Annotated in this window: 170 protein-coding genes, 4 tRNA genes, 3 pseudogenes and 1 riboswitch; of the genes and pseudogenes, 50 read left to right on the top strand and 127 right to left on the bottom strand. The window is 46.2% G+C overall.

Features of this window, described 5'->3' with window-relative positions; translation table 11 throughout:
• Positions 1-158 precede the first annotated feature (158 nt).
• From CR164_RS13225 to CR164_RS08710, 26 genes are all read right to left on the bottom strand, one after another.
• Complete coding sequence (locus tag CR164_RS13225; protein ID WP_239994521.1) at positions 159-248, bottom strand: helix-turn-helix domain-containing protein; 90 nt, start codon at positions 246-248, stop codon at positions 159-161.
• Between the two features lie 83 nt (positions 249-331).
• Positions 332-814 (bottom strand): type II toxin-antitoxin system VapC family toxin, encoded by a 483-nt coding sequence (locus CR164_RS08835; protein ID WP_110023597.1) that lies wholly within the window; start codon positions 812-814, stop codon positions 332-334.
• A gap of 101 nt (positions 815-915) precedes the next feature.
• Positions 916-1,875 (bottom strand): restriction endonuclease, encoded by a 960-nt coding sequence (locus CR164_RS08830; protein WP_110023595.1) that lies wholly within the window; start codon positions 1,873-1,875, stop codon positions 916-918.
• Between the two features lie 190 nt (positions 1,876-2,065).
• Complete coding sequence (locus tag CR164_RS08825) at positions 2,066-2,455, bottom strand: recombinase family protein (protein ID WP_239994518.1); 390 nt, start codon at positions 2,453-2,455, stop codon at positions 2,066-2,068.
• Between the two features lie 235 nt (positions 2,456-2,690).
• Positions 2,691-2,933 carry a hypothetical protein gene (locus CR164_RS13220; RefSeq protein WP_239994517.1) on the bottom strand — a complete coding sequence of 81 codons (243 nt, stop codon included), beginning with the start codon at positions 2,931-2,933 and terminating at the stop codon, positions 2,691-2,693.
• 177 nt (positions 2,934-3,110) lie between these two features.
• Positions 3,111-4,124, bottom strand: a complete 1,014-nt coding sequence (locus CR164_RS08810; RefSeq protein ID WP_110023593.1) for an NAD-dependent epimerase/dehydratase family protein — start codon at positions 4,122-4,124, stop codon at positions 3,111-3,113.
• 553 nt (positions 4,125-4,677) lie between these two features.
• On the bottom strand, positions 4,678-5,958 hold the full coding sequence (locus CR164_RS08805) for a hypothetical protein (protein ID WP_110023591.1): 1,281 nt from the start codon (positions 5,956-5,958) through the stop codon (positions 4,678-4,680).
• Positions 5,959-6,012: 54 nt separating this feature from the next.
• Positions 6,013-6,276, bottom strand: a complete 264-nt coding sequence (locus tag CR164_RS08800; protein ID WP_110023589.1) for a Nif11-like leader peptide family natural product precursor — start codon at positions 6,274-6,276, stop codon at positions 6,013-6,015.
• Positions 6,277-6,385: 109 nt separating this feature from the next.
• The gene (locus CR164_RS08795) at positions 6,386-7,249 is read right to left on the bottom strand and encodes a glycosyltransferase family 2 protein (RefSeq protein ID WP_110023587.1); all 864 of its coding nucleotides are present in this window, start codon (positions 7,247-7,249) and stop codon (positions 6,386-6,388) included.
• 114 nt (positions 7,250-7,363) lie between these two features.
• Entirely contained in the window at positions 7,364-8,650 is a 1,287-nt protein-coding gene (locus tag CR164_RS08790) for a pentapeptide repeat-containing protein (protein WP_110023586.1), read from the bottom strand.
• Between the two features lie 9 nt (positions 8,651-8,659).
• On the bottom strand, positions 8,660-9,916 hold the full coding sequence (locus CR164_RS08785; RefSeq protein ID WP_110023584.1) for a hypothetical protein: 1,257 nt from the start codon (positions 9,914-9,916) through the stop codon (positions 8,660-8,662).
• A gap of 10 nt (positions 9,917-9,926) precedes the next feature.
• Positions 9,927-10,331 carry a DoxX-like family protein gene (locus CR164_RS08780; protein WP_110023633.1) on the bottom strand — a complete coding sequence of 135 codons (405 nt, stop codon included), beginning with the start codon at positions 10,329-10,331 and terminating at the stop codon, positions 9,927-9,929.
• Between the two features lie 149 nt (positions 10,332-10,480).
• Complete coding sequence (locus CR164_RS08775) at positions 10,481-11,227, bottom strand: phosphate signaling complex PhoU family protein (protein ID WP_110023582.1); 747 nt, start codon at positions 11,225-11,227, stop codon at positions 10,481-10,483.
• 252 nt (positions 11,228-11,479) lie between these two features.
• Complete coding sequence (gene phoU, locus CR164_RS08770) at positions 11,480-12,166, bottom strand: phosphate signaling complex protein PhoU (protein ID WP_110023580.1); 687 nt, start codon at positions 12,164-12,166, stop codon at positions 11,480-11,482.
• A 19-nt stretch (positions 12,167-12,185) separates the two neighbouring features.
• Positions 12,186-13,046, bottom strand: coding sequence for a phosphate ABC transporter ATP-binding protein PstB (pstB, locus tag CR164_RS08765; protein ID WP_110023579.1), 861 nt, complete (start codon positions 13,044-13,046; stop codon positions 12,186-12,188).
• A gap of 6 nt (positions 13,047-13,052) precedes the next feature.
• The gene (gene pstA / locus CR164_RS08760; protein ID WP_110023577.1) at positions 13,053-14,402 is read right to left on the bottom strand and encodes a phosphate ABC transporter permease PstA; all 1,350 of its coding nucleotides are present in this window, start codon (positions 14,400-14,402) and stop codon (positions 13,053-13,055) included.
• A gap of 29 nt (positions 14,403-14,431) precedes the next feature.
• Positions 14,432-15,595 (bottom strand): PstC family ABC transporter permease, encoded by a 1,164-nt coding sequence (locus CR164_RS08755; RefSeq protein ID WP_110023575.1) that lies wholly within the window; start codon positions 15,593-15,595, stop codon positions 14,432-14,434.
• 136 nt (positions 15,596-15,731) lie between these two features.
• Positions 15,732-17,051, bottom strand: a complete 1,320-nt coding sequence (pstA, locus tag CR164_RS08750) for a phosphate ABC transporter permease PstA (RefSeq protein ID WP_110023573.1) — start codon at positions 17,049-17,051, stop codon at positions 15,732-15,734.
• Positions 17,044-18,438 (bottom strand): phosphate ABC transporter permease subunit PstC, encoded by a 1,395-nt coding sequence (gene pstC / locus CR164_RS08745; RefSeq protein WP_110023632.1) that lies wholly within the window; start codon positions 18,436-18,438, stop codon positions 17,044-17,046. The genes pstA (CR164_RS08750) and pstC overlap by 8 nt, the downstream gene beginning before the upstream one ends.
• Positions 18,439-18,459: 21 nt before the next feature.
• On the bottom strand, positions 18,460-19,278 hold the full coding sequence (gene pstB / locus CR164_RS08740) for a phosphate ABC transporter ATP-binding protein PstB (protein ID WP_420820805.1): 819 nt from the start codon (positions 19,276-19,278) through the stop codon (positions 18,460-18,462).
• Between the two features lie 187 nt (positions 19,279-19,465).
• Complete coding sequence (locus CR164_RS08735; RefSeq protein ID WP_110023630.1) at positions 19,466-20,599, bottom strand: PstS family phosphate ABC transporter substrate-binding protein; 1,134 nt, start codon at positions 20,597-20,599, stop codon at positions 19,466-19,468.
• Positions 20,600-20,822: 223 nt separating this feature from the next.
• Positions 20,823-21,641, bottom strand: a complete 819-nt coding sequence (locus CR164_RS08730; protein WP_110023629.1) for a phosphate ABC transporter substrate-binding protein — start codon at positions 21,639-21,641, stop codon at positions 20,823-20,825.
• A gap of 173 nt (positions 21,642-21,814) precedes the next feature.
• Positions 21,815-22,927: a putative porin gene (locus CR164_RS08725; protein ID WP_110023571.1), complete on the bottom strand. Its 1,113-nt coding sequence runs from the start codon at positions 22,925-22,927 to the stop codon at positions 21,815-21,817.
• A gap of 159 nt (positions 22,928-23,086) precedes the next feature.
• The gene (locus tag CR164_RS08720) at positions 23,087-23,338 is read right to left on the bottom strand and encodes a UDP-N-acetylmuramate dehydrogenase (RefSeq protein ID WP_110023570.1); all 252 of its coding nucleotides are present in this window, start codon (positions 23,336-23,338) and stop codon (positions 23,087-23,089) included.
• A gap of 40 nt (positions 23,339-23,378) precedes the next feature.
• Positions 23,379-24,038 (bottom strand): GNAT family N-acetyltransferase, encoded by a 660-nt coding sequence (locus CR164_RS08715; RefSeq protein ID WP_110023568.1) that lies wholly within the window; start codon positions 24,036-24,038, stop codon positions 23,379-23,381.
• Positions 24,019-24,894 carry a lysophospholipid acyltransferase family protein gene (locus CR164_RS08710; protein ID WP_110023567.1) on the bottom strand — a complete coding sequence of 292 codons (876 nt, stop codon included), beginning with the start codon at positions 24,892-24,894 and terminating at the stop codon, positions 24,019-24,021. Before CR164_RS08710 ends, CR164_RS08715 begins: the two co-directional genes overlap by 20 nt.
• Positions 24,895-25,076: 182 nt before the next feature.
• On the opposite strand from CR164_RS08710, the gene CR164_RS08705 reads away from it, so the two are divergent.
• Genes CR164_RS08705 through CR164_RS08695 form a run of 3 tightly spaced genes read left to right on the top strand, consistent with a single transcriptional unit; the run spans position 25,077 to position 27,934 of the window.
• The gene (locus CR164_RS08705) at positions 25,077-26,534 is read left to right on the top strand and encodes an SLC13 family permease (protein WP_110023564.1); all 1,458 of its coding nucleotides are present in this window, start codon (positions 25,077-25,079) and stop codon (positions 26,532-26,534) included.
• Positions 26,535-26,594: 60 nt separating this feature from the next.
• Entirely contained in the window at positions 26,595-27,254 is a 660-nt protein-coding gene (locus CR164_RS08700) for a class I SAM-dependent DNA methyltransferase (RefSeq protein ID WP_110023562.1), read from the top strand.
• The gene (locus CR164_RS08695; protein WP_110023561.1) at positions 27,251-27,934 is read left to right on the top strand and encodes an HAD family hydrolase; all 684 of its coding nucleotides are present in this window, start codon (positions 27,251-27,253) and stop codon (positions 27,932-27,934) included. The genes CR164_RS08700 and CR164_RS08695 overlap by 4 nt, the downstream gene beginning before the upstream one ends.
• Here CR164_RS08695 and CR164_RS08690 read toward each other — a convergent pair.
• The gene (locus CR164_RS08690) at positions 27,931-28,740 is read right to left on the bottom strand and encodes a phosphatase PAP2 family protein (protein WP_239994514.1); all 810 of its coding nucleotides are present in this window, start codon (positions 28,738-28,740) and stop codon (positions 27,931-27,933) included. The two genes, CR164_RS08695 and CR164_RS08690, sit on opposite strands and share 4 nt — an antisense overlap.
• A gap of 320 nt (positions 28,741-29,060) precedes the next feature.
• On the opposite strand from CR164_RS08690, the gene CR164_RS08685 reads away from it, so the two are divergent.
• Entirely contained in the window at positions 29,061-30,251 is a 1,191-nt protein-coding gene (locus CR164_RS08685) for a Pycsar system effector family protein (RefSeq protein WP_110023559.1), read from the top strand.
• A gap of 94 nt (positions 30,252-30,345) precedes the next feature.
• On the opposite strand, the gene CR164_RS08680 is transcribed toward CR164_RS08685, so the two are convergent.
• The 6 genes from CR164_RS08680 to CR164_RS08655 form a co-directional block, all read right to left on the bottom strand.
• Positions 30,346-31,434 (bottom strand): adenylate/guanylate cyclase domain-containing protein, encoded by a 1,089-nt coding sequence (locus CR164_RS08680; protein WP_110023557.1) that lies wholly within the window; start codon positions 31,432-31,434, stop codon positions 30,346-30,348.
• Positions 31,435-31,570: 136 nt separating this feature from the next.
• Positions 31,571-34,315 carry a BamA/TamA family outer membrane protein gene (locus tag CR164_RS08675; protein WP_110023556.1) on the bottom strand — a complete coding sequence of 915 codons (2,745 nt, stop codon included), beginning with the start codon at positions 34,313-34,315 and terminating at the stop codon, positions 31,571-31,573.
• Between the two features lie 106 nt (positions 34,316-34,421).
• Positions 34,422-35,261, bottom strand: coding sequence for an SdiA-regulated domain-containing protein (locus tag CR164_RS08670; protein WP_161953507.1), 840 nt, complete (start codon positions 35,259-35,261; stop codon positions 34,422-34,424).
• A gap of 271 nt (positions 35,262-35,532) precedes the next feature.
• Entirely contained in the window at positions 35,533-36,612 is a 1,080-nt protein-coding gene (locus tag CR164_RS08665; RefSeq protein ID WP_110023553.1) for a metallophosphoesterase, read from the bottom strand.
• Positions 36,613-36,642: 30 nt separating this feature from the next.
• A complete protein-coding gene (locus CR164_RS08660; RefSeq protein WP_110023552.1) occupies positions 36,643-37,344 on the bottom strand; it encodes a PHP domain-containing protein in 702 nt (233 codons plus the stop codon).
• Between the two features lie 163 nt (positions 37,345-37,507).
• Positions 37,508-40,285, bottom strand: a complete 2,778-nt coding sequence (locus tag CR164_RS08655) for a DUF748 domain-containing protein (RefSeq protein WP_110023551.1) — start codon at positions 40,283-40,285, stop codon at positions 37,508-37,510.
• 122 nt (positions 40,286-40,407) lie between these two features.
• Between CR164_RS08655 and trmH the strand changes: the two genes are divergently transcribed.
• The 3 genes from trmH (at position 40,408) to CR164_RS08640 (ending at position 42,546) form a co-directional block, all read left to right on the top strand.
• A complete protein-coding gene (gene trmH, locus CR164_RS08650; RefSeq protein WP_110023549.1) occupies positions 40,408-41,061 on the top strand; it encodes a tRNA (guanosine(18)-2'-O)-methyltransferase TrmH in 654 nt (217 codons plus the stop codon).
• A 278-nt stretch (positions 41,062-41,339) separates the two neighbouring features.
• Positions 41,340-41,546: a hypothetical protein gene (locus CR164_RS13320; protein WP_322113774.1), complete on the top strand. Its 207-nt coding sequence runs from the start codon at positions 41,340-41,342 to the stop codon at positions 41,544-41,546.
• A 127-nt stretch (positions 41,547-41,673) separates the two neighbouring features.
• Complete coding sequence (locus tag CR164_RS08640) at positions 41,674-42,546, top strand: NHL repeat-containing protein (RefSeq protein ID WP_146204155.1); 873 nt, start codon at positions 41,674-41,676, stop codon at positions 42,544-42,546.
• A gap of 49 nt (positions 42,547-42,595) precedes the next feature.
• Here CR164_RS08640 and CR164_RS08635 read toward each other — a convergent pair whose 3' ends face one another.
• Positions 42,596-42,814: a hypothetical protein gene (locus tag CR164_RS08635; protein ID WP_110023546.1), complete on the bottom strand. Its 219-nt coding sequence runs from the start codon at positions 42,812-42,814 to the stop codon at positions 42,596-42,598.
• A gap of 280 nt (positions 42,815-43,094) precedes the next feature.
• Here CR164_RS08635 and CR164_RS13360 point away from each other — a divergent pair.
• Together CR164_RS13360 and CR164_RS08630 are read left to right on the top strand one after the other, a co-directional pair.
• A pseudogene (locus CR164_RS13360) lies at positions 43,095-43,403 on the top strand (response regulator); the annotation flags it as partial.
• 204 nt (positions 43,404-43,607) lie between these two features.
• The gene (locus tag CR164_RS08630) at positions 43,608-44,600 is read left to right on the top strand and encodes a sigma-54 interaction domain-containing protein (protein ID WP_416145753.1); all 993 of its coding nucleotides are present in this window, start codon (positions 43,608-43,610) and stop codon (positions 44,598-44,600) included.
• Positions 44,601-44,615: 15 nt separating this feature from the next.
• On the opposite strand, the gene trxB is transcribed toward CR164_RS08630, so the two are convergent.
• The 5 genes from trxB to CR164_RS08605 form a co-directional block, all read right to left on the bottom strand.
• A complete protein-coding gene (gene trxB, locus CR164_RS08625; protein WP_110023542.1) occupies positions 44,616-45,554 on the bottom strand; it encodes a thioredoxin-disulfide reductase in 939 nt (312 codons plus the stop codon).
• A gap of 157 nt (positions 45,555-45,711) precedes the next feature.
• Entirely contained in the window at positions 45,712-46,041 is a 330-nt protein-coding gene (gene trxA / locus CR164_RS08620) for a thioredoxin (RefSeq protein ID WP_110023540.1), read from the bottom strand.
• A 95-nt stretch (positions 46,042-46,136) separates the two neighbouring features.
• A complete protein-coding gene (locus CR164_RS08615) occupies positions 46,137-49,700 on the bottom strand; it encodes a DNA polymerase III subunit alpha (protein WP_110023626.1) in 3,564 nt (1,187 codons plus the stop codon).
• Between the two features lie 118 nt (positions 49,701-49,818).
• Complete coding sequence (locus CR164_RS08610; RefSeq protein ID WP_110023538.1) at positions 49,819-50,907, bottom strand: glycosyltransferase family 4 protein; 1,089 nt, start codon at positions 50,905-50,907, stop codon at positions 49,819-49,821.
• On the bottom strand, positions 50,867-53,296 hold the full coding sequence (locus CR164_RS08605; protein WP_110023536.1) for a glycoside hydrolase family 65 protein: 2,430 nt from the start codon (positions 53,294-53,296) through the stop codon (positions 50,867-50,869). The genes CR164_RS08610 and CR164_RS08605 overlap by 41 nt, the downstream gene beginning before the upstream one ends.
• Before the next feature lie 448 nt (positions 53,297-53,744).
• Between CR164_RS08605 and CR164_RS08600 the strand changes: the two genes are divergently transcribed.
• On the top strand, positions 53,745-54,947 hold the full coding sequence (locus CR164_RS08600) for a leucine-rich repeat domain-containing protein (RefSeq protein ID WP_110023534.1): 1,203 nt from the start codon (positions 53,745-53,747) through the stop codon (positions 54,945-54,947).
• A gap of 230 nt (positions 54,948-55,177) precedes the next feature.
• On the opposite strand, the gene CR164_RS08595 is transcribed toward CR164_RS08600, so the two are convergent.
• The 4 genes from CR164_RS08595 to CR164_RS08580 all read right to left on the bottom strand — a co-directional run bounded on the left by CR164_RS08595 (position 55,178) and on the right by CR164_RS08580 (position 59,509).
• The gene (locus CR164_RS08595) at positions 55,178-56,731 is read right to left on the bottom strand and encodes a sodium ion-translocating decarboxylase subunit beta (protein WP_110023533.1); all 1,554 of its coding nucleotides are present in this window, start codon (positions 56,729-56,731) and stop codon (positions 55,178-55,180) included.
• Positions 56,732-56,825: 94 nt separating this feature from the next.
• Complete coding sequence (locus CR164_RS08590; RefSeq protein ID WP_110023531.1) at positions 56,826-58,649, bottom strand: biotin/lipoyl-containing protein; 1,824 nt, start codon at positions 58,647-58,649, stop codon at positions 56,826-56,828.
• Positions 58,650-58,706: 57 nt separating this feature from the next.
• On the bottom strand, positions 58,707-58,982 hold the full coding sequence (locus CR164_RS08585) for an OadG family protein (RefSeq protein ID WP_110023529.1): 276 nt from the start codon (positions 58,980-58,982) through the stop codon (positions 58,707-58,709).
• Between the two features lie 59 nt (positions 58,983-59,041).
• The gene (locus CR164_RS08580; protein ID WP_110023527.1) at positions 59,042-59,509 is read right to left on the bottom strand and encodes a universal stress protein; all 468 of its coding nucleotides are present in this window, start codon (positions 59,507-59,509) and stop codon (positions 59,042-59,044) included.
• Between the two features lie 185 nt (positions 59,510-59,694).
• Between CR164_RS08580 and CR164_RS08575 the strand changes: the two genes are divergently transcribed.
• Positions 59,695-61,293 carry a bifunctional aminoglycoside phosphotransferase/ATP-binding protein gene (locus CR164_RS08575; RefSeq protein WP_239994513.1) on the top strand — a complete coding sequence of 533 codons (1,599 nt, stop codon included), beginning with the start codon at positions 59,695-59,697 and terminating at the stop codon, positions 61,291-61,293.
• Here the strand turns inward: CR164_RS08575 and CR164_RS08570 are convergent.
• From CR164_RS08570 to CR164_RS08560, 3 genes are all read right to left on the bottom strand, one after another.
• Positions 61,290-62,165 (bottom strand): VIT1/CCC1 transporter family protein, encoded by an 876-nt coding sequence (locus CR164_RS08570; protein ID WP_110023525.1) that lies wholly within the window; start codon positions 62,163-62,165, stop codon positions 61,290-61,292. The two genes, CR164_RS08575 and CR164_RS08570, sit on opposite strands and share 4 nt — an antisense overlap.
• Before the next feature lie 38 nt (positions 62,166-62,203).
• On the bottom strand, positions 62,204-64,090 hold the full coding sequence (gene htpG, locus CR164_RS08565; protein ID WP_110023524.1) for a molecular chaperone HtpG: 1,887 nt from the start codon (positions 64,088-64,090) through the stop codon (positions 62,204-62,206).
• A 172-nt stretch (positions 64,091-64,262) separates the two neighbouring features.
• A complete protein-coding gene (locus CR164_RS08560) occupies positions 64,263-64,781 on the bottom strand; it encodes a KdsC family phosphatase (RefSeq protein WP_110023522.1) in 519 nt (172 codons plus the stop codon).
• A gap of 417 nt (positions 64,782-65,198) precedes the next feature.
• Between CR164_RS08560 and modD the strand changes: the two genes are divergently transcribed.
• Positions 65,199-66,047, top strand: coding sequence for a ModD protein (modD, locus tag CR164_RS08555; protein ID WP_110023520.1), 849 nt, complete (start codon positions 65,199-65,201; stop codon positions 66,045-66,047).
• Between the two features lie 138 nt (positions 66,048-66,185).
• Here the strand turns inward: modD and CR164_RS08550 are convergent, their stop codons facing one another.
• Both CR164_RS08550 and CR164_RS08545 read right to left on the bottom strand, forming a co-directional pair.
• Positions 66,186-66,938, bottom strand: a complete 753-nt coding sequence (locus CR164_RS08550) for an anaerobic ribonucleoside-triphosphate reductase activating protein (protein ID WP_110023519.1) — start codon at positions 66,936-66,938, stop codon at positions 66,186-66,188.
• Positions 66,935-69,139, bottom strand: coding sequence for a ribonucleoside triphosphate reductase (locus CR164_RS08545; RefSeq protein ID WP_110023518.1), 2,205 nt, complete (start codon positions 69,137-69,139; stop codon positions 66,935-66,937). The genes CR164_RS08550 and CR164_RS08545 overlap by 4 nt, the downstream gene beginning before the upstream one ends.
• Before the next feature lie 170 nt (positions 69,140-69,309).
• Positions 69,310-69,497, bottom strand: a riboswitch (cobalamin riboswitch).
• Positions 69,498-69,846: 349 nt separating this feature from the next.
• Between CR164_RS08545 and serC (CR164_RS08540) the strand changes: the two genes are divergently transcribed.
• A complete protein-coding gene (serC, locus tag CR164_RS08540) occupies positions 69,847-70,908 on the top strand; it encodes a 3-phosphoserine/phosphohydroxythreonine transaminase (RefSeq protein ID WP_110023516.1) in 1,062 nt (353 codons plus the stop codon).
• Between the two features lie 145 nt (positions 70,909-71,053).
• Here serC (CR164_RS08540) and CR164_RS08535 read toward each other — a convergent pair whose 3' ends face one another.
• The 5 genes from CR164_RS08535 to pgm all read right to left on the bottom strand — a co-directional run bounded on the left by CR164_RS08535 (position 71,054) and on the right by pgm (position 78,035).
• The gene (locus tag CR164_RS08535; RefSeq protein WP_110023515.1) at positions 71,054-72,769 is read right to left on the bottom strand and encodes an ATP-grasp domain-containing protein; all 1,716 of its coding nucleotides are present in this window, start codon (positions 72,767-72,769) and stop codon (positions 71,054-71,056) included.
• Positions 72,770-72,793: 24 nt separating this feature from the next.
• Entirely contained in the window at positions 72,794-73,675 is an 882-nt protein-coding gene (locus CR164_RS08530) for an ADP-polyphosphate phosphotransferase (protein WP_110023513.1), read from the bottom strand.
• 400 nt (positions 73,676-74,075) lie between these two features.
• Positions 74,076-75,467, bottom strand: coding sequence for a class II fumarate hydratase (gene fumC, locus CR164_RS08525; RefSeq protein ID WP_110023512.1), 1,392 nt, complete (start codon positions 75,465-75,467; stop codon positions 74,076-74,078).
• Between the two features lie 82 nt (positions 75,468-75,549).
• Positions 75,550-76,119, bottom strand: a complete 570-nt coding sequence (locus CR164_RS08520; protein ID WP_110023510.1) for an inorganic diphosphatase — start codon at positions 76,117-76,119, stop codon at positions 75,550-75,552.
• A gap of 263 nt (positions 76,120-76,382) precedes the next feature.
• Entirely contained in the window at positions 76,383-78,035 is a 1,653-nt protein-coding gene (gene pgm, locus CR164_RS08515; RefSeq protein ID WP_110023509.1) for a phosphoglucomutase (alpha-D-glucose-1,6-bisphosphate-dependent), read from the bottom strand.
• A gap of 287 nt (positions 78,036-78,322) precedes the next feature.
• Between pgm and CR164_RS08510 the strand changes: the two genes are divergently transcribed.
• From CR164_RS08510 to cfa, 4 genes are all read left to right on the top strand, one after another.
• Positions 78,323-79,918 carry a peptide chain release factor 3 gene (locus tag CR164_RS08510; RefSeq protein WP_110023507.1) on the top strand — a complete coding sequence of 532 codons (1,596 nt, stop codon included), beginning with the start codon at positions 78,323-78,325 and terminating at the stop codon, positions 79,916-79,918.
• A 95-nt stretch (positions 79,919-80,013) separates the two neighbouring features.
• Positions 80,014-81,690 (top strand): SulP family inorganic anion transporter, encoded by a 1,677-nt coding sequence (locus tag CR164_RS08505; protein ID WP_110023506.1) that lies wholly within the window; start codon positions 80,014-80,016, stop codon positions 81,688-81,690.
• 80 nt (positions 81,691-81,770) lie between these two features.
• Entirely contained in the window at positions 81,771-82,730 is a 960-nt protein-coding gene (locus CR164_RS08500; protein WP_110023505.1) for an aldo/keto reductase, read from the top strand.
• 47 nt (positions 82,731-82,777) lie between these two features.
• Positions 82,778-83,917, top strand: a complete 1,140-nt coding sequence (gene cfa / locus CR164_RS08495) for a cyclopropane fatty acyl phospholipid synthase (RefSeq protein ID WP_110023504.1) — start codon at positions 82,778-82,780, stop codon at positions 83,915-83,917.
• 57 nt (positions 83,918-83,974) lie between these two features.
• On the opposite strand, the gene CR164_RS08490 is transcribed toward cfa, so the two are convergent.
• The 5 genes from CR164_RS08490 to CR164_RS08470 all read right to left on the bottom strand — a co-directional run bounded on the left by CR164_RS08490 (position 83,975) and on the right by CR164_RS08470 (position 88,696).
• Positions 83,975-84,520, bottom strand: a complete 546-nt coding sequence (locus CR164_RS08490) for a hypothetical protein (RefSeq protein WP_110023502.1) — start codon at positions 84,518-84,520, stop codon at positions 83,975-83,977.
• 162 nt (positions 84,521-84,682) lie between these two features.
• Complete coding sequence (locus tag CR164_RS08485; protein WP_338053118.1) at positions 84,683-85,714, bottom strand: transposase; 1,032 nt, start codon at positions 85,712-85,714, stop codon at positions 84,683-84,685.
• Positions 85,715-85,861: 147 nt separating this feature from the next.
• Positions 85,862-86,701, bottom strand: coding sequence for a tol-pal system YbgF family protein (locus CR164_RS08480; protein ID WP_110023500.1), 840 nt, complete (start codon positions 86,699-86,701; stop codon positions 85,862-85,864).
• A 251-nt stretch (positions 86,702-86,952) separates the two neighbouring features.
• A complete protein-coding gene (locus CR164_RS08475) occupies positions 86,953-88,020 on the bottom strand; it encodes a type I restriction endonuclease (RefSeq protein WP_110023498.1) in 1,068 nt (355 codons plus the stop codon).
• Between the two features lie 184 nt (positions 88,021-88,204).
• Positions 88,205-88,696, bottom strand: a complete 492-nt coding sequence (locus CR164_RS08470; RefSeq protein ID WP_146204154.1) for a hypothetical protein — start codon at positions 88,694-88,696, stop codon at positions 88,205-88,207.
• 304 nt (positions 88,697-89,000) lie between these two features.
• Between CR164_RS08470 and CR164_RS08465 the strand changes: the two genes are divergently transcribed.
• The gene (locus CR164_RS08465) at positions 89,001-89,777 is read left to right on the top strand and encodes a hypothetical protein (protein WP_110023496.1); all 777 of its coding nucleotides are present in this window, start codon (positions 89,001-89,003) and stop codon (positions 89,775-89,777) included.
• An 80-nt stretch (positions 89,778-89,857) separates the two neighbouring features.
• Here the strand turns inward: CR164_RS08465 and CR164_RS13355 are convergent.
• The 8 genes and pseudogenes from CR164_RS13355 to CR164_RS08425 form a co-directional block, all read right to left on the bottom strand.
• Positions 89,858-89,908, bottom strand: a pseudogene (locus tag CR164_RS13355) (DUF4113 domain-containing protein); the annotation flags it as partial.
• A 16-nt stretch (positions 89,909-89,924) separates the two neighbouring features.
• A complete protein-coding gene (locus CR164_RS08455) occupies positions 89,925-91,127 on the bottom strand; it encodes a tyrosine-type recombinase/integrase (RefSeq protein ID WP_110023494.1) in 1,203 nt (400 codons plus the stop codon).
• A gap of 196 nt (positions 91,128-91,323) precedes the next feature.
• Positions 91,324-91,396: transfer RNA gene (locus tag CR164_RS08450), tRNA-Pro, on the bottom strand.
• A 20-nt stretch (positions 91,397-91,416) separates the two neighbouring features.
• Positions 91,417-91,489 (bottom strand) — tRNA-Arg (locus CR164_RS08445).
• A 125-nt stretch (positions 91,490-91,614) separates the two neighbouring features.
• Positions 91,615-92,994, bottom strand: coding sequence for an FAD-dependent oxidoreductase (locus CR164_RS08440; protein ID WP_110023624.1), 1,380 nt, complete (start codon positions 92,992-92,994; stop codon positions 91,615-91,617).
• A gap of 69 nt (positions 92,995-93,063) precedes the next feature.
• Entirely contained in the window at positions 93,064-93,678 is a 615-nt protein-coding gene (gene recR / locus CR164_RS08435) for a recombination mediator RecR (protein WP_110023493.1), read from the bottom strand.
• Between the two features lie 9 nt (positions 93,679-93,687).
• On the bottom strand, positions 93,688-94,023 hold the full coding sequence (locus tag CR164_RS08430; protein WP_110023492.1) for a YbaB/EbfC family nucleoid-associated protein: 336 nt from the start codon (positions 94,021-94,023) through the stop codon (positions 93,688-93,690).
• 119 nt (positions 94,024-94,142) lie between these two features.
• Positions 94,143-95,126 carry a transketolase family protein gene (locus tag CR164_RS08425; RefSeq protein WP_110023491.1) on the bottom strand — a complete coding sequence of 328 codons (984 nt, stop codon included), beginning with the start codon at positions 95,124-95,126 and terminating at the stop codon, positions 94,143-94,145.
• A gap of 70 nt (positions 95,127-95,196) precedes the next feature.
• Between CR164_RS08425 and rsmA the strand changes: the two genes are divergently transcribed.
• A complete protein-coding gene (rsmA, locus tag CR164_RS08420; RefSeq protein ID WP_110023490.1) occupies positions 95,197-95,988 on the top strand; it encodes a 16S rRNA (adenine(1518)-N(6)/adenine(1519)-N(6))-dimethyltransferase RsmA in 792 nt (263 codons plus the stop codon).
• Here the strand turns inward: rsmA and CR164_RS08415 are convergent.
• The gene (locus CR164_RS08415) at positions 95,953-97,221 is read right to left on the bottom strand and encodes a metallophosphoesterase family protein (protein WP_110023489.1); all 1,269 of its coding nucleotides are present in this window, start codon (positions 97,219-97,221) and stop codon (positions 95,953-95,955) included. The two genes, rsmA and CR164_RS08415, sit on opposite strands and share 36 nt — an antisense overlap.
• Before the next feature lie 270 nt (positions 97,222-97,491).
• Here CR164_RS08415 and CR164_RS08410 point away from each other — a divergent pair, with 270 nt between their 5' ends.
• The 6 genes and pseudogenes from CR164_RS08410 to meaB all read left to right on the top strand — a co-directional run bounded on the left by CR164_RS08410 (position 97,492) and on the right by meaB (position 106,107).
• Entirely contained in the window at positions 97,492-99,387 is a 1,896-nt protein-coding gene (locus CR164_RS08410; protein WP_110023488.1) for a propionyl-CoA synthetase, read from the top strand.
• Between the two features lie 111 nt (positions 99,388-99,498).
• The gene (gene mce / locus CR164_RS08405; RefSeq protein ID WP_110023485.1) at positions 99,499-99,909 is read left to right on the top strand and encodes a methylmalonyl-CoA epimerase; all 411 of its coding nucleotides are present in this window, start codon (positions 99,499-99,501) and stop codon (positions 99,907-99,909) included.
• 6 nt (positions 99,910-99,915) lie between these two features.
• Positions 99,916-101,700 carry a carboxyl transferase domain-containing protein gene (locus CR164_RS08400; RefSeq protein WP_110023483.1) on the top strand — a complete coding sequence of 595 codons (1,785 nt, stop codon included), beginning with the start codon at positions 99,916-99,918 and terminating at the stop codon, positions 101,698-101,700.
• 71 nt (positions 101,701-101,771) lie between these two features.
• Positions 101,772-102,899, top strand: a pseudogene (locus CR164_RS13215) (methylmalonyl-CoA mutase family protein); the annotation flags it as partial.
• Positions 102,900-102,959: 60 nt separating this feature from the next.
• Positions 102,960-105,092, top strand: coding sequence for a methylmalonyl-CoA mutase (scpA, locus tag CR164_RS13210; protein ID WP_275068358.1), 2,133 nt, complete (start codon positions 102,960-102,962; stop codon positions 105,090-105,092).
• A gap of 10 nt (positions 105,093-105,102) precedes the next feature.
• On the top strand, positions 105,103-106,107 hold the full coding sequence (gene meaB, locus CR164_RS08390) for a methylmalonyl Co-A mutase-associated GTPase MeaB (protein WP_110023480.1): 1,005 nt from the start codon (positions 105,103-105,105) through the stop codon (positions 106,105-106,107).
• Here the strand turns inward: meaB and CR164_RS08385 are convergent.
• From CR164_RS08385 to CR164_RS08375, 3 genes are read right to left on the bottom strand one after another with little or no spacing between them, the layout of a single operon-like run.
• Positions 106,088-106,549: a universal stress protein gene (locus tag CR164_RS08385; RefSeq protein ID WP_110023478.1), complete on the bottom strand. Its 462-nt coding sequence runs from the start codon at positions 106,547-106,549 to the stop codon at positions 106,088-106,090. The two genes, meaB and CR164_RS08385, sit on opposite strands and share 20 nt — an antisense overlap.
• Before the next feature lie 45 nt (positions 106,550-106,594).
• Positions 106,595-107,350 carry a slipin family protein gene (locus tag CR164_RS08380; protein ID WP_110023477.1) on the bottom strand — a complete coding sequence of 252 codons (756 nt, stop codon included), beginning with the start codon at positions 107,348-107,350 and terminating at the stop codon, positions 106,595-106,597.
• Entirely contained in the window at positions 107,350-108,660 is a 1,311-nt protein-coding gene (locus tag CR164_RS08375; RefSeq protein WP_239994512.1) for an NfeD family protein, read from the bottom strand. The genes CR164_RS08380 and CR164_RS08375 overlap by 1 nt, the downstream gene beginning before the upstream one ends.
• Before the next feature lie 244 nt (positions 108,661-108,904).
• Here CR164_RS08375 and CR164_RS08370 point away from each other — a divergent pair, with 244 nt between their 5' ends.
• Together CR164_RS08370 and CR164_RS08365 are read left to right on the top strand one after the other, a co-directional pair.
• A complete protein-coding gene (locus CR164_RS08370) occupies positions 108,905-109,723 on the top strand; it encodes an SDR family NAD(P)-dependent oxidoreductase (protein WP_110023473.1) in 819 nt (272 codons plus the stop codon).
• A 125-nt stretch (positions 109,724-109,848) separates the two neighbouring features.
• A complete protein-coding gene (locus tag CR164_RS08365; RefSeq protein ID WP_110023472.1) occupies positions 109,849-110,541 on the top strand; it encodes a zinc metallopeptidase in 693 nt (230 codons plus the stop codon).
• 464 nt (positions 110,542-111,005) lie between these two features.
• Here CR164_RS08365 and CR164_RS08360 read toward each other — a convergent pair whose 3' ends face one another.
• Positions 111,006-111,380 carry a hypothetical protein gene (locus CR164_RS08360; protein ID WP_146204153.1) on the bottom strand — a complete coding sequence of 125 codons (375 nt, stop codon included), beginning with the start codon at positions 111,378-111,380 and terminating at the stop codon, positions 111,006-111,008.
• A gap of 287 nt (positions 111,381-111,667) precedes the next feature.
• Positions 111,668-113,128, bottom strand: coding sequence for an aminoacyl-histidine dipeptidase (locus CR164_RS08350; protein WP_110023468.1), 1,461 nt, complete (start codon positions 113,126-113,128; stop codon positions 111,668-111,670).
• 165 nt (positions 113,129-113,293) lie between these two features.
• Here CR164_RS08350 and CR164_RS08345 point away from each other — a divergent pair, with 165 nt between their 5' ends.
• Positions 113,294-113,521: a hypothetical protein gene (locus CR164_RS08345; protein ID WP_110023467.1), complete on the top strand. Its 228-nt coding sequence runs from the start codon at positions 113,294-113,296 to the stop codon at positions 113,519-113,521.
• 89 nt (positions 113,522-113,610) lie between these two features.
• Here the strand turns inward: CR164_RS08345 and CR164_RS08340 are convergent, their stop codons facing one another.
• The 4 genes from CR164_RS08340 to CR164_RS08325 all read right to left on the bottom strand — a co-directional run bounded on the left by CR164_RS08340 (position 113,611) and on the right by CR164_RS08325 (position 116,224).
• Positions 113,611-114,174, bottom strand: coding sequence for a cell wall hydrolase (locus CR164_RS08340; RefSeq protein WP_110023466.1), 564 nt, complete (start codon positions 114,172-114,174; stop codon positions 113,611-113,613).
• A gap of 156 nt (positions 114,175-114,330) precedes the next feature.
• The gene (locus CR164_RS08335) at positions 114,331-114,846 is read right to left on the bottom strand and encodes a GNAT family N-acetyltransferase (protein ID WP_110023623.1); all 516 of its coding nucleotides are present in this window, start codon (positions 114,844-114,846) and stop codon (positions 114,331-114,333) included.
• Between the two features lie 71 nt (positions 114,847-114,917).
• The gene (locus CR164_RS08330) at positions 114,918-115,433 is read right to left on the bottom strand and encodes a DinB family protein (protein ID WP_110023465.1); all 516 of its coding nucleotides are present in this window, start codon (positions 115,431-115,433) and stop codon (positions 114,918-114,920) included.
• A gap of 146 nt (positions 115,434-115,579) precedes the next feature.
• Entirely contained in the window at positions 115,580-116,224 is a 645-nt protein-coding gene (locus CR164_RS08325) for an HAD family hydrolase (RefSeq protein ID WP_110023464.1), read from the bottom strand.
• A 298-nt stretch (positions 116,225-116,522) separates the two neighbouring features.
• Here CR164_RS08325 and CR164_RS08320 point away from each other — a divergent pair, with 298 nt between their 5' ends.
• Positions 116,523-116,945, top strand: a complete 423-nt coding sequence (locus CR164_RS08320; protein ID WP_110023622.1) for a hypothetical protein — start codon at positions 116,523-116,525, stop codon at positions 116,943-116,945.
• Between the two features lie 12 nt (positions 116,946-116,957).
• On the opposite strand, the gene CR164_RS08315 is transcribed toward CR164_RS08320, so the two are convergent.
• Both CR164_RS08315 and CR164_RS13100 read right to left on the bottom strand, forming a co-directional pair.
• The gene (locus tag CR164_RS08315; protein ID WP_110023463.1) at positions 116,958-117,593 is read right to left on the bottom strand and encodes a 3'-5' exonuclease; all 636 of its coding nucleotides are present in this window, start codon (positions 117,591-117,593) and stop codon (positions 116,958-116,960) included.
• 957 nt (positions 117,594-118,550) lie between these two features.
• Positions 118,551-118,715 carry a hypothetical protein gene (locus CR164_RS13100; RefSeq protein ID WP_167392940.1) on the bottom strand — a complete coding sequence of 55 codons (165 nt, stop codon included), beginning with the start codon at positions 118,713-118,715 and terminating at the stop codon, positions 118,551-118,553.
• 575 nt (positions 118,716-119,290) lie between these two features.
• On the opposite strand from CR164_RS13100, the gene CR164_RS08295 reads away from it, so the two are divergent.
• From CR164_RS08295 to CR164_RS08275, 5 genes are all read left to right on the top strand, one after another.
• Entirely contained in the window at positions 119,291-120,688 is a 1,398-nt protein-coding gene (locus tag CR164_RS08295) for an SAM-dependent methyltransferase (RefSeq protein WP_110023459.1), read from the top strand.
• 5 nt (positions 120,689-120,693) lie between these two features.
• Complete coding sequence (locus tag CR164_RS08290) at positions 120,694-123,171, top strand: ATP-binding response regulator (RefSeq protein ID WP_110023458.1); 2,478 nt, start codon at positions 120,694-120,696, stop codon at positions 123,169-123,171.
• 274 nt (positions 123,172-123,445) lie between these two features.
• Positions 123,446-123,826 carry a hypothetical protein gene (locus CR164_RS08285; RefSeq protein WP_110023457.1) on the top strand — a complete coding sequence of 127 codons (381 nt, stop codon included), beginning with the start codon at positions 123,446-123,448 and terminating at the stop codon, positions 123,824-123,826.
• A 335-nt stretch (positions 123,827-124,161) separates the two neighbouring features.
• A complete protein-coding gene (locus tag CR164_RS08280; protein WP_110023456.1) occupies positions 124,162-124,749 on the top strand; it encodes a fibrobacter succinogenes major paralogous domain-containing protein in 588 nt (195 codons plus the stop codon).
• A 114-nt stretch (positions 124,750-124,863) separates the two neighbouring features.
• The gene (locus CR164_RS08275) at positions 124,864-125,295 is read left to right on the top strand and encodes a PPC domain-containing DNA-binding protein (RefSeq protein ID WP_110023455.1); all 432 of its coding nucleotides are present in this window, start codon (positions 124,864-124,866) and stop codon (positions 125,293-125,295) included.
• A 16-nt stretch (positions 125,296-125,311) separates the two neighbouring features.
• Here CR164_RS08275 and CR164_RS08270 read toward each other — a convergent pair whose 3' ends face one another.
• Positions 125,312-126,052: a fibrobacter succinogenes major paralogous domain-containing protein gene (locus CR164_RS08270; RefSeq protein ID WP_110023454.1), complete on the bottom strand. Its 741-nt coding sequence runs from the start codon at positions 126,050-126,052 to the stop codon at positions 125,312-125,314.
• A 141-nt stretch (positions 126,053-126,193) separates the two neighbouring features.
• Here CR164_RS08270 and CR164_RS08265 point away from each other — a divergent pair, with 141 nt between their 5' ends.
• Complete coding sequence (locus CR164_RS08265; RefSeq protein WP_110023453.1) at positions 126,194-126,373, top strand: helix-turn-helix domain-containing protein; 180 nt, start codon at positions 126,194-126,196, stop codon at positions 126,371-126,373.
• 85 nt (positions 126,374-126,458) lie between these two features.
• Here CR164_RS08265 and CR164_RS08260 read toward each other — a convergent pair whose 3' ends face one another.
• A complete protein-coding gene (locus CR164_RS08260) occupies positions 126,459-126,740 on the bottom strand; it encodes a hypothetical protein (RefSeq protein ID WP_110023452.1) in 282 nt (93 codons plus the stop codon).
• A gap of 71 nt (positions 126,741-126,811) precedes the next feature.
• Positions 126,812-127,414: a class I SAM-dependent methyltransferase gene (locus CR164_RS08255; protein WP_110023451.1), complete on the bottom strand. Its 603-nt coding sequence runs from the start codon at positions 127,412-127,414 to the stop codon at positions 126,812-126,814.
• A 488-nt stretch (positions 127,415-127,902) separates the two neighbouring features.
• On the opposite strand from CR164_RS08255, the gene serC (CR164_RS08250) reads away from it, so the two are divergent.
• The 3 genes from serC (CR164_RS08250) to yrfG are packed head-to-tail and all read left to right on the top strand — an operon-like array spanning position 127,903 to position 130,866.
• Positions 127,903-128,985 carry a 3-phosphoserine/phosphohydroxythreonine transaminase gene (gene serC, locus CR164_RS08250; protein WP_110023450.1) on the top strand — a complete coding sequence of 361 codons (1,083 nt, stop codon included), beginning with the start codon at positions 127,903-127,905 and terminating at the stop codon, positions 128,983-128,985.
• Between the two features lie 12 nt (positions 128,986-128,997).
• Positions 128,998-130,161, top strand: coding sequence for a phosphoglycerate dehydrogenase (locus CR164_RS08245; protein ID WP_110023449.1), 1,164 nt, complete (start codon positions 128,998-129,000; stop codon positions 130,159-130,161).
• A 45-nt stretch (positions 130,162-130,206) separates the two neighbouring features.
• The gene (gene yrfG, locus CR164_RS08240; RefSeq protein ID WP_110023621.1) at positions 130,207-130,866 is read left to right on the top strand and encodes a GMP/IMP nucleotidase; all 660 of its coding nucleotides are present in this window, start codon (positions 130,207-130,209) and stop codon (positions 130,864-130,866) included.
• A 60-nt stretch (positions 130,867-130,926) separates the two neighbouring features.
• Here the strand turns inward: yrfG and CR164_RS08235 are convergent, their stop codons facing one another.
• The 14 genes from CR164_RS08235 to CR164_RS08175 all read right to left on the bottom strand — a co-directional run bounded on the left by CR164_RS08235 (position 130,927) and on the right by CR164_RS08175 (position 140,997).
• Complete coding sequence (locus tag CR164_RS08235; protein WP_110023448.1) at positions 130,927-131,439, bottom strand: GNAT family N-acetyltransferase; 513 nt, start codon at positions 131,437-131,439, stop codon at positions 130,927-130,929.
• Between the two features lies 1 nt (position 131,440).
• Positions 131,441-131,896, bottom strand: coding sequence for a tRNA (N6-threonylcarbamoyladenosine(37)-N6)-methyltransferase TrmO (gene tsaA, locus CR164_RS08230; RefSeq protein WP_110023447.1), 456 nt, complete (start codon positions 131,894-131,896; stop codon positions 131,441-131,443).
• A 100-nt stretch (positions 131,897-131,996) separates the two neighbouring features.
• A complete protein-coding gene (locus tag CR164_RS08225) occupies positions 131,997-132,674 on the bottom strand; it encodes a sulfite exporter TauE/SafE family protein (protein WP_110023446.1) in 678 nt (225 codons plus the stop codon).
• Positions 132,674-132,874, bottom strand: a complete 201-nt coding sequence (gene ccoS, locus CR164_RS08220) for a cbb3-type cytochrome oxidase assembly protein CcoS (RefSeq protein ID WP_110023445.1) — start codon at positions 132,872-132,874, stop codon at positions 132,674-132,676. Before ccoS ends, CR164_RS08225 begins: the two co-directional genes overlap by 1 nt.
• 100 nt (positions 132,875-132,974) lie before the next feature.
• A complete protein-coding gene (locus CR164_RS08215; protein WP_110023444.1) occupies positions 132,975-135,398 on the bottom strand; it encodes a heavy metal translocating P-type ATPase in 2,424 nt (807 codons plus the stop codon).
• Positions 135,385-135,828, bottom strand: coding sequence for a hypothetical protein (locus CR164_RS08210; protein WP_110023443.1), 444 nt, complete (start codon positions 135,826-135,828; stop codon positions 135,385-135,387). Before CR164_RS08210 ends, CR164_RS08215 begins: the two co-directional genes overlap by 14 nt.
• Positions 135,807-136,244, bottom strand: a complete 438-nt coding sequence (locus CR164_RS08205; protein WP_110023442.1) for a FixH family protein — start codon at positions 136,242-136,244, stop codon at positions 135,807-135,809. Before CR164_RS08205 ends, CR164_RS08210 begins: the two co-directional genes overlap by 22 nt.
• A 223-nt stretch (positions 136,245-136,467) precedes the next feature.
• A complete protein-coding gene (locus CR164_RS08200; protein ID WP_110023441.1) occupies positions 136,468-137,058 on the bottom strand; it encodes a methyltransferase family protein in 591 nt (196 codons plus the stop codon).
• Positions 137,059-137,174: 116 nt separating this feature from the next.
• On the bottom strand, positions 137,175-137,972 hold the full coding sequence (locus CR164_RS08195; RefSeq protein WP_239994510.1) for a 4Fe-4S binding protein: 798 nt from the start codon (positions 137,970-137,972) through the stop codon (positions 137,175-137,177).
• 33 nt (positions 137,973-138,005) lie between these two features.
• On the bottom strand, positions 138,006-138,221 hold the full coding sequence (locus tag CR164_RS13205; RefSeq protein ID WP_239994509.1) for a 4Fe-4S binding protein: 216 nt from the start codon (positions 138,219-138,221) through the stop codon (positions 138,006-138,008).
• Positions 138,222-138,287: 66 nt separating this feature from the next.
• Positions 138,288-138,752: a c-type cytochrome gene (locus CR164_RS08190; RefSeq protein WP_110023440.1), complete on the bottom strand. Its 465-nt coding sequence runs from the start codon at positions 138,750-138,752 to the stop codon at positions 138,288-138,290.
• A 20-nt stretch (positions 138,753-138,772) separates the two neighbouring features.
• The gene (locus CR164_RS08185; protein WP_110023439.1) at positions 138,773-138,922 is read right to left on the bottom strand and encodes a cbb3-type cytochrome c oxidase subunit 3; all 150 of its coding nucleotides are present in this window, start codon (positions 138,920-138,922) and stop codon (positions 138,773-138,775) included.
• On the bottom strand, positions 138,919-139,590 hold the full coding sequence (gene ccoO / locus CR164_RS08180) for a cytochrome-c oxidase, cbb3-type subunit II (protein ID WP_110023438.1): 672 nt from the start codon (positions 139,588-139,590) through the stop codon (positions 138,919-138,921). The genes CR164_RS08185 and ccoO overlap by 4 nt, the downstream gene beginning before the upstream one ends.
• Complete coding sequence (locus CR164_RS08175) at positions 139,591-140,997, bottom strand: cbb3-type cytochrome c oxidase subunit I (protein WP_110023437.1); 1,407 nt, start codon at positions 140,995-140,997, stop codon at positions 139,591-139,593. It abuts the gene before it with no gap.
• A 149-nt stretch (positions 140,998-141,146) separates the two neighbouring features.
• On the opposite strand from CR164_RS08175, the gene CR164_RS08170 reads away from it, so the two are divergent.
• Positions 141,147-141,653 carry an SRPBCC family protein gene (locus tag CR164_RS08170; protein WP_110023620.1) on the top strand — a complete coding sequence of 169 codons (507 nt, stop codon included), beginning with the start codon at positions 141,147-141,149 and terminating at the stop codon, positions 141,651-141,653.
• On the opposite strand, the gene trxA (CR164_RS08165) is transcribed toward CR164_RS08170, so the two are convergent.
• Positions 141,634-141,945: a thioredoxin gene (gene trxA / locus CR164_RS08165; protein ID WP_110023436.1), complete on the bottom strand. Its 312-nt coding sequence runs from the start codon at positions 141,943-141,945 to the stop codon at positions 141,634-141,636. The genes CR164_RS08170 and trxA (CR164_RS08165) overlap by 20 nt on opposite strands.
• 451 nt (positions 141,946-142,396) lie before the next feature.
• Here trxA (CR164_RS08165) and CR164_RS08160 point away from each other — a divergent pair, with 451 nt between their 5' ends.
• Positions 142,397-142,846 (top strand): 6-carboxytetrahydropterin synthase, encoded by a 450-nt coding sequence (locus CR164_RS08160; protein ID WP_110023619.1) that lies wholly within the window; start codon positions 142,397-142,399, stop codon positions 142,844-142,846.
• On the top strand, positions 142,806-143,477 hold the full coding sequence (gene folE, locus CR164_RS08155; RefSeq protein ID WP_110023435.1) for a GTP cyclohydrolase I FolE: 672 nt from the start codon (positions 142,806-142,808) through the stop codon (positions 143,475-143,477). Before CR164_RS08160 ends, folE begins: the two co-directional genes overlap by 41 nt.
• Here folE and CR164_RS08150 read toward each other — a convergent pair.
• From CR164_RS08150 to CR164_RS08135, 4 genes are all read right to left on the bottom strand, one after another.
• Positions 143,467-143,937, bottom strand: a complete 471-nt coding sequence (locus tag CR164_RS08150) for a HyaD/HybD family hydrogenase maturation endopeptidase (protein ID WP_110023434.1) — start codon at positions 143,935-143,937, stop codon at positions 143,467-143,469. The two genes, folE and CR164_RS08150, sit on opposite strands and share 11 nt — an antisense overlap.
• A 195-nt stretch (positions 143,938-144,132) precedes the next feature.
• Positions 144,133-144,822, bottom strand: coding sequence for a Ni/Fe-hydrogenase, b-type cytochrome subunit (gene cybH, locus CR164_RS08145; protein ID WP_110023433.1), 690 nt, complete (start codon positions 144,820-144,822; stop codon positions 144,133-144,135).
• A 12-nt stretch (positions 144,823-144,834) separates the two neighbouring features.
• Positions 144,835-146,553, bottom strand: coding sequence for a nickel-dependent hydrogenase large subunit (locus CR164_RS08140; protein ID WP_110023432.1), 1,719 nt, complete (start codon positions 146,551-146,553; stop codon positions 144,835-144,837).
• A gap of 60 nt (positions 146,554-146,613) precedes the next feature.
• Positions 146,614-147,702 (bottom strand): hydrogenase small subunit, encoded by a 1,089-nt coding sequence (locus CR164_RS08135; protein ID WP_110023431.1) that lies wholly within the window; start codon positions 147,700-147,702, stop codon positions 146,614-146,616.
• A gap of 522 nt (positions 147,703-148,224) precedes the next feature.
• On the opposite strand from CR164_RS08135, the gene CR164_RS08130 reads away from it, so the two are divergent.
• Positions 148,225-149,628: a nicotinate-nucleotide adenylyltransferase gene (locus CR164_RS08130; RefSeq protein WP_110023430.1), complete on the top strand. Its 1,404-nt coding sequence runs from the start codon at positions 148,225-148,227 to the stop codon at positions 149,626-149,628.
• A 113-nt stretch (positions 149,629-149,741) separates the two neighbouring features.
• Here CR164_RS08130 and CR164_RS08125 read toward each other — a convergent pair whose 3' ends face one another.
• From CR164_RS08125 to CR164_RS08055, 15 genes are all read right to left on the bottom strand, one after another.
• Positions 149,742-151,277, bottom strand: coding sequence for an NADH-quinone oxidoreductase subunit N (locus CR164_RS08125; RefSeq protein ID WP_110023429.1), 1,536 nt, complete (start codon positions 151,275-151,277; stop codon positions 149,742-149,744).
• A gap of 84 nt (positions 151,278-151,361) precedes the next feature.
• The gene (locus CR164_RS08120; RefSeq protein WP_110023428.1) at positions 151,362-152,999 is read right to left on the bottom strand and encodes a complex I subunit 4 family protein; all 1,638 of its coding nucleotides are present in this window, start codon (positions 152,997-152,999) and stop codon (positions 151,362-151,364) included.
• 53 nt (positions 153,000-153,052) lie between these two features.
• On the bottom strand, positions 153,053-155,401 hold the full coding sequence (nuoL, locus tag CR164_RS08115; RefSeq protein WP_110023427.1) for an NADH-quinone oxidoreductase subunit L: 2,349 nt from the start codon (positions 155,399-155,401) through the stop codon (positions 153,053-153,055).
• Between the two features lie 52 nt (positions 155,402-155,453).
• A complete protein-coding gene (gene nuoK, locus CR164_RS08110; RefSeq protein WP_110023426.1) occupies positions 155,454-155,771 on the bottom strand; it encodes an NADH-quinone oxidoreductase subunit NuoK in 318 nt (105 codons plus the stop codon).
• A gap of 6 nt (positions 155,772-155,777) precedes the next feature.
• A complete protein-coding gene (locus CR164_RS08105) occupies positions 155,778-156,302 on the bottom strand; it encodes an NADH-quinone oxidoreductase subunit J family protein (protein WP_110023425.1) in 525 nt (174 codons plus the stop codon).
• A 32-nt stretch (positions 156,303-156,334) separates the two neighbouring features.
• A complete protein-coding gene (locus CR164_RS08100) occupies positions 156,335-156,964 on the bottom strand; it encodes a 4Fe-4S binding protein (protein WP_110023424.1) in 630 nt (209 codons plus the stop codon).
• Between the two features lie 15 nt (positions 156,965-156,979).
• Positions 156,980-158,098, bottom strand: coding sequence for an NADH-quinone oxidoreductase subunit NuoH (gene nuoH, locus CR164_RS08095; RefSeq protein ID WP_161953506.1), 1,119 nt, complete (start codon positions 158,096-158,098; stop codon positions 156,980-156,982).
• A complete protein-coding gene (locus CR164_RS08090) occupies positions 158,095-159,297 on the bottom strand; it encodes an NADH-quinone oxidoreductase subunit D (RefSeq protein WP_110023423.1) in 1,203 nt (400 codons plus the stop codon). The genes nuoH and CR164_RS08090 overlap by 4 nt, the downstream gene beginning before the upstream one ends.
• 39 nt (positions 159,298-159,336) lie before the next feature.
• Positions 159,337-159,864, bottom strand: coding sequence for an NADH-quinone oxidoreductase subunit C (locus CR164_RS08085; RefSeq protein WP_110023422.1), 528 nt, complete (start codon positions 159,862-159,864; stop codon positions 159,337-159,339).
• A 23-nt stretch (positions 159,865-159,887) separates the two neighbouring features.
• Complete coding sequence (locus tag CR164_RS08080) at positions 159,888-160,460, bottom strand: NADH-quinone oxidoreductase subunit B (RefSeq protein ID WP_110023421.1); 573 nt, start codon at positions 160,458-160,460, stop codon at positions 159,888-159,890.
• A gap of 37 nt (positions 160,461-160,497) precedes the next feature.
• The gene (locus CR164_RS08075; protein WP_110023420.1) at positions 160,498-160,920 is read right to left on the bottom strand and encodes an NADH-quinone oxidoreductase subunit A; all 423 of its coding nucleotides are present in this window, start codon (positions 160,918-160,920) and stop codon (positions 160,498-160,500) included.
• Between the two features lie 202 nt (positions 160,921-161,122).
• Entirely contained in the window at positions 161,123-161,362 is a 240-nt protein-coding gene (locus tag CR164_RS08070; protein WP_146204152.1) for a hypothetical protein, read from the bottom strand.
• 1 nt (position 161,363) lies between these two features.
• Positions 161,364-161,963, bottom strand: a complete 600-nt coding sequence (locus CR164_RS08065; protein WP_110023418.1) for a tetratricopeptide repeat protein — start codon at positions 161,961-161,963, stop codon at positions 161,364-161,366.
• Positions 161,950-163,020, bottom strand: a complete 1,071-nt coding sequence (locus tag CR164_RS08060) for a ferrochelatase (RefSeq protein WP_110023417.1) — start codon at positions 163,018-163,020, stop codon at positions 161,950-161,952. Before CR164_RS08060 ends, CR164_RS08065 begins: the two co-directional genes overlap by 14 nt.
• Positions 163,017-163,604: a phosphatase PAP2 family protein gene (locus CR164_RS08055; RefSeq protein ID WP_110023617.1), complete on the bottom strand. Its 588-nt coding sequence runs from the start codon at positions 163,602-163,604 to the stop codon at positions 163,017-163,019. The genes CR164_RS08060 and CR164_RS08055 overlap by 4 nt, the downstream gene beginning before the upstream one ends.
• A 107-nt stretch (positions 163,605-163,711) precedes the next feature.
• Between CR164_RS08055 and CR164_RS08050 the strand changes: the two genes are divergently transcribed.
• From CR164_RS08050 to CR164_RS08030, 5 genes are all read left to right on the top strand, one after another.
• A tRNA-Leu gene (locus CR164_RS08050) sits at positions 163,712-163,793 on the top strand.
• Positions 163,794-163,848: 55 nt separating this feature from the next.
• Positions 163,849-163,933 (top strand) — tRNA-Leu (locus tag CR164_RS08045).
• A gap of 33 nt (positions 163,934-163,966) precedes the next feature.
• Entirely contained in the window at positions 163,967-164,488 is a 522-nt protein-coding gene (locus CR164_RS08040) for an HIT family protein (protein WP_110023416.1), read from the top strand.
• Positions 164,489-164,494: 6 nt separating this feature from the next.
• A complete protein-coding gene (locus CR164_RS08035; protein ID WP_110023415.1) occupies positions 164,495-165,430 on the top strand; it encodes a class I SAM-dependent methyltransferase in 936 nt (311 codons plus the stop codon).
• A gap of 170 nt (positions 165,431-165,600) precedes the next feature.
• Positions 165,601-166,488: a hypothetical protein gene (locus CR164_RS08030; protein ID WP_110023414.1), complete on the top strand. Its 888-nt coding sequence runs from the start codon at positions 165,601-165,603 to the stop codon at positions 166,486-166,488.
• An 11-nt stretch (positions 166,489-166,499) separates the two neighbouring features.
• Here CR164_RS08030 and CR164_RS08025 read toward each other — a convergent pair whose 3' ends face one another.
• Complete coding sequence (locus CR164_RS08025) at positions 166,500-166,769, bottom strand: TolC family protein (protein ID WP_239994508.1); 270 nt, start codon at positions 166,767-166,769, stop codon at positions 166,500-166,502.
• 371 nt (positions 166,770-167,140) lie between these two features.
• Between CR164_RS08025 and CR164_RS08020 the strand changes: the two genes are divergently transcribed.
• Positions 167,141-169,840, top strand: a complete 2,700-nt coding sequence (locus CR164_RS08020) for a cation-transporting P-type ATPase (RefSeq protein WP_110023412.1) — start codon at positions 167,141-167,143, stop codon at positions 169,838-169,840.
• A gap of 69 nt (positions 169,841-169,909) precedes the next feature.
• On the opposite strand, the gene CR164_RS08015 is transcribed toward CR164_RS08020, so the two are convergent.
• From CR164_RS08015 to CR164_RS07965, 10 genes are all read right to left on the bottom strand, one after another.
• Positions 169,910-171,301: a TolC family protein gene (locus tag CR164_RS08015; protein ID WP_110023616.1), complete on the bottom strand. Its 1,392-nt coding sequence runs from the start codon at positions 171,299-171,301 to the stop codon at positions 169,910-169,912.
• Between the two features lie 71 nt (positions 171,302-171,372).
• Positions 171,373-172,701 carry a replication-associated recombination protein A gene (locus tag CR164_RS08010; protein ID WP_110023411.1) on the bottom strand — a complete coding sequence of 443 codons (1,329 nt, stop codon included), beginning with the start codon at positions 172,699-172,701 and terminating at the stop codon, positions 171,373-171,375.
• Positions 172,701-173,357, bottom strand: coding sequence for a riboflavin synthase (locus CR164_RS08005; RefSeq protein ID WP_110023410.1), 657 nt, complete (start codon positions 173,355-173,357; stop codon positions 172,701-172,703). The genes CR164_RS08010 and CR164_RS08005 overlap by 1 nt, the downstream gene beginning before the upstream one ends.
• A 137-nt stretch (positions 173,358-173,494) precedes the next feature.
• A complete protein-coding gene (gene nadA, locus CR164_RS08000; RefSeq protein ID WP_146204151.1) occupies positions 173,495-174,454 on the bottom strand; it encodes a quinolinate synthase NadA in 960 nt (319 codons plus the stop codon).
• Positions 174,455-174,474: 20 nt separating this feature from the next.
• Positions 174,475-174,975 (bottom strand): thiol peroxidase, encoded by a 501-nt coding sequence (gene tpx / locus CR164_RS07995; protein ID WP_110023408.1) that lies wholly within the window; start codon positions 174,973-174,975, stop codon positions 174,475-174,477.
• Between the two features lie 199 nt (positions 174,976-175,174).
• Positions 175,175-175,990 carry an ABC transporter ATP-binding protein gene (locus CR164_RS07990; RefSeq protein ID WP_239994507.1) on the bottom strand — a complete coding sequence of 272 codons (816 nt, stop codon included), beginning with the start codon at positions 175,988-175,990 and terminating at the stop codon, positions 175,175-175,177.
• 37 nt (positions 175,991-176,027) lie between these two features.
• Positions 176,028-176,444 carry a DoxX family protein gene (locus CR164_RS07985; protein WP_110023407.1) on the bottom strand — a complete coding sequence of 139 codons (417 nt, stop codon included), beginning with the start codon at positions 176,442-176,444 and terminating at the stop codon, positions 176,028-176,030.
• Between the two features lie 203 nt (positions 176,445-176,647).
• Positions 176,648-177,661 carry a porin gene (locus CR164_RS07975; RefSeq protein WP_110023405.1) on the bottom strand — a complete coding sequence of 338 codons (1,014 nt, stop codon included), beginning with the start codon at positions 177,659-177,661 and terminating at the stop codon, positions 176,648-176,650.
• A 282-nt stretch (positions 177,662-177,943) separates the two neighbouring features.
• The gene (ribD, locus tag CR164_RS07970) at positions 177,944-179,062 is read right to left on the bottom strand and encodes a bifunctional diaminohydroxyphosphoribosylaminopyrimidine deaminase/5-amino-6-(5-phosphoribosylamino)uracil reductase RibD (protein WP_110023404.1); all 1,119 of its coding nucleotides are present in this window, start codon (positions 179,060-179,062) and stop codon (positions 177,944-177,946) included.
• Between the two features lie 18 nt (positions 179,063-179,080).
• A complete protein-coding gene (locus CR164_RS07965) occupies positions 179,081-179,605 on the bottom strand; it encodes a deoxycytidylate deaminase (RefSeq protein ID WP_110023613.1) in 525 nt (174 codons plus the stop codon).
• Positions 179,606-179,769: 164 nt separating this feature from the next.
• Here CR164_RS07965 and CR164_RS07960 point away from each other — a divergent pair, with 164 nt between their 5' ends.
• Positions 179,770-181,410: an NFACT RNA binding domain-containing protein gene (locus tag CR164_RS07960; protein ID WP_110023403.1), complete on the top strand. Its 1,641-nt coding sequence runs from the start codon at positions 179,770-179,772 to the stop codon at positions 181,408-181,410.
• A 48-nt stretch (positions 181,411-181,458) separates the two neighbouring features.
• On the top strand, positions 181,459-181,863 hold the full coding sequence (locus tag CR164_RS07955; protein ID WP_110023402.1) for an acyl-CoA thioesterase: 405 nt from the start codon (positions 181,459-181,461) through the stop codon (positions 181,861-181,863).
• On the opposite strand, the gene CR164_RS07950 is transcribed toward CR164_RS07955, so the two are convergent.
• Complete coding sequence (locus CR164_RS07950; protein WP_110023401.1) at positions 181,844-183,169, bottom strand: LptF/LptG family permease; 1,326 nt, start codon at positions 183,167-183,169, stop codon at positions 181,844-181,846. The genes CR164_RS07955 and CR164_RS07950 overlap by 20 nt on opposite strands.
• Positions 183,170-183,537 lie beyond the last annotated feature (368 nt).

Raw genomic sequence — 183,537 nt, 5'->3', positions numbered from 1 at the left:
AATCAGCTTTCCATTAAATTCCAGGGAAGAGTACCTTTATGAAGAATGGCTGTTTACACAGTTTTCTGAACAGACCCTTCAGTGTTCCACACAGCACAACAATACCCACCGCTCGAAATCTGATTTTTTCCTCCTGCCCAAAACAGTTGGAGCACTTCTCAAACCTCCAAATACCTATAATACGTGGCCCTCGATATTCCCAGGGTCTTGCAGATTTCTCCGACGCTGATAGTGTGGTTCTGACTCATCTTCTTGGCCACCAAACTTGAAGTAAGCGCCGCAGTAGCGGGTCGGCTGTAGTTTTTTTGTTGGGCGCAGTCTGTCGTTACCATCATATGCGGAAGATACCTCGGTAGTTTGCAGATTGCATGCTTTCATTGAGATCGATAACTGCTACTGTATCTGAAATGTGATCTTTGAATGCTTTATCTAGAGTAACCAAATATGCATTTTCTATTGCAGCGATGCTGGCAAAAACTAAGTCAGCACCTCGAAGCATATTGAAACCTAGTTCAGAGTGCAATTCATGGCTTTTATAAATTAATGATTGATCGACATCATAAAGCATCGAGTTTTCATCCATTAAATAAAATTCACGTAGAATGGTTTTTCCATCTCGATGCATTCGTGAAACTGTCGCTGATACCTCAAAGACTGCCAAACTTGGAAAAATGTTTAGGTAAGGGCCAGGTATCCAGCCATCTGACAAGTCTTTGATCAAGCTATGTCCTGGCGAATAGCCTTTACTATCAGGTTCTTTGATATTGATTATCGCAGATGTATCCCAGACAAATTTCTTTAGTTGATCAGCCATTCTTATTACTTGCCTGTAGTTTTACGCTACAACGCCAGTCGTAACCGGCGCATTTGTAGTGAGCGCAGCGAACGAAAAAAGCGTCCGAGTTAACGGCCTTGTTAGCCTTCATAGCCCAAGCCTCCCAGGTACGATGGAATCATGCCAAGGGATTTTACTCGCTCTAATTCTGTGTTTGTGAGATGACGAGACACATGTGGAAACACTTGAATAAGAAACTCTTTCAGGTTTTCAAAAGCTTCATCCGAATAGATCACTCCAGCTCGCTGTTCATTCATGATGCTCATAACCCATTTAATAAATATTGTGGGCATCATGACATCAGATATATCTTCCCACTTATCTATCAAGTTGCTGTTATTTTTCCTTGTATAAGCAGAAAGTTCGGAATCACAATGCCCTCTGCACGTCCAGAATACGTGATCAAAGTGCTCTTTTTCATTTTCATAATCAGTTCGTATTCTCGACCAAAGCGTTATTACACCCTTATCTTCTTGATCGAAAAGCTCCTTTTCGCATACCTTACATTTCAAGCTTGGCTTTTCGACGAATATTTTTGCAGGTTGTGGATTTTCTGTTTTCCATTCAGAGAGCGATACAGGAAAATACCTTTCGGCTATTTCAAGACCCTTGGCCGAGTAAAGCAACTGGCCTTCTATTTTTTCTCGATCGAAGACTTGATACTCGATCTTACCTTTCATTCCCTCAAGATTTGTTGATAGTCCTGTGCTAGCGAGAGTTGAATAGAAGCCAAGAAAACCCTGGCAGTCATGTGCCTCGACTCTATCCCGAATATTGGCATCGTCAGCCGGTGAAACGGAATTTCCACTAAACGCCTTGTGCTTGCAGCTTACAAGCCATCTGATGATGGTTTCGCCACCTACGCCATTGCGCTTTTCTTCAACAATTAAATCAACTCCACTATCAGCGCCTCTGTCTGGATCAGTGATGATCTTGTAACCCATGAACGATAGAAAATCGCGAGCGAACAGTTCGAACGTATCTTGCCTTCCGCTTGCTTTGTGAGCTTCAGGTATCTCTTTGAAATCCAAAACAGCCAATTTTATGCTCCGTTTTCTTTCGAGGCTAACATTAATTATTATCTGTACTCAGAATATCTAACCACTTACCAACAATATACCGCAAAAACACCTTAATTCATTATCAAACAAGCACATCCAAACTATCCTTGGGTAGGTTTTGATGCCTGTTATCCTCCTAATGCGACAACCGCATAAATCTCGATCAGCATTATTCATGGATCTCCAAATACCTATAATACGTGGCCCTCGATATCCCCAGGGTCTTGCAGATCTCCCCGACGCTGATAGTGTGGTTCTGACTCATCTTTTTCACCATCCGCACGTTCTCATCGTCCGGAGAAATCTTCGGCCTGTCGACATTTTTCCCTCTTGCCCGTGCAGCCTTCAATCCGGTCTGTGTGCGTTCCTGAATCAACCGGAGTTCGAACTGCGTCAAGGTTGCAGAGATATTGAATACCATTCCGCCAAATGCTGTTGTGGTATCGATGCCGCCGTCCGAGATCGAGCGGAATCCTACTCCCCTTTCCTTGAGTTCTTCAACGATTTCGATGAGGTGTTTGAGGGATCGACCGAGCCGGTCCAGCCGCCAGATAACCAAGGTATCGGCTGTGCTGTTCTTTCATGCAGTCAGTGAGCCTCTGACGATCGGCTTTTGCGCCGCTTGCCTTGTCGATGAATATCAGTTTTTTCGGTATGCCCCCCTGCTCGAGCGCATCGAGCTGCAAACCGAGTCCCTACCCGTTCGTCGAAACCCGTGCGTAAACCAATACGGGGTGATTGTGCCAGCTCATGGAATTTCCTGTCAATGGAATCAATAAAAGCGCCAACCCGGCTCAGCTGTTTTCAGCGATATAACTCCATATTTTGGCAAGATCATCGAAAACGAGAGGGCGGCTCCTGACTATAGGCATGGCATTCTCCGACTGTTTTCCTACGTTCTTTTGCGACAGGCTTCCTTTACCTCGTCTGGATTCCAGACCGTTGCCGGACCACTTTTCAATACCGGCGCGAATCTCTTTCCGCAGCAGATCAAGCTTTGCTTTTCGAATCGAATCTCGCTCATCTATGAGCCGCAACGCTTCCCGGATGACTTCACTTGCAAGGTATACAACCCTGAACTGACTTTTTCACGTACCATCTTTTCAAGCAGCGGGGTCAAATTGACATTCATTGACATGATGTTCTCCTTGTATTCGTAAACGGAAAAATTGTCAATTTATGATAATTATTGTCAAGAGTGCTTCATGTAAGCCTTAGAGGTTACGCAATAATTCATCTTCCTTTTCATAGTCAAACAAGGAAAACGGGTATGCCGCAAGCACGGGAAGTTCACTTTTCCAGTCAACAAGATCAAGGTCACTCATAAGCCAGTCTATCGTCGGCTTGATTAAATCTCCGTACTCGCCAATTGGCGAATACGCGTTTGATACCACGCATATCATATCACGTTTCAAACCCCACGGATTTGCTCCGACCGATGGAGGATATTCGTCAACCACAGGTAAGCCGATAATCTCGGCATAAACGCCTGCTGCCGACATAATAGCTTCACCGATTTCACGAGTTGTCGGTGCCTGCGGGTCAACAACATTCATAGTGGACGGTGTTGCGGATTCTATCGCTGCAGCAACCGCCTGCGCAATGTGTTTGACAGAAGTTGTATGAAAACGTGTCTTGCCTTCATAGGCCAGCGGAATTTGCTTTCTCCCATCAAGCAGTCGCTTCACAAAGAACCATTCTCGTGCGTGTTTGCTGTGCGGTCCATAAATCGCACACGGCCTTAGAATCGTTGATTTTTCCGCTGCGCCTGATAGAAGGCGCAGCTCCATGGCGACTTTTCTGGTAGAGTATGTTGCAGGTCCCGGCTCAACAATACGATGATCGATATTCAGTGGTCCTCCAAAGTCTGGAAATCCAAAGTCAGATGCTTCATCGAGGGTTCTTCCTTGATCATCCATATAGACGCTGGCGGATGAGATCACACAGATACGACCCACCAAATCTTGCAATTCGACAAGCTGATTCGAGTCGCTCTCGTCGAAGCTTAAACAGTCAAGCAATAAATCAACACCGGGAGAAATCGCTTCACGCATACGTTGCGTATCGTGACGATCAACAGTTACGTACCTAATCCGATCATTATTAATCGGTTCACTCGGCACCTTGCGACCACTTGATATTACGTTCCACCCCAAGGTTAAAAATTTCAGGGCTACCGCACGTCCAATCTGCCCGCCACCGCCAATAATAAAAATACGATTGCTCATCTAACATCACATCTGCTATAGATTTGCTCACTGAATACGTCTCTATCGATTCTCCAACGAACTCAAAAGTATGTTCAGACAGTTAAACGAGAGTTTCTGTGCTTATGAGCAATAACCCGGACCGCGGTACACACTTTTTCCGCATAAGATTTTTATAGAAAAACCCGGAAATATATACTTCATAGATTTCAACCGACTATACCAGGAACCGGTTCGAGTGAAAAACTATAAGAACTGTTCACCTTGCTCAGTAGGTCAAACTACCGAACGCTGCTCTGCTTCACCACTCAGCATTGAACACCGGCACTGCTTGTTCCAGCCTGTTGTTAAGACGATTTTTCCTGGACACCACAGCACTTATAACCACGCCGGCCACTCATGTTGAGCCTGATGTTTTAACTTCATGCCGACGCCCATCATTGAAAGTCAGAATCATTCCAATGCTCATAAAGTCATACAAACTTGCAAGAAAAATGGATTCCCGGACTTGGTCCGGGAATGCATGAAGATGAGGTGGTTTCTGAACGCTCACTACTGGCTCCAGCACCCAGCGTTACTTTTTCCCTTTCTTCGCTTCCAAGGGAGGGCATCCGCCGTGTGAGCTATAATCGATGTACTTTCCATCGGCAAACGGCACCATATTTATCTTGCCGTATGGGTTTTCACGGTTGAGCCATTTGATGAAGTCGCTGTGAATCCATTTTTTAAAGTCACCCTGGAATCCCTGACCATCGGGATACATGGCGATGAACTGCTTGAACAGCTCATTGGTAAATGCAGCTTCCTGCCCACCCGCTTTCCAGGTTTTCGTACCTTCCTTACACAAACCGGAGTCTACATCGGCAAGACTGCACAAGTCGCTTTCTTTGGTGAGGTAACCGCAGTGACTGCCTTTTTCCACATTTGCAACGACAGCCCATGAGTTACTGCCTTCTGGCGCAAGCTGTGAAAATTCAGTTGTTTCATCGGGATTCGGTGACCATGCAGGAGGTACGGAATCTTTCAGACAGGCGCTGTCGCATTCCCCGATAATCATGAGTATGGGTAACTCTCTTTCTGCCAGAACCTTGCGGTAATCGGCCATGCCCGGCCCGATCAGCGGCACCTTCTGGTCCACCGGTGAAAGCTGAACGAGACCGACAGGATTCGCCCTCTCTTCTGGGGCCCATTCGGACATGCGCTCCGAATATTTCGGCAAAAACTCCCGATCATAAATCACCGGGTCAAAAGGCCGACACGTATCTTCGCCTATCTTCCGCATGGTTTCAAACCCTGTAGCCGGAACCTGAGCATGTGCGCCCCCAACCGAATGGCCGGCGAAGATCACGTTGTTCGAGCGCATGAAACGGGCCTTCTCAATGTCATCAGGCTTGTAGAGAGCGGTGTTTCTGTATTTCTTTTCGGCCTTGTAAAACTCGTCGGTCACGCCGTACTTGATGAGATAGGAGGCCGCAGCGTAAGCCTCTTGGCCGACCCTCGGATTTCCCCCAAAATCGGTCCAGGGAACACCCTGCATCTGCATATGCGTAGAGGTGACATACGCCATCGCCCAGTTCTTTTCGACAAGGGCATTGGAGTAGTTATAATAGTAAGACGGATGTACACCGAAAAGAGGCGTATCGTTGAGAAACGATCCGATAATTTTTTTCGGATAGTACAGAAGATCGACACCGATAAGAAAACCGTGGTTGAACATCACAAGCCCGTTGGCTTGACGATCACGGGGATAAAAAATTTCGATCGCCACCTCAACAAACTGGGGTATCGAATGGTCATACTGAATCCAGATATGGACATGGTCAAAACAGTAGTTGTTGATGCAGATTGGTTTCATATCCGAGGGAGTTAATCAGGTTGATGGTGACTTTTTTTTCAAGAATGTCGTCGGCTAATGCCAGAGGCCTCCTCCGCACTTTCGGCCCTTGTACGGCCTGCCACTCTCTTCCATATCGCAAAACCAGCCCGGTATCTGACCCAGAACTCCTGCCGGCAATGAGCTTTTTGCCTCTTCGAGTTCTTTTTCATTGAACTCAAAACCGGCCTGTGAAACAAGCTCAGACCGGACTTTTGCAAGTTCGCTGATCAACGAGTGGCGAAAAGCGTCATCCGATGTAATTTTTTCCAAAAACTCTTTTGCTGATTGTACTGACATAACCACACAATAGTAATGTTGTTGAGAAGTGTATTTCCTTTTTAATATCCGCAATATTTACATCTCATGCCAGTACTGAGGGGCAAAAACAGCAGGGGTAGTTATCGTATCAACTGAAAAAACCACCTTCTTCCTGAGCAGTGCCGGCAAACAGCTTGAACCCTACGGTGCTGGTCATCGAATGAACGGCACAATTGATTTTTCCGATGAACATATCCAGATCGGTTACTTCGAACATTTTTTCAGATGCCGTCTGCTCCATGAACTCTATGAACTGATGATAACGCATATCTCCAATCCTCGATGACCATGACTCATCGGAAATCCTGAACGCACAGAGCGACTCGTCGATCATGTAAAGATCACCGAGTCTGAGCAGTTGCATCCAGAACTCAAGATCGATGGTATAAGGAACCCTTGCACTATAACCATGTGTATACGGCAAGAGGGATGAAGGATAAAGACCGCAGGCAGGCTCTCCCAGAATATTTGTTCCCATCCGGATGAGTTTTCTGGTAATATCGACAGCTTTGTGCCGGCCTTTGTCAACCAGATTTATTTTCTTGATCAGTGATTTGCCCTCCGGATCGATAATTGTTCGTTGACTGCAGACAAGGCTTATACCTGAACAAGGGTTTTTTTCGAAAACCGCAACCTGCTTTTCCAGGCAATCCGGATAAAGAACATCATCTCCGCATACGAGCTTGACATACTTGCCCCTGACCTCATTTATAGACCGGTTCCAGTTTCCCTCTGGACCGAGATTCCTTTCATTTTTAAAAACCCGCAGCCGGGGATCTTTGAAAGAAGCAGCTATCTCATATGATCCATCCGTTGAATTGTCGTCATAAATCAGCAGTTCAAAATTCGTATATGTTTGATCGAGAATCGATTCAATTGTTTGCCTGATGAATCTCTCATTGTTATACATAGGAATGGTAACCGTCACCAGCGGCTCGCCTCTTCTTTTCATATCTCTCACAAGTTTTCATTTCTCCCGGATCGCAGGCTTTTTCTCATATGCGATATCGTAAAAAGATAACCGGAAATATCAGCGTTCACAGTTGGAAAAAACTGGAGCGTATTCTCAATCTCCGAGCCGGTAAAGCGCTCCGGACTTCCTTGCCCATTCGGGAGTTGCTTTCTTGCCAGTCCCCAGAACGGTTTGAGCATCGACTATCGCACCTTCCCACATAGTCCAGCTCAGGTTCGCTCTCCAGAGATACGCTCCCCGAAGATCAGCCCCCCGAAGATCGGCATTCGTAAGATCAGCTTCGCGAAGATTGGCCCCCCTCAAATTCGCCCCTCTCATATCTGCTTCGACAAGATCCGTACGCTTCAACAAGGCCCCACTCAGGTCCGCGTTTCGCAAATCCGCTCCATCAAGCATTTTTCTGCTTAACGTTGCCTCAGCAAGACGTATCGGCTTTTCCGGGCTCTCTTTTCTCATTTTGTTCCACCGGGAAACATTGTCGACCAAAAGCTCCCGCTGATGCACATCATACATGAGTGTTTCAACTTTGTCACGTGTAACACCAAAACGAATCTTCTGCTGAACAGGATTTATCGGCCAGCTTTTTTCAAGATACACCGTTGCCGTGTCCGGATCGCTTTTTAGCGTTTCTTCTTTTTCCGCCAACATCTTTTCAGCACTCTTTTGCTGCCCAGCAGCTTCTTTTTCGACTGCGATGGCCCCTGCTGAATTGTCATGTTCGGCTATCGTCAACGAGGCACCTTTTTTCTCGGCCCACGCCTGATCGGCAAAGCTTCCGGTTTCCACGATGGTAACAGGCGTCACAACAGCTCCTTCAAGATTAGCTCCATCAAGAACTGCCCGCCATAAATAAGCACCATCAAGGTTCGCTCCCCCAAGATCAGCCATTCTGAGGTTCGCAGCACGCAAATCGGTTCCCCTGAGACTCGCATCCCTCAACAAACTGCCGGCAAGATCTGCCTGGCGCAGAACAGCTCCGTCCAGGACAACCCCTCTCATATCCGCCCCATCGAGGCCGGCTTCCTCCAGATCCGCATCGCGTAAGGAAGCGTCACGAAGAAGGGCTTCATAGAGCAAGGTGTTTTTGAAAACCGCGTTGTCAAGAACCGCTCCGCGAAGATCGGCTTCACTGAGATCCGAGCCATCCAGAAGCGCTCCTGTCAGGTTCATATGACTAAAATCAATACCTTTGAGGTTTTTGCCTTTCATGTTTGCTCCGCTCAGGTCAAAACGGGTTTCCGGCTCCCTGACCCTCATGGCATTCCAGCTCTTGACTCCTTGCTGTAAAACACTGTAATGTTCACTGTCATAAGAAAACCCTGAAACAGGGAGCAATGACATACAGCACAAAAAGACCCAGACAATACAAAAATGTTTCATGGATGTTTGTTAACGGCCTTTGAAGGCCTTTCCAAGGTTTATTCTTGAATAATATACCGCGAACCCGAAAACAACACCAGCAAACGCTAAAAGAGAATTGCTTTCCATATAGAAAGCGAGTAAAACAGATGTAGCGGAAACAAGAGCTACTGTCAGTTGACGGAAAGCCCGGGAAAGAGTTGCTGTATCGAGAATCTGTGAAAGAGCTTTTTCGGAACGCAACAGATCAAGCGAGTTCGACTTTACAATAGCAGGGACAACGATATAGATCATTCCTGTAAACGAAAAGGATATCCATCCCAACAGTGCAGCATGTGTATGTGAGTGATAAATCCACATTCTCTCCTCCGCTATAGGTGGCACAGCGCCGAACCATCTGAAAAAATAGATATTCAGAATACCGTAAGCACTCGCAGCCAGAAGCATCGCAAGGCCTGAAAGTAAAAAAGCAAGTGCCGGATGCTGAAATTGCGTAGAAAAGAAACGGTATAGGTAACGGCCAAAACCTATCAAAAGCACCAAGACACCGAACATGAGAGCATGACTTACAAGCATCATACCGAGATAGTTGCCCATGAGGATTGCAATGAGAAATACCAAAACACCGCCAACGAAAATGTATGACCAGATACTGAAAAGATTTCTGATCAATTCCTTGCCGGATGAACGGCGCCAAACATAGGTATAGAGAAACCCCATGACACTAATGCTCAAAGGAAACGAAGAACCCAGAAAATAGGTTGACTGGGTCACAAAAAAAGGAACGATGCCTGACTCAGGAAATGCTTCTTTGACTCCCAAAGCAAAAAGCCCGAGGTTGGCAACAAACAAAAAAAGCACATCAAAAATATAGTATCGAACAGATACCTCATGCCAGATCTTTGCTATAGAAAGGGTTGTAAAAATTTCCTTCGCGGCAATGGTGACGATGAAAAGCAGAAACAGACCGACAAAAGCCTTAAGAAGCGGCCATTTCAAGTACACTGCCAGAAAAATCAAAAACAGGGAAAACAGCACACCGTAGATGTAACGCATCTGCTTCTCAGGATCGACCTCAAGCTCCGGATAGACTGCAGAAATCAAATAACGGTTAAGAATAAGAATCGCAAGATTACCGAAACCTATAAAAAAAACATAAGGATGAACCGTATTGAGAAAAGTGCTTTCCGTCCATGCACCGGCAGCACCAAGAAAGGCAGCAAAGGCAATGATGAAAACAGATGCCGAAAGGTATATCCTTACAATCGTAGCTGGTTCAATGGCCATCCTGTTTTTATCAACGCTCTGCACGATAGTTGTTTTTTCTGAGTTCATCGTAAGCTATCAGGGACATACCGATAAGAGATACATTGAGAATCAACGGATTGAACGGCAATGTAAAAAGTTCAGGCTGAAAAACGGCAACGTAGATCAGAAGAACGGCTAAAGCTAAAATATTCAGCAGGAAGACCCAACTGCGGGAGGTAAACAGAAGAAGAAATCCGAACAACACCTCGCCGTATCCCATCCAGATCACCATTGTACAGGCCAGTTCATGAACTTTGACAATATGCTCTAAAAGCTCTATCTCTCCGGGACTTTGACAGATAATCTTGGGCACCATCCCCTGGTATATCCACGAAAAAGCCAGGACCAGACGGGCTGTAACAAGGACAGGGAAATTCTCTTTAAACCGGTTCATGGTCAAAAAATATGCGTGATAGAGCGATGAAGGAAGATAAGGAAAACCCGCGGAATCATGTTGGGGAAAAGGAGAATAAACGAAATATGAAGCTTGTGCAGATCCGGGTGTAACCGGATCTGGCGATGATATTGAGGTTTTTATTTGCCTTACAAAAGCATGCGGGATATATCGCACGATATATCTGCCGACATTTTCACATGTTCGACAACAGAGAGAATCCCTGTGGAATTTGTGATGTTCTGGTCAGTCACTTCAGCGCTGAGTTTTGTAACCGCCTTTTCGTAAATCTCATCGATCTCTTTCATCATATCGAGAGTTTCGGAAGCGTGCTTACTGTTTCCACTGGCAAAAGCTTCAACGGCTTTTTTGATCATCTCGGCTGTTATATCTCCCATAGGCTTGAGATCATACTCGTCTTTGTGCAGAACTTCGACGTTTGCCAACTGGATATACTCGGTCTTGTCCGCAATATTCAGCGCATATTGACCGATAACTTCCAGTTTCTGCATAATTTCACGAGCCGTATCGACCACTTTCTTGTTTTCTTCACCAAGATCCTGGAAACAACTGTAAGCCAAACAAAGATACTCCACCTCAAACTTACCTTTCTGAATATACTCCTTGTCAAACTCGAACGCCGATTGTGCAAGATCGCTGTTTTTCTTGGTCGATGCACGGATAACGAGCATCAGATTGTTCTCGACATTTGAGGAAAGTTTTGTCAGCTTCTGCTTCAGTGTCTCAAGCTGCTCATGAACCGGACCTTCGGGTTTTGTCGCAAGTCTGAACTTGACCGGATCGATCTTGATTGTAAAAGCATCTGGACGGGCAACTTTTTCTATTCCCTTTTTTGCGCCACCACCCTCGGCACTTTTTTTCCCGAAAAGTTTCATTGTTTCAGTGTAAGCTAAGCTGTTTGTAAAGAGATAACGAAACTACTCCAGAACCTCTGCTGAAGAAACGGTTTCTGACCACATCAATCTCCAGGAGCAATTTCATCGGACAACACAACATGAATGTATCGAGCATAAGTTGAAAGCTCAATCCAAGTGGTGACAATTTAGTTGAGTAAAAGGGTCAATTGCAAGAAAAAAATAAAACCCGACACCAAAGATCAAGATGATGCCGGGCTCTGAATACCAAGTCTAATCTTTCAAAGACTGGATAAGCTTTTCGAAGGAACTTTCAGTATGACGGATAATCTCGCCAGTGATGAGATAGAGAACTTCTCTTGCAATTCTGGTTGCATGATCACCGATTCTTTCAATGTATCGTGAAATGCTCATCGCGACGATATACTGTGTAGCATCGGCCTCCGCATGCCGTATTTCTGCAGATACCTTTTTAAATACTGCCCGATGGATTGCATCGAGCTTTTCATCCATATCACAAACCTCTTCGGCAAGCTGGCGGTCCTTGTTGACAAAAGCCTGTATAGACTTCTGAACCATCTCTTTTGCCAGGTCTCCCATCTTTTCAAAATGAAAATCTCTGAGAAACGCCTGATCGATTTCAGGGACTCTTTCGGAAATATGCACGGCCAGATCGCCGATTCTTTCAAGATCCGTATTGATCTTCAGGATAGTGATGATAGTTCTCAGATCCCTTGCCACCGGCTGTTGAAGCGCCAGAAAAACAAGACATTGTTCTTCGAGCCTGACTTCCGAGGCATCGATTTCACCATCAGCAAGCTTAATATGATCCCCCCCTTCCAGGTCGCTGCTCAACAAAGCCGCCATCGCTCCCGAAAAGTTTTTCAGAACCTTGTCGGAAAGGATAACCAAAGAGTTGGATAAATCCTTTATGTGCTCGTGAACGGGTCTGTCCGCCATAAGAGTTATTTTTTTGTGTTCAGCTGAACCTTCCGGTGATGTAATCCTCGGTCACCTGATCTCTTGGATTGGTAAAAAGCTGTTTGGTCGGGGCATATTCTACAAGATCACCTTCATAATAAAACATGGTGTAATCGGAGACACGCGACGCCTGTTGCATGTTATGAGTCACGATAAGTATAGTATAACTGCCCCGTAATTCCTCGATAAGATCTTCTATTTTAGCCGTTGCCTTGGGGTCCAGAGCCGATGTAGGTTCATCGAGCAAAAGTATTTCCGGCTCAACCGCAAGGGTACGGGCAACACATAAACGCTGCTGCTGACCTCCGCTCAACCCGAGAGCGTTCCTGTCGAGACGATCCTTCACTTCATCCCACAAAGCCGCTTTACGAAGGCTTTTCTCAACGACTTCCTCGAGCATTTTTTTATCTTTCACGCCATGAAGTCGAGGTCCGTAAGCGATGTTGTCAAAAATTGACTTCGGAAAAGGATTCGGTTTCTGGAAAACCATTCCGATTTTCTTCCTGAGCTGGACTTCATCGGTATACCTGCCATACACATCCTCGCCGTCAAACATAAGCGTTCCGGTTGTATAACAGGAAGGGATGAGATCGTTCATACGGTTTATTGCACGTAAAAACGTGCTCTTTCCACAACCGCTGGGCCCGATAATAGCAGTGACGTACTTCGATAGAATATCGGCATTGACCTTTTTTACCGCCTCAAAGTTCCCGTAGAAAATCGAGAAATTCTTTGCACTGACATGAGGCTTTCCTCCATCCTTGACCCTCTCTCTTTCAGGAGGAAGAAAAATTTCCCGGTTCGCTCCACTTTTGGCTGCGACCTTGTTTACCTCTCTTTCTTCTGCGGTCATCTGCATTACTTTTTAACCTTTTAATTTTTGAGAAATCCGGGCTCTCAGCAATATAGCCGATAAATTCAGCAAAAGCACGATCGATATGAGCGCAAGCACCATGCCATACTGTACATGGCGAATCTCATTGGCTGCCTCATGTTCACTGGCAAGATTATAAATGTTCCATGAAAGGGCCGGCGTAGGTGAATTGAACACATCGCCAAGCCCTATTGTCGCGCCGACACTGACCGCTGCAGTGAAAATTATCGGAGCGGTTTCTCCTGCTGCACGTCCAAGGCTGATGATGCCTCCGGTTATGATCCCGGGTAAAGCCGCAGGCAGGATAACGGTTACAATAGTTCTCCACTTCGTCGAACCAAGTCCAAGAGATGCTTCCTTATAGGTTTTCGGTACCGCCAGAATCGCCTCTTCAGCAGCTCTGATAATTGTCGGTAGAATCATAATCGCAAGTGTCAGTGAACCTGCAAGAACACTTTTCGACTCGGAAACTTTCATGGTATTGATAAAAAACGCAAGGCCGAAAAGACCGAAAACAATGCTCGGAACACCGGCGAGTGTACTGTTGGCACTGCGAAGAATACTGGTAAAAAAGTTATCCTTGGCATATTCCGTAAAATATATCGCAGCGATCACCCCAAGAGGAAAGGCAAACAGCATTGCACCGACCGCAAGGAAAAAAGTACCTTGAATCTCAGCCCAGATCCCCCCGAAAATATGAGCATCGAGCGAACGTTCGGTAATGAACCCCCAGTAAAAGGTCTGTTCGGGAAGGAGCATTTTCTCGAGGTTGTTTTCCATGTAAGGAAACAGATCGGCTAATGCTGTCCCGGCAAATTCATCAGCTCTGGGCACAAAATACTGTGTTGCCATCTTTGTGGGATCCGAGTAATCCCATTTCGTGACAAACATGAGATCGTGCAGAGCCTCCTCGGCTTTTTCCCAGCGTGTAGCTCCATACTGGTAACGCAGCAGAATAGGCTCCATATCCCCCGGAAGCGGGCCGAGAAGATGAGCGAGGATCTTTCTGACGCTTGTATACTGAGAGGTGTACTCTTTTTTCTTTTCACCTGGCTCCATACCCTCCATTTCGGCCTCGAATGCCTCGATGATACTGAAGGCCTTGTTTCTGTAAGAATCGGTTTCGGTTATTTGTTGCTGAAGAACATCCGGATTTCCTTTTCGGAACTCGTTGTACTGCAATTTTCTATGCTCGATCGTGCCCTTGAAAAATATCGCCCCGGCACCTTTGGAAAAAATCGGTACAATCACGACCAACAAAGCAATAGCCATTAACAGTATCGATGTAACACCGACGGCTGTAAACGATCGGTCAAGTATTTTTCTGGTTCCGAGATCCATGAGTTCAATGATAGTTGAGTGATAGTGGCCTACTCACCGGCAAGAATCTTCCTCTGCCGAACAACAATTCGCTCGCTGACAAGGTTACTGATAAAACTGAAAACAAGAAGCAGAAGCCCCATTGCAAAAAGAACATGGTACCGGGCAGATCCTGTAACCTGATCCGCCTCCCCCATATCACCGGCAATGGTCGCCGTCAGGGTTCGTATCGAATCAAGATAATTATACCAGGGATCGGGAATATGCGAAGAGTTACCCGATGCCATCCATACAACCATGGTTTCGCCTATGGCACGCATGATACCGAGGATAACCGCCGCGAGAATACCGCTGCTGGCGGCCGGCAGCACCGTTTTCACTATAGTTTCCGCTCTCGTTGCCCCGAGTGCATAACTGCCTTCTCTCAACTCTCGGCCGACCGCCTGCAGGGAATCCTCAGAAACACTGACTATAGTCGGCAATGCCATGAAACTGAGAATCAGAGAAACATTGAGAGCATTTGTTCCACTGAGAATCTGGATTGCATTAAGCGTCTTTCCCACCCAGTAGAGAAAGATAACCGCTATTATGCCCAGCACTGCTGTCACTATGAACCGCACTGTTTCGCGTTTCGACCCGCCTTTGTCCCCTGAAGTCAACAGATCGGAAACAACGATGACAGCAAGAATCACAAAAGGACCGGCAATAAGCCACCATGCCCACATCAATATCGGACCACCGTAATTCTGAAGAAGAGGAGCAAAAATAACAAGCGCGAAAAAGCCATAAGCAACTGAAGGAATCGCTGCGAGCATTTCAATGACCGGCTTGGCATACTGCCTTATTGAAAAAGGCAGAACATCACTCAGACATATAGCTGCAGATATTCCAAGAGGTACGGCAATAAGTGCAGACCCGATGGTCACCATACCACTACCATAGATAATGGCCAGAGCTCCGAACTCCCCGGGCTCATCAGCCGGATACCAGCTGGTGCTGGTAAAAAATTCTACAAATCCCCGTTGTTGAAAGAAAGGAATGGCGTCAACGGCGACGAAGTAAAAAATGAAGAGAACGACGATAGCGACAAATGATGCCACTACCAGCAGAAAACCTTCCCCGAAAAACCTTGCGATTCTTTGTCTGCGAAGTTTTTCAGGAGTGAGCACAAAAGCATCTGATTTTTTCCCGCCATCCACTGTCACTTCAGCCATACAAAACGTGTCTTGAATCTGAAAAAAGATAATTGAAAGGCATACGAAAATTGTACTGTAATGTATACTCTCATGTTGGAGCTGACAATGCCCGTCATGTTACAAATCTGTTACATCTGATACTACAGCACCGCTATCACCAACGCTTTTCGAAGCGCTTTCTCATGATGACCGCTACGGCGTTCATCACTATCAAAAAAGCAAGTAAAACCATGATGGCGGCTGATGTTCGCTCGAGAAAAGCCCTTTCAGGACTGTCAGCCCAAAGATATATCTGTACAGGCATGACAGCTGCAGGATCGGTAAAACCAACGGGGATGTCAACGATAAAAGCAACCATACCGATCATCAGCAACGGTGCGGTTTCACCCAACGCCTGCGCCATTCCGATTATAGTGCCGGTCAGCATTCCCGGAAGTGCAAGAGGCAACACATGGTTCGAAACCATCTGCATTTTCGAAGAACCAACACCCAAAGCAGCCTCACGAATTGACGGGGGAACAGCCTTGAGCGCTGCCCTGCTGGCAATAATAATTGTCGGCAACGTCATCAGCATGAGAACCAACCCACCCACAAGAGAGGTGGACCTTGGCATGCCGAAAAAGTTAAGAAAAACAGCAAGACCGAGTAATCCGAAAACAATCGACGGCACGGCTGCCAGATTGTTGATATTGACTTCGATAAAATCCGTTGCAAGGTTTTTCGGAGCGAACTCCTCGAGGTAGACAGCCGCAGCGATCCCTATAGGGAAAGAAAGCGCCAGAGTAACGAGCAATGTAAAAAAAGAGCCTTTTACCGCCCCCCAGATTCCAGCCAGTTCAGGCTCTCTCGAATCTCCGGCTGTAAAAAAAGTGACATTGAACTTTTTTTCAATTCTTTCCTGATCGACCAGTTTGTCTATCCACTCAAGCTGCCTGTCGTCAAGACGTCTTTCGCTTTCCGGAAGCTCCCTTTTACTATGCCCTTTTACAAGCATATCCACATCATCATCAGCCGGGACCCAGAGAGATATCGTTTTGCCGACAAGTTCCGGATTTTTCAAAACTGCTTCGCGAAGCTGAAAAGCAGCTCCTGAACTGAACAGGGCATAAAGCTCACGTTTACTTTTCCGATCCCGGACCTCAGGATAAAGCTTGGTGATCGATTGTTTGATAATTCCCTGAAAGTTCGACTTCCTGAGATTTTCCCGATCGAGCATCGTTGTGTCAAGGACTACGTCGAGCTTGATGTAGGTCTGAAAAAAAGCACTGTAACCATTGGAGACTATACTCGTTAACAGAACACTGAGAAATACTATGCTGAGGATGATAGAAAACAAACCGTAGAGCTTGAAACGCTTTTCTTTTCTGTATCGTTGCGCCAGCCTTCTGTTAACGATATCGATTGTTCGTTCCTTTTGTTGGTAAAAATGGCCCCCATCGCCTGCAACCGGCTGCTGTTTCCTCTGGCTACTCATATCTCTCCCGATATTTTCTCACTACCGTCAAGGCAACGATATTCAACAAAAGCGTTCCAATGAATAGCACCAGCCCGAGTGCGAATGCAGCAAGAGTTTTTGGACTGTCGAATTCCTGATCTCCCACCAGCAACGTAACGATCTGAACCGTCACGGTCGTTACAGCTTGTAGAGGATTGGCCGTAAGGTTAGCCGAAAGACCCGCCGCCATGACAACGATCATGGTTTCACCGATCGCCCGTGATACCGCCAACAAAATCCCTCCGACGATACCCGGCAGTGCCGCTGGAATCAGTACATGTTTGATGGTTTCCGATCTGGTTGCCCCCACACTGTAAGCTCCATCCCTGAGGGACTGGGGAACCGCATTTATGACATCATCTGACAGTGAAGAAACAAACGGAATAATCATGATTCCCATTACCAGTCCGGCCGCCAGGGCACTTTCCGAAGAAACATCGAGCCCCATTTGCGAACCGACCGTCCGAATGGCAGGAGCAACGACCAGAGCTGCAAAAAAGCCATAGACAACAGTAGGAACACCTGCAAGTATTTCCAGAAGGGGTTTTACAACAGCCCTGATTTTTTTCTCGGCATACTCAGACAGAAAAATAGCGGACAGTAAGCCGACCGGAACGGCGACCATCATGGCAATTGCGGAAATAAGCAATGTCCCTGCAAAAACGGGTACGGCTCCGAATGCGCCCGAAGAACCAACCTGTTCCTCCCTGATTGCCATTTGTGGACTCCATTCGAGACCGAACAAAAAATCCGTAACCGGCACATGACGAAAGAAACGAATGGCTTCATACAGCACAGAAAGCACAATGCCTACCGTTGTGAAAATCGCAATGGTGGAACAAACAATCAAAAGCGATTTAATGACGATCTCAACCTGATTCCTGGCCCGGAGCCCTGGTGTTATACGTCGATAGACAAACAGCATACCTGCTATAGCAACCACAACCACAAGCACACTTGTAATCATGGTGCCAATACCCTGCAACTCCAGGAAATGTGTCGCGGCATTCCTCATCTCGGGAGTTATCTCACCGGAAACGATGTTCCCACTCGCCAAATTCCGAACATCTTGCACAAACAGCATGAGACGCTCTTGGGGAAGCTGCTGCAATGCAAGTGGAAGATCCGCGATTACGAGAGCGGTGACAATACGTTGCTCAAAAATCAGCCAGAGTAAAAAAAGGAAAAAGGCCGGTAGACAGCACCACAATGCGGTTAAAATCCCATAGTAATTCGAACGCGAATGCAGTTTATGTTGCCCTCCCGCTGTTCTCGCCACAGCGGATGCTTTTTTTCGACCAAGATAAAATCCTGCAACCGACAACGCCAGCAATGTCAGAAGCAGCAGGAGAATTGGTGAGATCATAAACATTGCTCGATTGATTCCTCAGCCGTATCGACCGGTAATATAGTCTTCGGTCAACTGATGGGACGGCTTGGTAAAAACAGCCCCGGTTGCACCCACTTCTATCAGGTCGCCAAGATGAAAAAACGCTGTACGTTGCGAGACCCGTGACGCCTGCTGCATGGAATGCGTTACGATCACAATGGTGTACTGTTTTCGCAACTCATCAATGAGGTCCTCGATTTTTGCAGTTGCTATTGGATCGAGCGCAGAACAGGGTTCATCCATGAGAATAACTTCCGGACTGACGGCAATTGCACGGGCGATACAAAGACGCTGCTGTTGCCCTCCGGACAAGCCTGTACCCGGCTGGTCAAGTCGATCCTTGACCTCATCCCATAGACCGGCCTTGTGCAAAGAGGTTTCGACAATCTCATCCGCATCGGCTTTCGACTCTACAAGCCCATGAATTTTAGGAGCCCAACTGACGTTCTCGTAGATTGACTTTGGAAAAGGGTTCGGTTTCTGGAACACCATACCTATCTGTGCCCTGAGAGGCACGACATCAACGGAGGAATCATAGATATTCGAACTGTCGAAAAAAATCTGACCGCTCACACGACAACTCTCGATGGTATCGTTCATCCGGTTCAAGCAGCGCAAAAAGGTTGATTTCCCACATCCTGACGGACCAATCATCGCAAGCACTTCGTTCGACCCGATATCGATCGATACATTTCGAATTGCTTGCTTGTCATCATAATAGACATTGACATTTCGACAAACCATTCGTGGATTGGGAACATTGATGTTTCCAACTGTTTTACGGCTGTCCCTTGGAGCAAGAATACGTTTTTCCATGCTCTTTTTTTTCAGTACATCTTGCATATCCGACAAACTATATATCTACCTTCACCACCATAAAAGTTGTTTCTCATCGGGGAAAAAGCAACCTGAAAATATCGCAACGGCCAGAATATTTTCGGCCGGCAGTTTATCTGCCGGCCATGAAAAAAAGTGATACGCAACTGCTCCTGTCACTGGCGAACTACAATTCGTCACAGGAAATTGGAGTGAGTTCCGCTGCAACTTTCGCATATGCCTCTCTCTCCTCCTGAGGCATAGGAATCAAACCTTTTTCAGTAAGATACCCTTCATCGCCCCATGCCTTCTCGGATGTAAACTCCTCGAGGTATTCACCGACTCCCGGAATCGTCCCTACATGCGCTTTTTTGACATAGAAAAACAGGGGACGTGAAAGAGGGTATGAGCCATCGGCAATAGCACTAAAAGCAGGTTGAACGCCGTCGATAAAAGTACCCTGAATTTTGTCGCTGTTCTGATCAAGGAAGCTGAACCCGAAAATACCCAGAGCGTCGGCATTGGCGTCGAGCTTCTGAACGATCAGGTTATCGTTTTCACCAGCCTCGATATACGCACCATCTTCCCTGAGAGTATGGCTGATTTTCTTGAACTTGTCCTTGTCTTCTTTTTTGAGCGCTTTTATCCATCCGAACTCCTTAGCCCCCGCTTCCATAGCTAACTCCACGAAAGCATCACGAGTTCCCGAAGTAGGAGGTGGGCCGAGCACTTCGATTTTTATTTCCGGAAGATCCGGGTTTACCTCTTTCCACGTTGTGTATGGATTGGCAACAAGTTCACCCTCCGTACCACCGGGAGCAGGAACTTCTTTTGCAAGAGCGAGAAAGATATCCTTGCGACTCAACATGAATGGCATGGCTTTTTTCGAGTTTGCCATAACGATACCGTCATAGCCGATCTTTATCTCAACAACTTCTGCTACGCCGTTTTCAGCACATTTCTCGCATTCGGATTTCTTGATCCTGCGGGAAGCGTTGGTAATATCCGGATGTTCCACCCCTACCCCGGCCGAAAACAGTTTGAATCCACCGCCAGAACCGGTCGACTCGATTTTAGGAGTTTTAAAATCCGTTGTTTTGCCAAACCGCTCGGCCACAACCGTTGCAAAAGGATACACGGTCGAGGAACCGACAATACTGATATAGTCACGTGCGGACTGTGCACCTTCGCTTGCCTGGTCAGTCTTACGGACAACCTCCTCTTCCTTGCCGGACTGATCCGCTTTGGGACCGCAACTGATCACCGACAAAGAACCTGCCAGCAACAGCAAAAACGCTGCCAAAGAAACAGTTTTCTTCATTTCCATCCCCTTGATTGTTTTATTTGAAATAGAGAATAACAGCAAGAACGTACCATGATTGGTATGTTGTAGTAGTTACAATTTGATCTTCATTTATCTATTCTTGTCAATAATTGTTGACAAAGTTGTAACACAACTGTATCAAACACAATAAAAAAAGCCACCCCCAACCAAGAGGTGGCTTTTACTGTCAGAAAAACCGCCATCAATCCATTTACTGGCATTAATAGCGATTAACGTAACCAAGTTCGCTGATCATACGTTTGCCATCATCGGTTTTCGGCAGATCGATAAATTCCTTGACAACGCCTGCAGGCTGGCCATTTGTATACATGAACAAAGGACGTGCAACCGGGTAGGAACCGTTTTTAACGGTTTCCTCACTTGGCTCGACACCATTTACAATAAGAGGCTTGACCGAGTCATCGACAAAACCAAGGCCGATGAAGCCAATAGCGGCAGGAGTTGATGCGACACGGCTTTTAACAGCACCATTGCTGGCCTGAGTTTCAGCACGCTTTGTAACAGGATTGCCTTTACCGACAACAAGTTTCCTGAAAGAATCCTGAGTACCGCTGTTTGACTCGCGCTGGATAACAACGATTTTTGCATTTGGCCCCCCAACTTTGCTCCAGTTGGTAACTTTGCCGGTGTAAATATCACGGATCTGCTCGATTTTCAGTGCAGCGACATAGTTGCTCGGATGCACAACAACCGACAGTCCGTCGAGAGCGACAACATGTTCTACAGGGTCGATTCCCTTTGCTTTTGCAGCATTAGCTTCTTTTTCTTTCATCGGACGGGACATGTTGGCGATATCACAGGCGCCATTGATGAGACTTTTGGCGCCGTTACCGCTGCCTGACTCACTGACGGTAACCTGAACTCCCGTGTTTTTCGTAAAATAAGCCGCAAAAGATTTAGCGATCGGGCCGACTGTTGTTGAACCGTCCATGACAATAGCATCCTTGGCCTGAACAGGTCCGGCTGCGGCAAAACAGAAAACCGCAACAAGCATCAGCATTTTTTTCATCTTGTTCATCATCTTCTTTCTTAATTATGAAATTTAAAAAATAGAAAAGCTTTGCAGTCTCTCCCAAAAATCACCGCTTCTCCCGTTCAAAGGAGAAGCGGTAACGGTAGCAAGCGTGAGCCTTGCAACTCACCCAACGAAGAAAGAACAGCAACACAAATCAAGGTACAATTGTTCGTATATCAGAACTTAACAACCATGTCAGCCTGCAGAATGTGAACATCCTCTTCACTGTCGATCCCCTTTTCATGGCCGAGATACTTCAGACCGAGAGTCATGTTCTGAACAAGGTGATATTTAGCACCAACCTCGAAACCCTGGCCGTCGGTACCACCGCCAAAGCGATCGGAATCAGTATAAGCCCCAAGAACGGCATCTTTTTCAAGATAGGTATAGTTGGCATCGACCTCCCACTGACCGACTTTTTTTGCTTTACCCAACTTGAAGCCGACAAGATAACCCTTGTCATCTTCATCCACGTCATCTGCAACGTTCATAACGTACTGGCCATAAGCCTTCCAAGGAAGACCACCGCTGAATTTCCCCCCGACATCACCAAAGATCTCGAGAATATCATAGTCGTACTCATAGACACCGTTACCGGAATTACCATAGAAGCTGTCAGCCCAATCGCCTAAAACACCTTCACCCATACCAACGATGTTGACATAATCATAGTAACTTGCCCCAAGCATGAAACCGAGATCCCCGGCCTGACCTGTATAAGCGAGCTGAGCTGCCCAGAAATATGGATCTTCTTCATCAAATGGTTTACCCGTCTTGATCTCGTCGATGAAGTAATATCCTGCTACGGCATTCAAACCCTGGCGCTGTTTCTTGCCGTCCTTGCCGAAATGGAAAGTCATACCTTCGAGCGTCAGATCACTGTCCCAGACAAGGTCGTTAACACGGATAAGCGTCTGCTTGACTTCTCTTTTACCGAAGATGAAGTTTGCTTCACCATCGAGGAACATCGGATGATAGTCGATGAACGCCTGGTTAAGCCTTATATCTTTCGGAGCGAATCCGTCACCGAGCGTCTGGTTGCGTGAAACCGGATCATCGGAACCGGATGAAAGCTGGACTCCTGCGCTCAGTTCCTCGTTGATCCAAGGAAATACACCGATACGAACACGGAGACGATGACGGTCCCTGCTATTGTCTTCGTCTTTGGATTCGTCCAGCTTCGACTCGTAACGATAACGAATGTCACCTTTCCAGTTCCAATCAACTGCATGAGCGGTGCTCCATCCCGAAACGAGCAGAAAAGCAAAAAGCGCAATAAATTTTTTCATAATAAAACAGATTATGTTTTCTGGTTTTGCTTACAATGAACATGGGCATTTGCTGCTTTTGCCCTCGTCGGGGGATAATCTACAACTCATTATGTTAAGGAACTGTTACAGGTATGAAACGATATTGTTACAAAGCTTTTGTCTGCAAAATCCGGCATGTCAATCTGTTACGATAACAACACCATGATATCGTTCGTCAGGAAAAATCACTCTACCTTTCTTGTTGATTACGACATAAGGAAAACGGGACTTCCTGAGTAGTTGAAGAACTTTTGCGAGATCCTTTTTCCCTGCAGGTTTGACCAGAATATCGGCAACGCCTTCAACCTTTTTGATATCGTGTTTCGCCATATCTTCCTGGACAAAAATCTCTCCTTTGATCGCGTCCCTCAGTTCCTCAAGTTTCAACATAGATCACCTCGCTTTTAACCTAAAAACCCTGAAGAGTTGTTTACATTCGCGGTCCGGCTGCGGCGAGCTTTCGATCGAGAATTCCCCGTATGCCCTCGGTAAGCTCACCGTACACCCTGCTCCGGCTGTTGCGAATCCTGCGATATACCTTTACGATGTCAAGAGTGAGGATGATACGGGTAGAACTGCAGTTCAGATCGCCAAACAGGTGCTTACCGATAACTTCGAATCCAAGAACCCTTGTATGAAAATTAAGAGGAGAGTTGGGCTCTCCCTCGAATACATCCGTAATAAAATGAGTATAGTCTCTTTCAATGACCTCTTTTGTAGCCGTGCGCATCAGGCGGAGAGCAATTCTCGGGTTTTTTCGAAACTCGCTCTTGATCATAAAACGGCCGATTTCCACATAACGGCCCTCCTGTTTCATTTTTTCGATATTGACGCCGGGAAGCAATCTGACATCATACTCCCGAGGAAGTTCGAGAGGTGGATCATACATTAATCTCAGGACCCCTGCCGGTCGATCATCGACTTTCGCAAGAAACCATGAGTAGGTATCCGTTTCTTCGAGGGTTTTGGGCAATTGCCCCTGTGCCTTACTGATCCACTTTTTTTCCTTTTTGAACACCTGTTCAATAATTTCAACAGCATCTCTGCGTGCTTCATTGGACAACACCCTTTCAACCGTTATACAGGACATATGACCTCCTTGATGGTATGGTTGTTATTTTTTGAATCACCTTTGCTGTATTTCGCGATTTTACTGCAAGTGTCGAAAAAGGGTATTCCTTACCGCACAATCCAGCTATTACAGACATCACCCTGTTTGTCACAGCACGGGCAAGCATATGCTGCTCATTGTCTGTAGTAAATGATGAAAAGTCAGAATTACCCGCCTGGTGGTAAGCCTTCGCAAGGTCATCAAAACGTAAAGGTTCACCTATGTTGAGCGAAATCCTGCCTAACGAGCGAACTTTTTTTTTCTTTCCCCCGGATACACAATTGATTCCTACCGGAACGACAGGAGCTTCCGACCGAAGAGCAATATGCCCAATGCCCGGCTTTGCCTTAAGAAGCCTGAAAGGATCTTTATTTCGTTTTCCTTCGGGAAAGATACCGACACGTTTGCCATCCTTGAGTTTTTCACAGCAAAGGGAAACAACATCAACAGGACGCCCCGCATTAGGTCTTTTTGATTCGAGAAACTTGAGGGTAGAGCGCTTGTGATAGACGTAAACCGGGTCCATCCGCTCGAAAATCTGCTCTATCAATGGTATTTTTCCATACATCCAGTCAACAACAAAGCTGATCTTCTGTCCACCGCTGTGATAAACAAGAAAAGTCGGAACCAGGATCGATTCAATCGAGTTGTTGTGGTTGAACGCAAAAATCACAGGCTCACGCCTATCCCTGATATATTCAAGGCCTTGTGCGCGAACAAAAAGAAGAGTCGGAATCATGAAAAACCTCAACAACATTGATTCGACCGGTTTCAGAAACGGGAGCTTGCCGAAGAGATTTTCGCGCAAATAGCTCATTCTGAAAAAGCTTTTCATGAAGGATCCCTTTTATTGTAGTTACATAAAGAGATACTCAAAAGAATGTTGCCGAATGGTTACGGTTTGGTAAATATTGTGTAAACTCGTGACATTAGCGCTTTGGCAGGTCCCCCGAGCCATACATTGAAGTGCAAGCGTCAGAAAGCCATCACCGAACTTATCCCCAAGACCGTTTTCACATGAGTTGGTTACAAAACATAATTGTCCTGATAATCGGTTTTTTACTCTCCCAGATACTGATTGCGGCCAGAACCCATGTCAGACTCATCACTTATTTTCTCGATCACTCCCGCACGACAACAGGCGGACTTTTGACGGCAACCCTTTTTCTTTCCTACAGTTTATCGATCTTCTTTTCTAACACGGTCGTCGTTCTTGCCTTGCTGCCGGTAGTGCGAAAACTGATGGCTATTTTCGGAAACGTGAAAAATCACAAGACACTTGCAGCTCTCTTCTACTGTGCATTGATCTTCGGCGCAAATACAGGAGGCATGGCCTCACTGACCGGGAGCCCGCTGAACGTTGCCGCAGTGAGCTTCGCAAATTTTCAAGCGTTACCCGGTGCGGAACATGTCACTTTTTTTTCTTGGCTAATGGTCGGCGTCCCGGCTTCGTTCATGCTCATCCTTGCCGGAAGATGGCTTATCCTGGCGCATACCCCTTCAGACCTTGAACCATCGGTTTTACCGACACCGCACAGGATGGGTTCTCTCTTGCCGAAAAAACCGCTCATCTTTTTTTTCAGCAACATCACGTTCACCTTCCTTCTCAGCGCGGCCCAGTTTCTTTTCAAACCAGATCCTCTGGTCGCAGGAATGAATATCGTTGACCTTTCGTTTCTCGGATACCTTGGAACCATTCTTTTTTTTGCATTCATCTTTCCCCGCAAAGCCCGAACGCCAAGAAATGTTCTGAAAAATCTTACGTTTCTATTCCTGTTTCTCATGGCGTTTCCCCTTATCTTTGTCAGCAAAACACTGGAGCAGCTCGAAAAAAGACTCGGAGTTCCATTAGGGAACGCTTATACCACGCTTGACAACTTTCTGCTGCGGACGCTCAATTTTTTCTGGAAACCCCTTTTTGGGGAAAACTTCAAGTCTCTCTCCATACACAACTTCAATTCTGTACTATCGATCAATCGGATTATGCTTGAAATCCCCTGGTTCGGCATTCTTCTGATGAGCATTACAGCTGTACTACTGCTATTAATCATATCAGTCGGAGACAATCCAGCAACTCAGGATATAGACGGCTGGCTTTTTACCGTGCTAAAAAAATTCATTGCCTGGGCAACCTCTTTTTCCAACAGTCCGGCCATCCTCTATGCCCTTACTGCCGTGTCAACGATATTTGTTACAGAAATATTCAACAATACCACTGTTCTGCTTGTCGTCACCCCGGCGATAGTCGCCATGCAACCGCTCTTTCAATCTGAACAGCTCCTTTTGCTTTTGCTTGTCACGGTTGCTGCTTCAGGAGCATTTATGAGCCCCGTCGCTACCCCTGTCAACGCTCTCGCATTCGGTGGACTCGAAAAAGTCTCCATCAAGACATTACTTCGACTCGGTTTTTTCATGAACCTCATTGCTGCCTTTCTCATAACCACCAACTTTTTGATACTCTTATATTTTCTGTAACGGGATTTTTTTAATTACCTTCCTTTGCTATACTGATGTATAAGAGGAAAAAGATCTCTTTTGAAACAAAGCCCAGACAATCGCCCCCATTTCAATGCCGCTGCTGAAACATGGGATGCAAACCCACGGAGGGTAAACCTCGCCCGGCAAGTAGCGCAATCGATGAAAAAACAGCTCCCTTTTCAGACAGACTGGAATGCTTTGGAAATAGGATGTGGAACCGGGCTCCTGACCTGCCCTGTTTCTTCCATGATAGCATCTTTGACCGCCCTCGACACGTCGGAAAAGATGATCGATGAACTGAACAAAAAAATCTGCAAGCAACGGACGTCCAATATACAACCGGTCGTTTCCGATATCTTTTCCTTTCCTCACATACCTGAACAGACAAAAAAGTATCACCTCATTTTCAGCAGTATGACTTTTCATCATATCGAAAACGTCGATGGGGCACTACAAAAACTTTTTTCACTACTGCTTCCGGGTGGTTATCTGGCAATTGCCGATCTTGATGAAGAAGACGGCTACTTTCACAACGACAGCAATGAAAAGGTCCATCATGGGTTCAGAAGAAATCTGTTTCAAAAACAGTTGTTACAGCAAGGATTTACAGACATTTCTTTTTCAACTGCGGCAAAACTGACAAAAACCAACCGTGCAAACATCGAAAAAACGTATACCGTTTTTCTGGCCACTGCACGAAAGAGCACAGAGCAATGAACTTCAAAGCAGTTATTTTCGACCTCGACGGCACACTTCTCGACTCACTTAAGGACCTGGCAGACACGCTTAACTACGTTCTTGGCGACAACGGTTATCCAACACACGACATAGACCAGTTCCGCTACCTTGTCGGGTACGGCATGAACGAACTGGTCCGAAGAGCGCTTCCACCCGATCTGCAAAATCAGCGGGAACTTCTCGAAAGACTCATGCAGGAAATGCTGGCACGTTATGCAGTAACCTGGAAAAACAATACCCGGCCGTATCCCGGTATTGACGAGTTACTTGACTGGCTGGATACCACTTCGATAAAAAAGGGGGTGCTCTCCAACAAATCGGACAAATTCACGAAGCTATGTGTCGAAACCCTGCTCTCCCGGTGGAAATTCGATTGCGTCACAGGGCACCACCCAGGAATCAACCACAAACCGGACCCGCAAGGAGCTCTTTTGATGGCGAAGGAAATGAAAATCGACCCGGCAGAGATTCTTTATGTAGGAGACAGTAACGTAGACATGCTGACGGCGAATGCAGCCGGAATGCTTCCTTTGGGGGTACTCTGGGGCTTCAGAACAAAAGAAGAATTACTCGAAAGCGGTGCAAAATTGTTAGTCGAAAAACCTCAGGCAATAATCAGCATACTTTCTGCAAACAATACGCAAAGTATTACACCCTAAAAACTCAGTGAGAAGTGCACAAGCTCGACCGGGCGCTCGTTCAAGGACTCCAAACCGCCCTTTTTTCGTCTGGCTTCCTCTTCATTGATCATTTTTCCTACGGCGAGCCCAACAGCTGTACCTATTGCAGCCCCGATTATGGTATCGGAAAGCCAATGTTTGTCGTCATATATCCGGTCCAGCACAGTAATACCCGACAAAGCATAAAGACCGGTGGTTGCCCAAGGCCTATCGATTCTTCTGCTCAATGCTGATGAGATTGCAAATGCAGCAGTTGTATGACCCGAAGGAAAAGACCATCTGCTGTTTTCTTTTTCAAACCAGTTGAACTGTTTGTTTCCTTCAAAAAGATACGGTCTCGATCGACCTGTAACCGCTTTAAGAATACCCGTAATAAGGAGAGAAAATGTATGAGCTTCAAGTACGGCCCGCCCTGTGTAGCGAACCCATTCATCTTCACTGACAATACCGGCAACATAGAGAGTCGATCCCAGATAGTAACCTGTAGATAATTTCCCATAGTAATCACCGACAGAAACCAAATCATCCATAAAGCCAGAACGATTGTCGAGCATATACTCCCGAACAGGATCATCGACCCACAGCACGGCTGCAGTCGCTGTACCTGCAACCGCAAAAACCGTCATCCAGTCACTGCCATCAAAATGTGCAGGGGAAGAAAAGATACTCCTGAAATCATGAGCGAAACGAGCTACATCATCTTCCAGGATATCACCTGTCGAACGGTTTCCAGCTTCTGCTGACGGTATCCCATGAAAAAACAATGAACACAGCAAAAAAAACATTACCGTAAGACACCTGAAAAGCTTAGACAAATTGTCCATAACATTCATTACAGTCCTTATAACAAAAAATCCCTTTGATTTTATGCAAAAGGAGTTCCTAAATTATTATACAGGTACTTCTTTAAACTGCCATGATCGAATACACTTTCAGGATGGGGTGGAGGCTGTTGCATAGAGAACAAAGAAACCAGGTTCCTGAGAAAAAGGGCAAGAATTTCGATTCCATCAGGTCAGTACAAAAAAAGGAATCATGTTGCTGAACCCAAAGTTCATAGAGAAAAAACACACCATACTGTCAACAGTACTGTTAATATAGCGTAATGACTGTCAATAACACACTCCTTGAAAAAGTATCAGCCTATGTTTCACAGCGTTTCGCAGAAAGTGGGAAGCATAACACAGGCGTTTATCACGATCTGACACATACTAAAGAAACCGTTGCTTTCGGACGGGAAATTGCGGAAGGTACAGGCCTGTCCGAACAATCCGTGCTTCTTGTCTTGCTTGCATGTTGGTTTCATGATATCGGCTACATAGACTCCCCGATCGAACACGAAGAAAAAAGTGCAGAAATTGCCGAACGGTTTCTTGTCGAGGAAGGTATTGACAAAGAAACGATAGAGATCATCAAAGGTTGCATTCATGCGACAAAAATCCCACAATCTCCCCGGAACCAGCTTCAGCAGATTGTATGTGATGCCGACCTATCAAATTTGGGTTCGGATAACTATAAGAAGAAAAGCGAGCTTTTGAGAATTGAACTCGAAAACAACAGAGGCTTGCCCTTTTCAGATAGCGAATGGCTTCAGCTCAGTATCGATTTTTTTCTCCAACACAGCTTTTTCACCGCATTGGCTCAAGAAAAATTCAATGGCAAAAAAGAGGAAAACCTTGTTTTGCTGAAACATGAGCTACAGAAAGAACAACTCCGAAAGCAGCAAAGAAAAGAAACGAAAAAAAAGAACAAGGAAAATGCAACCAAAAACCGGGGTGTCGAGCGAAACATGGAGGTGTATTACCGAACATCTTCCAGAAATCATGTGAGCTTCAGCGCTATCGTGGATCAGAAAGCAAACATTATGATTCAGACAAACTCGCTCATTTTTTCCATTATCATTTCACTTCTTGTTCGAAAACTCGATCAACTTCCCGACCTTATCATACCGACGTTTCTGATGCTTTTCACCTGCGTTGCAACAATTATCACATCCGTGCTCGCCACACGCCCGAAAGTAACACGCCATGAAACAACCATAGAAGATATCAAGAACAGAAAAGCGAACCTGTTGTTCTTCGGATCATTCGTCAATCTCGACATCGATCAATACGAATGGGGAGTCAAAGAGATGCTGAAGGATAAACCGTACTATATTGCCAACATGATACGAGATACCTATTATCTTGGGAAGGTCCTCGATAAAAAATACAAGTATCTCAAACTATCCTATGAAATTTTCATGGTTGGCCTGATTATTTCGATCAGCCTTTATGCTTACGCATTCACCAACTGAACGCACGCGAAACAGCGTTTATCATCGGTTGTACACAACGATACAAACAAATGGCGCACGACATGAAGCACCCATAAACGTATGCTGCAACGGTTCATTCCATCTCGCTGATGGTATAGAGCGCAACTTGTGACATTCTGCCCTTAAGAGAAATGATTCCTTTAAAACGTGTAGCAAATTTTTTCAACTGCTTTGCAGGAAAAAGAAAAAGCAGCTCTTCCGACAAGAGAATCTGCTCACCCATTTCAACGCACTCCTCCTGAATCCTTGCCGCTGTATTGACCGTATCTCCGTGAAAAACAATTTCCCTCTTTTCCACCCCGACCTCACCAGCCATTACTTTGCCGGCATGTAACCCGGCTTTCAAATGCGGAACATGCTGATAGCGCATCTCATATTCTCCGGCTCGTTTTTCAATACGTTTCAGGATATCAAAAAAGCAGCGAATACAGTTCAGTCGCTTCGTGCCATCCTGAATATTCCAGGTGATAACGACACTGTCACCAACATACTGATAGACTTCACCACCATATGTGGTAATCGGTTCGGCTATATCATTAAAAACATCATAAAGAAGGTTGTGATAACGTTCATGTCCCATGCTTTCAGCAAGAGCAGTTGAACTGTACAAATCAAGAAACATGAAAACCCTTTCCTCCTCATGAGGGGTATGATATCTTCCCACGACAACATTCCAGAAATTTTTTTCCCCAACCCTCTGAACAACAAGCCGGAAAGAGTTGATCACAATACCGACTATAGTCAGGAACAAAACCAGGACAAAAAACTCCCCGAAAAAAAACGTTCTGAGATATCTTTCAGAAGAAAAAACACCTGCGTTACCCGGTAATCGGTATTCATCCCAAACCACGAAAAACAGCAGCACCATCAAAGCGATGATGACATAGAATACTGTCCTGACAAAAAGCGTCAGAAGAAAATTGAGGTTACTGGTGATCCTCGAAAGAAAAAAAACATCCGATACAGCAACAGCTGCCCCAATAACAAATCCAACAGTGGTAAAAAAGACGAAAACAAAGGAATAATTTGGGTATACAAACTCTTCGTAGGTACAGCTCAAGGCTTTAAAAAAAGCCAGATAAATATAGAGCGCCATCATGAAACCGAAGATAATCCGCCCTATACTCTTCAAATTTCGGGATATCTTCAGAGGAGTTCGCATAATAAAAAAGTCGCGTAGTTGGCCAACTCGAGTACAGAGCCCAAAACAAACGTCCCCCCTGAGGAATTCCTCAGGAGGGAATACGAATCAAAAAAACAAATTAGAACTATAACAAACCAATTGCCAGGAGAATTACTCAGAAACTGAATCCGGTTCTAACGTATATGCCAATATCATCGGTTAGCCTTGCACTGTCAACACCTCTGCCAACGGCAATGCTCAAGGCATAGCGCGGTTCGATGAAACCGAACCAAAGTCCTCCACCATACCCTGTATGCCATCTGTCGGAATCTTCGCCATCGTAAAAAACCCGGCCCGTTTCGATAAATGCGAGAGGGCCGAACATAACGGGGACAAAAAACTTGAACGTAGCAAGGTAGAACCTGAACTCAGAATTGGCATAGAGAGACGCATCCCCTGCAAAACGTTGTTTGTCATAGCCACGAATCGATTCCGAACCTCCGATATACGCAGCCTCATAGAACGGAAAATCTCCCCAGATCTTCTCTCCGCCCGCCCGCAAAACAAGCCTTGAATAAGGCAATGAAGGCAAGGGGAGATAAGCGGTCCCTTCAGCCTTGACTTTCCAAAATGAGTTACTGTTTCCAAAAAGCTCCGGATAGTACGCACCTTCAATGTCCAGCACCATACCACTCAAAGCTGCCGTAGCACAAAAGGTCCTTCCACGAGCAAGCCGCCCTAGCTGATTTGTGGGTGAAAGCATGATTCCCTTACCGCAGTCACGGTTATCATAGCGAAACCCAGCAATAATACTGCCGACAAAATCTTCATCGATACCATAAGGAGCCATGGTTTCCAGCTGTGAACCGGGTTCAACCTCGAGATCGACGAATTTTGCTTCCAAACCGGTCCTGAACTGAAAATCGGAGTTGGCCGGAAACTGCAGTGTCGGGCGTATCCAGGTCAATTGCTGCTTTATCTCGAAATCATCTTCGTCGTACAGAGATGTATCAAAAGACGATTCGTTTCCGAAACCATAAAAATTGATAACGTCAAGCTCGGTTGTTCCAATTTCGAGAAGCAACTCCGTACCGTCAATAAACGAACGAAAATCACCTCTGTATTCAAGCTTGTAACGAAACTCGGAGCCGGGATCATATGCAATACCACCGCTCAGTTCCATATTGTAATTATAAGGGTCCTTGCGAAAGCCATAATCCTCGAGAACAACCCCCCATCCAAGAAAAGCACCATATTCCGGAGCGTAATCCAATCTGAGATTTGCAATAGATGCATCCAGTTCACGACCATAATCTCTGGCTTTGAAACCATACTTCGCGCGCTCATCGATCGGGTCCTCGATCCTGCTGTTGTCAACAACCGTATATTTACCTTCGCCGAAGTCAGTTTCCGATCCCCGGTCATAAAGATAGTTCCCGGCCCTTGTGCTGAAACCGCCGGCTGAAGCTGTCACCCTGTCAATGATTTTGTCTTTTCCTTTTCCACCTATAATCCGAACATCTATATCCTCCGCGAGGATACCGTCGATAACAGCATAATCGTTTCCACCTTCCAGATATAATCTTATTTCAGCAGTGTGCCGCGGATCGAATACTCTTGCATAAAAAGGAACAGCATCCCGCGATGCCAAATCATCCTGCATTCTGTAAATCTTCACGGCGACAGTACCGTCACCGTTACGTTCTATCTTCGCAAATTCCGGTTTGTCGCTGGCATAAATATCAACATCTTCAGCATAAATTCGGTACAACTCATCCGAGGCCTCGACCAGAAGATCACGCCTCGTTTTAAGATCATGCAGAATCTTCTCTCCCTCTTCTGCATACATGGCAGGCGGCATCTGACGCACAGCGTCGTTTATAAGCTCATCCGTTAAAAGAGTCTGCAATTCGTTTGTCACCTCTTTCCACCGAACCCTGGACAAACCGGGAAAAATGCGACGATCGAGAGGGCGACCTGACCAGGAAAGAAAGTAAACCTCATCGAGGTCATCACCGAACCCTTCTATGTGTGGAATAACCTGGGTTACTACCCAGGAAAACACACCATCTTGACGTGAAAAGGCATTATCGCGGTCTTTAGGTACAGGGCGCCAAACAACTTCTCCTTTTTCCCTGAAACCCGCCCATCGCCACTGACCGGCATGCCTGTCCCAGTCACCGATAAAAAGATCGATAAGACGGGCTCTGAGGTAGGCCTCTGCATCCACCCTGTTCCGGTTATCCTTCTGGAGCGCCTCGAACATGGTATCGGTCTTGACAACCTTGTCCGCTCCTGCAAACGCATTTACCGGCCCGTCATTTTCATCGGGATGCTCTTCAATCGTACCGAGAAGACCTGCAAACTCTTCGTAATACTTCCCGAGATGCTCACGGTCATAAGGCATAACGACAAACCTGGCAGGCGCATGCAGAACTCCGGCCGCATCGAGTAAAGGCGAAATAACAGCAACGCTTGCTGGGTTTGAAGAGCTCACCTGATCCTGAACAACAGCTGAAACCACAGTGCCGCGCAACTTTTCAGGCATCCCTCTTGTCGGATCCTTGTCAACAGTCCTGAAACGATATTGTTTTCCATCAGAACCCCGGAAACGGAGACTGATTGTCTGAAAGCCACCTCCTTTTTTGTAAGGTTTCAGTCCCCCGGCAAAGCTTTGTAAATCAAGAACATCAACATCCATCGGAGATGTCCAGAGCGAACGCCAGTGATCACCAAAAAGCATACGATGTAAGGAGCTTGCCCTGTAGTGTTCTCCTGGAACAACCTGTACTCTTTTTTGGTCGCCGATAATAGACTTGGGAATCTTTTGAGGTTGGGCAATGCCAATCGAAAATGAGCATAATGAGGTCGAGGCAATAACCAACCCCGTTACGATATATTTTTTCAAAAAAAATCTCATAACGTTCCCGATATTGAAAGTCTTTCCCTGACCTGCCAAAAATCATGAAATGAATATAAGAGCAACAAATATACAGGTTTCGTGACAAAAAACCTTTCAAAGCAACTTACTGCAAAGATGAGCGCTGTTTTCGTATCGAATACTTAAGCAAAGTTGCATTTCCTCCAACCCCTTCATTACTGATCAGCATCTCATTATCGGCAGTAAAAGCGAGTCCTTCCGGTTGAGCGTGATCTTTTGACGGAAGACGGGCAACATCGATAATCTTCCCTTGGGGATCAATTTCTACAAGAAGCTTTCCTCTTGCCGCCAGGACAAAAAATGTCCCTGACTGAGGATGACGTTCTATAGCCGAAGGTTTGAATTTTTTCTTCGCACTCTTTTTTTTCAAAAACTTGCTGTCAATAAGAAACCTCGGGGTTTTGTCAAGTGACATGCTTTCCAGTGAAAATGAATAAACCGGCTTCTGCTTAAGTTTTGATTTTTCTTTGTCAAGGACCAACTGCTGCAATGAAAACTCTTTCGGGTATTCTTTACAGGCAAGCAACAATGCATCTGACTCCGGATCATAGCAAAGTCCTTCGACGTCGTAGAGATCGTTCAGAAATGTTTCATGCCTGACAGCCTCCACCTTTTCTCCATCATTTCCCTCTCGAAACTCGTAAATCACCCCGGCACTGGAAACCATATAAAACCGTTTGCCCAAAACTGCAATGTCCTCAAAGTCTTCCATGACAAGCTCCCGGCCAAACCAGCGTTTCTCAAAGATTGAAAAACGCTTGATAATTTTACCACTTTTCATGTCAAGCTGATAAACCGTCCCTTTTTCATCATCATGAGCAAACAATCGATTATCATCCGTCACGGCAATTCCTGAAATTTCTTTCAGTACGGGAGCGAGTTTCAGATGATTTTCCGGACTACCGAGATCATACCTCGAAAGCATGGACTCCTCTGCAAACAAAGAGTCATAAAAAAACACAGAAAAGGAAATGCATAAAAACAAAAAGAACTGCAAGCGCTTCATGTATGGTATATATATCATAGTTAGCAGACAAGTCAAGCAATCAGTCTGCGGAATTAAGTGTTTAATTTAGCGAATGATATTTTCGATAGAGCATCTTTTCTCTTCAGTCACTTTCCGGCTTGACCTTTAAAACAGTTACTTTGATTTTATAGAACGAAACCTGGGGGCTCTTGCGAATATCATAGTAAAATCACGCCAACAGATGCAAACGGGAAAAAACATAATCAAGGTGATCTTCATTCAACACAATCCTGTAATAACTTGTTCCATCAAGTCGTATCGGACGGCTGTCACGATCACTTAAAAATTTCCGGCTCTGTTTACCGTTATACCAGTAAACAAGGCGTATCTTTTCGTGGTCTATCTCCAGTGCGGTGATTCCCCTCTTGCCAATAGCGCACCCTGAATTAAAAACACTGGGTATAGTCAGGTTATTGTATACCCCGCTACGCAAACCGATTTTTTTCCCCTGCTCGTAACAGGCAGCGAGCTCTTCCTTGAGAGTCGATATTTTATCTTGTATTATCTCCCTTTCTTGCTTTTGTGCTGCAGGAAACGCACGGCAAAGCTCTTCAATCCGATAGTTGAGATAATCAACCTTGGAAAGCGATTCAAAAAGAGGGCGATGTGTATGACCGATAACCGAAACAATTTTCGCGTTATTGGAAAAATCATAGATCGATTTTTCAATTGCGAAACGGCGACGGCTATTATAAGCAATTGAAAAATTCCTGATACCGAACGGTTTTGCTACGTAGCGTAAAAACCAGACTATCGAACGGCTGACAACCGGATATGTCTCCCAGAGGAAAACCGATGCTTGGTGACCGTGAAAAACCAGAATGTTCTCTTGACGATAGGACAGTTTCAGTGATTCCAGCAGAAAAGGCGCCAACAGGTAATCTTTTTCATCCTGAAGCGAAGCATCGTGGTTCCCAATGGTTCTTAAAAAAAAGCCTGTTTCGTTAAAACGAAGAAAAAGTTGATAAATATGCCGCCATTGAGCAACGATATCATCGAGAGGAAACTTAAAAAGTTCTTCAATATCACCATTGAGAATAAGGCTGTACTTTTCCGGAAGGTAATACTTGCTCATAACAGCATCGACAAGAGCAGCATTGTGCCTGAACTCGTCACGTCTCCCCCCGTTGCCCATATGCAAATCGCTCAGGATCAGAATCCTCGATTCCCCGTCAAGATCGATATTTTTTGACCTTTCCAGCAGACGTTCGAGATGCGGATGCTTGTCATTGTTGTTAAGCAGCTTCATACCCTGCCCGCCCCGCCTGAAAACGGCAGATCATTTGATTTTTCCGCCTCTGTAAAGAAAAAGAGATACTCTGTCATTGTTTCTTATTGCCTCCTTGACCGCCTCGATGTTTTTTTCACATCTCAGCAGCGTTTTCCAGGAAAGCAAATGTCGTTCTTCGTGAAAATCTGAATTAGCGATATAATTAAACTTTTTCAAACCAACAACATTAAAGAGATCATCACGGTTCGCAACCTCCCAGGCATCGAACATTGTCGCAAGCCTTTCGTGGTTTTTCCAAAGATGTACCGAAGGATCTTCACCCGAATGATTTCTCACGTAGGGATGACACGCAACGGAAATACCCTGCTGCGCTCTTGTTTTCTCAATGATGGTATCGACATCGAGATCCGGAGATATATAGTCCTTGACATCGAGCGCAAGAATGTGATAACGGGATGTATTGTTTGTTATTTCAATCCCCGGAATCAACAGCATGGCATACTTCTCCCAGGCCCTCCTGGCCGCCGCCCATAAGGCCTGCTGATAACCGGAAAAACCCTCTCTACTGACAGCACGGAGTTCGGCCTCTCTTTTTCCGCTTTTTATGATACTTTTGCTGTCGAGCACATGGTCTGTAATCGCGATAACGTCAAATCCAGCCGTCCCATATAACTCGACGACCCTGTCGAGGGAACATTGGCCGTCACTCCACGTTGTGTGAATATGAAAATCACAGTAAAGCCATTGCATTGCATTCCCTCTGCACGTTATTAACCAATAAAAGCCTCACTTGTCAAGCAAAAATGTAAGGAATAAACTTCTGCATGATAACGGCAACCTTGTGAACTTCCTGAAAACTGTCTTCATGAAAAACGCTTGCGGTCTTTCGAGCGTTCTTCTGAAATATCATGGTTCATTGGAACAGCTCAATGATACTCTTTTTTCCCTCAACGCTGTCAACACCGATGTTTACCCCTATTGTGTCGCCCGGCTCATCACTACCGCCACTCTTTTCTGTACTGTCTGCGGTAATACTTGTGCCACGAGCCGTCTCTTGTCCATGGGGCATTTTCTTTGAAGGAGCAAAAATGTTTTCAATAAATGAAGGTAACGTACCTTCTTCTTTTTCCGGCGTGTCGGCTGTATCTTTCCGAGCCCCCTTCCTGTTGAAAAGAATGTCGCCTGCTGTTTTTTCCAGAATATCCGCAACATTCCCGCTGTCTCCAACAGCGATATCTCCCTCCTGCTCTGGCAGAAACCTGCCACGAAGCTCATCAGCGATTGTCTGCCGCATACGCTCCTTCAAACGCGCTGCAATACGTTTGGACGTTTTTCCCAGATCAAGCTCTATTTCAGGCTCTTTAACCGACCCCTTCAACACAGCATCGACAACGACCGTATCCGGAAGGGAGATTTCCATACTTTCCGACGGAAGTTTCTCAAGCAAACCGGCGATGGTTTTCGATCCTGCTTTTCCAATATATTTCCTGGGAATTTCAAGCCCTATTTTCCAGTCAAGACTTTTATCAAAGCCGGTAACGCCTGAAGCGTGTAACCTGATATCATTGACCCTGAAAGAAAATGGCGCTGTCTCTACAAACCCTTTGTCGATGGCAAAATCAACCGCAGTCTCCGGAATTCTAAGGGTATCGAGAGCATCGACGTCAAGAAGCAGTGCCAGTTTACGGATCGGTGGAAAATCTTCGACAAGCAATCCCTTCGTTTCCACCCTGCCCTTGCCTGAAATCGATTCAGGAACAGGCTTCAGATCATCATCCAAATGCGAACGCATTGTGAGCTTGGCCGAGACATCACCTTTCGCATATTCGGCCACAGGAGCCACCTTTTCGAGTAATTCCAGTGATTCATAGGAACGCACGATATTCATTTCGGTCGCACTAATGCTGAAATCCGTGTCCGTTTTTCCCCCTTTCGTATTGTAAAACCCATTGATAGAAACCTTTCCCCCAAGAGTCTCTGCATTGATGTCGTTGAAATCAAGCTTTTCTTCCTCGAGAACGATTGATCCATTTACACCCTCGAACAGCATGTCATCGAACCTTACACGGTCAAAAGTTCCATTGATTTTCATGGATAAATTGTCAGGAAGCATTACAGCCATTTTCTCTTCTTGCAGATTGCGAAACTCATCGAGCTGCACAAAAGTTGAACGAACATCTGCAGTTCCCGTTAGTTTTCCTTTTTTCATGATATATGCGATATAATTCTCCAGCCTGCCATTTGCGGCAAAGTCACTTTTCCCGGTTTTCATGCGCAGCTCGACAAGGTCCAGATAACCGGGCGAAAGGTTGAGTTGTGCCGATGATATCGCAACATCAGGAGTAAACTTTTCGGATGCGATGGTAATGCCTTTTGCTGTAACCGATCCATAAGCTTCAGCCGCTCCTGATCCCGAAACGCCTGCATTAAAAGCTGAAAGCCTCCCTTTAACAACGATATCTGATCGTATATCGCCGGTAAGGTCCATATCTTTGATCCGAAAAATCCGTTGAACATCGGCAAGATCGATCGAACCATCGATAGCCATATCGAAAAAAGGGTCGGAAAATGGTGTACTCACACCGAGCGTCATGATAACAGGCCGACCGTTTACTTTCAGGTTGAACTCAGGAACAAAGAGAACAGTTTTATCAGCACTGCCGCCCGGGTTTTCTATACCTCCCTTGAAATCAACCTCTTCGACCCTTATCGGAACGTCTTTATAGCCGAAATTGCCATTGCTTACCTCCAAATCCAGCCTGAAGGCAGGCAGCTGATTATCTTTATAAAGCCCCTTCACATGACCTGACAGAGAAATAACACCTTCGGCATCAATTTTTTCATAGTTACGCTCATAAACCACCGGCACGAGAGAAAGAAACTCTTTCAGAGTCGCTTTTTCGGCTTTGAAATCAAGATCTGTGTCGATAGCGTTTTCGAACAGAGAAACCGCCCCGCTGAACATAAGACCGAGATCATTGAGCACCAAACGGTTATCTTTGAGTATGAACTTTTTCTTTTCAAGATCAGCAACAATTTCCGCACCGAACGAAGCTTTGACATCCTGTAACCGAGATACACCTCCGACAGCCACACTAAGACTCTTTACAGTATTGTTTGTTACCAATGTCGATAAACCGCTGCTTAACCGCCCTTTCATTTCATGATTCAAACCATCGACAAGCACACTGTTTCCATTGGCTCCGTCATAGAATGCTATGATTCCGTCTTTTATCTTGAAATCGCGTAAAGAAAAAGCGAAATCGGCTGTATTCTGAGCATCTTGTCGTGCAGCAGCTTGTGAAAAAATATCCCAATTGTTGTTGCCGGCACCATCCATCTCGACAGTTATCTTTGGCCTTTCAATTCTCAGTGAATGAACCTTGAGTTCTCCTGAAAAAACCGACAATGGATCGAAAGCAACGGAAAAGCGGTCTGCTGTCCCCAACGTATCACTGCTTTCAGCACTCTTCGTCGTAACCTGCAGATCATGAAAAGTGATGCTTACTCCAGGAAAAGCCCTGAAAAGAGATATATCCGCTCCCCGGTAATCGACCTTTGCTTCTAAAAAGTTGTTCAGGACCTCTTTGGTGAAATCGCTCAGACGAGGTTTCAGAACCTGAAGAAAAACGGAAATTAACCCTGCAAACAAAACCAGCAATACCAGAAAAAACTTGAGAAACTTCCTCATCTTGGTAAGATTAAACGGGTTGCAGCTTTTATTTCAAAAAAAGTAAATTTAAGGTTACAATCTTTTCTGACGGCAAACAATCCTGGTCGAAAACAGAAAAAATCAAAAAACCCAAGCTACCATTGATCAGTCCTGAACGCTTTTTCAAAATCAAAAAGCTCCTTTCTCTAAGACAGCCTGACCTGACGGTCCTTATGGATAATGTGAACAAACCTCACAACTTATCTGCAATTATAAGAAGCTGTGATGCTGTTGGCATCGAAACCATACACGCAGTGTCAAACAGCGATGTCATACAAAACCGTCAGAAAGCGGCAAGAGGCTCAAATAAGTGGGTGAACCTTGTTTTGCATGAAAATATAGAGACCGCCTATCAAACCCTTAGAAGTCAAAAGATGCAAATCCTTGTTGCTCATTATAATGAGGAAGCGGTCAATTTCAGAGCTATCGACTTCGCAAAACCGACTGCGATTGTCATGGGAGCGGAACTCTTCGGACCTTCTGAAAGTGCAACATCGCAGGCTGACCATTTCATTTATGTTCCCATGCAAGGCATGGTTGAATCACTCAATGTCTCTGTAGCTGCTGCTGTCATCCTCTTCGAGGCTCAGCGCCAGAGAGTTCAAGCCGGATTTTACAGCAATCCAAGACTTCCAGTTGAATATATGAAAAAGCGTCTCTTTGAACTTTCCTACCCTGCTATCAGTAAAAAAATGGCCCGGTTGGGCCGTCCTTATCCTGAACTCGACAGCGACGGGAAGATCATTCAGACCTGACCTTTTCCGAAGACAGTTAACCGAAGTGTAACAATCGCGCCTCGCAAGCAAAGGGAAATCTTTGTATATAAAAGAAAAAGAGTTCGTTTACCCGCCCGGCAACTTTTTCCACTGTGCTTATGTCGCAGCATGAAGTAAAACCCTACCGTATAGTCATAGAATGGACAAACAGCCAAGATTTTTTCTTTTCATGTGACTATAAAGTTACTCACGATAGCACAAACGAAACAGAAGTAAAACCCCTGTACACCCACTGGTTCCCGCACGTTACAAGAGCAATGGGAAACGTTCTGAAAAAGCTGAGAAGGGAACATATCACCTTTCCCCTTTTTCTTATTTCTCTTGCATTTGAGCACCGCCATCTTCTTCGAGAAATCGATGAGCTGCTTCGGGCACTGCATGCTCATCTCGGCAATCAACAAGGTCCGGGGAGTTATCGCTGTTTTATCTGCGGCGAGAGAAAACAAACGGTTACGGAATGCTGAAATGGACCGTATCTCAGAGTAAAGCTTGTTTCCGGTCCCTGTTTGTAATATTTTTTCGAAGTTTGCCGATACAATCGATCCCGAACTCAGATTATATGGTTTCCCTCATCCTCTTGTAACGAACGCGATGCAACTGATAGCCACGCTGCTTTTCTCCATACTCATCAGCCTTGCTGTATCAGGATGCAGCAACAAGGAAAACAGTTACCTCTCTCTTTCCCTCACCCCTGTCGGTCATGTTGAAAAAAGCGCCGGTCTTGAAATCTCCGGCCTGGCAAAAAGTCCGAATCAGAAGGAGGTATACTGGGCAGTAAATGATTCCGGAAACCCGGCGGCAATTGTGCCGATCAACGCCCAGGGCAAGGTAGTTTCCGCATCGGGTCAAAGTATCCCGATCCCTGGTGCTCGAAACAGAGACTGGGAAGCCTTGGCGATAGACCATTCGGGAAAACTTTATATCTGCGATGTAGGCAATAACTACAGCCGAAGAAAAGAGCTGCAAATTTATACGATACCTGAACCACATCTCACCAGCAGTGTCTCAGAAAAAGCAGAACTGATTCGTGTACGCTATCCCGATCAGGAGCACTCTTCTCCCGACAGACTGATCTATGATTGCGAAGCCGCTTTCATCTTTAAAAAGAAACTCCACTTGCTTACCAAAAGGCTGTTTGATGCCTCAACGACCCTCTACCGCCTTGACAGGAAAGAAAAAAATACAGTGAATGACCTGACTCTTGTAACCTCTTTCCCAATAGAGGGCTATGTTACGGCTGCCGATATATCGGATGATGAACAAATCCTGGCTGTGCTCACCTACAAATCACTTTGGATTTTTTACGATTTTCCGGATGATGATTTTTTTTCAGGCAGAAAACTAAAAGTGGAGCTGAAAGGTGCAGGACAGATAGAATCTATTGTTTTCACCGACAATGAAAACTTACTTCTGGTCAATGAAACAAAAAATCAACTGTTTACAATCACATTGAATATCAAATAAGCATCCCTTCAGTATGTTATCCTGATATCCTGATTCGCAGCCCTGCGCCCTAATGCCCTGTTCCCGCCATGATACCTGCAATCACTTCAGCGCCTTTTTCAAGAACCTCAATGTCTTCATGCAATGCATCAAGAAGTTCTTCTACCCGCCTGTGATCATCAGGAACCAAACCAGAAAAAGAATTTTCATCTGACTGTATCTTATCAATGAGTTTCTGTAATACATCAAGCTTACTATGAATCTCCTCTATTTTTTCAATAGGCAACATGGTTATCTCCGGTTATTTGCAATTATGAAAAAACCTTTTACAACCATGAGGCAAATATCATACCAAACCTTCCACCTATATATTCAGCCCGTTATTGTTGCTTTGAAGCATAAAGAAATGAAGTCAAGCGCCCCATAACAACACAACTGTTCCATAACCGCACACACCCAAATGAGACAGTAAAAAGCCTACCTTCTGTACCATAAGCAGCCATAACAGACTTTCACCAGGTTTGCTTCACTCTAACCTGTATGATATATTTCACATAGCAACGAAAATCATGTTTATTCTCCCCCCAATGAATACAAAAAGAGAAAAAAACAATGTCTTGATTGCTGACGACAGCGCGGTAATGCGAACGCTGATCAGTCATGTCATCACCAAGCTCGGCTATAACGCTCTTACAGCCAATGATGGAGATGCCTGTATTCACACCCTGAATTCAGAAAAAGTCGATCTTTTACTCCTTGATTTGAGCATGCCCGGTAAGAACGGAATGGAGGTGCTCTCATACCTTAAAGCAAACGACATGGTTCTGCCTGTTATTATGATAACTGCTGACGATGACATCAGTCAGGCGGTTCAGTGCATTAAAATGGGAGCTTATGAATATCTCACCAAACCGGTAAAAAACGATCGACTTGAAATAACGGTCAGTAACGCCCTTTCCGAATCAAGCCTGAAAAAAAAGGTCCAGCTTCTGGAAAAAGAGCTGAAACAGCAAAACATTTTCAGACGTATTTATGGAGAAAGCCCCGCCTTGAAAAGATGCATCGAACAGGCAATGCAGGTGATGGAAACCGAGGTTAACGTCTTGGTAATCGGGGAGAGCGGAACGGGAAAAGAACTCTTTGCCCAAGCCATTCATAGCGGAAGCAAAAGGAAAAACGGCCCTTTTGTAACCATAAACTGTGCTGCGATCTCCAATGAGCTTGCCGATAGCCTGCTTTTCGGACATGTCAAGGGCTCTTTTACAGGCGCAAACAGCGACCATACAGGATTCTTCGAACAGGCAGATGGAGGTACAATTCTTCTCGACGAAATCGGTGATATGAGCCTTGACATCCAGGCCAAAGTTCTTCGGGTACTCCAGGAAAGAAAAATCAGAAGGGTTGGGGAAAAAAAAGAAAGAAGCGTCGATTTCCGGCTCATCTCAGCAACGCACAAAGATTTTTCCGATGCCATAAAAAATAAAACCTTCCGTGCCGATCTGTATTACCGGCTTGAAGAGTATCCTCTTCTCATCCCCCCTCTCAGGGAACGCAGAGAAGATATTCCGCTTCTGGCGAATCATTTTCTTGATAGCTTCTGTACAGCAAACAATATTGACCCAATCTCATTCAGCGCCTCTGTCCTCGAAAACCTTTCGATGTATGACTGGCCGGGCAATATTCGCGAACTTCAGAATATCGTTCGGAGAGCAGCCATAAATCGCAGTGGCGATGAAATAACGTCGATCCCTTTTCTCCCTCAAACTCATATGCAAGAAGCAGCTGCTCTATCACCTTCGGATCAATCACATATCGATAAACCTGCTCCCCCCGAGCCGAAAGAACAAAAAGCTCCTGACATCCCCCCGGCAGAAACAACAGCTCCCGAACAGGGCAAAGCACTGTTGCTGAAAAATGCCGAACTTCAGACAATTCTCAAAGCTTACGAGCTGGCAGGCGGGAACCAGACAAGAACCGCTGAAATACTTGGAATAAGCCGTTCCTCCCTGTACCGTAAGTTGAAAAAATTCGGGATAGAGAAAAACCTTTCGTTATCGGTAACGAAAGGTTTATAACACGATTAGAAATTTTTACCGTATTGATTCCAGATACTTTTCGGCATCCAGTGCCGCCATACAGCCACTCCCGGCAGCTGTTATTGCCTGACGATACGTATAATCCTGCACGTCACCACAGGCAAAAACACCTGGAACGTTTGTTTCAGTAGATGTTTTTGCGGTTTCGATATAGCCATACTCGTCAATATCGAGCTGACGCTCGAAAATTTTGGAGTTTGGAGAATGACCTATCGCCACAAAAACTCCATCGCAGGGATGTTCTTTCAACACTCCTGTTTTGAGGTTTTTCAGCCTTATACCGGTAACTTTCTGTCCGTCACCAAGAATCTCATCAACAACCTGGTTCAGTTCCAGACTGATTTTTGGATTCTTTTCTACTCTTAAACTCATGATTCTCGATGCGCGGAACTCCTCTCTTCTGTGGACAACAGTTACCTTTGCGGCAAAACGAGTCAGGAAAAACGCCTCTTCCATCGCAGTGTCCCCGCCTCCGATAACATAAACCTGACTATCTTTGAAGAAAAAACCATCACATGTCGCACATGCAGATACACCTCTTCCCCGATATTTTTCCTCAGAAGGCAATCCCAGCCATTTCGCGTTTGCTCCTGTTGCAATAATCAGCGTCCTGGTAAGAATCTCCCGATCCCCATCTTCAAGATAGATACAGAAAGGACTCCTGGACAAATCAACCTCACTGATGCTGCCTTGAATAAACTCCGCCCCGAATCTTGTTGCCTGCTCACGAAACCGTCCCATCATCTCCGGCCCCCGTATCCCTTCTGGAAACCCAGGGTAATTCTCAATATCAGATGTAATCATAAGCTGTCCACCAGGCTGCCCACCATCGACCACCAAGGGATTGAGATTAGCTCTGCTGGCATATATAGCTGCGGTAAGGCCGGCAGGACCTGTTCCAATAATCACGACGTCTCGAGTTTCTTTCTCCATTTTCCTGCGTAAATTATTTTTTTTGAAACAATATAGAGATTATGAGAGAAAAGCTGCTGACTGCTAATCTTTACAAGAGAACAGCAGTCAGCAGCTTTTTCATGAGTAGCGCCGACGCGATAAAACAGGATCATGCGATCCGGTTTTCAGTACACAATCAGGCAATTTGAGCGTTGATTTTCTCGGCAATCATGTTTTTCGGCATAGCCCCGACCATTTGGTCGACAACTTCACCATTCTTGAAAATCAACATGGTAGGAATGCTTCTGATACCATATTGTGCAGCGGTATTAGGATTTTCGTCAACGTTGAGCTTGGATATAACAGCCTTGCCCTCAAACTCACCTGCAAGTTCTTCGATAACAGGACCGAGCATCTGGCAAGGGCCACACCATGCCGCCCAAAAATCAACAAGGGCTACCTTGTCTGAATCAAGAATCTCGGATTTAAAATTCTGGTCCGTAGCCGTCAGATATTGTCCACTCATTGTATAAACGTTTTAAGGGTGATTATAGAAAAAACTCAGACTTCATAGCAATACAACTAAACAGTGATGAAAGTAATAAAAAATACCTATTAAAGCTACCCGGCAATCTTAACATTATCAGGGCCGAGAATATTTTCAAGCTCACCGAGTGTTTTTTCATCGGCATCAATAGGGCTTCTCCTCGCAAATACACGCAACAGTTCAATATTTTCAGCTGCCTGAACCTTGACTTCGAAATCAACTGCAGTTCCGCCTTTATGCTCCTCCAAAACCTTTTTCACTCTTTCCAGCTTTTCCAGTTCACTTGGATCATCGGCATCGATTTTTAAAATGACTTTATCGATACAGGTTTCGCGTACTTGTTTTATCGGAACAACCTCCCTGACAAGCAGCTTCAGCATGCCTCCACTGACTTCAGCCTCTACAATCAGCATTAAAACCTCCTCGGGTTTGAGAAGATGGCGGTATTGTTCATAAACACTTGCAAAAACGGTAAAATCAGCTTTCCCGGTAAAGTCTTCGATGCTACCGAAAAGCATCTGTTTACCTTTTCTGTCCTGATGATGACGTACCGACACAACGACACCGATAACTTTGTACTGTCTTGCCTGTTGTACACTCCTGGTGTTGAGAGGAAGATTTGCAAAAGCGTCCCAGTCTCGACGATACGGTTCCAGAGGATGACGGCTCAGATAAAAACCGACAAGTTTTTTCTCCGCCTGCAACCGCTCACTTTCCGGCATCGGTTGTGCAGCATCCATGTCAGGGTACAGCGAATCATGAAGCGCCTCGTTGGATTCATCACTGAAAAATCCACACTGGCCAAGCGTCACCGACTTGTTTTGAAGTTGACCGAAGCGGATCGCCTTGTCAATATTGGCAAGCAGTTTCGCCCTATCCTGATCAAGATCATCGAGAGCACCGGCCAAAATGAGGCATTCAAGCGCCTTTCTGTTCATAACACGCAAATCAACCGATGCGGTCAGATCAAAAAGGTTGATAAAGTTTTTTTTCCTTAGCAACCTTGCAGAAACAACCGCTCGAGCGGCATTACCAACTTGCTTTATAGCATTCAAACCGACGCGTATCATCGCCTTTTCATCGGCCACTTCAATGGCAAACAAGGCATCGCTCTTATTCACCGATGGGGGCAACACAGGAATATTGAACCCTTTAGCTTCATCGGTCAGGTGCTTCATTCTTGCTGCATCACCAATTTCACTGTTCAAAATGGCCGTCATGAACTCAGCCGGATAATGCGCCTTCAAATATCCTGTCCAGTAAGCGAGAACACCATAAGCCGCCGAGTGGCTTTTATTGAAACCATATCCGGCAAATTCCGCCATAAGATCAAAAATCCTGTTGGCAAGCTTGTCATGAACGCCCTGTTTAACAGCACCCTCGACAAAGTCCGCCTTGAATTTCTGCATGATCTCCGGCTTCTTTTTACCCATTGCCTTGCGGAGATTATCCGCTTTTGCCAGAGAAAAACCACCCATGACCTGTGAGATCTGCATGACCTGTTCCTGGTACACAATCACCCCATACGTCTCTTTGAGAAAATCCTCAAGCATTGGATGCATGTAGTCTATCGGCTCACGATTATGTTTCCGGTCGACAAACAGATCGACTGCATTTCGCTTCTCATCGATTTTGGCATTGAGAGCCCCCGGCCGATACAGCGCACTCATGGCTATGATATCACCAATCTGCGTCGGCTGAAGTTTTGTCATGTAATTCTGCATACCCTGGGATTCAAACTGGAAAATCCCAGCCATTTTACCTTCCTGAAAAATCCTGAAAGTCTTTCTGTCGTCCATAGGAACCTTTTCCAGATCGACAGAAACGCCATGTCTTTTTCTGATCAGATGAAGTGTTTCATCAATGACTGCAAGGGTTTCAAGTCCTAAATAGTCGATTTTGAGCAGCCCTGCGTTTTCAATCCAGTTTTTGTCAAACTGCGTCACAACCTGTTTATCATCACTACCTGACTTCGCCGCTCCACGCTCAAGCTCGTCCTGTTTCATCTCATCGGCATATTTGCGCTCTTCCGTCTCGATTTTGTTGGAGACATACAGAGGCACCTGCTCGTCAAGTCTGCCGTTGGTAATGACAACCGCACCAGCATGCATCGAAACGTTCCTCGCCCTCCCTTCAAGAGCTTGGGCGTAGTCCATTAAGTTGGCATTTCTTGAAGAACTTTTGACTGAATCTTTGAGCTCACCGACGTCATCGATCGCCTTCTTCAAGGTTATTCCAGGCTTTCCCGGCACAAGTTTGGCTAACCGGTCAACAACGGTAAGCGGTACTTCGAGTACACGTCCGGCATCTCGAATTGCAGCTCTTGCTCCGAGCGTACCGATCGCAACGACTTTTGCGACACTTTCTTCACCATATTTCTCAACGGTATATTCGAGAACCTTTTGCTTGCCGACCGGCGTAAAATCAATATCGATATCCGGCATCGATCCTCTTTCCGGATTGAGAAAACGTTCAAAAAGCAACTTGTAACGTAAAGGGTCGATGCTTGTAATACCCGTCAGATAGGCGACGATGCTTCCGGCTGCAGACCCTCTTCCCGGTCCGACAGAATATCCCATACGGCGTGACGCAGCAATAAGGTCGCTGACTATCAGGAAGTAGGAGCTGAACCCCATACTGGAAATAGTTTCCAGTTCTTTTTCAATCCGCTCGTTGACCATTTTTTCTGAAAGGCCCTGAGATTCAGGATCAGCGTACTTTTCCTTTGCACCTTCATATGTCAAATGTCTCAGATACTGTACCTCATCGTCAAATCCTGCAGGTAGGGGAAAATGAGGAAGCTTCGGCTCTTCTTTTCGAAAGCGATATGTACACTTTTCCGCAATGCTGACCGTATTTGAGAGTTCACCGTGAGCATCATCGAACAGATCGGCCATCTCTTTTGAAGATCTGAAATAGTTTTCATTGCTCGGTAGACACTGGAGCTGATTGCTGGATAACTTTTCCTTGGTTCTAATAGCGACCATAGCCCGGTAACGATCGGCATCTTTTCTTTCGAGATAATGAACATTATTGGTAGCGACCAGCTTTACACCGTTCTCTTCGGCAAGCCGAATCGTATCGGCATTGAGCTTTTCATCGAATGAAGTATGGTGGCGCTGCAACTCGAGGAAAAAATCTTCACCGTATATATCCTTGTAGAAAGTCGTAAACGAAGTTGCCTCTTCGAAGTTACCAGCCAGCAGCGCTCTACCGATACGACCGGCATAGTAGGCAGAGAGGCAAATCAATCCATCACAGGCATCCGCAAGCCAATTACTGTCAACATGTGGCATGCCGTTGATAAAGCCCTCACGAGCTGCTTTCGAGAGTAAAACACAAAGGTTTCTGTAACCTTCCTCATTCTTCACCAGCAATATCAATGAAGGGGAAGAAAAGCTCTTGCCGTTATGATATGCATCTCGCTCGAGAAGATATATTTCGCTCCCTATAATCAGTCTGACACCAGCCTCATCTGCAAGGCTGAAAAGCTCAGGCATATTGAAGGTTGCAGCATAATCGGTGACCGCAACAGTATGCATTGCACTCTTTTGGCAAGCCGCAAAAAGTTCATGCGGGAAAATCGGACTGCTTTGCATGGAAAAATGAGTATGCGTATGCAAATGCACAAAATCCATTTCGGTCATCAGTTTTACACAGAAATTAGCCGCCCCGAAAAAAACCTCTTTCTCAACAAAACACTACAGCAAGCGGCTCCTTTACAGGCACTGCAGTATAACATTTTCAAATTATTTATCAACCAGACGAAACCACTCTCCGAGAGAGGGGAAGAACTCTTTGCCGTGTTCGATGTTGGTGCAAACGGTAATAAATTCTTTCATAACCATCAACCATTAATTTATGGCTGAAACGTTTTTCAAAATCATTTCTACAGGCTTTTCTTTTGATTTTTTCTATACCGTACACTGCTTGCTTGAAATCATCTTCCGTGCTGCAAACATATCCTGTCTTACCGTGTTTTATGATTTCAGGCGATGAACCACAGCGCCTTACTATAACCGGAGTGCCGCACGCAAGAGCTTCTATCATAACAAGTCCGAAGGGTTCCGGCCAATTTATTGTGTTGAGCAACGCTTTGGCATTTTTCAAAAGCTTTATTTTTTCACCCTCCATAACCTCGCCAACGTATTCAATGAGAGGATCGTCCAGCATGGGCCTGATATATTCGTTGAAATAATCCGTTTCCAACGGATCGACTTTCGCGGCAATTTTCAGACGAATACCGCAAGCCTTCGCAAGACGAATTGCCTGATCAGGTGCTTTTTCAGGAGAAAAACGTCCCAGATAAAGAAAGTAATCAGATGGCGATTCATTGAAAGGAAAACATTTTGGAGGATAACCATGGTATACCGTTCCTGCCCAATTGACGTTTGGTACCGGAAAACGCTGAGCATTGCTGATAGAAACGTAATTCAAGTCCGTGTATATCTGTAACATTCTGACAAGGACAGGCATATCGAGGCGGCCATGCAGCGTAAGCACTGTTGGAGTCACGGAGGTTGCCGCAAACGGGAAAGTAAAGAAATCCACATGCGAATGAATGATGTCAAACTCATGGCTTTTCTCATGGTATACATGTGCAAGTTCAAGCAAGGAGCTGACAACATTTGCAGCTTGCTTTCCATCGAGCCGCAGTCCCCGTTCAACCAGTGAATAAAGTTTCGCCGATGTCCGGGAGTCACCGGAGGCAAAAAGAGTAACGTCATGTCCCCGCTCGACCAGCTCTTCGGTAAGGGAATAGACAACTCTTTCAGTTCCACCATATTTGACTGGCGGAACACTTTCAATCAACGGCGCTATTTGCGCAATGCGAAGGGGTTTCATCACATCCTCCAGATTTTACACACAGAATCGGGTCATAGTTGAACGTGTATAGCTTGTTTGTAGAAATAGTAAAGCACCTACCCCAAAATGTACACGGCACCGGAATCTCGACATCGGCTTCAATAAACACCGAAACATTATCATGACATATTTCAAGTCGGATGACACGATCCCTCCAGTGAACTTTGAATAACAGGCGTCTCCACCTTTTCGGCAACCAGGGTCTCAGCACAATCCGGTCCGACTTGAGTGTCAACCCACCGAAACCTCTTACAACTGTTTGCCATGTACCGCCTACTGCAGCTCCATGAATTCCCAGCTCGGTATTGCCGTGCAAATCTTCCAAATCGACCAATGCTGTCCTCATGAAATACCGATATGCATGCTGCCGGTTTCCAACAGCAAGCCCGACCATCGCGTGGGAACAATGACTGAGGGATGATTTGTGCAACGCTCTTTTTTCGTAGAAGTCGTAATTGACCCGCTTGACTTCGTCACTGAAAGCATGAGGAAAAAGCAAAAACATCATCAGCACATCCGCCTGCTTTATCAATCGTGTCTTGTTGATATTTCGATAGGTAATCCCCTGGGGAAGTACCGGCCCGCCCTTGCGGTCGTGACGCGTTATCACATAATCTTTCAGGTCGAAATAACCATCGAACTGCTCGATGAGTCCGGAACAACAATCGATGTTGAATTTAAGCCTGTCACTGATATCCATCCACTGACTGACCTCTGTTTGCTGCAGATTGAGTTGCCTGCACAATGCTGAAAACTCCTCAATGTCACGGCGGCCAAAATATTCGAACAGGATTGCGGCAAGCCTTAAATGCCATTTCACAAGGAAGTTGGTATAAACATTGTTATCCACATGCTCATGAAATTCGTCTGGACCGATAACTGTCTTGATTTCAAATACTTCACCTGATGCAACAACACGACTCGCCCAGAAGCGAGCAGTTTGAAAGACCATTTCAAGAGCATAATCAAGCAAAAAATCTTCATCCCCTGTTACCCTGAAGTACTGCTCTACAGCATAAATGACATCCGATACGATATGATCCTCTTCTGCACCGGTATAGATGAGGCGTATTGTTCTTTCAAGTTTCGATGCAAACCTTGGGGTGACATCTTCTCCGGTCGTAGCGGTTTCCCAGCCGTATTTCGCCCCCTTGTAACCGGCACGCTCTGCATTCGTTATCGCCCCGGGCAGCGTTTCATAACGGTACATGAGCATGTTTTTCGCTATGTCGGGAAAATTGTAAAGATAGAATGGAAAAATAAAGATTTCGGTATCCCAGAAAACATGCCCGAGATATCCTTCCGAACTGAGAAATTTCGCCCCTATACTCCCTCTCTGCCTCGGACCGTTTATCAGAAGCTGATACATGTTATAACGTATGGCCTGCTGCGCACTACGGTCCCCGTCTATGACGATATCGGCCTGCTGCCAAGACTTTTCCCAAAGTTTGATATGACTGGCGATTTCCCTGTAAGCACCGTTACGAAGATAGGATTTCAAGCCACAGATAGTCCCGTTGAACATCCGCTCTTCGGGAATCTCCCTGCTTGTATAGACCACCGCATATTTCTCAAACTCATAGGAAAAACCTTTTTTCACATCCAATATCATCTCACTGGTAAACTTCTCTCCGTAGATTCTTGGCTCCCATGTGACAGAAGTTCCTCCTTGATCGACCATTCGCCATGATGCTGCATTGGAAATACGGATCCCGTGCTCTCTTGTTTTCATTTCCAGATACATAAGATCGCGTCCGCGTTCGATACGTTCGAGGTGAAGGTGCTTGAGTTGTTCCCCGGGGAAAAAACCACGGTTAAGAACGTCCCCATTCAGGCCGCTTAGTACCCGGATCTTACCTGAAAAGTTTTCCGGCACAATCTTGACCCTCATATACCCCCAGTGTACCTTGTGCAAAAAAACAAGCTTTGTTGTCGCAAACGTTACAATTTTACCGTTGGGGAGACGGAACCTTGATTTCCGATGGAGGATCCCTTTTCTCATGTCGAGCATCTGCTCGTGACGGATCACCTTGCAATCCGGCAGGGAGACTTTCAATCCATCGATCCACAACGAAACATCGGTCCAAACAGGACATTTGACCAACTCCTCAACGTCCGCTTCGGACCCGTCATATATTCCATTGATATACATTCCCCTGTAACTGCCGGGCGGCAGTTCTTCCAGGCTACCTCTGATGTTGAGATAACCGTTACCGATTGTCATCAACGTTTCGTTGACCTGTAACCGTTTGGGACGGCTGCTGTACCCGCTTCTTCGTAAAAGCCACCGCTTCGGTGAAAGGTCGAGCAGCGAAACAGGATCTTCCCTAAAACGGTTATCACGAACATCGTCGCTTTGCGTGTTCATAAGTTCTCCAGATGCTCAAGTCTGAAAAAAATACCGGTAACCGCATGTTTTAACGGGGGATATTGCCACTAAAGAAGCGAAAAGTATACAACTGGAAGCATGAAACTTTCCGTTCTTTCCGTGTTTAGTTATAACAAAGATACATTACCTCATCGTTCCCATAGTCAACTCCGGTTTTTGTACCTTTTTCATATCGCTCCGAGAAACAAAGCAACGGATAAAAAACATTTTCAATCATCATATCCCGGCACCTTCGAAATACAAACCGAAATATCCCGGCAAACCGGGAAACGAGCATTCCGACTCCAACAGGTTGGAACCTGCAATACAATTTGGGAACATGACAAATTAATAGAGTCGCCCTGACCATATGGTTCATTCATTTTTTTCTTATAATTAGGGCTGAGTGTAACTGATTTGCTTTACAACTTTAACATCTACCCAGACTTTGAAACAGCATATATACAACAACTGCCCTGTCTGCAACTACCCGTTGACCGAACAAAGCGCTGTCTGTCCACGGTGCGGTAACGATATTCTTCAGGACATTTCATCCCTTGACGAGCAATCACAGGAAAAACACCTCAAAATTCTCGAGGAAAAAAAGGCGGATTGGTACACCCGATGCGTGGTCGACAAACTGAATTGCTGCGAAATGCAGACACCGACACCAAGTAATGATGAAGACTTTACCTGCCATGTCACTGCAGAAAGAGGAGGAAAACTGATCGATGCACCTGTTTTTTCACTACCTCGAAAACAGCTTCTCCAGGATCGTTCAAAACGGCAGGAATGGTGGAACAAACTGAACGCCGACTGGAAAGAAGTGGTAAAAGCAACGCTCAAGCTATCCGATAATCCCTCTGACCAGGAGTTGCTTGAGTTTTTCAATGTCACACATCTAAGGTGTGACAACCGTAGAGTGCACAGTCTTGCGCCATTACGCGTTTTGGAAAAATTGCAACAGTTGCGCTGTGACGAATCACCGATTGAAAGCCTCGAACCGCTGAAAGATCTCAGAGCATTACAGCGACTTTATGCATTCGACTGCGACTTTTCCTCACTAGAACCTCTCAGTGACGTGACAAGTCTCAAACTGCTTTGGATATCCAGCACAGAGGTAAGTAGTCTCGATCCTATTGAAAATCTCGTCAACCTTGAAGAACTTTACTGTTCAGAAACACCGGTAAGCGATCTTTCACCGATTTCCGGATTGACCGAATTGGAAAAAATCAGCTGTTACAAAACCAACGTTTCTTCAATCAAGCCTCTTGAGAAACTTGAAAATCTTATAGAACTCGGTTTCAACAATACGCGCATCGAGGATCTCTCACCACTCAGCGACTTGGAAAATCTTGAATATATCCGTTTTAGCCGAACCGCTATCGACACTCTCGAACCCCTATCCGGGCTTATAAATCTCAGAGAACTGAGTTTCAATCAAACCTTGATAAATTCACTGGACCCTCTTGCAGGACTACCGGAACTTGAAGAAATTTCTTTCGCAAACACAGGAGTCACTTCGATCGAACCTCTGATGCATCTCGAGCATCTTGAGAAAATAGAGTTGTCAGCAGGTCAGATTGTCAGCGAAGAACTTGAACAGTTCCTCGAACTCCATCCCGACTGTGAAATCATATTGAAGAAATGAACAAGGGCAAGCTTTGGTTATGGCACCCAGTCCCACTAACGTCATGCCAGATTAACCTTGAACCTCCGGAAAAGACCTGTGAAATAATTGTTTTGGATTTCACGGGTCAGGCCCGAAAATGACAAGAAAAAAGGGATCAGATCCGAGCATAATTACTAACGATCACCTGACCAAAATACGAGAGGCTGCCCTTTTGTGACAGCCTCTTTTTGATAATGCCGGATATCCCTCTACAGAAAGACCGAAAGCAGAATTCCTGCAGCAACCGCAGAACCGATTACACCGGCGACATTGGGCCCCATTGCGTGCATAAGAAGAAAATTGTGTGGGTCGGATTCGAGCCCCACCCTGTTTGAAACCCGAGCAGCCATGGGTACGGCAGAAACCCCTGCCGAACCGATCAGAGGATTGATTTTCTGCTTAAGAAAGATGTTCATGAACTTGGCCATAATCACTCCGGAAGATGTGCCGAAAGAAAAAGCGATAAGACCGAGCACGATGATGCCGAGCGTTTCAAGGTTCAGAAACTTTTCGGCAGAGAGCTTGCTGCCCACTCCGAGTCCGAGAAAAATTGTCACGATGTTGATCAAGGCATTCTGGGTCGTGTCACTCAAACGATCTACGACACCGCACTCCTTCATAAGGTTACCGAACATGAGAAAACCGATAAGGGGAGCTGCGGAAGGCAGAAGCAATGCACAGAGAATAATGACGATAACCGGAAAAAGAATCTTTTCGCGTTTCGATACATAGCGGAGTTGGCTCATCTTGATCGCACGTTCAGCTTCACTGGTAAACAGCTTCATGATAGGAGGCTGTATAATCGGCACCAGCGCCATATAGGAGTATGCCGCCACGGCAATACTACCGAGAAGTTGTGGACTGAGCCTCGATGCAAGAAAAATAGACGTCGGACCGTCCGCTCCTCCGATGATACCTATTGAAGCTGCATCCTTCATTGAAAACTCGATACCGGGAACATACTGGGAAAGCAGAAGTGCGCCAATCAACGTCGAAAAAATACCGAACTGTGCAGCTGCTCCAAGAAGGGCAGTCTTGGGATTGGCAATCATCGGACCGAAATCAGTCATTGCTCCCACGCCCATAAAAATAATCAACGGAAATACACCGGTCTCGATGCCTACATCGTACACATAACGCAGAACTCCACCCTCATCATTGATGTAGGCCAGCGGTATGTTTGAAAGAACCGCTCCCATACCGATAGGAATAAGCAGCAAAGGCTCAAATCCTTTGGCAATCCCCAGGTAAATGAGCAGAGCACCTACACTGATCATCAACAAACGACCAAAACCCTCCGTCCAGTTCAGGCTGTTATCGTTGATCAATGCATAAATACCCGTACTTTCTACAAGATTTCCGAAAACCTTCCCTATTGACAAGCCTTCAGTGGTGCTTTCCGATCCCTTTGCACTGACAAGTAATGGCTGTTTTTCGATCCTGAGCAGCTCCGTCCCTTGAGGGATATGAGTATACTTGGAATAAAGCTCAGGGTGGATATAGATCAAACGTCCGGTTACACCTGAAGATACCGTTATTTTGTTGTGCTCTTTATCGGCAAACAGTCCAAGAAAATCACCAACATGAACCTCGTCCCCTACCCGAAAAGTACGGCTGTCTTTGACAGGCACCTTGACAAGTTCGAGCTCCATCGGAGCTTGAAGCGTCACAACTCCCGCCTCGTTTTCGGTAAAGAAATCTTCAGCACGAGCCGTTGTGCCGAAAAAAACTATCGACAGCAGCACAAGAATGAACGTACGCATAAATTTTTTCGATAAACCGTTAAACAGTTAAGAATCATGGTCTTTGCCTGCCTCCCGAAAAGAGACAGGCGTTTTCACGTTATCAGCTCTCCACTTATGCGATAAACATGAGCGAATCACCTGTAGCGACCGTATCACCAGGGGACACTTCAATGGAAACAACAGTACCGGATTTTGGCGCTTTAACCGGAGACTCCATCTTCATAGCCTCGATGATAAGAACATCGTCACCTTCATTGACGCTCTCTCCGACTTCGACTTCGATTGCAACGACGTTTCCAGGCATTGCAGCTTCAACCGGAACGCCCTCCTTGGCAGGCTCCGTTGAAACCGGGGCTGCTGCAGGGGTAACAGCCTGAACAGCTCCGCTCCCCTCCGCAACCGTCACATTATATGCCTTTCCATCAACGGTAACCGTATAGTTGCCCGAAGAAGAAGACAACTTCGGAGGTGACAGTTCACCCTTTGCAGAAGCCTTCGGTGCCTGCTTGGCCGCAGCTTCAGCCTCGACATCCTTTTTATATCGAATCCCGAGCGGTGCATCACCTTTGAGAAACGCAATTCCTTTCGCTCCACAGGTTGCCGAAATGAAAATATTCTCATCGGTTACAGGAAGACCTTCTTTCTCGAGAATCTTCTTGTTGTACCCGATACCGAGTTCGGGATTTCGGTCATTTATATCATGAACATCTTCGGTCGTCGGCTCGAGCTCGAGCTGTTCCGATGCAAGCTTTACAATTTCCGGGTCAGGCTCGGCCGGTGTCTTCCCGAAATAGCCAAGCACCATTTTACCATAGCTTTCAGTGATTTTTTTCCATTTCCCTTGTACGGTATTGGCGAAAGCCTGCTGGAAATAAAACTGTGAAACAGGTGTTACCGAAGATCCAAAACCTCCTTTGGCAACGACTTCACGCATGTTCCTGATAACCTCGGGGAAAAGGTGTAGCGAATTGTTATCGCGCATCATCTGCGTATTTGCAGTCAATGCCCCACCCGGCATGGGAGAAAACGGGATCAGAGGATTGACCTCCGTCGCTTCAGGAGGCATATAATATTTATCCATCTGGTCGATAAACATCGCCTCAACCTCTATGATCTTCTCATGGTCGATATCCAGAGTGTAATCGGTTCCGCGAAGACGGTGCCACATTGTCAAAAGATCGACTTCAGCCGTACCTCCGCTCACCGGAGCCATGGACAGATCAATAATATCTGCGCCGGCCTCGATTGCCGCGAAGTTACAGGCAACCCCCATCCCGGCAGTATCGTGAGTGTGAAACTGAATAACCGTCTCCGGTGGAAGTATTTTCCGAGCTCCCTTTATAGAGTCGAAAACTATTCTTGGAGTTGTCGTTCCAGAAGCATCCTTGAATGCAACACTGTCGAACGGTATCCCGGCATCGAGAATTTCCTTGAGTCTGTCGAGGTAAAACTGCGGTGTATGACAGTATTCCTCACTCAGGCCGGGCGGGAGCCCCATTAAAGCGATAACAACCTGGTGTTTCACGCCCGCATTATGAATACACTGGCCCGAATAAGCAAGATTACGAACATCCATCAACGCATCGAAATTCCGAATGGTTGTGATCCCGTGTTTTTTGAACATTTTAGCATGAAGATCGATGATATCACGTGACTGTGAAACCAATCCCACAACGTTTGCCCCTCTAGAAAGAGTTTGAAGATTGATATCCGGCCCAACAACCTTTCTGGCAGCATCCATCATATCAAATGCATCTTCCTGGCAATAAAAATACAAGCTCTGGAAACGGGCACCTCCCCCGATCTCAAAGTTATCTGTACCTGCATCAACAGCTGCCTGAAGCACCGGCAGAAAATCATCGGTTTTTACCCTTGCCCCGTAACAGGACTGAAACCCGTCACGAAAGGACACATCCATAAACTTTATCTTTTTCATGAGCCTTTCTTTTCGTGATTCGTAATAATTATTGGTTAGAAAGTAATCGACACGATGTCACCGGTTTCTGTGAGCATGAACCGCTGCAGAAATTACTGCCGTAATTCTGCCAGGATCTTCTCCCCCTGCTGTAACAGGAGCTGGACCGGGTATCTTTTTTGAATTCTTTTTCTTTCTTTTTGCAGCCTCTGCCTTAAGCAACTGCTGTTCTTCCTGGAAAGCATGATCCTTGAGAAGCCAAGAGAGCCCTGATATCAAAACATTCAAAAGAAGCAGGAAAAGAAAAACCACAACCATTCCCACAACCATCAGAATTAAGCCATCGGTAACCATAAAAATGTGAGGTGTTGATTTTAAGGAGATTATTGCTCAGTGAGAGAAACGATTCATGTTCAAGAGTAATCTTGTACCGCTTTATCGGCGGCATTCTGCTTAACCAGCAAAACCGGAATGTCGAGAGCATGAAACACGGCTTCAGCGACGCTGCCCATCAGAATACGGGTCAGACCGCTTCTACCATGGGAACCCATAATCAGAAGATCTGCCCCCCAAGTATTACTCTGTTCAATAATTTCATCATAAGGATTTCCTCTGAGGATGAGAATATCGGCTGAAAGCCCTTTTTTCTTTTCCTCCATCAAGAGCCTTCTGAACTCTTCGGAAACCACCTCTGTCTTACCGCCCTTTTTCGAGACTCCGTAACTGTAAGCTGTTTTTTCAGCTATGTTTTCAGGTTGCATGATATGAAGAAAACGCACATGAGCACCGACTTTCCTGCCAAGCTCGATTGCATAACGAACTGCTTTATCCGAAGTTTTCGAATAATCGGTAGGGCATAGAATTTTAGACAACTGTATCATGCAGGCTGGATCTTTTTTGTTTTGTTTGCAAACTTGCGCAACAATGAACTATTTCTTTTATCCCTTTTTCTCACGGCCATTAAAGCACAGTTTGTTATTTTAATAAACCTTGAATCTACAATAATTTTTATGATTAAACCAGCTGTTATCCGGCTGAGTCACGAAAAAGAAACACTTGCTGGCATATGCCTGAAAGAGGCCCCAACAAGCATATGATTACCATCGAGCATGCTCTCCGAAGCCCTGCAGCTTATCCTCATCCGGTTGAAGATATTGCTATCGTCGAAACACATATTTCCCTTGTTTTTCTGACAGGCACATATGCTTATAAAATCAAAAAAGCCGTCAACCTCGGATTTCTGGATTTTTCCACGCTTGAAAAACGGAAACACTTCTGCAGTGAAGAACTCAGACGCAACAAAAGGCTGTGCCGCGACATATATCTCGATGTGGTTCCTATCATACAACAAGCCGGCACGGTTACAGTCGGCGGAAAAGGCAGAATTATCGACTATGCAGTAAAAATGATACAGTTCGACCGTGAACTTGAACTGGACACCCTTCTCAAACAGGATAAAATCACAAACAGGCAGATAGCACAGATAAGCCGAATCGTCGCTGCATTCCACGATTCGACTCCCGTCGCCGGACCCGATACCCCTTATGGCCGTCCCGATATTCTCATCAAACCGATACATGACAATTTTATCGAAGCCGAACGTCTGAACAAGGATCAACAGGAACAAAAGCTGCTTGACAAACTGAAACAATGGACAGAAGCCGAATACAAGCGACTCACGCCGCAGTTCGTCTCCCGGAAATCCAAAGGAGCGATAAGAGAGTGCCATGGTGACATGCATACCGGAAATATGGTACTCTGGAAAGGGAGGGTAATGATTTTCGACTGTATCGAATTCAATCCGTTTCTCAGCACGATCGATGTTTTCAGTGAAATAGCGTTTTTGGTCATGGACCTGGAGCACAGCAACCATCAGGAACATGCATCGAGCTTTCTCAACGGCTACCTTTCACTGACCGGAGATTACAACGGGCTTGCTCTTTTAAGATTCTACAAAACTTACAGGGCGATGGTGCGAGCAAAAGTAACTGCCATACGCCATCTTCAGGAAAAAAATCACCGGGAAAAAGAAAAAACACTTGCCGAACACCGATCCTATATTTCGACAGCACTTTCCTATATCTCACCTGCACCTTTTGGACTGATCCTTACCTGCGGAGTTTCCGGAAGCGGCAAAACCACCGTTGCAAAGAAACTTGTATCACGGATACCAGCCATACATGTCCGTTCGGATATTGAAAGAAAAAGACTTTTCGGACTCAAACCCCTCGAAAAAAGCGACCCGGAAAAAAACAAGGCGATGTACTCAGCTCAAAGCTCGAAGCGAACATATGCGAGACTACACAGCATAGCCGGAACATGTCTGGAGAACAATTACCCGGTTATCATCGATGCAACGTTTCTGTATGAAGATGAAAGGAAACGTTTCATCAGTTTAGGAGAACAAAACAATGTTCCCGTTGTCATCCTTCATTGCCATGCCCCTGAAAAACTTCTCGAAAAGCGAATCGGTAACCGACAGTCTGCAGGCAACGATCCGTCGGAAGCTGATAACACCGTACTCAAGCAACAGATCAGGCGCTTTTTGCCATTATCAGCCTCGGAACAGCATATAACAGTCACCATCGACACGTCATCCCCCTCATCGATAGAGGCTGGCATTGCAGAAACAATGCGTCGAATACAGGGGAAAAATGCAGGTTAGCTTTCCACTCCAAAAACCGCCCTTACTACCATACCGGCAAGAAAACTCAGTACCGTTACACCGGAACTGAGCGCAACCATCTCCATGAACCTGCTCTTAAACGGCAGATCCTTTGCAACCGAAACATAAAAGTTAAAGAAGGCGATAATACAGATGGACACCACGAATGCGGTACCGAGAGCGATATAAAGAGAGGAAACGACAAAAAAAGGCGTGATGAGCAGAATGACCGTTGCGATATAAGCCATTCCTGTGTAGAATGCCGCTTTCATGGGGTTTTTCGTTCCCGGTTCGGCTTTTGTTGAAAGATACTCCGAAGCAGCCATGGACAATGCAGCCGCAAAACCGGTAATGATCCCGGTGAGAGCGACAAAACGTGAATTTTGGAGAGCGAATGTCAAACCGGCCAATACGCCCATAAGCTCGACCAGAGCATCATTGAGCCCAAGAACAACCGACCCCGTATATTTGAGGCGATCTTCATCGAGAAGCGCAATAAGCGCCTGCTCATGCTCCTCTTCATCACTGATAATGCCTTGTAACTCCGTGAAAGAAGTAGGTAAACTGCCATAGATATCGCCCGCATTTTTTTCGGCTTTCTCCATTAGCTTTACGCCGAAAGTCAAACCTAAAAGGGAACTGACCATGGTAAAAAACCAGATTCTCATCGTACTTGGCTTTACCTCCTGCCGGGTATACCCCTTCAAAACATTGTAATGACGAAGTTCATCGTCTGCGATCTGGGCAAGTACCCGCCTGTTTTTCACGCCGCTCACGTTTGAGGCGAGACGTTTGTAAATATAATGCTCGGTCAGCTCGCTTTTCTGAAGAGCAAGAATTTGAGAAGGTTTGACTTCTTTTAAGTTTTTCACTTTGCTGGATTTATTGTCGCCTATGTTGAAAAAGCAGTTCAGGCTTTTGCCTGTTTCGTAGCCGCTTCGATGATATCATTCATTCTCGAAACAAACTCTGCGGTACGTTCCAGATTGCCCTCGAGCAACAGAGCTCCTTCATAAAGCTGATTCATGGTTGTACGAATAATCGGATCGTTTTCGTTGAGCATACAAAGACCCGCCAGGTTTTTAATAACCGCATGGGAAGGGTTTATCTCCAGCACCTTTTTCCCCGACGCTTCCGATTGCTTCATCATTCTCAGCATTTTTTCGATCTGAGGATCCATTGCATCTTTTCCGGAAACCAGCGTGACCGGAGAATTAACCAGGCGATGAGACTCGATCACATCTTCCACCTTGTCTCCAAGAGCTTCCTTGAAAATCTTGAGAACGGGCTCGATCATGTTTTTACTGAGAGCCTCCTTTTCCTCATCTTCTCCGGCTTTGAAGTCGATATCTGCTTTTTCGATGGATTTGAGAGGTTTTTTGTCATACTCGTTAATCGAAGGAATGACAAAAACATCGACCGGATCCACCAGAAGCAGCACCTCAATTCCTTTTTTACGAAAATATTCCAGATTCGGGTTTGACAACATCTGCTGCCGGTTATCACCCGACAGATAATAGATCTCCTTTTGGTCCTCAACCATGCGATCGACATACTCCCGAAGGGTTACAAATTCCCCCTCTTCGGTCGTAGTACTCTCGAACCGAAGAAGCTCGATAAGCTTATCGCGATTGGTAAAGTCCGTATTGAGTCCGATCTTGACCACCGGACCGAATGCCTTGTAAAACTGACGGAACTTTTCCTTGTGATCCTGTGCGAGAGACTCGAACCAACCAATGATCTTGGTGGTAAGGATCTGACGGATTTTCGCCATGACCGGGCTGTTCTGAACAACTTCACGCGATACGTTCAGCGGAAGATCTTCGGTCTCTACAACACCCTTTACAAAACGAAGGTACTCGGGGAGCAGATCTTTGCACTCATGCTGGATCATAACCTTTCTGACATAAAGCTGCGGTCCATGATTCTCGAGAGCTCCCTGCTGGTAAAGCATATCCATCGGTGCTTCTTTGGGAAGAAAGAGCAATGCCTTGAAATTAACAACCCCTTCCAGAGAAAGATGGAGATAATCCAACGGCTCCTGATAGTCAACCGAGATAAACTTGTAGAACTCATTGACCTCTTCTTCTTTGAGATCACTTTTCGGCCGCTGCCAGAGCGCCGTAATACTGTTGACTTTCTTGTTATCGAGATAGATCGGGAAATCAACAAAATTGGAATACTTCCTGATGATGTTTTCAACCCGGAACGCTTCGGCAAACTCTTTGGCATCTTCCTTGAGAGTGAAAGATATTTTTGTACCCCGTTTTTCCCGGTCAATCGTTTCGATCGTGTAGGTTCCCTCACCTGAAGAGCACCATCTGCACCCCTGAGAATCTTCGGTTTTCGTCTCGACAGTAACCTCATCGGTAACCATGAAAACAGAATAAAAACCAACGCCAAACTGCCCGATAAGGTTGGCGTCGATACCACTTTTGTCCGGTTGCTGCTCTTTTAAAGCCTGCAGGAACCCAAGTGTGCCGGACTTGGCAACTGTCCCGAGATTGGCGATCAGTTCATCTTCGCTCATTCCGGTACCATTGTCCTCGATAATAAATGTGCGCTCTTTTTCATCGAGCGTAATGGTAATTTTCAGCTCTTCGCCCTCGCCCTCTGCCTTGTTTTCCGTCAATTGATCGAAATGGATTTTATTCAAGGCATCAGAAGCATTGGATATCAATTCTCGAAGAAAAATCTCAGGATGTGTGTACAGCGAATGAACAATAAGGTTCAAAAGCTGTTTCATTTCGGCCTTGTATTCGAACTCCTGTACTTTCTGCTGTTTTTTGTCGCTCATTCTTTTCCGTCTGTTTTCAGTTTTTCGGGGTAAATTATTTTATGCACAGCCCCAAACCAACAGTGCAACCACTGTTATCTGAGAAATTGTGGCTAAAATTAACAGCGGGAATATAATATACCAAACCCTGAACGGCACATTACATTTCCACTTTCTACAAAAAATGATTTTCTCAGGAACGCCTCAGCTGTATCAAGAGTTCGGCAAACTCACGAAATGCACCATCCCCACCATCGGCCTTGCAAATATAGTGAACAACGGGGCGGACAAAACCAGTGGCATCCCCGGGACAAGCCGTCAACCCTGACGCTGCAACTGCATCCATGATCTCGAAATCGTTGACGTCATCCCCCATGTAAGCTATTTCGTCGAGCGCAAGACCATTTTCCGAAAGAACGCTGTTAAGCTTCGAGAGTTTATCCTTGATACCAAGATAAAGATGTTTGATTTTCAGTTTCTCCGCCCTCTTTTTGAGGTTAAGAGAAGTTTCACCTGTCATGATTCCTGTCATTACCCCTACAGCCGCCAATCTCTCAACGCCCATCCCGTCACGTATGGAATAACGCTTTAGCTCTTCTCCTCGCTCGGAATAATACACTCCGTTATCGGTCAGAACACCATCATTGTCGGAGAGCACAAGTCTTATGTTTTTTGCCCGACGCAAAAACTCTTCAGTTGACAACTCTATCATATCCGGTTTCGCTATTTTTTAAACGCTTGCAAACAAGGGATTTAATATATCATTTTAACAACTTATCAAGCAGCGTTCGCCAATTGCCCACAAGTTATCAACATTCCACCAACAGTTGTACAAGTTGCAGAACAAGTCACATGCAACCGATACCGCAAGGCTGCGAAAAAGTCGAGACAAAAAATTAAAGCATTTAAAAAAAATAAGTTAAACACAACAACTTATTCGTATTCTGTATTTTTACAGTTTCACTGAAATCTTTCGAAACCCCACGATATGCAACAACTGTTCCAACTTTCAACACTCGTCGTTGACAAAAGCAAAAAAATTGTACGCAAAAATATCACCAATTTTTCGACGAGGATTATATTGCATCAAACGACAACGAACCATAGCGAACATTAAACATTTCCAAACGTGAATTTCACCCTGAACCTTTCCGATGTCGAGGCACTACTCAGAGAAGATGTCCCCTACTTTGATCTGACAAGCTCTTTGCTCAACCTTTCATCGCAAAACGCCGAAATTCTTTTTGCCCCGAAAGAACCGGTCATAGTATCCGGCAGCGAAGAGGTGGCGAAAATTTTCACCTTGCTCGATGTTGCAACCGAACTGATTGTCGCAAGCGGTCACAAAGCCCTTGCGGGAGAAACCGTATTGAAAGCTTATGGCAACGCGGAACAGCTTCACATGGGTTGGAAAGTCTCTCAGAACATTCTGGAACATTTTTCCGCAATAGCCACAAGGACACGCTCTATGGTTGAAGGAGCGAACCGCAGCGGAAAAAGTGTCGAAATATGCGGCACCCGCAAACATCTGCCCGGCACCAAACATCTTTCGCTCAAAGCACTTTGCTCTGGCGGAGGCTCTCCTCATCGGCTCGGACTTTCCGATTCCATCCTGATATTTTCCAATCACTATGGCCTGCTTGGAGGTTTGAAAAGCTTATGCACCGACCTTCAATCCATAAAAGCACGATGCCCGGAAAAGAAAGTCGCTGTCGAAGTTGAAAGCATCCATGACGCGATCACGGTTGCAGAAGCAGGCGCTGACATCGTACAGCTCGATAAGCTCTCGCACGAGTCGGTCAGGAAAATTGCCGAGATGTTAAAGCAAGGCGGCAATGGAACAACGATTGCTGCAGCTGGAGGAATAAACGACACGAATGCAGAAAAATATGCAGCGGCAGGAGCCGATGTACTTGTCAGTTCCTGGATGTACTTCGGAAAGCCTGCCGACTATAAAGTGGTTATCCGTAAAACCTGAAGGGAGAAAGACCAGGCTCATCCCCGATCGAATGAAAGAAAATGCAGAATAATGATGTAGAGAAGTTTTCTGGGCATAAAAAAACCTGCCCTGATCGATACAGGACAGGCCGAACGGAGAAAAACAACAATCACTACCCTACCTTAAACAAACATTTCCCCCTTTTGGTTCTAATGATTCCATTAATTCTGCAATTTCCTCTCTGCCCAACTTCTTACCGACAACAGCCTGAAGAGTTTTTAACGAGTTGCATTCTTGAAGAAAATAGGGAATACGAACCAGCCGGATGAGCTCAGTAATATCTTTCTCCGTGTGATGCGATCCGAGTAGTGTCGTGCGAATTTCACAATCGATAACGGCCTCATGCAACAAAGCCAACGATCGCTCGACAGCGTCCAACATGGTTTCGGTAAAACATTCACCGCAAACTGAAGCATACTTTTGGTGATCCAGAACGCTCTTAATGTCCATGGCGACATAATCGACAAGCTTTTCACTCATAAGCACCTCCAGCATCTGCGGATTGGTCCCGTTTGTGTCCAGTTTCACTTCCAGCCCCAAAGACTTTATCTGCCGGATGAACTCCGGCAAAGACGGATGCAGAGTAGGTTCTCCACCGGTAATGACAACAGCATCGAGGAAAGAGCTGTTCGACAAAAGCCATGCAAGAATTCCTTTAACCTCGTAAGGCTTCGAATGCCGGAGCAGATCCGGAAGAACGAGTTCCGGATTATGGCAGTAGACACACCGGAAATTACATCCCCTGGTAAAAAGAACCGCGGCCACCCTTCCAGGGTAATCGCTGAAACTCTGCTTGAGAAACCCTCCTATCGGCAAATGGAAACCTTCATTTCCACTTGCCTGCTGCTGAAATGCACTGTTATAACTCATGACGCACAGACCGGAAAACCCCCGTGAGCCCCTTCTTTCTTTCCTGTTGCCTCAGAGGTGACAGTGTGATCGCTGTCAAAAAGCTTGCGATCCCTGAATTCCGCCTGCTTTCCCGCATTCCATTGTTCGACGGGCCTGAGATACCCGACAATACGTGAAAAAACAAGGCACTTCTGCACACTACCCTTTTCACGACAGAACGGACACTCCTGATGCTCGCCGGCCAGATAACCGTGTGAGGGGCAAATGCTGAACGTCGGGGAAAGCGTTATGTAAGGCAGTCGGAATTTCGAGGTTATCTTCCGAACAAGCTGGCGTGCCGATAATGCCGGAAGATGCTGTTCGCCGAGAAAAGCGTGAAAAACGGTTCCCCCCGTATAACGAATCTGCATCTCATCCTGGAGGCGCAGCGCTTCGAACAAATCATCGGTATAGTTGACCGGCAGCTGTGAGGAATTGGTATAGTAAGGTTCTGCACCTTTCTTGCTTGCCTGCTCATTGGCAACGATGATATCGGGATAAACCGCTTTGTTCAACCTTGCAAGACGATAAGAGGTTCCTTCTGCAGGTGTAGCTTCGAGATTGTATATATGGCCGGTTTCCTCTTGAAACGCCACCAGGCGATCACGCATGAAATCCAAGACTCTCAGACTGAACGCCTCACCTTCAGGTTCACCAATCGCACATCCAAGAAAATTGAGACAACACTCGTTCATGCCAAGCAAACCGATGGTCGAGAAATGATTATCCCAGTACCTGCCGTTTTTCCTGTAGAGATTACGCAGGTAAAACTTCGAGTACGGGTAGAGCCCTTGTTCAGTAAGGCGCTCGATCACCTTTCGCTTGATTTCCAGACTGCTTTTGGCAAGCTCCATCACCCTTGAAAGACGTTGAAAAAACTCTTCTTCCGAAGAAGAGAGATAGCCGAGTTCCGGCAGATTGATCGTCACTACACCCACCGAACCGGTCAGCGGGTCGGAACCGAAAAGTCCTCCACCCCTGCTTTGCAGCTCACGTTTGTCAAGACGGAGACGGCAGCACATGCTCCGCACATCATCCGGGTTCATGTCAGAATTCACAAAATTAGAGAAGTATGGAATCCCATACTTTGCCGTCATCTCCCAGATACCTTCGTAGACAGGGTTTTCCCAATCAAAATCCGGAGTGATATTGTACGTGGGAATTGGAAAAGAAAAAACCGAACCGTTTGCATCTCCGTCGAGCATTACCTCGGCAAACGCCCGGTTGAACATATCCATTTCGGCCTGAAAATCACCGTACACCTCATCCTGTAACTCACCCCCGATGATGACCTGACGGTTTTTCATAGGTTTAGGAATCAGAAGATCGAGCGTCACGTTGGTAAACGGAGTCTGAAACCCGACCCTGGTCGGCACATTCATATTGAAAAAGAATTCCTGCAGACACTGTTTCACCTCTACATACTCCAGGTTATCGTAGCGGATAAACGGAGCGAGCCATGTATCGAAACCGGAAAAAGCCTGCGCGCCGGCAGCCTCTCCCTGCATGGTATAGAAAAAATTCACGATCTGCCCGAGGGCGCTCCTGAGATGCTTTGCCGGTGCACTGTTAGTCTGACGCTCCACCCCCCGAAAACCGTTCATTAAAAGATCCTCGAGATCCCAGCCGACACAATACACACTCAACGAACCAAGATCATGAATATGCATTCGCCCTTCCTTGTGAGCCTGTGCGATCTCCGCCGGATAGATCTCATTGAGCCAGTATTGGGAACTGACGATGCTCGAAATATGGTGGTTCAACCCCTGAAGCGAGTAACTCAAGTTGGCATTTTCCTTCACACGCCAATCCTTGAGGTGCAGGTAATCATCGACCAGGTCGATGTTGGCGAAGATCTCTTTCGCCTCTCGCATATTGTGATGCTGAAAACGATAAATAATATATGCCTTGGCTGCATCGAAAGCATGATTTTCAAACAGCACCTTTTCAACGACATCCTGAATCTCTTCGACCGAAGGGGGGTCGAGAGAAACGTTTACCCTAAGTGACTCAACCACCCGGGCACACAGGTCAGCCGCATATTGCCGGTCAGGATTTCCTACAGCTCGAAGAGCCCTGAAAATTGCAAACGTAATTTTATCCTGATCGAAACGAGCAACCCTGCCATCACGTTTGATGATCATCTTAGCGTCATCACATACCATCTTGTTTTCCATCATGAGCACCATTTTTAAAATGTGAAAAAGCCGTTACAGGCATGCTCTCGCGGAAACAAGCGATGGAAGGGATTATCAAGGAGAGAAAGGAAAAAAAGCCAGCCTCATTCCAGTCACATGCTCTTGGACGCGAAAGCATAATCGTTATACCTCTCAGCAACCGGATGGTTGCTGAAAAAATAAGACACAAGACAGGTCTCCTGGCTTTCCCTTTTTCACGGCGCCTTCCCATTCCAGCAAAAGGAACAGTGGCACACTGCCGGAAAACATTTCAACGGGTTTACAGTTGCGCGTCAGCTCACGATTTTCACGTGATTCCCTATTAAACCCCGGTTAAGGGGTATCTTGCCTTATCAAGATTGACGAAAGAACATCTTGTTTGAATGTAAAAATATTGCCGTTGTTGACAAAGATAAAGAAGTCAATTGAAAAAAATGCGATCAGGAATCAGAGGCGAGATTTCTAACGGCAACACATCTTACCCAAAAGAACCGAGCATCGTTCTACAACGATAACACGTTTTTTTTCGAATGATTATGGTGAATTGTTTTTTGGTATCATCGAGGATATTCACTATAAAGATAAATCTTTGACAAAAAGCATCGGTTATCCCCAAAAGCATCATTGGAAGTTTTGACAACAGCACAATATCCAGAATCACTGGTAATACTGTCACCGCCATTCTTGATCAACGAGACGTAACAACCTATATGCCATACAATTTTTACGCCGGACCTTGCAAATTGCCCGAATCGGTCATTGAACGCATCCGCAACGAGTTTACCGATTACCGGGGCAGCGGAATGTCGGTGATGGAAATCAGCCATCGTGCACAGCCGGTTCTGGATCTGCTTGAACGCACACAGGAAAAGATTCGAAGATTGATGGGGTTAGCCGTTGATGATGATGTACTGCTCTTGCAAGGAGGAGGCACATTGCAATTCAGCATGATACCGATGAACCTCTCAGCGGCAGGAGATCCTGTCGATTACATTGATTCAGGATACTGGGCGGCTAAAGCCATAGAAGCCGCTCGCCAACTGGAACGGGATGTACATGTTGCCGGTAAGGCTCATGATACGATTCCTACTGCACTCGATATCCGAGCCGATGCCCGCTATCTGCACGTATGCACCAACAATACGGTAATGGGTACGCAATGGCAAGGCATACCGGAATCTCGGGTGCCGCTGGTAGCCGATATGAGTTCGGACATTCTGAGCCGAAATATCGATACCGGACGTTTCGCTTTGATTTACGCTCATGCCCAGAAAACCATCGGTGCTGCTGGAGTTACCGTGGTGATCGTCCCCCGGAAAACACAAGAGATGATTCAACCGGGCCTACCCTCTTTTTTTGATTACCGTACACATGCCGATGCCGGATCAAACCATCACACACCGCCCGTGTTCGCCATATACGTCGTTGAGTGTATGCTGGATTGGCTGGAGAAAGAAGTCGGCGGCCTGGATACCATGGAAACCCTTAACAGGGACAAGGCCGCCCTGCTTTATGAAACGCTGGATGCTTCCACACTTTTTCGTTGCCCTGTTCCTTCGGAATCACGTTCGATGATGAATGTGGTTTTTGATGCCGTAAATCCGGAAATTGTATCGATCTTCAGCCAAAAGGCAGAAGAAGCAGGACTTTTGGGGCTCCAGGGGCATCGCTCGCGTGGCGGATTTCGGGCAAGCCTTTACAACGCGGTGACACTTGAAGAGGTAGAGACATTGGCCGGATTTATTACTGATTTTGAGCACTGTTACGGCTGAGATCGATTTGCCCCCGCTTTTCAGGGTGATCAAAAAAGGGTGATCGCATGATCTTTCTTACTCCTGTCAAGCCTGCGCGTGAAATTTCAGGACACCGGTTGAAAAAGCGATCTGCTCGCAAAAAAAACAGAAATATTCTTGAAGCTTAAGCGCATTGCACACGGCAATTGAGTTTCTCGATGGTCTCGCAGACAATCCTTGTTTTGCAGAACTTCCCAACAAACACGGTTGAAATATGTTCAGTTGGAAACCCGTATTGTTCGACAAATTCCAAAGAAGCGATTATGTCCAACGATTTCAACTGCTTATCCGACAAAACCTTACCGATCAGCTGCCTGAAATGACCGTTTTCAACTTTAAACTTTTTGCTTTTTTTCACGACAGTATCCGGTAAAAATATCGCACACTCACCGCTGTACGATTGCAACAGTTCCTTGCATCGCTCCTTTTGAAATATAAATAGATTCAGCTCAATATTACCGACCCTGTTCCCCAGGAATTGGTCCCCTAACCTTCCGATATCATAGCCTGCGGCTAAAAATAAGGGAACCCCGGGCATTTTGTTTAATTCAGTGAACTTCCCGCAGGATGCGGACGGCGACTTGCTTATATCTTCGGTGATATAATCAATTCCAACACTATGCAAACCACAGCAGCGTGCAATTTCTTTTGCATGAACCAGAACATCATGATGTACATTTTCAAACAGTTCCGTACTACCTCCTCCCCCTAAATTTGTATTTCTACGCAGGGTGACTTTTTGGCCTGGCTTCAAAACCGTCTTCAAGTCGCAACTCTGAACTGAAAGAGCTTCTTTCACGGAAGCATCGATTTTTATTGGCCTCAGATAATTACTTGCATAGAGGTTTCTGGTTCTTTTTCTATTGACAATGTCTATCAGCTCACGAATACTCTTGGCACCATCTCCGATTACAAACGGGGCAACGCTGCTGGCACAACCAATAAAATCTCCCCGGAGAAAAAGCAGGCGATAATCTCTGCCCGGAACATGTTTTTCTACCATTATCTCATTGCTTTTCCCGATAAATTTCCTCGCCTCGGTATAAGCAAACTCAACGTCATCAAGTGTTTTTACATTTGCCGTCACTCCCCTTCCGCTATCTGAGTGAACAGGTTTAACCACACAAGGAAAGCCAATATCATGCGCCGCAGCCAACAGTTCAGCACGATCCCTTACAATCTTATATCGTGCTGTCGGCGCACCGACAGTATTGAAGATTTTCTTTCCCGACAATTTGTCCGTTTTAACGTCACTTTGCAGATCCTCTACAGTGCTCGTTTCAAAAAAAATCTTTGATTTTGCCCCCATTCCATAGAGCCAGACTTTTTTATCAAGATTCTGGTAGTAAAGGTTTTTTGATTTCGCGGCAGTAATCAATGCGTGCGCTTGAAAATCCGGGTGCCCCCTCTGACACTCATCCCAGAAAGTGTTTAAAATCGAATACACCTCATGCTCTTTTCCCTTGGAACCCCTGAGGAGCAACTTCAGCAGAATATTTACCGCCTTAGCCGTTAACTCGGGCTTATGGAATTCAACAAACAGGACAGGAACCGCATTATCTGTGGTATAACCGTTTTCTTCCAAGTCCCCTCTTACATAGTTCAGAATGAAAATCGAAGCGCTCGATAAAAATTCAAAAACATCATTTCTGTCAATGGCGCGTTTGTGACCAAAAGTGTGACTGTATCCAAAATTTTTTTCCAGATACTTGGCCAGCGTCACAAACGAGCGTTGCATGGCCGACATCTTTTCTTCCGGGATCTCCTCAAAACAAAAAACGACGGATGGCCGCTTACTGTAACGATTCGGCCCCCAATAGGTTGAAACGTTTATTTTCATATTATTTTTCTAAACAGATAACCCCTACTCTTCTTCGGCCACGAGCATTTTCCTGATTTCCAGCAGTTCCTCATGTCTCTCCTCACTGGTTTCGGGGTAAGACATTTTCAGCGATTTAAACGTTTCAAGCATGATCGACGAAACAATGAGGCGCGCGTTTTTCTTATCGTCCGCCGGCACGACGTACCAGGGAGCCCGCTCGGTACTTGTGGCTGCGAGACACTCCTCATAAGCTCTCATATAGTCATCCCAGTACTTTCGCTCTTCAATATCGGCAATACTGAACTTCCAGTTTTTCTCATGCTCGTCAATTCTCCGCAGAAAGCGCCTGCGCTGCTCTTCCTTGGACAGATGAAGAAAAAACTTGATGATTCTGGTTCCATTATGGTACAGGTGATGCTCCATATTGTTAATCGAGCGAAACCGGTTTTTCCAGACATCGTTTCCGTTCAAAAGATCCTTTGGAATTTGCTGACTCATAAGAATTTCGGGATGTACTCTGACAATGAGAACCTCTTCATAGTATGATCGGTTAAAAATACCGATGCGTCCCCTTTCAGGAAGTGCACAGTTTGTTCGCCAGAGAAAATCGTGATCGAGTTCCTTTCGGGAAGGATGCTTGAAGCTGTAAACCTGGCAACCCTGAGGATTTATTCCCGACATGACATGGCGAATCACACCGTCTTTTCCTGCTGCATCCATTGCTTGAAAAATCAGAAGCAGCGCATAGCGATCATCTGCATAGTGGATCTGCTGCAGTTCACTCAGTTCCTTGACATGCTCTCCAAGCGTCTCCTTGTAAGCATCTTTGGAAGAATACATTTTCGGGATATCCGTCGGCCACTTTTTCAGCGCAACTTTTCGACCTTCGACAACCCTGAAATCTTTCAGCTTTATCTTGCTCATCGCAGCAGAAGAAACGGGTTCAAAAAATAGCGTAACTTTTTATAAATAAACTGTTTTCAAAACGAAATGAAAAAAACCGGCTGTTTCCGTACCCCAAAATTCATATCCATACCTCCAGGAAGATATTCACCAACCCTTCGACTTCGTTCATTCATGCCCGGATAAGCCATGAGACAGACACAAAAGCCGGTCTTCGAAGAAAAAAGCACCCTGGAGAAACGTCATGTAGAACTTGATGGAGCATCTATAGAAAAAACTGGAGTAACCACCCCGGGTAAGACCCGGGGATGGCAAACATGAGGGGTGCGATTGGCATTTCGATATATGAAAAGTCCTCTGGATCCTGAATTCTCCAATCTCGCAGAGCTGAACAGGGGAAAGGATTTCGCCCCAGACTTTCTTATCTGCCGGTCATTCTAGCGGGGATAACCCATTCATCGAACTGTTCGCTTGTCAGGTGGCCGAGATCCACGGCCGCATCTCGCAATGTTGTACCTTCGGCATGAGCTTTCTTTGCGATCTCGGCAGCCTTGTAGTAACCGATGTGCGGATTGAGTGCTGTGACCAGCATGAGTGAATTTTCCAGATGCTCCTTCACCCTCGGATGGTTCGGTTCAATCCCGCAAACGCATTTTTCAGCAAAAGAAACACAGGCATCTCCAATCAGTTCGGCAGACTGCAACAGATTGTAGATCATGACAGGTTTGAACACATTGAGCTCGAAATGACCGTTCGAGCCCCCTATGCTGACCGCAACATCATTGCCCATCACTTGAGCGCAAACCATAGTTATCGCTTCCACTTGCGTAGGGTTTACCTTGCCCGGCATAATGGACGACCCAGGCTCGTTTGGCGGGATAACGATCTCACCGATACCGCTACGGGGACCTGAGGCAAGCATCCGAATATCGTTTGCAATCTTCATGAGACTCACAGCAACCTGCTTCAAGGCGCCGTGCGATTCAACAACGGCGTCATGAGCCGCAAGTGATTCGAATTTGTTTTCAGCGGTCACAAAAGGAAGGTCCGTCAGGGACGCAATGGTTTCGGCAACTTTTTCAGCATAACCATCAGGTGTATTGAGACCGGTACCTACAGCCGTACCGCCAAGAGCAAGCTCCGCAAGGTGAGGCAGCGTGTTCTCGATGGCCTTGATGCCATGATCGAGCTGAGAGACATAACCGGAGAACTCCTGACCGAGGGTAAGAGGCGTTGCATCCATCCAGTGTGTCCGTCCGATTTTGACGACCTCATCCATCTCCTCACATTTCCTGGCGAGTTCGTTGCGAAGTTTTTTGATTCCGGGAATGGTCTTACCGACAAGTATTTTATACCCGGCGATATGCATGGCTGTCGGAAACGTATCGTTGGAGGATTGTGATTTGTTGACATCGTCGTTGGGATTGAGGAGCCGATCTCCCTCTCCAAGCCGGTTTCCAGCAAGCACATGAGCCCGATTTGCAACGACCTCGTTGACATTCATATTCGACTGTGTACCTGATCCGGTCTGCCAGACAACAAGGGGAAACTGGTCGACAAGCTTACCGCCGATAATCTCATCGCACACGGAAACAATAGCGTTCCGCTTCTCTTCAGGAAGGACACCAAGCTCGCAATTCGTTATAGCCGCAGCTTTTTTCAGATAACCGAAAGCTTCAATGATCTCTTTCGGCATCGACCCGGACGGACCGATTTTAAAATTCTCAACGGAGCGCTGGGTCTGGGCTCCCCAGTATTTATCGGTGGGGACACGTACCTCCCCCATGGTGTCTTTCTCGATTCTGTATTCCATGATCGCTTGTGTATAGTAGTTGTATTGATAGCTTTTGCGAAATGACGCAAAAAGCTAAAGATAGGAAAAACCAACCACTCTTCTATCCAATCACGGGAACAGGCCTGATCTCTTCAGCCACACCAAAGGTCTTCTGGTATTTTGTTATAGAACGCAAAATAATTTCCTTGGCTGTATCTGCATCCTGAAACTCTTCAACCAGAACCGTTTTATTTTCGAGCGCTTTGTACTCCTCGAAAAAATGCTTGAGCTCGGAATGGAAATGCGGTCTTATCTCATTGACATTGTTGATGGTGCTGACACTCATATCATCGTCAGCCACTGCGATAATTTTGTCATCGCTTTCTCCATGATCGATCATTCGCATAACCCCGACAACACGTGCTCGCACAAGGCACATCGGAACAATAGCGCACTGGGATAAAACAACGATATCAAGAGGATCGTGATCCTCCCCGAGAGTTTTCGGGATAAACCCGTAGTTGGCAGGGTAGAAGACCGAAGAATAAAGCACTCTGTCGAGTTTGAGCATCCCTGTTTTTTTATCAAGCTCATATTTCGCTTTGCTGCCTTTGGAAATCTCAATAACGGAATTGACGATATGCGGCTGCTCTTTACCTATCTCAACGTGATGCCATGGATTAAAATTCATAGTAAGCGTAGCTGTTAATGGGTTATGGTTTCGGCAGGAATACCGACTGTACAACTGAAAAAAAAGCTGTGGAAGTATACAAAGATTCCTGAATTTTCAAAACGTAACCATGAAGAGATAATGAAAAACACCCGGCACGCTAACCGGCAGCACCGGTGATTATCTCCGGGTCGAAACCCCGAATTCCCCAGAGCAAGCAAAGAGTCTCTAAAAAAACGCTGACTGTAAACCCTGCATACTGTTTTTCAGCTTCTTGTTTTTCGTCACTTCTCACCGCTCGACAGAACGCTACCCACCGCATTTTGAGCCTCGGCAAGAATAGAATCCAGATGATCACTTCCAAGAAAACTCTCTGCATAGATCTTGTAAATATTTTCGGTACCTGATGGCCTCGCGGCAAACCATCCGTTTTCGGTTACAACTTTCAAGCCCCCTATTGAAGCTTTATTACCAGGAGCTTCGGTCAGTATATCGCAAATTTTTTCTCCGGCAAGCCTATCGATACTCAACTCCTCGGGTGAAAGCATCTTCAGCCTTGTTTTTTCATCTGGAGAAGCCGGAGCGTCGACCCTTGTATACATCGGTTCACCCAAATCACGGGTCAAACCTCTATACACCTCACCGGGATCGCTTCCAGTCTTTGCAGTTATTTCCGCCGCAAGCAGTGCAGGAATAAATCCATCCTTGTCCGTCGTCCATGCCTTACCGTCCATTCTCAGAAAAGAGGCTCCTGCACTTTCCTCTCCGGCGAATCCCAGTGAACCGCTCAACAGGCCGTCGACAAACCATTTGAAACCTACGGGAACCTCATAGACCTTTCGACCGAGTTTTGCAGCAACCCTGTCGATCATACTGCTGCTTACCAGGGTCTTGCCGATCATGGTACTATCGGCCCAATCCTGCCGGTGCTGAAAAAGATAATCGATGCAAACGGAAAGAAAATGATTGGGCTGGAGTAAACCTGAACTACGGGTTACGATACCATGACGGTCGTAATCCGTATCGCAGGCGAACGCAACATCGAACTGGTCTTTTTGCTCGATCAAAGGCTGCATGGTGTAAGGAGAAGAGGGATCCATACGGATTTTACCATCCCAGTCGACGCTCATGAATCGGAACGTCGGATCGACGGTTTTGCTCAACACAGTAATGCCCAGGCCATATCTCTCGGCAATCCTCTCCCAGTATGCCAACCCTGCCCCACCAAGAGGATCCACCCCTATAGAGATCCCCGAAGCGGAAACAGCCTCCATATCGATCACAGCGCCAAGATCCTCGATGTACCTCCCGGGATAGTCGTACCGGTGCGTAGTCGGAGCCGATAGCGCTTTTTCGAAAGGCACTCTGTGAACATCCTCGAGCTCTTGCTCAAGAAAGTCGTTTGCCATCTTCTCGATCCACGAAGTAGCCTCACCTCCTGCCGGACCACCATGAGGAGGATTGTACTTGATTCCCCCGTCACTCGGAGGATTATGGGATGGAGTCAGAAGAATACCGTCTGCCATCCCGTTCACTTTTTTTTCGTTCCATGTCAGGATAGCGTGCGACACCACCGGCGTCGGAGTATATCGCTCTTCACCGGCAATCATCACTTCGACGCCGTTGGCCGCTAACACCTCCAATACGGTAACGAAAGCGGGCTCTGAAAGCGCATGGGTGTCGATTCCTAAAAACAAAGGCCCGGTAATATTTTCTTTCTTTCTGTACATGCAGATCGCTTGCGTTACAGCAAGAATGTGATGTTCATTGAAAGAACAATCAAGGGATGTCCCTCTGTGACCTGAAGTACCGAAAGAAACCCGTTGGGCTGAAAATCCGGGATCGGGTGTCATAGAAAAGAATGCTGTAACGAGACGGGGTACATCGACAAGCATCTCTTGTTCAGGAAGCTGGCCGGCATGGGGATGTACTTGCATGATTAACTTGGTTAGAGGTGGAAAACCTATTTTCTCGAGACACCGAAAAATAGACAACCATAAGCGAAAAAAAGTTGCATCGAATATGCATTGACAGGAGACTTGCGTTCTTTTGAAAGTTATCATTTCCCTGCGTCTGCCGAAAAGCGCACTCGAGGACTATTTTCTTTTTCTTCATCAGCTTTGTATCTTTGGCCCTTTCCCGCCGGAAATGATTTCAAACCAAAAGACAGCGATGCAGAATGCACAGCAGTAACGGCGGTGGTGCCATATATGAATTCTGAACCATGAATCTTGAGCAAGAGATAGAAAAAAGAAAAACCTTTGCCATCATCAGCCATCCCGATGCCGGCAAAACAACACTTACCGAAAAATTCCTGCTTTTCGGAGGGGCCATCAAAACAGCCGGTGCCGTTAAACAGAACAAGATAAAAAAAACCGCCACCAGCGATTTCATGGAAATCGAGAAACAGCGCGGAATTTCCGTGGCGACATCGGTCATGGGTTTCGAGTATAAAGGGAAAAAAGTCAACATTCTCGACACTCCGGGACATAAAGATTTCGCAGAAGACACATACCGCACCCTGACTGCAGTCGACAGCGTCATTCTGGTGATTGACAGCGTCAAAGGCGTTGAGGCACAGACAGAGCGCCTTATGGAAGTCTGCCGGATGCGGAATACCCCGGTCATCATTTTTGTGAACAAAATGGACCGGGAAGGCCGAAACCCTTTTGAAATCCTTGACGAACTCGAAGAGAAACTGCAGATACAGGTGAGGCCTCTTACTTGGCCAATCAGCCAGGGACAAAGTTTCCAAGGAGTCTACAACCTTTATCAGAAACAGCTCAACCTTTTTGAACCTGACCAGACAAAAATAACAGAACAGCAGATCGAAATTCAGGGAATAGAGGATCCTGAACTCGACCGCTGGATATCTGAAACATTTGCCGACAAACTTCGTGAAGAAGTAGAACTCATCGAAGGAGTCTACGAACCTTTCAGCAAAGGGAGTTATCTTGACGCATCTCTTGCACCGGTTTTTTTCGGAAGCGCCGTCAACAATTTCGGCATCAAAGAAATGCTCGAAACCTTCCTCGATATAGCTCCGAGCCCGGAACAACGTGAAACCGACCAACGTGTCGTCAAAGCCTCGGAAAACAAACTGACCGGTTTCGTCTTTAAAATCCATGCCAATCTCGATCCGAACCATCGAGACCGTACGGCATTCTTCAAAATCTGTTCAGGAAAATTCGAGCGCAACACCTTTTATTATCACACCCGGCTCGGAAAAAAAATGCGTTTTGCCAACCCCACCCAGTTTATGGCAAACGAAAAAAACCTTATTGAAGATGCATGGCCTGGAGACGTCATTGGCCTCTATGACAACGGAAACCTTAAAATCGGCGATACGCTGACAGAAGGAGAAGAACTGCAGTTCAGAGGAATACCGAGTTTCTCCCCCGAAATTTTCAAAGAGGTTATCAACCGTGACCCGTTCAAATCAAAGCAGCTGGAAAAAGGTCTGCGCCAGCTAACAGAAGAAGGTGTCGCTCAGCTTTTCCTGCAATACGGCAACCGGAAAATCCTCGGTACCGTTGGTGAACTGCAATTCGATGTCATCCGTTTCAGACTCGAACATGAATACGGTGCAAAGTGTGATTTTATGCCACTGCGCTACTTCAAGGCCTTCTGGATCACTCCGAAAGACAACAACCAGTACGACGAGTTCCTGCGCCGAAAATCATCGGTCATAGCTGAAGACAAAGAAAAACACCCGGTTTTCTTTGCCGAAAGCGAATGGATGCTCAACGTCGCCAAAGAGAACTACCCGGGAGTTATGTTCCATGAAACCTCGGAATTCAAGACAGAAGGAAACTCCTGAAAAGAATCCTTTCACCGTCCTTTGTTAATTCCCTGAAAAACATACATTGTACACAAAAGAATCTGAAGAAATCACAATGGATATTATGGTAAGAAATGTTCAAGCCCAAACTCTTCGTTTTGCTTCCCGAACTTGATCGGGAACGACTACTCAAAGACATTACTGCCGGAATTCTTGTCGGCATCGTTGCCCTCCCCCTCGCAATCGCATTCGGAATAGCCTCCGGAGTTTCACCTGAAAAAGGACTCATCACCGCCGTTATCGGCGGTTTTATCGTTTCACTGCTGGGTGGCAGCCGCGTACAGATCGGTGGCCCTACCGGGGCATTTATCATTATCGTCTACGGCATAGTCCAGCAATATGGAATCAACGGGCTCATGCTTGCAACGATCATGGCAGGCGTAATTCTCATTATCATGGGAATTGCGCAGTTCGGTTCACTGATCAAGTTCATTCCCTACCCGGTCATCGTCGGTTTTACCAGCGGTATCGCCGTTATTATTTTTTCAACCCAGGTCAAAGATTTTCTCGGGCTTGACATTGAAAACCTTCCCGGTGATTTCATAGGGAAATGGGGGCAATACCTCTCTCACCTCGGAACCCTGCATATGCCGACGTTGGCAATCGGGTTCACTGCACTTTTCATCATCATCTTCTGGCCGAAAGTATCGAGAAAAATTCCTGGCTCTGTCATCGCGATTCTGGTCACCACGGCAATGGTGCAATTGCTGCACCTCGATGTTGCCACTATTGAAACAAGATTCGGGGAGATTCCGTCAACGATCCCTGCTCCCTCGATACCCGAGTTCGATCTTTCAACCATTCAGAACCTCATTATGCCGGCAACCACCATAGCCATCCTTGCCGCAATCGAGGCACTGCTCTCGGCGGTCGTTTCCGATGGTATGATCGGAGGGCGTCACAAGTCAAATATGGAGCTGATAGCACAGGGAGCGGCAAACATCGCGTCTCCCCTTTTTGGAGGCATACCCGTCACCGGCGCGATTGCGCGAACGGCCACGAATGTCAAAAACGGTGGCAGAACACCGCTTTCAGGCATAGTCCATGCCATCACCCTGCTTTGCATAATGCTGATTTTCGGCAGTTGGGCAAAACTCATCCCCATGTCAACCCTTGCCGCCATATTGATTGTTGTCGCCTGGAACATGAGCGAATACCACGTATTCCGTCAACTCCTCAAAAGTCCGAGAGGCGATGTCATCGTTTTATTGACCACCTTTGGGTTAACGGTGATTTTCGATCTGACAATCGCAATAGAAGTTGGTCTGTTGCTGACCGTTGTGCTTTTCATGCAGCATATGGCAGGTATCGCAAACGTAGAAATCATCACTCGTGAGTTGAAAGACCGCGAAGAGGACAGCAATGATCCGAATGCCATTGCCAACCGTGACGTCCCGGACGGAGTGGAAGTATATGAAATCAACGGACCATTCTTTTTCGGCGCCGCCTCTAAATTCAAAGAATCCATGCGAATCGTCGAAAATCCGCCGCCAGTGAGAATACTGCGCATGCGAAACGTTCCCGTGATCGATGCAACCGGCCTGAACATGCTTAAGGAAATGGTTGCTGACAGCAGCCGGACCGGAACAAAGCTTATCCTTTCAGGAGTCAACCCGGAGACACTCTCGACAATGCGTCAGTACGGCATTATCGAAGAGATTGGTCAGGAAAACATTGTAGACCATATCGACAGTGCTCTCGACCGGGCAAAACAATTACTCGACAATTCACTTTCAGCTCAGAAGAAATAAACGTTTATCGAAGTTTTGTTATTTTCTACATGATAAAAATTCTCCATGCAAACAGAAGTTTTTAAACCCTTTCCCCTTATATGGAAACAAGACGATTCGGTAGTACAGGAATGGACATCACGTCCATCGGCTTCGGCAGCTGGGCAATTGGCGGAGAAAACTGGTCTCACGGTTGGGGACCTCAGGACGACAACCAGGCTATAGAGGCAATAGAGTGCGCCCTGGAATCGGGTATCAACTGGATTGACACCGCTGCGGTTTATGGGCTCGGCCATTCGGAGGAGCTTGTCGCAAAAGCGCTCGAAGGCACAACCGACAAGCCCTACGTTTTCACCAAATGCGCTCTTGTCTGGGACAGCAACAATCAAATCGGCAACAGCCTCAAGCGGGACTCAATCCGGCGGGAATGCGAGGCAAGCCTGAAACGCCTGAAAACCGAAACCATAGATTTATACCAGATTCATTGGCCTAACCCGGAAGAGGATATCGAAGAAGGTTGGGGAACGATGGCTGAACTGAAAGAAGAAGGACTTGTAAAACATATCGGTGTATCGAACTTCAATGTCGAGCAAATGAAAAGAGCGCAGGGCATAGCACCTGTCGCTTCGCTGCAGCCCCCCTACTCCATGCTTCGCAGAGGAATCGAAAAAGAGATCCTTCCTCACTGCATGGAGCATGATATCGGAGTCATCATCTACTCTCCGATGCTTTCCGGCATGCTTTCCGGCAAGATGACCCGCGAAAGGGCATTACATTTACCAAAAAACGATTGGCGGCGCAATAATAAGGAATTCCAGGAACCACGTCTTGCACATAATCTCGAACTTGTTGAACATCTGAGAACAATCGGGAAAAAACATGGGGCATCTCCCGGAGAAGTAGCCATAGCTTGGACGCTCTGGCACCCTGGCGTTACTGGCGCTATCGTTGGAGGACGTAGTGCTGAACAGGTAGAAGGAATAATCGGTGCTGCCGATCTAATGCTCAATCAGCAGGAAGTCGATGCAATTGAGACATATGTCACATCGATGCCGGAATAAGCTCCTTCTTGATAGTTCATAACAACTCAATTCAGGACTCCGACCCAATGCCCGAGACGATATACGAAAAAAAACTAAAAAGCCTTCTTGCATCTGCAGGGATACAGATAAACGGACCGAACCCCTGGGACATCAGGGTACTGGATTCACGTTTCTACAAACGGGTTATCACTGAATCCCACCTTGGTATTGGAGAATCCTACATGGATGGATGGTGGGAGTGTGATGCACTTGACGATTTCTTTTATAAAGTGTTGCGAGCGAAACTTGATAAAAAAGTTTCACAGCTCACACGCGTTCTCAGCAACCTAGCCGGCGTCCTGATCAATCTGCAAAACCCTTCGAGAGCTTTCCGCGTTGGGGAAACCCACTACAACATTGGAAACGACCTTTACGAAGCCATGCTTGACAAGCACATGCTTTACAGCTGTGGCTATTGGAAAGGAGCGGACAATCTCGATCAGGCCCAGGAAAACAAACTGCGGCTGATTTTCAACAAACTGCAGCTCGAACCCGGCATGAAAGTACTCGATATCGGATGCGGCTGGGGAGGAGCAGCCCGGTTTGCCGCTGAACAGTATGGAGTCAGTGTTACAGGGGTTACCGTATCGAGCGAACAGGTGAAAAAAGCCGAAGAACTGGGGCAAAACCTGCCGGTCGATATCAGCCTGACGGACTACCGTGACATACAAGGAGCCTATGACAGAATCTATTCCATCGGTATGTTCGAACATGTCGGGGTGAAGAATTATCAACAGTTTTTCGAGATCACCTCTCAATGCCTGAAAGATGACGGCCTGTTTCTTCTGCACACCATCGGAAGCAAGCGCTCATCGATGAATACCGACAAATGGACCCATAAGTACATCTTCCCGAACTCCATGCTCCCTTCGGCAAAACAGATCACCACAGCGAGTGAAGGACTGCACGTCATGGAAGACTGGCATGCATTCGGTAACGACTATTACAAAACACTCAAAGCATGGCACACAAATTTCGAGCACCACTGGCCAGACTTGAAGCAAGCTTACGATGAACGATTCTACAGAATGTGGCGATACTACCTGCTTAGCGCAGCAGGCTCCTTCCGCGCCCGTAATGTTCAACTCTGGCAGATACTCTTTTCGAATAACGGAATAACAGGGGATTTTTATGTAAGCCGTGAAGCGGGAAAATTCATTGCCTAACAGTATCTGATACACCTCTTCTGCTGTTCGTGTCCGTGATGCTTGCTTGAAAACTGTTCACTTGATGTCCTCTAAATCCGGAATATCATCGATATCGGGAATATCGTCATCAATTATGACCTGTATTCTTTCCATTTCTTCGCTTTCGGGCTCATCGGGCATTTTATCCACTTTTTCTTTTTCAGCTGAAGAAACCGGCGCAACAGGACCAGTCTGCTCGAACAACGACAACTGGGTGGAATATTTTACAGTACCGCTTTGCCCCTGAGCGTTCTTTTTTCCCTCTTTAACCGAGCCATCCGATTTCCCCTCGCATACTGGAACCTCTGAACATGGAGGAGGAACAGCAGAACGGCCTCTACTCCTCATAAAATCAGCCACTTCCCTATCGAGCGACTCCTGGACGGCATCCTCAACTTCATTACGGATAGCTTGCATCAACCGCATGGAATCACCACGATATTCGGCCATTTCTCTCCGCAATGCACTGACCGCTTTCTCGATTTCAGCATGTTGCCGTCTCGGCAAAACGGTAAACATCATGGCAAGAATAAACACAAGCAGCATCAAGATGATCAACAACAGGATAGTCATCATCGACATTTGGCATCGTTTCCTACTTCATTAATCTTCATGAGGGCGCCATCAACAGGCAAGCAGATAACGAGAATTCTCCCCCCACCACAACACGAGAGAACTCTTCAACCAATGTAAAACATTTTACATACTATTAACAAAACAACAATAGGGGACGTTGTAAATAATTTACACATCCCCAAAATTCCGAACAATTTGCGCAGCAGCAGATGTGGAAATTTTCAGCATTCTTGCTGTCTCTGCATATGAAAATCCGTATTCTTTCACAAACTTTTTGACAAGTGTTTTACGAACCATAGATACTGAACGAATTCTGCTTCCAGAAAGCAATTGACCTAACCCTATTCCCTTTTTCTCACATAAATCCTCGATATCAGCTTGTGCTTTATCTTTTATTTCATTGAAATCAAGCACATTCACCTGACTTTTCACAGATTCCTCTGCATCCTCAAGAACCTTGCTGACAAAGGAACCATCCCCTAAAATTCGTTCATCGCTCAATTGTTTTTCCTTTCTAGCTCGCATTCCTTGCACTGCCGACCAGCCACCAATAGAGCGAACAAGACCACCTCCAGTCAATTCAGGTTGGCGTCCTTTTTGAGCCTCTTCTTTCAAAAAATTTCGATAGGTATTTATAGCCATACGTTCCTTTTCCCCAAAATGATGAAGAACAAAATCCCGATCCTGCCAGTCATTCGAGAAAACATTCACTACGACAGCATGCCCACTCCATGGATACGCATCAAGATCATCCAAAGAAGCTACAAGTCCAGCTCTTAAAGGATTCAAGTGTATATAAGCAACCAAACGCATAAAATAACGATCCTCTTGACAGACAATTGATTTGTATCGATTTTGGAAAAGATGGCCTTGCCTATCATGTCGTCTGTTATAGTTACTTGCATAACCGCTCAGCAACCTTCGCATAAAAGTAGACATCCCGGCTTTTCCACTTCGAAGCAAGATATGAGCATGATTATTTAATAGCGCCCAAGCATAGATTATCGTACCTGTTTCCGGAACAAGTTTTCCCATACGGGAAACAAAATCATCTCGATCCTTATCATCAGTAACAATATCCCGCTTTTCAATTCCCCGAAGCATTACATGGTGCAGGGTTCCTGGTGCATCAAGTCTTGGACCTCTTGGCATGGCAACGTTTTTATAACCTTTTATAGCTTTTATCCTTGTATCGAACACAAATATACAATTTATTTACAACGTCCCCTAATATCCCGGACTTCAGAACGTTGGGTGTGGTGACATGGGTGATAAGGAAAACCGGGTAAGTACCCAAGCCCGGTGGTTAGCCGGGCTTGGGATCACTTCAGACTTTGTCGAAGTGTCTTAAATATCTGACCCACCAAGAGCTTCATAAGCATTTAAAATATTTTTTAGTGCTTGTTTTTCTCTCGTAGTGATTACCCGATCCTTATCATACTGTCCCCCGACAAATCGGATCTTTGCATCTTTAGCATCAGCGACGGCTTTGATAATTGAATACTCATGAGGCCCCACATATCGATCAAGCCACTCCCAAATTTTGCCTCCCCCATGATCGGTCTCAATTTCACCATACCTGCTCTCGGTTATCTCATAAACATGATCATCCGCCTTTATTATATACTTCTCTATAAACAGCCATTCATCTGCAACATAGCGAATCTTCAACCTTAACCATGGAGCTCCATCTTTTTCTTTTCCTATATAGGCCCCAAAATCAGTTCTTGTATTCAAATATCTGGGAGATGTCTTGTCACGGTACCAAGTTATACCTTTGATATCATCATATTTCTTTCTCATTTTATTAGTTGCATTTGCAAGACGCTGCGCTTCTTTTTCGGCTTTTTCTTTTTCCACTCGTTCTTTTTCAGCAGCGATTTTCTGAAGCGCTTTTTCTGTCGCATCTAAAAGCTCTTTCGCCTGTACCGCTTCACTTGTTCCTGGATACTTGTCAATAAGCATAACCAGCTCAGCCTTACATTGATCGTAATTTTTCTTTTCAAAAAGCGACTTCGCCTGATTGAACCTTTTTTTCGGGCCTTGGCGACAGTCTTCCAGAGCAGCCTTTAATTCCTTATTTTCCGCTTTTAACTTTTCATATTCACCTCTTGAAATCCCATCATTATTTTCACAACCAAAAAGAAACAGAAATGCTACAATCAATACCGAAGTTAATGTTTTCATATTCTTAGCTGGTTTTGGCATACTTTTGAATACTAGATTAAGAACGTGAGCACAAAATATACGCAATTTTCCACACATTAAAGCGTAACAGCTTTTTTTAAAGCATTTTATCAGGATTATCGATATAGTGAAAAAGATAGGCTTCAGGATGTGAGGAGTCGTGACGTGGGTTATTCGGAAAACGACCTAAAGGTAAAAGCCCGGCGTTGGGCCGGGCTTACATGGTTATTTAATAGATCACAAAAGTACTCTCAGTCACTTTCATAGTCATTAATAACAGCCTTAAGCTGAGCAGAGTACTCAAAAATATCATCTATACACTCAATTTGAACACGTTCTTCTTTTTTATTTGATATAAGTCCGATATACTTTTGAGAATAATTAAAATGCAAGCGGCATATCGGCTTTCTATTGTTGTCGTCTAAGAGAACCCCACAGTAACTCTTAGTATCACGCATAGCAACCCTTTTAACATCAACAACCTCTCGAAGTATAGCTTTGATAACATTATAAGCTTCGGCTTCTTCTTCCGTTGTTACGATACCATTATCACTGGTAATTGGTTCATCCGAATCTTCTGATTCTATAGTTTCTTTCGGTTGCTCATTTGCAGACAAAGCAGACTTAAGACGTTCATTTATCTTCTCGTTAACAAACTGCTTCCTAGCTTCTTGAACTATTTTTGTAAACTGCTCGATAACGCTCTTTGTCAAACGCCCATCGAATATCTGAGATGCAAAAAACCTCACAAATTCCTCTGAAGGGTTTGACAATTCTTCTTCAAGTATTTTTTTGATGGCTCCTGTATACTTCAAAGTACTTGCCGTTGTAAGAATGTCCTCAAGCGAAAAAGCTGCTTTTGTGAATTTCTTCAATTCATTTACCTGATGATCCTGAAAGCCAAGAATGTCAAAGGTAAAGAACGGCTTTGAATCCATTTTGTTCGGCTCATCAATATCTGAATAAAATTCGTATATGATGCCATTCGTTAGAATACTAAACCGTGCTTCTGTTGCCGAAAAGTACCTATGTAACTGAGAAGCATGGTCTTCATGTAAATCTGCACCTGACCACTTGCACTCAATCAGAATGATGATATCGTCATCTTTCTTGATTGCGTAATCTACTTTCTCACCTTTTTTGATGCCTATGTCGGCTGTAAACTCTGGGATTACCTCTGTCGGATTAAACACGTCATACCCAAGAGCACTAATAAACGGTAACACAAATGCGTTTTTTGTCGCTTCTTCCGTTTGGATGTGATCAACCTGCTTCGGAATGCGAGAAGCAAGATCCTTGATCTTATCTATAAGATCCATACTCTCTCCCACGTATTTTAATTAAGCAAATGCATTAATATACGTAAAATTTCCGCATTTTGAGACATCAAAGGCTTTGTAAGTTTTTTATCCGAGTACTGCAAATACTTAGGATCTGGCAGGCTTCTGGCGATGAAAACTACCTAACACCAAAATTGGTAAAAAGCAAAGCCTCTGCATTTTGTCATCTGCAAAGACCGCTATTATTAGGTTTACGACAATCAACAAACTCTTCACTACCGTTGCCGTAATTCATATAAGCATACCGCCACTTGCTGAGTCCCGGCATATCATACAAAACGGTATTAGCTGCATATAGATTATTCGCAAGAGTTAACCCATCTGCAGGAATTACGCTGCCGGGCGCATAAAAATAGACGGCCGTCATCCTTCCTGGAGTGTTCATTTTTCGTTTCGCATAAGCTTTTGCTTCTGCAGCTGTCACGCTCCCGATCATTTCAACGGAGATAATACGATCCTTGTTGGCTGCCTTGAAATAGCCAACCTCTCTGAAATTGTTGGATCGTGCTTCGGTCCTGGCATTCGCGACAGACCGTTTAGCGGTGTCGTTATCATCATATGATGCAATCAAGTACCAACCCCCAAAAATTATCACGAAAAGAACAATGCCAGGTAACTGGCTTGAAAAGCCTTTTTTCTTTTTGCTGTCAGTCATGATATTGTTTTTTTTGACTTTTCCACATCCTTCGTCATTGCCCACACCAGAACCCTAACCATGGTAATTGCGTGAACGTCTCCTGATAACTCAGCTTACCAAGAATCTTTTTTCCCGCCACCACAGTTCCCCAACAGCGATTTTTGTTGAATACTCCAGAATATACGCAAATTTCCGCATATTAAGGCGTAACCGCTTTGCAGGATGCCTGTTATGCGGGCACTACGAACCTTTCGTTTTACGAAAATTGAATGATAATTTTGACTATAAGTAACTGCAAAGGCATAATGAAATTCAAATATCAATGGAGAAAAGAGTTCTTATAGGCCTGACTATCTTTATAGGAATTTTAGTTGCTGTATCCATTTACTGCCTAGATCGCGAGAACCTTTCTGCATTTGGCAGCATTTTGTCTGGAGCGGGTAGCCTTCTCGCTGTGCTTTGGTTTTCTGCCAGTCTTCGATACCAGTCCAGACAACTAGAAGAACAGCGTAAGCAGTTTACATCGCAATATCTACACTTACAAGAAACGGGACGCAGAGATGCCCTTATGGTTGCTAAAGGAATTCTCGATAGAGCTGAAGCTCAGGCAATCGCACACAATGGGGAAATCAATTCAATTATTGAATTGAGTAACAAGTACATCCTTTGCAAGGAACTCAAACCGCTTACAGAATCCACAGATCCTCAGGTGGTTACTTGTGCATATGAAAGTTGGATGAAGAAGGAGGGGGCAGCCCTAATATTCTTGAATGGTATAAAGTCTGCTGCTGAAGTCTACCTCAGAAGTGTTGGTAAGTCAGACGTCGATTATTCAAAGGGTCCAGAAGATTTCTACTATATTTACAGTCCATTATTTGCAACGCAGCCGTTCTTCAACACCAGCAAAGGTACCGCCGACCTAATTTCTGAATTTATGGTACAACTCGCTCCTGGTCGCAAGGCTGCAGATATAGCTTTCTTTGCTGCAAACGCCAAATTAATAGGCCCTAAGATCATTAATATGGATAAGTTACGATCTAATATAAAAAAGCATGTCGAAGCGGGGTATAAACTTCCGGCAATTGCTCAGGACCTCTAACTTTTTGCTTCAGAGACGTTGTTGAATAGGTAACAAAAATCCCCTGAACTCAATCGGATATTTCCAAACTCACAACCAACCTATCCTCTTACTTCAATTATATCCTCCCACCGCGTCGTGTAACGGGGAGAATGCTACCTCAAACGCTTACCTCGATGATTTCAACTCATCGAGGTAATCCGCCCATGCCTGCATCATGCGAGTACGCTCATCGAGGTGCTTGGTGCGATTGTATGCTCCACCAAGCCGGTCAGGAACTCGGTGTCCAAGTTGGGCCTCGATAGCGTCAGGGGAAAATCCAAGCCGTTCGTGCAGGAACGTCCTTGCCGTTGCCCGGAACCCGTGGATCGTCACCTTATCCGCACTCCACCCAAGCGTTCGTAGCGCCTTGAGCAAGGTATTGTCGTTCATGAACGAATTATCCGCCTTGCCCTGGAAAACATACCGGTCGTCGCCGGTAAAGAGCGTTACGTCTTGTAAAATAGCAACAACCTGTCTTGCGAGCGGAACAATCAGGAACTCCCCTGTCTTGGTCTTGTTTGCAGGTATTCTCCACACCGCTTCATCGAGATTGATTTCCTCCCATTCTGCAGACCGCAGTTCACCAGGACGAACGAAAAGCATCGGGGCAAGCCGAAGGGCACACTTGGTGATGTAAGCGCCTTTATAGGAATCTATGCTTCGCAAGAGCCTGGCCAGTTCGTCAGGATCGGTAATCGCCGGCATGTGCCGGACCTTCGGTTTCCGCAGTACCCTGCTCAACCCGGCTGCCGGGTTCGCCGCGATCCCCTCGACACCTGTAACAAGCGCATGGATAAAAACCTGGCTTATGATCCCCTTCACCCTATGTGCCGTGTCAATAGCTCCCCTGTCCTCGACAAAACGCAGGGTCCGCAACACATCCTGTGCCGTAATGTCACCGATAACCATATTCCCGAGTACCGGCATCGCGTCCCGCTCCAGACGATAGAACATCTTCTTGGCGTGCCCTTCGGTCCACTCGCTTTTCGCTATCTCGAACCACTCTCGTGCCACAGTGGAAAACAATGTACCCTGCTTTTCCGGTTCACCCTGCCGTTTTCGCTCTTCGATAGGGTTGATACCGTCACCAAGAAGAGAGCGCGCCTCCCTGTGCAACTCTCTTGCTTTTGCCAGCCCGACATCAGGATAAACACCCAGCGTCATCGTTGCACTTTTCCCGTTGAACTTGTATCTGTACTGCCAAGTCTTCCGGCCTTTGACGGCAATGAAGAGGCAAAGCCCGCCGCCGTCAAACAAGCGGTACGGCTTGTCCTGAGGCTTGCAGCGCTTAATCTGCGTGTCTGAAAGCGGTACGATCGGTATTGGCATAAGGGTAAATGAGGGTAAATTAGAGGGTAAAGAATCAGGCAAAAAATACGATTTACCTCTTTACCCTCTAATTTACCCTCAAAATATCGGGCTTCCAAGGCACTTCACGGCACTTCACGGAACGGCACAAAAAGCAAAACCCCTGATTTTACAGGGGTTTTGGCACTTCATGGCACTCTATAATTTAACCTCTTCGTCGGGGTGGCGGGACTCGAACCCACGACCTCTGCGTCCCGAACGCAGCACTCTACCAGCTGAGCCACACCCCGATTGCCATTTTCATTTATCGTGCCCTTGGACAGATTCGAACTGCCGACCTTTAGTTCCGGAAACTACTGCTCTATCCACTGAGCTACAAGGGCTTTTCAACCCGACTCCGCGCTATCTCCAACTCATTCTTATTCAGTCGCATCCCTGTCGGTTCGGGAGAGTGAAGATAACATTTTCAGTTAAAAATCCATCATGTTATCCCCTCGATATTGCCAAACTATCCTTTTGCAACCCGGGTGATCTCATCCGAGGCCAGATTTGCACTCATAACCGCTCCCCCCATGGAATCGTAATACAGCTGCTGTGTAAATCCACCTGCAATGAAAAGATTAGGCACAGGGGTTTTCTGCGTTGGTCTGTACTGCTCCATATTCGGCAATGGCGCATAAACCGATTGCGGTATTTTAACAAGAGTCGATTTCAGGATCTTTGCCCCTTTCGATGCTTCTGGATAGCAGCTCCGCACACTTCGGTCAACCCTGGCAATAATTTCTTCTTTTGACAACGCCATCAACTCTCCGGCCGGAGCCACACAGAACTCGAAACGTGATTTCCCTTCGTGAGGTTTACCCCGAAGCATTTTGTAATCTGGCGTTGTATTGGCAAGATCGGCATAAACAGGGATTACACCATCTGGACTGAACAGCACGTTATCCTCAGGAGTTATCTTGCGGTCATACCAAATCTGAACAGAAATCACCGGAACTCCTTCAAGCTTTTCAAGTTCGCCAAAAAACTTCCAGTCTTTTTTCATCGATTCCGGAAGCACCACGTTGAGGTTATGAACCGGTAAGGCAGAAAGGTAATAGTCGGCCGAAAAAACTTCACCGTTTGCTAACCGGACACCTTTGACCGCCCCCCCTTCGTAAAGCAATTGTTCGACCGTTGTACCGGGAAAAAACTCGGCACCTTTTGCTTTCGAGTATTCCTGAAGCGGACCGATAAAATGCTCTTGTGGTGCACCTTTGAGAAAACCCATGCATGACGCATCAGGTATACGGTAAAACACTTCAGTAACATCGAGAATGATCTTTGCCGATATCTTTTCCGGCGGGATAAACTTGAGGGCAAGCGCCATAGGCCGGAACATTTTGTCAAGCAAACGATCGCCGAAGTTATGCTGTTTTGCCCATTCCGTAAACGTCAGATGATCTTGTGTCGGCGGGTATTTATCTTTTTTCAGAGCCAACGGGATCAGAGATTTGGAGAACGACAACATTTCTCCAAATGTAAAATACCCGTTTTTGACAATGGCAGGTAAAAGATGAAGTGGACTCGGTAAATCCCACGTATTGAACGTAAAACTGTTGCCTTCAGATAGCGTATAGGTTAGTTTGTGGTCCTTCCAGAGCACCGAATCATAGACGTTTATCTCACGCATGAGATCGTAAAGGACATCATACGCCCCGAAAAAGCAGTGTGTTCCGGACTCTATCCAGTCTCCCTCTTCATCTTTCCACGATGAAACTTTACCTCCATATATGGAGCGCTTTTCAAAGAGCTTTACCGAAAAGCCCTGATCCGTTAAACGCTTTGCAGCTGTGAGCCCTGCAAGACCCCCACCAAGTATTACAACTGACTTTTTATTACCTTGCACCGTCAAAATAAATGTTACGTTTGCCTCGTAATAGTCCAGAAGCTTCACGAAGCTTCTTTTTTATTTTTTTCACAAAACCGACCGTCCCTCAAGCGCTCTTGAAAGAGTTGCCTCATCGATAAACTCAAGCTCAGCACCCACAGGAATCCCTCGAGCGATTTTCGTCACTTCCACTCCAAGAGGTTTTAAAAGCCTGCTTATATATAAAACCGTTGTTTCACCTTCCACTGTAGGGCTCAATGCCATTATAACCTCCATGACTTTCACATCATCCTCCGGAGATAATCGTGCAAGTAACTCCTTTATCCGTATATCGTCCGGCCCTATCCCGTCAAGAGGAGAGATAACGCCATGCAGCACATGATACAATCCACGATATTGAGCTGTTTTTTCAAATGCAAGCACATCGGTAGGAGACTCCACAACACAAATCACCGACTTGTCACGGTTGCTTCCCCTGCAAATGGAACAAGGATCGTCACCCTGATCGGTAACATTCTGGCATATCGAACAGCTGATAACCCGTTCCTTGACATCCATAAGAGCTTTGGCAAGTTTACCGACCTCTCCTGGTTGCTCATGAAGGATATGCATGGCAAGTCGTTGGGCCGTTTTGCGCCCAATTCCCGGCAATTTCGCAAATTCTTCTATCAGTGCTTCAATTGCCGCCGATGTGTATCGCATGAAACAATCCTACTGGCCAAAATTGAAGTTTTTCAGTATATCTCCACCACCGAGCATATCGCCAGCGGCTTTTGATAATTCCTGACGTGCTTTCTCAGCTACGTTTTCAAGAGCGGTGTTTACCGCTGCAACAACCAGATCTTCAACCATTTCCATATCATCGAGTATCTCAGGGTCTATGGTTATGGAAAGAACCCTCTGCTTTCCGCTGACCGTCGCCTTGACCATCCCGCCTCCGGCGTCCCCTTCAGCGGTTATTTTTTCAAGCTGTTTCTGAACATCCTGCATCTTTGCTCCTGCCTGCTGGAGCTGCTTCATCATGTCATTTAAATTAGGCATTGCCATAACCTTTCTCTCCTTGTGCTATACATTTTCCCGAAACTCTCGTGCAATCGGTTCTCTTTGTTCATTGCTTGGCCCAGTAATCACAACATAAAACCGGTGTACCACGTTTCCGTTATCCATCATATCTTCCTACGTAAAGCCAGATATATCTTTTCAAGAATATCTTCGGTAGCAAGCTTGTATTTTTTCATCAGCTCATCAGGTTTCCCGGATTCACCGAAAGTATCTTCGACACCAACCATCTCTATCGGAACCGGAATGCTTTCCGCACAAACATGAGCGACTGCATCACCAAGCCCGTTATGCACCTGATGTTCTTCTGCCGTAACGATTGCACCGGTGTCGTTCGCTGCACGAACAATCGCCAGTTTATCGATAGGCTTGATCGTATGCATATTGATGACTCTTACGGTAACCCCTTCTTTTTCAAGAGTTCTTGCAGCTTCGAGTGCTTTCCAGACCATGATACCGCAGGCGATAACCGTAACATCCTTTCCTGGATTCAGCTCGATAGATTTCCCTATCTCGAAACCATCCTCATCAAGAGAAAAATCGGGAACCGACGGCCTGCCAAAACGCAGGTAAGCCGGACCATCATGTTCATGAAGAGCTTTTACAGCACGTTTGGTTTCACTGTAATCGGCAGGAACAACCACCGTCATTCCGGGCAAACCACGCATGAGTCCAATATCTTCAAGCATCTGATGCGTGGCCCCGTCCTCTCCAAGTGTCAAACCTGCATGTGATGCACAAATCTTCACATTGAGACGCGAATAGCATACCGACTGGCGGATCTGATCATATACCCTACCGGATGCAAATACTGCAAATGTCCCCGCATAGGGTTTCTTACCCGTAGTGGCAAGCCCTGCTGCCATGGAAATCATGTTTGCTTCAGCAATGCCAGTCTGGAAATAGCGGGAGGGAAACTCTTTCTGAAAATGATGCATATGCAATGAACCGGTCAGATCGGCACACAGTGCCACAACAGAATCATCTTTCTGACCGATTTCCAGCAATGCCTCACCAAATCCTTTACGGGTTGCAAGTGACCCGCGAGAAATGTATCGTGCAGCTTCGGCAAGGGTATTTTGTTCAGCCATTATTCCAAGAATAACTTAAATTTTTAAAAGTACTTCCCTGCTGTTATTTTTTTCTCTCAAATCGCCTGAAATGACAAAAGTTGAATATAAGCATACGGAAATAGCGGTAAAAAAAAAATTTGGTCAGAACTTCCTGACCGACCGCAATATCTGCAGAAAAATCGTCCTGTCTGCTGAAATCGAAAAGAATGATCGTGTCCTTGAAATCGGTCCTGGATTCGGAGCACTCACCAGTGCAATTCTCGAAGCATCTCCAAAAAGTTTCACCGCTGTGGAAAAAGACCGCGCATTAGCTGCGTTCATTCGAAAAGAATTTTCATCTGTCAAGGTAATCGAAGGAGATTTTCTCACAATAGACATTCCTGACCTTTCTGCTGAAGGCCCGTTGAAGATCATGGGAAACATACCTTATTCCATTACCTCTCCCATTCTCTTCAAGCTCCTCGACAATCGCAAAAACATCGTTTCAGAAACTCTGATGATGCAACATGAAGTGGCTCAACGCCTCGCTGCCAAGCCCAACACGAAAGAGTACGGTATTCTGGCCGTGCAGCTTCAGACATTCTGCGAGGTCTCATACCTTTTCAAAGTGAGTCGCAAGGTGTTCAGACCGAAACCAGACGTTGACAGTGCAGTGGTGAATATTATCCCACGCACAACTTCTCTGGATGAAAATGAGAAAGCATTCAGAAGGTTTGTCCGAACCGCTTTTAGCCAGAGAAGAAAAACCCTTCAGAACAATCTCAAAAAAAACTATGATCTCTCGAAAGTCACCTCGGTTGACTTGACCCGGCGTGCAGAATCCCTTTCGATCGACGATTTCTCTTCACTCTTCAGAGAAATCAGCTCCCTTGCCGGCTGACCCTTGCCTGCACTCTTCCTCCAGCAGCTGCGCCGTATCCAAAATGGTCTTTTTAAGTGGAAGTAACTGTTTGTTATGATTGATATACATCTCCAAGGCGTCTCTTGTTGAGAGGTTGCGGTGTAACTCGGGGACCCTGCTCCGGGCCGATTCCTGCTCAACCTTCAGCTGTATACCTCCGATAACAAATGCAGATCGCAATGACCGACGGATCTCTTTCATTTCTACAAGACCACGCTGACCGGCATGACAGGTTATAACCACCCTGACGACTGCTTCTTCGAGTATCTCGTTACCGATTTTTTCAAGAATAAGCGGCATCGGCTCTTCTTCTCCCCTGACATCGATCTCAAGCTGAATCATCTTCCTCGAAGGAGTAAGAACATGACGGAATGCCACTTCTTTTTTCTTCGAGATGTCGATCATGACAAACCCTTTTTTCTGCACGGCTTCGGCAAAACTTATCCGTTCAATACTCCCTGAATAGACCACAGGAGGTTTTCTTTCCTTATTCAACTCCTGGTACTTATGAATATGACCCAATGCAACATAATCGAACTCCGGCTGTTTCAGCATGGAAAGCGTGAAAACAGGGTCCCTTGTAACCAGGGTCACCCGCTCGGAACCTTCGGTCATAACAGCTGTTTCCACATGCAAATGACCGGCAACAACAACCGGATAGCTCACCGGCTCTTTTCTCAGGCGCTCGGCTTCAGCCATTACAAATCCCGAATAGATCTCATGAACTTTTTCATGCTGCTTTTCTTTAGCCAATGCAGCAAACTCTTCTTTTGTTCGCAATTCATGAATCATCGGCCAAGGCAGACCGATGACTCTAACCGGCCCGCTTTTCGTCATGATATCCCTTGATTCACACGTAGTAAAGAGATGGATATTGTCAGAGAAAAGTGAGAATATCTCCATAGAGTTTACTTTCCCAAACGTATAAGGATGATCATGATTTCCAACGATCATCACAATCGGAATATCGCGATCAAGGAGAGGCTTCAAACTGCGGGCAAATATTCTTTGATCCGTCTGGCTTGGATTCATATCACGATAAGCGTCTCCACAAAAAAGAATCAGGTCAACATTCTCTTTTATCGCATGGTCTACCATGTATCGAAAACAACGCTCGAAATCACCAAGTCTTGAATGTAGACCGGTTTTCGGGTCAATAACCCCATGGGTTTTATAACCTATATGAATATCAGCTGTGTGGAGAATCTTCATAACTTTTTTCTTCTTACCGCTATATATCAAAAATCACCGTAAAAGTTCATATGTACAAGCACCTCATCGTTCTTCTGCCTTCATAAGAACACAGTACTATAGTCATGGTTTTACGATCGATATTTTGTAAAATGGAAGTTTACAACAACCCTTCTTAATCTTCTAAATCTTCTATCTTTTTCATTTCCTTGTCACAGTCAAGGCGCTCTGAAAATATCGTTGTAAACATTCAAAACGCCAGCATTAAACCTTATTAAACGTGACTTCAGCATGCAACACTCTTATGAAACTGCCTACGGGAAATCAATTGACAGCCCTGAACAATTCTGGGCTGATGCCGCAGAAAATCTTCACTGGTACACGAAATGGAACAGAGTGCTTGACGATACCAACCCTCCTTTTTACCGATGGTTTGCCGGAGGCAAAACAAACACCTGCTACAACGCTCTCGACCGTCATGTCGATGAAGGTCGAGGTAACGATACCGCGATAATCTACGACAGTCCGGTAACTGGAGTAAAAGAGCGTTTCACGTTCCGCGAGTTCCGCGACAAGGTAGCACTTTTTGCTGGAGCCTTACAGTCAAGAGGGGTACGAAAAGGAGACCGTGTCATCATTTACATGCCGATGATTCCGGAAGCTGTTATCGCCATGCTTGCTTGCGCAAGGATCGGTGCCATTCATTCCGTGGTATTTGGAGGATTCGCGCCGCATGAACTGGCTGTCAGGATAGACGACTGTAAACCAAAAGTCATTATTTCCGCATCCTGCGGTATCGAAAAAGACAAAGTTATAGATTATAAACGGCTACTTGATTTCGCCATTGAACTGGCTCACTTCAAGCCTGAAATGTGCATTATCCGCCAGCGAGAGAAATTCAGGGCGCCTTTGAACGAAGATCGGGATCTAACCTGGAAACAAGCCCTTCTCGGAGCCGAACCGGTTCCCTGCATCCCTGTCGAATCATCCGATCCGCTTTATATCCTCTATACTTCGGGAACAACCGGAAAACCAAAAGGCGTCGTGCGCGACAACGGAGGGCACATGGTTGCTCTGAAATGGAGCATGAAGCATGTATACAATGTCAAACCGGGTGAAACCTACTGGGCGGCGAGCGATATCGGATGGGTTGTGGGACACTCCTATATTGTCTACGGTCCCTTACTCAATGGCAATGCAACCATCATCTTTGAAGGCAAACCGGTCGGCACACCCGACCCGGGTGTTTTTTGGAGAATCATCAGTGAATACAATGTCTCTGTTTTTTTTACAGCACCTACAGCTTTCAGGGCAATTAAAAAAGAGGATCCAAAAGGTTCCTACATAGAAAAATACGACCTGTCAGGACTTCGTTCGCTTTTCCTCGCTGGCGAAAGAGCCGACCCCGATACGGTCCAATGGGCCGAGGAAAAACTGAATGTACCGGTTATCGACCACTGGTGGCAAACCGAAACCGGCTGGGCTATCGCTGCAAACTGCATGGGGATAGAGCCTGGCAAAATCAAATACGGATCGGCGTCAAAAGCCGTACCGGGTTATAATGTCAAGGTTATCAACCAGAGCAAAGAAGAACTTCCGGCTGGCCAGATGGGCGATATCGTGATCCGCAATCCTCTCCCACCGGGGACCATGCTGACACTTTGGAACGCTGACAATCACTTTATCGACAGCTATATGTCGAAATACCCCGGCTACTACCTTACCAGTGACGCTGGCTACATCGATGAAGACGGCTACCTGTTCATCATGTCGCGTACAGACGATATTATCAACGTCGCAGGACACCGTCTCTCAACCGGAGCAATCGAAGCAGAGCTATGCGCCCATCCGGATGTAGCTGAAAGTGCGGTTATCGGTGCTGCAGACGAACTCAAAGGAGAAGTACCTGTAGGGTTTCTCGTTTTAAAATCCGGCGTCGATACTCCACACAGCCAGATCATCAAACACGTCATCGAGTTTGTGCGTGAAAACATCGGCCCTGTTGCCTCGTTCAAGCAAGCGGTCATCGTCGATCGTTTGCCAAAAACCCGTTCAGGCAAAATACTCAGGGGCACCATGAGAAAAATCGCGAACAGTGAGGAATATACCATGCCGGCAACAATCGACGATCCGGTTATCCTCGACGAAATCAAAGAAGCCTTGCAACTAATCGGATATGCAAATTAACCGGTAAACTGCCGACAGTCAACACTCATTAAGCACTCTGCCAGAACTCATGAGCGAAAGGTTAGCAGAACAAGTAAAAGAATCATCGTCTCAACATATCAACAATTCCTGATGATCTCGAATATCGACCACATTGCCATTGCGGTGCACGATCTAGAAAACTCGCTTGAACAGTTCAAGATACTGACCGATGCAACCGATGCACAAATCCGTATCGAAGAGGTTCCTTCCGAAAAAGTCAGGGTAGCGTTCATTCAGATCGGAAACTCGAAAATCGAGCTGCTGGAACCACTTGGAACAGCCAGCCCAATCACGAGATTTCTTGAAAAACGAGGCGAAGGCCTTCACCATATCGCGCTTGAAACCGAAAACCTGGAAGCAGAAATCAAAAGAACCGTTAAAGAAAATCTCCTGCCAATTTCTGCCCCTTCAGAAGGGGCGGGCGGGAAAAAAGTTGTATTTTTCAACCCCAAAGACACCGGTAAAGTTCTTGTAGAGTTTATTCAGAAGATTCAGGATTAAGGTATTGTGAAGCATTTTTTTCTCCCTTTCGAAAAAAAACAAGGTTTCAGCTATTCAGCAAAGAGCATCGAACAGCTGAGCGAGTATGAGAAGTACCAGTTATCATTTCACCCGGAACGCCCAAAATACCTTGATTATTTAGACATTTTCAAGGAGGTTGAGGAGTGCCTGCAAACCAACACATACGGCGGTTGTCTCATACAGACCCACAAAGCCATGCTTGATACCCCAAAGGGGGCATTGAAGGTCATGCTGATCGGCCAGCAATCTGCTCCCACCTCCGATTTCGAGCACCTCCAGGAACTGATGCAGAAAAATGGGTTTGCCGAACAGTGGAATCAGGGAATGCCCACACCGGCATCCTATGAGCGCGCTTTGAAAGCAATAGAGATAGCCGAGCTTGAAAATCGCCTCATTATAACATTGATCGATACACCGGGAGCCGATCCTACTGAAGAAGCGGAAACAGGAGGTATTGCCTGGAAAATCGGGAGGTGTATGCAGGCTCTTGCCGAAACACCCGTCCCGACAATCTCGGTAATCATGAACCGTGGGTGCAGCGGCGGCGCCATAGCCTTGACCGGCTGCGACAGAGTTCTCGCCATGGAAAATGCCACATACCTGGTAATCTCTCCCGAAGCTTGTTCCTCGATACTTTTCAGAACGCGTGCCAAAGCAAATTATGCTGCAGAAATTTCACAAATCACAGCCCGAGAAGCACATTTTCACGGTATTGTCGACGCACTTGTCGCCGAACCGGAGGGACCCGCACACCGATTTCCCAATGCTGCTATAGCCTCCTTAAAACAATCGCTGATATCACATGCAACGGAGCTTGCAACCATTCCTTCTGAAAAGATTTTTTCCGAAAGAGTAGAACGATGGAAAGCAATCGGTCAATGGGACGAGATGCAGGAATCTGATATAGCTCTTTTTGAACGCAACATCTCAAGATGTTTGAAAAAACCTGCTGGCGGATTCTACATCAAGCGCCATAAAGGGTGCAGAAATAACGACAAGGAAAGAATCTACGACCCAGTTTTTTTCCCTGACCTACTGCGAAACAACTACGTCTGTCCTGAATGCGGCTACCGCTATACCCGGCTTTCTGCAAAAGACTATATCAAGCATGCCCTCGACAAAGGCTCTTTCCGGGAACATCCCGACACACGCCGCATCGTGGACAGGGATATCCTCCTTTTCCCGAAATACCGGGAGAAGCTCGAAGAAGCACGTTTAGCGACCGGTCAGGCCTCAGCTTTCATCACAGGCGATGGAATGGTTTTCGGACAAGACGTAGTGTTCTGTGCTACTGATTTCGGCTTTCTAGGAGGCTCGTTCTGCATGTCAACGGGAGAAAAAATCTGGCGTGCCTGCGAAACCGCTATCCAACGCAGGTGCCCGATCATCCTCCAGGCAGCAGGTGGCGGAGCGAGAATGCATGAAGGTTGTTCCTCGATGGTCAGCATCCCAAAAGTGCATGTCGCCCTTTCGAGGGTTGAAAAAGCATCCCTTCCTGTGATTACCATCGTTACCGACCCTACCCTTGGAGGTGTAGCCATCGGTATAGGATCGAGAGGTGTTCAGCTATTTGAATACAATGCAGGGAACATCGGTTTTTCCGGCAAACGTGTCATCGAACAATACACCGGGAAAAAAACCTCCCGCGGTTTCCAGACAACCCGATGGCTTGAAGAAAAGGGGTATGCAAAGCATATCGTCAAGCCAGAAAATCTGAGACATCGACTTTCACTCATTATCGAAGCGCATAGGAAAACCATTGCATCATGAACGCTTGAACCCCTTCACTGCCAGCGTCAATTACAGCTTATTCAGGAAACCATTTATCACGTTTGAAAACTATGTTCGAGGATTTTAACCCGGTAACGAAACAACAGTGGAAAAAGCAGGTTCAAACAGATCTCAGAGGAACCGACTACAGCGCAATCGAATGGTTCAACCCTGACGGATTTTCTCTCGCTCCTTTCTACAGTCCCGAAGAAAGGCCGCAATGCAGCCTTCCTCCTGCCGCCGGCAAAAAAGATAACAGCTGGAAAGCTGGTATAGAAATAGACGCCTCAAATCCACAACTGGCCAATGCCGAAGCGACTGAGCATGTCGAAAAAGGTATGCATTCCCTTCTTTTCGATGCATCCGGTGTTACCGAGCCAGACGATGCGTTTATCAACCTGCTGTTACACGATATTGATCCCCGCTCTGTTTTTCTCCATTTTTCAGGAATTGCAAACCCCCTGAATTTTGTTGACGCACTTTCACAACACCCCTTATTCAGTCATTTCAAAGGCGGGTTGATCGACAAAGGCAATGCCCCCGCTACCGATCTTCTTCAATATTCTCAGCATGCAGCGCGGTTCAGAACATTAGGAATAAGCGACCGCGAATGGCAGGAAAAAGGAGCAACCACTGCTCAGCAAATCGGATTGATTGCCGCTTCTGTACGTGATCTGTTCAGAGAACTGGAATCAACTGTCAACCCACTCGATGCTGCATCGTTTTTCACTCTCAATTTTACCACGAGCAGCTCCTTTTTCACTGAAATAGCGAAGTTCAAGGCGTTCAGGCTCCTGTGGAAAAGAATAACGCAGCAAACCTGTAGTTCAGTCATTGCCGAGCCGACGGTAACGGCAACAACCGTCACCGGAAAACCCTTCATGGGAGATCATCACAGTACGCTCATAGAACTTTCAACCGTCACCACAGCAGCAGTTTTGGGAGGATACGATACGCTGTTCATAAGCCATTTCGACCGCCGGAACAATACAGACAGGTCATTTGCCGCCGGTCTCTCACGAAACATCCACCACATCCTCAAACATGAAAGCATGCTCGACCGGGTCATCGACCCTGCTGCGGGCTCGGCATATATCGAAACACTCTCATCAAACCTTGCAGAATCAGCCTGGAAAGTTTTTACAGCTATCGAAGAGTGCGGAGGCATGCGCCTTGCCACGGAACAGGGTATAACGACCAAACTGATTGTTTCGGAAAACAGATGCTGTGCCGATGCCCCGGTAACGGCAAACGAAAGCATAACCATCGAGTATTCCTCCAAGACATGCAACATCCCGGTTAACGATCAACCGACCCTTGAAGGCATACCGATCAAGAACATTTACACATCGGAGGATACCGACAATGCCGAACAACTACAGTTCGCTCCAGGCTTTCCGCCATACACGGGAGGCCCATACACAACAATGTATACTGTCCGTCCATGGACCATTCGTCAATATGCAGGGTTCTCGACCGCTGAAGAATCAAATGAGTTTTACCGGGAAAACCTGGCTGCAGGACAAAAAGGCTTGTCCGTTGCTTTCGACCTGCCGACACACCGCGGCTACGATTCCGACCATCCCCGCGTTGTCGGAGATGTAGGCAAGGCTGGAGTCGCCATCGATTCGGTTGAAGACATGAAAATTCTCTTCAACCGGATACCTCTCGATACAATGTCGGTATCGATGACCATGAATGGCGCAGTGCTTCCCATCATGGCATTCTACATCGTTGCAGCCGAAGAACAGGGGGTTGCTCCGGATAAACTCAGCGGCACCATCCAAAACGACATACTCAAGGAGTTTATGGTCCGCAACACCTATATCTATCCTCCAGAACCGTCCATGCGCATAGTATCGGATATTTTCCGCTACACTGCCGAAAATATGCCAAAGTTCAACTCCATAAGCATATCGGGATATCACATGCAGGAAGCCGGCGCAACGGCCGATCTCGAACTTGCCTATACCCTTGCAGACGGCCTCGAATACCTGAGAACCGGTATCGAGACAGGGCTCGGCATAGACGACTTTGCCCCCCGCCTCTCGTTTTTCTGGGGTATCGGCATGAATTTCTTCATGGAAATCGCCAAGCTCAGAGCCGCAAGAATGCTTTGGGCAAAGATTGTCAAGCGGTTCAATCCCTCGAACCCGAAATCCCTGATGCTGCGTTCCCACTGTCAAACGTCAGGCTGGAGCCTGACCGAACAGGATCCTTTCAACAATATCACCCGAACCTGCATAGAGGCTCTTGCCGCCGTGCAAGGCCATACACAATCGTTGCACACCAATGCCCTGGATGAAGCCATTGCCCTGCCTTCGGTCTTTTCCGCCCGCATCGCCAGAAACACACAGCTTTTCCTGCAGAAAAAAACCGATATTACAAGAGCGATCGATCCTTGGGCAGGCTCCTATTTTGTCGAAACCCTGACCAACGAACTTGCCGGAAAAGCCTGGAACCTCATAGAGGAAATCGAGCAGATGGGCGGTATGGTACAAGCCATCGAAAAAGGCCTGCCAATGCGCCGCATCGAAGAAGCCGCCACAAAACGCCAGGCTCGGATAGACAGCGGGCAAGATCTCATTGTCGGAGTCAACTGCCATACAAACAGCTCCGGTGGTACTGACATAGAAATCCTGGAAGTGGACAACTCGAAAGTCCTCACAAGCCAGTTGGAAAAACTTTCGACAATCAAGCATGTAAGAGATGAAAGTGCAGTCAATACTGCACTTGAACAACTCAAGAACTCTGCACGGAACAACAAAGGAAACCTCTTAGAAACCGCAGTGGTCGCAGCAAGAGCAAGAGCGACTCTTGGTGAAATATCAAACGCCTGTGAAGAGTCTTTCGGCAGGCACCGCTCATCCGTCCGGCTCAGTACAAATGTTTATCAATCTCAGATGAACGACAACCAACTCTTTATGAAAGCACATGATCTTGCAGAAGCATTCGCTCACCGTGCCGGCCGCAGACCGAGAATCCTGGTGGCAAAAGTCGGCCAAGACGGTCATGACCGCGGAGCAAAAGTTATTGCTGCAGCTTTTGCCGACATCGGTTTCGACGTCGATATCAGTCCGCTGTTTCAAACACCTGAAGAGGTCGTTCAGCAAGCGCTCGACAACGATGTACATCTTGTCGGTGTTTCAAGTCTTGCCGGAGGTCATAAAACCCTTGTCCCAGCAATAGTTGAAGGGCTGCTGAAAGCAGGAAGAAATGATATTCTCGTAATCGCAGGCGGAGTAATTCCGGAAAAAGACTATGGGTTTTTGCTCGATTCGGGAGTCACAAAAGTTTTCGGACCGGGCACGGTCATCACCGAAGCGGCTGCGACAATCCTGCGAATGTTGATCGATAGATTTTCGGCTGTAGATGAGTCCGCACTGCAATAAACAGGAAATAATGTCAGAATCGAGAAGCCATATTTCCGCCAAAAAGATAGCAAAACAGATCAGGCAAGGTGACCGCAATGCATTGAGCCGGGCAATAACGCTTGTTGAATCCACAAAAACCGACCACCAGGAACTGGCCTATACAATACTCGACAGCTGTCTTCAAACCGGACACCAATCACTCCGAATAGGGATAACCGGGCCTCCCGGATCAGGAAAGAGCACCTTCATTGAAGCCCTGGGCCTCGAAATTCTTAACAACCCCGATAATAAAATCGCAATTCTTACCATCGATCCGAGCAGCAAAAGTTCCGGAGGAAGTATTCTCGGTGATAAGGCTCGTATGGAAAAGCTTTCAGGACGAAAAGAGGTGTTTATCCGTCCCTCCCCATCATCGGGATATCTTGGGGGAACATCGCCCAAAACTCACGAAGCGATCCTCCTCTGTGAAGCTGCCGGATATAATATCATTATCGTTGAAACAGTCGGTGTCGGCCAATCGGAAATTCTTGTCGCATCCATGGTGGACTATATTCTGCTGCTTATGCTGCCAGGGTCGGGCGATGAACTGCAGGGTATAAAACGGGGTATAATGGAAATAGCTGACGACATCGCGATCACCAAAAGCGATGAAGCTTCACAAAAGAGCGTCCTTCACTCTCAGGCTGCATGCGAATCTGCCTTGAAACTTCTGCCGAAAAAGTATACCGTATGGAAACCGCATACAACGCTCACCTCCGCAGTGACAGGGGAAGGCATCGACAAAATCTGGAACAATATTCTCAAGTTCAGCCAAATCCTGAGGGAAAACGGCATTTTTGAAGAAACCCGCAAAAAGCAACTTCACCAGCTTTTTCGCGAACAGGTAGACCTGCAACTGAAGCAAATGTTCCATAACCACCCGCAGACCAAGTCTTTTCTGGCAAAGGTTACAGCAGCCGTCGAAGAAAAAAGCATCAGTCCGTTTACCGGAGCTAAAAAGCTGGTGGAAAAAGTTATTCGCCCTCCTCGATAAACTCCTTTTCCTCTGCCTTGACGATTAAAACAGGGCATTTCGCCTTGCGCACCACAGACTCGGCAACGCTACCCATAAGGATCCGGCTCAATCCTGTTTTTCCATGAGAACCGACAATAATCAGGTTGACATCGAGCTCCTCTGCTTTTTCAAGAATGGTTTCGGAAGGCGTACCGATTTGTACATCGGCTTGCACTTCAATACCCTTTTCACGCTCGGTCCGTATGATTTCTTCAAGGTCCTCTTTGGCTGCTTTTTCAAGATCCTCTTCCAACGGAACATAGGAAAGAGACATATCAACCGCCATCGGTCTGGGTTCGACAACATTAAGCAGAACAAGCGACGCTCCCATTCCTTTGGCAAACTCATGGGCATAACGTACAGCCTTTCGGGATGCTTCGGAAAAATCAACCGGACAAAGAATTCTACGGATTTTTATCATGGTGAGAGGTTTTTCATTGTTGAAAAATCAAATCTATACCACTCTTCACTTCCCTCCTCCTTTTTCCATGAAAGGTCTCAGAAGATCGATCGGTATGGGGAAAATCGTCGTTGAGTTGTTTTCTGCTGCAATATCCTGGAGTGTCTGCAAATACCTCAACTGTAAAGCACTGGGGTTTTCAGCAATAATCGCAGCAGCTTCGTTCAGACGTTTTGCAGCCTGAAACTCACCTTCGGCATTGATAATCTTTGAACGTCTCTCTCTCTCGGCTTCCGCCTGCTTGGCCATAGCGCGCTGCATTTCTATCGGAAGGTCAATTTCTTTGATTTCCACCTTGCTCACCTTCACACCCCAGGGCTCCGTATCCTTGTCGAGAATTGCCTGGATCCGTTCGTTGATCTCATCCCTTTCAGAAAGCAAGTGATCCAGCTCCCCCTGACCGCATGTGCTTCTGAGGGTCGTTTGAGAAAGCTGAGAGGTCGCAAAATGAAAATCTTCGACATCGACAATAGCCTTGATGGAATCGATTACCCTGAAGTAGACCACTGCGCTTACTTTGACCGTGACATTATCTTTTGTGATGACGTCCTGAGGAGGAACATCCAGGGTAACAGTACGCATATCGATCCGCACCATTTTATCGATAAAAGGAATAAGAATAATGATTCCAGGCCCTTTTGAACCGATAACACGCCCGAGCCTGAATATTACGGCTCGTTCGTACTCTCTTAGAATTTTGATTGCAGAAACAAGAAACGCCACTGCAAGAAAAATGATTGGTATAAGATTGATGGTTGACATTATGCCTTCTCCTGTTTTTTGGTTACCTGTAACACAAGCCCTTTCAAGCCGTTCACCCTTACAGCCTCCTTTTCCGGAATCACCTCATCGCTCACCGCCTCCCAAATCTCACCGTGAACAAAAACCTTTCCAGGCTCACCAGGCGAGATCCCGTGAATCACCCTACCTTCCTCGCCAAGCAGCTGTTCAGGGCCGGAAGTCAATTTCATTCTCGTCGATTTTGCTACCAGCCAAATAATGACGAGCATAGCTGCCGAAACGCTGATATACACCGGCAGGAATACCGCCATGGAAATGGATACACCACTTTCAGCGGTATTAAAAAGCATGAGAGACCCGACAAACAATGCAACAAGACCTGCTATGGCAAGGATTCCTCCACTTGCCACGAAAAGCTCCAACCCAAAAAACACTACAGCAAGTACAATAAGCAACAAGCCAACAACATTGACCGGTAAAGCCTGAAGTGCAAAAAGCGCAAGGAGAAGAGAAATCGCTCCCAGCACACCCGGGAATATCGAACCGGGATTGGCAAGCTCGAAATAAAGCCCGGCCAAACCAACCATGATAAAAATATAGGCAAGATTAGGATCAGCCAGTTTGATAAGAATCTGTTCCTGCAAGGTTGGTGTAAACTCTTCCACAATGGCAGCCTTCAAGTCAAGCGTCACCTCACCATCGATCGTTTCAACCTGCTTGCCGTCCAGCATGGCAAAAAGTTCGTTACGGTCGGCAGCAACAAAATCGATCACACCCTCTTTCAGCGCTTCATTCGCGCTGGAAGCAATGCTCTCGCGCACCGCTTTTTCGGCCCAGTCCGCATTTCTGCCCCGCTCTTCGGCTATGCTCCTGGCAAATGCCGCCAGATCATTCTCCGCCTTCTTTTTCATGGTGTCATCACCCTCACCCCCTCCACCGCCAAGACCGACCGGGCTTGCTGCACCGATCTCCGTTCCAGGCGACATCGCAGCAACATGAGCGGAAATAGTCAGAAGAGCCCCCGCTGAAGCTGACTGCGCTCCCTGGGGAGCCACATAGACAATTATCGGAACACGCGACGCAAGAACACGCTGGATCATACTGCGCAGGGAAGAAACCAGACCGCCTGGTGTATCGAGTTCAACCAGTACTGCATGAGCGCCCTGTTTTTCAGCTTCATCAATGGCACGTTCGAAAAAATCAGCACTGCCTGGATTCACCGTACCCTGAAGAGACAGCAGGTACACTACCTTTCGGCCATCGTCCCTTGCTGCGTAAGACAAATCGCAAATGTTGAAAACAACCCCAAGCGATAATATGAACGCAAACAAGAAAAAAATTTTTCGTGAAAGAATTCGGGCCATGGCAGCTCAAAAAAATGATTTTATTTCTATTGAACAGCGGCAACGCTGTGAATCTCTATGTAAATATAATCAAACCTTTTGTACCCGCATTCTGTTCCTGTAAATGTTATCATCCGCTTTTGGATATTTGCTATCTTCCTTTTTGTATCTGTTTTAGCTTGCGCCCTATCATCACGGTATCGACACCTGAGCCACACAACAAAAGAAACATATGGAACACATATTGATAACCGGAGCCTCATCGGGAATTGGAAAAGTTTTTGCGGAAGAGTATGCATCCCGCGGAAACAATCTCATCCTTGTCGCCCGATCAAGAGAAAAACTCGATGCCCTCGCAAACACTTTAAGCAACACGTACGGCGTTGATGTCCGAACGTTCCAACAGGATCTTTCCTTTCCAGACAGCGCGGAGAAGGTTTTTGACTTCTGCAAACGTGAACAGCTTGTGGTAAGAACGCTGGTAAACAATGCAGGTTTCGCCCTTGACGGAGCCTTTGACGCTCAACCTCTTGAAAGTCATGAAAAGATGATCACGTTGCACACTCTCACGCTCATCAAGCTCACGTATCTTTTTCTGCCTGAAATGAAACACAGAAATCAGGGAGAAATTCTCAACCTCTCTTCGATCACAGCTTTCCAGGGCATTCCGTACAACGCAGTTTATGCTGCCACAAAAGCATTCGTTCTCAGTTTTTCAGAATCGATCAGAGAGGAACTCAAAGACTCAGGCATACGGATCTTGGCTCTTTGCCCTGGACTAACCGAAACCGATATTTTCGATAAAACCGGAATTGATCCTCACAAGACGTTAATGCCTGTCGGGCCACCCGAACAGGTCGTAAAAGCGGCAATAAATGCTTTACAAAAAAACAAACTCTATACCGTCCCCGGGTTTGCAAACAAGATTTTGGTACAAAGCGGACGTCTGCTTCCGAGATCTGTCATGCTGAAACTTGCAATGGTTCTCAACAGACGAAAAAAATCCAAGATAAAACACTCACAACCCAATGATCCCCTGCAAACCCCATAAGCTTAACAAAAGAGACGCCGGAATACATCTTTTCCGTCGTCTAATTTTTAAAAGCAATTTGGAAAGTTTTTAATTATTGCATGAGGTAAAACCAACCCTTTTACAACAAAACCGATATCAGATACATGTTTTATTTCGATCCTTTATACTTTCTATTCGCGCTTCCCCCCCTGCTCCTGGGCCTCTGGGCACAGTTCAGGGTAAAATCGGCATTCAATAAATATTCCCAGGTCACTCTTGCAAACCGCATCAGCGGAGCGCAGGCTGCCCGTATGATTCTCGACCGAAGCGGTCTCGGCAATGTAGATGTTGAAGAAACACGCGGCATGCTTTCTGACCATTACGATCCGCGCAGTAAAAAGCTGCGCCTGAGCGAACAGGTTTACGAGCTTCCCAGTATCGCCTCCGTCGGTGTAGCCGCCCATGAGGCAGGACACGCCTTGCAAGACAAGAAAGGATACATTCCTCTTCAAATACGTTCAGCTATGGTACCGGCCGTTTCCATTGGCAGCAACCTCGGGCCGATCATTTTCATTGTCGGCATGTTCATTGCGGGATCTTTCGGAACGACTCTTGCCTGGACAGGAATACTGCTCTTTGCAGCAACGGCTCTTTTTGCGCTGGTAACCCTGCCGGTCGAGTTTGACGCAAGCAAACGGGCCAAAGAAATCCTCGTTTCGCAAGGCATTGTTTCCAGACAAGAGCTTAAAGGAGTCAATGCCGTGCTCGATGCTGCAGCTCTCACCTACGTTGCCGCAGCGGCACAGGCCATCATGCAGTTGCTTTACTTCATTACGATAATGAACCGGCGAAACTAAGCACTCTCATTAATAGCACAGCTACTCCCATGGCTGATTCTGGAGGGAGTTGACCACCTCCATTATAAACGGAATAAGCTTCTCTTCTCGTCATCCTCGGGCTTGACCCGAGGATCCAGCGACATTCCTGTTTTTCACTATGGATGCCGGATCTGGTCAGGCATGACTCTCGAAAAATTTGGATGCCGCATTTTGTTGCGCCAGGTATGAGTTCGAGGGAACCGGATATCACCATTATACTCGGCATAAGCCTCTCTTCTCGTCATCCTCGGGCTTGACCCGGGGATCCAGTGACTTTCCTGTTTTTCACCATGGATGCCGGATCTGGTCCGACATGACTCTCGAAGAGATTCAGCGCCGCATTACGCCCGGCATGACTTCGGGAAACAGCATGCTGAATCTCTCCGTGCAATAAGAAAGTTCTGACAAAAACACCTCTGAAAAATCAAACACAATTTGCTTGTTCACTTGCAATTACAAGTCTTTTCCAGTTCTTTTTTGTTTTCGTTGAGATTCTGGACACAATCCCAGACAACAAGCTCAACGTTATGATCTGCATGCGGCTGGGTTTCGGTGCATTGCCACTGATAACAGTTTGCATTCGACATCTTTTTGTAATGCTTTTCAACTGCCGGTTTACCACATAATTGACAAGCGGTCTGGACATCCTTGAACCATTCAAACCAGGGAGAACCTTTTATCTTGTGATTTACCGGCCCCTCTGTAAACGAGCACTTCCGGTTTCCATCCTCGAACCTCATCGCTGCATTTGTCTCGAGAAGCCTTTCCAGCTCTTCGTTAGTCATGCTCCCGAAGTTGTTCATTTCGCTTGGTGACATAACACGTCTCCTTTTTTGGGTTTTGAAAAAAATCAGAGTTGTAAACCCCTGTCCCTTTTTGTCCCATAGTGAAGGCGCTCCCTTTCCTCGGCAGCAGCTGCATGGACAACCGTATCTTGAGCAATTACGCTTTCACAGAGATGAAACAAAAAAAGCAAACCGTTACAAAACAAGCCTATAGGAACAAACAGCAATATAGAAGCGCTCCCATCCAATCACATGCCCGTCAACAATGTCTCGAGGATTGGCCCGCTTTCTTTCTCGAAGCTGTCAACTCTCTTGGCAATTCACACTTCAGGTACGTTTCTGAGCGCTTCCACGAGGAAATTCCAGAATTTTCCTACAGAGGCGATGTGAACCTTCTCATCCGGAGAATGAGGGTAACGAATAGTCGGACCAAAAGAAATCATGTCGAGCCCAGGATAGGTAGACCCGATAATTCCACATTCCAGACCAGCATGAACCGCTTTTATCTCCGGGGCTTTTCCGAATTTCGCTTTGTAGACATCCCGCATGCTTTTGAGAATCGTTGACTCGGGGTCGGGTTTCCAACCTGGATAGCTTCCACTGAGCACCGGTTCTGCTCCGGCAAGCCTGGCAACACTTCGGATCATGATTCCAAGATCGTCCCGGGCCGAGTCAACCGAGCTTCTCAGCAAACATTCAACCTTCAACGCTCCATCGCAAGAAGCAACAACAGCAAGGTTGTTGGAAGTCTCCACAAGACCGGGCACCTCGTCGCTCATGCGCATCACGCCGTCCGGCAACGCATAGAACATATGAAGAAAGCGGGAAACGACAGAATTTTCGATAATGTATTCTGGCGTCTCGACAGGAACCGTTATGACACGAAGCCCTGAATCCACTACTGCAAGTTCGCGTTGTACGATTTGAGAAAACATTGCAAGTTCGTCAAGAAAACACCGGGACTGTTCGGCAGGGACAACAACGGTCGCCTTCGATTCACGAGGGATGGCATTACGGAGAGTGCCGCCCTCGATCGAGGCCAGCTTCAGGCCATGGCGCTCATGACCATAGTAAAGAAGGCGATTCATGATCTTGTTAGCGTTTCCGCGCCCAAGATGAATGTCCATGCCACTGTGCCCCCCCTTCAATCCCGAAACCCCGATCATGAATCCCGCATGCCCTTCGGGGACAGGACGTTTGTCGTAATCGAGGATCACTGTAACCTCGAGACCGCCGGCACACCCTATAAACAGCTCACCTTCATCTTCCGAATCCAGGTTCATCAGAATTCCGCCTCTCAGTTGTCCGGCCTTCAAGCCGAAAGCGCCGGTCATGCCTGTCTCCTCTTCACAGGTAAACAATGCCTCTATGGGACCATGTACCAGTGTTGTAGATGCAAGCACTGCCATTGCAGCTGCAACCCCGATGCCGTTATCGGCTCCAAGGGTAGTCCCATCGGCACGCACCCAATCGCCGTCGATTACCGCCTCGATCGGATCGTGCTCAAAATCATGGTCCGTATTACCGTTCTTCTGCGGTACCATGTCGAGATGAGCTTGCAGAACAACACCCTCACGGCTTTCCAAGCCCGTAACGGCGGGTTTCCGGATGACGATGTTGCCAATATCGTCAACGGTGGTTTCCAATCCGAGATTTTTACCGAAATCAGCAATGAACGACCTGACTTTTTCTTCATGGCCGGAGGGACGAGGCACCTTGGTCAGACTGTAGAAATATTTCCAGACCTCCTGTGGTTCCAATCTGAGAATATCCTCACTCATAGCCAATTTATCCCCTGGTTTTAATCTCTGCTTAGAGGTATCTATCAATATACAGGAAGATATTTTGAGTGCAGAAAAAATCCGCATTATTTCTTTAGCCAATTGTGCTATATTTACCAACATATCCCAGTTCAAAAGCACTTCAAACCATAAACAGATACAGCTATGGCAGAAAACAGCAATGGCGTTTTTTCCGACCTCTTCAATGCGGTTGGCAACACGACACAGAATGCGGCAGACAATGTGATCAACGGAGCAACAAACGTCACCAATGCAGCCCAGGAATACGCTAACCTCGGCGTTTCTATCGCAACCGGGGCAGCAACCTCGACACTCAAGCTCGTGCAGGATGTTTTGTCGGGTATCTCATCCACTCTCAACCCGAAGCAGTAACAACCTGCCCCAAAAGAAAAAACCTCCTTGCATCTGATTGCTGCAAGGAGGCTTCCTCTAAGACCACTTTATCTATAACTTTGAAAATTTTACATGTAAAACACATGCCTCCCGATCGTGGTGACCTCTTTTTTAGCTCCAGCCCAGTAGGGAGAAACATAATCGGCATGATAATGCGTAACACCTTCGAGCTTCTTTGCAAGAGGAAGGTCAGGATTGAGCATGACTTCAGCCGCCGCCGTTTTTGCCTTTTTCCAGGCTGCACGATCTCCTACCCTGTCCGGTAAACCGTCCCAGAACCAGCTGAACTGCTTGTACTCCTTGACTACTTCTTCAATCGTATCAGGATAATCCGCTGATTTGACGCGATTGAGAGTCACTACGCCGACAGCAAGCATACCCTCCCATGATTCCCCCCGGGCTTCATGGTAGATATTGCGGGCAAGCCATTCGATTTCATCGCTCTGAAGGGTTTTTACATATTCGTTATTGCGCCGCTCAAGCTTCTGGCGAGGCTGTGGCGAAATATGACTTTTTATCATAAAACCTATCGAAAAAAGCCCGGCGAGCGCAACGGCTCCGCCGAGAGCTTTTGCCTTTTCTGCAGGAATAGCTTTGGTTCGTTCCTTGAATATGTTTATCAGTTTTTTCATAAAATCGCACCTCGACTGCCGCAGCACTAAACAATTACACAGCACCTGCGCCAAAAAAAGTCATTTGACCCGCAGTAAAAAAACAAAAAAAATCAAAAAAACAAAGACAACACAGCAGCTAAAGCCACAATACGCTTCTCAACCGTTCAACCCTCCTCAACGGCCATCAGCCTCGAATGCCTTATGGAACGTAACGATCCCCTCTGGTGTATGCTCCCCGAAAGGCAAAACAAAAAAAACATCCTGCGGTACCCCCTTATGCATAAGTCCCACCGGATTAACAAACCCGAATCGCCGATAATACTCAGGATGCCCAACAAGACAACACCCTAAGGCCCCTATCTTTTTCAGTCGTGACAGTCCTTCCCGAATCAAAGCCCTACCGATACCCTGCCGCTGGTACTCCGGCAGGACCGATACGGGTCCAAGACCATACCAATCAGGAGTACCATCCGAAAAAGTCACGGGTGAAAATGCAATATGCCCTACCACACGCCCACCTACTTCAGCCACGAGGGATACAGTCAATGCTCCTGCGGAACGCAATGCCTCGGTTACGAACTGCTCCGTATGATCGCTGATTTCCATCTCCCTGAACGCCTCGATAGTAACCTGGGTTATCACAGGAACATCACGCTGCGTTTCATCTCTGACAACAACTTCAAGATTCATAGGTTGAGCCATAAAACCGCTTTTTTATTTGATCATACTTTTCCATACTGGCACCACGCTCTTTTCGATGGCTAACCTTGCCATGACGCAGCAGGTTTATTCGCCCAGACCCAGACGATAAAATCGGTCACGGGTGGAGTTGTACCAAGCTCCCGAAGCCTCGCGTTTACCTGCCCACGATGATAGGTTGTATGCGAGAATACCTGCACAAGAAGCTCTGCAAGTGTTGTTTTCCGCACCTCGAATCCGATTTTCTCACCAAACTGCTGCGCCCAGGGCAGCTCAATGACAGCATCGAGCATATCCGGCTCAAGCGCTTCGTGGTAGCTTGCAGCTCTCCGATGCAGGTTCATAGCGAACTGTTCGAGCTCAGCCATGTCAAGCGAACGAGTTGCTTCAGGGTCGAAAAACTCCTGCTCGAAGACATTGAGGAATGCATGCTGCACCATATGGTTGTGCCGGAGTTTCACAAGCACGGACTCATCATTACCGGCATCCGGGCACTTTCTGATAGAGGAAAACACCATCGCATCTGCCCAGCCTGTATAACGGGCAAAATCCTTGAAAAGTGAAAGAGTATTTATCATCCTTGTTCACCTCAAGAGGTTTTCGATAATGCTTCTGCTTGTAAGCGGAAAATACAGAAACTCTTCTTTTTTTACCTCCCGAACACCACCCTCAGTTCATGTTATTCCATATGTACATATCAGGGATCTTTATGAACAGGACAATGTCAAGCCTGTACTAACGATACAACGCTTTCGAACGAATCGATCAGAAACGTTGGGTTGAGACTACGAAGTTCTTCCGTGGAATTGTTTCCATAGGTAACCGCACAGGTATCCGCACCTGCCCGCTGCCCCATTTCGATATCATAAATTGTATCACCTATAACCAAAGACTCGCCCGCGAGAACATTCAGAGCTTCCAATGCAAGCAAAACCATATCGGGAGCCGGCTTTCCCTGTTGCACATCCTGCGCTCCGGCGATAAACGAGAAACGTTCAAAAATCCCGAGATGCCGCATCATGGCCACAAGACCGTGTTTGCTTTTGCTGGACGCAACCGCAAGTAGAAAATCCTGTCGCAACAGGTCCAACGTTTCTTTCACCCCTGGAAACAGACACGTCAACCCGAAGGCAACCTCATTGTAGTGCTTTCGGTACAACTCGACCGCCTCCGGCACCTGCCGAGGCTCAAGCCCAAGCCCTACCTCAATCGTATGCTGCAGTGACAGACCGATACTCCGCCGGGCATTTTCCTTATCAACCCCCGAAAGCCCGAAATCCTCTGCCACCAGCCGAAGGGACTCCATGATACTTACCTCACTATCAGCCAACGTCCCGTCAAAATCAAAAACCAGCAACTTATATTTCATACTCTGCACTGCCTTGCACTTTTATGATCAGCCTTGTACGTTTTCATTTAGCAAAAAAACCTTTTTTCCTTTTTTGAGCCCTATTTTTTCTTCACGTCGATTTCAAGTATACTGTGAAAAAGCTCGCAGGTATAAACGCCAAAACCACATAAATAATTTTAGCAGAAAAAGATACGCATTCATACCTGAAACCTGGATTTTGCCCATCGCTATTTTTATGATAACACTGAATAGAGCAAGGGCGATCACCCATATCCACCGCCATCCTTACAAAACATTGTTCCCTGATACTGATTCAATGACCAAGCACAAAACCCTTGAAGAAAACATCGAAGCTGTAACAAAACTATCACTGCAGTTTCTCGCCGAAGCGATCGGGCAATGCCCGGCAGGACTTGAACAAACCAGGAACCGGGATGTCGTTTTTGCCGTGCTCGGCTTCCAGTATGGCGCAGTACAAAGCGCGGCTTATGTGGCGGGAATGGACGGCGAAGCAGCGTCATGTATCGTTGAAGATATCGTCAGCAGAATCAACGGCATGGACAAGGAAACCGTATCGAAAATCCTTTCTCTGATGCCGATGCTCGCCGAAAAGGAATACCCACCGATCAATATCGGCGGCAAGGCCATTGTCGGCTTTTATAACGCATCCTCCGACGAGGAAAAACTGACAACTGCCGGTTCGTTACGGGAAATCCTCAAACAGATCGATCAGGCATGAACCGACTCGCCCCTATATTTCGCTTGTGTCTGCAAGAGAAGTAAGATACCGATGAGTATAAAGCTTGTCGATTTTCGAAAGCTCGCTCATCTGGTCGAAGGATACTTCGGAAATCCTGTATTGCCTGCGAATCCGCTCGATCATCGACAACCACAGATACGCCGTCATCTCGGCATCGGCAAGCGCACGGTGAAAATCTCCCGTCTTCGGCACACCCGCATGCGACAACAGCGTCTGCAACTTGTGGTTCGGTGAATTTTGAAACACCCTTCTCGACACAAGCAGCGAGCAGCAACAGTCGCCCTTGTATGCCCGGTTCACCCGTTTCAGTTCTGAATCCAGAAAACGCTTGTCGAACGACGCATTGTGGGCGACAATATTACGGCCATCAATGAACTCCGAAAACTCGGCCATCACCTCTTCACACCGCGGCTGGCCACTGAGCATTTCGTTGGTAATACCGGTATACCCCTCAATAAACCGACTGATGCGGAATCCCGGGTTCATCAGCTTCTGAAAACGCTCGACAATCCTCCCCTCTTCGAGCCACACCGCCCCGATCTCGATGGCCCTATCCCCGTACTGCGGCGACAATCCTGTCGTCTCGAAATCCAATACCACAACACTATCCGCCAACGCCTTCTGCATATACCTGATTGACTATCGTTATTTCAAACCTGCTCCCTTGTTCGGTGTTTTGTGACAAACGCCTCTCTTTTTCGGTTCAAAACATTCCTTGCAAACTCATAGTCATGAACAAAAAATCCTGAAGCATGCTCAAACACGATGATATAGACAAACGTGTATTCATCACAAAGCTCATAAGCCCAGCCTCTTTTGAAACAAAGCGTTCGCAAAAATTCACTGTAGCGCAAGAGACAATCAGAAACTTTCTATCGTACAACAACAGATCCTTTTAGTCGCCGTTCGGAGGAACAAGCCGTTCAGCTATCAACTTATTTTCAAAAAGACTGAAAGGACAAAAAAACAAACAGATTTTTTCAAATTTTCAGTCATTTTCGCCTTTTCAGAATTTATTGACATTAACTCATCACCCAAGAATAAAATATAGCGTCACAGCAAAAGTACGACAAGGAAAAACATATGCAGGTCTTTATGAATAATAACCGCAAACAGATCGAGACATGGTTGTAGAATCGAATGAAAAGCACGTCAGAGAAAATGAGAGAAACTATAGGACTTAAAAGGAAAATCAGCAGAAAACATCCGAGTCGGAAATATACACATGCCGGAAAAACAAATGAGGCAGACTCAAAAGCAGAGCTTCACGACAATCGATCACCATGCATACGTTTCCGGCAAAGAGTCATGCCGAGCTGTGAAACAGAAGTTCGGATTTCACAGGGATAGCGGCACCCAATCTCCCTAAAAAGTCATGCAGGACTTGATCCGGCATCCATACTGACTTTGATCGGAAGATGGATCCCCAGGTCAAGCCCGAGGATGACATGGAGAGAGTAGTCATGCTAACCCGTGAAATAGTTGTTCCGTATTTCACTGATCAAGCCCGATGGCAGCGACATAAAAACTGATTACAGGACTAATGAATGTGCCTCTTTTCGATGTAAAAACTTTGTAGAAAGATTACTCTTCTTTATCTTTTTTTTCCCGCTCTTTCTGGTCCTCCGGTACACATGCATGGGAAGACTCTTCCCCGTGGCACTGCTTAATGGTTTCAGGCGTGCATTCTTCCGGCGTACTTTTCAAGTTTTCAGGCTTCTGGCAGCAGCATGAATTTTTTTTATGCATAAGAGAACTCCATTCAAGATTTATAAAAGGATGTTGGTGTAAACCTCCGACTCATGACGAACAAATAAAGATAATCAGGAAAAAGTTCCTTAATATTTTACCAACATCACCAACCAAAACATCCTTTTGATAACTTCTCCCCAAAAATTACCTAAAAAAGAAAAAAAATCTCACAAAACAGAGAAACATCGCTGCAGTATTTCATAAAGAGTAACCCAAACCATATGTCATCTCCTCCATGTTCATACACTCGGAAAAGTTCGCCGACCATCCGCCAAAGCGGGCTTTCAGTTTGTTCGATCAGGCCATTCATACTGTTGCCGACAACATCGAGCAGCAAAAAACGTTATACCGGTTTGGGCTCGTAAAGAGAAACAAGTTTCCAAAACGATATTCGGCTATCCATTTCGCTAAAACCATCAGGAATTGTTTAAGTAACAGTAACAAAAAAGGGTTTAAGCCCTTTTATAAAGATCGCTACATTTTCCTGTACATGACTAGCCCTTAATCACCATAGAGGACGTCACAATGGTAGTCATTGCAAACCTGCCTCGACTTAATTAGTAAAACACACCATGAGTCTCCACCTTAACACTGCATTCCTACTGCACTCAATTGATGCATGGGAACAAGATCGTGAGAAACGATTCAATCTTGCTTCTTTGACAGAATCTTTTCATGAATCAGTCCCTATACTGGACTTTCTTGACTGGAAAATCACAGCCGTTAAACGTGGTTACACAGAAACCGTCCTCCCTTTAACCCCCAACGCATCGAATCAGCACATTTCTCATCAGGCAGCTTTAATGCTTCTTGCTGCCGATTATACAGGAGGCCTTGCTCTTGCATCTCTACTGCACATGGTACCTGTAATTGGCTTCTGGCCATCTTTGAATGATAGTGCCGCCTATATGTGGGGAGCAAAAGCCTTTATTCATTGGTTTGCTCCCAGTTGCCACAATTTGACCTGCAAAGCAAAAATCGAAAAAGACAAATGGGATCATTTAGCAAAAAGGTTTGCAAATAGTGACAAAGTAGTAGTTACTATTCCGATCAAAATGTTTAACGGTGAAAAGCTTGTCGCAGAAGCTGACTTCACTTACTGGACGCAGGATATTAATGGTATGAAAAGAAATGCCTTTGATGTTACTAAAATCAATGCACTCTACGAGTACAAAACAAAAACAACCGCAAAACTTATTGCCGGTCTACGGGCATTGGAACAGGAAAAACCTAATAGAGAAAGACGATTTGATGATCCTTACGCTTTCATGTTGGCAGGTAAACACGGCATTACCCTAGCCAGACGTTTTAGTATAAATACTCCGCAACTGCAAAATATGGTTGCGGCAAGAACACTGCACCTCGACAAAATCGTAACACAATTCTCTAAGAAAACAGACCTCTTTAATGTCGTGAATATAGGTGTAGGTTATGACAGTAGATTTTGGCGATTGAATATTGAAAACGCTTTCATTTATGACCTTGATTTACCAGTCATGTTGAACGAAAGAAAACGGATTTTCGACTACTGCAAAAATAAAATGACACAAAGCATTGATATCGATCTCCAGTTCCAACCTATAGATGTAGCATTACGCGAAAAATGCAAGTTCGATCCTTTTCTACCGACCTTCTTTATCTGGGAAGGAGGATCAATGTATTTTCAGGATGAAGACATCAACACCATTTTTGCATCTATCAAAAAAATAATGTCTTACGGCTCCTGTATCTGGTTCGACTATGTATCCAAAGATCTTATAGAGGATGCTACCAGCATCAAAGAAGCTGAAGAATTCATGAAAAATATGCGTAAAATGGGAGAATCATTCATTAATGGTTATAATAACATCCGTATTCTTGCCGAAAAACATCATCTCAAAATACAACAGGATATCTGTTCAGGAACCGTATTGAACACTGAAGAGGCTATCTACAAACATTATGGTTTTTGTACTCTTAGAGGAGAATAGCAATCATGGTTTTCAAGCATACCCCCATATCAAACCTATTAAAAAAAAGCTTTGATTTTTTCCGAAAAGATTATGAACGCAACGAGTTCACGATAGACATTTCACGATACGTCGGCTTCTGGGCGCACCCTCTTTACTACTTGATATGGACAGCTATCCTTCCACAACCCTATGAGTCGCCTCTACTTCGTTTTGCCTCAGCAATAACCTTCATTCCCTTGTTTTTCTACAAAAGCTATCCCTCAAGCTTCAAACCATGGATAAATCTCTACTGGTATTTATGGTTAACTCTTACACTGCCAATAGTTTTTACCTTCCTGACACTGATGAACAATCTTTCAGGAATGTGGCTGGTATGTGAAACCATGATGATTCTTGTATTCATAATATTTGTACCTAATTATTTCCTGATGACGTTTCTGATGGTTTTTGGCATATCAGTCGCCTATGCAGGTTTTGTTTTTTCAACAGGAACTCATTTAGTCCTCACAACCGAAGTCATAGAGTATATGCTTCCTATCCCAATGGCAATACTCTTAGCACTGCTTTTTAGTTATACGACAAAAAGGGGAGCAATGGCCCAGGAAAAAAATAGGGCATTGCAATCCCTCGCCGGCAGCATCGCTCATGAAATGCGTAATCCACTTGGACAAATTCGTCATTGCCTGACCAGCATCAAAAAACTGCTGCCACCTTTTCATACAGAACAACTTACCCAGTCGATCAAAAAGGCATCACTCAACCGACTGTATCAAAATGTAGCACATGGGCAGATGGCTGTAAAACGAGGTATACAAGTAATTGACATGGTTCTCGGCGAAATACGGGAAAAACCAATCACCACTGACAGCTATACCTATCTTTCCGCATCACGGATCACACGAAAGGCCCTCGATGAGTATGGCTATGATTCGGATAGTGAGCGAAACCGGATACACTTTGATACTCGTGAGTCGTTCATTTTCCATATTGATGAGACTCTCTTTCTTTTTGTCTTATTCAACCTGCTGAAAAATGCTCTTTACTATTTTAGGAACCATGCCGATAGCAAGATCCAGATCCGTCTGAAAACTGGCACTGAATACAACTATCTTCTTTTTCGCGATACAGGACCAGGCATCGCGAAAGAGGATCTACCCCACATTTTTGACAGTTTTCACACAAAAGGAAAGCAAGAGGGGACCGGCTTAGGGCTGGCATACTGCAAACGGATAATGAAAGCTTTCGGCGGAAACATCACCTGCGACTCGGAAAAAGGAAAATATACCGAGTTTACCCTTGCTTTTCCGGTTGTAAGCAACAACGATCTGGCCCGCCATAACAACGATGTTATAGCCAACGCTTTGCCTGATTTTCGTGGAAAGCGGTTATTGATTGTCGATGACGAACCGCTCTACCGAATGACGCTGAAAAAATACCTCCTGCCTCTTGAAGTAGCACTCGATGAGGCTGCAAATGGCTTTGAAGCCATGGTATATGCGGCAGAAAATCGTTACGACCTCATCATCATGGATCTGAACATGCCGCAAATGAACGGTTACGAAACTGCCGAGCGGCTGCGATGTGGAGAAGCCGGCGCAGAAGCGGTTACCACCCCTATTATCGCCCACAGCACTGAACCCGCCTACATTGCAGGAGCAATGTCGGAAAAGGCAGGAATGCAGGCTTTGCTTGCGAAACCTTGCAGCCAGGCTGAATTAATTAACGCTCTACACGAGGCTCTCATGACAGGGACACACAAATCCCTCAAAAACAATCTGATTGAAAGCTCACGGGTACTGTTAGTCGATGATTCGGCTCTGAATAGAAAACTGCTCGCCATGAATCTGACCGACACCGGCCTCAAGGTAGCGTTAGCTGAAAACGGAGCAGAGGGCTGGAATATGCTTCAGACACTCGAGTTCGATCTGCTGATCACCGATATCCGGATGCCCGAGATGGATGGCCTGGAACTGACCCGTTTACTCCGCACAAGCAAAAATCATCGTTTACGCAGGCTACCGATAATCGGTCTGAGCGGCGCCGAGGAAGAAAAGGAAACAGCAAAAGCCGTTGGGATGGATGAGTTCAGGCTTAAAACCGAAAATCCGGATCTTTTACTGGCTTCAATTGAAAAGCTGCTCTCTTCATCACCTTTCAAACAGCCGATTGATTGCACCTTGCCGCCATTTAACCTGGCACCCTCACCTGAGTCGATGGGCCTTTCAGCGGCTGACATAGAGGACCTTTTCAAAACGTTCCTCGATGAGTTTCAGGATATCGAAACTTCGATGTACAAGGCCCTTGCCGAACAAAATATCGAGTACTTGCGAGCACAAGCACACAAGCTGAAAGGCAATGCCGCACTCTTTGGCGCAGAGCCTTTGAGACAGACAGCCGAGACCCTGGAAGAAAGTTGCCGTTCGAACCAGACCGATGAGCTGGAAAAACAGGTTACAGACCTGCTCATAGCCTTATCTGCTCTTTCGAAACATGCTTTTTAAAGTTACCCTCACCGATCATCCGGCAAAAAGGAAAATCAGCGATGTCCAAAGATTCCATGACCTGCATTAGGTAATTATCAGAAAGAATTAGAGTATATTATCATCAAGATTCACCTCCGACAGTAACCAATAGAAAAATGAAACGTCTTCTTCAGGGCATATTTCTACTCCTGCTGTCAATCGGAATACCGTTATTGATAATAAGACGGTTTGACTTTGGCAGAAAATTTCCCGACAAGGAAATCGGCCGTGAAATCCATACGAGAAGGAAACCATGATGAATAAAAATTACTACACCATTGTTTCATCGATACTGTTTATCCTGGTAGCTCTACTCCACTTGGTTCGCGCTCTCATGGGATGGGATGTGGCAATAGGTGACTATATGCTGCCGGTTGGAAGGTCGTGGGTTGTTTTTGGCATCATTCTTTGCCTTGGCGCGTGGGGAATCCGTGGCTCAAAAGGGTACATCGCTATATCGGCTATTCTGTTTGCTCTTGTTGCCCTCCTTCACCTCTACCGAGTATTGGTAACAGAAACAATTATTATAATAGACAGCTTTGTCGTTCCACTCTCCGCCTCTTGGGTTGGTTTCGTTATCTCTACAGCCCTGTCTGCATGGGGATTCTTAACCTACAAAGCAAAAACACCATAACAGTCCCGCTTACGGCGATCCCCCTTTGAGTATCCCACAGAACAAATGGGTATCACGTTTTACAAAGATTTGACACGACTGAATTTGCCTTTTCCCTCATGTTTATCGAAATTTTTGAACGAATGCTGCGCAATGCAAAAGGAAAAAATGAGATAACTATGCAGTAATATCCATTATCAATGCAACAATCAGCCAGACCATTTTGCATAAATAATGTAATTACCTATTTTATCTACCGTTGCACAGATGTCCCTCCCCAGCCTTCGAAAGGGACAATAAAAAAATTGCTTTTTTCGACGTAGTCAGTAAGAACGCTCGAACATAAAAGAAATAGTATGCCAAAGCAGACGCTTTCAGCCTACTCTTCCGTAGCAATCGGTTCGCAGGTATGGATGGATTCAAACCTGCAGGTAACCTGCTACAGGAACGGTGACCCAATACCCCAGGTTGAAAACCCTCGTAAGTGGAGTAATTCGACAACAGGCGCCATGTGCCAGTATGAAGGGGAAAAAGGGTATAGTAAGAATTTCGGCTATTTGTACAACGGGCATGCTGTCAATGACCCCAGAGGGTTGGCACCCGAGGGATGGCGTATTCCTGAAGATTCTGACTGGCAGAAACTGATTGACTTTCTCGGCGGTAACGACAGAGCTGGCGGAGCCATGAAACATGAAGGAGTCAAGTACTGGAAAAGACCCAACAGCGGAGCTACAAACAGCAACGGATTTTCTGCTCTACCCGCTGGTTTTCGCAGTCTTTACGGGGACTTTCGCCACCTAGGACTTTATAGTTACTTCTGGTCCTCCACATCTTTCAATAACAATTGCACATCAATAAAAGTCCTTGGGTATTTCGATTCCAAGGTCATTCATACAGGTGGCCCGGCTGAAAGCGGCTATTCTGTCCGCTGTATCAAGTGTTGAAAACAACTCCTGGCAACCCGATTCATTATCTTTTTTTACATGAATTAAAAACTACAGCCTCCACCCCATTCAACAGCTCATTCATTTGATCACCCAAAGACTTCTACTATTACTATGTCAAGAATACACAAAGTCGCTTCCAGATCACTCCATATGGGCAAGCTCAAACGGGGAGACGATCTTCTCGGAGCCATAAGTGTTATTTGCAGGGAAAACAATATCCGTCTCGGCAGGGTGGAAGCAATTGGAGCCGTTGAAAAAGCAACACTTGGTTATTACGACCAGACACACAAAGAATATGACTTTTTCACAATCGACGCTCCCCATGAAATCACGTCACTGATAGGCAACGTCTCCTTGCGTGATGGTGTACCGATGGTTCATGCCCACCTGACGCTTTCAGACGAAAAAGGTAATGTAAAGGGCGGTCACCTCGCTCCTGGCACCATAGTGTTTGCATGCGAAACTGTGATCGAAGCTTTCGAGGGGCTTGCTTTCAACAGAATCATCGATGAAGATACCGGCCTTCCGCTGTGGCAATTGTAGAATGGAAATTCTCCGATTAATCCTTCACGCAGCGTACCGAAAAACCGCATTTCTGATTGAAGCTGAAACGATAGACACCCGGCTCTGTCGAAGTCACTCCCCTGAATAAAACACGATTACCGTCTGCAGCCTTCGATGAGGTCCAGAAAGAACCGTATTTTCCAAAGAAACAGAACGGACCATCGTTATCCCGATAACCCCCGGCAAGAGCTGAAAAACCAGTTTCATTGGTTGCATCAGCGTTTTGACCTTTCCAATGGTCGGTTCCGGCCTCTTTCAGCTTGCTGCCGACACCAGCCTCTCTCCCCCGAAATTCAACATCTTTTATCTCAGCGCTGTCCATCCCAAGTTGCATCTCCATTGCCGCCCACTCCTCGTCAGAGGGTATATGCCACCCTTCGGGAGCAAGACCACGGGGATCGTTAACGGCATACCAGTTATAGAGTTTCCCGTAAACTGCTCCGGTTTCGGGATCGTTGTTATAGTAACACCATGCTCCTGTTTCAAGCTTGATCCACTCCTCTTCGTCCGTCACCTGCGGTATCGGATCGCCATTACGGTAATGCGTAACCGAAAGATTTTGAGCCATCCACACCTGATCACCTATATGCACTGCTTTATATTCATTCCCATCAACATCGGTTACAGGTTCAGCCGCTTTCTGCTCAGTGACCTGTTCTCTGGTACAACTGCTTGTCATCAGTAACAAAAAAACGGTACATATCGAAAGCATCGAACGGCACAAAAAACGGTTCATCGTAGGGATACGTTTAAATTGACGATACATTGAAGAGTAAAATATAAAAAACAGAATTTTCAGGGCACTATCTCAGACTGCTTGCAGTTGGAGAATATCATATTTACAAAGCTGTCCTGCTAACAAAATCGAAAACCGACCATGGATGCAAAAGATACTGTTCTGGAAATCATGAACAAACAGGGAAAACCACTCAGTGCCGGGCAAATTGCTGAAATCAGCAACCTGGACCGCAAACAGGTTGACAAGGCAATGAAGACATTAAAAGAGGAAAAGCTGATAGTTTCTCCAAAGAGATGTTACTGGGAGCCAAAAAAATAATGTCTACATCATCTCTTTCATGACAACATCCAGAGATGCTGCACCCGTCCCGGTCTGCTTGACCGGGTCCGGAGATGATATTCGGTTACTCAAGTCCCTTGGTATTGAAAAAATAACCGATTATGTATTCGCCCGCCTCCTGAATGGCTTTATCTATAGCGGCTTCATCAGAACAATCTTCCAGCAGCTCCACTTCTTCAGCAAGACAAACATCCTGGAGTTCCTCTTCTTCAGCAGAACAACTGTCGGGATTCGTAAAAGGATTGTCGGTAACTGTTTTCGATATAAGCCCCTTGAGCTTAGGGTAGACAACTCTTTCAAAAACAAACCGCTCTCCGTCCTTGTATATCTTGAAGTCGTTATTCATAGTATTGATATTTTTTGGGAAAAATAGATATAAGTTAGCCTTATTTCCTGGAAAGGCAAGCCCCCAACCGTTCAGCCCCCTCTCTTCTTCATCACACACACCCAGCACCTTACGGGGTCAGAACGGTTGGAATCCAGATTTCCCGACACAAGAGAAAGTATCTCAAAAAAAGGCTCGACCGCTATCGCGATTTCCGCTGCTGAAAGCCTTGGAGGCCCAGGATCCCGTTGCGGAGCATCGGTGCTGGCAATAAGACTGAGCCACACTCCCTCATGATCGAGATGAATACTGACGTTTTGAGCAAATAATGCATGCTGTTGCTGAGAGTCGAGCGAATGAAAACAACCTCTGTCAAAAACAAAATCAAAAGGAGCTTCACCGACCCGCTCTTTCAGAAAGTCAGCAACAACAAACCTGCATTCGACACCGTTCTGCAAAGCTTTGCTTCGTGCTTGTTTTATCGCCAGAGTTGAAATATCAACCCCCGTAACATCAAAGGCCTGGCGAGCAAGCCATATGGAATTATCACCGGTACCACAGCCGAGATCAAGCGCCCGGCAACCTGCTATCGGCATCTTCTCTACCATGGCCACAAGATTGGCATCCACCCTACCTAAATCCCAGGGGATTTCACCTTTTGCATACCTTTCTTCAAAACGGTTTTCTTCCAACATACATCTTTCTGATTTTTTCTCCACCAATACCCATTCATAGACAGATTCAACGGTTTTAGAGCCGTGTATCTAAAAACTATTTTTCAGCCCGCCGATCCCGTATCATGAAAGTGATGCACAATGTGAGCATCAATCTGCGTTGTTGCGTGGTCTTGAAATTCACACCTCACTCATTCAGATTCAGCAGGATTTCCCGATTGATACTTTCGCTTTCAAACGGCTTGGTGTTACCTGAGCTTTTTGTCGACAAGAACTCTTTTTTGCCATGGCAAAAGAAGAGGTTGAAATGCCATGATTAAGGAAGATTCAATACCGAAAGTTATTGAATGTTTTTAAATTACAGCATCCCATTTTGGCGAAAAGGTTTCCATCGGCATTTCTTCGCCAAATGAAAATGGCATGACTATGGTATTTCAGGAAACAACATGTTCCCTGAGAAGTACTATCTTTTTTTCTATTAATCATCAAAAAGAAGGAAAAACGAAAATATGACCAGAAACTTCAATTTCAGTGCTGGACCGGCGATGCTGCCAACCGCAGTTATCGAGCGTGCCCGGGAAGAAATGCTGGACTGGAATGGTTCAGGAATGTCTGTAATGGAAATGAGCCATAGAGGCAAGGAGTTCGTCTCTATCGCGGAAAAAGCTGAAGCTGATCTTCGTGAAATATTGACTATTCCGCAAAATTATAAAGTGCTTTTCCTTCAGGGGGGGGCCTCCAGCCAGTTCGCGATGATTCCCCTCAACCTGCTGAAAGACAAAAAGAAAGCTGACTATATCAATACGGGCATGTGGTCAAAAAAAGCGATCGCCGAGGCCAAACGTTTCTGCGAAGTGAGTCTTGCCGGTGACACCTCAGAGAACAATTTCACGACCGTACCCGATCAGCGCAGCCTGGTCCTTGATCCCGATGCTGCTTATGTCCATTACACTCCTAACGAAACCATAGGCGGTGTCGAATTCGACTATGTCCCTGAAACAGGAGATATCCCACTGGTAGCAGACATGTCTTCCGATATCCTTTCACGCCCTATCGACGTTTCAAAGTTTGGACTCATTTATGCCGGTGCCCAGAAAAACATCGGTCCTTCCGGGCTGACCATCGTTATCATTCGTGAAGACCTGATCGGCAATCCCGCCGATGGAATACCGACGATGTTCAATTATGCCACTCATGCCGATGCCGGCTCTATGTACAATACACCACCCACCTACAACTGGTATGTCGCCGGGCTGGTTTTTGAATGGATCAAAGACCAGGGAGGACTTTCTGCAATGGCGGAAATAAACCGGAGGAAAGCCGAGAAACTGTACACAGCTATCGATAACTCGGGATTTTATGCAAACCCTGTTGCAGAAAATGCCCGTTCCTGGATGAATATTCCTTTCACGCTGGCCGACCCCGGCATGGATGCAGAATTCCTTTCAGGAGCCACACAAAGAGGACTGCTCACGCTGAAAGGCCACCGTTCCGTAGGAGGCATGCGCGCAAGTATTTACAATGCTATGCCTGAGGAAGGTGTCGATACACTGATCTCTTACATGCAGGAATTCGAACAAAAAAACGGTTAACATCTACTCGACATGTTCAAGATCTTAACGTTAAACAACATTTCCGTTGCCGGGCTAAACCGTTTGCCACGGGATAAATACGAGGTTGCTTCTGAAATCATGCATCCGGACGCCATACTGCTGCGCTCCTTCAAAATGCACGAGATGGAAATCCCCAAAACCCTCAAGGCAGTCGGTCGCGCAGGAGCAGGAATCAATAATATTCCGGTGGAAAAACTTACAAGCATGGGTATTCCCGTTTTCAACACACCGGGAGCGAATGCCAATGCTGTCAAGGAACTGGTCGTCGCAGCATTGTTGATCGCCAGCCGCAACCTCACCCAGGCCTGGGATTATGCCCGAAACCTGGAAGGAGATGATGCGTCAATCGCTAAAGCAGTTGAAGCAGGAAAGAAGAAATACGCCGGCACCGAGTTGCCGGGAAAAACACTCGGCGTTATAGGCCTTGGAGCTATCGGCGGAAGAATTGCAAATGCGGTTATCGGACTTGGCATGAAGGTTATCGGTTACGATCCAACCGTCACTATCCAGCATGCCTGGAATCTTTCTGCAGAAGTCCAGCGAGCTCTCAGTTTCGAAGAGCTTCTGTCGGAAGCAGACTATATCACCTTCCATGTCCCTCTCATCGATGCAACAAAAAACATGCTTAATGCTGAACGTATCAAGCATATGAAGAACAACGCAATTGTTCTTAACTTCGCACGTGGAGGAATTGTCGATGACGATGCGGTAATCAAAGCACTCGACGAGGAAAAACTATACGCCTATATCAACGATTTTCCGACGAATGAAAACAAAAACCACCCCCGAGTTGTTTCACTGCCGCATCTCGGGGCATCAACATTCGAGGCGGAGGAAAACTGTGCCGTCATGGTTGCCGATCAGATCCAGGACTATCTTGAAAACGGCAACATCACCAACTCGGTAAACTTTCCTGAAATGAAAATGCCAAGGGCGGGAGCATCGAGAATAACGATCTCCAACTCGAATGTTCCGAACATGGTTGGCCAGATCACTTCAGTGCTTGCCGACTCCGGCATCAATATTGTCGACATGCTGAACAAATCCCGCGGGGATATCGCCTACAACCTGGTTGACCTCGGAACAGGAGCAGATGAAGAAGTAGTGAACAAGATCAAGCAAATAGAGGGTGTACTGGCAGTAAGGATAATCTGAGAGCTGGATGGCAGGAAAAGAAAGGAACACAGGAAAGAAATGGTTATGAAGCATATGCATATCCCGATGCAGGAGATCTCTCACATTCTGCTCGATATGGACGGTACGCTGCTCGACCTGTATTTCGATGATTATTTCTGGGGACATCATGTGCCTGAAAAGTATGCTGAAAAGCACAGTATTTCCTTTGGCTCTGCGAAGGAAATACTGCTTGCCAAGTACAAGTCACATGAAAAAACCCTGAACTGGTGTGATATCGACTTCTGGTCAAAAGAGCTTTATCTCGATATCCCCTCCCTTAAAGAAGAGATAAACCACCTTATCGATGTCCATCCACATGTCTTCGAATTTCTCACACTTATGCGAGAACAGGGGAAAAAAATATTTCTGCTGACCAACGCTCACGTCAAGGCAGTTGAAATCAAGTTCAGAAAAACACAAATCGGGAAATACTTTGACGAGGTACTCAGTTCTTTCCACGTCGGACACCCTAAAGAAGACCTGAGTTTCTGGCACAAGGCAGAAGAAAAACTCAAATTCGACAAGGAGCGATCACTGTTCATCGACGATACGGAAGATGTACTGAAAACAGCAAAGGAGTACGGAATCCGCCACCTCTTGTTCAAGGCAAGAGCCAGCTCGATGAGCGAACCGAAAAAAACCGAGCATTTCCCGGTTATTCATGATTTCAGGGAACTGATGTAGAGTACCTCTATCACGCTGTCCCGGTAACTTCTTGCAGCCTTTCCGTTATCCATTTGATATTTAACAGGATTCCTGAAAAACACCTTGCTCGACGCTGTCTTCACGATTCAAATGCATATGAATCAATGCCACACGTTCGCTATCCGGACCTTCTCGCTCCTCAAGGTCCACAGGCCTGAATCCCAATTTGTAATACAGCAACAGCCCCGCAACATTATGGCAGAAACAGGATATACGCACATAGCTTGCCGCATAGCGCTGAAAAGCCATGTCGACAAATGTGCCGACGAGATAGGAGGCAACTCCTTTACCTCTATGCGCAGGTTCGATGATAAGGTTTCCTATTGAACAATGACCTCCTCGACCCACCTCGATAAAATTCCCGTAACCGGCGATAACGTTGTTTACGAGCGCGACTAAAGGATCACGCCTGTTTCGGACTGCATCAAACAGCTGTTCAGGCGTCAAAGGATAGCGTGCCTTCGGAAACATATAGAACAGCTCTTCAGCAGACTGAGGGAAAGCACAAATACACTTCAAATCCTTTTTTTGCAGAGGCCTATGCGTATACATATTACTCTCTACCCTGTGGTTTTTGTCGCCATTTTTGCCCGGCTGTCCATCCTTCAGAAGCCTTACTGATACAGTCATATTTGGGAATATAAGGCTTGATATCGAGAAGTGGAGTTCCGTCAAGCATGTCAGGCCTTTCGACCGTAAGAACATTTTCATTTCGGCTCACAAGCCTGACTATGGAAAAACCGATTCCATTCGGCCTGCAAGGGTGTCTCGATGCATAAATACCACGTGGTGTATCCCCCAGAAAAGTTGACCGGACCAGATCGATCTTTCCCGCCCGATCAAAAAGATAGAGTAGATAGATGTGGGAAAAAGTTTCGACATCTCTCAAACCGAGTTCGTATTCCCTAAACACCTCAACACGTCCAAAAGAACCTAAAGAATAGAGAGGCTGTATAGGACACTCCTCCTTGGTCTTGTATGGCGTGTGTATAATACCTATATGTTCCATATTTAAAGGTTTAAAGAACAAATATACAGCAATATTGCTTCACAGCATAATTCCATGAATACGCAAAATCCACCACAAAAACCAATCCATGTAACAGTAACTAAAGCACCTTCACCACGAAGTACACTCCGGTTAAAATCATGATCAGACTGGCGAGTTTGTAGAGCTTGTCACGGGCTTTGGCACCAACATAATTGATAACCCTGCCGACAAGCAAGAGTGCAGGGGCTGTACCGAGCCCGAAGAAAAACAGCATGAAAGCACCCTGAAGCATGCCTGTCAGGTGATTTTCGGCTTCCATGGAAGCTCTTGCTGCCGCAAGAAGAGCCGTGTAAGTCAAACCGCAAGGCAGAAACCCGAGCACGATACCCATTGGATAATAGGTTCCGGCTGTACGAGGTCCCTTGAACAACTCCATCGTTTTCTGAATCAGGGAAGACAACCAGGTAGCACTTCGTGAGGCTTTCCTAACCGGTATCCATCCTCCTATTGCAATGCCCATGATGATGATCGAAATCCCAGCCACAATCATGATTATCGTTTGTATCCTTTCGATCGATGCCGTCAGCACAAGAAACGATCCCGTCAGCCCGACAATCGCCCCCATGAACATGTAGGTTGTAATCCTGCCGATGTTGTAGAGAATATGGTGCAGATATTTCAACCTCAGTTCACCGAGAGAGTACGCGGCGACAACAGGCCCGCACATTCCGATGCAGTGACCAAATCCTCCGGCAAGGCCGGTGAGAAACATGACGATCAGAGCGCTTTCTTGCATCAGCGACTGTATGGTTTTTCATCGTCTTGAGCAGAAGATGAATTTTCGATTGCATCACTCGCGTCCTCATCGTCGAGCATTCGGTATTTTGGAGCTTCCGGATCCTCGAACTGTCCGCTTTTTACCGCCCAGACAAACAGAAGCCAGGCGGCAAACCCCAGGAAAAACACGATGAATATGAGAAAATAGGTGGTGTACATAATGAAAAGTCAAAAGGTAAAAGTCAAAAAGCCGGACAACTCGATGGTTTGATTGCTCTCTCGTCTCTTGTCACTCGTTACTCGTTACTCGTCACTATCTTCAAAACTTCCTCAACCGCAACGCATTCGCAACCACTACCAGTGAACTTGATGCCATCAGGAAAGCTGACATGATAGGGTGCAAATAACCACCGATCGCAAGGGGTAACGCTATGAGATTATAAGAAAAGGCCCAGAAAAGGTTTTGACGAATGATTGCAAAACAGCGCCTGGAACCATCGATAAGCGAAGCTATCAGGTTAAGGTTATCCTTTATGATAACGACACCGGCACTTTCAAGAGCAATGTCACTCGCATGGCCAAGAGTCACTCCGGTATCGGCTTCTGTCAATGCAGGGGCATCGTTAATGCCGTCTCCGACCATCATCACCGTATCGCCTTTCGATCTTATAGCTTGAACTTCCACAGCTTTTTCAACGGGATTCAAACCTGCCTTAATGTCCTCTATACCGCACTGTACCGCCACATATCGAGCCACATTCAAAGTATCACCGGTAAGCATGCTCACATGAACCTTATTTTTTTTGAGAGCATCAACCAGAGCGGCCGCATCGTCACGAATATCGTCAATCAGACCGATTATACCGGCAAGGGAACCATCTATCGCGATAAACACGACCGTTTTTCCCTCACGCGTAAACATCGTAAAGGCGTCTTCGGCTTCACGAGAAAGAAAAACATCGCTTTCAAGCATGAAGACCCGATTTCCAGCCAAACCTGACTTCCCGTTCACAGTACCCACAACCCCTTTGCCGGGAACAACTGTAAAACCTGTAACGTCAAAAACGTCCCCCTTGTACGCCTGTACAATGGCCTTTCCCGAGGGATGTTCGGAATACTTTTCAAGAGATGCCGCAAACCGCAGCAATTCTTCCCGCTTCATCATGCTCACGACATCGGTCACCGAAGGATTACCGCTGGTTATCGTACCGGTTTTATCAAGCACCACACTGTTTGTTCCGGATATGGTCTCAAAAATGTCACCACCTTTTACAACGACTCCCTTCTTCGCTGCTGTACTTGTTCCAAGCAGAACTGCGAGGGGCGTTGCCAGGCCAAGGGCACATGGACATGCTACGACAAGGACGGATACGGCATTCATGAGGGCAACAGCTGTATCGGCTGTTGTCAATTTCCAATACAGAAAAGCCGAAACAGCAAACAGCACGACAACCGGAACAAAATAACCGGCCACCCTGTCGGCCACTGCTTGTACGGGAGCTTTCCTTGATTGAGCATCTTCGACGGTTTGTATGATTTTCGAAAGGACTGTATCGTCTTCCGTACCTGAAACCCGAACAGAGAGCCTGCCGTTAAGCGAAATAGTCCCTGCAAAGACCTCCTTTCCTTTCGACTTGAAAGAGGGAGTGGATTCCCCTGTCAGCATAGACTCGTCAACCTCGGATCCACCTTCGAGAATCGAGCCATCGAGCGGAATCTTTTCTCCAGCCAGTACTTCGATCGTATCACCCTGGTTAATCTCATCAAGAGGAATCATAACGGTTTGACCTTTCTCCATAACAAGCCGGGCCTCTTTTGGCTGCATTGCAATAAGCGACGTCAGGGTATCACCTGCCTTCAACCTCGAGCCGGCTTCGAGAAAACGGCCGAGCAGAATAAACGTCACAATCATTGCCGAAGTATCGAAATACACTTCACCTCCCCGAAAAATCATTACGACACTGTAAGCATATGCAGAAAACGACCCAAGCGCGATCAGCACATCCATATTGAGCGCACGGTTGAGCATTGATCGAACAGCGTTTTTCAAGAAAGGATATCCCGAATAAAAAAGCACCGGCGTTGCAAGAACCCATGAAATAATCTGAAACGTCTGCCTGTATTCTTCCTCGATACCCTGAAAAAAACCGGCATAAAGGGCGGCGACAAACAACATGAGCTGCATCGAAAAAAACGCCGCCGTTCCGAATCTGAGTAAAAGGTCGTCTTTCTCATGCCGCATGGCCTCATTGAACGCAATCTTGTGATAGGGATGCGGAACATAGCCGATAGAACGGATACCCTCGAGAATTTTGCGCAACGCTATTTTACTCTCGTCCCACTCGATCGTCATGCGATGAGTTGCGTAGTTTACCCTGGCAGAAAGTACGCCGTCCATTTTCAAAAGAAACTTTTCGACAAGCCAGACGCACGATGCACAACGAATCCCCGAGAGCATCATGTCAAGAGAAGAGGTGGTGCCTGCTGTACGGACAGACTCTCTGAATGCAGCCGGCTCAACTTTTGCTTTTTCAGGGGGGCCGGGAGTCCAACCGCATCGGCTATTGTAAAAAGTATCGAGCGACTCCCTGTGAATCAGCTCATACACGCCGAGGCAACCGTGACAACAGAAATATTTCGTTTCTCCGTCGAAATCAGCGCTCACGGCCGACTCCGGTTTCATCTCCAGCAGACAGTGATCGCAGTGGACAGTTTCCGATCCACGAGTTTCAGTCTCTGACATTGAAGGTAAATGCCGGTTTCATGTTTTCGGAAAGCAACAGCGTAGCCCGCCAAAGAGTCCTGCCGCTTGGGCATTTGACAATGATACCTTTTCCGTTGTATTGATTATCTCCAACTTTTCGAAGCACGACTTCATTCTTTCCCATATCCATACCCGGCATGGAAAGATCGAGCAGCAGTGTATCCGATGAAATTGACGGCGAATCACTGGAAAAGCTGACTTTAAAGGTCAATTCTTTCATATGCAGCACGGGCTTCGGTGACATATCGAGCGTTATCGTATAATCACCGGCTTGTTTCATGCAGGAACCGGCATGGGGATCACAATCCGGTGTAGCATCCGTTCCCGATGAACAGCTGAAAAGAGCCAGAGCAAGGCAAAAAGAACAGCTCCACAGCCATGCGTTTTTCATTTGATTTCTGTAAACCATCGTCTGCTTGTTTTAATCGTTTCGTTCGCTACATCGACTCTCATAAACCATTTTCCCGCAAAGGGAATCGAAACCTCTGTCCTGTAAACACCGGGAGAACTTTCGACCATGTCATGCTGTGCATCATAACTGCGTTTCGACACATTTCCGGCAAAAAAACTGACACTTACCTGCTGAAGCGGTTCACCTTGTACATAAACAGCAACCTCAACGACATTGTTTCCTTTTTTGAAAGAATCGGGGAGAACGATTTCCAGATCAAGAGAGTCCTCTATCGCCTTGGTTGTAAAGTAGTCATAGGCCGCTTCGTAGTAATTATCCTCGACAAGCCCTTCGGCACTGCGATAGGCAACATAAAATCCCGTCCCCATGGCAAAAAGAAACACTGCATACATGGTGTAAAGAAATATCTTCATGAGAGTAACGAATATGTCAAGGCTATGCTGAAGAACTACTTTTCAGAAACCTCTGTTCAGTGATAATACCTTATCTCTTGCCTTAAGAAGATAGTAATCGAAAAAAACCTTGCTCCTTAGTCCCGTGAGGAACAACTGTCAGATTGGGGAGCATGACCCCGATTAATTGTCAGGCAAAGATCTATTGACGACCTTATACTCTGGAAAAAGATCGACAAACTCTTTAGCTTCCGATCTTGGGAAACCAAAACCCGGTTTTTTGACGATATTCCTCATAGGCTTCACCATAACGGATAAGCAGATCCTGTTCTTCGGCAACACACATGTAGTACCATACCGGGACATAAACAAATGAAAATAAAACCAGGAAAGGTGAATGTGCCAGGAATGCAAGCACCCACCACAGAGGAAATTCACCTACAGCCTGGGGATGACGAATCCTTGTGTAGATACCTCCGTACATCGTATGCTCACGTTTAGGCGTCATGGTTTCTTCCCCCGCGTCTTTGGCACCTCGAATCATCAGATACAATGAAGGGATGGCAATGAATAAAGCGATGATTGCCGACACCCGCCATGACCAAGAGAAAGTTCGCGGTAACGGCAGCTGCAGCGGAAACCAGTAGTACAACATGTAGTTCACTGCAACGATCATCATAAAAAACGACGAGATAACACGATAGTTGGCACACCTTTGATATGCCGAAGGCCCGATTCGTTTCTCCAAAGATGCCGGACTGACGCTCTTCACGTAAAAGCTAAGAAACAACAAAGATGAAATGACAAGAATGCCAAAATTAAACCCGGCAACCATAAAGCAGCCTCCATATTTATTAACACGAAACGCCTCAAACCAGGCGTTATCCTAAAGAAAACCTAAAAACTCAGGAATTACTCTACTACTTGACACGAGTCAACGATTCAACAACCCTACAAAAATCCCGCTTTTTGCTCAATCGTCAGTCCGTCATCCTTAATCTTGAACAAAACCTCGTTTTTCCCACCCTCGGACCTGATGAGCACTTTTCCTTTCTTGAACGAAAAGGGTTCAACCAACAGCCTTGTTTCTCCGATAATCAGAAAACCACTCTGGACGGAAAGATCGAATTGCTTTGAACTGCCGCTGTTGTTGTACAGCGTCCAGGAATAACGATTGATTCCCTGAGGCAGCCGTTCGGGATCCCTGCTCACCAAAAATGATACTTCAGGCCTCGCATATACCATAATGGCAAGAATCAATCCTGAAAGAAATGTCGCTGCTCCAAGCCAATACGATTTGGGACGAAGGATGTTACCACTGTATCCTGGGAAGGGTTTCATATTCCTTTTTTCCGTCACTGCGGCGCAGGCGTCGATGCATTCTGCACAGGCGATACAGTCGGTTTTCAATCCTTCTTTTATATCGATATCCACCGGACAGGCTTTGACGCAATCATCACATTTCATACATTCGCTCTCCCTTGCCCTGTCATATTCGATCACAAGAGTATTCTTATCGAAAAGCGCATTCTGCATCATCGCATAAGGACAGATAGTGGTGCAGAACCTGCGTCCCATAAAGACAAGTTCCGCATAGATCACTCCCCATTGTACGAGAAAAAAACCGGTAATGACGGCATCGGAAAACAGCGACTGCATCGTTTTCAGCGGAGGCACGAAATACCAGAGTACGGTTAACGATACCATCGCAGAAAACGGCAGAAGCACAATGCGCTGAACCGTTTCCACCGGTAATCCTCTGAAAATTCTCGCAATACGTATCTACAGGTCGAGAAGAACAGTCTGCGGACAAAGCCAGCCGCACCAGACACGCCCGAATACAGCCGTTACCGACGTGATGAAAAGAAGGAAAAAAAGAATCGCGAAAAGGACCAGATAGAGTTCATTTACCCAGATAACCGAACCGAAAAAGTAAAGTTTCAGCTCCGCAATATCGAAACGCAGAGCGCTCTGCCCGTTTATAACAAGAAAAGGCAAGCCGGTAACGAAAATGGCCTGCAGAATCTCAACCGCCTATCTGTATTTGCGCCACAAAACGTTCTTTTACTTCCTGAGGGTTTCAAGAAAGGCTATCAGTTTACGTATTTTGGTATCGTTGAGCTGCTGCTTGAAAGGAGGCATTCCGCCTTCTCGTCCTTCCGCGATCGATTCATACAGATCTTTTTCTGAGGTGCCGAATTTGAGATCACCGGTGAGATTGCTACCGATTCCACCTGTTCCATCAGCATTGTGACAAACTGCACAGCTCGAAGCATAGATTTCCCCCCCCTCTGTAATAGCAACTTCATCTCCGCGGTAAGATGCTTTTGCTTCACGTTGCACATCGGTTAACAAAGCTTGAGCTTCCGATACCCTTTTTTCAAAAATTTTATAATACGACCACCCGGAAATGCCAGGCGTATACAGAACGACGTACACAACAACAAAAACAATGCAAAAAACAAAAAAAGCGGTCATACCCCTTGGCACCTTATTATTGCTTTCCGTCGGATTGTCATGATCGTTCATGGAAACCTCCTGTGCTGATTTTAGCGGCCCTCATCATCATCCAGCATTCTGTGTTTCGGAGCCTCAACCTCTTTTTTACGCCGTGGGTTATAGTAATAGATTATGATAAATACCAAGACAACAACCAGTGAAATCGTGAAGAGAATGTATGCCAATACCGCAAAATTCACTTTTCTGCCTCCAGTTTTTTTACATCCCTGCCCAGTTTTTGCATATACGCTATGATCGCATCCATCTCTGTCAGCTCAGCCTGCAACCCTTCAGGGGTAACTTCCTCTCTTGCTTCTTTTGAGTCATAAGAGTGATCGGTGACTTTTGCTTTATACTCTTCTATCTGAAGAGCAACTTCTTCCGGAGTATACCCATAGCCGAGAATTGAAATTTTTTTTACGGTGTAACGGGTATCCAGCTTGTTTTCCGCCAACCACGCATAGGGCGGCATGTTCGATTTTTCAAACATGCTTTGTGGGCGTTGCATATGCTTGTAATGCCATGAATCCGGATATTTCCCCCCCACCCGGTTAAGATCAGGTCCTGTGCGACGAGATCCCCAGAGAAACGGACGATCGTAGGCGAACTCCTCCGGCTTGGAGTATTCCCCGTATCGCAGCACTTCTGTTCTGAGTGGACGAACAGTCTGGGTATGACAGTTGTTACAGCCTTCGCGTATGTAGATATCCCTGCCTTCAAGCTCAATGGCGGTGTAAGGAGTGACATAGTCGCTCACCGGCTGCGTCGACGGCATGAGTAACGGTATGAAAACCGTGACCACCGTACCAACGAGAATCACTACAGCCGAAAGGATGGCAAAAACAGCCGGTTTTGAATAAACACTCATCTACATGCCCTCCTTTTTCTGTTCATAGGCTTTTTGTGGCGTTCTTATCGTCATGAAAATGTTCCACGCAAACAGAATGATGCCCATAAAGTAAACAATGCCCGCTGCGAACCGGATTTTATAGTAGGGATAAAGCGAAGCAATGGAGTCGAGGAAACTATACGTCAGTGAACCGTCTGCATCGGTAGCTTTCCACATGGCGCCCTGCTGAATACCAGCAATCCACATGGTAATCGTCCAGATGAGTTGACCGACAAGAATAAGCCAGAAGTGAACGTTGGCAATCCTGATACTGTATAAACCGGTTCCGGTGATTTTTGGGATCATGTAATAAAAAGCCGCCGAAATAGTCATGGTCACCCAGCCCATTGTTCCCATATGCACATGGCCGATAACCCAGTCGGTATAATGAAAGAAAGCATTCAGCGTTCTCAGTCCCTGAACCGGTCCCTGTATGGTCTGTAAACCGTAAAAAGTGATACCGACAATAAAAAACTTCACGAGGTAGTTGGAGCGCATCTGTTCCCAATTTCCCCGGAGCGTATAGTATCCGTTGACCACGGAACCCCAGGACGGGGCTATCAGGAAAATGCTGAATGCAATGGCAACAGTCTGAATCCATTCAGGCAACGGTGTCAGCATGAGATGGTGCGCACCCGTCCAGAGATAAGCAAAAATCAGCGACCAGAAAGAGATAATCGACAAACGGTGACTGAAAAGAGGAAGCCCGGATGAGACCGGCAGGAAGTAGTAGAACATTGCAAGAATCGGAACGGTAAAAATAAAACCGACGATATTGTGGCCGTACCACCACTGCACATTTGCATCGTTCACACCTGCATAGAGCGAATAGGATTTGAACCAGTTTACCGGTACCTCGAGGTTGTTGACAATATATAGGATGGCAATCGTTACGGTCATGGCAATGATGTACCACAGCGAAACATACATCTGCTTTTCCTGTCTTTTCGCCAGCGTTGCGAAAACATTGACCGCAAAAACCACCCACATGACTACCACTGCGATATCCAGCGGCCATTCGAGTTCTGCATACTCTTTGGTTGTGTTCATCCCTGCAAAAAGACTCAGTGCAGCTAACGCAATGATGATATTGAATAAGTAGAGGTGTACTTTGGCTAAACCGGGAAAAGCAAGCGGTGTTCGCGTAAGTTTTTGAAGAATATAGTAGGTGGTGGCAAAAATACCGGCCAAACCAAAGCCAAGCCCCAAACCGTTGGTATGCACGACCCTCAAACGCCCGAAACTCAGCCATGGAGTAAGATTGAGTGCCGGATTGAACATTTCAAAAGCTATCCAGAGACCCACAATCAAACCGACTATCAGCCAGAATAACGCAGAAAACGTAAATCCGCGTACAATTTGGTAATCATAACCGCTTTCTTTCATACCGGTCTCTCCAAAGTCATGTTAGATAGTTGGCGATAAGTCTCTTTTGAACTCTTTTGAAAAACCCCAATACATCGGTTTTGGAAGATCGAAATAGAATCACATATCTTTACTCAAACATCCTTTCTGTTTATTTTATCCATGAGCTTATGCCTTTTAGAGTGACAATCAACATTTGCAGGACCTTCGACACTACAGCTTCTTCCGAAACGGTTTTCAATCTTCTTTCCGACGTTGCAAAATCAGGTTCTTTTTTCCCAAAAGTCGAGAAACTGGCTGACCTTGGCGACAATATCTGGCAGTGGGAAATGGAACGTATCGGCATTGGAGAACATACGCTACAACAATCCATCTATGCCTGCAAATACAAAGCTTATCAAGAACGAAAAACAGTCACCTGGACACCTGTCAAAGAAATCGGCAACGCTATTGTCAGCGGAAAATGGGAAATCATCCCAATACAACAAGGAAGCAAAGCAACATTGCAATCTCTCGGCACTATTACCGTTAACATGCCCGGTTTCCTGGAATTGTTTCTTTCCCCGTTGATAAGGTTAGAGTTTGAAAGCCTTGTCGATCAGTACATAACGAACCTTGCAAAGGAATTTGAACAACCTGGAAACCCCAGCCCTCCTTCTACTCTCCCAGAGACTTGATCACCTCTGCTCGAATATGTTCATAGGGCAACGCACCTGTCGCTCTCCATTTGATCATACCTTTGTCAAAGAGCATTAAGGCAGGAATACCTTGTACCTGATATTTTGCAGCTACTTCCGGTTGCTCATCAACGTTGATTTTTACAACAGTCAATGTTTCATGAAACTCTTCGGCAAGCCTTTTGATCATGGGTGAAACGGTAGTACACGGCCCGCACCATGCTGCCCAGAAATCTACAAAAACCGGTTTTTTGCTTTCCTGTATAAGCTGATCAAATGATTTTTTTGCCATAACCCAAAGTATTGTTGCAGATTGTGTGTGCCATTTTTGAGGTTATAATACTTTTTTTCGCAAATTCATTCCCGAAGCCAACTACTCTTCGACATAATCCCCTCTTAAAATCGATGCATTATAGCTATCGAAGCTATTGTGGACACCTCTATTAATTGTCATGAGCGATTCAAATGCAAGGCGAACGGAACGCAGAAACTGAGTGTACGTAGAGTACATGAAGATTTCGAACACCGCCCAACGATGCAATTGAACTGCCGAATAAATAAGCAGAGGTGTCTTTAGTATTTCCTCGGAACTGAAACTTATAAACTGAGGCACAAGTTTACTCTTCGTAAACAACTATCATGAAAATTCAGATTGGTTCTTCTTTCAGTAACCCTCAATCAAAACACACGATCGACCCCACAAGATACTCTTTTTTTACCTCGTTTTTTTTACTTTACGAATGATGAATGATATTCTACAGAAACCCAGAAAAGTTTACGTTACACGAACCATCGAGTTCAACGCTGCTCACCGGTTGTACAGCACTGACCTTTCTGACGATGAAAACCGTGAAATCTACGGCAAATGCAGCAATACCTATGGTCATGGTCATAACTATGAACTTGAAATAACTGTTAGCGGATTTGTCGACCGTACTACTGGATTTCTGCTCGACATGAAAGAGTTGAAAAAAATCCTCGAAAAAGAGATCATGAACCGGTTCGATCACAAACATCTCAACTTCGATGTTGAAGAACTCAGAGACACGGTTCCGAGTACCGAAATACTTGCCGTTACGGTATGGGACATTTTAACAACAGCATTGCAAAGCTATATTAACAAGGGAATAACCCTTCACGAAGTCAAAATCCATGAAACAAGAAAAAACTCCGTCAGATACCTTGGTGAATGAACCTCCATCATATTCCGGATACAGCTCATGCGCCGATGATGAGTGTTTCGACGATATTCGTAACATCGATACAGAAGCCATTTCCGGTATATCCAACGCAGTCTACAGCATGATTGAAGGCATCGGAGAAGATCCCGAACGGGAAGGGCTCTTGAAAACACCGGAAAGAGTAGCACGAGCAATGCGTTTCCTTACAAAAGGTTACCGGCAGAACCCGGTAGAGATGCTGCAAAAAGCTGTCTTTACTGAATCTTATGATGAAATGGTGCTTGTCAAGGATATTGAACTTTTTTCAATGTGCGAACATCACATGCTGCCATTCTTCGGGAAGGCTCATGTCGCTTATATTCCGAATGGAAAAATAGTCGGCATTTCCAAACTTGCGCGGGTTGTCGAGGTGTATGCACGCCGCCTGCAGGTACAGGAACGCCTCACACAACAGGTAAGAGATATCATTCAGGATGTCCTGAATCCAAGAGGTGTAGGTGTTGTCATCGAGGCAAAACATATGTGTATGGTTATGAGAGGAGTCGAAAAGCAGAATTCAACCACAACAACCTCTGCCATGTCAGGAGAGTTTCTTTCTTCTCAGTCAACGAGAAGCGAGTTTCTGCGTTTGATCAACCGCTGAGAACGCTGTTGAGCATCTTCTTTCCTTCATCAACAGCTTCCACAAGCAGTTTTTCAACACCTTCGCTTATCCCGCTGCCGAGACGAAGATCTCTCGGCGGCACTCCTATCAAAACAACCTTTTGCGGCACTTTACCATGAAGGCTCGCAATAGAGAGAAGTTCGCTGAGTCCCATCTGGTGTGATGACATTTTACGATGGATAAACGCAGGCAATTCATCATCGGCATAGACATAAACCCGCTTGTCGAAATCGGAAGGAATTATAGCATCATAAATCAGGACCATATCAGCCGACTCGATATAGTCAAGCAGGTATATACCTTGTGTTCCTCCATCGATGAACTGAACACTATCGGTTAATTCCGGACACTCCTTTTCGAGTCGCCTGACCGCTTCTACCCCGAATCCCTCGTCACCAAACAGAATATTGCCGAGACCGACGACATTGATTTTTTTCATATGGGACTTCTCAGGTAAATAATAGGATAATTAGTCATGCCGCACAATGTGCGGCCTCCATGCAAAATTTCAATAGTTGCCGTGGATCTCTGGGTAAGACCTGTGAAAAAATTGTTTTGGGTTTCACAGGCCAGGCCCGAAAATGGCAGAAAGAAAAGATGATTTGACCGATTACTGTTAAAACCATTGCTCTCCTTAATCTAATGACGGTTCGTCCTCCACTTTGTGCTTATACCCTGTAATTATCGATGACGTAACACTGGTATTATCCACGACATCGTGGCGAAAAACAGCATACAGATGAAGGATAACGTAAAATGGAAAAATCCAGGCTACACTGTGATGAACAATGTGCAGGTTATAACTGCTGCCGAACAAGGGAATCAGCCAGCCAAACAGGGTATCGGTAAACCCTCCGGGATTGTTCTCCCCATACATCGCAAGACCGGTAACGATCATGAAAAGCGACCCAAGAAAAATGAAAATGAAATAGGACATTGCAGCTACCGGGTTATGGCCGATATATCTCGGTTCGTCCGATCGTAAGAAAAGATAAGAGGCCATCTGTTCTCTGAAAGGCTTACCCCACCATTTCGGCGACCATGGCCTGAAACCGGCAAAACGTGCATACTTATCATGCCCGAACAGCGCCCAGTACATGCGGAAAAGATAATTCGCAATAAAGATAAATGCCGCTGCAAAGTGCACGAAACGAAATATGGACATCTGCTTGAACCAAACCGCCTCACCGATGGGGGGATTGAGATACGGAGAGGCGATGTAAAGGCCTGATACAAGCAAAACTGTAATGCAAAGGGCATTGATCCAGTGATACATCCTTACCGGTAACTTCCATACATATATTTCCTCGATAATTCTGCCCATGATTCCCTCCCTCTAAACGATGGTGACCTTGGTTATTTCTTTTCCGTTCATGTCAAAAACATGAGAAGCACAAGCAAGACACGGATCGAAAGAATGAACAGTTCTGAGTATTTCAAGAGGCTGTTCTGGATCAGCCATAGGTGTTCCGGCGAGAGCCGATTCGTAAGCGCCGACAGCTCCGTTTGCATCACGCGGTGAAGCGTTCCATGTTGAAGGAACAACAATCTGGTAATCCTCTATCTTGCCGTCTTTTATATGAATCCAATGCCCAAGCGCACCACGTGGGGCTTCTGTATATCCAAACCCTTTAGCTTCTTTCGGCCAACGAGACGGATCCCACAACTCAGTATTTGCAGTTCTCAGATCACCTGTCTTGACATTGTCGACAAGTTGATTGTAGTAATGCATCATAAACCCGGCGGTCTGAAGGCACTCGATACCACGTGCAGCCGTTCTTCCCAGTGTGGAAAACAAGGCTTCCGGACCAACCTCGAGCTTGCCGAGAACCATGTCAACGGTCTCCGTGATCATTGGATCACCTTTTGCATAGGCCAACAAAACTCTTGCAAGCGGCCCAACCTCCATAGGGTTGTCTTTCCACCGAGGGGTTTTCAGCCAGCTGTATTTCTTGTCTGTATCGAGATATTCAAACGGAGGTTTAGGACCGGTATACTTAGGATTTGTCTCCCCTTCCCAGGGATGAAGCCCCTTGTCATCTCCATTGCTGTAGGTGTACCAACTATGGCTTACCTCTTCGGTAACCTGGTTCAGATCCCGGGGATCAACCTCGTAAATCGTCGATAGGTCCTTGTTGAGAATCGCACCTTTCGGCCATAACAGTGACGCTGCATCATCGACACTTTTTTCTGGAAAATCCCCATAGCAGAGGTAGTTGCCAAGCCCGCCCCCGTAAAGCCAGTCCTTGTAAAAACCGGCAATAGCGATCAGATCAGGAATATAGACCTGCTCGATAAAAACCTTTGTATCCTCAATGATCTTCTTTACCATGCTGAGGATCTCGATATTGATCGCCGTATTCCTGTTAGGGTCGATTGCGCAGGCCATGCCGCCGACAAGATAGTTCGGGTGTGGATTCTTTCCCCCAAAAACGGTATGGATCTTGACAATCTCTTTCTGAAAATCAAGCGCCTCGAGATAATGAGCAACAGCTATAAGGTTGACCTCAGGTGGCAACTTGTAGGCCGGATGTCCCCAATATCCGTTGGAAAAAATCCCCAACTGCCCGCTTTCGACAAAACCGGTAAGTTTCTGTTGCAGGTCTTTGAAATAGCCGGGTGAAGACTTGGGCCAGGAGGAAAGGCTCTGTGCTATACGGGATGCTTCTTTGGGATCGGCCTTGAGCGCACTGACAACATCAACCCAATCCAGGGCGTGGAGATGATAAAAATGCACCAGATGATCCTGGGTCTGCTGGGTAGCGTTCATGAGGTTCCTGATAATCCTTGCATTCCTGGGTATTTCTATACCAAGGGCATCTTCCACGCACCTGACCGACGCAAGCGCATGAACCGTCGTACAGACACCACAGATACGCTCTGCAAAAGCCCAGGCATCACGGGGGTCCCGGCCTTTGAGTATAATTTCAATACCACGCCACATGGTACCGCTGCTGTAAGCATCTTCAATGACATTGTTATCCCCGAGTTTTGCCTCTATACGCAAATGTCCCTCAATTCTGGGAATTGGATCGACAACGATTTTTTTCGCCATAATACGTTTCTCCTGTTACTTGCGAACACAACGATTCATGTTTTCCGTGACTCGATCTCCTTACCCCTCGAGTTGATCGTTCTCATCACCTGTTTTTTTCTTTCTTATTGCCGTTACAGCAGCATGAGCCGCCGCACCTGCTGCAGCTGCGCCAACGGCTACGACGCCAATCTTGTCGGCATTCATATCGGTACCGAGAAACGATACATCGGCAAGCCTTGTATAAAACGGTCCATCATCCCAGTACCCTGGTGCTGCACAGCCAAAACAAGGATGCCCTGAACCGATCGGGAAGCTGATTCCTTCATTCCATTCTGTTTTCGAACAGGCATTGTACGTTGTCGGTCCTTTACAACCCATTTTGTAAAGGCACCATCCCTTTCTTGTGGATTCATCATCGAAGTCCCTGACAAACATTCCTGCATCATAAAAAGCTCTGCGGTAACACTTGTCATGGATTCTTGTACCGTAGAAGGCTCTCGGCCGTCTCATCCGGTCAAGCTCGGGAAGAGTACCGAAGGTGTGATAATGTGTAATAACACCGGTCATTACTTCAGCGATAGGAGGACAACCGGGAACATTGACAAGCGGCTTGTCTGTGATAAGTTCCGAAACAGGAACGGCACCGGTAGGATTGGGGGCTGCATTCTGAACGCAACCAAACGTAGCACATGCACCCCACGCAATAACCGCAGCTGCATCAGCAGCTGTCTCTTTCAGAACGTTCAGATAAGAATCCCCGGCAACAAGACAGTAGACTCCGTCGTCCTTTGTAGGAGCATTTCCTTCACAGGCCAGAATGTACTTGCCCTTGTACTCTCTCATGATCTTTCTGCGCACCTCTTCCAACTGATGCCCCGCTGCTGCGCTCAACGTATCGTCATAATCGAGTGAAATCATATTTAAAATAATATCGGCCATGACAGGATGAGAAGACCTGATAAACGACTCCGTACAGCAGGTGCATTCAAGCCCATGAAGCCAGATAACCGGCGTTCTTGGATTTGTCTCCATAGCATGGATGATTTTTGGCAGAAGAGAAGGCGCAAGCCCCAGAGATACCGAGGTAAGTCCGCAGAACTTCAAAAAATCACGACGGCTTATCCCTCGTGATTTGAAAATCTCTGCATAAGTAGGTTGTTTATCCATTGAAACCTCCTGATTACCGAAACAGCACAAGAACAAACAGCACCGTTCGATATGTTGACATAAGACACCACTATTACTATGCAGCGCGTCATGATTACTTCATTGACCGGTGCAGAAAATCCTCATGTACCCTGTGTACACTCCGGTTTCAGCGTTCCGCATGCATCATACTCATGCCGCTCGCGACAATTTTTTGTGGAGCCCATAACTTCCGAAGAGATTATGAAACAAAACCAGAAGAAATTTAACAATTGTTTAAAACAAAACATAACAAACAACGCCTCTCTTTAATACACGCAAGCACTTTACTATTCATAACAAAACCAATAAAAAATTTAATTATTAAGGAAAAAACGGCTCAGCAAAACAATAATTAAACAAATAATCTTTTTACATTAAAATCACTCACAGCATTGATATTTTCACAGGAACTTCCATATCCTCTCAGGGCTTGTTAGAGTAAGTACCTTTGCGGACAAGGCAGTCCCCTCAACAAGAATCACTGCAAAACCGAGAAAAGATATGTCACCCCATAATGTTTTATCCCCTCGTCAAAAAGCCCTGCAAATCAATCTGGATGAGACCATCTATGGCAGTTTTGCAGAAATCGGTGCCGGTCAGGAAGTAGCGCGTCATTTCTTTCAGGCCGGAGGAGCTGCAGGTACCATTGCACGTACCATGTCAGCCTATGATATGATCATGTCCGATGCAATGTATGGAGAAACCGGCCGCTATGTAAGCGAAGAACGATTGATCAGCATGTTGAAGACAGAATGTTCAACGCTAATGCAACGCCTTGACCTCGAACGGGGAGAAAGCTCTCGTTTCTTCACCTATGCAAATACAGTAACCGCAAAAGGATACCGCGGTGCAGGAAATTACCATGGCTGGACCGGAATAAAATTCCAGCAAAACCCGGGAGAAGAACCGAGTCAGGTTGTTATCCATATCAAGCTTCTGGATAACCAAAACCTTTTCCAGCAGGAAGCTATCGGAACATTTGGTGTCAACCTGATCCACAGCTGTTATTACGCAAACGACAGCATGGAACACTTTGTTCGCTCTTTGATGGACAATCTTACAAACGAACGTATACTGATCGATGCAATCAAGGTTACCGGTCCGGCTTTTCGTCATATGGATGACCGCCTTCTGAGTCTCGAGCTGGTCAATAACTGCTTCACCGATGTCATTATGTTCAATGATAAGGGGAAAGTGGTGCAACATTCCGAAGAACTCTACAAGAAAAACATTGTTGCACTACGCGGCAGTTTCCGTCCGCCAACATTGTTAAACATGGAAATGCTTCAAAAAGGAGCGGAACAGTTCAGAAACAATCTGCCAGAAGATGAGGGAGAAAATATCATGACCCTCGCTGAAATCTCCATGAACCGGTTGATCGAGCGAGGATCTATCGACAGCGCAGACTTCCTGGCCCGTATCGATATGCTGACATCCATCAATCAGCCGGTACTGATTTCACACTTTCAGCATTTCCATACCTTAAGCCATTACTTGTCGGACGTCTGCAGGCGCCGTGTAGCATTTGCCGCGAGAGTCCACAATCTGCAGGATATTTTCGATGAAGAGAACTACAAAAATCTGGATGGAGGATTTCTGGAAGCGTTTGGAACGATGTTCGGCAAGAACACCCAGATTTATGTCTATCCGGAGAAAGCCGATGATGAAGATATGCTGCTTGCTTCAGACTCGGTCACTCTTTCAGCCCATGTAAAACCACTTATGGAATATTTTAAAAACCACAATTTCATTCAGGACATCAAAAACTTCAACCCGAACGTAGCAAACATCTGGTCACGTAAGGTTGTAGAAAAAATCGAGGCCGGTGATTCAACCTGGGAAGAAATGGTTCCCGCCTCAGTTGCCGAAGCGGTCAAAAAATCCAACCTCTTCCGCTCAAATTAAAAACGATAAAAAACAATTTTCACCAACCACCTATCGTTAACAGTTCTCTATTTCACTGGGCGCTCAGGTGGAAAGGACGGCTTTACTCCCGGGCCCCCATATGATGAAAACCATCAATACAACTGGTTGCCGAAGAGCGTAACCGCGAAATGGGCTAGATCGGACAATGGAGTGAAGAAAATACCGAAGTACAGTGTCAGCAGCATGAGACATGCCGTTACCAGCCTGGGAAGCAAACCGGTCTTGATGGTATCGGGAAGCGGTTGCTTCGATTCACGCAGGTACATGTTCAGCGGAATCAACATGTAGTAATACAGAGAAATAACGCTGGTAAGAATACCGATGAGAGCAAGCCAGACAAAAACCGAACCTTTTGCGAGAAGTGCAGAAAAAATCATCAGCTTTCCAATGAAACCTACAGTTGGTGGAAGCCCGACCAGAGAAATCAAAAACACGGTCATAGCCGCACCGGTAAGAGGCATTCTCCGGCCTAGACCACGATAGTCCTCGATGTTCTCGCTTCCGGTTTTGTTCGCGATAATAACAGCGACAAGAAAAGCGCCGAAATTCATGAAGAGATAGGAAAGCATGTAGAACAAGGTAGCCTGTGTTCCCAGTTCATCCATGACGATGATGCCCAGGAGAATGTAGCCAGCATGAGCGATCGAAGAGTATGCAAGCAATCTTTTGACATTTTTCTGCCAGAGAGCGACAACGTTACCGTAAATCATTGAAGCTACCGACAGGATCATCAGCAGCATCAGCCATTCGGAACCCGGTGTGAACGCAACTGCTTCGGTACCGTGAGGAACCGCCACATAGAAAAACCTGATAAGCAATGCAAATCCGGCTGCCTTGGAAGCGACAGACAGTAAAGCGGTAACCGGAATAGGTGCACCCTCGTATACGTCAGGGCTCCAGAAATGAAACGGGACTGCACCGACCTTGTATCCGATACCGGTAAGAATCATGATCGAAGCAATCATAAATGTTACCGGATCATACCCCCTCGCAATCAGTACGCTGCTGATTTCAGAGATATTGGTTTCCCCGGTAAGACCATAGAGTATTGAAAAGCCATAGATCATCAAGCCCGAAGATACTGCACCATAAACAAGGTATTTCAACGACGCTTCAGTTGAACGTTGTTCACGCTTCAAATAGCCGGTCAAAACGTACGCGGAAAAGCTGACAAGCTCCATCGAAACGAATATCATCACCAGATCTGTCGACGATGCCATCATCACCATACCTATCACCATGCCGACAACAAGAACATAATACTCCCCAACCCCTGAAGCCCGGTTGTTAAGCTCATCCGAGGACATCGAAAGAAAAACGGTCAGAATACCAGAAAGCACGAAAAAATACTTGAAAAAGATCGCGAACTCATCGATGACATACATACCGAAAAAGATCTCTTGCCCGGCCATTGTATGCTGCTGCCAAATAAACCAGAGACTACCAGCGAGGCCTACCAGTGATGTAATCGAAAGCAGATGATGCTTTTTCGGTCTGAAAATCAGATCGACCAGAATCAGCACAAGAAAAAGGGCTGACAAGTATATTTCGGGTAGATAATATGCTGCACTGGACTTCAGAGTCGTAATGATCGCCTGAATTTCAGCACCGGATGGTAGCTCGTACATATTATTGACGTGAATGTTCTAAAAAACGTTATTCGTAGTTGTTTATTCCGGCATCCTGTTTCTTCATTACAGCTTCCGCCCAAATCAGTTCAAAGCTGTCAATACGACCGGTGACAATACCTCGACAAGCTTGTTGATGCTTGTGGTTATCATACCGAGAACCGGCATCGGATAAATGCCGAGGAAAATGACAATGACCGTAAGAGGAACAAGCATGGCAAGCTCCCTTCCGTCAAGGTCGTTCTTGCCTTTCCAGTCATGGAAATGGATCTGATCGTTACCATCGGCATCCTTGTGCAGCTCGTAAACCGCATCGGGTCTCCGTTTTCCAAGAAACACCCTCTGCAGAGACCATAGCAGATAGACGGCACCGAACAGAATGCCCAATGCGGAAACAATAGCGACATACCTTATAAGCTCGGAACTGAACGCCCCGACAAAGACCAAAACCTCGGAGATAAACCCACTGAGCCCCGGAAGACCAAGCGATGCAAACCATGCAACGGTAACGATCCCGGCATAGACCGGCATGTAAGAGGCAAGACCGCCAAACTTTTCGATCTGGCGAGTATGTGCACGGTCATAGATAACACCGACAAGAAGAAAAAGCATCGCGGTAATGGTACCATGATTGAACATTTGATACAATGCACCGGTCATGCCTTCTGTATTGTTGGCTGCAAGCCCCAGCAGCACATATCCCATATGACTGATCGACGAGTACGCAACGAGTTTCTTGAGATCCGACTGTGCCAGTGCACAAAATGCACCGTAAAGAATATTGATCGCTCCGAACACAGCGATAACATAGAGTGATGCCTGAAACACCTCAGGGAAAAGTGGGAAGTTTATCCTCATCATACCGTAGGTACCGAGCTTCAGAAGGACACCTGCCAGAATCACCGAAATCGGTGTAGGCGCCTCGACGTGAGCATCCGGAAGCCAGGTATGGAACGGGAACATAGGCACCTTGATGGCAAAACCGATAAACAGCACAATGAATGCAGCATAACGCCACACAACACTTTCCGGTCCGAAAATAGAACCGGGAAGATAGTTCTCCTGACTTGCCATTGCAACGATGCTGAACGTATGATTACCGGTGGCAGGATCGATAACGCTGAAATACAGTCCGATCATGACCAGCAACATGAAAACGGAACCGAAAAGCGTATAAAGGAAAAACTTGATGGCTGCGTATTCCCTGTTCGGACCGCCCCAGATGCCGATGAGAAAATACATCGGCAGAAGCATGAGTTCCCAGAACACATAAAACAGAAAGAAGTCAAGGGCCACGAAACACCCCATCATCGCCGTGCTCAGAAGGTTGAACAGAATGAAGTAACCTTTCACCTGTTTCTGTATAGTCCAACTGGACAAAACAGCAATAATGGAAATGAGCGCGGTGAGAATAACCATCGTAATTGAAAGTCCGTCTACACCGAGGAAATACTCGATATTCAAAGTACCGAAGTTACCGAGGTCCAAAGTAATCCAGGTAAGCCTTTCGACAAACTGGAATGCACCATCGAGCGAACCGTCAGCAGCAGCGGTGATACCCGGAAGAGAGGGATCATAGCCTTGCCAGATGAGAACAGCGAGAACACCCTGTATGAGAGCTGCAAGCAATGTTACGATCCTGATGATCTGCTTTTGTGATGACGGCACTGCAAGAATTATCAGGCCGGCTATGATGGGCAGAAAAACAATTAAACTCAGCATCTTCAGTTATCTGTTAGTTTCAGATTAAATAAAAACCTCTCTTCGCCTATGAGCTAAGACATTACCTGTAAAAAGTAGTACACGATATATCCCGTAACGGCCACAAGGACCATGACAAGATAGGTCTGTACTTTTCCGGTCTGGATTTTTTTCATTGCCGCCCCTGATGTTTGAATGAAAAAGGCAGTGAAGTTTACCAGACCGTCAACAACATATCGGTCGAAATTACCGCTAGCGGTTCCTAACCTTCTCACCAATGCGCCAAGCCCGTTCACGATACCATCGACGATATTGCTGTCGAACCAGGCCAGCAGTTTCGATATGAGCAATGACCCTTTGATAAACGTCGCATCATATATTTCATCCCAGTACCACTTATTGAACGAATAGAGATACAGCGGTCTGATACGCTGCGCCGTTTTTTCCGGGTCGATGAACCTAAAAGCGTAAACAATCAAAGCAAGCCCTATGCCGAGCGCAACCATGATGCTCGAATACATGATGGCAGGATCATGGTTTTCATGCGTGGCATGAGCAATCGCCGCTTGGCGGGGATCACTGAAAACCGGCCCATGATGCTCTTCTCCCTGATGTCCGTCGTGTTCCGCATTATGTGAAACTGCATGCTCCTCAGCGGCAACATGGGCGGCTGTGGTTGAATGATCACTGCCCAGGTTCTCGTTATGCTCTGGATCAGGAGTGTTTTCAATAGCAGCGAGGTCCCCTATATGAAGATCCGCTTCTGGCTCTTCTATCCCGGGCTCATGCTGAACGTCCGATACTGGATGAGCACTCATGTTTTCACTCACCATGCCTGCGGTAACAACGGTTTCCGGAGTTTGCACCAGATGCATGAACCAGCCTTTGCCACCATCGAGAGGATCCGGAGAGTAAACCGCAAAAATCGATAAGGCTGCCAGAACAACGAGGGGCATTCTCATCGCCCATGGTACTTCATGAACCTCATGGTGACCGTGCTCATCATGTCCGTGATGGTCGTCATGTCCGCCGGCAGGCTTGAGATGAGTTCTGCTTTCTCCGAAGAATACCAGCCAAATCTGACGGCCCATGTAGAACGCCGTGAGCATTGCAGAGAAAAACCCGAGAATCGGTATCAGGTAGTATATGCCGCCACCTTCAACTTCAGCAAACCCAAGCGCACCGGCAAGAATGGCATCCTTGCTCATAAAACCGCTGGTAAGTGGCAGACCGGCAAGAGCAAGAGTTGCAAGAGTGAACGTTACAAAAGTCCATGGCATTTTCTTGCTCAGCCCCCCCATCCATCTCATGTCCTGCTCGTGATGCATCGCATGGATAATGGCGCCTGAACCGAGAAAGAGACATGCCTTGAAAAACGCATGGGTAAGAAGGTGGAAAAGAGCTGCGGAGTAGGCGCCGACACCCAGTCCGAGGACCATATATCCAAGCTGTGAAACCGTCGAGTATGCCAGAACGCGCTTGATATCATGCTGTGTAATGGCAATCGTGGCTGCCATAAAAGCGGTAATTGCACCGATGAATGCTATGACATGGAGTGCATCCACCGTGAGAATAACAAAGATCCTCGCAACGAAATACACGCCGGCTGCAACCATGGTTGCAGCATGAATAAGAGCTGAGACCGGAGTCGGGCCTTCCATCGCATCGGGAAGCCAGACATGCAGCGGAAACTGTGCAGATTTACCGACACATCCCATGAAAAGAAGAATACCGGCAGCTGTCAGCCAGGCCTGGGACATGTGAAAATCACCGGCCTTGATATGTTCGTAAATCTCTTCGTATCCGAATGTATGAAACTGTGAATAGAGAATAAGAATACCCAGCAACATACCGATATCACCCACACGGTTGGTGAGAAATGCCTTCTTCTGAGCATCTGCCGCACTGTCTTTTTCAAAAAAGAAACCAATAAGCAGATAAGAGGATAGTCCGACAAGTTCCCAGAAAATATAGATGGAAAACAGGCTGTCCGAAAGCACGATGCCGAGCATCGAAAAAGTGAAGATACCGAGATATGCGAAGTAACGTCCGTAATATTTATCTCCGGTCATATAACCGGTTGAATAAATGTGCACAAGCAAACTGATAAGCGAAACCATCGCAAGCATGATTGCCGTCAGGTTATCGATCAGTATCCCCATTTTGATTTTTAAGGGGCCAACTCCCGGCACATTCCCAAAATCGATCCAGTTAAAATTCCAGGTAAGTTTGAATGCAGGATCGTAACCGACGACAATGACATTCCAAAAAATCCATGCGGAAATGGCAAATGTCGCCCCGAGCATACCAACAGCCAAAAAGTCACCGTTTCGCGGCAAACGTCGATTGAAAAATATCAACAGTACAAACGAAAGCAGCGGAAGCAGCAGTACGATTATTGATAACTGGATTAGGTTGTGCATATCTTTTTAGGCTTTACAGAAAAACAATAGAACCAGATTCCCTTGTTATAACTTACTCTTTCAGTGAATCAATACTGGATAAGTCCACAGTATTGAACGTTTTATAAATATTGATGACAATCGCCAAAGCAATTGCAGCCTCCGCCGCAGCAAGAACAATCACAAAGAGACTGAACATAACGCCTTCCATTCCTCCATTGTATTTGGAAAAAGCAAGCAGATTGATGTTAGCCGCATTAAGGATCAATTCAACTCCCATAAGCACGACAATGGCATTCTTGCGGGTAACGATTGCGAACAGACCCAGCCCGAAAAGTATTGCCGATATGACGAGATAGTGATTAAGCCCTATTGTGTTGAAAAAATCCATGAGAATCTACTTTTCATTCATTTTTCGGGGATTATCGAACCTGGCAAGAAATGCTGCTCCGATAAGAGCGAGTAGCAGGAGAATCGAAGCCATTTCAAAAGGTAGAACATATCGTGACATGGTTTCGAAACCGATCTTTTCCACGACACTTCCCTGCAACTGGTCAACCGTTGTGTACCAGTCCGCTCTTGTCAAAAAGGTATAGATAAGCCCACCTGTTATGGTAATCAGCAAAAGAATACCGGGCACAACGTTGAGAACCTCGGTCTTCAGGTTGGTCACCATGATCTTGTTGGTGAACATGACACCGAAAAGCAGCAGCACCAGAATCCCCCCGACATACACGATGATCTGGGTCACAGCAATAAAATCGGCACTGAGAAAAACATAAAGAGCCGCCACGCCGAAAAAAGTAAACAGCAGAGAAAATGCCGAGTAGACGACATTTTTTGAAAAAACCACAAAAGCAGCTGAAAAGACCGTTATTGCGGCGAACAAATAAAAAATTACAGTATAGGTCGTATTCGTCATGTGTTATACACCCATTAGTGTTTAAACTGTGCCTATGAAGAACCTTTTTCAGGTTCAGATTTCGGTGCAGGTTTCGGCTTGGGCTTCGGCTTCGGTGCCGGTGCCGCTTTTTTCTCTTCTTCGAGCTTCTTGCGTTTCGCTTCGGCTTCCAGTTTTGTCAGGTTACCGAAATGATAGATCATGTCTTCCCGTCTGAATACGGAAAAATCGCTTACTTGTGTATGATAAAGACATTCAGTAGGGCAAACGGCAGAGCAGATACCGCATGTCATACACTGTGCGACATCGATATCGAAAACAGGTACCCAGAACCGCTTTTGCTGACCACCCGAAGTTTTACCGCAAACAGCAAGATCATCCTTGGTTACCTTGATGGTCTCGATGGTAATACAATCGATCGGGCATGCCCGTGCACATTGGTTGCATCCAATGCAGTCATCGATCTCGTTGTAGAGCCTGTAATGACCTATTTTGGGAGTTGGAACCGCTTCTCTCGGATATTGGAGTGTCACCAGACCATCAACCTGATTGAAGTAGTTTTCTTCATCGATACCGGCATCGCCTTTACGCCTGACTGCATTGAAAAAATGGCGCAGGGTGATCCCCATACCGGTGAGAATGGTTGTGATACTGCTGCCTATATCCCTGAAATACTCACTCATGTTTATCTCTGAATCCTATTTGACATAAATCTCCCAGACTGCAATCAGCACAAATGCCACAAAAGCGAACGGTGTGAGCACTTTCCAGCAAAGATGCATGAGCTGATCTACTCTGAGCCTTGGAAGCGTCCACCTCAACCACATCTGGATGAAGATGAAAAAGAACCCCTTCATCACGATCCAGAACGCCCCCCAGACAGGGCCGGTCGTCCAGTCATTGAGCAACAGAGGACCGATATTCGGCAACGGTGAATTCCAGCCACCGAGAAAAACGATCGAAATGATCGCTGACACCATGAACATGCTGGCGTACTCCGCAAGAAAAATAACGGCAAATTTCATCCCTGTATACTCGGTGAAATACCCGGCCACAAGCTCTGATTCAGCTTCGGGAATATCGAATGGAGCACGATTCGTTTCTGCAAGCGATGCGATGAAATAAATAATGAACGGCAGCCATGCGATAGGGTTCTGAAACAAAAAGAAGTGCAGAAAACCGTACTCACCCTGCTGAAGCAGGTTGAATTGCTGCATGCTCAATGTACCGGCCATCATGGCACCGCATAAAATGGCGATTGCCGCCGGAATCTCGTAACTGACAATCTGGGCGACACTGCGGATAGCACCGTAAAGCGCCCATTTGTTGTTGGAACCCCAACCTGCTGCCAGAATACCGACAACCTCCAGAGCGACAATACCTATTGCATAGAACAACCCGACATTCAGATCGGCACCGATGAAAGAAGGCCCGAAAGGCAAAACCGCAAAAGCGAGAAAAGAGCCGACAAACAACACGCCCGGCCCGATCACAAACAAAAACTTGTCCGCCGACTTGTTGACGATATCCTCTTTCTGGAGCAGTTTGAGAATATCGGCAAGTGTCTGTAAGATTCCCCATTTACCGACTTCCATCGGGCCGAGCCGGTCCTGCATGAACGCCGATATCTTTCGCTCTCCGTACACACCATAGGTAAGTGCGTAAATCGCTATAAATACGAGCGGCACAGCAGCTATGATGAGAAGCCCGAGAGGCAGTCCGAACAGATACAGTTCGGAAAGAGCATCGGACCAGGCATTAAGGCTTGTACTCATAACAAAAGGAAAACTGTTTGGCAGAAAGGATCCGGTACTCATCGGTCAACCTCCCCGAGCACAATATCGATGCTTCCTATGATTGAGACGAGATCCGGAATAAGCTGCCCGAGAGAAAGCTCTTTCATGGCAGACAGATTGACGTAACAGGATGAACGGGCCTTGCAGCGAAGTGGTTTGGTGGATTTTCCATCACTCTGGATATAGAATCCAAGTTCACCACGCGGATTTTCAGCACGGCCATAGACTTCACCTGCCTTTGGCCTGATGCGTTTCGGAATGGCCGCTCTCGGATCAAAACCCTCCTCCTCAGGCATCTTTTCAAGGCACTGCTCGATGATGTTGATACTCTCTTCCATCTCCATCGCCCTGACAAGGTGGCGGGAAAGACAGTCACCGATGTCCGAAAATTTGCCGTCAGGCACACAAACCTTGAAATCGAGTTCGGGATAAACGGAATACCCGTCCTCTCTTCTGAGATCCCATTCTACGGCTGAACCTCGCAGCATGGGACCCGACCAGCCATAGTTGATCGCAACATCCGCAGGCATTATACCGATGCCTTTCGTGCGTTTAACAAAAATCTCGTTTTCAGTCAGGAGCTTCTGCAATTCGACAGCTTTCGGCCTGAAATAGGTCACGAACTCAAGCGCGCGCTTTTTGAATCCCTGGGGAAAATCGTGAGCGACTCCACCGATCAAAATGTAGTTGTACAACATTCTCGCACCGGAAGCCCATTCGAGAAGGTTCAGAATATGTTCCCGGTCACGGAAACAGAACAGAAACGGTGTGAACGCGCCAAGGTCGATAGCATAGGTGCCGATAGCGACAAGATGAGAAGCAATCCTGTTGAACTCCGAAACAATGACGCGGATAAACTCGACACGCCTCGGAATCTCGATATCGAGAAGCTTTTCAACGGCAATGCAGAAAGCAAAATCATTGTTCATCGATGCCAGATAGTCCATGCGGTCGACAAACGGCACAATTCCCGGATAATCCACCATTTCCGCATGTTTCTCGAAACAGCGGTGCAGATACCCCAAATAAGGTTCTGCCTCTATAACAACCTCTCCATCCGTCTTACATTCAAGCCGAAGCACACCGTGCGTTGAAGGGTGCTGGGGACCCATATTGAGGATCATCTCCTCGCTCGAGAGGTCCTTTTCGATTATCACCCGGTTGTCACCTTTCGGTGTAACCCTGACTGATGAATGTTCCGCCTTTCCCAACTCCTGCATCTGTAATGCTTTTACAATTAATACGTCTGCTTCGTTTCGTTAATCCGGTACTTTGATTCCGTGATATGTCTCCTGAACCTGATAGTCCTTTCGAAGAGGGTAACCCTCCCAATCTTCCGGGCAGAGGATCCGTCTGAGATCCGGATGACCGCTGAATATCATACCGTACATGTCAAACGCCTCCCTTTCATGCCAGTCAGCTGTTTTCCATACTTTCGAGACAGAGGGGATAGTCCCTCCGTTACGATCGCATTTGACTTTTACGGCGATTTTGTGACCATGCTGTCCCAGCGACTCGAGGTTGCAGACGATACCCAGCTTTCCTTCTTCCGGATAATCCACCCCTGAAAGGCATGCCATATAATTGAAACGCAGGCTCGGGTCGTCACGCATAAAAAGAGCGATATTCCTCCAAAGTTCCACCTGTTCTATTTCGAAAAACGGCATGTAAGGATTGTCATCCAGCTCGGAGACAGCGTTTCCGAATTTCTCCCGGACAACCTGCCATGCTGCTTTCGCGGCAACGACCTCGGGTGACTCCACTGTATTTTCCTGACTCTCTCCCATCGGGAACCTTGCTTGAATTTGTGTTATGAAGCTTTGACGCCTTTGCGTGCTTCCTGAATAAGCTGACCCGGATCGATACTTTTTTCCTCGAGTTTTTTCAATGCTTCTGCACGTGAAATGCCGATCTGTTCCATGCGAATCAGTTCCTGGACTTTCATCAGTCCTCCTATAAGAGATTCGGGCCTCGGCGGACAACCTGGGACATAGACATCTACCGGAATAATCCTGTCCACACCTTTGAGCACATGATAGCCGTGCTTCCAGTAAGGGCCGCCGCAATTCGAGCAGCTCCCCATCGAGAGAACATATCGGGGTTCGGGCATCTGTTCATAGAGACGAACCACCCTTTCGGCCATCTTCATGGTAACCGTTCCGGCAACAATCATGAGATCCGACTGGCGAGGAGAGGCCCTGGGAAAAATACCGAACCGTTCGAGGTCATAGTTGGAAGCATTTGTCGCCATCATCTCGATAGCACAGCAAGCCAGTCCGAACCCCATCGGCCAGAGAGAAGACAGACGAGCCCAGTTCATGACATTGTCGACCGATGTCACCAGGACATTGTGCTTCGATATATTTGCATCAAGTAATCCCATATCCTCTTATACTTATAGTTTTTTCCGCATCAGGATATCACCGGCCTTCCTCTTTGTCGTCAACAACCGGCATTTTCGGAATATTCGGGGTGGGCCTGACCCAGTCCAAGTCACCTTTAACCCATGCGTACACCAGACCGATAATCAGAATACCCGCAAAAACAAGCGCCTCGATCAGGGCAAATGCCCCAAGCTGCTTGAAAACCGTAGCCCAAGGGAAAAGAAACACCACCTCAACATCGAAAATGATGAAGATCAGGGCAACGACGTAGAAACGTATATTGAATTTTATCCAGGCAGAACCTACAGCTTCTTCACCACACTCGTATATTGCAAGCTTTTCAGGATTGGGTCTGCTGGGGCGTAAAAGGCGGGCGGTCAGATAACCTCCGATAACAAAAATGATACCGAGGAGAAGAAAAACAAAAACGGTGCCGAAATCACTCAACGTTTGGTCCATAAGAATATATTTTACGTTGATATCTCTGGCTCATGAGACTCTTTTAACAAGCTTTTAACAAGTGCGCCCAATATAAACAAAATTGTTGTTGAAACCACAAAAAAAGACAAGAAGAAAACTTTTTCCCACCCCTGCCATAACACGAAACAACCTAAATAAAGAAAAAAATGAAAGAAAAAAACCAAACAAAGAAAGGCAAAAACTACTTTTCACCAAATATTCTTTCACTCAGCAAGACAAGGTAGCGGAAAGCAAAAAAAATTAACAATAGTGACAAACCGATAACCAAAGAGTGTTCAAGCCAGGCAATTCCGATAAACATTGCGAACAACTTTCCGAGAGTCACAGAAAGAAACAGCCACAGTATGGGAAACCATGCTATAGCAAAGACAATCTGAAGCCCTGTTTTCATCAGTTGCTTTCTTTTATAACCTTCTTTCATTTCAGGTTTCATCAAAAAATAGCCCTCCGATTTGCGATGCCAGGGCAGGGTCGAGCTCCTTCAATATCATATGCTGCCTCCTCAGACCCTTGAAATCGCCCTGAGAGAGACAGTACATTGCCATCTTGCAATGCGGTTCAGCTCCATCCGGCTCGAGTTCAAGTGCTTTCTCGATCGCAGCTTTAGCCTTGCCATATTCACCCATGTCGATATAAACATCTCCGAGAAGACAATAGGCATCAACATACGAAGGATCTATATCAAGAGCCCTTTCCAGCGTACTGACAGCCGCATCCTCTTTTCCCATGGTTAACTGCACGAATCCCAGATTCTTGTATGCATGAAGAAAATCCCTGTCGAGCGCGACTGCACGAAGAAAATCCTGACCTGCCTGACGATAGTTGCCTGTTGACATATGGGCAACCCCTCTTGAATACAGAACATTGACGTTCCGGTAATCTTTTTCCAGCAGTCCGTCAAGAACACCAACAGCCTCGGAATACCTGCCAGCACCGATATACGCCAAAGCAAGTTCATACTGCTTTCCATTATCACCCGGATCAATCCCGGCAGCTTTTTCAAGCTTCTCAATTTCCTGCATGTTCACCGATTTTTTTTACAGACCATAAATTCTCGAAGACCTCCTGAACTGCATGAAGTTTTTCTATTTCATCGACAATACGCGCAGCAAGCCATTCAGCAAACTGCGGAAAACCATTGATACAACGAATGTACTGTTTGTATGTAAACGGGGATTTTTCAAGCAACGTACGTGCCTCATACTCTGTTTCACTGTTGTCGGCAAAAAAACCATAGGGAAACATCACCACGCTGTCGTAACCCTCGGCGTGGAACTCTTGAAAAGCCTTCTGAACGGTTTCAGCTGTCCATTCACCTCCGGTAGTATGGTTCATACACCCCTGCTTGACCCCATGAAAAACATTTCGGGGATCATTTATAATTTGCTTTTTCACCATCTCGAAAAACTCACCGGTTTCATTCAACCCGGTAAATACTTTCGGAGGATTTCCAGCACGATCCCGCACAAGAGTACCGTGAATAACCAGCACCAACCCTTTTTTGCCAGGCTTACCCAAATAAGACCTGTCGATATTCTGAAACAGATAATCGGTATAGAGCCTGTGCAACTCCTCGTCCTGCCAAAGCTTGTTCAGCATACGGGTCTTTTCAAACTTTTGATCTCCGTAAATATCCGTCACGATTTGACAAGCAACCCCACAGGAAAATGCTGACTCCACAGGGATCATCGGAACAACAATCACCCCATCATATTCCGTCTGAATACTTGCGAGAGAATCCTCAAGATACGGCGGGACAAAATAGTAGGAATCGAATACATCAACGTCAACGGAAGAAAGAATAGAACGATCGTCTCTGTGGATCTGATTGGCAATCGATTTGGTTTGCCTTCTATTGGTGGCAACAAGGGTGGACTCATAATTATGTAACCGCCAGTCAATATAGTGCCGTGTTGACCGGTAATCCGCAATCAGATAAACCAGGAATTTCGGCACTTTGACAATCTGCCGGGTTATGACCTTGACTATTCTCCGTGTACTTGGCCAGAGATTTCGCAGCGTCAGTCTTTCAACCTCACCATAGGTTACAATAACGACTGCATACTTTTTTTTCTTCACAATCCAATCCACCACTTTAATTCAGCAAACATGACCAGAAAACCGATCAAGCTGCCAACAAGAGTCTGCATGAACGTATGCGCTTTCAAATAAATTCTCGACCACATCAGTACCGGAACAAGGAACATGAACCAAAATACCACAGTTCCAAACTGGATATAAAGCAAAGCTATTGAAGAAGCTAAAGTAAGAAGGTGAACACTGATCTTCCACTGAAGGGTTATTAGGAGAATAAGCACCGTATTTACAGCATTAAACAGTAAAATGCCGGTAAAAATTCTTGGTGCTTCTAGTTGCTGCATCAATTCGTATCCAAGAAAATTAACTCCGACCATGACCAGCAAAGGAAGAAAGCGCTGTTCACGAAAAGTAATGTTGTAGTCGGATACCTTTCCTATTTTCTTCAGCCCGTATATCAGCAGCACAGGAATAACCGTGCTTGCAAAAAAAAGAAGCAGGAAATAGTCCCATCGTGCAGGGTCATCTCTGAAACCGAAACGTGCAACAAAAAAATATGCTGCTGGCGCCACAACTATCGGGCTAATCAACCAGGATATCAGAGATGCTAAGCGATGGAAAAACATGGAGTAAGCAATGAACAAAAAAGAAGTTACGCATAAAAAATCAACTATCATGGAAGATAGTTTTTATTAAAGAAAAAACCACTTATATTCTTTTTTCATAGCAGAATGCGAGAGTGGTGAAATTGGTATACACGCTAGTCTTAGGAACTAGTGCCGCAAGGCGTAAGGGTTCGAGTCCCTTCTCTCGCACGCTAAAAAATGGATACCTCGAAAAACCGTCGCAGGTGTTTCGAGGTATCCACAAGCCAAAGTGGCGGAATTGGTAGACGCGCTGGACTCAAAATCCAGTGGGTGTTTAACCCGTGTGGGTTCGAGTCCCACCTTTGGTACAACGCTATCTCCTGCAGCAAAATACAGCCAGCATGGAAAAAATGTATTCGCCATGGAGAGAGGTGTACATGGAGTCCTTTAAGGACGAAAGCCACCCTTTCCACCCGGCAAAAGACATCTTTACCGATATCCCTCCGGAACAAGACGAGGAACGTTACGTGCTGCACCGCGCGAAAAAAAGTTTCATCATCATGAATCTTTTTCCCTACAACTGCGGGCACCTTATGGTCATTCCTTTCAAACAAACGCCCGAACTTTCCGATCTTGACGACACGACGAAGCTTGAAATCATGCAGCTCACCGATATCGGCATTGATGCCCTGCGCAGAACAATCCACCCGCACGGCTTCAATTTCGGTGTCAACGTAGGCAGAGTTGCCGGCGGAAGCGTCGATTCGCATATCCACTTTCATATCGTACCCCGCTGGGAAGGTGACACGAATTTCATGCCTGTTGTCGGAGAAACCAAGGTGCTGAGCAACGATATGCGCAGACTTTACAAGCAGCTGCGGAAAGCCATCAAGGAAATAGTGCAGGAAAAAGCCGGGAAATAAGCAATTATGGAGAGGCCCGCTAGCCCCATAACCGGTAACATATCCCCAACCCCTTTCATGACGGTCACTGACCGGTTCAATCCCAAAAGCAGTCAGCAATGGCAACTGGTCCAAGATCCTGAATCAGAACTGATCTACCTCTCTCCTTGCCCTGATGAAACTGAAATGGCTGCCTACTACCCCACCTCATGCTACGATCCTCATCTGTCCGCTAAAATCACGAGAACTTTTCGAGACACACTCTACCTCGCTCTCAGAAAAATCGCCCTCGGCAGGAAGGCATCACTGATCGAGAAAAAAGCCGCTCACCTCTCTTCCGGCTCAAAAATTCTCGAGATAGGCTGTTCAAGTGGTGAATTGCTCGACATACTTCAGCAGAGAAACAGCCTTTCCCCTGAAAATTGCATCGGGTTCGAGAAAGACGGCCGCACAGCTTCTCTTGCAAAGAAAAATTACAGACTTGACGTAAAGACTATTCCGTTTTGTGAAAGTTCACTTTCAGGTACTTTTGACCGCATCATATTTTGGCATGCACTCGAACATATTCACCGAATCAACGAAACACTTGACAAAGCCGCTCGATATCTCGACGCAAAAGGGGCGATGGTTATCGCACTCCCAAATGCCGCAAGTTTCGATGCAACCTTTTACGGCAAGCACTGGGTAGCCTGGGATGCCCCCCGACATCTGTACCACTTCACGCCACAAACCCTCGGCAAGCTTCTCAAACAACACAACCTTGAAATAGCCTCGATGCAGCCGTTCATCTCCGATACCCTTTACAACTGTATCTACAGCGAAAAAAACATGCACCGTATAAAGAGTCCATGTGCGTCTTCTCTGACCAGTGGAATCTTGCGCGGGATACAAAGCATACTCAAAGGAGCGCTGAACAACGAACAGTCCTCAACACTTGTGTATGTCGTCAAACGGCTCAAGTAAGAGAAAAGAAGTCCGGGAACTTAATGTTCTGAAAATGTATTCACCATCATACTCAAATGCATCGCCCTCCAAACCTTGGGAGAGAGCATTCAATCCAGGGCTATCCGAACCCCTCTATAAACGTTCAGTATATTTAGCTTACTCTAAAGTCAACTCTTCGAGGAGATACCATGAAAAAGCCATACACCCTCTTATTCCTGCTGTTTTTTCTTATCGCAACCAGCTGCACTCCGAAAGCCGAAGAACAAACCGAAGAAGCTGTTCAGGAAAAAGCCGGAGCTCTAAACGAAGCAGTTGAGAATGTAACCGAAGAACCTGTCCAAGAAATTGAGGATGAAGTGGCCGAAACAAGCGTGGAAAACAACGCCATAGATGCGTCCGACACTGCGGTTATGGATAAAACAGAGGAAGTGATATTCACTCCGGGCACAACCGGCACCTCAATTACATCCTCTATCGCAGGCCGTCAGTCCAAAAACTACACACTCAAGGCGGCTGCCGGACAGACAATGAACGTGGTCCTGTCCAGCGACAATACCGCAAATTATTTTAACATTTACGCTCCTGGCAAGGGACCGGGCGACGAAGCCATGTTCACAGGTTCGATCAATGGAAACCGTTATACAGGAACGTTACCGGCAACAGGCCAGTATACCATACAGGTTTTCATGATGCGAAGCGCTGCGCGCCGCAATGAAACAGCAAACTATACCCTCAAGCTCGATATTACCGGAGAGAAAAAAGAGATGTCAGGAAACAGCAGTATACAATGGCCGGCAAGTGGAGATGCTTCCGGCCGCATAGTATGCTCCGGCAAAAAAGAAAATATCAAATCATTCTGTGAATTCAGGGTTAAAAGAAACCCGAATGGTGCAACCATCTGGATGGTCAAACCGGGAAGCCTCAATACACTCCGCGCCCTTTACTTCGAAAACGACACATTTACAACCGATGACAACTCCAAGATAAAGCAGGTAAGAGTTGACGATAACTGGAAAGTCTATGTAGGAATTTCGGAATTGTACATTATACCCGACGCCCTCATCTACGGAGGGTAGAATTTGGACACCTACAATTCATTCGCGGATTTTACAGTTCTGCAAAGAACCTTGTTCGGCTGTAGTTCCGCCTCGGAAAGCTCGAGTTGTGAGCCGATGCCTTCACGCAAACGCAGCTGCGTAATCTCATAGCTCCTCTCGGCCGTACGGATTGTTCTATCCTGCACTTCTATTCTTTTCCGGGACTCTTCAAGATCCGAGAGCTTCATTCCCACCTTAGCGCGTATGTCGGCTTTCAGATCTTCATGCCTGGCAATGAACTGCAAGCAACCATGTCTCACCCGCTCGAACTGTTGTGCACTGGTCCGAAACCTTGTAACCAGTGTCGTGCAGCAAGCGCTTCAGCATAGGCGGCCAAACATCCCAAGCTTCATTACCAGGCATCCTGTCCACCTGATTCAAAAGTTGCTGATATAAAAAACGCCTCCACAGGAATAGTTATCTCTCTCTTCTATTCATTAAAAATCAACACCCACATGTAAAGAATACGCCTTTAATCCTGCAACCCTGCCGGATTGACTAACGATACTATACAACAATTGCATCCTCCTCACAGAAAACCGCAAATGCTTGGGAACAAACAACAAAACCGCATTGTAGGATATGGTGAAACGCAAAGATTTCGACACGATTTATCAAGAGTTTAAAAACCATGAAAGAGCAACAAGCCTGGCACAGTAAAACCGCTGAACAAGTTTTTCATCTGCTTTCGACTTCAAACAAAGGCTTGACCGATAACGAGATTACAGCGCGAACGGAACAATACGGACCCAATCGTCTCACCCCGGCAAAAAAACAGCATCCGGTTATCAAATTTCTATCTCAATTCAAGAATATTCTAATCTACGTTCTCCTTGTGGCTGCTGTTGTTACCGCTCTGCTTGATCACTGGATCGATGCCTGGGTCATACTTAGCGTGGTCATCATCAATGCGCTAGTCGGATTTGTTCAGGAAGGAAAGGCAGAAAAAGCCCTGGATGCAATTAAAAACCTTCTCTCTCCCCAGGCAATGGTCCGTCGGAACAACCGAACATTTACTATACCCTCCGATCAACTGGTGCCAGGCGATATCGTCATCCTGCAGTCAGGCGACAAAGTACCGGCGGATATGCGGCTATTTTCTGTCAGAAATCTTCGCATCGATGAATCCCTGTTAACAGGAGAATCGCTTCCTGCAGAAAAAAACAGCAAGACAGTCAAGAGTGATACACCGTTAGCTGAACGCGCAAACATGACATTTTCAGGAACACTTGTCACTTACGGAAAAGGTGAAGGTGTCGTTACCGAAACTGGTGATCAAACGGAGATCGGCCGAATCAGCTCCATGCTCGGCAAAGTTGAAACCCTTGAAACCCCTTTGCTTCGACGCATTGACGAGTTCGCCCGAACCCTGACTGTTGCAATTGTCCTGCTTTCAGCGCTGCTTTTCGGCTTTGGCGTCTTCGCCAGAGGATACTCGCTGACACAAATGTTCAATGCAGCTGTCGGTCTTGCAGTTGCTGCTATTCCGGAAGGTTTGCCCGCAATTATGACCATAGCGCTGGCGATCGGTGTAGAGGCAATGGCGCACCGAAAAGCCATAATCCGCAGGCTGCCGGCAATTGAAACGCTTGGATCGGTGTCAGTCATCTGCACGGACAAAACCGGAACGTTGACCCGCAATGAAATGACGGTCAAATCAGTTGCCCTCCCGGGAAAACGCTTCGAAGTCACCGGCTCTGGCTACGATCCTCACGGCACCTTTCAGCTTGACGGCCGAGAAATTGATCTCCGGAACCATTCCCAGATGAGGGCCATTGCTCATGCGTCTCTGCTATGCAACGATGCAACCCTTCAGTTTCGCGATGAACAGTGGACAATATCCGGAGATCCTACAGAAGGCGCCCTCTGTGTCCTTGGCAAAAAAGCAGGTTATGACCCGGACCTGGAACGCCAAAACTGGCCAAGGATCGATTTGATTCCGTTCGAATCTGAACACCGTTTCATGGCAACTTTACATCACGATCATACCGACAGGACGTTTATCTACCTGAAAGGAGCCCCCGAGGTAGTACTTGAACGCTGTACGAAACAACGGCATGGCGAAGCCGAAGAGCCCCTCAACTATCAATACTGGGAAAACATCACTCAGAAAATGGCAGCCCAGGGTCATAGGTTACTTGCCATAGCCAGCAAAAAGACAATCTCTGGACAAGAAACACTGACATTTGAGGATGTAGCCTCCGGACTGACGCTGATCGGAATTGTCGGTATGATCGACCCTCCGAGAGACGAAGCCATCGTGGCGGTCAAACGATGCCAGCAGGCAGGCATTCGTGTAAAGATGATCACAGGTGACCACGTCGATACCGCCAGAGCCATCGGGAAAATGACCGGCATCGGAGACGGATCAAAAGCTTTGACAGGAACGGAAATTGAGGCGATGAGCGACGAGGAACTGCAACAAAAAGTCAATGGTATCGACGTATTTGCACGCAGCAGCCCCGAACATAAGATCAGGCTGGTCAAGGCACTCCAATCAAATGGCTCTGTCGTAGCGATGACAGGAGACGGCGTCAACGACGCCCCTGCCCTTAAAAGAGCCGATGTAGGGATTGCAATGGGACAGAAAGGAACGGAAGTTTCCAGAGAAGCATCTGAAATGATACTTGCCGACGACAATTTTGCAACTATAGCCAGTGCCGTCGAACAGGGACGGACAGTATATGATAACCTTAAAAAATCCATTCTTTTTGTCCTGCCGACCAACGGGGGCGAAGCACTCAGCATCCTCTTTGCCGTAGCACTGGGCTATACGCTGCCTGTCACAGCGGTACAGATCCTCTGGGTCAACATGGTTACAGCGGTAACGCTCGCCCTCACCCTTGCGTTCGAAAAAGCCGAAAACAACGTGATGGAACGCAAACCAAGGAAATCCGGCGAGCCAATCCTTTCGGGCTTTATCGTCTGGAGAATCGTGTATGTTTCGCTTATCCTGCTGAGCGGCACTTTCGGGCTCTTTCTCTGGTATGAAAAAGCAGGGTACTCTCATGACATGGCGCGAACCGTCGCCGTCAACACACTTGTCATGTTTGAAATATTCTATCTTTTGAGTTCACGCTTCTTTGTGGCGTCTGTTTTCTCGAAAAAGGGACTACTGGGCAACCCTGCCGTCCTCTATGCGATAGGAATACTTATTGTCTTACAGTCACTGTTCAATTATACCCCATTCATGCAGACATTGTTTGCAACTGTACCGATCGGACTGTCGGACTGGCTCACCATTCTGCTGGTCAGCTCTTCAGTGCTGTTCCTTGTCGAATTGGAAAAATACATACTCAGAAAACGCCGTGCAGACAGCCTGACCATTTAACCGGCGTCCGGGAAACCGAAGCCCTTTCCACGAGTAATTCGAGCACTGCTCGACGATCAGGAAAACAGCTTACAGCTCATCCTCGGGTTTAACAGTTCTGCCAAGAGCCCTGTCGCACTCGACACGGGCAATCAGGTAATCGTAAACAGCCTGGAGATAATTGGTCTTGGCCTTGTTGAGCTGTAGCTCCGCCTCGGAAAGCTCGAGTTGTGAGCCGATGCCTTCACGGAAACGCAGCTGCGTAATCTCATAGCTCCTCTCGGCCGTACGGATTGTTCTATCCTGCACTTCTATTCTTTTCCGGGACTCTTCAAGATCCGAGAGCTTCATTTCCACCTCAGCGCGTATGTCGGCTTTCAGATCTTCATGCCTGGCAATGGACTGCAAGCGACCAAGTTTCGCCTGCTCGACCTGTGCACTGGTCCGACACCCGGTAAACAGTGGCAAGGAAACCTGTGCCCCAATATATGAAGTCACCGGCCAGTCGGTATCCTCGATAGCCACCCCGTCTTCAAATTGCGTTTGCGCCTGCAACTGCCCAACTGCGGTAACCGTCGGAAAACGCTCGGCTCTTGTTTTGCTGACATTTTGCGCATCGGCTTCCACTTGTAGTTCGAGCTGGCGTACCTCGGGCCTCGCAGCAAGCGCTTCGGCATACGCTGTCGAAACATCCTGAGGATACTCACCCTGCTGATAAACAAGCGAATCAGAAAGAACAACGTTTTGTAAAAGATCAAGACCTATGATATTTTTGAACTTCGTCTTGACGATTACTGCCTGATTTTTAGCTTCGATGAGGTCCGGCTTGATATTCTCCACAGAAAGAAAAGCTTGTAAAGTATCGATATCTGCAGCAACACCTTCTTTGAAGAGAGCCCGGCTGTCACGAAGGGCAGTTTCCCAGCGGGCGATGCTTTGCTCCAGTATCTTAACCTGTTCGGCTGCAATCAAAACATTGTAATATGATGTTTTAATGTCGCTGATAACCTCTGCTTTAATCCTACGATACGATTCCATGCTAATCTTTTTCACTATAGTGGACTCACGTATCCCGGCAATAGCCCGAAGATCGAGCAATGGCTGTGTCAGCGATAAGGAAGCGCTCATTGAATTGTCCAGACTCACTTCCAGGGGAACCAGTCGGTTTAGGTCACCGCCTTGAACGTCCGGAAAATAGATAATCGATGGTTCCAGAGTTCTTGTATAGTCGAATCCCGCATCGAGCTGAGGAAGCATGTCCGCTCGTGCTTCGCATACTTTCTGACCGGCAATATCCCGATCGAGCCGTGCAATCTCGAGATCACGATTACGACCAAGCCCGGTTGAAACCGCTTCATCGAGCGAAAGTATCAATACGGTCTCTCCACTCACACTTCTTTCAACAGCAGGAAGAACCCATGGCAGCAGTGTGAGAAACCCCACCGAAATCAGGCAGAAGAAAGATTTTTCGATAGTTCGCATGGTAAACAAATCTCGTATCAAGAGCTGAAAAGGCCAAATATACCGAAATCGCAGGACTGCATGAACAATGATCAATATCTTCCCTTCCAAAGCTTTTCAAGGCGCTCCTTGATGAATTTCTCCCTTCCTTCTACAGTCGGATGATAAAAAACAGGATCATGGCCTTCAGGCATGTACTTTTCCTTGACAAAATGTTCCGGATAATCATGCGGGTACTTGTAACCCTTACCATATCCCGACTCTTTCATGAACTTGGTAGGGGCATTTCGCAAATGCATCGGTACTGGAGCCTCCTGCTGTTGCCCGGCATAGTGTTGTGCATCGTTTATCGCCCGATAACTTGCATTGGACTTCGCAGAGCCTGCCAAGTAGGTAACCCCCTGTGCAAGATTGATTCTCGCCTCGGGCAGACCGATCACCTCGACAGCATGGAAAACAGATACTGCCAGCGTAAGGGCATATGGATCGGCATTGCCGATATCTTCGCTGGCGAAAATCACCATTCTGCGAGCTATGAATTTCGGGTCTTCTCCTCCATCGAGCATCTTCGCAAGCCAGAAAAGCGCCGCATCGGGATCGGATCCTCTCATAGATTTTATAAAAGCCGATATGATATCGTAATGCGACTCCCCTTTTTTATCATAGACCGGAAGCTTTTTTTGAAGCGCTTTTTCAAGCAGGCTTCTTGAAATATGAACTGGTACAGTGGAAGTATCAACCATCGACAACGCAGCCTCAAGAGCGTTCAGAGCTTTCCGTGCATCGCCGCCGGCATAGCGCAAAAGAAAATCCCAGTCATCTATGGCCACCTGATATGAAGCAATCGTGCTATCGCTTTCAAATGCCCGTCTGACAACAGCTTCAATATCGCGGTCACCAAGAGGCTCAAGAATGTAGACCTGCATCCGGCTCATCAGAGCAGGGTTGACCTCGAAAGAAGGGTTCTCGGTTGTCGCCCCTATCAGCACAACAATCCCTTGTTCGATCGCATGTAATAGTGAATCTTGCTGCGCCTTGTTGAATCGGTGAATCTCGTCGATAAACAACAGGGTCTGACGTCCCTCTATTCTCTGCGCCGATTCCGCAAGTTCAAGCGCTTTGCGGACCTCTTTCACCCCTGCATCGACTGCGGAGAGCGAATCAAAACGAAAATCCAGCGAGTATGCGCAAATTTCCGCAAGGGTTGTTTTACCTGAACCTGGAGGCCCCCAGAATATCATGGACGGCAAGCGCTTTTGCACAAGAAACCTTTTGAGGGGACCGTCAGCACCGATAAGGTGCTCCTGACCGTACATTTCCTCGAGAGTTTTGGGCCGCACCCTTTCGGCAAGCGGCTGAAAACCGGAGCCTCTTTTTTCCCTGGAAGGCAACCCGAAAAGGTCATCCTGCATGTGCGACATCAATATCCTAAATCACTTAACCAGCTTTCACTGATTTTTCCAGCATTGCCTGTAACATTTTTCACAAGCTCCTGCTGTTTTACGATATATTTACCGAGAATATCAAACTCCAGATTTACTCCGCCCCCTACCTTGAGATGGTTGATGGTCGTATTCTCGAACGTATAGGGAATAATAGCAACGGAAAAACTATTTTCCTTGACATCTGCAACGGTAAGACTGACACCATCAATCGCAATGGAACCTATCGGCACGATAAATGGCTGAAACTCTTCAGGAAAACCAATCCTTATCTCCCTGCTTCCATCCAGCTCGCGCACCTCGAGAACGTTGCCGACGCAATCAACATGTCCCTGAACAAAATGCCCTCCAAGCCTGTCCGAAGGGCGCAACGCTCTTTCGAGGTTTACGGAAAACCCTGGAGCGAAGGTGCCAAGTGTGGTTTTTTTCAGCGTTTCCTCGATTGTATTGACATCGAACGTCTTATCGCCAAGAGCCACTACCGTCTGACATGTTCCGTTAATCGCAACACTTTCATCAATTGCAAGGTCACCGAACTCTTGTTCATTTTCATAACGTACACAAATATGCAGGTTTGAACCTTGACGGCGTATTGCCGCTATCGTCCCGATATCTTTGACAATTCCAGTAAACATAATCCAGACCGTTACTTTTTTCCAGGCAACCGAATCTTGCCGAACTCGTTAACCATATATAGCATTTTCCGGCGTTTTCCTCTGAACTTCACTGACAAACTTTACCTGCAAGATATCTCTTTGAAAGACACTTTTGTTCAGAAAAGCCGATTGAAGAGCGTACGGATACGCTCGGCAACAACCCGGTCAACCTGTACAGGGTAACACATCTTCTCAAGGGATTCCAGAACGGTTTTCAACCGCAACACCTTAAAAACATTACACGTCAGATAAGAACTCAAATGCAGGATATTTTTTTCGGGAAACTCGTTCCGCATTCTGTCGAAAAAGCCACGTTCGGTACCAAGTATGATCGCCCCCGGATTTCCGTCTTTTCTTATCTGCTCACGCATTTCACCGGTTCCCATCACATAATCCGCTGCATCGATCACCTCTTGCTTGCACTCCGGATGGACCATTATGCATGCATCGGGAAACTCATCTTTCAAACGTTGCACATCGGAGAGGTCTGCCGAATTGTATACATTGCACACCGGATTCCCACCATAGGCAATGACTTTCTTGCCGCACCGCTTCACTGCATCATCCGAACAGTTCCGTTCTCCGGCAAAAAGAACCTCATCGGCATCTACGTTTTCAATGGTATCGACAACTTCTCCAGGAAAAGCCACATAGTCGGCCAGTAGTTTTGTTTCGAGCGGAGACGTCGCATAACAGACCAGCGGTTTACCACGATGATGCTTTTTGAATGCAGCGATATTGTCGAAACCGAGATTGCTGTGGCTAGCGACCGGACACTCGGCTATTTCAGGCACAAGAACCTTTTTTTCCGGCCACATAGCCGCAGTTATTTCCGCAAAAAAAGCAGGAGCGAGCACAACCGCTACGTTCGCTTCACAGCCCCGAACGACCGCGTCGAAAAACCCCCTGCTGTCCGAAAGCACATCTGCAACATCATGCACCTCTGCCGGAGCATAATGATGAGCGATAATCACTGCATTTCTTTCTCTTTTGAGCAGCTCTATCCTTTTTTTAACAGAACTCCCCTCTTCTCCCCGGCATGACTGCTGCATGTCGTAACATGAATTGAAATTCACAAAACAACCATGGTGCTGTTTTACACCATGGCTTTCAAAGCCGCTTCATAATCCGGCTCCTGAGTTATTTCGGGCACTTGTTCGGCATAGATGACCTTACCTTGGTCATCAACGATCACCACAGCACGAGAAAGGATTCCTTTCAACGGACCATCAATCATGGTAACACCGTAATCGTTACCGAATTCAGGAGAACGAAACACAGAAAGAGACACAACGTTCTCTATTCCTTCAACCTCGCAAAAACGCTTGTGGGCAAAAGGGAGATCAGCAGACACACAAAGAACAACTGTGTCGGGAATACTTGAAGCCTCGAGGTTGAAACGCCTGACCGAAGCTGCACAAACAGGAGTATCGAGACTCGGAAAGATGTTCAGAACAATCCTTTTGCCGCTAAAGTCTGTCATACTTGTTTCTGTCAGGTCTTTATTCACAAGAGAAAACGAAGGAGCGGCAGTTCCTTTTGCTGGCAACTCACCGACAGTTGCTACAGGATTTCCTTTCAATGTAATGTTGGCCATGTTTTTTAAGTAATTTTTAACTATAAAAGATTGTATTTCAATGTGGTAACAATAAAGGGATCTCAAGAAACAGTATGGGGAAACGGGAAAAACCAGAACAAAGTTCCTGCAGGCGAAAAATTCCGGAGCGTGAAACATTTTCTGCTCCATAACAGATACAACACCAGCAAGAAGTATGTAAAAAGAGCACTTACATTGTTCAACCGGGAAAAACCTGGTAAAAGCCATTTGAAACGGCAACCTGCAATGGAATCTCGAAAAGTGTGGAAAGATTTGAAGAGGTCAACACCTCGGTTTTTTCTCCATCCAAAAAAATTCGGCCGTTTTTAATCAGCACCACTCTTTTGATTTCCGGAGGAATTTCATGAACATGATGCGTAACCAAGATGATTGTTTTTCCTTCGCGGATAAGACTTCTGACAATATCCAGATACTGAAACGACGCTTTGAGATCAAGACCTGTTGTCGGCTCGTCAAGGAGCAGAGCTCTTGGATCGTTAATCAACGCCCGTCCGAGTAAAAACCGTCTCTGCTGTCCAACCGACATTTCTCCGAAAGAACGTTCTGCAAGCGATTCAATGCCCAACTTGCACATGATGAGAGATGCTTTCTCGATATCACCTTCACAAAACTTCTGATAACTCCATGTATCGATGCTCGAGTAGTATCCGGAAAGAATAACATTCAATCCTTTTGCAGATTGCAAATAATCGTGTTGAAGATCATGAGAGATAATGCCGAAACGGGAACGTAACTCCCAGACATTCCAACGTTCCCGTCCAAGTATTTTTAACCGGGAACCTTTTGTGGCTACCGGATAGATATCGCAACTGATAAGCTTTAAGAGAGTTGTCTTACCCGCACCGTTAGGCCCAAGCACTACAGTGCTGTCTCCCTCAGGAATTGCGAGAGATAAACCCTCAAACACAAGACTTTTGCCGCGATATGCAGTTATATCATGAAGCTCCAGCAGGTTTCGATTCATCCCTATACCTGCATTCTCAACACTGTACATCCCGTACTATACCTTTCTGGGAAAGAATTCATTTTCATTAGTCCCACAATCCTCTTCCCCTCGAAACGCTGTACTTGCCGGAACCGAGAAAAACAATGGCCAGCGAACCGAACAGATAGAGAAACTGCAATTCCAATGCATGACCGCCATGCTGAGTCAAAGCAAACAGTTCAGGGATATGCACAAGGTAGATTGCGGCAATCATCACAAAAGCTTCAACCAGCGCAGCAGGACGGGACAAAATACCCAGAACGATAAGTAGTGGAGCAACTACCTCACCAAGCAACACGCCATAAGACAAAAAAGTCGGCAACCCTGCATCAGAAAGAGACTTTTCAATAAACCCGAGCCCATTTTTAAGCTTATGAATCCCGTGAAACAACATCAGTCCGCCAACAGGCAAACGCAACAGCAACTTACCCAAATCATTGTTCTGAATGATACTTTCAACCATATCAATCGAGTGTTTAGTGGTTTCAGGAAAGATGGAGAGGATGCAAAAAAAACTACTTACAAATCATTCTTCACGCACGCAAATTACAACTATTTTATCAGACTTGTAAAAACAAAAGCCGAACTGTCCAACGGAGAAAGACAGTCCGGCGTTTTGGATGTTGCTAACGGTAACACCGGAAAGAACAATCGTTTCTGCTCAGTTTAGTTGACTGTGTATTTGAAGTTGTAGATAGCGCCAACCGACAGAACATAAGGAGTGTAATCGGAATCAAGATCTGCATAACTTGCCATTGCATAAATCTGTGCATTGTCGAGAATGTTGTAGAATGCACCACCGGTTATACCCAATCCTTCTGCCGCACCATCGTCAACCAGACCAAGAGAGAGTGAAAGATCGGTTTTAGCTTCTTCCAGCATAGCCGTTCCTGTCAGATAAAAATAGTTGACGTTGTCAGGACCACCTTTGACATCGATATTTTCATATGAAGCGCCGGCTTTCCAACCCTTCCCTTTATACGTTGCATAGGCCCTTATGGCATCACCATCTGCGGCAATGTTTGGATAGACCACTTTCTTTTCCGGATTGTCGGCATAAACTCCCCCAAAAGTAAAACCGTTTGCACTATAGGAGCCACCGGCAAGATAAGCGAGTTGGTTGTTGTCCTCGCTGTCATCAAAAGCGATCCCGCCAACGAGTTTGAAACCGTTCAGATTCGGTGAGAAATACTGCAGAGCATTATCGGTAAAACCATTGGTCGCAGAAGACAAGCCGTAAGAAGCTCCGCCACCGCTGAACCAGCCGTTCGAACTGATCCTGGAAAGATCATAGAAAGGATCGAGAGCATAACCGGGAAATTTGTAGGCATTGGTCATACGACCATAGGTTACTTTACCGAAGCCACCTTCAAATCCACCAAAGAAAAAACGCTGCTCAAAAGCGTCCTTATCGGCATCACCGTCGGCAAAAGCCCTCACTTGCAAGTGAACAAAGGCTTTTATATCCTCGTTGCCATAAGACCCCTTGATACCGAAACGGGATACGTTATCCGTTCCTTTCCAGCGCTCCATCCCATGCCCATCTTCATCGATGTAATTGAAAGAATAACGGAGGTTACCGTAAACGGTAACACTCGGCTTTGTTTCCTCCGCCGTCACAGCTGACGGAAGTGCCCAGATCATGACGAGGCACAATAATGATAGAATTTTTTTCTTCATGTTGTTGCATTCTAAGTGGTTGTGTTGGTGTTTCCTCGCGTTCTTCTTTTTGCCGATGCTGAAAGCGTATCCTTTTCCACCTTCAAACGCCGAACAAAATCATATAATCATGAGAATATATATACATATACTCATAAAGTATGATGTTATAAAAAACCATCCATAAAACCAAACGCGGAAATAAAAAAGGAGAAAAACCAGGCGAGTCGATGTCGTAAAAAACACCGATACGAAGAGGTTTTTAACGAAAGAAAAGTGTAAAAAATCGCAGCCGAAAGAAGTTTACTGCATGTAGGCTTCGAGTAAAATGTCTTCGCCAAAAAAGAAGGGTGCCTCGAAGTGGAAATGAAAAGCCTTATCGGGAGTATGAACATCGAGCGGGGCAAAAGAGTCAAGACCGTCACCACCGAAGAGCTTGGGAGCAATATAGATATAAACCTTATCGACAAGCATGGATCGAAGCAGAGAAGCTGAAAGCCTGGAACCTGCTTCGACAAAAACGGAAAGGATGCCTTTTGCATGAAGAACCGACAGAACCTCTTCAAGGTCGAGACCGTTCTGTTTTTCGTTGATGTGCACCACCTCGACACCGTTTTTCTGCAAGAGGTCAAGCTTCATGGTATCGGAACTTCCCACCGAAGTAAAAAGAAGCGTCGGCGCATCGCCATTGAAAATTTTAGCTGTATGAGGCAACTGTAACGTCCGGTCAAGTACGACACGCAGGGGGTTGCGCCCCATCGTATGACGAACCGTCAACCGAGGATCATCGGCAAGAACGGTTGCCGATCCTGTAAGAACGGCATCGTAACAGCTGCGAAGGCTGTGCACATGCCTTCTTGCCTCCTTGCCTGTAATCCACTTCGACCGGCCCGTTACGGTTGCTATTTTTCCATCGAGGGTTTGAGCAAGCTTGAGGGCGACAAACGGCATGTTTTTGACATGACTTTTCACGAATGCCTCGTTCAGTTTAAGAGCCTCCTTCTCAAGAATCCCCTCGATAACCTCCACTCCGGCTTTCCGCAGTTTCGCGATACCTTTTCCTGCAACTTTTTTATGAGGATCTCTGCAAGCGACAACAACTCTGGGAATCTTTTTTTGAATGATAAGATCACTGCAGGGAGGGGTCTTACCGTGATGTGAGCAAGGTTCGAGGTTGACATACAGGGTAGATCGGGGCAGCAAAGCCTCATCATCCACACAAGCGATAGCGTTGACTTCGGCATGCGGCCCACCGAACCGTTGATGGAACCCTTCTCCTACAATCCGGTTATCAACGACGAGTACAGAACCAACCATGGGGTTGGGACTGACATAGCCGGCACCTTTTCGGGCAAGCTGAAGACAGCGCGACATAAAATGTTCATGATGCTGCAAATCTCTTCTTGTCTTCTTTACGGCCATAAGTTGTCATGTCGGCGATTAAGGCATTTCAACATGTATTTGCACCAGTTTTACACCCGAAAGACGCAGCAGTTCGGCAATATGGTCGATCTTGTAGGGCTTGTCGTAGTATATGGTCTTAATACCGACGTTGATCAGCACTTTCAGACAATGAATGCACGGACTGGCTGTAATGTAAATATCGGCATCCTTAATGGAAACACCGTGTTTTGCTGCTTGTGCTATTGCATTGATCTCCGCATGAATGGTATTGACGCAATTCTCTTCCACCGTTCCATCAGGATGGGTGCTGCGATAGATTTTACAGGTTGTTTCATTGCAATGCGGCAAACCCGAAGGTGCGCCGTTATAACCGGTAGAAAGAATATTGTTATCCCGAACGAGCACTGCACCGACATGCCCTCTGGTGCAGGTAGCCCTGCGCGAAATCAGGTGAGCAACACTCATGAAATACTCATGCCACCCAAGCCGTTTCTCATGGGTGAAGCCTTCTTCTCCACCATCGGGAGAACAGCAGTTGTCTTGTTGGACATTTTCAGGCATAGACCGGATTTTGATACATTGTTTCAAAAATGTCGAAAACGACACGTTCAGCATGTTGTATTGCGTGTTTTCCGTCCCTTCGATAATCACGTGGCTGGGTTGCTGGAATTGCAATACAACCCGATTTGTTACAAATAAAGAAAGAAAAAACATACAGAACAACGATGCTGCGCAACTATTTCACCCTATACCATCTGGCAAGGGAATTGGATAACCTGCTAAAGAACGGCTACGTTTTCGAAGTATTTTCGCAGCAGCGAAACGAAATAACCATAAGCCTGATAACCAACAAGGGTGACCATCTGCAGCTTGTTGTCGTTACAGGCCATCCCAAGTTCTGTCTCTATACCAGAAAAGGATTGAACAGAAAGCAGCGTAACACCGTGGATTTGATGCCAGAAATTGCTGAAAAAAAAATCTCTGAAATCACCATTGATCCTTGCGACAGAATAATCCGGTTACAGCTCGAAGATAATTATGCTATAATCCTGCAGCTTTTCAGCGCCAAAACAAACGTTCTTCTGGAAAAAAACAGAATGTTCATCGGTGCCTTCAAGCATGGTGTTCCCGACAATACTTCCGGGAAAAAAGAAAGCCATCCCGCCAAGCCTGAAATACTGCGCTCACTTGAACCTCTGGCTTACGATCGAGCTTTTTTTTCAAAACGATTCTCAGAAACACCTGCAAGAGATCTCTTGGAAAAACTGATAAAGATGCTTCCCGGTTTTGACCGCCAGCTTGCAAGGGAACTCACCTGCCGTTGCGACAACAATCACTCTGTGGAAAATATCCATGCCGAGTTTGCCACTCTTTTTTACGAATTGCTTGACCCGCATCCTGCCGTGTTTATCGGCAAGGATAGCTACCCTGAATTTTCAATCCTGCATAACTCCCCGAAAACCTCCACCAGCCTTGAAACAATACATGAGGGTTTGAACCTCTACAGCGGCAAAACATGGCAACATCTGAAAACAAGAGAGCTTGTTGGCGAACTCGACAAAAAGCTAAAACACAAAATGACAAAAATAGAACGTGAACAAGCTCTTTTCCGTCCCGAAAAACTCAGAAAACAAGCCGATGAATATGAGCGAAACGGACACCTGATTATGGCAAATCTGTACAATACCGGGCATCAAAAAAATCAGATGACGGTAAACAATATTTTTGACCCGTCCTCCTGCCCCGTAACGATCTCCCTTAATCCGGAACTGACCTTGCAACAAAACGCTGCGGCATGGTTTCGAAAAGCATCGAAAGCGAAAGAAAAAATCGAAGGAGGTATAAAAAGAAGCAATGCACTTGCAAAACAGAAGCGTGAACTCGTAACACTCATAGAGCTGTCATCGGAGCTCTCGACACCCTCTCAAGTCAGAAATTTTTACCAAACAAACCATACTGCCCTTAAATCGCTCGGACTCGAACGCACATCAAAAAAGGAGAAGAAGCCATTACCGTTCAGAACATTTCCCATCACACAAAAAGCGGTGCTTTATGTCGGCAAAAACGCCAGGAACAACGAAGACCTGACTTTTTCCTTTGCAAAACCACATGACATCTGGCTCCACGCTCGCGGAGCTGCCGGCTCACACTGCATCCTGCGCGGAGCAACGATGCAAAACACCACCGAAATAGAGAAAGCTGCCGAAATCGCGGCATTTTACTCTTCCGCAAAACATTCAGAACTCGTTCCTGTAATGTATACCGAAAAAAAATATATTAGACGAGCCAGAAACATGCCTATCGGCCAGGTTCTAGCGGAAAAAGAAAAGGTTATTATGGTAAAGCCGTCATCAGATGGTTTTTAGAAATGCCCTCATCGTCAACATCAAGGCAAAGGCCAAAGTCAAAAAAACATGGAAAATTACAAACTTGTTCTTCCTGAGCACCTCAACCATTATGGCTACCTCTTCGGCGGCAATCTGCTGAAATGGATAGATGAAATGGGATACATTGCCGTTACGCTGGACTATCCCGGCTGCAACTTCGTAACCGTTGCCATGGACAAGATTGTGTTCAGAAAAAGCATAAAAAAAGGGACTATTCTCTGTTTTGAGACCGTAAAAAACCGTGAAGGACAGACTTCGGTTGAATACACCGTCAACGCATATAAAGACAGTATTGACACAGGAGAACGTGAAATGGTCTTCACCACCCAGATCACGTTTGTCTGCCTGGATAAAAACGGCAACAAAAAGAAGCTAAGTAAGGATAGAAGCGCCTCTGAAGTTTCAGATGACGCTACCGACCTGAACCAATAGCAAGACCGGAAACACGAATCAGGGCAATGACACCGATCAGTAGCATGACAACATTGGCGATCCACATCGCTATCCCTGGATCAAGCAAACTCCTGTCGGATAACTCTTCGCCCATGATAAGCAAGGACCAGTAACTCACAAAAAACAAGAGGGACAAGCCTGCACCGACCCCGAAACCGCCTCGTTTCGCAAGAACCCCGAGGGGAACCCCGACTAACACGAAAACGGTGCAGGCAAACGAAAGTGCATACTTTTTATGAAACTCAACCATGTACTTGTTATACATATCCCTGCTGCGCTCCATATGATCGATCTCCCGGTCAATTCGTGCAAGCATTTTTTCCACCTGCTGCAGAGCCAGTGCTTTTTTCTCAACGGTATATCCGGTTACTGAAGCATTTGCCGGCTGGACCGAATCACGCTGCCTGTTTATTGTCTCCTGTTCACGCAAAACAGCATCGCTGATATGCTTTTGAGCTTCACTCCCGCGCTCTCGAAATTGCTGCCCCACGACATACAGCTGCCTGGCGGACAGTTCCCGATCGCCTCGGCGTATTTCGTTGCCGTCGGTACGCTCAAAACCGTAACCGGTAGAAGAAAAAACATAACGATGCTTATCGAAGGTCGTGATTCTATATTCTTCACTGTCCTCTTCTCTCAACTCATGCATCTGTCCGTCAAGCAGCGTTAAAATCAAATAATGATAATCGGACGTAAACGTAATACTGCCCCTCTCGGCTGTAATGACAGTTTTTTCATCATCTTCTTTTGTCTCGTAAATCGTAATTCCCTTGAGCGTCTCAGCATCATCCCCTGTCTCCCTGACAAGAATAGAATAACCGTCTACAAGCCCTGAAAAAGCATTTTCCGTTAGCCCGAAACTGGGTTTAGCCCTTGTTATGTCTCTCAACAGCTGTTTGGCCTGATAGTTTGCTTCCGGAAGCACAATATTGTTGAACCGTTCCATTACAATCGTGAGAAAAACACCCGCCAGCAAAACCGGAACGATAAGCCGATAAAGAGACAGACCACCAGCCCTCATGACGGTTATTTCCGAGCTGTTCGTAAGGTTTCCGAACACAACGAGAGTAGCAATCAAAACAGCCATAGGAGCTGCAAGCACAACCATCCAGGCGATCTGCAGCACAATCAGCTCAACGACAACAAAAAATTCAAGACCCTTACCGACAAAACGGTCGAAAAAACGGGTAACGAACTGTAATGTGAAAACAAAGAGAATGGTGAAAAAGGCAAAGAAAAAGGGACCGACATGCTCTTTGAGTATATAGCGATACAGTATCTTCATTGGTATCACGACTTTTTCGCAGGAAAAGACAGACATCATCGCGATAATATAGGCAAGACATACGATTGTTGAGGCATCCAACCGCAATCACTGAACGAAAAGTCAAAGGATGGCAAAAGTGAGAAGTCAAACGCCCTGTGTAATACTTTTTGCTTATTACACAGGGTGATCCAGCATCCATAGTGAACAACAGGTACGATACGAGAGGCGGCCTTATGCCAACCCTGTTGAACGTCTAAATGTTTTGAAATGTTAACCTTTATAAGCACCTGGAGCAGAAAAGGAAACCAAACATCGGCGCCGGTAGAAGGAGTGAGAGAAAGGTAATAACAGTTATTTTGTAAATAGAATTTATATACTTTAAATTA

The organism is Prosthecochloris marina (genome assembly GCF_003182595.1).
Classification (GTDB): domain Bacteria; phylum Bacteroidota; class Chlorobiia; order Chlorobiales; family Chlorobiaceae; genus Prosthecochloris; species Prosthecochloris marina.
Note: the sequence above shows the minus strand (reverse complement) of the source record. Positions and strands in the feature narration are given on the sequence as shown.

Bases quoted from the DNA above. Each gene is read 5' to 3' on its own strand.
- CR164_RS13225 (WP_239994521.1), bottom strand. From the start codon at position 248: ATGAGTCAGAACCACACTATCAGCGTCGGAGAAATCTGCAAGACCCTG.
- CR164_RS08835 (WP_110023597.1), bottom strand. From the start codon at position 814: ATGGCTGATCAACTAAAGAAATTTGTCTGGGATACATCTGCGATAATC.
- CR164_RS08810 (WP_110023593.1), bottom strand. From the start codon at position 4,124: ATGAGCAATCGTATTTTTATTATTGGCGGTGGCGGGCAGATTGGACGT.
- CR164_RS08805 (WP_110023591.1), bottom strand. From the start codon at position 5,958: ATGAAACCAATCTGCATCAACAACTACTGTTTTGACCATGTCCATATC.
- CR164_RS08800 (WP_110023589.1), bottom strand. From the start codon at position 6,276: ATGTCAGTACAATCAGCAAAAGAGTTTTTGGAAAAAATTACATCGGAT.
- CR164_RS08795 (WP_110023587.1), bottom strand. From the start codon at position 7,249: ATGAAAAGAAGAGGCGAGCCGCTGGTGACGGTTACCATTCCTATGTAT.
- CR164_RS08790 (WP_110023586.1), bottom strand. From the start codon at position 8,650: ATGAAACATTTTTGTATTGTCTGGGTCTTTTTGTGCTGTATGTCATTG.
- CR164_RS08785 (WP_110023584.1), bottom strand. From the start codon at position 9,916: ATGGCCATTGAACCAGCTACGATTGTAAGGATATACCTTTCGGCATCT.
- CR164_RS08780 (WP_110023633.1), bottom strand. From the start codon at position 10,331: ATGAACCGGTTTAAAGAGAATTTCCCTGTCCTTGTTACAGCCCGTCTG.
- CR164_RS08775 (WP_110023582.1), bottom strand. From the start codon at position 11,227: ATGAAACTTTTCGGGAAAAAAAGTGCCGAGGGTGGTGGCGCAAAAAAG.
- phoU (WP_110023580.1), bottom strand. From the start codon at position 12,166: ATGGCGGACAGACCCGTTCACGAGCACATAAAGGATTTATCCAACTCT.
- pstB (WP_110023579.1), bottom strand. From the start codon at position 13,046: ATGCAGATGACCGCAGAAGAAAGAGAGGTAAACAAGGTCGCAGCCAAA.
- pstA (WP_110023577.1), bottom strand. From the start codon at position 14,402: ATGGATCTCGGAACCAGAAAAATACTTGACCGATCGTTTACAGCCGTC.
- CR164_RS08755 (WP_110023575.1), bottom strand. From the start codon at position 15,595: ATGGCTGAAGTGACAGTGGATGGCGGGAAAAAATCAGATGCTTTTGTG.
- pstA (WP_110023573.1), bottom strand. From the start codon at position 17,051: ATGAGTAGCCAGAGGAAACAGCAGCCGGTTGCAGGCGATGGGGGCCAT.
- pstC (WP_110023632.1), bottom strand. From the start codon at position 18,438: ATGATCTCACCAATTCTCCTGCTGCTTCTGACATTGCTGGCGTTGTCG.
- pstB (WP_420820805.1), bottom strand. From the start codon at position 19,278: ATGGAAAAACGTATTCTTGCTCCAAGGGACAGCCGTAAAACAGTTGGA.
- CR164_RS08735 (WP_110023630.1), bottom strand. From the start codon at position 20,599: ATGAAGAAAACTGTTTCTTTGGCAGCGTTTTTGCTGTTGCTGGCAGGT.
- CR164_RS08730 (WP_110023629.1), bottom strand. From the start codon at position 21,641: ATGAACAAGATGAAAAAAATGCTGATGCTTGTTGCGGTTTTCTGTTTT.
- CR164_RS08725 (WP_110023571.1), bottom strand. From the start codon at position 22,927: ATGAAAAAATTTATTGCGCTTTTTGCTTTTCTGCTCGTTTCGGGATGG.
- CR164_RS08720 (WP_110023570.1), bottom strand. From the start codon at position 23,338: ATGTTGAAACTTGAGGAACTGAGGGACGCGATCAAAGGAGAGATTTTT.
- CR164_RS08715 (WP_110023568.1), bottom strand. From the start codon at position 24,038: ATGTCCTGTATAACGGTTGAAAGGGTGTTGTCCAATGAAGCACGCAGA.
- CR164_RS08710 (WP_110023567.1), bottom strand. From the start codon at position 24,894: ATGAAAAGCTTTTTCAGAATGAGCTATTTGCGCGAAAATCTCTTCGGC.
- CR164_RS08705 (WP_110023564.1), top strand. From the start codon at position 25,077: ATGAGTTGGTTACAAAACATAATTGTCCTGATAATCGGTTTTTTACTC.
- CR164_RS08695 (WP_110023561.1), top strand. From the start codon at position 27,251: ATGAACTTCAAAGCAGTTATTTTCGACCTCGACGGCACACTTCTCGAC.
- CR164_RS08690 (WP_239994514.1), bottom strand. From the start codon at position 28,740: ATGTTTTTTTTGCTGTGTTCATTGTTTTTTCATGGGATACCGTCAGCA.
- CR164_RS08685 (WP_110023559.1), top strand. From the start codon at position 29,061: ATGACTGTCAATAACACACTCCTTGAAAAAGTATCAGCCTATGTTTCA.
- CR164_RS08680 (WP_110023557.1), bottom strand. From the start codon at position 31,434: ATGCGAACTCCTCTGAAGATATCCCGAAATTTGAAGAGTATAGGGCGG.
- CR164_RS08675 (WP_110023556.1), bottom strand. From the start codon at position 34,315: ATGAGATTTTTTTTGAAAAAATATATCGTAACGGGGTTGGTTATTGCC.
- CR164_RS08670 (WP_161953507.1), bottom strand. From the start codon at position 35,261: ATGCTTTCGAGGTATGATCTCGGTAGTCCGGAAAATCATCTGAAACTC.
- CR164_RS08665 (WP_110023553.1), bottom strand. From the start codon at position 36,612: ATGAAGCTGCTTAACAACAATGACAAGCATCCGCATCTCGAACGTCTG.
- CR164_RS08660 (WP_110023552.1), bottom strand. From the start codon at position 37,344: ATGCAATGGCTTTACTGTGATTTTCATATTCACACAACGTGGAGTGAC.
- CR164_RS08655 (WP_110023551.1), bottom strand. From the start codon at position 40,285: ATGAGGAAGTTTCTCAAGTTTTTTCTGGTATTGCTGGTTTTGTTTGCA.
- CR164_RS13320 (WP_322113774.1), top strand. From the start codon at position 41,340: ATGGGAAACGTTCTGAAAAAGCTGAGAAGGGAACATATCACCTTTCCC.
- CR164_RS08640 (WP_146204155.1), top strand. From the start codon at position 41,674: ATGCAACTGATAGCCACGCTGCTTTTCTCCATACTCATCAGCCTTGCT.
- CR164_RS08635 (WP_110023546.1), bottom strand. From the start codon at position 42,814: ATGTTGCCTATTGAAAAAATAGAGGAGATTCATAGTAAGCTTGATGTA.
- CR164_RS08630 (WP_416145753.1), top strand. From the start codon at position 43,608: ATGGAAACCGAGGTTAACGTCTTGGTAATCGGGGAGAGCGGAACGGGA.
- trxB (WP_110023542.1), bottom strand. From the start codon at position 45,554: ATGGAGAAAGAAACTCGAGACGTCGTGATTATTGGAACAGGTCCTGCC.
- trxA (WP_110023540.1), bottom strand. From the start codon at position 46,041: ATGAGTGGACAATATCTGACGGCTACGGACCAGAATTTTAAATCCGAG.
- CR164_RS08615 (WP_110023626.1), bottom strand. From the start codon at position 49,700: ATGGATTTTGTGCATTTGCATACGCATACTCATTTTTCCATGCAAAGC.
- CR164_RS08610 (WP_110023538.1), bottom strand. From the start codon at position 50,907: ATGAAACCCCTTCGCATTGCGCAAATAGCGCCGTTGATTGAAAGTGTT.
- CR164_RS08605 (WP_110023536.1), bottom strand. From the start codon at position 53,296: ATGAACACGCAAAGCGACGATGTTCGTGATAACCGTTTTAGGGAAGAT.
- CR164_RS08595 (WP_110023533.1), bottom strand. From the start codon at position 56,731: ATGCGTACGTTCATTCTTGTGCTGCTGTCGATAGTTTTTTTCGGCACA.
- CR164_RS08590 (WP_110023531.1), bottom strand. From the start codon at position 58,649: ATGAAAAAGATAAAGTTTATGGATGTGTCCTTTCGTGACGGGTTTCAG.
- CR164_RS08585 (WP_110023529.1), bottom strand. From the start codon at position 58,982: ATGGTTACCGATGGCTTAATTCTGATGGTTGTGGGAATGGTTGTGGTT.
- CR164_RS08580 (WP_110023527.1), bottom strand. From the start codon at position 59,509: ATGATACAGTTGTCTAAAATTCTATGCCCTACCGATTATTCGAAAACT.
- CR164_RS08575 (WP_239994513.1), top strand. From the start codon at position 59,695: ATGCCTGAAAGAGGCCCCAACAAGCATATGATTACCATCGAGCATGCT.
- htpG (WP_110023524.1), bottom strand. From the start codon at position 64,090: ATGAGCGACAAAAAACAGCAGAAAGTACAGGAGTTCGAATACAAGGCC.
- CR164_RS08560 (WP_110023522.1), bottom strand. From the start codon at position 64,781: ATGATAGAGTTGTCAACTGAAGAGTTTTTGCGTCGGGCAAAAAACATA.
- CR164_RS08550 (WP_110023519.1), bottom strand. From the start codon at position 66,938: ATGAGTTATAACAGTGCATTTCAGCAGCAGGCAAGTGGAAATGAAGGT.
- CR164_RS08545 (WP_110023518.1), bottom strand. From the start codon at position 69,139: ATGATGGAAAACAAGATGGTATGTGATGACGCTAAGATGATCATCAAA.
- serC (WP_110023516.1), top strand. From the start codon at position 69,847: ATGCCATACAATTTTTACGCCGGACCTTGCAAATTGCCCGAATCGGTC.
- CR164_RS08535 (WP_110023515.1), bottom strand. From the start codon at position 72,769: ATGAAAATAAACGTTTCAACCTATTGGGGGCCGAATCGTTACAGTAAG.
- CR164_RS08530 (WP_110023513.1), bottom strand. From the start codon at position 73,675: ATGAGCAAGATAAAGCTGAAAGATTTCAGGGTTGTCGAAGGTCGAAAA.
- fumC (WP_110023512.1), bottom strand. From the start codon at position 75,467: ATGGAATACAGAATCGAGAAAGACACCATGGGGGAGGTACGTGTCCCC.
- CR164_RS08520 (WP_110023510.1), bottom strand. From the start codon at position 76,119: ATGAATTTTAATCCATGGCATCACGTTGAGATAGGTAAAGAGCAGCCG.
- pgm (WP_110023509.1), bottom strand. From the start codon at position 78,035: ATGCAAGTACATCCCCATGCCGGCCAGCTTCCTGAACAAGAGATGCTT.
- CR164_RS08510 (WP_110023507.1), top strand. From the start codon at position 78,323: ATGAATCTTGAGCAAGAGATAGAAAAAAGAAAAACCTTTGCCATCATC.
- CR164_RS08505 (WP_110023506.1), top strand. From the start codon at position 80,014: ATGTTCAAGCCCAAACTCTTCGTTTTGCTTCCCGAACTTGATCGGGAA.
- CR164_RS08500 (WP_110023505.1), top strand. From the start codon at position 81,771: ATGGAAACAAGACGATTCGGTAGTACAGGAATGGACATCACGTCCATC.
- cfa (WP_110023504.1), top strand. From the start codon at position 82,778: ATGCCCGAGACGATATACGAAAAAAAACTAAAAAGCCTTCTTGCATCT.
- CR164_RS08490 (WP_110023502.1), bottom strand. From the start codon at position 84,520: ATGTCGATGATGACTATCCTGTTGTTGATCATCTTGATGCTGCTTGTG.
- CR164_RS08480 (WP_110023500.1), bottom strand. From the start codon at position 86,701: ATGAAAACATTAACTTCGGTATTGATTGTAGCATTTCTGTTTCTTTTT.
- CR164_RS08475 (WP_110023498.1), bottom strand. From the start codon at position 88,020: ATGGATCTTATAGATAAGATCAAGGATCTTGCTTCTCGCATTCCGAAG.
- CR164_RS08470 (WP_146204154.1), bottom strand. From the start codon at position 88,696: ATGACTGACAGCAAAAAGAAAAAAGGCTTTTCAAGCCAGTTACCTGGC.
- CR164_RS08465 (WP_110023496.1), top strand. From the start codon at position 89,001: ATGGAGAAAAGAGTTCTTATAGGCCTGACTATCTTTATAGGAATTTTA.
- CR164_RS08455 (WP_110023494.1), bottom strand. From the start codon at position 91,127: ATGCCAATACCGATCGTACCGCTTTCAGACACGCAGATTAAGCGCTGC.
- recR (WP_110023493.1), bottom strand. From the start codon at position 93,678: ATGCGATACACATCGGCGGCAATTGAAGCACTGATAGAAGAATTTGCG.
- CR164_RS08430 (WP_110023492.1), bottom strand. From the start codon at position 94,023: ATGGCAATGCCTAATTTAAATGACATGATGAAGCAGCTCCAGCAGGCA.
- CR164_RS08425 (WP_110023491.1), bottom strand. From the start codon at position 95,126: ATGGCTGAACAAAATACCCTTGCCGAAGCTGCACGATACATTTCTCGC.
- rsmA (WP_110023490.1), top strand. From the start codon at position 95,197: ATGACAAAAGTTGAATATAAGCATACGGAAATAGCGGTAAAAAAAAAA.
- CR164_RS08415 (WP_110023489.1), bottom strand. From the start codon at position 97,221: ATGAAGATTCTCCACACAGCTGATATTCATATAGGTTATAAAACCCAT.
- CR164_RS08410 (WP_110023488.1), top strand. From the start codon at position 97,492: ATGCAACACTCTTATGAAACTGCCTACGGGAAATCAATTGACAGCCCT.
- mce (WP_110023485.1), top strand. From the start codon at position 99,499: ATGATCTCGAATATCGACCACATTGCCATTGCGGTGCACGATCTAGAA.
- meaB (WP_110023480.1), top strand. From the start codon at position 105,103: ATGTCAGAATCGAGAAGCCATATTTCCGCCAAAAAGATAGCAAAACAG.
- CR164_RS08385 (WP_110023478.1), bottom strand. From the start codon at position 106,549: ATGATAAAAATCCGTAGAATTCTTTGTCCGGTTGATTTTTCCGAAGCA.
- CR164_RS08380 (WP_110023477.1), bottom strand. From the start codon at position 107,350: ATGTCAACCATCAATCTTATACCAATCATTTTTCTTGCAGTGGCGTTT.
- CR164_RS08370 (WP_110023473.1), top strand. From the start codon at position 108,905: ATGGAACACATATTGATAACCGGAGCCTCATCGGGAATTGGAAAAGTT.
- CR164_RS08365 (WP_110023472.1), top strand. From the start codon at position 109,849: ATGTTTTATTTCGATCCTTTATACTTTCTATTCGCGCTTCCCCCCCTG.
- CR164_RS08360 (WP_146204153.1), bottom strand. From the start codon at position 111,380: ATGTCACCAAGCGAAATGAACAACTTCGGGAGCATGACTAACGAAGAG.
- CR164_RS08350 (WP_110023468.1), bottom strand. From the start codon at position 113,128: ATGAGTGAGGATATTCTCAGATTGGAACCACAGGAGGTCTGGAAATAT.
- CR164_RS08345 (WP_110023467.1), top strand. From the start codon at position 113,294: ATGGCAGAAAACAGCAATGGCGTTTTTTCCGACCTCTTCAATGCGGTT.
- CR164_RS08340 (WP_110023466.1), bottom strand. From the start codon at position 114,174: ATGAAAAAACTGATAAACATATTCAAGGAACGAACCAAAGCTATTCCT.
- CR164_RS08335 (WP_110023623.1), bottom strand. From the start codon at position 114,846: ATGAATCTTGAAGTTGTTGTCAGAGATGAAACGCAGCGTGATGTTCCT.
- CR164_RS08330 (WP_110023465.1), bottom strand. From the start codon at position 115,433: ATGATAAATACTCTTTCACTTTTCAAGGATTTTGCCCGTTATACAGGC.
- CR164_RS08325 (WP_110023464.1), bottom strand. From the start codon at position 116,224: ATGAAATATAAGTTGCTGGTTTTTGATTTTGACGGGACGTTGGCTGAT.
- CR164_RS08320 (WP_110023622.1), top strand. From the start codon at position 116,523: ATGACCAAGCACAAAACCCTTGAAGAAAACATCGAAGCTGTAACAAAA.
- CR164_RS08315 (WP_110023463.1), bottom strand. From the start codon at position 117,593: ATGCAGAAGGCGTTGGCGGATAGTGTTGTGGTATTGGATTTCGAGACG.
- CR164_RS13100 (WP_167392940.1), bottom strand. From the start codon at position 118,715: ATGCATAAAAAAAATTCATGCTGCTGCCAGAAGCCTGAAAACTTGAAA.
- CR164_RS08295 (WP_110023459.1), top strand. From the start codon at position 119,291: ATGAGTCTCCACCTTAACACTGCATTCCTACTGCACTCAATTGATGCA.
- CR164_RS08290 (WP_110023458.1), top strand. From the start codon at position 120,694: ATGGTTTTCAAGCATACCCCCATATCAAACCTATTAAAAAAAAGCTTT.
- CR164_RS08285 (WP_110023457.1), top strand. From the start codon at position 123,446: ATGATGAATAAAAATTACTACACCATTGTTTCATCGATACTGTTTATC.
- CR164_RS08280 (WP_110023456.1), top strand. From the start codon at position 124,162: ATGCCAAAGCAGACGCTTTCAGCCTACTCTTCCGTAGCAATCGGTTCG.
- CR164_RS08275 (WP_110023455.1), top strand. From the start codon at position 124,864: ATGTCAAGAATACACAAAGTCGCTTCCAGATCACTCCATATGGGCAAG.
- CR164_RS08270 (WP_110023454.1), bottom strand. From the start codon at position 126,052: ATGAACCGTTTTTTGTGCCGTTCGATGCTTTCGATATGTACCGTTTTT.
- CR164_RS08265 (WP_110023453.1), top strand. From the start codon at position 126,194: ATGGATGCAAAAGATACTGTTCTGGAAATCATGAACAAACAGGGAAAA.
- CR164_RS08260 (WP_110023452.1), bottom strand. From the start codon at position 126,740: ATGAATAACGACTTCAAGATATACAAGGACGGAGAGCGGTTTGTTTTT.
- CR164_RS08255 (WP_110023451.1), bottom strand. From the start codon at position 127,414: ATGTTGGAAGAAAACCGTTTTGAAGAAAGGTATGCAAAAGGTGAAATC.
- serC (WP_110023450.1), top strand. From the start codon at position 127,903: ATGACCAGAAACTTCAATTTCAGTGCTGGACCGGCGATGCTGCCAACC.
- CR164_RS08245 (WP_110023449.1), top strand. From the start codon at position 128,998: ATGTTCAAGATCTTAACGTTAAACAACATTTCCGTTGCCGGGCTAAAC.
- yrfG (WP_110023621.1), top strand. From the start codon at position 130,207: ATGAAGCATATGCATATCCCGATGCAGGAGATCTCTCACATTCTGCTC.
- CR164_RS08235 (WP_110023448.1), bottom strand. From the start codon at position 131,439: ATGTATACGCATAGGCCTCTGCAAAAAAAGGATTTGAAGTGTATTTGT.
- tsaA (WP_110023447.1), bottom strand. From the start codon at position 131,896: ATGGAACATATAGGTATTATACACACGCCATACAAGACCAAGGAGGAG.
- CR164_RS08225 (WP_110023446.1), bottom strand. From the start codon at position 132,674: ATGCAAGAAAGCGCTCTGATCGTCATGTTTCTCACCGGCCTTGCCGGA.
- ccoS (WP_110023445.1), bottom strand. From the start codon at position 132,874: ATGTACACCACCTATTTTCTCATATTCATCGTGTTTTTCCTGGGGTTT.
- CR164_RS08215 (WP_110023444.1), bottom strand. From the start codon at position 135,398: ATGTCAGAGACTGAAACTCGTGGATCGGAAACTGTCCACTGCGATCAC.
- CR164_RS08210 (WP_110023443.1), bottom strand. From the start codon at position 135,828: ATGGTTTACAGAAATCAAATGAAAAACGCATGGCTGTGGAGCTGTTCT.
- CR164_RS08205 (WP_110023442.1), bottom strand. From the start codon at position 136,244: ATGAAGATATTTCTTTACACCATGTATGCAGTGTTTCTTTTTGCCATG.
- CR164_RS08200 (WP_110023441.1), bottom strand. From the start codon at position 137,058: ATGGTTGCCGGGTTTAATTTTGGCATTCTTGTCATTTCATCTTTGTTG.
- CR164_RS08190 (WP_110023440.1), bottom strand. From the start codon at position 138,752: ATGAACGATCATGACAATCCGACGGAAAGCAATAATAAGGTGCCAAGG.
- ccoO (WP_110023438.1), bottom strand. From the start codon at position 139,590: ATGAGTGTTTATTCAAAACCGGCTGTTTTTGCCATCCTTTCGGCTGTA.
- CR164_RS08175 (WP_110023437.1), bottom strand. From the start codon at position 140,997: ATGAAAGAAAGCGGTTATGATTACCAAATTGTACGCGGATTTACGTTT.
- CR164_RS08170 (WP_110023620.1), top strand. From the start codon at position 141,147: ATGCCTTTTAGAGTGACAATCAACATTTGCAGGACCTTCGACACTACA.
- trxA (WP_110023436.1), bottom strand. From the start codon at position 141,945: ATGGCAAAAAAATCATTTGATCAGCTTATACAGGAAAGCAAAAAACCG.
- CR164_RS08160 (WP_110023619.1), top strand. From the start codon at position 142,397: ATGAATGATATTCTACAGAAACCCAGAAAAGTTTACGTTACACGAACC.
- folE (WP_110023435.1), top strand. From the start codon at position 142,806: ATGAAACAAGAAAAAACTCCGTCAGATACCTTGGTGAATGAACCTCCA.
- CR164_RS08150 (WP_110023434.1), bottom strand. From the start codon at position 143,937: ATGAAAAAAATCAATGTCGTCGGTCTCGGCAATATTCTGTTTGGTGAC.
- cybH (WP_110023433.1), bottom strand. From the start codon at position 144,822: ATGGGCAGAATTATCGAGGAAATATATGTATGGAAGTTACCGGTAAGG.
- CR164_RS08140 (WP_110023432.1), bottom strand. From the start codon at position 146,553: ATGGCGAAAAAAATCGTTGTCGATCCAATTCCCAGAATTGAGGGACAT.
- CR164_RS08135 (WP_110023431.1), bottom strand. From the start codon at position 147,702: ATGGATAAACAACCTACTTATGCAGAGATTTTCAAATCACGAGGGATA.
- CR164_RS08130 (WP_110023430.1), top strand. From the start codon at position 148,225: ATGTCACCCCATAATGTTTTATCCCCTCGTCAAAAAGCCCTGCAAATC.
- CR164_RS08125 (WP_110023429.1), bottom strand. From the start codon at position 151,277: ATGTACGAGCTACCATCCGGTGCTGAAATTCAGGCGATCATTACGACT.
- CR164_RS08120 (WP_110023428.1), bottom strand. From the start codon at position 152,999: ATGCTGAGTTTAATTGTTTTTCTGCCCATCATAGCCGGCCTGATAATT.
- nuoL (WP_110023427.1), bottom strand. From the start codon at position 155,401: ATGCACAACCTAATCCAGTTATCAATAATCGTACTGCTGCTTCCGCTG.
- nuoK (WP_110023426.1), bottom strand. From the start codon at position 155,771: ATGGATTTTTTCAACACAATAGGGCTTAATCACTATCTCGTCATATCG.
- CR164_RS08105 (WP_110023425.1), bottom strand. From the start codon at position 156,302: ATGACGAATACGACCTATACTGTAATTTTTTATTTGTTCGCCGCAATA.
- CR164_RS08100 (WP_110023424.1), bottom strand. From the start codon at position 156,964: ATGAGTGAGTATTTCAGGGATATAGGCAGCAGTATCACAACCATTCTC.
- nuoH (WP_161953506.1), bottom strand. From the start codon at position 158,098: ATGAGTACCGGATCCTTTCTGCCAAACAGTTTTCCTTTTGTTATGAGT.
- CR164_RS08090 (WP_110023423.1), bottom strand. From the start codon at position 159,297: ATGCAGGAGTTGGGAAAGGCGGAACATTCATCAGTCAGGGTTACACCG.
- CR164_RS08085 (WP_110023422.1), bottom strand. From the start codon at position 159,864: ATGGGAGAGAGTCAGGAAAATACAGTGGAGTCACCCGAGGTCGTTGCC.
- CR164_RS08080 (WP_110023421.1), bottom strand. From the start codon at position 160,460: ATGGGATTACTTGATGCAAATATATCGAAGCACAATGTCCTGGTGACA.
- CR164_RS08075 (WP_110023420.1), bottom strand. From the start codon at position 160,920: ATGGACCAAACGTTGAGTGATTTCGGCACCGTTTTTGTTTTTCTTCTC.
- CR164_RS08070 (WP_146204152.1), bottom strand. From the start codon at position 161,362: ATGAAAGAAGGTTATAAAAGAAAGCAACTGATGAAAACAGGGCTTCAG.
- CR164_RS08065 (WP_110023418.1), bottom strand. From the start codon at position 161,963: ATGCAGGAAATTGAGAAGCTTGAAAAAGCTGCCGGGATTGATCCGGGT.
- CR164_RS08055 (WP_110023617.1), bottom strand. From the start codon at position 163,604: ATGTTTTTCCATCGCTTAGCATCTCTGATATCCTGGTTGATTAGCCCG.
- CR164_RS08040 (WP_110023416.1), top strand. From the start codon at position 163,967: ATGGAAAAAATGTATTCGCCATGGAGAGAGGTGTACATGGAGTCCTTT.
- CR164_RS08035 (WP_110023415.1), top strand. From the start codon at position 164,495: ATGGAGAGGCCCGCTAGCCCCATAACCGGTAACATATCCCCAACCCCT.
- CR164_RS08030 (WP_110023414.1), top strand. From the start codon at position 165,601: ATGAAAAAGCCATACACCCTCTTATTCCTGCTGTTTTTTCTTATCGCA.
- CR164_RS08020 (WP_110023412.1), top strand. From the start codon at position 167,141: ATGAAAGAGCAACAAGCCTGGCACAGTAAAACCGCTGAACAAGTTTTT.
- CR164_RS08015 (WP_110023616.1), bottom strand. From the start codon at position 171,301: ATGCGAACTATCGAAAAATCTTTCTTCTGCCTGATTTCGGTGGGGTTT.
- CR164_RS08010 (WP_110023411.1), bottom strand. From the start codon at position 172,701: ATGTCGCACATGCAGGATGACCTTTTCGGGTTGCCTTCCAGGGAAAAA.
- CR164_RS08005 (WP_110023410.1), bottom strand. From the start codon at position 173,357: ATGTTTACTGGAATTGTCAAAGATATCGGGACGATAGCGGCAATACGC.
- tpx (WP_110023408.1), bottom strand. From the start codon at position 174,975: ATGGCCAACATTACATTGAAAGGAAATCCTGTAGCAACTGTCGGTGAG.
- CR164_RS07990 (WP_239994507.1), bottom strand. From the start codon at position 175,990: ATGTACAGTGTTGAGAATGCAGGTATAGGGATGAATCGAAACCTGCTG.
- CR164_RS07985 (WP_110023407.1), bottom strand. From the start codon at position 176,444: ATGGTTGAAAGTATCATTCAGAACAATGATTTGGGTAAGTTGCTGTTG.
- CR164_RS07975 (WP_110023405.1), bottom strand. From the start codon at position 177,661: ATGAAGAAAAAAATTCTATCATTATTGTGCCTCGTCATGATCTGGGCA.
- ribD (WP_110023404.1), bottom strand. From the start codon at position 179,062: ATGGCCGTAAAGAAGACAAGAAGAGATTTGCAGCATCATGAACATTTT.
- CR164_RS07965 (WP_110023613.1), bottom strand. From the start codon at position 179,605: ATGCCTGAAAATGTCCAACAAGACAACTGCTGTTCTCCCGATGGTGGA.
- CR164_RS07960 (WP_110023403.1), top strand. From the start codon at position 179,770: ATGCTGCGCAACTATTTCACCCTATACCATCTGGCAAGGGAATTGGAT.
- CR164_RS07955 (WP_110023402.1), top strand. From the start codon at position 181,459: ATGGAAAATTACAAACTTGTTCTTCCTGAGCACCTCAACCATTATGGC.
- CR164_RS07950 (WP_110023401.1), bottom strand. From the start codon at position 183,169: ATGAAGATACTGTATCGCTATATACTCAAAGAGCATGTCGGTCCCTTT.